The following is a 230686-nucleotide window of genomic DNA, read 5'->3' on the forward strand; positions in this document are numbered from 1 at the left end:
CGTCCGGTGGCCGCGGGCGGGCTGGCTCGCGAGATTTCGCGCTGGATCGGCGGACACGCTGTCGACCGTACCCGCTGGGCGCGGGGGACGTCCTGCACCCAGGCCGGTTCCCATCGGAATCACCTCGCTTCTTACGCATATTGAACGACTATTCCCCACAGCCTGTGGATAACCAGGTCGGCGATGCGAAGGAATGGGGCATTCTGGAGGAGTCGCGCACGCAGGGTGACGATCAGCGGGGGGCAGTCCGCCGGTCGAGACGGGCAACCGGACAGAAAGGTGCGAATGATGACAGCCGAGGGATGCTGACCCGCTGTTGACCGGGGCGTAGATGGGGAGGGGCACAATGGCGAAGGTGACCGAAGCGAAATGAGGGGCGCATGTCTGATCTTCCGCGCAAGGCGGTGACCCGGACCGCGAAGCTGGCAGCGCTCCCCCTGGGGTTCGCCGGGAGGGCCACACTCGGACTCGGAAAGCGGCTGGGGGGCAGACCGGCCGACGAGGTGGCGGTCGAGCTGCAGGAGCGCACGGCCGAGCAGCTGTTCAAGGTGCTGGGCGAGCTGAAGGGCGGGGCCATGAAGTTCGGCCAGGCCCTGTCGGTCTTCGAGTCCGCCCTGCCCGAGGATGTCGCGAGCCCTTACCGGGCCGCGCTGACCAGGCTCCAGGAAGCCGCGCCGCCGATGCCGGCCAGGACCGTCGACCGGGTGATGGCCGAGCGGCTCGGCAAGGGCTGGCGCTCGCTGTTCAGCGAGTTCGAGGACGTCCCGGCCGCGGCGGCATCGATCGGGCAGGTGCACCGGGCGGTGTGGAGCGACGGGCGCAAGGTCGCGGTGAAGGTGCAGTATCCCGGCGCGGGGGACGCCCTGCTGTCGGACCTGGCGCAGCTGGGCCGGGTGGCCCGGCTGTTCGGGCCGCTCATCCCCGGCATGGACGTCAAGCCGCTGCTGGCCGAGCTGCGCGAGCGGGTCGCCGAGGAGCTGGACTACGCGCTGGAGGCCGAGGCCCAGCACACCCACGCGGTGGAATTCGCCGGAGACCCCGATGTCGTGGTGCCCGACGTGGTGCACCAGGCGGACCAGGTGCTGGTCACCGAGTGGATGGACGGGGTGCCGCTGTCGGAGGTGATCTCCGGCGGCAGCGAGGAGATGCGCGACCGGGCGGGCCAGCTGCTCGCACACTTCCTCTTCGCCGGCCCGGCCCGCACCGGGCTGCTGCACGCCGACCCGCACCCGGGGAATTTCCGGCTGCTGACCGATGACGGGCCCGCTTCGGGGTGGCGCCTGGGGGTGCTGGACTTCGGCACCGTCGACCGGCTGCCCGAGGGGCTGCCGCTGCCGATCGGCACCGCGCTGCGGCTGGCGCTGGCCGGCGACGCGGAGCAGGTGCACGCGATGCTGCGGGAGGAGGGCTTCGTCAAGCCGACGATCAAGCTGGACTCCGACGCGGTGCTCGACTATCTCAAGCCGATCATCGAGCCGGCCGGGCGCGAGGAGTTCTCCTTCGACCGGGCGTGGATGCGGGCGCAGGCGGCCAGGATCGCCGACCCGCGATCCCCGGCCCACCAGTTGGGCAAGCAGCTGAATCTGCCGCCGTCGTATCTGCTGATCCACCGGGTGACGCTGAGCACCGTCGGGGTGCTCTGCCAGCTGGGCGCGACCGTGCACCTGCGGGCGGAGCTGCGCGAGTGGCTGCCCGGCTTCGACCCGGACGGGGCCGCCGAGTCGGCCTGAGCGCCGGGGGCTCACCCGGCTACCACCAGGCGGAGTCCAACCGGCTCTCGATGCTGCGCAGGTGGCGCCGGGCGCAGTCCTCGCAGAAGTAGACGCGGCGGCTGTTCTCGACGGAGCAGGTCCACGTCAGCGGCAGGCCGGCGCGAGTGGTCCCGCAGCGGGCACATGTGGTCGTGGTCGATGCGTTCTTCTGATCCACTGGGTGACGATACCTCCGCACCTGCCGTATTTGTCGGCATAACGCACCGCGGGGCCGGTCCTTTTGGACCGGCCCCGCGGGGAACGTGCGGTGGTGCTCAGCGCCGCGTTCGGTGCTGCGCTCCGTTCAGCGCTCTGTTCCGTGCTCTGTACTGCGCTCGGTTGTGCGCTCTGTTCCGTGCTCTGTGCTGCGCTCGGTTGTGCGCTCTGTTGTGTAGCGACCTGACGCCTACTGCATCACGGCCAGGGCGAGCGCCCGCCGGGCCCGCATGGACGCGCGCTCCGCGCGCCGCTGCAGCCGCCGGGCGTTGATCAGCCGGGATGCCCTGCGTTCGTGCTCGGCCTCGTAGAGCCGCTGTTGCATGTGGGCACGAGCCAGGGCTTCTGGCATGAGTTGCATTTCGTGGGTCCTGTTCTGGTGCGACGCCATGGCGTCGGAGGTAAGTGCGGTCTGTTCGATGCGGGAGGGTGTCATCGGGGCCTGATTCATCGGGTCGTGGTGGAGGGGGCGATCGATCGTCCCCGGTGTCCTGAGCTTCTTGGCGTTCATGCCGCAACCGCGTCCTTGCGCGGACGGCCGCGGGGCCGCTTGCGGGGTACGACGACGCCCTGGATGAACAGCTCGCCGCCCCAGACACCCCAGGGCTCGCGGCGGTCCTTGGCGCCGGCGAGACAGGCCTCGCGGACCGGACAGGTCTGGCAGAGGGACTTGGCGTACTCGACGTCCGCCGGCGACTCGGCGAAGAAGACCTCCGGGTCGTAGGTACGGCAGGGGACGGGCACGCCGAGGCGCTCGATCTCGTCGTCAAGCTCGGTGAGGGGCAGCAAGGTGGTCTCCGGGGGCTGTGCGGGAGGGCGGCTCAGGTCTGGCGTGGGTCCGGACGGTGCGTGCTGGGCGGTATGCACGGTGGGTTCGTTCCTCGTCTGTGAGTCGGCCTGGTCGGCCGGTCTTCTGTGGTGTCTCCGTGGAGACGCTGTCTTCTGGGGAAAACAGAAGGGCCGCGGATCCCGGTCTGGGATTCCGCGGCCCTGAGGTGCCGACCTGATGCGCTATCAGGCTGGATCACTCCAGGGTTCGAGCCCGCGGAAGGCCCACTTGCCGTACTGCTGCGTCTTCTGCCGTCCGATCACGTGACCGTTGGCGCCATAAGCGCCGCCGTCGATGCCATTGCCGGCGCCGTTGGCCGCAGCCGCGGAGGTAAAGGCATGCGCCTTCACCTTCGCCGCCGTCGCTACCGCGGACGCCTCGGTCGGTCGCTCACTGCGCACACGGATCGGCAGAACCGGGAGCAGGGCGGACATGAGACCGGTGGCGGGCAGCGAGATGCCGAGCGGGCAGGTGGCGATGACCGAACGATCGGTCAGTTTGGTGGTGATCAGCTGGCTGGTCATTGGGCTCGCCTCCTCTCGGCGTCTCGTAAGGATGAAGGACCGTACTTGCCTAGTACATCACGATCGGGTGGGCTCTTGGAAGAGCCGTTCTCAACCGCGCTCGTGAAGGCTATGGGGACCTCCGCGGGATGCGCAAACTGTTTTTCGGCTTCTTCTCAAGAAGATTCCAGAACTTCCGCCGAGCCGTCGTCAGGACCGTCGTCCGTCCCGCTGTCCGGCTCCTCCTGCGGTGCGCCGTCCGTCCCGTCCTGCGCTGCGCCGCCCGGCTCCTGGCCCGCGCACAGCGCCAGCACGTCGGGGCCGAACTTGTCGAGCTTGCGGGCGCCGACCCCGGGGATCGACGACAGCTCGGCCGCGCCCTCCGGCCTGACCTCGGCGATGGCCAGCAGCGTCCGGTCGGTGAACACGCAGTAGGCGGGCTGGCCGAGGGCCTTGGCCTGGGTCGTGCGCCAGACCCGCAGCCGGTCGTACAGCGCCTCGTCCAGGTCCGAGGGGCAGTCCTCGCAGCGCATCAGCTTGATCTCGCCCGGGTCCGACAGTGTCCGCCCGCACACCCGGCACAGCACCGGGCCGCGCTTCTTGCGGCCGCCGGAGCCGCGCTCCACCCCGCCCGCGCCGCCCCCCGCCGCGCGGGCGCCGCGCGGCGCGGAACCAGGTCGCAGCCCGTCGAGGAACCGCGAAGGCCGCCGCCCGCCGCGCCCGCCGGGCGACCGGGACAGCGCCCATGACAGCCCGAGGTGCAGCCGTGCCCGGGTGACTCCGACGTAGAGCAGCCGCCGCTCCTCCTCGACCTGCTCGTCGGTCTTGGCGAAGGTGATCGGCAAGGTGCCCTCGGTCAGGCCGACCACGAAGACGGCGTCCCATTCCAGGCCCTTGGCCGCGTGCAGCGACGCCAGGGTGACGCCCTCGACGGTCGGCGCGTGCTGCGCGTTCGCCCGCTCGTCCAGCTCGGCGACGAAGTCGGCCAGGGTCGCCTCGGGCCGGGCCGCGGTGAAGTCCTCCGACAGCCGCACCAGCGCGGCCAGCGACTCCCAGCGGTCCCGCACCGCGCCGGACCCGGAGGGCGGCTCCGAGGCCCAGCCGCGCGAGCTGAGCACCGCCCGCACCTGCTCGGGGAGGGTCGCCGCGTCGTCCGGGTCGGCCGACGCGCGGGCCGCGCCGCGCAGCAGCAGCCCCGCCTCGCGCACCTCGGGCCGCTCGAAGAAGCGCTCGGCGCCGCGCAGCTGGTAGGGCACCCCGGCGTCGGCGAGCGCCTGCTCGTAGACCTCGGACTGGGCATTGATGCGGTAGAGCACCGCGATCTCGCTGGGCCGCACGCCGGAGGCGACCAGCTCCTTGATGCGCCGGGCGGCGCCCTCGGCCTCGGCAGGCTCGTCGGGATACTCGGCATAGGCCGGCTCGGGGCCCGGCTCGCGCTGCGAGATCAGCTCCAGGCGGTGCGCCGCGGCCTGGCCGCGGGCCTGGGCCAGCAGCCCGTTGGCCAGGCCCACCACCTGCGGGGTCGAGCGGTAGTCGCGGACCAGCTTGACCACCGTGGCCGCCGGATAGCGGGTCCTGAAGCCCAGCAGGAAGTCCGGGGTGGCGCCGGTGAAGGAGTAGATGGTCTGCGAGGCGTCGCCGACCACGCACAGGTCGTCCCTGCCGCCGAGCCACAGGTCGAGCAGCCGCTGCTGGAGCGGGCTGACGTCCTGATACTCGTCCACCACGAAATGCTGATATTGCGAGCGGACCGTGTCCGCCACGTCCGGCCGGTCCTGGAGCACACCGACCGTCAGCAGCAGCACGTCCTCGAAGTCGATCACCCCGCGGTCCCGCTTGAGCTGCTCATAGGTCGTGTAGATGCGGGCGATCTCGGCCGGGTCGCGCGGCACGTCCCGCCCGGTCTTCGCTGCGACCGCCGGATAGTCCTCGGGCACCGTCTGGGTGACCTTGCACCACTCGATCTCGCCGGTGACATCCCGCAGCTCGTTGCGATCCAGCCGGATGCGGCTGCGCGCGCCGGCCTCCGCGACCAGCTGGACCTTGCGCTCGAGCAGCCGGGGCATCTCGCCGCCGATCGCGCGCGGCCAGAAATACTGCAGCTGGCGCAGCGCCGCCGAGTGGAAGGTGCGCGCCTGCACCCCCCCGGCGCCGAGCTGCCGCAGCCGCCCGCGCATCTCGCCGGCCGCCCGCGCGGTGAAGGTGACCGCGAGCACGCTGGCCGGCTGGAGGATGCCGGCCCGCACCCCGTAGGCGATCCGGTGGGTGATCGCCCGGGTCTTGCCGGTGCCGGCCCCGGCCAGCACGCACACCGGGCCGTGCAGCGCCGTCGCGACGGCGCGCTGCTCGGGGTCCAGGCCGTCGAGCACCGCGTCCGCGGAGTCGGGCACCGCGGGGAAGAGCGAGTCGTGGGTTGTCGCAGTCACAACCGCCACTCTGCCAGGTCTCGCCGACAGCCCGGAAAAGTTATCCACAGGCCGTGCCGGAATGCCGGGCCGCGGGCGCGCGTTCAGCAGAGGCCAGATTGTCTCGCGACGAGGAGCGACACCGATGCCGGGCACCGTGACCATGTACAGCACCAGCTGGTGCGGCTACTGCCGCCGTCTCAAGGGCCAGATGGAGCGCGAGGGCATCCCGTACACCGAGATCAACATCGAAGAGCACCCCGAGTGGGCGAAGTTCGTCGAGGAGGCGAACGGCGGCAACCAGACCGTCCCGACGCTGCAGATCGTTCCCGCCGCGGGCGGCGCGGAGGTCGTCATGACCAACCCCAGCCTCGCGCAGGTCAAGCAGGCCCTGGGCGCGTAGCCGCCGCAGAGGAGGCCCCGCGGCCGCTACTGACGCGGCAGCGGGGCGCCGTACCAGCTCTCGATCAGGCGGGCCGCGATCGAGATGCCGAAGGGCGGCAGCACCTCGCCCGACGCGAAGGCCGCGCGCAGGTCCTCGCGGGAGAACCAGCGGGCCTCGTGGATCTCCTCCCCGTCGACGGTGATCGTCGAGGAGACCGCGCGGGCGTTGAAGCCCAGCATCAGGCTGGAGGGGAAGGGCCAGGGCTGGCTGGCCACGTAGGTCACGTCGTCGCCGACGGTGACACCGACCTCCTCGGCGACCTCGCGGCGCACCGCCGCCTCGATGGACTCGCCGGGTTCGACGAACCCGGCCAGCGTCGAGAAGCGGCCCTCGGGCCAGTGCAGCTGCCGGCCGAGCAGGGCGCGGTCCTGGTCGTCGGTGACCAGCATGATCACCGCGGGGTCCGTCCGCGGGTAGTGCTCGGTCAGGCAGGCCGGACAGCGGCGGATGTGGCCCGCGGCGGCGATGACGGTGCGTTCGCCGCAGCGGGAGCAGAAGCGGTGCATGCGCTGCCAGTTCTCCAGCGCCACCGCGTGCACCATGAGCCCGGCTTCCAGGGGCGACAGCAGCCCGCCGACCTCGCGCAGGCCCGCGGCGCGTGCCGCGCCGTCCATCCGGCCGGGCAGCGCGTCCTTCTGCAGCGCGAAGTAGCGCACCCCGTCCGGCGCGATGCCGAGGAAGTAGCGGTGCATCTCGGTCTCCGGCGCGTCGAAGGCCGGGGTCATGACGAGTTCGGTCCGTCCGTCGGGCCCGTCCTCGACCATCACCTGACCGCCGGACACCACGAACACCCGGGTCGTCGGGTGGCTCCATGCCGCGGCGAGCCACGCCTCGTCCGTGCGGTGGTGCGCGGCACGGTCCACCCCCGAATAGGTGAGTGCCAGCGGGCGGTCCGTCGCGTCGAGTCCGGTCAAGGCTGCTTCCATCTCCCCGTAGTACGTGGTGTGCCATACCGCAGGCGCACCACCTTGTCGTCCACTTGCTGCCAACCGCCTGCCGGCAGGGAAATTCCCGGTGACGGTATGGGCACGCCGCGTCGTCCCTGGTGGAGCGCTTCACAAGCAGCCTAGCCCGGCGGCCCCCGCGGCACCTTTACGGGTCCGCCCGGCGCCCTGCCGCGCCGCCCGGTCAGCCGTCCGCGTCCAGCAGCCTCTCCAGCTCGGCCCGTCCCGGCATGGCCGCGGGGCGGACCACCTCGCCGCTGCGGACGAAGAGGAAGGCGGCGCGGACCCGCTCCAGCGGGATGCCGTGCTGCTCGGCCCAGGCCAGCCGGTAGATCGCCAGTTGCAGCGGGTCGGCGGACGCGGCCGGGACGCGGCCGGTCTTCCAGTCGACGATCTCGTACGTGTCGACGCCGCCTTCGGCGTGGCCCATTGCCGCGGCGCGGCCATGTGGGCGGCCGTCGCGGTAGACCGCGTCGATCCGGCCCCTGACGACCCGGCCGCCCAGGGTGAGGTGCACCGGGACCTCGACGCGGTGCGGGGTGCGGTCGGCGTAGGGGCTGCGCAGGAACGCCTCCTTGAGCGCCGTCAGGTCGGCCTCGTCCGCGATGTCGTCGCCGCCCTCGATCCCGGGCAGGTCCTCGGGCCCGAAGAGCGGGCGGACGTCGAAGCGCGACTCGACCCAGGCGTGGAAGCGGGTGCCGCGCCGGGCCGCGGGGGCCGGGGGGTGGGGCAGCGGGCGGGCCAGTTCACGGGCGAGCCCCTCGGGGTCGGAGGCCAGCCGCATCACCTGGCTCGCGGTGAGCGTCGCGGGCAGCGGCACGTCCCGCACGGTGGCCCGCGCCCGGCGCAGCTCGCCCGCCAGGGCGTCCAGGTCGCGGTCCCAGGACGCGACGAGCCTGGCCTCCGCGGGATCGAGGCCGGCGGGCGGTGCGTCGGCGCCGCCGCCGGGCGCGGCAATGGCCGAGGATTCGCCCCGCGCACCGGGAATCCCTGGCTTCTCCGCCGCCTCCTCCTCCGCGGCCGCGTAGGCCAGCACGGTCCGCGCCGCCCAGCGCCGCCTGCGCAAAGCCGTACCGTCGAGCGGCAGCGGCCACGGGTGGTCCCTGACGTCGTCCAGCGCCGGGTTCGTGGCGTCCTCGGCGGGCGGCTCGGCCCACACCTCGATCTCGCCGTGGCCCGCCTCGCAGTGCTCGCGCAGGGCGTCGAGGAAGACCGAGGGGCCGAAGGGCGCCTTCTGCGTCGGCCCCCACCAGTGCCCCGAGCCGAGCAGCAGGGAGCGCGGCCGGGTGAAGGTCACATAGCCGAGCCGCAGCTCCTCGATGCGCTGGTGCTCCTTCATGGCGCCGCGGAAGCCGTCGAGCCCGGCGCGCGTCCACTCCGCCACGTCGGGCAGCGTCGCCGCGTCGCCGCGCAGCCCGTGCGGCAGCACCTTGGCGTTGACCGGCCACAACTCACGCCCGCGCTCGCTCGGGAAGCCCTTGGCGACCAGGCCGGGCACCGCCACCACGTCCCACTCCAGGCCCTTGGACTTGTGCGCGGTCAGCACCTTCACCGTGTTCTCGCCGCCCGGCAGCGAACTGTCCAGGCCCTTCTCGTACTGCGCGGCCGTGTGCAGGAAGCCGAGGAAGGCCAGCAGCGTCGCCTCGCCGTCCAGGGCCGCGAAACCGGCCGCGATGTCCAGGAAGGACGTCAGCGTCTCGCGGCGGCGGGCGGCCAGCGCGTGCGGGGACGCGGACAGCTCGACCTCCAGGCCGGTGACGGCCAGCACCCGGTGCAGGACGTCCATCAGCGGGTCGGCGAGCGCCCTGCGCAGCTCCCGTATCTCCACCGCCAGCCGCGCGAACCGCACCCGCGCCTCGGGCGAGAAGGGCAGCCCGTCGTCCGGGTCGGCGTCCAGGAAGGTCTCCAGGGCGTCCGCGAGCGAGATCACCTCGGCCGGGTCGACGCCCTCCACCGCGGCCGCCAGCGGGTCGCGGCCGTCCCCGCCTGCGGCCCCGTAGCGTACGAGCAGCCGGGCGCGGCGGCCGAGCAGGGCCAGGTCGCGGGGGCCGATCCGCCAGCGCGGCCCGGTCAGCAGCCGGACCAGCGCGGCGTTCGCGGTCGGGTCGTGCAGCACCTCGCACACCGCGACCAGGTCGGCGACCTCGGGCAGGTGCAGCAGCCCGGACAGGCCCACCACCTCGACCGGGATGTCCCGGGCGACCAGCGCGGCATGGATCTCGGGGAAATGCGCGGCCGTCCTGCACAGCACGGCGATGCCGCCCGGTGGTGTGCCGGTGGCCACCAGGTGGGCGAGGGAGTCGGCGAGCCAGGCCGTCTCGTCCTGCTGGGTCGGCAGCAGCGCGCAGCGCACCTGCCCGGCCAGCTCGGCGCCGGGGGCCGGGCGCAGCGCCTCGACGCCCTCATGGCGGGCGCGCAGCTCGGCGGCCAGGGTGTTGGCCAGGTCGAGCAGCCGGCCGCCGGAGCGGCGGTTCTCGCTGAGCGAGTAGCGGGCGGCCGGGCTGCCGTCGGGGTGCGCGAAATGCCGCGGGAAGTCGTCGAGATTCGCCACCGAGGCGCCGCGCCAGCCGTAGATGGCCTGGCAGGGGTCGCCGACGGCGGTCACCGGGTGCCCGCTGCGGCCGCCGAACAGCCCGGCGAGCAGCAGCCGCTGGGCGACCGAGGTGTCCTGGTACTCGTCGAGCAGCACCACGCGGTACTGCTCGCGCAGCAGCGCCCCGACCTCCGGCCTGGTCTGCGCCAGCCGCGCCGACAGCTCGATCTGGTCGCCGAAGTCCAGCAGGTCGCGGCGCCGCTTGTCGTCGCGGTAGGCCGCGGCCAGCTCGGCCAGGTCGCGGCGGGCGGCGACCGCCTGGCGTACGTCCTTGACCCAGGCATTGCCGCGCTTCGCCGGGTCGACCTCGGACAGCTCGGCGGCCAGCCCGGTGTCGTGGGCGCGCAGCTTCTCGGCGGGCACCAGGTGCTCGGCCAGCTCGCCGGCCAGCGCGAGCAGGTCGCCGACCAGGGTCGGCAGCCCCTTGGTGAGCGCCGGATACGGTCCGGGCGCGGCCCGCAGCACCTTCGCGGCGAGCTGGTAGCGCGTCGCGTCGGCCAGCAGCCTGGCGGTGGGCTCCAGGCCGATCCGCATCCCGTGGTCCTTGAGCAGCTGCCCGGCGAAGGCGTGATACGTGGCAATGTGCGGGTCGCCCGGCGCGGGCTGCTCGCCGTCCTCCCCGGGCTGCACCCTCGGGTCGTACGGGTCCGGGTCGGTGATGCCGGCCTGGGCCAGCGCCTTGCGCACCCGCTCCGACAGCTCGCCCGCCGCCTTGTTGGTGAAGGTCAGCCCGAGCACCTGGTCGGGCTCGACCTGCCCGGTGCCGACCAGCCACACGACCCGCGCGGCCATCACCGTCGTCTTGCCGGAACCCGCTCCGGCCACGATCACACCCGGGGCGAGCGGCGCGGTGATGCACGCCGTCTGCTCCGGGGTGAACGGGATGCCCAGCAGCTCTTTGAGCTGCTCGGGCGAATGGATGCGGGTTGCCACCTCATGGAGGCTATCCGGAGCCGCGGACACCGGTGGACCACCGGGGTCCGCGGCCGAGCCGGTCAGACCGAGATGCTGCCCGGGTCGATGCCGAGGGCGGCGATGTCGACGATCTGCGAGGCGGGCGGCGCCGTGATGTGCGGGTTCTTGCCGAAGTCGCCGAAGGTCGCGCTGCCCGGCGTCTTGCCGCCCTTGCCCTCGATCTTGACGACGTAAGGCGTCTTCCCCGTGGACACGTACATGGTGTCGGTCTCGTCCGCGAGCCGCTCGGTCAGGGGAAGGACCTGCCGGCCGTCCAGTGTCGTCGGCGTGCCCTTGCGGACGACGGCGTCGCTGTCGCTGTCGTCATCGTCGGACAGCATGCTCTCCATCAGCCCGTTGAACGAGCAGAACCCGCGGATGCTGCCGCGATCGAGCACCTTCTTGCTGAGCTTGACCCAGCGGTCGCCGACGGCGGCGGCCACCTTGACGCCCTTGGAGCCGCCCGCGATCCGCCAGTAGGCGGCGTCCCCCCTGATGTAGGCGTGGCCCGCGTCGGTGGTGATGAGCTGCATGGACATGCCGTTGACGCGCATCGCGGCGGCGCACTTGCCGCCGGCCGTGAGAGCCACCTTGAGCTGCAGGGTCTTTCCCGCCTGCACGAGGTTCACACTCACGGTCATCGCTTTGGAAGCCCGCATGTCGGCCTCCGCCAGGGCGACTATGCCCTCCGCCGTCATGGACGAGAACGGGTCGTCCTTCCCCGCGGCCGCCGGTGTCGTCGGAGCCGCCGACGTGGTGGCGGCCGGAACGACCAGCGGGGCCGACGAGTCGTCGGCGTCGCTGTTGCAGCCGGTGAGTGCGGCGGTCGCCGCGGTGGCGGCGCATAGGGCCACCACGATTCTGCTTCTGGCCGACATCGGCCGTCCCCCCTCGATTTCGCACGTACGCGCACGTTGGACGCACGGGCCCCCACCCCTGGTTGTACGGCAATCGCTTGGGCGGGCGCCGGGAATTACCGGGCGGGAGGACGTACGCCGGTGTCACTCCACGATGTGCCGGCCCTCTGGCCGGGCCGTGCAGGCGGCGCGGAAGGCGCAATGCGTGCAGTGCTGGCCGGCGGCCGGGGTGAAGCGCTCGTCCAGCACCCGGCCGGCGGCGGTGGCGAGCAGCTCCTCCGCCCACTCCCCCGCCAGCGGTTCCTGCCGCTGCACCGCCGGCAGGGCCTCGCCGCCCTCGCGGCGGGTCGCGCCCAGCCGCAGCTGCACCAGCTCCGCACCGCCAGGCGACGGCGGCCGGTCGCCGAAGAGCGGGTCGACGGCGCCCTCCCGTACGGCCAGCTGGTAGACCGCCAGCTGCGGGTGGTGGGCCACCTGGTCGGCGGTGGGCTTGCTGCGGCCGGTCTTGAAGTCCACGACATAGGCCGCGCCCTGCGCGTCCGTCTCGACCCGGTCCATGCTGCCGCGGATGCGGATGCGGGCGTCGCCCGCGGCAAGGGTGACGTCGAAGTCGTGCTCGGTGGCGACCGGGGTGCGGCCGCGCTCCATGACATGCCAGCGCAGGAAGCGCTCCAGGGCGGCGCGCGCGTTGTCCTTCTCCTGCCGGGACTTCCAGGGCGCGTCGAAGGCGAGCGCGTCCCATACGGAGTCCAGCCGGGCCATCAGCACGTCGAGATCGGCCGGGGCGCGGCCCGAGGCGACCTCGTCGGCCAGTACGTGCACGACGTTGCCGAAGCCCTGGGCGGCGGTGGCGGGCGGTTCCGCCTTGACCTCGCGGCCCAGGAACCACTGGAGGGCGCAGGTGTTGGCGAGCTGGTCCAGGGCGCTGCCCGACAGCGCCACCGGCTGGTCGCGGTCCCGCAGCGGCACCGCGGAGGCGGTCGGCTCGTACAGGCCCCACCAGCGGTCCGGGTGCGCTGCCGGGACCAGCGGGTGGCCGTCGTCGTTCAGCGCGGCGAGGCGGGCCAGCCGGTGGGCCGCGGCCTCGCGCAGCGCCGGCGAGGCCGCCGGGTCGACGGTGGTCGCGCGCAGCTCCGCGACCAGTGCGGCGACCGCCAGCGGGCGGCGGGGGCGGTGCGACACGTCCTGCGGCGCGACCCCCAGCTCCGCCAGGAAGCGGGACGGCTGGTCGCCGTCGTCCGCCGCGGCCTTCACGGCCGTGACCAGCAGGCGCTCGCTCGCGCGGGTCGCGGCGACGTAGAAGAGCCGGCGCTCCTCGGCGAGCAGCGCGCCCTGGCTCAGCGGCGGGGCGATGCCGTCCCGCCCGATCCGGTCCGCCTCCAGGAGCGAGCCGCGGCGCCGCAGGTCGGGCCATACGCCTTCCTGCACGCCCGCCACCACGACCAGGCGCCACTCCAGGCCCTTCGCGCGGTGCGCGGTCATCAGCTGCACGGCGTCAGGACGTACGGTCCTGCCGCCCAGCGTGTCCGCCGCGATGTCCTGGGCGGACAGCTCCTCCAGGAAGTTCAGGGCGCCGCGGCCGCCGGTGCGCTCCTCCGCGCGGGCGGCGGTCTCGAACAGCGCGCACACCGCGTCGAGGTCCCGGTCCGCGTTGCGGCCCGCCGCGCCGCCGCGCAGGGCGGCCCGCTCCAGGCGGGCCGACCACGGGGTGCCGTTCCACAACGTCCACAGGGCGTCCTCCGCGGTGCCGCCGCCCGCCAGGGTGTCGCGGGCCGCCCGCAGCAGCGCGCCCACGCGGCGGGCGCCGCGGGAGTACGACGGGTCGTGGGCCACCAGCCGCTCCGGCTGGGAGACGGCCTCCGCGATCAGCACGTCCGACGGGCGTGGCACTGCCACGCCCGTCGCGCGCTCTTCCTCGCGCAGTGCCCTGCCCAGGCGGCGCAGATCGGCGGCGTCCATCCCGCCGAGGGGCGACGCCAACAGGGTCAGCGCTTCCTCGACGCTGACCCTGACCTCCGCCGAGTCCGGCCCCGGGCCGCCGGGGAGGCCCTGCACGTCCCCGGGCGCCCGGGGGGACGCGGAAGAAAGTCCTTCGGCTGACGCCAACGGCCCTGCCGGGCCCGGCTCTCCCGAGGCCTCGTCGGGCGGCCCGCCGTCCTCCGACCCCGCGGCACCGGGGAGCCCCCGCGAAGACGACTTCCCGGGTGCCCGGGAGGACGCGGAGAAAAGATTCTCGGCTGACCCACCGAGCCGCGCCGAGGCCGCCTCGCCCGAGGGCTGCTCGCCCAGGGCTGGCTCGTCCGGGCCTGGACCCTCCGGGGGCTCGGCTGGTGGCCCGGGGGGCGGGAGGAGGGAGGTGGCCGAGACGTGGAGGGCCAGGAGGAGGGGGGTCAGGGCCGGGTCGGTGTGGAGGGGGGTGGTGGACGGGGGGAGGTCGGTGGGGACGCCGGCGGAGGTCAGGGCGCGGCGGAGGGGGGCGAGGGCGGCGGTCGTGCGGGTGAGGACGGCAATCGTGTGCCAGGCGAGGCCGTCTTCGAGGTGGGCGCGGCGCAGGGTGTCGGCGATGGACTCGACCTCGGCGCCCGCGGTCGGGTAGGTGCGGACGGCGACGGTGCCGCCCTTGGCCTCCGCCGTCAGGGCGCGGTGGGCGCGGACCGCGGCCGCGGGGAGCCGGGGCAGCGGCATGCGGGCGGTGAGCTGGCGGGTGGCGGCCAGCAGGTCGGCGCGGGACCGCCGGGAGACGCGCAGGACACGGACGTCCGCCGCCGTCCCGTCCCGCCGGGGGAATTGCTCGGGGAAGCCGAGGATGCCGTTGATGTCGGCGCCGCGGAAGGCGTAGACGGACTGGTCGGGGTCGCCGAAGGCGACCAGGGTGCGGCCCTGCCCGGCGAGGGCGCGCAGCAGCCGCACCTGGGCCGGGTCGGTGTCCTGGTACTCGTCGACGTAGACCGCGTCGTAGCGCCGGGTCAGCTCCTGGTGGACCTCGGGCCGCCGGGCGAGCAGCACGGCCCGATGCACCAGCTCCGTGTAGTCGACCATCCCGCCCAGCTCCGTGACCTCCAGGTATTCATCGAGGAAGGCGGCCGCCGCGGTCCAGTCGGGCCGGCCGATGCGGTGGGCGAAGTCGGCGAGCGCGGCCGGGCCGAGGCCCAGTGCGCGGCTGCGGGCCAGCACCGCGCGCACCTCGTCGGCGAAGCCCCTCGTGGTGAGCGCGGCCCGCAGGTCGTCGGGCCAGCGCACCCGGCCGCGGCCTTCCCGCTCAAGCGCCGCCTGGCCGGCCAGCAGCTCGCGGACCAGCAGGTCCTGCTCGGGTCCCGACAGCAGCCTGACCGGCTCCTGGAAGTCCTCGGCGGGCTGGTGCTCGCGGACCAGGGCGTAGCAGAAGGAGTGGAAGGTGCTCGCCGTGAGCCCGCCGAGGCCGCGCGCGGCCATCCGGTCGCGCAGGTCGACCGCGGCCCTGCGGCTGAAGGTGAGGACCAGGATCCTTTCCGGCGCGGTGCCGCCCCGCACCCTGGCCAGCACCGATTCGATCAGCGTGGTCGTCTTCCCGGTGCCGGGTCCCGCGAGCACCAGCAGCGGTCCGTCCCGGTGCTCAACCACCGCCCGCTGTGCCGCGTCCAGCACAGGGGGCGCCACGGGCGCGGGCGGCGTCCGCAGCAGCCGGTAGCCGACGGCCGCGGAGGCCGCCGGGGCGGGAGGGGAAGACAGGATCACGTGGTTCGCCGGTTCTTCGGAGGCTTGAGCGATGGTGCGGTCGCGGAGGCGGGTTCGGCCCCGGGCGGGGCTCGCCCGACGCTACGCCGTGCCCCCCGCGCGCCGCAGGCGCCCCCCGGACACGCCGGACACTCCGTACGGGGCGCGGATGCCGTGCGCGGGCCCCGGATGGCGGAAGCTGGAGGGCATGACTTTCCGGCCCTCAGCCGTCGGCGGCGCCGTCCGCGCCCGGCGTGCGCCCGTCCCAGCGCGCCAGGCGCATGTCGACCCGCGGTATGTGGCCCTCGGTGGCGGGTCCCGCGGTCCGCAGCGGTGTGCCCTCGGCGCGGTAGGCGTCCAGCGCGCCCAGCTCGTGGCCGGGCAGCAGGACACCGTCGGCCCGCACCACGCGCCACCACGGCACCCCGCTGCCGTACAGCGCGAGCACCCGGCCGACCTGCCGCGGGCCGCCCTCGCCGAGCCATTCGGCGATGTCGCCGTAGCTCATCACCCGCCCGGCCGGGATCAGGTCGACCGTGTCGAGCACGCGCTCCGCGTAGTCACCGGGTGCGCCGGGGTCGTCTTCCTCGCTCATCCGGCCCATCCTGCCGCAGACCACCGACACCGGGGGGTTCCGGTGCCATCCGGACAGCGCTCGTGCCACCATCGTCCCGGCGGTGACTGGTGATACGAGATCAAGAAGAGACCGAAGCGGATCAGCCGGGCGCGGACAAGGCCGGAGGGGCCTCCCGCGCCCGTAAAGCGCTGCCCGCGCCCGCCGGCGGCGACGCCGCGGACCGCACCGCCCGCGGCAAGGACGGCACGACGGGCGGTCCCAGGGGCAGCTCGAAGAACGGCGCAAGGGGCAAGGCCGACGCGATGAACGACGCCGACGGCGACGCGGACGACCGCGGCAGGGGCGCCGCCGGATCCGGCGGCAGGAACGGCGGGACGGGCGGGACCGACGGCGCGCGCCCCGGCGCGAACGGCGAACCGCCCACCGGCGGGAACGGCGGCAAACCACCTCCCGCCACGCAGGACACCGGCGGCAAGCCGCCTCCCGGCGCGAAGGGCAGCGAACCGCCCCCCGCCGCACCGAGCACCGGCGGCGAACCGCCCGCCACCGCGTATCCCGAAGGGAAGGGCGGCGAGCCGCGCACCGGCTCGCATCTGAGCCCGGACGCCGACACGACCGCCGACGGGCACACCCACACCGTCGTCCCGGAACCGGAACCGGAACCCGAGCCGGGGCCGGGGCCCGGCCCCACCCCGGTCGCCGTCGACGAACCGCTGCTCGCCGCCCGGGTGCACCGGCCCGCCGACCTGATGCGGTTCCTCTTCGGGCTGCTCGGCATCGCCGTCGTGCTGGCCGTCGCGGGCTTCGCGCACGCCACGACGACCGGCCTCGAAACGGACATCACCAAGGGCACCGACCACGCGCCCGACGCGCTCGCGTCGTTCGCCGGCCTGACGGCGAGCATCGCGGTGCTGATCGTGCCGGTCGCCTTCGCGATCGAGCGGCTGGCCAAACGGGACGGGCTGCGTATCGCCGACGGTGTGCTCGCCGCCGTCCTGGCGCACGGCACGGCCCTCGCCACCGACCTGTGGGTGACCAATTCGGCGCCGGGACCGATCCGCGACGCGCTCACCCACAACGCGCCGTCCGGCACCGGCATGACCGACCCCGTGCACGGGTATCTGGCGCCGGTCATCGCGTACGTCACGGCGGTCGGCATGGCGCGGCGCCCGCGCTGGCGGGTGGCGCTGTGGTTCGTGCTGCTGCTCGACGCCTTCGCGGTGCTGGTCGGGGGCTACACGACGCCGTTCTCGATCGCGGTGACCGTGCTGATCGGCTGGACCGTCGCCTACGGCACGGTCTACGCGGTGGGCTCGCCGAACGTGCGGCCCACCGGGCGGCAGCTGCTCGCCGGGCTGCGCCGGGTGGGTTTCAGCGCGCAGACCGCCCGCCGGGTGCAGGAGGACGGCCCGGAGACCCCGGACTCCGACCGCGGGCGCGGCTATCTGGTCACCCTGGAGGACGGGCCGCCGCTGGACGTCACCGTGGTGGACCGCGAGCAGCAGGCGCAGGGCTTCTTCTACCGGGCCTGGCGGCGGCTGTCCCTGGTCGGCGGCATCACCCAGCGGCGCTCCCTGCTGTCGCTGCGCCAGGCGCTGGAGCAGGAGGCACTGCTCGCCTACGCGGCGATCGCCGCGGGCGCGAACGCCCCGAAGCTCATCGCCACCTCGGAGCTGGGCCCGGACGCGGTCATGCTGGTCTACGAGCACATCGGCGGCCGGCGTCTCGACGCGCTGACCGACGACGAGATCACCGACACATTGCTGCGGGAGTCCTGGACGCAGGTGCGGGCGCTCCAGTCGCGGCGGATCGCGCACCGTCGGCTGGTCGGCGAGTCGCTGCTGGTGGACGGGTCGGGGCGGGTCTTCCTGACCGACCTGCGCGGCGGCGAGATCGCGGCGGGGGACATCGTGCTGCGGATGGACGTGGCGCAGCTGCTGACGACCATGGCGCTGCGGGTCGGCCCGGAGCGGGCGGTGGCGTCCGCGGTGGCGGTGCTCGGCCCCGACGCGGTGGCCAACTCGCTGCCGCTGCTCCAGCCGATCGCGCTCAGCCGCGCCACCCGCGCGCAGCTCAAGCATCTGGCCAGGGAGCGCGCCCAGCGGGAGCGCGAGGCGGTGCTCGCCGCTTCCGCCGCTGAGAAGCACGCACGCGACCTGAAGCGGGCCCAGGACTCGGCGGCCCGCGCGACGGCCGACGAGGACGGTGTGCCCGCCGACGCCGAGGGAGCCGAGGGGAAGGGCGAGGAGAAGGGCGTCTCCAAGGCCGAGCGCAAGGCGGAGAAGCGGGCCATAGAGGACGCGCTGGAGGAGGCCCGCGAGGAGGACCTGCTGTCGCGTATCCGGCAGCAGGTGCTGCTGATCCGCCCGCAGGCCCCGGTCGAGCCGGTCCGGCTGGAGCGCATCAAGCCGCGCACCCTGATCACGGTCATCGCCGGCGCCTTTGCCGCGTATTTCCTGCTGTCGCAGCTCAGCTCGGTGCCGATCGGGCATGCCATCGCCAATGCCGACTGGCGCTGGGCGGCGATCGCGGTGGCGGGGTCCGCGGCGAGCTATGTCGCGGCCGCGTGCGCCCTGGCCGGTTTCGTGCCCGAGCGGCTGTCGCTGCTGCGGACGGTGCAGGCGCAGATCGCCGGGTCGTTCGTGAAGCTGGTGGCGCCCGCCGCGGTCGGCGGGGTGGCGCTGAACACCCGCTATCTGCAGAAGGCCGGGGTGCGCCCCGGCCTGGCCGTGGCGAGTGTCGGCGCCTCGCAGCTGGTGGGCCTGGGCATGCACGTCCTGCTGCTGATGACCTTCGGCTTCATCACCGGTACGGAGAAGACGCCGTCGCTGTCCCCGTCCCGTACGGTCATGGCGGGGCTGCTGACCGCGGGTGTGCTGGTGCTGGTGGTCACCGCGGTGCCCGCGCTGCGGAAGTTCGTGTCCACCCGGGTGCGGGCGCTGTTCGCCGGCGTGGTGCCGCGCATGCTGGACGTCCTGCAGCGGCCCGGCAAGCTGGCCACCGGCATCGGCGGCACGCTGATGGTGACGGTCACCTTCGTGATCTGCCTGGACGGCTGTGTGCGGGCCTTCGGCGGGAATCTGAGCTACGCGGCCGTCGCCGTCGTCTTCCTCGCCGGCAATGCGCTGGGCTCGGCGGCCCCGACCCCCGGCGGTGTCGGCGCGGTCGAACTGGCGCTGACCGGTGGTCTGATCGCGGCGGGCCTGCCCAAGGAGGTGGCCACCCCGGCGGTGCTCTTCTTCCGGCTGCTGACCTTCTGGCTGCCGGTGCTGCCCGGCTGGCTGTCCTTCACGCAGCTCTCCCGCCGCGGCGAGCTGTAGGCGCCGGAGGCACTGGAGGAACGGAAGAGGCCCGGGGGCGTCGAAACGCCCCCGGGCCCGGGTGTCTCACCGCATCGGGCCGGTCAGAACAGGTAGTTGAAGACGCTCCAGCCGGTGCCGATCTGCTGCCGCGCTCCGAAAGGCGCCGCGGCGTTGCCCGTACCGGGGAAGAAGAACAGAGCGCCACCGGTCCTGCGGGCGATCAGGTCGTACTTCCCGTCGGCGTTGTTGTCGCCGAGGCCGATGATCCGGTTGTAGACGTTCCAGCCGGAGCCGATCTTCACCCGGGAGGCGAACGGCGCCTTGTAGTTGCCGGTGCCCTTGTACAGGTACAGCCCGCCCGCGGAGTCACGCGCGACGATGTCGGCCTTGCCGTCGCCGGTGAGGTCGCCGAAGCCGGCGAGGTCACCGTAGATCTGCCAGCCGCCGCCGACCCTGACGCGGGAGGAGAAGCTGCCGTTGCTGTACGACAGGTACTCCCACAGCACGCCGCTGGTGTCGCGGGCGAGCAGATCGGGGTTGGCGGCGCCGCCCAGGTTGCCCGGTGTGACGAAGGCGTTGTAGCCCTTCCAGCCGCTGCTGACGACGGTGCCGGCGCTCGACGAGCCGCCGTAGATGCGCAGTTGGGTGCCGAAGCGGGCGTAGACGTTGACCTTCTCGGTGTTGGCCGAGTTGATCTTGAAGAACGCGGTGGCGCCCCCCAGGTCCGTGCCGGTCCTCTTCTTCGCGCCGAAGCCGCCCTTCGCGTTCGGCGGGTAGTCCCAGATGTTGCCGGCCGAGTCGCGGCCGTCGATGCCGAACATCCAGGTGCTGCCCGCGGCCGCGGTGTCGTCCGCCGTGGAGAACGCGGTTCTGCCGTGCTGCGGTGCGGAGTTCAGAGTGGCGCCGCTGCCCGCGGCGAGCGTCCCGGTGCCGCCGCCGCTCGCGCTTGCCGCCACTGTCGTGCCGAGCGTCAGCGCGAGCGCGCCCGCGGCCACAGCCACGGCCTTCGCTCTGATGCCGCGTCCGGAGCCACGACGGTCATGCCTTTTCACCTGTAGTCCCCCTTGGAATAGGTGATGTCGGTGCTGCGCCTTGATACGGGAGTTCCCGAACAAGACGCTTGACGCTATCGCGTCGTGTTCACCGGACCGCGGGTGAAACGTCATCGCCGTGTCACAGTTCTGTCATCGATGCCGGACCGCGGCCGCATCCCGGCGGAACAGCGCGGTCCGCAGGAAGGCCACGCCGAACAGCGCCGACTCGGGGGGCTCTTCCCGCATCCGGCGCAGTTCGGCCTCTGCCAGGTCGGAGGAGATCAGGCGCGGCGATTCCGGCGTGTAGGCGAGGCCCGCCGGGGGCGACGGCCTCCGGTCCGGAGGCGAAGAGCCCGTCCAGGAGCGCGAGGACGCCTTCGACGGTACGTACGGTCCGGTCCATCCGGCCTCCCCTTTCGGCCGGGACCGATCGTAGGCGCGCAGCACGAAGGCGGGCCGCAGCGGTTCGCCGCGGCCCGCCTTCCGGGCCGGTCTAGTAGATCGGCTTGTGCGGCTCGACCGTGTTGACCCAGCCGATCACGCCGCCGCCGACGTGCACGGCGTCGGAGAAGCCCGCGGACTTCAGCACCGCGAGCACCTCGGCGCTGCGCACCCCGGTCTTGCAGTGCAGCACGATCCGCTTGTCCTGCGGCAGCGTCGCCAGGGCGCTGCCCATGATGAACTCGTTCTTCGGGATCAGCTTCGCGCCCGGGATCGACACGATCTCGTACTCGTTCGGCTCGCGGACGTCGATGATCTCGATGTTCTCGCCGTCGTCGATCCACTCCTTGAGCTGCTTGGGAGTGATCGTCGACCCGGCCGCCGCGGCCTGCGCCTCCTCGGAGACGACACCGCAGAAGGCCTCGTAGTCGATGAGTTCGGTGACCGTGGGGTGGTCGCCGCAGACCGCGCAGTCCGGGTCCTTGCGGACCTTGACCGTGCGGTACGTCATCTCCAGGGCGTCGTAGATCATCAGCCGGCCGACCAGCGGCTCGCCGATGCCGGCCAGCAGCTTGATGGCCTCGGTGACCTGGATCGAGCCGATCGACGCGCACAGCACGCCGAGCACGCCGCCCTCGGCGCAGGACGGCACCATGCCGGGCGGCGGGGGCTCCGGGTACAGGCAGCGGTAGCAGGGGCCGTGCTCGGACCAGAAGACCGACGCCTGGCCGTCGAAGCGGTAGATGGAGCCCCAGACGTACGGCTTGTCGAGCAGCACGCACGCGTCGTTGACCAGGTAGCGGGTCGCGAAGTTGTCGGTGCCGTCCACGATCAGGTCGTACTGGGAGAAGATCTCCATCACGTTCTCGGCTTCGAGCCGAGTCTCGTGCAGGACGACGTTCACCAGCGGGTTGATGCCCAGGACCGAGTCGCGGGCCGACTCGGCCTTGGAGCGGCCGATGTCGGCCTGGCTGTGGATGATCTGGCGCTGCAGGTTCGACTCGTCGACCTCGTCGAACTCGACGATGCCGAGCGTGCCGACACCGGCCGCGGCCAGGTACATCAGGGCCGGCGAGCCGAGACCGCCGGCGCCGACGCACAGCACCTTGGCGTTCTTGAGCCGCTTCTGCCCGTCCATGCCCACATCGGGGATGATCAGGTGACGCGAATATCTGCGGACCTCGTCAACGGTGAGCTCGGCGGCCGGCTCGACCAGCGGTGGCAGCGACACAGGGACCTCAGCAATACGGTTGGGTCGGTCTCAGACGATACGGGCGCGCGTGTTCGCACACGCACGTCCCTGCAACACTGCCACGCCGGTCTTCATTCCAAGACACCCGTTCCGAGGGCCGAGACGTCCCGCGGTCACATCGTGGGCGGTACCCCGTCCGCCGGGGGGCCGCCGACCAGGCCCACCGCCCTCTCCCAGTATCGGGGCAGGCCCGCCCAGGGGTCGGTCCCGTCCCGCGCGGTGCGGTCGGTCAGGCACACGGTGGCGGCGCCCTGCCAGCGGGCGACCCGCAGCGCGCCGTCGAGGTGCAGTTCGGGGACGCCGTGCACCAGGTGCACGAAACGCGACGGCGGGTGGTACGCCGTCCACGGCGGCACCTCCGACCAGCGGTAGCGGTCCCAGGACCCGGCGAAGGTGACCAACTGGTCGGCGAGATCGGCGTAGCGGGGGTCGGGGTGGCTGCCGTGGCCGAGCACGATGTGCCCGGCGCCCCTGCCCTCCCGGTCGAGCAGCACCCGCAGCGTGGTGACCGCCCCGTGGCAGTCGGCGGCCTGCTCCCGGCCGTTGGGCGCCCGGTCCAGGTAGAAGCCGTCGACGTGGTACCAGTCCAGGTAGCGAGAGGCGTCGGAGACCAGTTCGCCGAAAGGCCGCCGCCCCCGCTCGGCGTCCAGCAGTCCGAGGAGCGGGACGCCGTTCCCACGCACCCGGGCGGTCACCTCCGTGTACAGCGGGTCGGGGCGGCTGCCGGGACCGCGGGCCACGTCGAAGGCGGCCCAGTGCAGCGGTGCGTCCGGGCGGGCGATCGCGGCCCACTCGCCCGGTGCCACCAGGGGGTGCGCGAAGGCCGGCACCCCGAAGCCCGTACGGTCGCCGCGCCGCACCGTGCCGCGCGGCGACCCGGTCAGACGCGGCATGCCGCCTCCATCCACACGTCGGCCAGCGACTCTTCCAGGCCGATCCGCGGCCGCCAGCCGAGCCGGTCGCGTGCGGTACGCACATCGGCCTGCTGCCACAACCCGCAGCCGTCGGGATACGGCGGCATCATCGCGCCGCCGGACGCGGGCGCCTCGTCCAGCTCGCGCACGGCGCCCTCGTAGCCGGCGACATGGGCCAGCGCGGTGGCCATGTCGCGCATCCGCACCGCCCGCCCGCTGCCGATGTTCACCACCCCCTGAGCGGCCGACAGCGAAGCGGCGTGCACCGCCCTGGCCACGTCCCGGGCGTCGATGAAGTCCCGCTGCACGGCCAGGCCGCCGAGCCGCAGTTCGGCGTCGCCGTTCTGCATCGCCCGGCGCAGCGCCTCGGCGACCCGGCCCAGCGGCGCGCCCGTCGGGGTGCCCGGCCCCACCGGGCTGAAGACCCGCAGCACGACCGCGTCCAGGCCGGAGCCCAGCACCAGCTCGGTGGCGGCCAGCTTGCTCACTCCGTACGGGCCGCCCGGCCGCGGCGGGGCGTCCTCGCCGGTGGAGGAGCCGACCGGTGAGGGGCCGTACTCCGAGCCGCAGCCCAGCTGCACCAGCCGGGCGGCGATGCTGCTGCGGCGCATCGCCTCGCACACCGTGGCCACGGCCACGATGTTCTGCCGGATGAGCTCGCGGGCGGCACCGCGGGTGGTGCCCGCGCAGTTCACCACCACGCCGGGATGGACCGCGTCGAGGAAGCGGGCGAGCACGCCGGGCGCCCCGCTGGACAGGTCGAACCTGACGTCGGCGTCGTCACTGCGCCCCAGCGCGGTGAGCTGGACGGCGGGGTCCGCGAGCAGTCGCTCCGCGACGTGGCGGCCGAGGAAGCCGTCGGCTCCGAGCAGCAGCACTCTCATCGGGTGCCTCCGAGCGGTGCGGTGGTGCTTTGTTGCGTGATCAAGGGACTTTCTCCTGGTCGGTGTGACGGAGGTCAGTGGCGCCGGTGCGCGGCGGCCCGCGCGAGCCGGCGGAAGGCCTGGGCGGCCAGCACGGCGGCCGCGGTGCCGCACACGGCGGCCTCCGCGGTGCCGCCGGACGGCGCGAGGTGGCCGGGGGCCGCGGCGAGTACGAGGGTCAGCGCCTCGGCGGCGCAGGCCGCGGCCAGGCCCGCCGCGGCGGTGGCGGGGTGGCCGTGCACGGCCAGCAGCCGGGCGGTGAAGAGCAGCACGCCCAGCGCGCCGGGCCCGGCGAAAGGAGCGGAGCCCGCCATGGCTGCGGCGATCAGCAGCAGCGCGGCCAGCACCGCCGCGTATCCCGCGAGGGCGGCCGCCAGCCGGGGCCGTACGGCGTCGGCGAAGTCGGCGAGACCGTGGCTGGGGGCGAGTTGGGCGCGGGCGGCCGCGGCGAACCAGCCGGCCAGCACGGCGGCCGGCGCCAGGCTCAGCGCGAGCGCGGCGAAGCCGGCCGTGCCAGCGCCGGTGTCGAACCGGCCCCGGCCGCCCAGCGCGGCGACGGCCTGCGGGCCGTAGAGCGCGAAGCCGAGCAGCCCGTACGTCCACAGGGCCGCGCCGGCGCCATGCGCCGCGCGCAGCGGCCCGCCGCGCAGCGCCGCCCACAGCGCGACGGCCACCACCACCGCGACCGGCGCGGCCGCGACGGGCAGCCCCGCGGCCAGCACGCACCCGGCCCCCGGCAGCAGGTGCAGCGCGCTCGCCCGCCCCCCGAGCTTCGCCCGTCCACCCCCGCGATCCCCCACCGCGGCCACCCGCACGGCCCGCGGCACCCGCGCGAACAGCTCCTCGGCCAACCCGAAGACATCACGGTGCCGCAGCCGCCGCGCCTCCCCGTCGTTGACCCCGTAGGCCTCCAGCCCGGCCGCGATCTCCCACGCGTCCACGGCCCCCGCGACCATCGCCTGATGCCGGTGCATCACCGCCCGCACCGGATCCGCGGGCCCCCGCCGCCGAGGCCCCCCGGCCACCGGGACGCGCCCCGCCTGCGAAATCGATTCGCCACCGCGCGTCGCGGGGGCGGGACGCTCCGGCCCGCTGGGGCGCTGGGGGGCGCCTGCGGCGGGCGCGGTGGCCGGGCGGTGGGCCGCACCTGGGGTGCCCGTGGCCGAGGCGGCGTCGGGGCGCGGCGCATCCGCTTCCGCGCCGGGATGCGCGGGATACGAGCCGCCGGCCCCGGCGATCCCTGCGTCCGAGGCGGCGTCGTGGCGCGTGGGGGCCGAGCCGCCGCCCGCACCGGCGTCAGGGCGTCTCACGCTCGGGGGAGTCGGGTCCGGTATGGGGACGAGGGTCGGGGGGTCGTCGAGGGTGGGGGTGGGGGCCAGGCGGGTCAGGAGGGATTCGGCGGGGGTTGGGTCTGTGGGCATGGGGCGGGGCTCCGGGAGGGGTCAGGGGCGGGCGGCGGGGACGGGGGTCCAGGAAGGGTGGGGCGGGGTGGGGGCCAGGCGGGACGGGGAGAGGGATTCGGCGGGGGTCGTGAAGGGGCGGGGAGCGCCCTGGGCGTCCAGCAGGGGGAGGCGGCGGACGGGGTGGTGGGCCACCACGTCGAGGTAGCTGTCGCGGAAGGCGTCCACGCAGGTGGTGACCGTGAAGAGGGCCAGCGCCCGCTCCCTTGCCGCAGCGCCGAGGCGGGCCGCCCGCCCGGGGCCGCGCAGCAGGTCGAGCGTCGCGTCGGCCAGCGCCCTGGGATTCCGCGGCGGCACGACCAGACCCGTACCGCCGATGACCTCCCGCACCGCGCCCACATCCGTGGACACCGTGGGCCGCCCGCAGAACATCGCCTCGACCAGGCTCAGCGGAAAGCCCTCCGCGCTGCTGGACAGCACCACCACGTCGCCCGCCGCATAGGCGTCCGCCGGCTCCGGCGCCCCGGGCGAGCCGATCTCCTCGAAGCTGACCGGGTTCTCCCCGACGGCGTGCGCGTCGGCCGCCTCGTCGGGGAAGAGCTGGGCGGCGAGCGTACGGCAGTGGTCCAGATACCCGGCCGACCGCTCGTCGGCGGCGGGCAGGTGGAAGACCCGCAGCCGCGCCTGCGGCTCCTCCCGCCGGATCGCGTGGAAGGCGTGCAGCAACGCGATGAGGTCCTTGGCCGGGTCGGCGCGGCCGACCCACGCCACGGTCGGGTCGGAGTGCGCGGCCTGCTCGTCCGCCTGGGCCGCGGCCTCCGCCGCCGCGCCGGCCCCTGCGAAACGCCCCGCGTCGATGCCCGGGTGGATCGTCGTCATCCGCTCCTTGGGCGCACCGCACCGCTCCTGCCAGCGCCGCACATGCGTCGACCCCGGGGTGATCAGCGCGGCCTGCCGGTAGCTCTCGCCGGCCAGCAGCCGGTGGTGGTCGCCGAGCAGGACGCGTACCGCCGGGGGCAGCCCGGCGGCCCGGTGCGCGAGCAGCGCCTCCCGGGCGCGGACGGTGTATTCGGTGACGATCAGCGGCGTGCCGCAGAACCGTTTGCCCAGCAGGCCCGCAAGCGCGGCCGGCCCGCCGGACACCGCGTGGCACACATCGGCCGCGCCCAGCTCCTCCGGGCCGTACCAGGGCGCCGACAGCGGGCGCAGCTGGCGCTCCAGCAGGTCGGCTGCGATGAGAAGTTCGGTCACGACGAGGTCGGCGAGCACCGGGCGTACGCCGGGGGCCCGGCACGCCGCCTCCAGCTCCGCCAGCGCGTCGTCGCCCCGCAGCAGGGCGGGGAGCGCGCCGGGCGCGTCCGCGGCCAGGTCCGCGAGGGCGTACAGGCCGGTGGCGAAACGGTCCGCCCGCTCGGCCGCGCCGACGGCCGAACCGCCGGCCAGGGCCGCGGCGAAGTCCCGGAAGCCGGTGCGGAACGCCGCGCGCCGGGCCTTGGCCTCGGAGCGGCTCGCCCGCGGCGACTCGGGGGCCGCGCCCCAGAGCCGCTCGCGGCTCACGCGGTGCACCTGCGGTGGCGTCTCGACCTCGCCCGCGGATTCGGTCCGCGGTGACCGGCTCAGCGCGTAGACGTCGAAGTCGTGGTGCGGCAGGCCTCTGACGAGGCGGTCGCACCAGGCGCCGCCCTCACCTCTCACGTACGGATAACCACCCTCGGTAAGTAATCCAATCCGCACGGGTCCGCCCCTCCTCGTCCTCAACCATGTCCTTGGCGCCGTTTCCCCGGCCCCCGGACGAGCTGGTGTCCCGCCCGGCGGGACGACCGTATTGCGCGGTACGGGCGGTGTGGTGGACGGTTGTCCGCGGCACCACCAGAAGGGGTGAACGCGCGTAACTTCTCCCAACGCCGAGCGTTGGATTCATCCCCCCGCGGCGAGCGCGCACTCCGCCTACCGGCGGTGGCTGGTTACGGGCTCACACTTGCGCCGAGTAGGTGGCTGGTCGCTCCGTTCCCCGCCAGAGCTTCGCCTGGGGGCACCCCCACGCGCCCCTGAAAAACGGTCACCCTCCAGGGGCAAACGCCGGACGCAGGAAGACGCGAGCCCAAAGGGGCGCGGGGAACTGCGCGACAAGCCCCCACCGGGCCGCAACTGTGAGCCCCACAGCAAGTGGCACCCACCCAGGGGCGCGGGGAACTGCGCGCGGAACCCACCACGCAGCCGCAGGCAGGCAACGCACCGCAAGGGCCGGGGGGAGACGCCGACCGTTACGGGAACGGCCAGGCGTTGGGCTTGCAGGTCGGCCCGCCGTTGAGGGAGAGGAACTTGGTCTGCTGCATCATCACGGGAGCCGGGGCCCCGGCACGGGGGCAGCCCACGTGGCTGTGCCCCAACCGATGCCCGACCTCGTGATTGATCAGCATCTGGCGATACGCATGCATCAGGTGCGGCCCGTACGTCTCGGCCCCCTGCGCCCAGCGATACGCGTTGATCATGGTGCGCGGCGTCGACGCGGCATCGCACGAGACGTTCTGGACCGTCGTGTCGAGGCCGGACTTGGCGCACCATTTCGCCGTCGTGCCGGGGCTGGCCAGCGTCACGACGATGTCGGCGTGGCCGGTCGAGACGCGTTCGAAGGTCATCGTGCCGCCGTGGCCCCAGCTGCGGCTGTCGTTGAGGGTCTTGTAGACCGTGTCGCTGAAGAGCCCGGGGTCCAGCGGGAGGCCCTTCTCGACGTCGACCCGGAAGGTCATCACCTTGCCCTTGCCGGGCGCGGCCTGGTTGCCGGGGACGGTGGTGAAGGCGCCGGACAGCTTGAGGTCGGGTTCCAGCGGATACTGGCGGTCCATCAGCTGGTCGTAGCCGGCCGGGGCGACCGCCGGGGTGGTGGAGGGCGCCGCGGACGGGGTCGCGGACGGTGTCGCGCTCGGGCCTGAGCCCGACGTGTCCGTGGGGTCGGGCGCGGGGGCGTCCCTGCCGGTGCCGGTGAGCTGGCTGCCGGCCGCGACGGCGACGACGGTGACCACCGCGGCCGCGGCGATGCCGCTGATCGTCCAGGTGGCCTTGCCGGGCTTGCGGCGGCCGCCGACGGGCCCCGGCTCCCCGGCAGGCGAGGCGGGGGCGGCCGGCTCGGCGGGCTCGGCCGCCGGGGCGGGAGCGGGCGGGCGGGCCGGCGCCGGAGTCTCGAAGGCGTCGAGGAATTCCTGCCGCGGCCGCGGCACCCCGCGGCCCGGTGTCTCCATCGGGGGCCGCGGTGTCCGCAGGCTCGACGCGGCCGCGGCGGTGGCGGTGTCGTGCGCGGCCCAGCCCTCGGCCCAGTCCTCGACGGGGTCGAAGGGCAGGCCGCGGGTGCCCGAGCCGGTCCGGGCGGGGGTGCTGTCCCTGGGTGCGGCGTCGTCCGCCGCGTCGAAGGGCAGGTCGCGGGGGCGGGCGGCGCCGCCCGTCCACGTGCCGGGTGTGCCCCACGCCCCGTGTTCGCGGTGCTCGGGGTGCGTGGGCGGGCGGCCGGCGAGGTCCTGGGGGCGTACGGCGGCGAAGGCGCCGCTGTCGCCGAAGGGGTCGAAGGGCTCGCTGTACGGGCCGCTGGGGCCGCGCCTGCGGCGCCCGCTGCCGGGGGTGCCCAGTGCGCTGCCGGGCGGCGCGAAAGTGCCGCTGCTGCTGCCGCCGCTCTGCGGTATGCGGTTGTCGCGGCCGTCCTGGCCGTCCCGCGCGCTGTGTTTGCCCACGCCCTCGATCAGCTCCCGCTCGCCGCAGTGCTCATGTCCGTCGTAGCCGTGACCGTACCCCCGGCGGCACCACTGCGTGCGCGGGCCGCGATTTCGTCGCGCAGGTCGCGGAAGGCCCGGTCGACCAGGTAAGGATGCTCCATCATCGCGACGTGGCCGCCACCGGGGATGGTCAGCAGCCGCGAGTCGCGGAAGGCCCGCGACGCCCTGCGGGCCATCCGCACCGAGACGAGCTTGTCGCGTACGCCGTAGACCAGGAGTGTCGGCGCCAGCACCCGCTCGGCCTGCCGCCACAGGGAGTGCTGGCCGCCGAGGGTGTAGGCGTTCACGATGCCGCGGGTGGAGCGGATCATGACGTCCCAGAAGTACGGCAGGTCGATCCGCCGCTGGTATTCGTCCGCGGCCGCGGCCCGCTCGGGCCCGCCGACGACGGACGGGTCGCCGTAGCAGAGCGACAGCAGCGCCTCGGTGCGGCGCTGCGGCGCCCAGTCGCGGGTGAGGCGTACGTAGAGCGCGGCCATGCCGGGGACGGAGGCGAGCGCGGTGGGCAGCGCGCTGGTCTGCGGGGGCAGCTCGGGCAGTGCCGGTGAGACCAGGGTGAGGGTGCGGACCAGGTCGGGGCGGGCGGCGGCGACCTTGACGGTGACGGCGCCGCCCAGCGAATTGCCGAAGAGGTGGACCGGGCCGCGGTTCTCGGCCTCCAGCAGCCTGACGACCGCGCGGGCGTGGGCGGCGACCGAGTAGTCGCCGTTGTCGGGTGGTGGGGAATGGCCGAAACCCGGCAGGTCCAGTGCGTGTCCTTCGACACTGTCGGCGAGCGAGGCCATCAGCGCCGACCAGTTCTGCGACGAGCCGCCGAGGCCGTGCACGAACATCGCCGGCTCCAGGTCGGCGGCTCCGGACCCGGGACCCTGCTGCGTACGGGAGCGAACCAGCAGGCCCAGGCCGGGCAGCTGCACCGTCCTTGACGTCTCCCCGTCGGCGAGCACGGGGCCCGCCGGGGGCACGGCCGCCGGTGGCGCGGCGGCTTCGGAGTAGTCCGTCGAGGGCATGTCTCGATGTTACGAGACGATCACGTGCGGGGCCGCGTCTTCGTCCGCACAGAACCGCACAGAATCAGCCGTCCGGCGACGCCCCGGGGGCCTTGGAGCGCCCGTACGCGCTGCGCACGCGGCCGCGTGCTCCTACGCTCCAAGGAGGGGGTCCAGGAGGGGGAGGGGCGGGGACCGAGGGAAGGGAGGCGCCATGTCCGACGAGATCGCGCATATCGAGCGGGAAGCCGACGAGGACGACAACGACGCCGTACAGAGCGCGCTCGACGACGATCTGGACCTGGAGGCGCCGGAGGCGGACAGCGCGGAGCAGCACACCGAGCTGCTGCAGCACCGCGACGACCCGGTGACCGCCCGGCCCGCGGACCGGGACGGCGAGGCGGACCCGGCGGACACCGCGGAGCAGCGCCGGGTGGTCGCGGTGGACGAGGACGACTACCGCTGAGCGGCCGGGGACGCTTCCGCGCTGATTATCCAGAACGTGAGAATGTGCGCCCGTACGGCGCACAGGTCGTTACTCAAAAGTACGATGGCCAGCGCAGCGTTCTTTCGTTCGTTTCTCCGTTCGTTGCTTCGTTCGTTCCGCAGAAATGGGAGGCGGCGTGACAGCCATCGAGCAGACTCAGGCACGACCACGCGGCACCCGCCTGCCCCGCAGGGCCCGACGCGAGCAGCTGCTGGGGGCCGCCCAGGAAGTCTTCGTCGCGCAGGGCTACCACTCGGCCGCGATGGATGACATCGCCGAGCGGGCCGGCGTCAGCAAACCGGTGCTCTACCAGCACTTCCCCGGCAAGCTCGAGCTGTATCTGGCGCTGCTCGACCAGCACTGCGAGTCACTGCTCCAGTCGGTGCGCGGGGCGCTGGCGTCCACCACGGACAACAAGAAGCGCGTCGAGGCGACGATGGACGCGTATTTCGCCTACGTCGAGGACGAGGGCGGCGCCTTCCGGCTGGTCTTCGAGTCCGACCTGACCAACGAGCCGGCGGTCAGGGAGCGGGTCGACAAGGTCGCGATGCAGTGCGCGGAGGCGATCAGCGAGGTCATCGCGGAGGACACCGGCCTGTCCCGCGACCAGTCGATGCTGCTGGCCGTCGGCCTCGGCGGCGTCTCGCAGGTGGTGGCCCGCTACTGGCTGGCCAGCCGCAGCGAGGTGCCCAGGGAGACCGCCGTGCAGCTGCTGACGTCGCTGGCGTGGCGCGGTATCGCCGGTTTCCCGCTGCACGGCGCCGAGGGCGCCGGGGGGCCGCAGCACGGCTGAGGGCGCCGGCGCCCGCCGCACGGCGGCACTCCGGTGTTCGCTCACGGCGTGCACGAGGCGCGGATTTACGGCCGCCGCCGCGGGCTAGTCTGGGCAGCGTACGGCGCGACCAACCGCGCACACCGCCAGACCATCGGAGGTATCCAAGCCGTGGAGGTCAAGATCGGCGTGCAGCACGCGCCGCGCGAGATCAGCATCGAGAGCGCGCAGTCGGCGGCCGAAGTCGAGAAGGCCGTCGCCGACGCGTTGAGCGGTGACGCGAAGCTGCTGTCCCTGGAGGACGAGCACGGCCGCAAGGTGCTCATTCCCGCGGACCGGCTGGCGTACGTCGAGATCGGCGAGCCGGCCGCCCGCAGGGTGGGATTCGGCGCCGCTCTCTGACGAACGGTCAGCGGGGGCGGCAATCGGCTGGGTCCGGTTGCCGCCCCTTTCGTTTCGCCCGGGTCCCTCCAGGGGTAGGACGTCTACCGAACGGTCCGCAATGCCGCGTCACCGGAGGGGATCGCATGATCTGGCAGATCGTCGCTTATGCCGCGCTCGGCCTGCTCGCGGCCTTCGCCGCGGCCCGCCTCTTCCCCGCCCGCCTGCCGGCGACCGCCCTGCTGCTGGCCACCGGCCCGGTCGGCGGCCTGACCGGCGGCCTGGTGGCCTACACGGTCTTCGGCGGCGGCCACCCCGAGGCGAGCCTGGCGGCGGCCTTCGCGACAGCGGCCGCGGGCCTGAGCGTCCTGGCCAGGCCCCCGAAGCGGGGACGCCACGCGAAGGTCACCCCGCACGGGGCGTGACGCGGGCCGCCCCTGACGCACACCCGGCGATCCCGCGGTGCCCGGCCCCGGGCACCTCAGGGGCGCACACCACCGACGTGGGCGGCGGCGCCGGGCGGGGCCCGGGGTCCGCCGCCCGCGCGGGCGGTGCTACGCGGCCAGGCCCAGCGCCGCCATCCGCTTGGTGTGGGCCTCGGTGATGCGGGAGAACATCCGGCCGACCTCGGCCAGGTCGAAGCCGTCGGCGACACCGCCGACGAGCATCGTGGACAGCGCGTCCCGGTCGGCGACGACGCGCTGCGCCTGCGACAGCGCCTCGCCCATCAGCCGCCGCGCCCACAGCGCGAGCCGGCCGCCGACCCGCGGCTCGGCCTCGATCGCGGCGCGCACCTTCTCCACCGCGAAGCTGGCATGGCCGGTGTCGTCGAGCACCGCGAGCACCAGGGTGCGGGTGTCGGTGTCCAGGCGGGCGGCGACCTCGCGGTAGAAGTCGGACGCGATCGAGTCGCCGACGTAGGCCTTGACCAGGCCTTCGAGCCAGTCCGAGGGCGCCGTCTGGCGGTGGAACTCGTCCAGCGCCGCGCCGAAGGGCTCCATCGCGTGGTTGGCCGACTCGCCGACCTCGGTGAGGCGGTCGCGGAGCCGCTGGAAGTGGTGGAATTCGGCGGTGGCCATCGCCGCGAGCTCCGCCTTGTCCTCCAGGGTGGGGGCGAGTTTCGCGTCCTCCGCGAGCCGTTCGAAGGCGGCCAGCTCGCCGTACGCCAGCGCACCGAGCAGGTCGACCACCGCGGCCCGGTAGCGGGGGTCGGCGGACGCGGACGTCCAGTCCTGTGCGGCGATCCCGGTGGCCGGCGCGGCGGGCTCCCGCGCGGGCTCGGGCGCTGACCCGCCGGCAGGCTCGGCGGCGGGCTTGGTGGTGTCGTCAGGCGTCTCCATGGAGCGCACAATAACCAAGTCCCGCGCCGCCGCCGACACCCTCCACGTGACCCGATGATGTCCCTAACGAAACATTTGATCGGGTGCAGCTACGTGTTTCCGGGGTAGAGTGGTAATGCACCCGCCGTTAGTCGGCCTGGTTCCGATCCTCGGCGGGCGACGTATGCAACACCTTGGATGCCCGGTCGGTGGCCCGATCGGCTCCGAACCGACCGCCCTCCTGACATCGGGAGGGGCGCCCACTCGCGGCATGAGCGAGGGCAGCGGTCCCGCGCTCCACAGCCCCTCGAAGGCTGTACGACACCTCTGCGCGGTCAGTGACCTACGCCGTGTTGCGGCGTGTCCGGTTGCTTGACCCCCCTTGCCGCACAGTGCCGCGTCTCACAGAAGAGGCAAGCATCCTGTCCACCATCACTTTCCGCAGTCTCGGAATTCTTCCCGAGACCGCCGAGGCCCTTGAGGCCGTCGGCATCGTCACGCCCTTCCCGATCCAGGAGATGACGCTCCCGGTCGCCCTCGCGGGCAACGACGTCATCGGCCAGGCCAAGACCGGCACCGGCAAGACACTGGGCTTCGGCCTGCCGCTGCTGGAGTCGGTCACCGTGCCCGCAGACGTCGAGGCCGGGCGCGCCACGCCCGAGCAGCTGACCGACACGCCGCAGGCGCTGGTCGTCGTCCCCACCCGCGAGCTGTGCCAGCAGGTCACCAACGACCTGCTGACCGCCGGCAAGGTCCGCGCGGTGCGCGTGCTGGCGATCTACGGCGGCCGGGCGTACGAACCGCAGGTCGAGGCGCTGAAGAAGGGCGTCGACGTGGTCGTCGGCACCCCGGGCCGGCTGCTCGACCTGGCCGGGCAGAAGAAGATCAGCCTGCGCGATGTCCGCACCCTGGTGCTCGACGAGGCCGACGAGATGCTCGACCTGGGCTTCCTGCCCGACGTCGAGAAGATCATGGGCATGCTGCCGGTGAAGCGGCAGACGATGCTGTTCTCGGCGACCATGCCGGGCGCGGTCATCAACCTGGCCCGCCGGTATATGTCGCAGCCCACCCACATCCGCGCCACCGCGCCCGACGACGAGGGCGCGACGGTCAGGAACACCACGCAGCACATCTTCCGCGCGCACTCGATGGACAAGCCGGAGCTGGTCTCGCGCATCCTGCAGGCCGACGGCCGCGGGCTCGCGATGATCTTCTGCCGCACCAAGCGCACCGCCGCCGACCTGGCCGAGCAGCTGGAGAAGCGCGGCTTCGCCTCCGGCGCGGTGCACGGCGACCTGGGCCAGGGCGCGCGCGAGCAGGCGCTGCGGGCCTTCCGCAACGGCAAGGTCGACGTGCTGGTGTGCACCGACGTGGCCGCGCGCGGCATCGACGTCGAAGGCGTCACCCATGTGATCAACTACCAGACGCCCGAGGATGAGAAAACCTATCTGCACCGCATCGGCCGCACCGGCCGCGCGGGCGCGTCGGGCACGGCGATCACGCTGGTCGACTGGGACGACATCCCGCGCTGGCAGCTGATCAACAAGGCGCTCGACCTGTCGTTCAACGACCCGGAGGAGACCTACTCCACCTCCCCGCACCTTTTCGAGCTGCTCGGCATCCCGGCCGGCACCAAGGGGATACTGCCCAGGGCCGACCGGACCCGTGCGGGGCTGGACGCGGAAGAGGTCGAGGACCTCGGCGAGACCGGTGGGCGCGGTGCCCGCGGCCGCCGTCCCGCGGGCGGCGGGCGTTCAGGTCCCGCCGCGGCTCCGGCCGAGGAGCGCCCCGCGCGCACCCGCACCCCGCGGCAGCGCCGCAGGACCCGCGGCGGCGAGGGCTCGCCGACCGTGCCGGCGCCGGCCGAGGCCGCCGAGTCGGCGACCGCGGTGTCCGCGCCCGACACCGAGGGCCAGAGCGGTCCGCGTACGCCGCGCCGCCGCCGCAGGACCCGTAGCGGTGCCGCGGGTGCGGTGGCTCCGGTGGCGGAGGCCGCCGAGGCCGTGGTCGAGGTCGTCGCCGAAGCGGCCGCGGTGGTCGCCGAGGCCACCGCGGTGGTCGCCGAGGCCGCCGAGGCCGCGCCGAAGACGCCCCGCCGCCGTACGCGCAAGGCCGCAGCCGCCCCGGCCGACATCGTCGCCGAGGCGCAGGCCCCGGAGACGGTCGTGGCCAAACCGCGGACCCGCAAGGCCGCCGCCGCCCCGGCCGAGATCGTCGCGGAGGCGCAGGCCACGGACGCCGCGGTGACCGAGGAGGCCCCGAAGCGCCGCAGGACGCGCAAGGCCGTCGCCGAGGTGCCCGCACCGGCCGTGGCGCCGGAGGCGGACGCGGTGGCCGAGGACGCGCCCAAGCGCCGCAGGACGCGCAAGGCCGCCGCGGAGGTGCCGGCCCCGGCCGCCGCGCCCGAGGCGGACGCGGTGATCGAGGAGGCTCCGAAGCGCCGCAGGACCACCCGCAAGGCGGTCGCCGAGATGCCCGCGCCCGCGGACGGTGCGGAGGAGGCCGTGGCCAAGGCGCCGCGCCGGCGTACGCGCAAGGCCGTCGCCGAGGTGCCGGCCGCCGTGGCCGACGAGAGCTGAGACCGGACGCCACACGTCACCCACAGGACACCCCCGGCCCACGTGGCCGGGGGTGTTTCATGCCGAGGGGCAACCTGTCGGACATATGCACCGCGTAATCTCGCTGCATGAGCCGACCGACCTCCCTGGACCTGCCTGAGCGCACGTCAGCCCGCCGGCTGGACACCTCACGCGGGTCGTTCGCGGTCCTGGACACCGCGCCCGCCCCCGACGCGCCCTCGGGGCAGGGCACCGCGCTGCTCGTGCCCGGGTTCACCGGGAGCAAGGAGGACTTCCTCGACCTGCTGGAACCGCTGTCCGCGGCCGGTTTCCGGGTCGTCGCGGTCGACGGCCGGGGCCAGCACGAGTCGGGGGGCCCGCGGGACGAGGCCGCCTACGCGCAGCGCGAGCTGGCCGCGGACGTCTCCGCGCAGGGCGCCGCGCTGGCCGCCGAGGGCGGCGGCCCGCCGCACGTGCTGGGCCACTCGCTGGGCGGCCACATCGTGCGGGCGGCGGTGCTCGCCGGCGGTCCCGGGCCGTGGGCGTCGGTGACGCTGATGAGCTCGGGGCCCGCCGAGGTCCACGAGGCCCAGCAGATCAGGACGCAGCTGCTGATCGACCACCTGCCGACGATGGACATGGAGACGGCCTGGCGGGCGATGCGGGCGCTGGACGCCGACCCGGGGGCCGACCCGGTGACCCCGGACTGGCTCGAGGACTTCCTGCACCGCCGCTGGGTGAATACGGTGCCCGCACAACTGATCGCCACGGCACGCCAGTTGATGACAGAACCGGACCGGGTCGGCGAACTTGCCGCCGTACCGCTGCCGAAGCTCGTACTGTCCGGTGAGGTGGACTACGCCTGGCCGGTCCCGCTGCTCGACGCGATGGCGGAGCGGCTGGGTGCCCGGCGCGTCGTGATCAAGGGCGCGGAGCACTCCCCCAACGCCGAACGGCCGGCCGAGACGGCTGCCGCGCTCGTGGCGTTCTGGGCCGGCGAGGGTGCTACCAGCAGTAAGTAGTCCACCCGCGAAAGAGTTTATTTAGGGTAGGGAATGTTTTGAAGGGGGTGTTCGTTGACCACACATGTAACGAGGGACGAAGGGAGAAGCCCCATGCGCTTCGAGATCATGCGACTCGACGACAGGACCGGCGACGCCGTGGACAGCACCGTCGTGGAGGCGTCCGCCGTCAACAAGATCGTGCAGCAGGCCGCTGCCATCGGCCAGCGCATCTACATCCGCCCGGCGGACTGATCGCAGGCTCACGCAACGGCGCCCCGTACAGCAGGTCCGTACGGGGCGCTTTCGCATGTCCGGCCCATGGTCCGGCGGGTCTCAGCCCTCGCCGTGGATGAAGCCGAAGACGCCGTTCGCGATGGACTGCACGGCGATCGCCGACAGCAGCATCCCGGACAGCCGGGTCACCAGCACGACCCCGCCCTCCTTGATCACCCGGATGATCGCCAGCGAGTAGCGCATCGTCAGCCAGAGCACCGCGTGCATCGCGACGATGGCCAGCCAGACGGACGACTGCTCGCCGACGCCGTGCGCGTGCTGCACGGCCAGGATCACCGTGACGATGGCGCCGGGGCCGGCCAGCAGCGGCATCCCCAGCGGCACCAGCGCCACGTTGACGTCCTTGGTCTGCGTCGGCTCGTCCGCCTTGCCGGTCAGCAGGTCGAGGGCGATCAGCAGGAGCAGCAGGCCCCCGGCGATCCGCAGCGCGGGCACCGACACGTGCAGGTAGTCCAGGATCTGCTGCCCGCAGATCCCGAAGACGGCGATCACGCCGAAGGCGACGCTCGCGGCCTGCAGCGCCATCCGCCGCTGCACTTTGGTGGCCCGGCCCGACGTCAGCGCCAGGAAGATCGGCGTGATGCCGGGCGGATCCATGATCACGAACAGCGTGAAGAACACGGATCCGAACAGGGTGAAGTCGAACATGGCCAAGCTTTCGTCTTGTCGTGACGGACGTGGGGCTTTCGCTGCCGCGGAGGGCACGTTCCAGGCACGCTCCGGCGCGCTCATGCGCGGGAAGTGCGCGACCCGGGGCGCGGGTCGTCGCGGACCCGCGGGGGCCGGCGGGTCCGCGGTGGTCAGACCGCGGAGATCGGTAGCGCCCCGGTGGCCCGCTCGGCGATCCGCGCGAAGACCTCGGGGTCGGTGACGCACTCCCCCAGGGCGACCGTCTTACGGGAGCCGTGGTAGTCGGAGGAGCCGGTGGTCAGCAGCCCCAGCTCCCCCGCGAGCCCGCGCAGGCGGAGCCGGGTGGGGGCGTCGTGGTCGACGTGGTCGACCTCAAGGCCGTCGAGGCCCGCGGCGCCCAGCTCCGCGATGACGTCGTCCGGCACCGTCTCGCCGCGCTTGTGCGCGCCCGGGTGCGCGAAGACCGTGACTCCGCCCGCCGCCTTGACCAGGCGCACCGCCTCGAAGGGGTCGAACCCGTGCTTCTCGACGTACGCCCGCCCGTCGTTGGCGAGCCACTCCTCGGTGAAGGCGTCGGAGACGGTGGGGACGACGCCGAGTTCGACCATCGCGGTGGCGATGTGCGGGCGGCCGACCGAGCCGTCGCCGGCGATGCGCTGGACCGCTTCCCACGTGACGGGCACGCCGAGGGCCTGGAGCTTGTCGATCATGCCGCGGGCCCGCGGCACCCGGCCGTCCCGGACCAGCTCGCGGGCCTCGTGGAACCGCGGCTCCGCGGGGTCGAAGAGATACGCCAGCATGTGCACGCTGATGCCGCCGGCCGTACGGCAGGACAGCTCCGCGCCGGTGACAAGTGTCAGGGCCGTGCCGTCGAGGGCCGCGGTCGCCTCCGCGTAGCCGCCGACCGTGTCGTGGTCGGTGAGGGCGACGACGTCGAGCCCGGCGGCTGCCGCGTTGCGTACCAGCTCGGCGGGGGTGTCGGTGCCGTCGGAGGCCGTGGAGTGGGTGTGCAGGTCGATACGCACGGCACAGGCTCCCGGGGACGGCGCGGACGGAGGACCAAGCCAAGGATACCGTCGTTGCGGACCTGCGATTCCCAGGACTTGGGCGACTCAGGCCAGCAGCCTGGGGGTCAGCGCGCCGCAGGGCAGCAGGTCGACCTCGGCGCCGGCGTCGCGCAGGTCGGTGAGGACCAGCTCGTCGTACATCAGCAGGCCGGTCTCCTCGGGCCAGACGATGGCCCACAGCCACAGCCCGCGGGCCTCGCCCGCGAAGACGACGCGGTCGGCGGGGGCGCCGCTGACATGCCACAGGGCCGTCGGGCGGCCGGCGGCGAGGACCTTGGCGTGCGGCGGCTTGTCCACGCACATGTTGGGGCCCGGGTCGGGGCCGTCGATCCCGGCATAGCGGGCGCCCAGGCCGACGCCCAGCTCCTCGGCGATCAGCATCAGCTCGCCGGGGCCGCCGAAGGGTCCGGGCCCCGAGCAGGCGACGGCGGTGGCCCGGCCGCCGCTGCGGTCGTCACCGGCGGCGGCGATCCCGGAGAACAGCCAGCCCACGGGCAGCGGCCACGGCATCCACACCGGTACCTGCGCCCGGTGGACGACCACGCCGAGGCCTTCGACACTCGGCGGGACGACGGGCTGCAGCGGGTACACGGTGCCGTGCACATCGCATTGCCAGGAGTCGGCGAAGAGGCCGGGCGCCCTGACCCTGCCACCGCACTTCGGGCAACTGGGTTCGCCCCTCATAAATCCCCACGGTCCTCCCACACGGTGCCTTCGTCAAGGACGATCACCCATCCGGCGGCGCCCACCATCCGCTGGCCGCGGCGGCCAGGGGGGGTTCCCCTTCGGCAGGCGGCGCCCCTCCCCTTGCGCGGTGGTCCCGCGGTCCCCTTGCGCAAGGGGGGTCGCCTCCCCCGGGCGCCGGGGTTACAGCGTTCCCCCTTCGGCAGGGGGCACATCGTCCCCGGGCGCGGTGGGTGTGGGGTGCCTCTTCGGCAAGGGGGTGCCTGATAAGGGCGCGGGGAACTGCGCGACCAGCCCACCACCGGCCGGTGGTCCGGCACGGACCGAACAGCCCCTCACGGTGACGACGTGCAGCCCGTCGACGGCTGGTCGCGCAGTTCCCCGCGCCCCTGTGAGGCACCCCCTTGCCGAAGGGAACCGCACAGCCACCGCGGCCGGCGGAAGGGCGCCGCCTGCCGAAGGGGAGCCGCACCACCACGGCGGGTGAGGAGGGCGCGGGCCCTACGTGAGGGGGACGGCACCGCGCAGCGGGTCGCGGAGGTCGGTGCCGTGAGTGAGCCAGAGCGCGCGCAGCGCATCGGCACCGTGGACGCGTTTGTACGCCGCCTCGTTCGGGGTCATCGGGAGGAGCGGGTGGAAGCGGACCGGCTCGCGGGGCGGGGTGAGGGGGAGGTCGTCGACGAGGCCGGCGGGTTCGGCGACCAGGACCGAGGTGAAGGGGGCGCCGGGCCAGAGCGGTCCGCCCAGGTCGAGCGCGTTGCCCGGGGCCAGGACGACGCCCTCGACCTGGGGGGACGCGGCGACGACGGCCAGCGGGCGCAGGACCGCCGACGTATCGGCGCGGCCGGCCCTGACGGTGAGGACGATCTCGGCGCGCGGGCCGGCCAGCGGGTCGGCGAGCGGGGCGACCGGGTCGGCCATGGGTTGCGCGGACATCCCGAGGGTGGCGTATCGCACCAGGTCATCACTGGTGTAGCGGAGGACCTCGATGCGTTCGGCGCCGACGAAGGTGACGGCCGCGCGGGCGTCGGGCTCGCCGAAGGCGGACCGCAGCCGCGCCTCGACCAGTGCCAGGATTTCACCCATGCGGCGAGCATAGAACGCGTATGGATCACGCCGAGCGCGACATCGGTGCCCCCCGGGCTTGCTATGGTGGGGCGTTCGCGTGACGTCGTCATCCCCCAGCGGGGAACGGCCGGAGGAGGTGGGGACTGACATGGATCCTAGTCGACCGTGCAGTACCGGCCGCTCTTCCCTTGCTGCCGTCCCGCACGCCGTGTGACCTGCTGAGCCCCCGCGTTCCTTACCCGGCTGCCATGCCGTGAAACGCGATCTGCCTCGGCCCGCCCGCGGAGCGAACCCGCATCGGAAGAGCGCCCTGAACTGCCTCGTGATCAACGAATTCTGATCAACAGCATCAGCTTTTCAGTTCAGTGCGGCGTCATGCCGTCGGCCAGTCCGTGAAGGAGCTTGCCATGTCGATGATCCGTGATCTCCGCGCAGTCGTGCGTCCCGCGCTGCGCAGGTCCCCCGCGTCGTACGACTACGGCCCGACGCGTGACGCGGTGACCGGCACGAGCGCGGTGGTGGACTGCGCGGTCTACCGCGACGGGGTGCGGTGCACGGACAGCATCGGGCTGCGGGACGCGCTGGAAACGGTACGGGCCGGGCGCGCGTCGGACCAGTGCGACGGCAGTGACGGCTTCGTGTGGATCGGCCTGCACGAGCCGACCGAGCAGGAGTTCGCCGGCATCGCTGAGGAGTTCGGGCTGCACCCGCTGGCCGTGGAGGACGCGGTGCACGCCCACCAGCGGCCCAAGCTGGAGCGCTACGACAACTCGCTCTTCACCGTCTTCAAGACGATCCGCTACGTCGAGCACGCGGAGCTGACCGCGACCAGCGAGGTGGTGGAGTCCGGCGAGGTGATGGTCTTCACCGGCCGGTATTTCGTGATCACCGTGCGGCACGGCGGCCACGGTTCGCTGCGTGCGCTGCGGCACCGCCTGGAGGACGACCCGGAGCTGCTGGCCAAGGGCCCGTCCGCGGTCCTGCACGCCATCGCCGACCAGGTCGTGGACGACTACCTGGCGGTGACCGACGCGGTGCAGGACGACATCGACGAGGTCGAGATCGACGTCTTCTCCGCCGAGCCGGGCAAGTCCTCGCGCGGCGGAGACGCGGGGCGGATCTACCAGCTCAAGCGGGAGGTGCTGGAGTTCAAGCGGGCGGTCTCGCCGCTGCTGCGGCCGATGCAGATGCTCGGCGAGCGGCCGATGCGGCTGGTCGACCCGGAGATCCAGAAGTATTTCCGCGACGTCGCCGACCATGTCGCCCGGGTGCACGAGCAGGTCACCGGCTTCGACGACCTGCTGAACTCGATCCTGCAGGCCAACCTGGCGCAGGCCACCGTCGTGCAGAACGAGGACATGCGCAAGATCACCGCGTGGGCGGCGATCCTGGCGGTCCCGACGATGATCACCGGCGTCTACGGCATGAACTTCGACCACATGCCCGAGCTGCGCTGGCGGTACGGCTACCCGGCGGTGCTGGGCGTCATCCTGGCCATCTGCTACGCCATCCACCGCGGTTTCCGGCGCAACGGCTGGCTCTGACGGCGCTCACGCTCACGCGCGCTTCCTGCGGTCGGCGAGGATCACCAGGGCCAGGCCCGCGAGGATCACGCCGAGCGCCGGATACGCGGCGGCGGGCGGTGTCTGCCCGAGCCAGAGCGCGGCGATCAGGGCCGCGCCCGGGGTCTCCAGCAGGATCGCGGTCGAGGTGGTGGACGGGCCGAGGCCGCGTACGACGCGGTTGAGCAGCGAGTGCCCGAGCAGCTGGGCGACGACGGTCAGGGCGGCGATCTTCAGCCAGCTCTTCCCGTCGTAGCCGCCGAGCGCGGAACCCGACACCAGGCAGGCGCCGAGCAGCACCACGGCGGTGGTCGAGTAGCAGACGTAGGTGTACGCGGTCGTCGTCGCGGTACGCCGCACTTCCGCGCCCAGCAGCATGTAGACGGCCGCCGCGAGGCCCGCGGCCAGGGCGAGGGCGTCGCCGGCCAGGGCGCGGGTGTCGGTGGACATGTCGATGCCGGTGAGGATCAGCACGCCGACGACGGCGAGCGCGGTGCCCGCCCACACGAGTCCCGGCGGTCGGTGGCCGCGCAGCCGCAGGATCAGGGTGGTCCAGATCGGGGTGGTGGTGACCAGCGCGGTCGAGGTGGCGACCGACGTCATGGTGAGGCTGGGCAGCCACAGCCCGAAGTGCAGGGCCAGGACCACCCCGGCGCCCACCGACAAGGTGAGCGCCCTGCGGCCCATCCGGCGCAGTTCGCCGCGGTGCCGCCACAGGGCGAGGGGGCTGAGCACCCCGACGGCCATGGCATTGCGCCAGAAGGCGATGGCCAGCGCGGGCGCGGTGGTCGCGGCGATCAGCGGCGCCGACATCGACACGCCCGCGATGGCGACCGCGAGCAGCGTGAAGTCGGTGCCGCGGGAGGCCGCGGCGGCGGCCGGCGCTTCGGCCGCGGCCGGGAGGCCGGCACCCGGGAGCGCGGCGGAGGTGCTCTGCGGGGCGGTCACGGTGCTCCTGGGGGTCTGTGCGTCGGTGCGCGGGCGGCGCCCACCAGAGTAAGGCCCATGGGCGCCCCGAGCACCTGTCATTCCCTGGGCGGGACCCGGCGCCCTACGCTGGGCCCATGACGAGCGAGCACGGCGCCCTCATCGAGGAGGCCACCAAGAAGTCCGGCCTGGTCTGGGTGAACGGCCTGGCGATGTGGCACGCCTGGATCGACGGGGCGATGTACGTGCTCTGCGGCGGCCTGACCGAGCAGCCGCTGCCGACCGGCCTTGCCGACGGCGCCACCGCGTCGGTGACCGTGCGCAGCAAGGACAAGGGCGGCCGGCTGGTCAGCTGGCAGGGCAGGGCGGAACTGCTCGCCCCCTCCTCCGAGCCGTGGTCCGCGGCGGTCGCCGAGCTGCGCACGAAGCGGCTCAACTCCGCGGACGCCGACACGGTCACCGAGCGCTGGGCACGGGAGTGCTCGCTCTTCCGGCTGGTCCCCGAGGGCGACCCGGCCGAGCACCCGGCCGCGATGCCCGCGGGCTCCGGCGCCGCGGTGCCGCTGCCGACGACGGCCACCACCCGGGAGCCGATGCCGGCGGGACTCCCCCGGCTGCTGGCCCGCCGCAAGGCCAAGCGCTGAGCTATTTGCGCGTGGACGTCGGCGTCGGCGTGGCGCCGACCGTCCTGCCGTAGTCGACGACGTCGGATTTCGCCGGCGCCGCCAGCGCGAAGTCCTCGCCCCAGTCGACCAGCGTGAGGGTGCCCGCATTGCCGGCCCGCTGGTAGCGCAGCGGGTAGGGGGCGCCGCTGAGGGAGACGTCCAGGCTGCCGCCCGCGGAGCCGGTCAGCTCGATGGTCTTGGTGGTGCCGACCTTGCGGTGGTCGCCGACGTCGACGGTGCCGTCGAGCACGAAGAGGTCGGCGAGCAGCACCTTCTTGTCGGTGAAGCCGCTGAACTGCTTGTACGCCGGGTCGCCGGGCGGCACCTTGACGTATTTGCCGTTGAGCTTCGCGGCGGCGGCCTGGCTGTCCTTGTCGTCGCCGGTGCCGTAGAAGTCGGCGGCCGCCTTGAGGTAGAGGTCGTCGCCGACCCGCAGCAGCTGGAAGGTGTCGCCCTTGGTGGTGACCTCGCCGACCCCGCCGTCGGCGCGCAGCCGCATGTCGAGGCGGTACGTCTGCCCGTTGCTGACGACGGTGCCGGTCAGCCGTACGGTCGGCGCGGCCTTGGCGGCGGCACTGGCCTTCTGCTCGATGGACTTCGCGGGGAGCTTCGCGACGCCGTTCGTACCGGCGTCCGGGTCGCCGCCCAGGCCCAGGCAGCCGCTGAGCAGCGGGGCCGAGGCGAGGGCGGTGAGGACGGCGGCGGCGGTCCTGCGACCGTGATACACGTGGAGTCGACCCCTCGGAGGCTGGCGGCTGCTGGCGTGGCAGAAGCTACCGCAGCGTACCCTCGGTGAGCACCCCGCGGGGCAGCAGGGATCGGCCCGGAGTAGCCTGGCCTGGGAAGACGTTCGACAGGCCCAGGGAGGCCCCGATGGTGGCAGGCGCCCCCCGGGTCTTCGTCTCGCACCTGTCCGGTGTCGCCGTCTTCGACCCCAACGGCGACCAGGTCGGCCGGGTCCGCGACGTCGTGGTGATGCTGCGGGTCGGCGGCCGCCCGCCGCGGGTCCTCGGCCTGGTGGTCGAGGTGGTCAGCCGGCGGCGGATCTTCCTGCCGATGACCCGGGTGACCGGCGTGGAATCGGGGCAGGTGATCACCACCGGCGTGGTGAACATGCGCCGCTTCGAGCAGCGCCCCACCGAGACCCTGGTGCTGGGCGAGCTGCTCGACCGCAGGCTGCGCTGGCTGCCGCAGGGCGGCGGCGCCACCAGCGCCACCACCGGCGAGGAGGCGGGCGAGGAGGTCACCGTGCTCGACGTGTCGATGGTGCAGCTGCCCGCCCGCCGCGACTGGGAGATCGACAAGGTCTTCATCCGCCGCGGCAAGGGCGGCGCGCTGCGGCGATCGGGAGGGGTGCGCGCAGCGCTTCCGTGGAAGGGCGGTGGCGGGCGACGGGGGGGCGAGACGCTGACCGTCGACTGGTCGGCGGTCACCGGCTTCCGCCTCGCCGAGGACAGCCAGGGCGCCGAGAACCTGGTGGCGACCTTCGAGCAGCTGCGCCCCGCCGACCTGGCCAACGTGCTGCACCACCTGTCGCCCAAGCGCCGCGGCGAGGTCGCCGCCGCCCTGGACGACGACCGGCTGGCCGACGTCCTTGAGGAGCTGCCCGACGACGACCAGGTGGAGATCCTCAGCAAGCTCAAGGAGGAGCGGGCCGCCGACGTCCTGGAGGCGATGGACCCCGACGACGCCGCCGACCTGCTGGCCGAGCTGCCCGCCGACGAGCAGGAGCGGCTGCTCACCCTGATGCAGCCGCAGGACGCGGCCGGCGTGCGCCGCCTGCTGTCCTACGAGGAGCGCACGGCCGGCGGGCTGATGACGACCGAGCCGATCGTGCTGCGGCCCGACGCGACCGTCGCCGACGCGCTGGCCCGTATCCGCAACCCGGACCTGTCGCCGGCGCTGGCCGCGCAGGTCTACGTGTGCCGGCCGCCCGACGAGACGCCCACCGGCAAATACCTGGGCCTGGTGCACTTCCAGCGGCTGCTGCGCGACCCGCCCTTCACCCTGCTGGGCTCCATCGTGGACACCGACCTCCAGCCGCTGGCCCCGGACACCGCGCTGCCGTCGGTGACCAGCTTCCTGGCCACGTACAACATGATCTCCGCCCCCGTCGTCGACGAGAGCGGCTCGCTGCTCGGCGCGGTCACCGTGGACGACGTCCTCGACCACCTGCTGCCCGAGGACTGGCGGGAGACCGAGCTGTACGGCGAGGACCACGTCCGGCGCGTGACGAAGGCCGCCGATGGCCGCTGACGACCGCGAGCGCGAACGCACGGCGACGAACCGGCACCCCTCGGGCGCCACCGCCGCGCCCCGCCCCCGGGTGCGCCTGGACCAGCCGCGCGCCTCCCGCCGCAGGCTGCTGCCTGCCTACGACCCGGAGGCCTTCGGCAAGTTCTCCGAGCGGATCGCCCGCTTCCTGGGCACCGGGCGCTTCATCGTGTGGATGACGATCATCATCATCCTGTGGGTGCTGTGGAACATCTTCGCGCCCCGGCCGCTGCGCTTCGACAACTACCCCTTCATCTTCCTGACCCTGATGCTGTCGCTCCAGGCGTCCTACGCGGCCCCGCTGATCCTGCTGGCGCAGAACAGGCAGGACGACCGCGACCGGGTCAACCTCGAACAGGACCGCAAGCAGAACGAACGCAGCATCGCCGACACCGAGTACCTGACCCGGGAGGTCGCGGCGCTGCGGGTGAACCTGGGCGAGGTCGCCACCCGCGACTGGATCAGGTCGGAACTGCAGGACCTGCTCAAGGAGATCGAGGACCGCGCGGCCCATCCGGGCCGCACGGCGCATCCGTCGCGGGGGCGCCCGGCGCGGGGTGACGAAGCCGACGGCCGGGGGCGCTGAACGGCTCCGCGGCACCGCCGTACCATCAACGTATGGCTACCACCACGTACGGCTCGGGCACCACGCCGACCGCCACACCGACCGACGAGGCCGTGCGCGCCGCGCTCGGCACGGTGAACGACCCGGAGATCCACAAGCCGATCACCGACCTCGGCATGGTCAAATCCGTGGACATCTCCGAGGACGGCACGGTCGCCGTCACCGTCTATCTGACGGTGTCCGGCTGTCCCATGCGGGACACCATCACCGAGCTCGTCACGACGGCCGTGGCGGCCGTTCCCGGGGTCACCTCGGTCGCGGTCACGCTGGACGTGATGAGCGACGAGCAGCGCCGCGAGCTGGCGAGCACGCTGCGCGGCGGCCAGGCCGAGAAGGAGATCCCCTTCGCGCAGCCTGGTTCGCTGACGCGGGTCTACGCGGTGGCCTCCGGCAAGGGCGGCGTCGGCAAGTCCTCGGTGACGGTCAACCTGGCCGCGGCGATGGCAGCGGACGGCCTGAAGGTCGGCGTGGTGGACGCGGACATCTACGGCCACAGCGTGCCGCGCATGCTGGGCGCGGAAGGGCGCCCCACGCAGGTCGAGAACATGATCATGCCGCCGTCGGCGAACGGCGTGAAGGTCATCTCGATCGGCATGTTCACCCCGGGCAACGCCCCCGTGGTCTGGCGCGGCCCGATGCTCCACCGCGCCCTCCAGCAATTCCTCGCCGACGTCTACTGGGGCGACCTCGACGTCCTGCTCCTCGACCTGCCGCCCGGCACCGGCGACATCGCGATCTCGGTGGCCCAGCTGGTCCCCAACGCGGAGATCCTGGTCGTGACCACCCCCCAGCAGGCCGCCGCGGAGGTCGCCGAGCGCGCGGGCTCCATCGCGGTCCAGACCCACCAGAAGATCGTCGGCGTCGTCGAGAACATGGCGGGCATGCCGTGCCCGCACTGCGACGAGATCGTCGACGTCTTCGGCACGGGTGGCGGCGACAGCGTCGCCGAGGGCCTCACCCGCACGACGGGCACCACGGTCCCGGTCCTCGGCCGCATCCCGATCGACGTCCGCCTCCGCGAAGGCGGCGACGACGGCCGCCCCGTCGCTGTCGCGCACCCCGACTCACCGGCGGGCGTGGCCCTGCGCTCCATCGCCACGAAGCTCAGCTCGCGTGCGCGCGGCCTGTCCGGCCTGTCCTTGGGCATCACCCCGCGCAACAAGTTCTGACCCGGGGGCTTCCCCCCTGCCCCCCGCGGTGCGTCGCTTCCTTTCCCGCCTCTTCGGCGGAAGGTCCGGGGGCGGCCCGCGCGGGCAGGCGGGGCGGCCCCCGGGGAGACGCTACGCGCCGCCGTCGTACGCGCGGATATCGGGAATGGCCGCCAAGGCCAACCCGTACGCACTCATGCCGCGCCCGAACACACCGAGGTGGACGCCGCGGGCCGAGCCCGCGAGGACCCAGCCGTATTCGGACTCGCGGTAGTGGAAGGGTGTCGGCTCGCCGTCCACCGGAAGGGTGAGCGCGGCCCAGCCGGAGCCGTCGAGGTCGTCGGCGAGCTCCCAGGCCGTCGCGGTCTGCTGGTCGAGCCAGTCCTGGCGGAGCGCCCGCTCCATCGTGGTGGGCCAGGTGCAGGCGAGCAGGCCCGAGCCCGCGAGCCAGGCGGCCGAGGAGACCGACGTGGCCTCCAGCAGCCCGGTGCCGTCCGCGGTGCGCCGCCCGGGGCGCTGGGCCACCGTCATGACCACGGCGAAGCGCAGCGTCTCGTCGGCAGGGTCGGCTTTGAGCGTGGGCTCGTCACCGTGCCCTATCGAGCCGTATTCGACCGTGCCGTCTCCGCTCGCCCCGACCGTGTGCAGCCAGCGGCGTCCGGTGAACGCCTCGTCCAGCCCGTACCACGGGAAGTCGGCCATCAAGTAGCCGTCGAGCGCCCCCTGTGCCGAACCGGTCTTCGTCTCCATGTGGGTCGCGCCTCCTCATTGCCCTTCTGGGCGACTCGCCATCTTGCCCGACCCTGGGTGGGTCAGGGGGCAGAAACAGCGCGGGGTGACGGCGAACACATGGACAATGATCACCCGATCGGGCGAAAAACCCTGATCCGGTTGACTTCGGAAGGCGTATGAGGGGCCGCGGGCTCAGGTCGCGTCGGAGTCGTACGGCGGCGGCTCGTCGTCGTCCGACTGCTCGCGCTTGCGCAGCAGGTCGGGCGTGCCGGACCCGGCGGCGCCGGCCGCGGCGGTGGCGGTGCCGGCCTTGCGGGCGGCGGGCGCCGCGGTGTCCACACCGTTGACCGCGTCCGTGACCTCGGCCATCTCCTTGCGCAGGTCCAGGCTGTTGCCCAGGTCCCGCAGCTCCTTCAGGCCGTACTCGTCCTCGTCGCTCATCAGGTTCTTGCGGATGAACGTCTTCGGGTTGAGGTCCTCGAATTCGAAGTCCTTGAACTCCGGGCCCAGTTCCCGACGGATGTCCTCTTTGGCGCTGTCGGAGAACTCCCGCACCTTGCGGATGAAGGCCATCGTGTCCTGGATGACCTTCGGGAGCTTGTCCGGTCCGAAGACGAGCACGGCAAGGACCACGAGCGCGACCAGCTCAAGCGGGCCTATGTCGAAGAACACCTTGCAGCTCCTTGGGACGTCCGCAGCCGGGGGGGCTGAGTCCGGCGGACTTTACGTTACCTGCCCCCGCGCGCGTAGCGGGAGTGGCTGCGGCCAACACTACGTCGCCGCACGGTGAAGCTCGCGTCTCGGTGCGCTGTCTCAGCGCACCGCTGCGGGGCCGTGCGCGGGGCCGTTCAGCGCGGGGGCGCGGCCCGCGTCGAAGGCGCCGGCCGGGAACGCGCCGGGGGTGGGCGGCTCGCCGGTCAGGGCCACCGACGTGACCGACGCGACGGAGGCCGCCGACGCGAGACCGCCGGGCAGCGCCACGCTGACCTGGCGCAGCCGCCGCTCCTCGCGGGCGTCGAGCAGGTCGCGCGGGGTGGTGCCGTGGGTGTCGGTGACCGAGTTGGCGGCGCTGAAGGGGGTGACCGCGGGCCCGTCGTCCGGGCGGGCGCTGCCGTCGACACCGGCCTCCATCGGCAGGGCGCCGCCGATGGCGATGGCGGCCATCGAGAAGGCGCCCGCGGCGGCGAAGGCGAACCGCCGGCCCCGAGAGGCCTGGGCGGCGGCTGCCGAGGCGCTTGCCGGGGCCGTGACGGCGCCCGTACGGGGGTCTGCGGGGCCGTCCAGCGGGCTCGCGGCGCCCGGCCGGTCACCGGTGAGGCCGCGGGCCACTTCGTGGATACGGAAGCCGCGGGCGCCCTTGCCGTCGCCGGGGGCGACCAGGTCGGGGGCCGGGGCGAAATAGGAAGGACGGCGCCGGCCGCCGGAGCCGAAGGCCCCCGAGCCGAGCAGGCCGCCGTCGAAGGGGCCGCGCCGGCCGTCCTGCGGGACCTCGTGGACGTCGTGGCCGCCGAGGAGGGCGCCGCGGCCGTCGGTGCCGTCGTCACCGCCGTCCTTGGGGCCGCAGGCCGCCAGGCCTTGCAGCCTGGCCAGCAGCCCGGCGGAGATCGCGGGCAGCTCGGAGGCCGCCACCACGCTCTTGAGCCGCCGCTGCTCGGTGGCGGCCGCCTTGCACTGCGGACAGGTCGCCAGATGGGACTGCACCCGCTCGCGGGCGTCGTCGGCCAGCTCGCCGTCGACGAACGCGGCGAGCCGGTCGCCCAGGTGCTGCTCGGCGGGCGCGGTGCGCTGCGCTCGCTGTGCGCCGGAACCGCTGGTGCTCACGCTCTCCCGCCCTCCAGGCCAGGTTCGATGACGGCGGCAGCGAGCGCGGGGACCTGCCGGGCGCCGGGCGCCCGGTGCTCCAGAGCCTTGCGCAGGTGGGAGCGGCCGCGGTGGATCCGGCTCCGCACCGTGCCCAGCTTCACGCCCAGCGTCGCCGCGATCTCCTCGTACGACAGCCCCTCGATGTCGCAGAGCACCACGGCGGCCCTGAACTCCGGGGCGAGGGTGTCCAGCGCCTGCTGGACGTCCGCGTCGAAGTGGGTGTCGTTGAAGTGCTGCGCGGGGGACGGCTCGCGGCTGGGCAGCCGCTCTGCCGCGTCGTCCCCGAGGGCGTCGAAGCGGATGCGCTGGCGCCGCCGCACCATGTCGAGGAAGAGGTTGGTGGTGATGCGGTGCAGCCAGCCCTCGAAGGTGCCCGGCGTGTAGGTGGACAGGGAGCGGAAGACCCGGACGAAGACCTCCTGGGTGAGGTCCTCCGCGTCGTGCTGGTTGCCGGTCAGCCGGTAGGCCAGCCGGTACACCCGGGCACTGTGCGTACTGACGATCTCCTCCCAGGAGGGAGGCGTCCACGCCTGAGGGTCCCCGTCGGTGGCGAATGTCGCGGTCGAGGAGTTGTTGTCGCGTGAACTGTCATCAGCAGTCTTGGTCACGGATTTCGGCTGTCCGGCCGACCGTCGAAAGCGCGTGAGCACCTTCCGGTCACCGGCCGCAGCCGCACCTCCCCTGTCGGCTCTGGTGGTGTCCAGTAGAGCCTCTACCATATCCACCTCGCCCGTTAGCTCCGGATAAGACCACTGCCGCCCCTGGGCCGGGAACCCGCGCCATCGCCGCGGACTGCCGCCCGTCTGCCTTCGCTGTGCCTAACGCGCGGTCCCATCAGCAGGTTCCCCGACGCAACGGATACAGTCGCCGGGCGGGGCCGCACACGGTCAACGAACGGTCATCGGGCACATTCGGCTACGAGGAGAGGGCCATTACCGGCAACCGGCAGGCGAGCTGGGCGTTCGCCGACGCTTTCGTCGCCGAGGACGACGCCCTCATACGCGCGAGGGCCCGCTCGCACGCGTCGGGACTGCGGCCCGTCTCCCCCGGCACCGGTGCGGCGCTGCGGCTGCTCACCGCCGCGGGCAACGCGAAATACGTGGTCGAGATCGGCACCGGCACGGGCGTCTCCGGCATCCACCTGATGCGCGGGATGCGCCACGACGGGGTGCTGACCACCGTCGACACCGAGCCGGACCGCCAGCAGCTGGCCCGCGAGGCCTACCGCGAGGCCGGCTTCGCCGCGAACCGCGCCCGCTTCATCCCCGGCGCCGCCCTCGACGTCCTGCCCCGCCTCACCGACGGCGCCTACGACCTGGTCTTCTGCGACGGCGACCGGCTCGAGTACCTGGACTACCTGGACGAGTCGCTGCGGCTGCTGCGCCCCGGCGGGATCGTCTGCTTCGAGGGCGCCTTCGCGCAGGGCCGGGCCCTGGACGCCAACCACCAGGACTCCGAGTCGCAGACCCTGCGCGAACTGCTGCGGGCCGTCCGCGACAGCACCCGCCTGTCCCCGGTGCTGCTCCCCACCGACGACGGCCTGCTGTGCGCGGTCCGGCGGCCGTAGCACCGGCGGCCCGGAGTGCCCCCGTAACTCGCCGGCGGCATAAAAAGGTGCGCGGCCACGCGCATGAAGCACGTGGCCGCGACGATGTCAGGGGACCGCTGGTCTCAGACGATGGCCTTCTTCAGCGCATCGCCGAGGGCATCCGCCTCGTCCGGGGTCAGCTCGACAACAAGCCGCCCGCCGCCCTCAAGCGGAACGCGCATAATAATGCTCCGCCCCTCCTTGGTCACCTCGAGCGGGCCGTCACCCGTCCGCGGCTTCATGGCCGCCATGCTCGTTCCCCTTCCTGAAACCAGCTCGGACTCGAACACATTGGTTCTCGGCCATTATCCCGCATCCACCTGCCCGATGACCAACAGCGGTGGCACTCCGTTCCACAATCGACATCCGCAAAACCTGTCAATTCGCCGCGCGGGCCGTGCGGTGCACGGCGCCGGGCCTTCGGCGGCACGGGAAAACACTTGACGTAGGTCACATGACCTCCGGTCCGCGGGTCCGGCATTCTGGCCAGGACCATTGCCGCGACGAAGGGGTTACCGCCATGGCCGACAGCGTGCTGTACGAGGTGTCCGACGGGCTCGCCACCGTCACCCTCAACCGCCCCGAGGCGATGAACGCGCTCGACACCGCCACCAAGGCGGCACTGCGGGACGCCCTGCGGGCGGCGGGCGCCGACGAGGCGGTCAGGGCGGTGCTGCTGACCGGCGGCGGGCGGGCCTTCTGCGTCGGCCAGGACCTCAAGGAGCATGTGGCGATCCTGGAGGCGGGCGGCGGCATGACCACGGTCGCCGAGCACTACAACCCCATCACACTGGCCATCGCGACGATGCCGAAGCCGGTGGTCGCCGGGGTGAACGGGGTCGCCGCGGGCGCCGGTGCCGGCTTCGCCTTCGCCGCCGACTTCCGGGTGGTCGCGGACACCGCGTCCTTCAACACGTCCTTCGCGGGCGTGGCCCTGTCCACGGACTCGGGGGTCTCCTGGACCCTCCCCCGGCTCGTGGGGCACTCGCGGGCCTCGGACCTGCTGCTCTTCCCGCGGGCGATCCCGGCCGCCGAGGCGGCCGACCTCGGCATCGCGAACCGGGTGGTGCCGGCGGCCGACCTGCCGGCCGAGGCGCTCGCCGTCGCCCGGCGGCTGGCGGCGGGCCCGACGCTGGCCTACGCCTCGATCAAGGCGGCCCTCGCGCACTCCGCGACCCGCTCCCTGCCGGAGGCGCTGGAGCGGGAGGGGGAGCTCCAGGTCGCCGCCGGTGCCTCCGCGGACCACCGCGAGGCCGTCTCCGCCTTCCTGGCCAAGCGACCCGCTGTTTATACGGGCCGCTGATCCGCCGGTCGCAAGGAGCACGCCCCTTGCGGGCCTGTCCGGACTGCTCAGCGCGCCGAGCAGTCCGCCAGGTGGTCGTTGACCAGGCCGCAGGCCTGCATCAGGGCGTAGGCCGTGGTGGGGCCGACGAAGCGGAAGCCGTGGGACTTGAGGGCCTTGGCAAGGGCCGCGGACTCCGGGGAGACCGGCGGGACGTCGGCGGTGGTGCGGGGGGCCGGCCTGGTCGCGGGATCGGGGGCGAAGGACCAGACCAGGGCGTCGAGGCCGCCCTCGTCCCGCAGCGCCTGCGCGGCCAGCGCGTTGGCGATCGACGCGTCGACCTTGGCGCGGTTGCGGATGATCCCGGGGTCGGCCAGCAGCCGCTCCCGGTCCGCGTCCGTGAAGGACGCCACCGCGTCGATCGCGAAGCCCTTGAAGGCCGCCCTGAAGGTCTCCCGGCGGCGCAGGATCGTGATCCAGGACAGGCCGGACTGGAAGGCCTCAAGGCACACCCGCTCGAAGAGCGCGTCGTCGCCGTGCACGGGCCGGCCCCACTCCTGGTCGTGATAGGCGACGTAGTCCGGGGTGGACAGGCCCCACGGGCAGCGGGCGACCCCGTCCTCGCCGATCACGACACCGCCGGGCTCACTCACCCGCGCCGCCCGCGTACCCGCGGCCCGGGTCCTCTGAGGAGGTGCCCGGCGGCTGCTCCTCCTTGGCCAGGGACATCGTCGAGTCGTGCGCGTGCGCGCCCGCAAGCGACGACTCCAGCTCGGCGATCCGCGCGTCCCGCTCGGCCAGCTCCGCGCCGAGCCGGTCGAGGACCTCGTCGACGTCGAGCATGCGGTAGCCGCGTACCGCCGTCGGCAGCCGCACCGCGTCGATGTCCGTGCGGATCACCGGGCGGTCGGCGGGCAGCCGGTCGTCCAGCCGGTCGGTGCCGGCGTCCCGCAGCGGGCCGGCTTCGCCCAGTACGGCCATTGCCACCGCGGCGACCACCGCGACCAGCGCGATGAGCATGAACCAGAACAAGTCGATCTCCCGGAGTCCGGCCTCAGGGCCTGCCGTACATTGTCAGGCCGTCCATGTCAGGCACGATCGTGCCACGATCGCATGAGTCTGAGATGAGGAGCGGCAGTGGCACTTCGGCTGGGCACCCGGGAATTCGGCGAAAGGGAGCCGGTGATCATGGCGATCGTGAACCGTACGCCCGATTCGTTCTACGACCAGGGCGCCACCTTCACCGACGAACCCGCTCTGGAACGGGTCGCGCTCGCGGTCGCCGAGGGGGCCGCGATCATCGACATCGGCGGGGTGAAGGCGGGCCCCGGCGCCGAGGTGTCGGCGGCCGAGGAGATCCGGCGCACGGCCGCCTTCGTCGGCGAGGTGCGCCGCCGCCACCCGGACGTGGTGATCAGCGTCGACACCTGGCGGCACGAGGTCGGCGAGGCGGTGTGCGCGGCCGGCGCGGACCTGCTGAACGACGCGTGGGGCGGGGTCGACCCCGAGCTCGCCGAGGTGGCCGCCAGGCACGGCGTGGGCCTGGTCTGCACGCACGCGGGCGGCGCGCGGCCGCGGACCCGGCCGCACCGGGTCGGCTACGACGATGTGATGGCCGACATCCTGCGGGTGACCTGCGGGCTCGCCGAGCGGGCCGCGGGCCTCGGGGTGCGCAGGGACGCGATCATGATCGACCCGGGGCACGACTTCGGCAAGAACACCCGGCATTCGCTGGAGGCGACCCGCCGTCTGCCGGAGATGGCGGCGACGGGCTGGCCGGTGCTGGTGTCGCTGTCGAACAAGGACTTCGTCGGCGAGACGCTGGACCGCCCGGTCAAGGAGCGGCTCATCGGCACACTGGCGACCACGGCGGTCTCGGCGTGGCTCGGCGCCCAGGTCTACCGGGTGCACGAGGTCGCCGAGACCCGGCAGGTGCTGGAGATGGTGGCCTCCATCGCCGGCCACCGCCCGCCGGCGGTCGCCCGCCGCGGACTGGCGTAGCGGTCCGGGCGGACCGGTCAGGCGCTCTCCTTCGTGACCCGCTCAACCGCTTCCTCCACGTCGTCGGTGACATGGAAGAGCTCCAGGTCGGCCGCCGACGCCTTGCCCTCGGTGACCAGGCTGCCGCGGATCCACTGGATCAGGCCGCCCCAGTATTCGCTGCCGAACAGCACGATCGGGAAGCGGGTGACCTTCTTGGTCTGCACGAGGGTCAGCGCCTCGAACAGCTCGTCCAGGGTGCCGAAGCCGCCGGGCAGCACGACGAAGCCGCGGGCGTACTTCACGAACATCGTCTTGCGGACGAAGAAGTAGCGGAAGTTCACGCCGATGTCGACGTAGGGGTTGAGGCCCTGCTCGAAGGGCAGCTCGATGCCGAGTCCCACCGACACCCCGCCGGCCTCCAGCGCGCCCTTGTTGGCGGCCTCCATCGCGCCGGGGCCGCCGCCGGTGATCACCGCGAAGCCGGCCTCGGTCAACGCCCGGCCGATACGGACGCCGGCTTCGTACTCGCGCGAGTCCACCGGGGTGCGGGCGGAGCCGAAGACGCTGACCGCCGGGCCCAGTTCGGCCAGTGCGCCGAAGCCCTCGACGAATTCGGACTGGATGCGCATGACCCGCCACGGGTCGCCGTGGACCCAGTCGGACGGGCCGTGGCTGTCCAGCAGCCGCTGGTCGGTGGTGCCGGTCAGCACCTGCCCGCGCCGCCGCACGACCGGTCCTGTGTGCCGCTCCGGCCAGCCCTTGCCGTACGGCAGCTCCTCCGCCGCCGCGTTCGCCGCCGCCGCGGCCTCCTGGGCGTCTCCCGGGACGCCTCGTGCTTCTGTCATATCGGCAGCCTACGCATCAGGGTGCCGCCGACGGCGCCAAAGGCACCGCCCGCGGTGCTTCGAGGCGGGCGCTCACCCAGGTGAAGGCGTCAGGGAACATCCGGCCCCAGGTGTTCCAGTTGTGCCCGCCGTTGTTCAGCTCCAGGGTGCTGACCTCCGTGGGCGCCTGCGCGGCGCCGGTGATCCAGTCGGCGAACTTCGGCGGGCTCTCCCGGTCCTGCAGGCTCGACTCCACCAGCAGCCGCGTGTCCGGATGCGTGTTGCGGGCCAGCCACAGCGGTGAGCGCACCCCCTTCGACGGGTCGTCGGGCGCCAGCGCGGCGCCCGCGGCGAAGGTCTCGGGGTGTTCCAGCGCCAGCCGGGCCGCGCAGTAGCCGCCGGTCGATATGCCCATCACCGCCCAGCCGCGGGGCGCCGGCAGCGTACGGAAATTGTGCGAGATCGTCTGCACCACGTCGTCGGTGAGCCAGGTCTCGACCTTGCTCCTGCCCTCGACGTCCGCGCAGCCGGTGTTGACCCGGTCGGGCGTGATGGTGGGCAGCACCAGGATCGCCGGCTCCGCGCGGCCCGCGCTGATCTGGTCCTGCATGATCCGGCCGAGCCGCATCCCGCGCAGGAAGCTGTGCGGGGTGCCGGGGATGCCGTGCAGCACCTCGATGACCGGGAAGCGCGTGTGCGCGAACTCCGGCTTCGCATACTGCGGCGGCAGCCAGACGATCACATCGCCCTTCGTGCCGCTGTCCCAGCCGTGGACCGTGGCCCGCTCGAAGCCCTGCGAATACGAGGCGAACTTCACCGAGTAGTCCGGCACCGCGGGCGCCGGGGGGCCGCCCTGGGCGCCGGGCCGGCTCGCGCCGCCGGAATTGGCATTGCCCAGCAGGTCGTCCCACGAGGCGTAGAAGCCGTTCTCGTTGTTCACCGTCACCATCACCACCAATATGGCGGTGATCTGGCACACCACGATCATGCCGACCCGCAGGGCCGACCGCAGCGGGCGCGGCCCGCGCACCCGCGGCCACAGCAGCACCGCACCGGCCACCGAGGCCACCGCGGCCGCGACGAGCAGTGCGGCGAACCAGCCACTGGTCAGTCCCACGACGTGGTGTCCCTCCCCCATCCAGAACCGGACGTATCCGATCAACCATGCCGGGAGGAAGGACCCGTGCGCACCCCAGTTCGGTTGCCTGCCGAACGGGTGATCCGCGTCAGCCGGTGAGCCAGGCGGTCAGCTTGCGTTCCGCCTCGCGGATCGCCTCGACCTCCACATGCTCCTCGCGGGTGTGCGCCAGCGTCGGGTCGCCGGGGCCGTAGTTGACCGCGGGAATCCCCAGCGCGGAGAAGCGGGCCACGTCCGTCCACGCCTCCTTGGCCGCGGGGGCGGTACCGATCGCCGCCACGAAGGCGGCGGCCGCCGGATGCGACAGCCCCGGCAGCGCCCCGGGCGCGCTGTCGGTGAGCACCACGTCGAAGCCCTCGAAGACGTCACGCACCCGGTCCAGCGCCTCCGCTTCGCTCTGATCCGGCGAGAAGCGGTAGTTCACGGTGACCGCGCACGTGTCGGGAATCACATTCCCCGCGTGCCCGCCCTCGATCATGACGGCGTTCAGCCCCTCGGGATACGTCAGCCCGTCGATCTCCACCCGGCGCGGTTCGTACGCGGCGAGCCGCGCCAGGATCGGGGCGGCCTTGTGGATCGCGTTCTCCCCCAGCCAGCTGCGTGCGGAGTGCGCCCGGCGCCCGGTCGTCTCGACCCGCACCCGCAGCGTCCCCTGGCAGCCGCCGTCCACCCGGCCGCCGGTCGGCTCCATCAGCACGGCGAAGTCGCCCGCGAGCCAGTCCGGGTGCCGCTCGACCAGCCGCTTCAACCCGTTGAAGTCGGCGGCGATCTCCTCGGCGTCGTAGAAGACGAAGGTGAGGTCGCGGTTGGCGTCGTCCAGGGCCGCGGCCAGCCGCAGCTGCACCGCGACGCCCGCCTTCATGTCGCTGGTGCCGCAGCCCCACAGCACGCCGTCGGCGTCCAGCCGGGAGGGCAGGTTGTCCGCGATCGGGACGGTGTCGATGTGGCCCGCCAGCACGACGCGCTCGGCCCGGCCGAAACGCGTTCTGGCGACCACCGCGTCGCCGTCGCGGTCCACGGTCAGGTGCGGGTGCGCTTGCAGCGCGTGCTCGATGAGGTCGGCGAGCTGCTTTTCGGTGCGGCTCACCGACGGCACGTCCACGAGGGTTGCCGTCAGGACGGCCACATCTGTCTTGAGGTCAAGTCCGCGTCCCATACCTCCGCACTCTAGGCGCTCCGCGCCCCGGGGTTGGCCCGTGCCCCTTGCGGTGCGTCCCTCGGCTGCCACCTGGTGGCGGGTTGCCGCTCCGTTCTCCCCCAGCGCTCCGCCTGGGGGTACCCCCACGCGCCCCCTGGGTGGGTGCCTCGTCCTGTTGCGTTCACAGTTGCGGTCCGCGGTGGCGGTGCGCTTCGTTCTCCCCCAGCGCTCCGCCTGGGGGCACCCCCACGCGCCCCTGAAAAACGGTCACCCTCCGCCCAGAGGGGGAGGCCCCTGGCAGGGGCGAACGCTGGGCGTAGGAGGACGCAGGCCAAAAGGGGCGCGGGGAACTGCGCGCCCCGCCGAAGAGGCGGGAAAGAAAGCAACGCGACCGCAGGGGGCACCCGCCCAGGGGCTCGGGGAACTGCGAAACAAGCCACGACGTACGCGCAGGCAAGTGACGCACCGCAAGGGGCGGCACCCCAGGGGCGCGTGGGGGGGTACCCCCAGGCGAAGCGCTGGGGGAGAACGGAGCGGCAAGCCGCCCGCCGGGGGAAAGCGGACCGCCAGCCGCAAGGGGCAGGACCTCAAGGGCCCGGCGGGGAGCCGGTACGCTCGGCTGGTGGCCACGTCAGGCGCCTCTTCCGGGGGCAAAAGGAACCGTCCGCGGAAGAGGCGCGCGGCCCGCGCGCTGACCGCGCTGCTGCTGCTCGCGGCAGCCGCGTTCGTCGCGTACCACCTGAGTGGGAAGTCACCCCAGGCGGCCGCCTGCATGGTGCGGTCGGACGACGACACGCTCAAGCTGACGCAGTCCCAGGCGGCGAACGCCGCGACCATCGCCGCGGTGGCGACGGCGCGCGGCCTGCCGGAGCGGGCCGTCACGATAGCGCTGGCGACCGCCTTGCAGGAGTCGCGGCTCGACAACCTGGACCACGGCGACCGCGACTCGCTCGGCCTCTTCCAGCAGCGCCCCTCGCAGGGCTGGGGCACCCGGCAGCAGGTGCTCGACCCGGTGTATTCGACGAACGCCTTCTACGACCGCCTGGTCAAGATCGACGGCTACTCCCGGCTGCCCCTGACCGTCGCCGCCCAGAAGGTGCAGCGGAGCGGCTACCCGCAGGCGTATGCCAAGCACGAGGCGGACGCCACGATGCTGGCCGCGGCCCTGGTCGGCCGCAAGGCCGGTGCGCTGAGCTGTACGACCGGCGCGGACAAGGCGGACAGCGCGGGCGGGGCGCCGGGTGACCCGGCGCTGGTGGCCACCGAGCTGAAGCGGGAGTTCGGTATGAGGACGCGGCCGAAGACGGCCGGGGAGCCGGCTCTCACGGTGAGCGTGGCGGCGGCGCCCGCGGGCGGCGGGACGTCCGGCGACACGATGCGGCGGGGCTGGCAGCTGGCGCAGTGGTCGGTGGCGCACGCGCACGACCTGAAGGTCTCGGCGGTGTCCTTCGCGGGCATGCAGTGGCAGGCGGCGCACTCCGGCAGCGGCTGGCGGAAGGCGGCCGAGGACGCGGGCGGCGATGCCGACGGCGCCGGCGGCGGATTCGTACGGATCACCGTCGCGCAGTAGTGCGTGTTCTCACCCGGGCGGGGTTTTCCGGGGCAATGGACGAACGGCGTGGCAATGCACCGCCACCGGGAGGCGATTCCCTTGCGCCATCAGGGATGTGACGTTTTTTCAGCGTGATCGCCAGTCATATCAGCTGTCCGTTATATCCGATGTGTCGGATGACTATTATGCGACGCATTGCCCATTCTTTACCTCGTGCGGCCGCAACCTTCCGGCGTGTCCGCCGATAGTCACGGCGTTGTTGCAGACCCCATGAAGACACTCGCCGCAAGGAGCACCATGTCCCTCACCCTCACGCGCCGCTTCGCCCAGGCCGCTCTGCTGCTCGGTGCCGCCGCCGCGCCCCTGATCGGTGCGGGCGCCGCGCACGCCGCCGCGCCCCAGCAGGCCGTGGGCGGACTCACCACCCTGGACGGCGCCGAGCTGGGCTCCACCGTCGACGGCACGTCGCAGCACGCCGCCGGGCTCGCCACCCGGAGCGGCACCCAGGCCGCCAGGACCGCCCTCCCCGCGGCCGGGCGTATCGCCGGCACCGCGGGCAGGACCGCGGCCCCGGCCCAGCAGAGCGCCGCACAGGCCACCGACGCGGCCGGCAGTATCGTCGGTGCGACCGCCGAGTCCCTCCCGGTCGCCGGCGCCCTGCCCAACACGGGCGCCCTCCCCGCCGACCAGCTCCCCCTGAAGGCCCTCCCCCTGGGCTGAGGCGCGCAGAAGCAAAAGGGGCCGGGAGCGCAGCGCTCCCGGCCCCTCGGTGTGTGCGGCCGTCAGGCGGCGAGCCTGCCCACCGCCGCCGCGACGCGCTCGTCGGTCGCCGTCAGGGCGACGCGGACGAAGTCGGCGCCCGCGGGGCCGTAGAAGTCGCCGGGGGCGACGAGGATGCCGCGCTTGGCCAGGTCGGCCACCGTCTCCCAGCAGCCCTCGCCGCGGGTCGCCCACAGGTAGAGGCTGGCCTCGCTGTGCTCGATGCGGAAGCCGGCCGCCTCCAGCGCGGTGCGCAGGGCGGTGCGGCGGCGGGCGTAGCGCTCCTTCTGCTCGACCGCGTGGGCGCGGTCGCCGAGGGCGGCGGCCATCGCGGCCTGGACGGGCTGCGGCACGATCATGCCGGCGTGCTTGCGGACCGCGAGCAGCTCCGCGACGACCGCGGGGTCGCCGGCGAGGAAGGCGCCACGGTAGCCGGCGAAGTTGGACCGCTTGGACAGCGAGTGGACGGCGACCAGTCCGTCGTGGCTGTCGCCCGACACGTCCGGGTGCAGGACCGAGACCGGCTCCTCGCCCTCCCAGCCCAGCTCGATGTAGCACTCGTCGGACACCACGAGGATGCCGTGCTCGCGCGCCCAGCCGACGATCCGGCGCAGCTCGGCGGCGGCCAGCACCCGCCCGGTGGGGTTGGAGGGGCTGTTGAGCCACAGCAGCTTCACCCGCGCCGGGTCCAGGTCGGCGACCGGGTCGTCGTAGGTGACCGGCTCCGCGCGGGCCATCAGCGCGCCGATCTCGTACGTCGGGTAGGCCAGCCGCGGATAGCCGACCTGGTCGCCCTCGCGCAGGTCGAGCAGTGTCGGCAGCCAGCCGACCAGCTCCTTGGAGCCGATCAGCGGCAGCACATGCCGCGGGTCGGCGCCGGAGACCCCGTGCCAGGTGCGCAGGTAGCCCGCGGCGGCCTCCCGCAGCGCGGCGGTGCCGTACGTCAGCGGATAGCCGGGGCTGTCGGCGGCGGCGGTGAGCGCCTGCCTGATCACCTCGGGCACCGGGTCCACCGGGGTGCCGACCGACAGGTCGACGACGCCCTCGGGGTGCGCGGCGGCCGCCGCCTTGTACGGCTCCAGGCGGTCCCAGGGAAAGACCGGCAGGCGGGCGGAAATACTCACGTGCTCACACTCTCACTCTGCCCGTACGCCACGGCCCCGTACGGCGCTGCGGCGTACGGGGCCGTGGCGGAGAACGCCTTGGGCAGGGGCGCGCTCCGCTGCTTGCCTGGTGCGTACGGCTTGCGTTACTGGTTCTGCGGAGACAGCTCGGCGATGAAGGGGTGGTCGCGCTCGATCAGGCCGAGCTTGGACGCGCCGCCGGGCGAGCCCAGCTCGTCGAAGAACTCGACATTCGCCTTGTAGTAGTCCTTCCACTCCTCCGGGGTGTCGTCCTCGTAGAAGATGGCCTCCACCGGGCAGACCGGCTCACACGCGCCGCAGTCGACACATTCGTCCGGGTGGATGTACAAGGACCGGGAGCCCTCGTAGATGCAGTCGACCGGGCACTCTTCGATGCACGCCTTGTCCTTGACGTCGACACAAGGCTGCGCGATGACGTAGGTCACGCTGTCGTTCCTCCTCGATAGGGCTCATCTCGCGCGGGAGCGCGGCGTCGTCGATGCCCGCACCTAGTATCTCCGTTCCTGGGCACGAACCGAACAGGAGGGGCACGCATGCCAGCGGATTTCTCGGCCGGCGCTCGACTCGAACTCCGGATCACCCCCGCTGACGTGGGAAAACGCGTATCCGTACGGCAGCTGGCCGAGGTAACTCACGGGCGTCCGACCTTCACCGATACGGTCGGTGTTCTCGCATCCTGGGACGAGGGAGTGGTGCACATCACGCGCAGGACCGGCGAAACCGTCCGTATCGCGGAATCCGCCCTCGTCGCGGGCAAGGTTGTCCCGCCCGCGCCGGTGCGGCGGGCGCCGGCCGTGCCCGGGGCGACGGACCAGGAGATGGAAGCCATCGCCGCGCGGGCGTGGCCCGCCACCGAGACCGCCCCGCTCGGCGGCTGGACGCTGCGCCATTCCGGCGGCTTCACCCGGCGGGCCAACTCGGTGCTCGTCGCCGGCGACCCCGGGATGCCTCTGGACGAGGCGCTGGCCGAGGTCGTGCGGTGGTACGGCGAGCGCGGCGCGACACCGTATCTGCAAGTGCCCGACTCCTCGCCCTACGCCGCCCCTGCGGCGGAGCGCGGCTGGTCGCGGGAGGCCGACACGCTGGTCAGGACCGCGCCGCTGGCCCCGCTCACCCGGCTGCCCGACGGGCCCGCCGCGCTGTCCCGCACACCGGACGCCGAATGGCTGGCCGCCTACCACCGCACCGGGGACCTGGCCGAGGTGGCGCTCAGGGTCGTCACCGGTGGGCCGTCCGTATGGTTCGCCACCATGCCCGGCGCGATCGGGCGGGCCGTGGTCGACGGGCCCTGGGCGCTCTTCGGGGCCGTCGAGGTCATACCGTCGCACCGGCGGCGCGGCCTGGCCACCGCCGTCATGGGCGCGCTCGCCCGGCGGGCCGCGGAAGAGGGCGCCACCGCCGCGTATCTCCAGGTCGAGGCCGACAACGAGGGCGCCCGCGCCCTCTACGACCGGCTCGGCTTCAGCGACCACCACGGCTACCACTACCGGCGACCGGCGGCATGACCCCGCCACCCGACCCCGAACCCGAACCGGCCGCCGCGCGGTTCGCCGCGGCGGCCCGCGAGGAACGGCCCGACCTGGCCGAAATGTGCCTGCTTATCGGCGCCCGCGCCGACCCCGCGCTGGACGGCGCCGCCGCCGACACCGCGCAGATCGAACTCGACCGGCTCGCCGGGCTGCTCCCGCACGGCCTGGCCACCCCGATGGACTGGGCCGCCGCCCTGCACCGCGTCCTGGGCGTCGGCCACGGCTTCCACGGCACCCCCAAGGACTACCAGCGGCTGTCCTCCTCCCTCCTCCAGGAGGTGCTGCGGCGGCGCCGCGGCCTGCCCATCCTGCTCTCCGTCGTCTGGATCGAGGTCGCCCGCCGCGCCGGCGCCCCCGTCTACGGTGTCGCCCTCCCCGGCCACTTCGCCGTCGGCCTCGGCGACCCCGACGGCGAGCATGTCCTGGTCGACCCCTTCGACGCCGGGCGCCTCATGTCCCGCACCGACGCCGAGCTGCTCGCGGCGGGCGGTGACGTCTTCCACCCGGCCGACCCGCTGGACGTCGTCCAGCGCATCCTCAACAACATCCGCGCGTGGGCCGCGCCGCGGCCCGAGCACCGGGCCGTCCAGCTCTGGACGCTCGATCTCACGCTGCTGCTTCCGCGGCACCCCGCCAAGTTGCGCTACGAGCGGGCGCAGCTGCTTGTCACGATGGGTGACTTTCTTGGCGGGGCCGCGGAGATGGACTCCTACGCGGAGTTGATCGGCGCGTTCGACCCCGAGTCGGCGTCCACGATCCGCTCCCGCGCCCGCGCCGCCCGAGCCCACCTCAACTGACCCCCTGCGGGGTGCTGTCGCGTCCCCACCCGCGCCCCGGTGGGTGGCTGGTCGCGCAGTCACCCGCGCCCCTGGGTGATTGCCCCTTGCTGTGGCGTTGCCTTCTTTCCCGCCTCTCCGGCGGGGCGCGCAGTTCCCCGCGCCCCTTGTGGCCTGCGTCCTCCGGCGCCCAGCGTTCGCCCCTGGTTTTTCAGGCGACAGGCCACCCACCGGGCCGGGGGCAGGCGACGCGGCGCAAGGGGCAGTCACCCCGGGGGTGCGGGCCGGGGTCAGCCGGTGATGCGCATCAAGGCGACGCGGTCGTCTCGTACGGTGAAGGCGAAGTCGGAGGGGCCGTTGTAGCCGTTGCCGCCGACCTGCGCGCTCACGGTCGTCGTGTCACCGTCGGTGCGGCAACCGGTCACCTCCAGCCGGACCTGCTTGCCGATGAATTCGGCGTCGCTCCAGCCGCGGATCGCCTCGTGGCCACGAAATTCGCGGCCCCAGTCGTCCACGGCGCCGTCGGCGCCGAAGGCGGCGAGGAAGTCCTCGATGGCGCCGGCGTTGGCGGCCTCCAGGGCCGCGGCGACGGGGATGGGCATGGGTGCGTGCGTCATGCCGGGACCAACGAGCGCCGCGGCCGGCCCGGCACCCGCCGAACAGGTCGATCTCCCGCCGGGCCGGTCACAGGCCGACCGCCGCCCAGATGCACTTGCCGCCTTCGGTGTAGCGGGTGCCCCACCTGCGGGCGGTGACGGCGACGAGTTGCAGGCCGCGGCCGAACTCGTCGTCGAGCAACGGGTGGCGCACCCGCGGCGTGGCCTGGGAGCCGTCGTAGACCTCGCAGGTGACGGTGTCGTCGGGGTGCTGGAAGAGGCGCAGCCGCAGCAGCCCGGCTTCGTCGCTGTCGTCGCCGACGTTCGTGCCGATGCCGACCGCGTGCCTGACCGCATTGCCGATGAGTTCGCTCACCACCAGCCTGACGGTGTCGGTGAGGCCGGCGAGATCCCAGTCGGCGAGGGTCCCGGCGGCCAGGTCACGGCCGCGCCCGGCCGATTCGGGCGCCCACGGCAGGTCCCAGGCCGCGATGCGGTCCTCGGGGACCCGCCCCATGGCCAGCGCCAGCAGGACCGCGTCGTCCTGCCGGCTCGGGTCGGGCGGCAGCTGCTCGGTGATCATGTCGCAGAGCGTGTCGAGCCACGGGCCGCGGCGGTCGGGGGCGGACGGGAGCGGGGCGTCGGCCGCGTAGCGGGTGAGCAGGTCGGCGAGCGGCTCGGCGGCGCCGTCGCCGCCGCCGGCCAGACCGTCGCTGTAGAGGACCAGGACGCTGTCCTCGGGCAGCACCATCTCGACGACCGGCGCCGGGACCTGCGCCTTGCCGAGCGGCTCGCCCGTGGGCAGGTCCACCTCGTGGGCCTTGCCGCCGGGCTTGGCCAGGATCGGCGGCGGGTGGCCCGCGCTGGCGATCCGGCAGCTGCCGGTGGTGGCGTCGTAGAGCACCAGCATGCTGCTGGCGGTGAGCGGTCCGACCCGCTCGGCGACGTCGTTGAGGTGGGCCATGATCTCGTCGATGGGCAGGTCGAGGGCGGCGACGGTGAGCACCGCGTGCCGCATGATGCCCATGGCGATGGCCTGTTCGAGGCCGTGGCCCTTGACGTCGCCGATGACGGCGAGCGTACGGCCGCCGGGCATCGGGACCGTGTCGAACCAGTCGCCGCCGACGTCCTCGCCCGCGGCCAGCCGGTAGCGGGAGGCGCCGCTGACGGCGAGGGTGTCGGGCAGCTCGCCGGGCAGCAGCTCCTTCTGCAGGCGTTCGGCCCGGTGCCTGGCCTCTTCGTAGAGCCGCGCCTTGCCGAGCGCCTGGGCGATGATCACACCGGCGGTGCCGAGCAAGGTCTTCTCCTGCTCGGTGAAGCGGCGGGCCGCGGGCCAGCTGATGATGCAGGAGCCGACCCTGCGGTCGCCGACGATCAGCGGCAGCACGGCCCAGGCGCCCTTGCCGCCGTGCCGGGCGAGCGGCGTGAGCCGGGGCGAGTCCGCGTCGAGTTCGGCGATCGAGGAGAAATACCGCGGCGCGGTGATGTCGGTGGCGTCGGCGAGCCGCTGCGGCCAGCCGGGCGCCTCCAGCTCCGCGCGGAATTCCGCCGAGTAGCCGGTGGCGGCCACCAGCCGGGGCGCCGGGCCTGTGAGGTCGTGCACGATCAGGCCCTGGGCCGCGACCAGCGGCAGTACGTGCTCGGTGATCGCCGCGACCACGTCCCGGGTGTCGACCGCGCCGATCAGTGCCTGGTTCAGCTCGCTCACCCGGCGGCCGCGCTCGGCCTCGGCCGCCTCGGTGGCCTTCTGCTCGGAGATGTCGGCCATCTGGGTGGCGACGAAGCCGCCCACCTCGACGGCGCGCACCCGCCAGCAGGCGATCCGCCCGCTGGACTCGTCGCGGAAGGTCAGCTCGGTGCTCACCGGGGCCCCGGGGGCGGCCCTGGCCCTGGCCAGCAGCTCGGGGATGCCGTGGCCGGCGAGCTCCGGCTGCTTCTCCCAGGGGATCTCGCCGACCACTTTGGCGCCCCGGCCGTCACCGAGCGCGCGTGCGGCGTGGTTGGCCCATTCGACGCGGTCCTCGGCGGTCAGCACGTGCATGGGGTCCGGGTGCTGCTCCAGCAGGCCGACGAGCCAGGCGCGTACGCTGCGGCGGTCGGTGACATTCCAGGCGGTGCCCACCATGCACACCGGCCGGCCGGTGTCGTCGTACTCGAAGCCGGCCCGCAGCTCCAGCCAGCTGGCGATGCCCTGGGCGTCGAGGACGCGGTATTCGACGGCGTAGGGGGCCCCGGTCGCCAGCGAGTTCTCGATGGCCCCCTGGACGCCGGGCCGGTCGTCGGGGTGGATGCGGGCCATCCAGGACTCGATCCGGTGGTCCCAGGCGGCGGGGTCGAGCCCGGCCGCTCTGATCAGCTCCTCGGTGACCTCGTCGATCTCCAGCAGCCCGCTGTCCAGGTGCCAGGTCCAGGTGCCGACGCTGATCTGCTGCATGACCTCCCGCGTGCCGCTCGGCTCCTGCCACCAGGGCGCGGTGCCGGTACCCCGGGGGCGGGCCCGCGGCAGCCGGCTGCCGACGAAGGCGGCCAGGCGGGTGAGGAAGCGCTGCTGCCTGGCGTCCGGGAGGGCTCCGGCGAAGACGGAGAGGGCGCCGACGGCCTCCCCCTTGATCACGATCGGGGCGGACACGACGCCGCCCGGCAGGTCGGCGCCTCCCCCGGGCGCGGGCGGTGCCACTGCGCCGATGACCCACCTGGCCTGGGGTGTGCCGCCGCCTGCCGCGGCCGCGCCGTTGCCGACGGGCCACCGCGGGTCCCACGTCACGTCGAGGCTCGTCACCGCGCCTGAGGGCGCTGTGCCCGCGTCGTACCGCAGGTCGTTCCAGCGGGCCGCAAGCGAGGGGGGCAGACCGGTCACCGCCGCGAGGCTCAGCGTGCCCTCCTCGGTGCCGCGCAGGTGGGCGAGCCCGCCGAAGCCGCAGAGGGCGGCGACGGCCTGTTGCAGCGCGAGGCGCAGCAGGCCCCCGACGCCGAGGTCTTCCGCGGCTTCGAGCAGGCCCAGCCGTTCGTCGTCCGCCGGGTCGTCGCCCGGTTCGCCGCACACGGCAGCCATCAACGCATCACCCGCCTCAGCCAGCACCCCCCTCCCCACTGCTCATCCCCATTTTCGCGCCGATCACCGCACCCGGCCGCTTGTCGCACCCGAACGGCGCGGGAGCCGCCCGCGGGGCACCCGTATGACATCTGTCATGGCGAAGACACGACCTCCGGCCCTGCCGACGCGCCCCCGCCGCCCGCGAAGCCGGGGCCATGACAGCGACCACGACCACGGCCAGTGCGACGGGGCGGACGGCGGACGGCCAGGTGCCCGTCGTGGCGTTCACCGATGTGAACAAGAGCTACGGTGCCGTGCACGCGGTGGCCGGCCTGAGCCTTGGGCTGCACCCCGGGGAGACCGTGGCCCTGCTCGGGCCGAACGGCGCCGGGAAGTCCACCGCGCTCGACCTGCCGCTAGGGCTGAGGAACGCCGACCGCGGGTCCGTGCGGGTCCTCGGGACGACGCCCGCGCAGGCGATCGCCGCCGGGCAGCCCGGGTCCATGCCGCCGACCGGCGGGCTCATGGAGGAGGTGACCGTGCGCGGGCTGGTCGGGCTCGCCTGCGAGCTGCACCCCAAGGCCTACCCGGTGGACCGGGTGCCGGCCGCCGCGGACGGCGTCACGGACTTCGCGTCGCGGCTGGCCGGCGTGGCCCGATACGGACCTAGCCGACGACCTCAGGCAGCGTGACCGTACGATCGGTCGGGGAACCGAGAGCCTTCACGACCGCGGCGGCCACGTCCTCCGGAGTGACCGAGGTGGCCGAGCCGTCAGCTCGTTTCAGCAGCACACCCTTGAACGTCTTCCCGTACAGCGACTTAAGCGTGTCGAGGTCTATGTGCGGGGCCAGTGCGCCGTCAGAGGTGGCACGCATCGTGAGGAATTTCGGTACGGACTTGTTCGGGCTGAATTTGATCTTCTGGTTCACATTCGCCCGGATGGTGATCAGGTCGGACATCGCGGTCTTGCCGAAGCCGTTGACCGCCTTGTCGAGTTCGGCCTGCGAGACCTTCGGAGGCGCGGTGGTGGCGGGGAGCACCACCGGGGTGTCGGCGCCCGTTTCCGCGCGGGTGCGGTAGGCCGCTTCGACCTGGGCGGTCGCGGCGGCCACGTCGACGGTCTTGCGGGGCGTGCCGGGCACGCCGATCGCCTTGCCGTCCTCGAAGCGCACCATCGCGTCGCTGCCGCCGCTGCCCGTGCCGGCCAGCGACTGGAGGGCGGCCTTGAGCTTGTCCTCGTCGACGACGAAGACCGGGTCGGCGGTGCGGCTGCCGCCGAAGAGGGAGCCGATGACGGACACCGGGTTGTAGTCGGCGTGCGCCACGCCCCGCGCGGTGGCGTCCGTGTCGATGGACAGGCCCGCCACGGACGGCTTGAGGCTGCGCTTCTGGCCGCCGACGGTGAGCTGGATGGGCGCGGTGGCGCGGTTGCCGAGCGCGGTGTCGAGCATCTTGACGGCCGCGTCGCGCTTCTGGTTGCCGATGTCCACGCCGAGCACGGTGGTGCCCTTGGGGACGTCGGCGTGGTTCATCAGCAGGCCGGCGCCGTAGCCCACGACCAGGACGACGCCGATGGCGACGACGAGCAGCACCGGCTTGGAGCGGCCCTTCTTCTTCGCCGGGCGGGCGGCGGCGGGCGGCGCGGCCTCGGCCGCGGGGGCCGGTGCCGGTGCCGTACGGACGGGCGCGGGCGCGGGGCCGGGCGCGGCGGCCCGCTGGGGCGCCTGCCGGGGCTGGCGGGACTCGCCGGACGGCACCGCGGGGATGCCGCTGACCAGCGTGTCGCCGGAGGCGGGTCCCTGCCCGGACGCGGGCACGGGCGGGCGGAAGCCGTTCGGCCCGGTGGGCGGCCGGGCCGCTTCCGGGGTGACCGGCGGGACGTTCATGGTGCCGGTCGCGGGGCCGGCGGTCGGGCCGTACGGCTGCATGCCGAGCGGGTCCTCGTCGCCCGGGAAGGGCTCCTCGCTGGGCCGCGGCACCCCGGGCGGGAAGTCGGCGGTGCCGAACGGCTGCGACCCGGTGTCGTACGGCGAACGACCGTCGTCCACAACGGGCATCGCCGCCGTGTCGAACGGCTGCGACCCGGTGTCGTACGGCGAACGACCGTCGTCCACAACGGGCATCGCCGCCGTGTCGAACGACTGCGACCCCGTGTCGTACGGCGAACGACCGTCGTCCACAACAGGCATCGCCCCGGTGTCGAAGGGCGAACCGGCGCCGAAGGGCGGGGCCTCGTTCGCGAAGGGGGCGGCGAAGCCGCCCGGCGGGGTGTCGTGCGGCCCGCGCGCCGCCTCGCCCTCGCCGGGGGCGGAGCCGACCGGCGGCGGAAGGTAGGGCGTGCTGCCCGTCGACTCGTCAGGGGCGACGCCGAAGAGCGACACCGGCGTGCCGGAACCGCCCGTGGGCCCCGCTCCCCTGCCACCGCCGGGATTGCGCACCGGCAGCGGCACGTTCCCCGTCGACTCCCCCGTCCCGGGGGCCGGCGTCTCGTCCCGCCCGAAGGGCGCGGCCTGATCCCCCTGCCCGTACGGCGAGGCCGGCGCCCCACCGGGCACCGCTCCCTCGCCGAACGGCAGTGTCATGCCGCCGGACGTGTCGTCACGCCCGTAAGGCGATGTGCCGTCCTGCCCGTAAGGGGACGCGCCGTCCGGCCCGAAGGGCGACGCCGGAGCCGGGCCGGCCGGCGGCTGCGCCGCCGACGGCTTGCGGGGGGCGAACCAGTCGCTGGTCTTCTCCGGCTCGGGCTCCTGCGGGGCCTCCGCCTCGGGGGCGGGCCCGGCCTGCGCGGGTGCCTCGGCGGCGGCAGCCGCCGCCGCGACGGCCGCGGAGTCGTCGACGGTCGTGCGGACGACGACCGGCGGGATCGGGCGCGAGCCCGGGATGTTGATACGGATCCGGGTCGTCAGCGTCGTCTCGGTCCTGGGCTCCTCGGCCGGCGGCGGGGAGGCGGACTCGGCGTCCTGCTCCGTGCCGTCGTCCGGTGCGCCCGGCGGCCGCGTCCGCTCCTGCGGGTGCAGGGAGGGGAAGGGTCGGCTGCCGTAGGGCGGGGTCCCTGAGGGGTACGCGGCACCGCCGCGGCCCTGGGGCCCTGAGGACGAACTGTCTGTTTCACGAGTCAAAGCAGGCTCTCCCGGTTAGCTTCGCCGCCCGACACTGTTCTCCGCTTGCGGCTCGCCGGCGGGCCCACCATACCGACCTGCCGGTCACCGCGACCCTGGTCGGCCGGAACGCTCGGGCTCAGCCAACCATGCGTTTGCCCCTGCCCGCCAAGTCAGGCGGTATTCGCCCCGGATGAGGTCAGTTGGGGCAGAGTGGCGCAGATCACCGCGGCCAGGGCGCCGCCGAGGAGGTAGAGGTAGGCCGAGGCGCCCGCCGCGAAGAGGAAGTCGCCCTCGGATCGGGTGGAGCTGAGCAGCAGCACCGAGATGAGCCAGATCGCGGCCGGCACGGCCACGCCGACGCGGCTGCCGGTGGCCTTCAGGCCGCCGTAGAAGAGGGCGGCGCAGCCCGCGAGGGCCAGGAACAGCCCGCCGGGGAACCAGCCGTCCTGGACGAGCGCCCCGGCGAGCGCGACGAGGGCACCGAGGACGGCGAGGCCGAGGTAGCCGAGGATGCGGCCGAGTGTGACGGGGGTGGTCATGACGCGCTCCCGCGGCCGTCGTGGCCGCCGTCGATGTCGAAGAGGTCGCCGGCCGGGCCGCCCGCGGACCCGCCGCCGAGGGTTTCACCGCGCACCTGGCGATAGTATTCGGTCGCGGAGAACGGCTGCCCGAGGTCGTTGGACAGCGCGAAGAACGGGCCGTCCACGGCGATCTGGGTGGCGTGCGCGCGCATCGCCGCGGTCTTGTGGCCGGTGTAGGCGCTGCCGTCGACCACCACGGTCACCTGGTCGTCGTCGACGACGCCCGGCACGTCGTCCGGGGAGGCGATGCCCTCGAAGGGGAAGTCCCGGCCGGCCGCCGCGAGCCGGGCGAAGCCCTCCTCGACCACCGAGCGCGGGGTGCAGATCTCGAAGACCCGGTCCACCCGGTGGCCCTGGTCCGCGGCCAGTTCGTAGCCGCGCAGGGCGACCCGGTGGGCCTGGATGTGGTCGGGGTGGCCGTAGCCGCCGTTGTCGTCGTAGGTGACCATCGCCTGCGGGCGCACGTCCATGATGACCTCGGCCAGGTGGCCCGCCGCCTCGTCGAGGTCGGCCTGCCAGAAGCAGTCGGCCACCTCGTTCTCGGCGACGCCCATCATGCCGGAGTCGCGGTAGCGGCCGGGGCCGCCGAGGAAGCGGTGGTCGGTGACGCCCAGCTCCGACATCGCCGCGCCCAGCTCGCCGATCCGGTACTCGCCCAGGGTGTCGTCCCGGTCGGACGCCAGATGGGCCAGCTCCGCCGGGATCACCTCGCCCTCCTCGCCGAGCGTGCAGGTGACGAGGGTGACGAGGGCGCCTTCCGCCGCGTACTTCGCCATGGTGGCGCCGTTGTTGATCGTCTCGTCGTCCGGGTGGGCGTGGACGAGCAACAGCCGGCGCGCCGGACGTGCGGACGGGGTGGATCGGTCGGTCATGGCGAAAGCCTACGACCCCCGCCGACGGCCCTCAGAACTTGATGTCGGAGATCATTCCCGCGACGTTGTTGGTGAGGTCGGTGATCTGTGGCGCCCAGGACGAACTCGCCAGGTAGAAGCCCAGCAGCGTGCACGCGATGGCATGTCCGGTCTTCAGGCCGGACCTGCGGATCAGCAGGACCACGATGACCAGCAGCAGCAGCACCGCCGAAATCGAAAGTGCCACAGCGGCTCACCTCCAGGTACGCAGGGGTCATGTCAGTTGCCACATGCTTATTACCCACCCACGGCAACGGATCATAACTTTCCGTGCCACCGCATATGTCGGAGCACGGAAGCACGCGGGGGCGCATGACCAGATCCGGCCACCGGCGGCCACCGGCGCGATTTCGACACGGGGTGCTGCTGCGCTGGTCGGGGGGCTCGCGCGGCCATCCGGCGGTTATTCGGAGGCGGTTGTCGGTGGCACCCCCTACTGTGCCGGGTATGACGTACCTCTCATTCCCGCGGCAGCACGCACGGACGCAGCGGTTCAGTCTGGGGGCGCCGCGGGCCTTCGCGGTCGCGCCCGGGGGCGAGCGGGTGGCCTTCCTGCGGTCGCGGTCGGGTACGGACACCGCCCAACTGCTGTGGGTGCTCGACCTGCCGGCGGCGGGCGAGGGGGCCCCTGGCGAGCGTGTGGCGGCCGACCCGGTGGCGCTGCTGGGCGGTTCGCCCGAGGACCTGCCGGCGGCCGAGAGGGCCCGCAGGGAGCGCAGCAGGGAGGGTTCCGCGGGCGTGGTGGCCTATGCGGTGGACGGCGCCGTGGCGGTCGCCGCCTTCGCGCTGTCGGGGCGGCTGTTCACCGCCTCGCTGCTGCCCGGCGGCGGCGGTGCGCGCGAGGTGGCGGTGCCGGGTCCCGTGGTGGACCCGCGGCCGTCGCCGGACGGCCGGTGGGTGGCCTTCGCGGCGGGGGGCGCGCTGCGGGTGGTCGCGGCGGACGGCGCGGGCGAGCGCGCCCTTGCCGAGCCCGACGGCGACCAGGTGTCGTGGGGGCTCGCGGAATTCGTCGCGGCCGAGGAGATGGGCCGCTCCAGGGGCTTCTGGTGGGCGCCGGACAGCTCCGCGCTGCTGGCCGCCAGGGTGGACGAGTCGGGGGTGGCGCGGCGCTGGATCTCCGAGCCCTCGCAGCCCGACCGGGCCCCGGTCGAGGTGGCCTATCCGGCGGCGGGCACGGCCAACGCCGAGGTGTCGCTGGCGCTGCTCGGCCTCGACGGCAGCCGGCGGGACGTGACGTGGGACCGGGAGCGCTTCCCGTATCTGGCGGCGGTGCACTGGACGGCCGCGGGGCCGCCGGTGCTGCTGGTCCAGGCGCGCGACCAGCGCACCCAGCACTACCTGACGGTGGACCTCGCGACGGGTGCGACCAGCACCGCGGTCGCCGAGGAAGATCGAATTTGGCTTGATCTTTTCCCCGGGGTTCCGGCTCTGCGGCCCGACGGGACACTGCTGCGGATCACGGACGTGGACGGCGTCCGGGTGCTGATGGCGGGTGAGGCCGCCCTGACGGGCGGCGAGTTGCATGTGCGGGCGCTGCTGGACGCGGGCGGCGACGACATCCTGGTCAGCGCCTCGGCGGGTCCTGACGCCGCCGACCCGCAGACCGGGCAGATCCACGTCCACCGGGTGACCGCGGAGGGTCCTGTCCGCGTCACGGAGGAGCCGGGGGTGCATTCGGCGGTGCGCGCGGGCGAGGTCACCGTGCTGGTCTCCGCGGTGCCCGACCGCCCGGGTGCGGCGGTCCGCGTCCTGCGCGCGGGGCGCCAGGTCGCCGAGGTGGCCTCGTACGCCGAGACGCCGTCGCTGACCGCCCGGGTGCGCTTCGCCGAGGCCGGGAAGCGGAAGATCCCGTGTGCGGTGCTGCTGCCCTCCGGCTATGCCGAGGGCGACGGCCCGCTGCCGGTGCTGATGGACCCGTACGGGGGTCCGCACGGCCAGCGCGTGGTGGCCGCGCACAACCCGCACCTGGTCTCGCAGTGGTTCGCCGACCAGGGCTTCGCGGTGGTCGTGGCGGACGGGCGCGGGACCCCCGGGCGCTCCCCCGGGTGGGAGAAGGGCATTTCCGGCGGCCGGCTCGCCGAGGTGGTCCTCGACGACCAGATCGACGCGCTGCACGCGCTCGCGGAGGACTTCCCGCTCGACCTCGGCCGGGTCGCGATCCGCGGCTGGTCCTTCGGCGGCACTCTGGCCGCGCTCGCGGTGCTGCGCCGCCCGGACGTCTTCCACGCGGGGGTCGCGGGCGCCCCGCTGACCGACCAGCGGCTCTACGACACGCACTACACCGAGCGCTACCTCGGCCACCCGGACGAGCAGGCGGAGGCCTACGACCTCAACTCGGTCGTGACCGCCGACGGCATCCCCCAGCTCGCCTCCCCCGCGCGGCCTTTGATGATCGTTCACGGCTTCGCCGACGACAACGTGCTGGTGGCGAACACCCTCCGGCTGTCCTCGGCCCTGCTGGCGGCCGGCCGGCCCCACGAGGTCCTCCCGCTGTCGGGCGGCGTCACGCACATGACCCCCCAGGAGCAGGTCGCGGAGAACCTGCTGCTCCTCCAGGTCGACTTCCTCCGCCGCTCGCTCGCCACGGGGGCCTGACCCTCCGCCTCTCGGCCACTGCCCCCTCCGACCCTGTCGGAGGGGGCTTTCGTTTTTCCGGGGGCGAGTCGGGGTACCCCCAGGCGAAGGTCCGGCCGAGCAGGCGTACGGACAGCAAGACGGGGGGTCCGTATATCGGTCAGACGACAGTCAAGTTGCCCGCATGTTAACGCGTTTGGTCCGGACAAGTCCGACAAGCCCGCTCCGCCAGAGGGTTGTCAAGCACATCCGGAAGACGATCTGCTCAATGTTCGCTCAAGAAGCAGTCGGTCACGCTTTCTTCCTTCCGCACCCTCTTGACTGGAAGTTGCTTTCATTGCGACAGTCCGGGCAACTCGCGACGCGCCAACCCGTCGCGCCGTCCCATTACCGTTGCGGGGGCTATCGCGATGACGAGTTCCACCGAGACCACGGTCTCCGGTCCGCCCGGGGAACCGGATGAGATCACCACCGCCGATGTCGCGGTGCCGGCCGAGCTGGTCGGATGGTCGCCAGGCCAGTTGATGTGGCGACGGTTCAAACGAGACCGCGCCGGGGTCATCTCGGCCTACGTGGTCGGGTTCTTCTTCGTGGTCGCGATCCTCGCGCCGGTCATCTCGAAGCTCTACGGCAAGGACCCGTACACGCTGTACGGGCAGAACGAGCCGGGCGTGCTCAACGACTTCGGCTACCCGATCGCGCCGAACGGCGGCGTGAGCGGCAAGTTCTGGTTCGGCGTCGAGCCGAACCTCGGGCGGGACGTCTTCATGCAGCTGGTCTACGGGATCCGCACCTCGCTGAGCATCGCGCTCGCGGTGACGATCGCCGTGACCGTCACCGCGATCCTGCTGGGCATCTCGGCCGGCTACCTCGGCGGCAAGATGGACTACTTCGTCGGCCGGATCACCGACCTGCTGATGGCCTTCCCCGCGCAGCTGTTCTTCGTCGCCGTCATGCCGGTGGTGACCGCGCTCTTCGTGAGCCCGGTCAACGAGACGCCGACGTATCTGCGGGTGGTCGCGCTGATCGCGGTGCAGTGGTTCCTCGGCTGGATGGGCCTGTCCCGGCTGCTGCGCGGTCAGGTACTGAGCCTGCGGGAACGGGAGTTCATCGAGGCGGCCCGGGTCACCGGGGCCTCGTCGTGGCGCATCGTCCGCCGCGAACTGCTGCCGAACCTGGTGACGCCGATCCTGGTGCAGAGCACTCTGATGCTGCCGACCTTCGTGACCGCGGAAGCCGGACTGTCGTTCCTCGGTGTGGGGCTCGTGGAGCCCACGCCCGACTGGGGACGGATGTTCGCACGCGGCGCCGAGGTCTACCAGAACGACCTCACTTACATGTTCTTCCCCGGCATCGCGATGGTGGTCTTCATCGTCGCCTTCAACCTGCTCGGGGACTCGGTCCGGGACGCTTTCGACCCGAAGGCCGCTCGTTAGGGACACCGTTGTGGGGGCGGCGTCGCCCCGCACCGGGCCGATAAGGCAGCTCACAGCATCAACGGACAGGGGTGCAACAACCGATATGAGACTCTACGTGCGTAGAACCCGGGCCGCACTGGTGGCGGTCGCCGCCGGCGCGCTGGTCCTCACCGCATGCAGCAGTGGCGGGGGTGGTGGTGACAAGACCACCGAGAACAAGGACGCGAGGGCCAAGCAGAGCAAGAGTGCCCAGCAGCTGGCGTCCCAGATCAGCTTCGGTGACGACGCCGCATCGAAGGGTCCGGCCGAGCCCGTCCCGGGCGCGGTGAGCGGCGGCACGATGAACGTGCTGGAGCGCGACAGCTACACCCACCTCGACCCGGCCCAGATCTACGTGTCGAACGAGGGCCAGCTCGCGACCCTGATCCACCGCGGCCTGACGTCGTACAAGCTGGACAACGCCGGCAAGTACACGGTGGTCGGCGACCTGGCCACCAACAGCGGTGAGCAGTCGGACGGCGGCAAGACCTGGACTTACCACCTCAAGGACGGCATCAAGTTCCAGGACGGAACGCCGATCACGTCCAAGGACATCCGGTGGTCGGTGGAGCGGATGTTCGCCCCGTTCGTGACCAACGGCCCGGCCTACCTCCAGCAGTGGCTGGCCAACGTCAGCGGCACCGACTACCGCAAGCTGCTGCCGGACGGCCCGTACAAGGGCAAGCACCTGCCGGACACGCTGCTGGCCACGCCGGACGCGAAGACCATCGTCTTCCACTTCCCGAAGCCGGAGACCGACACCCCGTACCTGTTCGCGATGCCGGGCTACTCGGTGGTCGACTCGGCGAAGGACACCCAGCTCAAGTACGACAAGACGCCGGTCGCCTCGGGTCCGTACATGATCAAGTCCTTCGACCAGGGCAAGTCGATGACCCTGGTGAAGAACCCCAACTGGGACCCGACCACCGACGCGAGCCGCCACCAGTACGTGGACTCCTTCGCGATCACGTTCAACCACCAGAACGAGGACTCCACCAAGCGGCTGATGTCCGACTCGGGTGAGAACCAGACCTCGGTCAGCTTCGACAACACCGTCGACACCGACAACACCCCGACCGTGGTCGGCACTCCGGCGATCTACAAGCGGACGGTGGCCGGCTACCAGCCCTTCGTCGGCCAGGTCGCCTTCAACATGAAGAAGATCACCGACATCAACATCCGCAAGGCGCTGGCGCTGGCGATCCCGACCAAGGCCGTCTACCAGGCGCTCGGCGCGTCCTACGGCGCCGAGTACGCGGGCGGCTTCATCAGCCCGGCGCTGGCCGGCTACCAGAAGGCCGACCCGCTGGGCAAGATCGCCAACCCCAACGGCGACCAGGTCGCGGCCAAGAAGATCCTCACCGACGCGGGCAAGCTGAACACCAAGATCACCTACGCGTACATCAACACCACCGCGGGCCAGACGTACTCCGTGACGATCGCCGCCGCCCTGAAGGCCGCCGGCTTCGACGTGCAGCGCAAGGAGCTGCCGTCCGACACGTACTACGACCTGATCGGCAAGGTGGACAACCCGTACGACATCTACGCGTCCGCGTGGGGTGCCGACTGGCCGAGCGCCCTGACGGTGATCCCGCCGGTCTTCGACGGCCGGACCATCGCTGACCAGGCGCCCAACTACGGGCACGTCAACGACGCGCACGTGAACAGCGAGATCGACCGGATCGAGACCCTCACCGACCCTGCAGCGGCGGCCAAGGCCTGGTTCGACCTCAACACCTACCTGATGACCAAGGTCATCCCGGGTGTCCCGACCGTCTACTACAAGGAGCTGCAGCTGTTCGGCTCCAAGATCGGCGGGGCTGTCTACAACAACATGTCCGCCGGCATCGACGCCACCAAGCTCTACCTCAAGCCGTAAGCGCCGGCATGATGCCCCGGTGGAGCCGGACACCGTCCGGCTCCACCGGGGCGCCGCCGGATCCACCACCGCCGCCGTCCTCAGAGAGCTGCGACCGCCATGCTTCGATTCCTCGTCCGCCGGACGCTCGGCGCTGTGGTCATTCTGCTGTTCATCAGCGCCTTCACGTTCCTGCTGTTCTTCGCGATACCGCATGATCCGGCGCTGCTGTCCTGCGGTAAGAACTGCACCCCGGACAACCTCAAGATCATCCACCACAACCTGGGCCTCGACCACCCGGTGCCGGTGCAGTACTACCACTACATGGTGCGGATCTTCACCGGTCACCGCTTCTCGACCGGCAACTGCCCCGCGCCCTGCTTCGGCTACTCCTTCGCCAACAGCGAGCCGGTGTGGCCGACCCTGATGGACCGGCTGCCCACGACGCTGTCGCTGGCGCTCGGCTCCATGGTGGTCTTCCTGCTCTTCGGCCTCGGCACCGGCATGCTCGCCGCCTGGAAGCGCGGCACGCTGGTCGACAAGGTCTTCAGCTCCGCGTCGCTGGTCCTCAGCTCGATGCAGATCTACTTCGTCGGCCCGATCGTGCTGGCCCTGCTGGTCTACAACAACCACATCCTGGACCAGCCCAAGTACGTCCCGATCACCCAGAGTCCGATCTCCTGGTTCAGCGGCCTGCTCATCCCGTGGTGCGTGCTGTCGATCCTGTTCACCGCGAACTACACCCGTATGGCGCGCTCCACGATGATCGAGCAGCTCCAGGAGGAGCACGTCCGCACCGCCCGTGCCAAGGGCATGTCCAGCGCCTATGTCTTCTTCCGCTACGCCTGGCGCGGATCGCTGATCCCGATCGTCACCATCCTGGGCATCGACCTGGGGTCGCTGCTCGGCGGCGCGATGATCACCGAGTACACCTTCCAGCTCACCGGCCTCGGGCGGCTGGCGATCGACTCGGTGAACAAGACCGATCTGCCCATGCTCATGGGCGTGATGCTCTTCAGCGCCGCCCTGATCGTCCTTTTCAACATCCTCGTGGACGCCGCCTACGCGTTCATCGACCCGCGCGTGCGGCTGTCCTAGGAGACCGTCAGTGACCACCATGACCAAACCGGAGGAATCCGCAGAGGGTGCCACCCCGGCCGCGTCCGACGCCTTCTTGTCGGTACGCGACCTGTACGTGCGCTTCTCCACCGAGGACGGCGTCGTCAAGGCCGTGGACGGGCTGTCGTTCGACCTGCGCCGCGGCCAGACGCTGGGCATCGTCGGCGAGTCGGGCTCCGGCAAGTCGGTGACCAACCTGACCGTGCTGGGGCTGCACAACCCGGCCACCACGGAGGTGGCGGGCGAGATCCTGCTGGACGGCGAGGAACTGACGGGGGCGGGCAACCGCACCCTGGAACGGCTGCGCGGCGACAAGATGGCGATGATCTTCCAGGACTCGCTGACCGCCCTGTCGCCCTATTACACGATCGGGCGGCAGATCGCCGAGCCGTATATGAAGCACCGGGGCGTCAGCAAGCGGGAGGGCCGGCAGCGGGCCATCGAGATGCTGGAGAAGGTCGGCATCCCGCAGCCCAAGCTGCGGGTGGACGACTATCCGCACCAGTTCTCCGGCGGTATGCGGCAGCGGGCGATGATCGCGATGGCGCTGGTGTGCAACCCGGACCTGCTGATCGCCGACGAGCCGACCACCGCGCTGGACGTGACCGTGCAGGCGCAGATCCTCGACCTGCTCAAGGACCTCCAGCAGGAGTTCGGCTCGGCGATCATCCTGATCACCCACGACCTGGGCGTGGTCTCCAACGTCGCCGACGACCTGCTGGTGATGTACGCGGGACGGGCCGTCGAGCGCGGTTCGGTGCGCGAGCTGATCCACTCGCCGCAGCACCCGTACACCTGGGGCCTGCTGGGGTCGATGCCGCGGCTGATGTCGGACGTGACGGAGCCGCTGACGCCGATCCCGGGGTCGCCGCCGAGCCTGCTCTCCCCACCGCCGGGCTGCGCCTTCCACCCGCGCTGCGGCTTCACCGACCTGGTCGGCGGCGGCCGCTGCGCCCACGAGCGGCCGGAACTGCCGGACGGCCGCGGGTCGGCGTGCCATCTCACCGACGACCAGAAGCGGTCCGTGTTCATCGAGACGATTCAGCCGCGGCTCGGCTGACCGGTCAGGCCGAGAGAGAAGAGTGGCAGGCAGGCATCCCATGAGCAACGACATCTCACTGTCCAAGGCGCCGGCGGCGGCCGACCCCGCGGAACCGCCCGGCGAGACCCTGCTGCAGGTCAGCGGGCTCACCAAGCACTTCCCCGTGATGGGCGGCTTCCCGTTCAAACGCCAGGTCGGCGCGGTGCAGGCGGTGGACGGCATCGACCTGACCGTACGGGCCGGCGAGAGCTTCGGCCTGGTCGGCGAGTCCGGCTGCGGCAAGTCCACCACCGGGCGGCTGATCACCCGGCTGCTGGAACCCACCGCGGGCAGCATCAGCTACCGCGGCCAGGAAATCTCGCACGCCACCCGCAAGGAACTGGCGCCGGTCAGGTCCGAGATCCAGATGATCTTCCAGGACCCGTACTCGTCGCTGAACCCGCGGCAGACGGTGGGCACCATCATCGGCGGCCCGATGGAGATCAACGCGATCAACCCGCCCGGCGGCCGGGAGAAGCGGGTCCGCGAGCTGCTGGAGACCGTCGGCCTCAATCCCGAGCACTTCAACCGCTTCCCGCACGAGTTCTCCGGCGGCCAGCGGCAGCGCATCGGGGTGGCCAGGGCGCTGGCGCTGGAGCCCAAGCTGATCGTGGCCGACGAACCGGTCTCGGCGCTGGACGTCTCCATCCAGGCCCAGGTGGTCAACCTGCTCCAGCAGGTGCAGCGCGATCTCGGCATCGCCTTCCTCTTCATCGCACACGACCTGGCGATCGTCCGGCACTTCTCCGAGCGGGTCGCGGTGATGTACCTGGGCAAGATCGTGGAGGTCGGCGACCGCGACTCGATCTACCAGCGCCCCCGCCACCCCTACACCCACGCGCTGCTGTCGGCGGTGCCCGAGGTGCAACTGGAGGGCGAGGAGCGCGAGCGGGAGCGTATCCGGCTGGCCGGTGACGTGCCGTCGCCGATCAACCCGCCCTCCGGGTGCCGGTTCCGTACGCGCTGCTGGAAGGCCGCGGACAAGTGCGCCACCGAGGAGCCGCCGCTGATCCAGCTGGGCGGCTCGGAAGAGGGGCACCTGACCGCCTGCCACTTCCCCGAGGAGCCCACGATCGCCGCCCGCGGCGAGGACATCGTGATGGACCCGGCACTCGCCGCGATCGAGGACGTCTCCGACCGTCCGATGTGAGCCGCCGTACGGACCGCGCCGAACGGCCCCGGCGCGGTCCGTACGGCCCGGACCCGTACGGGCCCCGCGCGGGCCGGTCTCACTCCCCGCGCACCACGACCTGCTTCTCCTCCGCGAAGTGGCACGCCGAGTCGTGCTCGGCGGGACCGCCGGTGCCGCGGAAGACCTCGGGCACCGCGAGCAGCGGCTCCTCGACCACGCAGCGCTCCCGCGCCTTCCAGCAGCGGGTGCGGAAGCGGCACCCGGACGGCGGGTCGGCCGGCGAGGGCACATCGCCGGTCAGGATAATGCGCTCCCGGTGCTCGCGCGCCTCCGGGTCGGGCACCGGCACCGCGGACAGCAGCGCCTGGGTGTACGGGTGCGTGGGGTGCACGTAGATTTCCGCGTCCGAGCCGATCTCCACGATCTTGCCCAGGTACATCACGCCGACGCGGTCGGAGATGTGCCGCACGATCGACAGGTCGTGCGCGATGAACATGTAGGACAGGTTGAACTCGTCCTGCAGCCGCTCCATCAGGTTGACCACCTGCGCCTGCACCGACACGTCCAGCGCCGAGACCGGCTCGTCGGCGACGATGACCTCCGGCCGCAGCGCCAGGCCGCGGGCGATGCCGATGCGCTGCCGCTGGCCGCCGGAGAACTGGTGCGGGTAGCGGTTGATGTACTCGGGATTGAGCCCCACCACGTCCAGCAGGTCCTGCACCCGCTTGCGCCGGTCGCCCTTGGGCGCCACGTCCGGGTGGATCTCGTACGGCTCCCCGATGATGTCGCCGACCGTCATCCGCGGGTTGAGCGAGGTGTACGGGTCCTGGAAGACCATCTGGATGTTGCGCCGCACCGCCTTGAGCGCGCGGCCCGACAGCTTGGTGATGTCGTCGCCGCGGTAGATGATCTCCCCCGACGTCGGCTGCTCCAGGTTCATCAGCAGCTTGGCGACGGTGGACTTGCCGCACCCGGACTCGCCCACGATGCCCAGCGTCTCGCCGGGGAAGAGGTCGAAGCTCACCCCGTCGACCGCCTGGACCGCGCCGACCTGCCGCTTGAAGACGATGCCCTGGGTCAGCGGGAAGTGCTTGACCAGGTTGCGCACCTGGAGGATCGGCTCGCGGTCCGCGGACCCGCCGTCGGACGGCTCAGGCCTTGTCGGCTCCGGCGCTGTCGTCACCGAGGGTCTCCTTCCAGAAGTGGCAGGCGCTGGCCCGGTCCTGGCTGACCCGGTAGAGCGGGGGGACGTCGGTGCGGCAGATGTCCTGCGCCAGCGGGCAGCGCGGGTTGAAGGCGCAGCCCGGCGGGATGTGCAGCAGGTTCGGCGGCAGGCCCTTGATCGCGTACAGCTCCTGCCCCTTCTGGTCCAGCCGCGGGATCGAGTCGAGCAGGCCCTTGGTGTACGGATGGGCGGGGGCCCGGTAGATGTCGTGGACCGGTGAGGTCTCCACGATCCGCCCCGCGTACATCACGGCGATCTTGTCGGCGACGTCGGCGACCACGCCGAGGTCGTGGGTGATCAGGATCAGGCCCATGTTGTACTCGCGCTGAAGTCCCGCGAGCAGGTCCATCACCTGGGCCTGCACGGTGACGTCGAGTGCGGTGGTGGGCTCGTCGGCGATGATCAGCTCGGGTTCCAGCGCCATGGCCATGGCGATCATCACCCGCTGCCGCATACCGCCGGAGAACTGGTGCGGATAGCTCCTGATCCGCTCCTTGGCGCCCGGGATGCGCACCCGCTCCATCAGCTCGATCGCCCGGACGCGGGCCGCCTTGCGGGACATCCCGCGGTGCACGGTGAACATCTCGCCCAGCTGCTCGCCCACGTTCAGCACCGGGTTGAGCGAGGACAGCGCGTCCTGGAAGATCATCGCCATCCGGGCGCCGCGCACCTTGCGGCGCTCCTCGCCGCCGAGCTTCAGCAGGTCGCGGCCCTGGAAGAGGATCTTCCCCTGGGTGACGAAGCCCGGCGGCGAGTCCAGGATGCCCATGATCGCCTGGGCGGTGACCGACTTGCCGGAACCCGACTCGCCGAGCACCGCGAGGGTCTCCCCCGCGTCGACCGAGTACTCCACGCCGTTGACGGCCTTGGCGACGCCCTCCCTGGTGCGGAATTCCACGTGCAGGTTGCGCACGTCGAGCAGCGGGCCGCCGTGCGTACCGCCTTCTTCGGTGCTCGGCTCGGCAATCGTGGCCATATCGGCGGGCTCCTCAGCGCAGCTTGGGGTCGAGGGCGTCGCGCACCGCGTCGCCGAGCATGATGAACGCCAGGACGGTCACGCTCAGCGCCCCGGCGGGCCACAGCAGCATGTGCGGGGCGTTGCGGATCTGGTTGGACGCGTCGGAGATGTCGATCCCCCAGGAGACGGTGGGCGGTTTGAGGCCGACGCCGAGGTAGGACAGCGTGGCCTCCAGCGCGATGTAGGTGCCCAGCGCGATGGTGCCGACCACGATCACCGGGGCGACGGCGTTGGGCGCGATGTGCCGCAGCAGCATCCGGGAGTTGCCGGCGCCCAGCGCCCTGGCCGCCTGCACGTAGTCGTTCTGCCGGGCGGTGATGACCGAGCCGCGGGCGATACGGGCGATCTGCGGCCAGCCGAGCAGCACCATGAAGCCGACCACCGGCCACACGGTGCTGTTGGTGACCACCGACAGGAAGACCAGGCCGCCGAGCACCACCGGGATGCCGAAGAAGACGTCGCTGAGCCGGGACAGGATCGCGTCCCACCAGCCGCCGAAGAAGCCGGCCAGGCCCCCCAGCACGCTGCCGAGCAGCACCACCCCGGCGGTCGCGCACACGCCGACCGTCACCGAGGCGCGGGCCCCGTAGACCACCCGGGTGTAGACGTCGCGGCCCTGCTGGTCGAAGCCGAACGGGTGGCCGGGCTCGGAGCCGGCCTGCGACTTCTGGAGGTTGGCCTGCAACGGGTCCTGGGAGGCGATGGTGCCCGGCCACAGCGAGATGAAGACCAGGAAGAGGATGATCAGCACCGAGATGATGAAGACGGGGTTGCGCCGCAGGTCGCGCCACGCGTCGGACCACAGGCTGCGCGGCTTGCCCGCGGGGCCGCCCGGCTCCTGGCCGTGGTCGGGGGGGCGCTCCAGGGCGTCGGCGTCGGAGGCCGCCAGGTCCATGCCGGCGCCGTAGCCGCCGCCGGGGGCGATGGCGCCCTGCTTCGGGTCCAGCGGGTTGTTCTCAGGCATAACGGATCCTCGGGTCCAGGACCGCGTAAAGCAGGTCGACCAGCAGGTTCGCGATGAGGAAGACCAGCACCAGGATGGTGACGAAGCCGACCACGGTCGGCGCGTTGTTGCGCAGGATGCCCTGGTAGAGCTGGAAGCCGACACCGTGGATGTTGAAGATCCGCTCGGTGACGATGGCACCGCCCATGAGGAAGCCGATGTCGGTGCCGATGAAGGTGACGACCGGGATCAGCGAGTTGCGCAGCAGGTGCCTGATGATGATCCGGTGCCGTGGCAGGCCCTTGGCGACCGCGGTGCGCAGGTAGTCGGCGCGGGTGTTCTCGGCGATCGAGGTACGGGTCAGCCGGGTGACGTAGGCCAGCGAGACCAGCGCGAGCACCAGGCCCGGCAGGATCAGCTCGTTGAAAGGCGCGTCGGGTGACACCGAGGGGCTGACCCATCCCCACTGGACGCCGAAGAGGTACTGCAGGACGTAGCCGGTGACGAAGGTCGGCACCGAGATGACGACCAGGGTGAGCAGCAGCACCCCGGTGTCGACCGGCTTGCCGCGCTTCATGCCGGTGAGGACGCCCAGCGAGATGCCGATGACGATCTCGAAGAGGATCGCCACGATGGTCAGCCGGATGGTGACAGGGAAGGCGCTGCCCATCAGGCTGGTGACGGACTGCCCGTTGAAGGCGGTGCCGAAGTCGCCGGTGAAGATGTTCCCCATGTAGATCAGGTACTGCTGCCACAGCGGGTCGTTGAGGTGCAGGTCGTGCCGGATCTGCGCGGCGGTGGCCGGGTCGGGCGCGCGGTCGCCGAACAGCGCGGCGACCGGGTCGCCGAGCGCGTAGACCATGAAGAAGATCAGGAACGTGCTGCCGATGAACACCGGGATCATCTGGAGCAGCCGCCGGATCACATAGCGTCCCATGCGGGCCCTTCCGGGGAGTTCCGGGGAATGAGGGGACCGGGGGGCGCGGGCGCCGGTGCTGCGACCGGTGCGGCGGCCCCCGGCCGCGGTGTCACTTGACCTTGATCTCGTTGTAGACGGGCACGCTGAAAGGGTTCAGCGCGACGTTCGAGAGGTTGGTCGAGAAGCCGGCGCTGCCGTTCTGGTACCACAGCGGGATCGCGGGCATGTCGATGACCAGCTGCTTCTCCGCCTCCTGGAACTTGCTGACGGACTCGCTCGAGGAGCTCGCCGCGTTGGCCTCGTTGACCAGCTTGTCGAAGTTGGCGTTGCTGTAGTGCGAGTCGTTCGACGAGGCGTCGGTGAAGTACTGCGGCTGCAGGAAGTCCTGGATCAGCGGGTAGTCCATCTGCCAGCCGGCCCTGAAGGGGTCGTTCAGCTGCTTGCTGGTGATCCGGTTGCGGAAGTCGGCGAAGGTGCCGATGGGGGCGCCGACGCAGGCCTTGTTGTTGCCCAGCGCGTTGTTGATGCTGTTGCAGACCGCGTCGACCCATTCCTTGTGCGAGCCGGTGTCCGCGTTGTAGGAGATGGTGATCTTGCCGCCGGGCAGGCCGCCGCCCTCGGCGATCAGCTGCTTGGCCTTGTCGGCGTTGAAGGTGCACTCGTCGCCGCACAGCCCGGCCTTGAAGCCGCCCGCGTCACCGAGCACCGGGGAGGTCCAGTCGGTGGCCGGGGTGCGGGTCTGCTGGAAGATCTGGTCGGTGATCTGCTTGCGGTTGATCGCCATCGACAGGCCCTGCCGGACCTTCGCCGAGTTCGCCGAGGACCAGCGCGGGCTGTACAGCGGGAAGGAGATGGTCTGGATGATGCCGGCCGGCACGTTGATGTAGCGGTTGCCGAGGTCGCTCTTGACGTTGCGCAGCTGGGTGACCGGGACGTCGTCGACGAGGTCGAGGTTGCCGGCCTGGAGGTCGGTGTACGCGGTGTTGTTGTCGGTGTAGACCCGCAGCTCGACCCCGCCGTTCTGCGCCGGGTCGGGGCCCTTGTAGCCGTCCCACTTCCTCAGCTCCATCTTGGAGCCCTTGGTGTAGGAGGCGATCTGGTAAGGGCCGTTGCCGATCGGCTTGGCGAGCCACGCCTGGCGGTTGGTGAAGAAGGCCTGCGGCAGCGGGTCGAAGGCCGCGTAGCCCAGGGTGTCGGGGAAGAGCGCGAACTTCTGGTTGAGCCTGACCTTGAACTCGGTGTCGGAGACCTTCGTCAGGCCGGACAGCGTGGTGGCGGAGGCCTTCGCGCCCGGGGTGTCGGGGTGCACCTTGTCGTAGCCGTCGATGTAGCTGAAGAAGCTGGCGTTGAGCTGGGCGTTCTTCAGCTGGGTGTCGAAGTTCCAGGCGTTGATGAAGGAGTCGGCGGTGACCGGCTCGCCGTTGCTGAAGGTCCAGCCGGTCTTGAGCTTGATGTCGAAGTTCTGCGAGTCGGTGGACGTGATCGACTGGGCGATCATGTTCTCGGCCTTGGCGGTCTTCGGGTTGTAGGCCTTCAGGCCGCGGAAGACCATGTCGAGGACCTTGCCGCCCTGCACCTCGTTGGTGTTGGCCGGCTCCAGCGGGTTCTGCGGGTCGCCCCAGGAGGCCCGTACGATGCCGCCGCCGCTGCCGCCGGTCGAGGTGCTGCTCCCGCCGTTGTCACCGCTGCTGCCGCAGGCGGCGGCTGTCAGGGCGACGACGGTCACGCCGACGGCCCACTTCACGCGCGTGGCTCCGCGCATCGCGTGCCTCCTCATGGGTCACAAATGACACTTCGTAACCCATGACACAGCAATTGCGGCAAAGCCGCACTTCTACACCTGCGTGTCGCGTACCCAATGCGTTGGCCAGAGCGCGACACCACGTCAGAAGGGGCGCCCCCGGCGGGGGCGCCCCTTCTGCGGTGCTGTCGCGGACGGTCCGGTCAGGCGGCGCCCACCACGTCCTTCTCCTCGGCGAAGTGGCACGCGGACTCGTGCTTCGCCGGGGTGTCGACGTTCGCGAACCGGGTCGGGATCGCGAGCAGCGGCTCCTCCACCGCACACCGGTCCTCCGCCTTCCAGCAGCGGGTGCGGAAGCGGCACCCGGACGGCGGATTCGCCGGCGAGGGCACGTCACCGCTCAGGATGATCCGCTCCCGGTGCTCGCGCGCCTCGGGGTCGGGCACCGGCACCGCGGACAGCAGCGCCTGGGTGTACGGGTGCGTGGGGTGCTCGTAGATTTCGGCGTCCGAGCCGATCTCCGCCATCTTGCCCAGGTACATCACGCCGACGCGGTCGGAGATGTGCCGCACGATCGACAGGTCGTGCGCGATGAAGATGTAGGACAGGTTGAACTCGTCCTGGAGCTTCTCCATCAGGTTGATGACCTGCGCCTGCACCGACACGTCCAGCGCCGAGACGGGCTCGTCGCAGATGATGATCTCCGGGTTGAGCGCGAGGCCGCGGGCGATGCCGATGCGCTGGCGCTGGCCGCCGGAGAACTGGTGCGGGTAGCGGTTGATGTACTCGGGGTTCAGGCCGACGACGTCGAGCAGTTCCTCGACCCGCTTGCGGCGGTCGCCCTTGGGCGCCACCTCGGGGTGGATGTCGTACGGCTCACCGATGATGTCGCCGACCGTCATCCGCGGGTTGAGCGAGGTGTACGGGTCCTGGAACACCATCTGGATGTTGCGCCGCACCGCCTTGAGCGCGCGGCCCGACAGCTTGGTGATGTCCTGGCCCTTGTAGAAGACCTCGCCCGCCGTGGCCTGCTCCAGGCTCATCAGCAGCTTGGCGACGGTGGACTTGCCGCAGCCCGACTCGCCCACGATGCCCAGCGTCTCGCCCGCGAACAGGTCGAAGGAGATGCCGTCGACGGCCTTGACGGCGCCGATCTGCCGCTTGACGACGATGCCCTGGGTCAGCGGGAAGTGCTTGACCAGGTTGCGCACCTGCAGGATCGGCTCCCGCTCGGCGAGCTGGGCGGCGGCGGCCGAGGCCACCTCCACCACGGGCGCGGTCTCGGGCGCCGCGTCCTCGGGGTCCTTGGGGAGGGTGGTGTCACTCACCGAGGGTCTCCTTCCAGAAATGGCAGGCGCTGCCGCGCGCCGTGCCGACCGGGTGCAGCACGGGCACGTCGGTACGGCAGATGTCCTGCGCCATCGGGCAGCGCGGGTTGAAGGCGCAGCCCGACGGGATACGCGTCAGGTTCGGCGGCAGGCCCTTGATCGCGTACAGCTCCTGGCCCTTCTGGTCCAGCCGGGGAATCGACTGGAGCAGGCCCTTGGTGTACGGGTGCGCGGGCTTGGCGTAGATGTCGTGGACGGGGGCGTCCTCGACGATCCGGCCCGCGTACATCACGGCGATCTTGTCGGCGACGTCGGCGACCACGCCGAGGTCGTGGGTGATCAGGATCAGGCCCATGTTGTACTCGCGCTGCAGCTCCGCGAGCAGTTCCATGACCTGCGCCTGGACCGTCACGTCGAGAGCCGTGGTGGGCTCGTCGGCGATGATCAGGTCGGGCTCCAGGGCCAGCGCCATGGCGATCATGATGCGCTGGCGCATACCGCCGGAGAACTGGTGCGGGTAGTCGCCCACCCGCTCCTTGGCGGCCGGGATGCGCACCCGGTCCATCAGCTCGATGGCCTTGGCCTTGGCGTCCTTGCGGGACAGGCCCTGGTGCACCCGGTACATCTCGCCGAGCTGGTAGCCCACGCTGAGCACCGGGTTGAGCGAGGACAGCGCGTCCTGGAAGATCATCGCGATCTTCCGGCCGCGGATCTTCCGCCGCTCCTCGCCGGACATCTTGAGCATGTCCCGGCCCTGGAAGAAGATCTCTCCCTTGGGAATCCGGGCCGGCGGCATGTCGAGGATGCCCATGACGGCCTGCGCGGAGACCGACTTGCCGGAGCCGGACTCGCCGAGCACGGCGAGGGTCTCGCCGGCGCTCACCGAGTAGTTGACACCGTTCACGGCCTTGGCGACGCCGTCACGGGTGTGGAATTCCACGTGCAGGTCGCGCACTTCGAGCAGCGGCGCCAGCTTCGCGTCAGGCGCGGGAACGTCCGATATATCGTCGATGACAGTCAACGTACGCCCTCCTAGCGCAGCTTGGGGTCGAGGGCGTCGCGGACCGCGTCGCCGAGCAGGATGAAGGCCAGCACCGTCACGCTGAGCGCGCCCGCGGGCCACAGCAGCATGTGCGGCGCGTTGCGGATCTGCTCGGCCGCGGAGGAGATGTCGATACCCCACGAGACGGCCGGCGGCTTGAGGCCCACGCCGAGGAAGGACAGTGTCGCTTCCAGCGAAATGAAGGTGCCGAGCGCGATGGTGGACCATACGATGACCGGAGCCAGCGCGTTCGGGGCGATGTGCCGCAGCAGGACTCTGCCGTGGCCCGCGCCGAGTGCCTTGGCCGCCAGGACGTAGTCCTGCTCCTTCGCGGTGATCACGGCACCGCGGGCGATGCGGGCCAGCTGCGGCCAGCCCAGCAGGATGATGAAGGTCGACACGGTGGCCACCGAGCCGCCCTTGACCGCGGACAGGAAGACGACGCCGCCGAGCAGGATCGGGATGCCGAAGAAGATGTCGCTGATCCGGGAGATGATCGCGTCGAGCCAGCCGCCGAAGTAGCCGGACAGGCCGCCGAGCACCGCGCCGAGCACGGCCACGCCGAGCGTCGAGAAGATGCCGACCTCGACCGAGGCGCGGGCACCGTAGACGGTACGGGTGTAGACGTCGCAGCCCTGCTGGTCGAAGCCGAACCAGTGGCCTGAGGTCGGGCCGTTCTGCGAGTTGATCAGGTCGCACTGCAACGGGTCCTGGCTGGCTATCAGGCCGGGCCAGATCGAGATGACGATCAGGAACAGGATGACCAGCGCCGATATGTAGAAGATCGGCTTGCGGCTCAGGTCGTACCAGGCGTCGTTCCACAGGCTGCGCGGCCGGTCGCGCTTGTCGACGGGGACGGGCACGCCGTCCGGGGCGACGGCGGGGACACCGTCGAGGATCACGGCGTCGGTGTTCTCAGGCATACCGGATCCTCGGGTCCAGGACCGCGTAGAGCAGGTCGACGAGCAGGTTCGCGAGCAGGAAGACGATCACCAGGATCGTCACGAAGCCCACGACGGTGGCAGGGCTGTTGTGCACGATGCCCTGGTAGATCTGGTAGCCCACGCCGTGGATGTTGAAGATGCGCTCGGTGACGAGGGCGCCGGCCATCAGGTTGCCGATGTCCGTACCGAGGAAGGTCACCACGGGTATGAGCGAGTTCCGCAGCATGTGGTTGGTGATCACCCGGCGCCGCGGCAGGCCCTTGGCCACCGCCGTGCGCAGGTAGTCCGCCCGGGTGTTCTCCGCGACCGAGGTGCGGGTCAGTCGGGCCACATACGCGAGGGAGACGCCGGCCAGTACCAGGCCGGGCATGAGCAGGTCCTTGAAGGGCGCGCCCTCACCGACCGAGGGATGCACGATCGACCACTTGACGCCGAAGAAGTACTGCAGCACGTAGCCGGTGACGAAGGTCGGGATCGACACGACGATCAGCGTCATCGCCAGCACGCCGGTGTCGAAGAACCGCCCGCGGCGCAGGCCGGCGAAAACGCCGAGCGCCACACCGATGACCGCTTCGATGACGAACGCGACGATGGTCAGCCGCAGAGTCACGGGGTACGCGGTCTTGAGCAGGTCGGTGACCGGCTGCTGGTTCCACGCGTTGCCGAAGTCGCCTTGGAAGACGCCCTTCATGTAGATCCAGTACTGCTGGATCAACGGGTCGTTGAGGTGGTACTCGAGTCTGATCTGCGCGGCGGTGGCCGGGTCCGGGGTGCGGTCACCGAACATGGCAGCCACGGGGTCACCGAGACCCCACACCATCACGAAGATCAACAATGTGGTTCCGATGAAGACCGGAACCATCTGGAGCAGTCGCCTGATGACGTAGCGCCCCATCTGCCCTCCAGGGATCGGGCAGACGTCGGCCGGGGCTTGTGGCCCCGGCCGACATCCACACCGCGAGCGGTTGTTTGTCAGTAACCCCCGCAAGCGTGCCCGGACGTCTCCCCTGTACGGACTCGCTTACTGCAGGTCGTGCGAGATCAGGTCAGTTGACCGTGATGTCGGTGAAGATGGGGTAGCTGAACGCGTTCTCCTTGACGTTGGAGACCTTGGACGACCAACCCGCCTGACCGTTCTGGTACCACAGCGGAACGATCGGCATGTCCGTGAGGACCTGCTTCTCGGCCTGCTGGTAGAGCGAGATCGACTTGGCCACGTCAGGCTCGGCGTTCGCCTGCTTGATCAGGTTGTCGACCGTCTTGTTCGAGTACTTCGAGTCGTTCGAGCTGCCGCCGGTGGCGTAGAGCGGCGTGATGAAGTCGTCGATCAGCGGGTAGTCCATCTGCCAGCCCGAACGGAACGGCTGGCTCATCTGGCCCTTGGTGATCTGGTTGCGGAAGTCCGCGAAGGTGCCGGTGGGGGCGCCGACGCAGGCCTTGTTGTTGCCCAGCACGTTGTTGATGCTGTTGCAGACCGCGTCGACCCATTCCTTGTGCGAGCCGGAGTCGGCGTTGTAGCCGAGCTTCATCTGGCCGCCGGGGATGCCGCCGCCTTCGGTGATCAGCTGCTTGGCCTTGACCGGGTCGTACTTGACCGAGTCGCCGGCGAGCGTGTCGCTGAAGCCACCGGCCGCGCCCAGCACCGGAGAGGTGAGGTCCTGGGCCGGGGTGCGGGTGCCACCGAAGATCTTGTCGGTGATCGTCTTGCGGTCGATCGCCATGGAGATGCCCTGGCGGACCTTCTCCATGCCCGGCTTGTTCCACTCCGCCTTGTACATCGGGAAGGAGAACGTCTGGATGATGCCGGCCGGCTGGTTGAGGTAGCGGCCGCCCAGGTCGTCCTTCACGTGCGGCAGGTCGGCGGCCGGGATGTCGTCGAGGACGTCCAGCTGGCCGGACTGCAGGTCCGCGTAGGCGGTGTCGCTGCTGGTGTAGACCTTCAGCAGGACGCCCTTGTTCTTCGGCTTGCTCGGACCCGCGTAGTTCGGGTTCGGGACCAGCTTCATGCTCGAACCCTTGGTGTAGGACTCGATCATGTACGGGCCGTCACCGATCGGCTTGGCCAGGTACGCCGCGTGGTTGTCGAAGAACTCCTTGGGCAGCGGCGCGAAGGCCTTGTAGCCCAGGCGGTCCGGCCACGTGGAGAACTTCTGCGCCAGCTTCACCGTGAAGGTGGTGTCGTCGACGACCTTCAGACCGGACATGGTCTGGGCGGTCGGCTTGGCACCCGGGTCGTCCGACGGGTGGACGGCCGCGTAGCCGTCGATGTCGGCGAAGAAGTAGGCGTTCAGCTGCTTGTTGGTGACCAGGGCACCGTAGTTCCAGGCGTCCACGAAGGAGCTGGAGGTGACCGGCGTACCGTCGGAGAACTTCAGGCCGGGCTTGATCTTGATGGTGAAGTTCTGCTGGTCGGTCGTGGTGATCGAGTCAGCGGCCTCAAGCTGGGCCTTGCCCGTGGCGTCGTACTCCTTGAGGTTCATGAAGATCATGTCAAGGACCTTGCCGCCCTGCACCTCATTGGTGTTGGCGGGCTCGAGCGGGTTCTGGGGGTCCCCCCACCACGCTCGGACGATCCCGTCGCTCGATCCACTGCTGGCCTTGGCCTTGTCCTTGCTGTCCGAGTCGCTCGAACTGCAGGCGGTCGCTGCGAGGGCGATTACGGCCGCACCTACGACCCACTTGGCGCTCTTGGCACCGCGCATGGGTTTGCCTCCTCAGGAGTCACTATCGATACGTGAAAGGAAGGCCGGACGCCCACTGACACCCCTGACAGCGACTACGGCCTTCCTGTGCTCGTGAGTCGGCGCTCCCCATCAGCGCGTGACCCATTGACCCGAGCTTCAACTTCGTCCCACTATCGGGCACGTTTGAAGTCGGAACGGCACAGGGTTGGTCTCGCTTTGGTCACATCAACAGCGATCTTGTTCCAGAATCCGGACATTATGGAACGTAGACAGACACCGGCGAAATGGGCAGTGTGACCTATCTAACGGTTAATGGTGTCCGGAAAGCGGACACCAAAAGCCCACGCGAGAGGGGTCCAGGCAGGCCTGGACCCCTCACCGTTCAGTTGGCGGTCAGCGAGCGTCAGCGCTTAGCGCGGGACGCGGCGCGGCCCCGCTCCTTCTGGTCGAGGACCACCTTACGGATCCTGACGGTCTCCGGAGTGACTTCGATGCATTCATCGTCCCTGCAGAACTCCAAGGACTGTTCAAGGGAGAGCTTGCGCGGCGGCACCACGTTCTCGGTGTTGTCCGCGGAAGCGGCGCGCATGTTGGTGAGCTTCTTCTCCTTGGTGATGTTCACGTCCATGTCGTCGGAACGCGAGTTCTCACCGATGATCATGCCCTCGTAGACCTCGGTGGTCGGCTCGACGAAGATCACGCCGCGCTCCTGGAGGTTGATCATCGCGAACGGCGTCACGACGCCCGAGCGGTCGGCGACGAGCGAGCCGTTGTTGCGGGTGCGCAGCTCGCCGAACCACGGCTCGTGGCCCTCGAAGAGGGAGTGCGCGATGCCGGTGCCGCGGGTCTGGGTCAGGAACTCGGTACGGAAGCCGATCAGGCCGCGGGACGGCACGATCCACTCCATCCGGATCCAGCCGGACCCGTGGTTGGTCATCGTCTCCATCCGGGCCTTGCGGGCCGCCATGAGCTGCGTGATGGCGCCCAGGTGCTCCTCGGGCGAGTCGATGGTCAGCCGCTCGATCGGCTCGTGGACCTTGCCGTTGATCTCCTTGGTGACCACCTCGGGCTTGCCGACGGTCAGCTCGAAGCCCTCCCGGCGCATCGTCTCCACCAGGATGGCCAGCGCCAGCTCACCGCGGCCCTGCACCTCCCAGGTGTCGGGGCGCTCGGTCGGCAGCACCCGCAGGCTGACGTTGCCGATCAGCTCCCGGTCGAGGCGGTCCTTGACCTGGCGGGCGGTGACCTTGTGGCCCTTGCCGCCCTTGCCGACCAGCGGCGAGGTGTTCGTACCGATGGTCATCGAGATGGCCGGCTCGTCCACCGTGATCAGCGGCAGCGCGATCGGGTTCTCCGGGTCGGCCAGGGTCTCGCCGATCATGATCTCCGGGATGCCGGCGACCGCGCAGATGTCGCCGGGGCCCGCGCTCTCCGCGGGCTTGCGGGTCAGCGCCTCGGTCATCATCAGCTCGGTGATGCGCACGCTGGAGATGCTGCCGTCGCGCTTGATCCAGGCGACGGTCTGCCCCTTCTTCAGGTGGCCCTGCTCGACCCGCAGCAGCGCGATACGCCCGAGGAAGTTGTCCGCGTCCAGGTTGGTGACATGCGCCTGGAGCGGGGCCTCCTCGTCGTAGGTCGGCGCCGGGACGGTGGACAGGATGGTGGAGAAGAACGGCTCCAGGCTGTCGCTGTCGGCCGGCACCGTGCCGTTGTCCGGCTTGGTCAGCGACGCGACACCGTCACGGGCGCAGGCGTAGACGATCGGGAACTCGATCTGGTCCTCGTCGGCGTCCAGGTCGAGGAAGAGGTCGTAGGTCTCGTTGACCACCTCGTCGATCCTGGAGTCGGGGCGGTCGGTCTTGTTGATGCACAGGATCACCGGCAGCCGGGCCGTGAGCGCCTTGCGCAGCACGAAGCGGGTCTGCGGCAGCGGGCCCTCGGAGGCGTCCACCAGCAGCACCACCGCGTCCACCATCGACAGGCCGCGCTCGACCTCACCGCCGAAGTCGGCGTGGCCGGGGGTGTCGATGATGTTGATGGTGACGGGGTCCCCGCCGTCCTTCGGGTGGTACTTCACTGCGGTGTTCTTCGCGAGAATGGTGATGCCCTTCTCGCGCTCCAGGTCGTTGGAGTCCATCATCCGGTCGTCCAGATGCTGGTGCGCGGCGAAGGCCCCGGCCTGCTTGAGCATGGCGTCGACGAGGGTCGTCTTGCCGTGGTCGACATGGGCGACAATGGCGACGTTACGAATATCGTGGCGCGTGGACATGCGGCGGCGCTTCTCCCGGAATCGTGGATGGCGTCGCGTTCCTCTTCGACGCGCTCGCCCTTGCCGGGCAGAAGTCACGCCGCGGCCGTTCCCCATGGTACGTGCCAGCACAACGGGCCGCGCCCGGACGAGGGGGCCGGGGCGCCCCCGCGTGCCCGGCCGCCCCAGGCGACGGCGGGGTGGGAGGGGGTGCGACGATCTCCGCGTGTCCACGTCATCGTTCCTCCCGCAGCACGAATCAGTGCCGCCGCTGCCGGCCGGTGTGCCCCACGACCCCGCCGGCTCCCCCGGCACGACCCGCGCCGCAGGACGGCGGGCGCTGCCGAACCTGCTGGTGGTCACGGGTACCGCGGCCGTCGCGGTGCTCAGCGCCGCAGGCGCGCTGCCGCTCTCGGCCCCGGCCTTCCTCCGCTTCGCGCTCGGCATGGTCGCCGGCCTGAACATCCACGTCCTGTGCGACCGGCTCCTCGGCCCGCTCTCGGGCCTCGCGAGGGTCTGGACGTCCGTCGGCGTCGGCCGCCGGCTCGGCAGCACGGTACGCCGCGGGCGGCTGCTCACCTTCCGGCTGCTGCCGCTGATCATCGTCAGCACCTGCCACGTCCTCGTCGACCGGCCGGGGCTGCGCCGCCGCCTGTGGTGCGGCGCCGCGCTCACACTGCTCGCGGAGGTACTGGCCGCCGCGGCGCTGATCGCCGCGGGCGGTCGCGCCACGGGGATCGGCTGGGGCGTCGCCGCCGTCGCCGCGCTGCTGGCGACGGTCCAGCCCGGCCGGGTCGGCACACCGGCCTGGCGGCTGCTCCGGCTGCCCTTCGGGCAGGAGGACCAGCGGCTCACCGAATTCCTGCACGACCCGGCGAGCCTGGCGGCCGCCAGGGCCGCCGGCGCCGGCCGGATCGGCCAGGCGCGGGCCGCGCTCGACGCGGGTGAGCCGTCCGGCTCGGCGCGGCGGCAGGCCATGACCGCGGTGGTCGCCCTCGCGGAGGGCCGCTGCGGGGAGGCCGCGCGGACGGCGGCCGCCCTGCGGGAGCGGTCGGTGGCGCCCGCCCTGCGCCGGGAGGCGCTCCAGCTGTACGCCTGCGCCGTCGGTGACGGGATCGTGGCCGGGCACTGGCGTGCGGATGAGGCGGGGCCGGTGTTCTCCGCCGCGCTGGCCGCGCTGCGTTCGGAATCGTCCGCCGCCTTCCGCGGCACCGACCTCGCCGCGATGGAGGCGCTCTTTCTCTCCCGGCCGCGGGAGGCGGAGAAGCTCGCGACCCGCGCGGCGTCCACGGCCCCGGACGCCCTCGCCCGCGCCCGCGCCCTCCGCACCAGGGCCGCCGCCCTCGCCCCCACGGCGCGCTGACCCCTTCCCCCGTCCCTGGGGGCTGGCCTCGCGGTTCCCCGAGCCCCTGGGTGGGTGCTCCACAGTTGCGGTCCACTGTGGCTGGTCGCGCAGTTCCCCGCCACTCCCTGCGGGGTGCTGCTACGGACTCCACACTTGCGATCCACTGCGGCTGGTCGCGCAGTTCCCCGCCACTCCCTGCGGGGTGCTGCTACGGACTCCACACTTGCGATCCACTGCGGCTGGTCGCGCAGTTCCCCGCCACTCCCTGCGGGGTGCTGCTACGGACTCCACACTTGCGATCCACTGCGGCTGGTCGCGCAGTTCCCCGCCACTCCCTGCGGGGTGCTGCTACGGACTCCACACTTGCGATCCACTGCGGCTGGTCGCGCAGTTCCCCGCCACTCCCTGCGGGGTGCTGCTACGGACTCCACACTTGCGATCCACTGCGGCTGGTCGCGCAGTTCCCCGCCACTCCCTGCGGGGTGCTGCTACGGACTCCACACTTGCGATCCACTGCGGCTGGTCGCGCAGTTCCCCGCCACTCCCTGCGGGGTGCTGCTACGGACTCCACACTTGCGATCCACTGCGGCTGGTCGCGCAGTTCCCCGCGCCCCTGGGTGATTGCCACTTGCCGTGGTGTTTGCTTTCTTTCCCGCCTCTTCGGCGGGGCGCTCCGTTCTCCCCCAGCGCTTCGCCTGGGGGTACCCCCACGCGCCCCTGAAAAACGCGTGCCCTCTGCGCAGAGCCCCTGCCAGGAACCAACGCTTGGCAGCGGAAGACGCAGGCCCAAAGGGGCGCGGGGAACTGCGCGACCAGCCACGATGGCGCCGCAGACAAGCAACGCACCGCAAGAGGCAACCACCCAGGGGCGCGGGGAACCGCGCGACAAGCCACCCACACAGCGCAACTGTGGAATCCGTAACAGCACCCCGCAGGGAGTGGCGGGGAACTGGGAGGCCCGAACGGCAGTGTCCGGGCGCGGCCCCGGGGAGGGGCTACTTGCGGAAGCCCATGTCCTCGTAGTGGGGGGTCTGGAAGCCGAAGGCGCCGGCGTTGGCGACCGTCGTCCGCAGGGCGACCACAGCGGGCCGCTGGTAGAGCGGAACCGAGCCGGCGGCAGCCCAGATGCGGGAGTCGGCCTGCGCCGCGAGATCCCGCGCCGTGGACGCGTCCAGCTCACTGCCCGCGCGGTCGAGCAGCTGGTCGATCTGGTCGGTACCGACCCGCGTGTAGTTCTGCGCGACGCTCAGCGAGCCGTCCGGCGCCGGCACGGGCTTGGCGTAGATGGGCGTGTCGTCCGTGGCGGGGTAGGCGCTGCCCGGCCAGGAGTAGAGCGCGAGGTCGAAGTCGCCGGCGGCGATGTGGTCCTGGAAGTAGCTCGCGCCGTCGACCTTCGTGATCTCGGTGCGGACGCCGATCGCGGACAGCATCCTGGCGATCCGCCCGCCGACGTCGTCCAGCGTCGGCGAGTCCGCGGGGAGCACGAACCGCAGGCTGAGCTGCTTGCCGCCCTTGGTGACCGCCCTGCTGGGCTCGACCACGGTGAGCGCGCCGGACGCGGCGCTGCGGCCGGGGCCGGCCGCCGGGTCGCCGGCCTTGGCGGTGGACTGCTTCCAGCCCGCGTCGGCGAGCAGCGCCTGCGCCTGCTGGAGGCTGGCGGCGCCCAGGGCGGAGCTGTGGTCGGCGTAGCCGTCCTGGGAGGGCAGCACCAGGTGGTTGCCGAGGGCTACGGCCGGCAGGCCGAGCGGCTTGAGCACGGCGGTGGCGATGGCCTTGCGGTCGATCGCGCGGGCGACGGCGTGCCGTACGCGCTCGTCGGCCAGCGGCCCGGCGCTGCCGTTCAGCGCGAGCTGCGCGTAGGCGGCGTCCGGGGCCTTGCGTACGGCCAGGCCCCTGGTCCTCTTGACCGCGGCCAGCGCGCCCGGGTCGATGTCGGCGAGGTCGAGGGTGCCCGCGGCCAGCGCGGCGGCCCGTTTGGCGCGCGGCACCGCGGTCAGCACCAGCTGGTCGAGCTTGGCGGGCTGCCCCCACCAGGAGGTGTTGCGGACCAGGGTGACCGTGCCCGCCCTGGCGTCGACGCCCTTGACCGCGAAGGGTCCCGCGACGACGGGCAGCGAGGTGCGGGCGCCGTCGTTGAAGGCGTCGGGGGTGCTGGTGACGGACTTGGGGTAGAGCGGGCTGAACAGCGAGCGCCAGTCGGCGTAGGGCGTGCTGAAGGTGACCTCGACGTGCTGGGCGTCGACGCCCTGCTTGACCGAGGCGATCCGGTCGTAGCCGGCGTTGCGCGAGGTCCAGAAGGCGGAGTTCTTGCCGCTGAGCGCGTTCCACTGGGCGGCGAAGTCGGCGGCGCCGACCGCCCGGCCGTCGCTCCACACGGCCTTCGGGTTCAGCTCGTAGGTGACGACCTGGCGGGGCACGCTGTCGGTGACGTCGGCCTTCTTCAGGAAGTCGGTGTCGGCGGAGGGCTTGCCGTGGGCGTCGAGGCGGAACATCGCGGGCAGGGTCGCGCCGGCGACGGTGCCGGTGTCGGCGTCCGCGTCGGCCTGGAAGGCGTTGAGGGTGCGCGGCACGTCGTCGGTGGCCCAGTGCAGGGTGCCGCCGTCGCGTACGCCCGCCCTGGCGACCGCGGCCACGTCGGTGCCAGCGGTGCCGGCGGCGTGGTTGCCGCCGCCTCCCGAGGAGCAGGCGGTGAGGCTGAGCGTGGCGCCCGCGGTGAGCGCCGCGGTGAGCGCCACGGCGGTACGCACCGCGCGCGGCCGCGGCGCCGGGCGGGGAAGTGGACCACCGTCGCCCACAGGGCGAATACGCGCCGCGCGCGCCCGCGGCGCCGGGGTGACAGCGGTCGGGTCCGCACTGCGGTTCATGTCGCTCCTCCGCGGCCCAGGCGGCCGGCCGGAGGCTCGGCATACGCCGGGGACATACTTCATCTGGTCGAATGGGCCGTTTTACCGGTGGTCCGGTAATCGCACTCCCACTCCAGACGACGCCACCGGCGGCGCCGCCCCGACCCGCCGACGCGCCCGGCGCACTCCACCCGTCCGGCCCACAGCCCCGCCGCGCCCGGCCGGCGCCGCGGTATTCCGTGCAGCCGTCTTCACAAGGCGCGGTGTGACGCGCAACACTCACATCCGCAGCACCGCCCCGTACTCCATTCATCACGGCGGCAGATGGTGAGGACTTCACGTGTCCCTGCACGACGACCTGACGTCGGTTCAGCGCCGGCTCGACGACCTGATGCGCTGCGTCGCGCGGCTGGACGAGCACAGCGGCGACACCCTCGACATGCGCCGGGTGCGCAGTGCCGCGGCCCACCTGCGGGACAGCCTCGCGCTGCTGCAGGACTCGGCGCCGGCGGCCGCGGGAGCGCGGCAGGTCGAGATGGTCACCATCCCGGACGCGCCCTACGACCGCGGGCTGTGGGCGGACGCCGAGGACGAGGGGCTCGGCTCGCCGCACCGGCACGCGCCGTAACCGCGCGCCCCGTCGTACGCACCGGCGTGCGACGGCTCGGTCGCGCGCCCCCCGGTCCTTTCCCGTACGGAGTCCTCCTTGGCCACCGGAACCACCCCCACCACCCCTGCCGCCCGCGGTGTACTCGCACCGGGGCGGGCCGCGATCTCCGCCCGGCACCTGCGGACCGACCGGTGGTGGCTCTCACCGCTGGTCACCGCGGTAGCCCTGACGATCTTCATCATCTACGCCACCTGGCGGGCCTTCGCGAACGGCGACTACTACTCGGCGCCCTACGTGTCGCCGCTGTACTCGCCCTGCCTGGCCTCGAACTGCGCGGACATGAACGGCGGCGCCGACTGGCACCTCTTCGGCGCCTGGTGGGGCCTGTCCCCCGCGCTGCTCGTGCTGGTCTTCCCGCTGGGCTTCCGGCTGACCTGCTACTACTACCGCAAGGCCTACTACCGCGGCTTCTGGGCGTCGCCGCCGGCCTGCGCGGTCGCCGAGCCGCACGCGAAGTACACCGGCGAGACCCGTCTGCCGCTGATCATGCAGAACATCCACCGGTACTTCTTCTACCTGGCGCTCCCGGTGGCCGGCATCCTGACCTACGACGTGGTGCTCGCCTTCCGCGACGAGCACGGCGCCTGGGGCCACGCGGGGCTCGGCACCCTGGTGATGGTGCTGAACATCCTGCTGATCTGGGCGTACACCCTGTCCTGCCACTCCTGCCGGCACATCATCGGCGGCAAGCTCCGGCACTTCTCCGCCCACCCGGTGCGCTACCGGCTGTGGGGCTGGGTCGGCGCGCTCAACGGCCGCCACATGCTGCTCGCCTGGTCCTCGCTGATCAGTGTCGGACTCGCCGACCTCTACGTGTACCTGGTGGCCAGCGGCGTATTCGACGATCCGAGGTTCTTCTGAGATGACACAAGTCGAACGGCACGCGTACGACGTGGTCGTGGTCGGCGCGGGCGGCGCGGGGCTGCGGGCCGCGATCGAGGCCCGGGAGCGGGGCATGCGCACCGCCGTGATCTGCAAGTCCCTCTTCGGCAAGGCCCATACGGTGATGGCCGAGGGCGGCATCGCGGCCAGCATGGGCAATGTCAACTCCCACGACAACTGGCAGGTGCACTTCCGCGACACCATGCGCGGCGGGAAGTTCCTCAACCAGTGGCGGATGGCCGAGCTGCACGCCAAGGAGGCCCCCGACCGGGTGTGGGAGCTGGAGACCTGGGGCGCCCTTTTCGACCGCACCGCGGACGGCCGGATATCGCAGCGCAATTTCGGCGGCCACGAATACCCGCGGCTCGCGCACGTCGGCGACCGCACGGGCCTGGAGCTGATCCGCACCCTCCAGCAGAAGATCGTCTCGCTCCAGCAGGAGGACTTCGCCGAGACCGGCGACTACGAGGCCAGGCTGAAGGTCTTCCAGGAGTGCACGGTCACCCGGGTGCTGAAGGACGACGGCAAGGTGGCCGGGGTCTTCGGCTACGTCCGCGAGTCGGGCCGGCTGTTCGTGGTCGACGCGCCCGCGGTGGTGCTGGCCACCGGCGGCATCGGCAAGTCCTTCAAGGTCACGTCGAACTCGTGGGAGTACACCGGCGACGGGCACGCGCTGGCGCTGCTGGCCGGGGCGCCGCTGATCAACATGGAGTTCATCCAGTTCCACCCCACCGGCATGGTCTGGCCGCCGTCGGTCAAGGGCATCCTGGTCACCGAGTCGGTGCGCGGCGACGGCGGGGTGCTGCGCAACAGCGACGGCGAGCGGTTCATGTTCGGCTACGTCCCCGACGTCTTCAAGGAGAAGTACGCGCAGAGCGAGGAGGAGGCCGACGGCTGGTACACCGACCCGGACAACCACCGCCGCCCGCCCGAGCTGCTGCCCCGCGACGAGGTGGCCCGCGCGATCAACTCCGAGGTCAAGGCCGGCCGCGGCACCCCGCACGGCGGGGTCTTCCTCGATGTGTCGACCCGGCTGCCCGCCGAGGAGATCAAGCGCCGGCTGCCGTCGATGCACCACCAGTTCAAGGAGCTGGCCGACGTCGACATCACCGCCGAGGCGATGGAGGTCGGCCCGACCTGCCACTACATGATGGGCGGCGTCGACGTGGAGCCGGACACCGCGGCGGCCCGCGGGGTGCCGGGGCTCTTCGCGGCCGGCGAGGTGGCCGGCGGCATGCACGGCTCCAACCGGCTCGGCGGCAACTCGCTGTCCGACCTGCTGGTCTTCGGCCGCAGGGCCGGGCTCCACGCGGCCGAATACGCGGCCGGGCTCGGCGAGCGGCGGCCCGCGGCGCCCGAGGCGCAGATCGACGCGGCGGCGGCGGAGGCGCTGCGGCCCTTCGGGGCGGCGGCGGAGGGCGACGAGCCGGCGGAGAACCCGTACACCCTGCACCAGGAGCTGCAGCAGGTGATGAACGACCTGGTCGGCATCATCAGGCGCGGCCCGGAGATGGAGCAGGCGCTGGAGCGGCTCGACGGGCTGCGGGCCAGATCGCGGCGGGCGGGGGTGGAGGGCCACCGGCAGTTCAACCCCGGCTGGCACCTGGCCATCGACCTGCGGAACATGCTGCTGGTCAGCGAGTGCGTGGCCAAGGCCGCGCTGGAGCGCACCGAGAGCCGCGGCGGCCACACCCGCGACGACCACCCGGGGATGGACCGCGGCTGGCGCAAGGTCAACCTGGTGTGCGAGCTGGCCGCCGAGGACCCGGGCGGTGCGGACGCGGGCGGTGCGGACGCGGGCGGTGCGGACGAGCGGGCGCGGGTCGGGCTGCGGCAGCGCCCGATGGACCCGATACGGGCCGATCTGCTGGCCCTCTTCGAGCGGGAAGAGCTGCTGAAATACCTGACGGACGAGGAGCTTGACCGGTGACCCACACAGCGCACTTCAAGGTCTGGCGGGGCGACACCGACGGCGGTGACCTGCGGGACTACGAGGTCGAGGTGAACGACGGCGAGGTCGTCCTCGACATCATCCACCGGTTGCAGGCCACCCAGGCCGCCGACCTCGCCGTCCGCTGGAACTGCAAGGCCGGCAAGTGCGGGTCGTGCAGTGCCGAGGTCAACGGGCGGCCGCGGCTGATGTGCATGACCCGGATGTCGGTCTTCGAGCCGGACGAGACGGTCACCGTCACCCCGCTGCGGGCCTTCCCGGTGATCCGCGACCTGGTCACGGACGTGTCCTTCAACTACGACAAGGCCCGGCAGGTCCCGGCCTTCGTCCCGCCGAAGGGCGTGCAGGCCGGCGACTACCGCATGCAGCAGGTCGACGTGGAGCGCTCGCAGGAGTTCCGCAAGTGCATCGAGTGCTTCCTGTGCCAGGACACCTGCCATGTGGTCCGCGACCACGAGGAGAACAAGGCGGCCTTCGCCGGGCCGCGCTTCCTGATGCGGATCGCCGAGCTGGACATGCACCCGCTGGACGCGGCCGCCGACCAGGGGCTGGTGCGGGCCGCGTCCGCGCAGGAGGACCACGGGCTCGGCTACTGCAACATCACCAAGTGCTGCAGCGAGGTGTGCCCCGAGCACATCAAGATCACCGACAACGCGCTGATCCCGCTCAAGGAGCGTGCCATCGACCGCAAGTACGACCCGCTGGTGTGGCTCGGCAGCAAGATCCGGCGCCGCCAGGGGTAGGGCCTGTCCGGCAGATCCCGCCTGGCCGGCGGGGTCCGGCAGGCCCTCGGCCGGATCGTACGGCGGTGCGCCCCGGGGGCCGCCACCCCCGGGGCGCACCGCCGTACCCGCCTTTCGGACGACGACCGGGCGCCGCGCATAAGTCGCGTACCGCACATCCCGCACATAGCCTCCGAGGACAGCCACGCGGTGGAGACGTGGCGCGGGCGAAGGGCGCGGGCGCATGAGGCGGCGAGTCCCACGGTGGTGCGCGGCGCTGGGCGCGCTCGGGCTCGCCGTGCTGCTCCCGCACGCGGGCCAGGCCCGCGCCGACGATCCGGTCGCCCTGTCCCGCAGCGGCCAGATCACCGACAGGGTCGACGCGCTCCAGGGCCGCACCTTCCAGGTCGCCACCGCCCTCGACCAGCTCTTCGACGCCCGCCACCTCCAGCTCTTCGTCGCCTACGTCAACGGCTTCTCCGGCCGCAGCCCGCAGGACTGGGCCAATGCCACGGCGACCAGGAACGGGCTCGGCCGGCAGGACATCCTGCTGGCCGTCGCCACCCACGACCAGCAGTACGCGGTCTCCGCCGACCAGGACTCCGGGCTCACCCAGGCCCAGCTGGACCAGGTCAGCTCCACCGCCGTCGAACCCGCGCTGCGGCAGAACGACTGGGCGGGCGCGGCCGTCGGCGCCGCCAACGGCTACGACGCGGTGCTCGCCGGCCGCCCGGTGGCCGCGCCCACCATCACCCCGGGCACCGCGGACCCCGGCGGCGGGAATTCGGGCAGGAACGGTTCCGCCGACCTGTGGATCCCGGTCGTCGCGGTGGCCGCGGGAGGCCTGGTCGTCCTCTACGCGATCCGGCGCCGCCGGAACACCCCCACGGGCCGCCCCCCGGAACCCGCGGGCGCCGGACCGGTGGCCGGCGGGCGCGGCCGCCGCTACGCCCCGAAGCCGACACCGCTGCCCGAACTGGACTCGCAGGCCGGGCAGCTGCTGGTGGCCACCGACGACGCGGTGCGCACCAGCGAGGAGGACGTCGGTTTCGCGGCCGCCCAGCTCGGCGAGGCGGCCGCACAGCCCTTCACCGAGGCGGTCGACTACGCCAGGGGCGAGCTGGCCGCCGCCTTCCGGCGGCGGCAGAAGCTGGACGACGCCGTCCCCGCGGACGACGTGGCCAGGCGGCAGCTGCTGGACGAGATCCTCTCCCGCTGCACCCAGGCCAACCGGCGGCTCGACGCGGAGTCCGAGGCCTTCGACCGGCTGCGCGCGATGGAGGCCAACGCCCCGCGGCTCCTCGAAGAGGCCGAGGCCAGGGCCGCCGCCCTGCCGGGCCGGATCGCCGCGGCCGAGGCGGCGCTCACACCGCTGGCCGCGACCTACGCCGACCCGGCGATCGAGCCGGTCGCCGGGCACCCCGCCGAGGCCCGCGACCGGCTGGACTTCGCCCAGGCCGGCCTCGACCAGGCCCGTGCGGCGATCGGCACCGACCACGGCCGCGCCGCGGTCTTCGTCCGCGCGGCCGAGGGCGCCCTGGGCCAGGCCACCGCCCTGGCCGACTCGGTCACCCGCCGCGCCGACGAGCTGCACGCCGCCGACACGGCGCTGCGCGCGGCCCTGACGGAGACCGACGCGGACCTGGCGGAGGCCAGGACGCTGCCGGGCGCGGACGCCGCGGGCCGGGCGGGCAACGCCGGCGGCGACCACGCCGACCTGCGCGGCCGGATCGCGCGCGCCGAGGTGGTGGTCGCCGCCGTGCGGGCGGAGCTGGCCGGCGGGCGCCACGAACCGATCGCGGGGCTGCGGCGGGTGGCGGAGGCGGACGCGGGCCTGGCCGAAGCGCTGGCCGGGGCGCGCGGGCGGGAGGCCGGAGGGCAGCGGGCGCGCGGGCTGCTCGACCGGGCGCTGCTCGGGGCCCGCAGTCAGGTCGCGGCGGCCCGTGACGTGATCACCACCCACCGTGCCGCGATCGGCAGCCAGGCGCGTACCCGGCTGGCGGAGGCCGAGCGCCGCCTCCAGCGGGCCGAGGCCGCCGCCCCCACCTCGGCGGCCCTGACCGACGCGGGGGACGCCGACCGCCTGGCCCGGGAGGCCCAGCGGCTGGCCCGGGAGGACGTCGGCTCCTTCGGCGCGGCCTCCTACGGCGGCCGCCGGGGCGGACCCGGCATGGGCGGCATCGGCGGCGCGATGCTCGGCGGCATCATCCTCGGCGAGCTGTTCGGCAACGGCCGCGGGAACCGCCGGGCTTACGGCAGCCTGGGCGGCATGCGCGGCCTGGGGGGCGGCGGCGACTTCGGCGGCGCGGGCCCCGGCAGCTTCGGCGGCACCGAGACCCGCGGCCGCATGGGGGGCGGGGGGCGCTTCTAGGGCCTGCCGTCCGGATCTCCGCGGTGTCCGGTGGGGTGCGTCGCAAGGGCGGAGTACCGCCCTCGTGCCGGGCGTACTCGGGCGACAGCGACAACGCGGCAACGTACCGCCTGGCGTATCGACCGGCGGTGCTGGGGCCTGACGGTCAGAACATGCTCAGCAGTTCGTCCACCGTCGGGGTCGCGACGTGGGACTGCCGTCCGGGCAGGGCGAGTTCGAACCACACCGTCTTGCCGCGGTGGGTGCGCCTGCTGCCCCAGCTCTCGCTGAGCATCGTGACCAGTTGCAGCCCGCGGCCGCCCTCGTCGGTGTCGCGTGCGCGGCGGCGGCGCGGCTGGACCAGGGCGCTGTCCCACACCTCGCACACCAGGGTGCGGTCCAGCAGCAGGCGCAGCCTGATGTCGCCGTAGCCGTGCCGCAGCGCGTTGGTGACCAGCTCGCTGACCAGCAGTTCGGTGGTGTCGACCAGGTCGCCGAGGTCCCAGGCGAGCAGCTGCTCGCGGGCCAGCTCGCGGGCCCTGGCCACCGACGTGGGCTGCGGCTTGAGCGTCCAGTCGCCGACCTGGTCGGCGGGCAGGCCCTGGATACGGGCCATCAGCAGCGCGATGTCGTCCTCGCCGTGCGCGGTGTCCAGGGTGGCGAGCACGTGGTCGCAGATGTCCTCCAGCGGCCGATCCGGGCCGTCGAGGGACAGCCTGAAGGCGTCGAGGCCCTCGTCCAGCGGGAGGCTGCGCGACTCGACCAGGCCGTCGGTGTAGAGCGCGAGCAGCGCCCCCTCGGGCAGCTCGACCTCGCTCTCCTCGAACGGCTCGCCGCCGACGCCCAGCGGGACCCCCCTGGGCAGTTCGAGCAGCAGCGGCGACTCGCCGGGTTCCACGACGACCGGCGGCAGATGGCCCGCGTTGGCGATCGTGCAGCGGCGGGTGACGGCGTCGTAGACGACGTAGACGCAGGTGGCCAGGTAGACCTCGGTGAGGTCGGACTCTCCGTGCTCCTTCGTCCTGCGGGTGCGGCCGGGGGTGGGGGCGCCCAGGCCCCGTACGACCTCGTCCAGGGCGCTGAGCACCTCGCCGGGCTCCAGGTCGAGCATCGCCAGCGTCCGCACGGCCGTGCGCAGTTCGCCCATCGCGACCGCGGCCCGCAGGCCGCGGCCCATCACGTCGCCGACGACCAGGGCGGTGCGGTGCCCCGGCAGTTCGATGACGTCGAACCAGTCGCCGCCGACCTCGGTCTCCATGCTGCCCGGCAGGTAGCGGCAGGCGATGTCGAGGCCCGCGGCCTCCGGGTCGTCAGGCGGCAGCAGGCTGCGCTGGAGGATCAGCGCGCGTTCGTGCTCGCGGCGGTAGAGGCGGGCGTTGTCGATGAAGATGGCGGCACGCGCGGCCAGTTCCTCGGCCAGCATGCGGTCGCGCTCGGTGAAGGGCTCGCTGCCCTTGGCGCGGGAGAACTGCACCAGGCCCAGGACCGTGTCGCGGGCGACCATCGGCACCACGAGGGTGGACTGCACCATGGCGCCGCCCAGGTCCTGCCCGCCGTCGCCGTCGAGGAACTGCGGCTGCGCGGTGCGCAGCGCGCGGGCGCTTGCGGAGCTGAAGCGGTAGCGGTGGACGGAGCCGACGGCGACCGGGCCGTCGTCGGCCGACACGTCGTCGTCGTCGCCGGCCATCGCGACGGGCGCGTCGGAGACGGAGCTGGCGAAGGCGACCCTGCGCAGCTCGCCGCTGCCGTCGGTGGTGCCGGCCAGCTCCTCGGCGCCGGACAGCAGCGCCTGGTAGAGGTCGACGGACGCCAGGTCGCAGAAGTGCGGCACCGCCACGTCGAGCAGTTCGCGCGCGGTGGTCTCCAGGTCGAGCGAGGTGCCGATCCGCGCGCCCGCCTCGTTGAGCAGCGCCAGGTTGCGCCGGGCGTGCGCGGCCTCGCGCTCGGCGCGCTGGCGTCCTGTGACGTCCATCGCCAGGCCCGCGACGCCGATCGGGCGGCCTGAGGAGCTGTGCAGCCGGTAGAGGGAGATCGACCAGCGGCGCCTGCCCGGGTCGCCGGGCACGGTGCCGACCAGGGGCATGTCCAGGACCGCCTCGCCGGTCTCCAGCACCTGGCGCAGGGCGGCGGTCAGCCGGTCGGCCTCGACCCGGGACAGGAAGTCGTGCGGGCCGCGCCCGCGGTGCTCCTCGGCGGGGCGGCCGAAGACGGTGGCGAAGCGGTCGTTGACCCGGATCAGCCGCAGCCGGTTGTCGAACAGCACGAAGCCCATCGGGGACTGCCCGAAGACCGCCTGGGAGGCGGCCAGATCGGTCTCGATCTGCCGCAGCGTGGCCACGTCGACGGCGATGCACAGGGCGCCGCGGTCGGCGGGCATGACATAGACCTCGGCCAGGCCCTCGGCGCCCGACGCGTCGCTGTACGGGACGAGTCCGGTCCACTCGCGGCCGTTGAGGATGTCGGTGAGCCGCTCGTGGCCGCGGTCCTGCACGTGGGGAGGCGCGAACGCGGCGATGGGGTCGCGGCCGACGGCGTCGTCGGCGGAGACGCCGAAGAATTCGGCGGCCCTTTCACTCCACTGCTCGATACGTCCGTCGGGGCCGAGCGAGAACGACGCGACTCGTATGTAGTCGTAGATGGAGCCGGGCGGACTTGACTGCCAGACCGCGGTCTCTGCCGCCGCGTCCGGATCGTCTCCTGGCGGAACCGCCCCTGCTGGCATGTCGCTCACTCGCCCGACCCCTCCAGCTCAGCACACATGGACCGGTTGGAGCTGAGTATTCAGCATGCGGACCGTCCAGCACACGGTCTTGTCGATCACAGCATCATCTCGGCTCGTGGGGCACGGGGGCCGTCCCCTGGACACCTCGGTCGCACCTTTCGCTCTCGTCTCTTCGGGATACCCGGCACACGCCCCGCGAACCATTTCGGTGATCACAACGGGGGCGCTGTGGCGGTGGTCACGGGAGCGGCCGTCACGGCTGTCACGGAAGTACCGGTTCGAACCATCACGGCAGCGCGAGTTCGAACCACACGGTCTTGCCGAGCGGCCCGTGCCTGGTCCCCCAGCGCCGCGACGCGCCCGCCACGAGCTGCAGCCCGCGGCCGCCCTCGTCCTCCGCGGTGGCGACCCGCTCGCGCGGCGGGTCGGGCAGCGGGTCGGACACCTCGACCAGCAGCGACGCACCGCGCGCCATCCGCACCCCGATGGGGCCGTGCGCATAGCGCAGCGAATTGGTCACCAGCTCGCTGACCAGCAGCACCGTCACGTCGGTCAGCTCGGACAGGTCCCATTCGGCGAGCGCGTCGCGCACCCGGCGGCGGGCCAGCCGTACGGCGCTGGCCTCGGCGGGGAATGTCCACGCGGTGGTGGCACCGCTCGGCAATGTACCGAGGCGGGCCATCAGCAGGGCCACGTCGTCGGGCTCGCGCCCGGGTTCCATGGTGGCGAGCAGGTCGTCACAGGCGTCCTCCAGCGAGTCCAGCGGGCGGCTCAGGGTGGAGCGGAGCCGTTCGAGGCCGGTGTTGATGTCGTGGCGGCGGGACTCGACCAGGCCGTCGGTGTAGAGCACCAGGACGGTGCCGTCGGGCACGTCCAGCTCGGTCGTCTCGAAGCGGACGCCGCCGACGCCCAGCGGCACCCCGGGCGGCAGGTTGTCGAGCAGCCGCGCGGTGTGCCTGCCGGGCTCGTCGCCGGGCTCGATCAGCACCGGCGGCGGGTGCCCGGCCTGGGCGATGGCGCAGCGGCGGGTCGCGGGGTCGTAGACGGCGTAGACGGCGGTGGCCATCCAGCCGTCCGACTGGCTCTGCGCCAGGTCGTCGCCCAGCTCGCTGATGCGCCGCAGCAGCTCGTCCGGCGCCATGTCCAGGCCCGCGAGGGTGCGCACCGCAGTACGCAGCCGGCCCATGGTGGCCGCCGCGGACAGGCCGTGGCCCATGACGTCGCCGACGACGAAGCCGACCCGGCCGCCGGCCAGCGGCAGCACGTCGAACCAGTCGCCGCCGACCTCGGCGACGCTGCTGCCCGGCACGTAGCGGTAGGCGACGTCGACGCCCGGCGCGGCCGGTGTGGAGCGGGGCAGCAGGGAGCGCTGGAGCATCAGGGCGCCCTCGCGCTCGCGGACGTACAGCCGTGCGTTGTCCAGCGCGGCGCCCGCCCGGTCGGCCAGCTCCATGCCGAGCGCCATGTCCTCCTGGTCGAACGCCTCGCGCCCGCCCGCCCTGCTGGCGATCAGCAGCCCGAGCACCACCCCGTGCGCGCGCAGCGGCAGCACGAGCATCGACTCGATGCCGACGGCGAGGGTCGCGCGCACCTTGGGGTCGTCGGGGGAGGTCAGGTGCGACAGCTCGTCGCGCGTCGAGAGCAGCCGGGGCCGCCCGGTGGCCAGCACCTGCCCGAAGGGCGTCTTGCGGTCGAAGGACATGGCCTGCCCCGGCCTGATCATCCGCACCACGTCGGGGCTCCAGGTGATCGCCCCGACGCCGCTCTGCCGCATCGGCGTGGTGTCGGTGTACGCGGCCGAGGGCAGCTCGCCGCCGTCGGGCAGCTGGGAGTGCAGGACCACGCCCGAGTAGTCGCAGAAGGTCGGCACCAGCGCGGCGGCCAGTTCCTCGGCATTGCGCCGTACGTCCAGCTGCCCGGCGATCCGCGAGCCCACGTCGTTGAGCAGCGCCAGCCGCCGCCGGGCACGCTCGGCCTTGGCCGCGGCCTCGACCCGCTCGGTCACGTCGATCACGGTGGCGCTGATCCCCAGCACCCGGCCCGCGCGGTCCGACAGGCGGTGGTAGGACAGCGACCTGTGCCCATGCCCGGTGGGCGCGGGCGAGACCAGGTCGATCACCGGCCGCCCGGTGACCAGCACGTCCCGCTGGAGCGCGGCCAGCGACTCGGACGCCCTGACGTCGAGCACCTCGGTGACCGTATGGCCGATGTGCTCGGCGGCGGGCCGGCCGTTCAGCCGGGCCAGGGCGTCGTTGACGCGGACGAAGCGCAGCTCCCGGTCGAAGATCGCGACGCCCAGCGGGGAGGCGTCGAAGAGCGAGTCGAGCGCCGCGAGGTCGTGCTCCAGGGTCCGCAGCCGGCTGGTCTCCACCATGGACGCCAGCACGAAGGGCCGGCCGTCCCCGTCCACCAGCAGCGACGCCCGCGCCTCGACCTGCACGGCGTGCCCGTCGCGGTGCCGCAGCGACAGGATGCCGTCCCAGCGCCCGTCGCCCAGCAGCTCGCCGAGGATCTGCTCGGCCTGCCCGGCCGACGGCATGACCTCCTCGGGCCCGCCGGGCGGCTGCCCGCCGGGCCCGAACAGCCCGCCGACCCGCCGCCCCACGATGTGCTCGCCCGCCCACCCGAGCACCTCCTCGGCGAGGGGGCTCCACAGCAGCACCCGCCCCGAGGTGTCGAGCATGACGACCGCGACCCGCAGGGTGTCCATCAGCGTCCCGGCACCGGTGCCCGCGACCCCGGCGTCCTCACCCCCGCCGGGGTCGGGCAGCGGGTCGGTCAGGTCGTGCGGGTCGTCCCGGGGCGGCGGCTCGGCAGACGGGGTGTCGCCGCTGGCGGTCATGCGTCGCACCCCCGACCGGGTCGGGCCGGATCCACCCGGCCACCTACAGGGATCTATCCCCTTTTACCCGATATTCCCCCATGCACCCGCTCGCCGCGTCCCCACCGCCGCCGCCAGGAGGAGGCCGGCTCGCCGGTGACGTGGACCGGGACCCGGGCCGCGGCACCGCGGGGGTCAGGACCCGGCGCCCAGCCTGGACGCCACCCAGTGCACCGCGGGGCGGTCCTGGGGGAGCCAGTCGACGGTGTCGACCTCCGCCTGCCCGAGCCAGCGCAGCTCGTCGTGGTCCTGGAGGGGGCGCGGGCTGCCGGACAGCAGCCGGGCCGTCCACACCTGGAGCAGCAGAGCGCCGCCGGCCACCGGCCACTGGCCCGGCACCCTTTCCAGCGGCTCGGCCTCGACGCCCAGCTCCTCGCGCAGCTCGCGCACCAGCGCGCCGGGCGCGGTCTCACCGGGCTCCAGCTTGCCGCCCGGCAGCTCCCAGCGCCCCGCGAGGGCGGCGGGCGCCGTGCGGCGGGCGGCGAGCAGCCGGCCCTCGTCGAGCAGGGCGGCGCCCACCACCAGCCGGGGAGGCGTCACGCCTGGGCCAGGCGGGGGGCGACGCGCTCGATGACGTAGCGGCGCTGCTCCGCGCCGCCCTGCTCCCGGCCGCCGTTCTGGGCCGGCCGCTGGTCCCGGCTGTCGAGCTGGTCGGCGATGCGCTCGGCCTCGGCCCGGGTGGCGTAGCGGCCGACCCGGTAGCGGTTGGCGCCGTCGTCCTGGCGTATGAGGACCCATACGAGGTCGGACGTCATGAGGTCATGCCCTTTCACTTTGCACTGCCGGCGGGTGCGCCGGCAGCGGTCTCGTGCACGGTGGGGGCCGGCTGCGCGGCGGTGGGGGCCGCGGACCCGATCGCGTCGAGGTGGGCGATGTTCGCGCGGTCCTCGGCGTCGCGGTCCTGGTCGGCGCCGGCCGCGAACCACGCGTCGAGGATCTCGGCGAGCAGCCCGCCGGACAGCGTACGCAGGCTGAGCGCCAGCGCGTTCGCGTCACTCCAGACCCGCGCTCCGCGCGCGGCGTACGCGTCGGCGCACAGGGCGGCGCGCACGCCGGGGACCTTGTTGGCGGCCATCGAGGCGCCCGCGCCGGTCCAGCAGCACACCACGGCCTGATCCGCCGTGCCGTGCGCGACGGCGCGCGCCGCGGCCTCCGCGCTCCAGGCCCAGTCCGCGCGGTCGCCGTCGCGGAGCGCGCCGAACACCTCCACCGTGTGGCCGCGGCGGCGCAGGTCGTCGACGACCTGCCGGGCCGGTGGCTCATCCATGTCCGAGGAAACGGCGATGCGCATATGCCCGACCCTACGCCCGAGGTTCACAGCGCGGGTACGCAATGACACGAAGAGGGACCGATCCGGCCATCCGTTCGACCAGAAGTCGACGGGCCGTCAGCCCGCCCCACCTGCCCGCCTGCTCACCTCACGGGCAGGTGGTAGACCGCCCGGTAGCGCTCCGCGGGGATCACGACGTCGGCGGTCTCCACCGGCCGGCCGGAGGCGTAGTACGTACGCCGGATCTCGATCACCAGGTGGCCCGGCACCCCGCCGAGCGCGGCGGTCTCCGAGGCCAGGCCCGGCCGGGCGCCGACCTCCTCGGCCATGTGGTCCACCGTCACGTCGATGGCCGCCATCCTGGCCACCACGCCCTGCCCGCCGACCGGCCCCTCCTCGGGCAGCAGCACCGGGGTGCGCCCGGTGAGCGACAGCGGCTCCCACGAGGTGGACAGCAGCGTCGGCTCGCCCTCGGTGCGGAAGAGGTAGTGGGTGCGCATCACCCGCTCCCCCGGCTCGATCCGCAGCCGCTCGGCCACGTCCAGCGTCGCCGCGTCCTGCACGCTGCGCGACTCCCAGGTGCCCTTGCTGCCCTCGTCGGCCTGCTCCTGCCGGTAGGGCGTGGACGGCCCTGCCGGCCGGTAGCCGCTGCGGACGATCCGCCGGGGCCGCGGGCGCTCGCGGACGTAGGTGCCCGAACCGGACCGGCCCTCGACGAAGCCCTCGGCCATCAGCACCTTGCGCGCCTCCAGCGCGACGGTGTCGGAGACGCCGTATTCGGTGCGGATTCTGGCCTGCGACGGGAGCCGGGCGTGCGGCGGGAGCGTGCCGTCGAGGATCTTGCGGCGCAGATCGTCGGCCACGCGCAGATACGCAGGCTGCTCACCGAATGCCACGGGTTGCCCCTCCCAGGGGGTTGACTGTCCGCGACAGCTTCGCAACCCTGGGTACTCGACCGCAAGCCCACCCCCGAGCCTCACACTCCGCTCACGCCCCGGTCGCGCTCACACCCCGACGTCAGAACCGCCGGAGTCGTCGGACCCGCCGGAGCCACCGGAGTCGCCCGCCCGGCTCCCGCCGGTCTTCACCGAGCCGCTCACCTTGCCGCCGGGCGAGCCGAAGAAGCAGATCACCGACCGCTCGTGCCGGGCCCAGTTCGCGCCCGCGGGCAGGTAGAAGTACAGCTTGTCCGACGACGGCGGCACCTTGCCGTCGAGGTAGGTGTGGGCGTATTTCACGCAGTTGGTCTGCGCGTCCTCGGTGACGTTGTCCACCCCGGGGTACGGGTCGTCGGAGCCGGCCTGGATCTCGTAGACCGCGAAGGCCTCGGCGTCGTGCGCGTCGGTGCAGTCCACGACGTCCACCGTGCGGGAGCGCGTGTCGTTGTCCGTGCCGAAGTCGGACAGCTTCGCGTCGACCGTGTTGAAGCACTGGCCGGCCCTGAGGTCCACGACCTGGGTGTTGCCGTCGTCCAGGACGCCGGCCGCGGCGAGCGCGATGATCGTGGCGAGCCCGATCGTCCACAGGCTGGAGAGCGTGATCCCGGCGACCGCCATGCCCTTGCCGCGCTCACCGCGCCGCTTGACCTGCTGGAGCCCGACCAGGCCGAAGATCAGGCCGAGGAAGGGTATGCAGGGCAGGATGCCGACGACCAGCGCGGCGATCGACATGCCGTTGGTGGCCCGCTCGCCCTGCGCGTACCAGCCCTGCTGGCCGGGGTACATCGCGGCACCCACCGGCGCCGGGTAGCCGTACGCGGGCTGCTGCGGCTGCCCGGCCGCGCCGGGGTAGGGCGGGCCGTACGGCCCGGGGGCGGCGTACGGGTTGTCCTGCGCGGGCTGCTGCTGGGGCGGCTGCTGCTGCGCGTACGGATTCGGCGGCTGCCCGTACGACGGCTCCGTGTAGGCGGGCTCCGAATACTGCGGCTGCCCGTAGGACGGCAGACCCTGGTACGGCGGCTGGCCAGGCGGCGGCACACCGTCGGGCGACGGCGGCGGCGGAGGCGGCGGGGGTATGTCCACGCGGGGAGTTTACGGTCCTGGCGAACGCTTGCGGCGGCGGGCGGCAAGTAGGGGGTGCGGCCGGGAGACGAACCGGCCGGACGAGGAGGGGAAATGGACGACGATGACGGCGGCGACGCGTCCGCGCTCGCCCGCTCGGCCCGCGACCCGGCGGCTTTCGAGCCGCTGGTCGCACGCCATACGCGCACGCTGCACGGCTATCTGGCCCGGCGTGCGCCGGGCGCGGCCGACGACCTGGTGGCTGAGGTGTGGCTGCGGGCCTTCGCCGGCCGCGCCGGCTTCGACCCGGCGCGCGGCACCGCCCGCGCCTGGCTCTTCGGGGTCGCCCGGCACGTACTGGCCGCGCACTGGCGGGAGTCGGCGCCGGTCGGGAAGGCGTCCGACCTCGCCGAGACCGACCCCTGGCACGCGGTCGACCAGCGGCTCGACGCGGCGGCGGTGGCACCGCTGATCCGCCGCGTCATACGCGAACTGCCGCCGGTGGAGCGCGAACTGCTGCTGCTGGTGATCTGGGAGGAACTGACCCCGAGCGAGGCGGCCGCCGTCGTCGGCATACCGCAGGGCACCGCCCGCTCCCGACTGCACCGCGCCCGCACCCGGTTGCGGGACGCGCTCGACCCGGCCGTGGCAGGCGCCACGGCCCGCGGAACGACAGGAGACCCGACATGAACGACATCACCGGCGGCCGCACGGCCGCCGACCAGGACCCGGTGTCCGCGGCCGTCGACGGCTTCGACGGCTTCGGCACCTCCGACCTCCTCGGCCTGCCCGGCATGGACCGGATGGCCGCCGCCCGCACCGTGGCGCCACCCGCCGCGGACGTCACGGCCCGCGCGGAGGCCGTGGTCACGGCGGCGGTGCAGCGCGCACAACTCGCCGGCGCGGACATCGCGTTGGACGACGCCCCGGGCGCGGCCGTGCCGGTGCGCCGGCGCTTCTTCCGGCGGCGCTGGATCGCGTCCGCGGCCCTGGTGGCCGCGGCGGCGACGGGCGTCGCGGTCCTGCCCGCGGTGGACCTCGGCGGCGGGTCGGCGGCCAGCGCGAGCGCGGCGGACTTCCTCAAGGGCGTCGCCGACCGGTCCGCCGAGCAGCCGTGGAAGGGAACGCCGGAGGCGTGGGAGGTGGTGAGCGACCAGTGGGTCGTCGGCTACGGCGCGGGCTACCACGACGAGATCCACTTCGAGCACGGGACCGAGGTCGAGAGGTCGCGCGGTGCCAGGACGATGACCTACAGCGGTTACGACAAGTACGGGCCAGGATGGTTCGCCGGCGAGGACCTCGTCGACTGGAACCACCTGAACAGCCTGCCGACCGACGTCACGGCCCTCACCGCCCGGCTGACCGGCGGAATCTCCGCGGGGCAGGCCTTCGACAACATCGGCTCGATGCTGGCCACCTCCCCGGCGAAGCCGCAACTGCGGGCCGCGCTCTTCCGGGTGCTCGCCGGCCTCGACGGGGTGCGACTGGACGGCGCGGGAAAGGACTCGCTGGGCCGCGAGGGCACGGAGGTCAGCGCGTCGCACGACCACGTGACCTTCCGGCTGCTGGTCGAGCCGGCGACCGGCACGCTGCTGGAGGAGGCGCAGGTGGGCGAAGCGGACGTGCCGGCCTACACCAACTGCCCCCGCCCGCCGATGCCGAAGCCGGGCAGCACCTACACGAGCCAGGTGCCGCCCATGCCCGACCCGAAGCGGCCGCCGATTCTCCGGGGCAGCGGATCGGTGACATGCCCGCTGCCCGCGACCAAGGCGGGTGACCTGCTCGCGGTGGAGACCTATGTCTCCGCGAAGCCGGTCCGACTGCCCGACCGGCTGAGGGGCATTCCCTCGACGCCGCGGCCCGCACAGCGGTGAACGACTCGGTGCCGTAACCGGGTTGCCGGGGGGAACGGCGGAACCGATTACGCCGTTCCCCTTGACCGTTATTGGTCCAGACCAATACTTTCTGCGCCATGCGTCGACGAATTCTCGGCCGTATGGCCGCCACGGCCGCCACACTCTCGCTGGTCGCCGTCCTGCCCGCCCTCACCGGCGGCAGCACCGCGCAGGCCCACGGCGGGCACTCCCCCGCCAAACCCTCCTACAAGAGCGTCGGCTACTTCACCCAGTGGGGCATCTACGCCCGCAACTACCAGGTGAAGAACGTCCAGACCTCAGGCACCGCCGGCAAACTCACCCACCTCAACTACGCGTTCGCCAACATCGGCGCCGACGGCAAGTGCTTCGAGGCGAACGTCGCGGGCGAGGGCGACGCCTGGGCCGACTACCAGCACCCGGTCGACGCCGCGACCTCCGTCGACGGCACCGCGGACACCGCGGAGCAGCCGCTGGCCGGCAACTTCAACCAGCTGCGCGAACTCAAGGCCAAGAACCCCAAGTTGAAGGTGCTGATCTCGATCGGCGGCTGGGGCTGGTCGACGCACTTCTCCGACGCGGCGCGAACCGCCGCCTCACGCAAGGCACTTGTCTCGTCCTGCCTGGACATCTTCATCAAGGGCGATCTCCCGCTGCTCGACGGCAAGGGCGGCCCCGGCTCCGCGGCCGGCCTCTTCGACGGCATCGACATCGACTGGGAGTGGCCCGGCTCCTCCGGCGACGCCGACACCGTCTACCGGCCCGAGGACAAGAAGAACTTCACCGCGCTGGCGGCGGAATTCCGCAAGCAGCTGGACGACTACGGGCGGCACACCACCCACAGGCACTACGACCTCACCGCCTTCCTGCCGGCCGCGCCGGCCAAGATCGACGCCGGGTTCGAGGTGAAGAAGATCTTCAAGTACCTGGACTTCGGCACCGTCCAGGGCTACGACTTCCACGGCCCCTACGAGACCGGCACCAACCAGCAGTCCGCGCTGCGCGCGCCGCGCGACTCGCCGGTGCCGAACGACTTCAGCGACACCCAGGCCATCGGCGACTGGCTGCACCGCGGCGCCCCGGCCTGCCGGCTCGTGCTCGGCGTGCCCTTCTACGGCCAGGGCTGGACCGGCGTCCCCGACGGCGGCACCGCCGGCCTCTTCCAGCCCTCCACCGGCCCGGCCCCGGCCACCTGGCAGGCCGGCAACGAGGACTACCACGCGCTGAAGGCACTGGCCGCCTCCGGCACGTACACGGTGCACCGCGACACGCGGAACGGCTTCGCCTGGCTCTACGACGGGACGAACTTCTGGACCTACGACGACCCGCAGGTGCTCGCGGCGAAGACGGCCTACATCCGCGATGCCCACCTGGGCGGCGCGATGGCCTGGTCCCTCGACGGCGACACCGCTGACGGCGAGCTGATCTCGGCCCTCCACCGCGGCCTGTCCTAGGGCGCACGCGCTCCCCGCACCCGAGCGGCCCGCCCTCCGCGTCCTCAGGAGGGCGGGCCGCTCGGCTGCATGGGGCCGCTCACTCGAAGTGCGTGGCGCGGGCCCGCTTCTCCCAGGGGGCGATGTCGTCGCGGACCTGGTCGAGGTGGCCGAGGACGGCGTCGACGCCGTCCTCGCCGAGGGGGAGGCGCAGCGGCGTGCTGTCGGCCTCCAGGGCGGCGAGGATGAGGGCGGCGGCCTTGGCCGGGTCGCCCGGCTGGGTGCCGTCGGCGCTGGCGGCCATCGCGCGGGTGCCGCCCACCGTGGCCTCGTAGTCGGGGATTTCGGGGCTCACGGTGACCTTGCCCATCAGCGAGGTGCGGAAGGCGCCGGGCTCCACGATCAGCGTCCTGATGCCGAGCGGGTTCACCTCGGTGGCGAGCGCCTCCGTCATGCCCTCCAGGGCGAATTTCGTGCCGCTGTAGGCGGAGAAGCCCGCGAAGGACATCTGGCCGCCCATGCTGCTCATCTGGACGACGGCCCCCGACCTGCGGGCCCGCATCGACGGCAGGACCGCGCGGACCAGCGCCGCGGGCCCGAAGACGTGGACCTCGAACAGCTCGCGCAGCTCCGCGTCGCCGGTCTCCTCGAAGGCGCCCACGTGGCTGCGGCCCGCGTTGTTGACCAGGACGTCGATCCTGCCGTGCCGGGCGAGCACGTCGGCGACGGCCGTGTCGATCGCCGCGGTGTCGGTGACGTCCAGCGCCAGCGCCTCCACCTGGTCGGGGTGTGCGGCGACGAGGTCGTCGAGGGCGGCGACCCGGCGCACGGCGCCGACCACGACGTCGCCCGCGGCCACCGCGGCCTCGGTGATCGCCCGACCCAAACCGCTGTTCGCACCGGTGACCAGCCACACCTTGTTCATCGTCAGCTCCCGTTTCGTGTTTCCCGCTGTCCTGGTGACAAGCCTGCCGCGAATCCCGGTTGCCGGTCCAAGACCCGCCGTGATAGCCGATGGTTATGGACGTTCACGGTCGGGACCTGCGGTATTTCGTCGCCGTCGCAGAGGAGCTGCACTTCACCCGTGCGGCGGAGCGGCTCTTCGTGTCGCAGCCCGCGCTGAGCAAGCAGATCAGGGCGCTGGAGAAACAGCTGGGCGCGCCGCTCTTCGACCGGGACCGGCAGGGCGTCGCGCTGACCGCGGTCGGCACGGCCCTGCTGCCCTACGCGCAACGGGTGCTGGGCGAGTGGGACCAGGCGTGGGCGGCGGTCGGCAGCGCGAAGGCGGCGCAGGTCAGCACGCTGGTGGTGGGGATGAGCACCAGTCCGGGCCGCGGCGGGCTGCTGCCCGCGGTCCGCTCGCGCTTCACCGCCGCGCGCCCCGAGGCGGTCCTGCGGCTGCGGCAGGTGAGCTGGGACGACCCGACGGCGGGGCTCGCGGACGGCACGAGCGACGTGGCGTACGTATGGCTGCCGCTGCCCGACCAGGAGCGCTACGGCACGCTGGTGGTCGCCGAGGAGCCGCGGCTCGTCGCCCTCCCGGACCGCCACCCGCTCGCGGCCCGCGACACCGTGGACTTCGCCGATCTGCTGGACGAGCCCTTCCTCGCGCTGCCGGCCGCCGCGGGCCCGCTGCGGGACTACTGGCTGGCCGCCGACGCCAGGGCGGGCCGCCCGGCGCGGATCGGCGCGGAGGTCGCGAGCACGGAGGAGACCTACGAGGCGCTGGTCGCGGGCCTCGGGGTGGTCCTGCTCGCGGCGGGAAACGCCCCGCTGATCACGCTGGGCGGCGTCACGACCAGGCCGGTGCGCGGCATCTCCCCGAGCCGTTTCGCCCTGGCCTGGCCGCACGGCACCGCGAACCCGCTCACCCGCGCCTACGCCGACGCCTGCCGGCACGCCCGCGCGGCGCGGGCGTAGCGCTCACCCCTGGCCCATGCCGTCCTCTCAGTCGCCCACGACGTCGCCCACGACGTCGTCCTCGACGCCGTCCTCGATCCCGTCCTCGATCGGCATCAGGCGCTGCTCGCGCCTGGCCTTCCGCGCGGCGGCCTTCCGCTCCTTCGCCGCCCGCTTCTCGGCGGCCGCGGCCTCCTTGGCGTCGTTGCTGTCGCTGATCAGCTCGGCGACCGAGAAGCGCATACCCGTGGTCAGCCTCCCGTCGCCGTGGACGTAGTGGAAGCCGTCCTCGGTGCGGTACAGCCGCCGCCTGGCGGTGGTGTGTCCAGCGCCGTCCACGTAGTCGGTGACGGCCTCCTCAAGGCGGGCCAGCGCCTCCTCTCGGGTGCCGGTGACCTCGCCCACCACGCGCGGCTGGTAATAGCCGTTGTACCTGCCCCGCGCCTCCTCCACGATCAGCCCCCACCGCAGCACGGCCACCGCCGCCTCCCCCGCTCCTGTTGTCAACCGGTCCTCCCCGACAGCCTGTTCTGTTCTTCCTCGACGATCTGCCGGGCCAGCGACACGTCGGAGACATCCACGGCGTCGGGCGCCGCCTCCGCCACGTCGCTGCGGCGGGCGTAGGCGTCGAAAAGCCGCGACTTGTCCCGCAGGATCGCCAGCAGCCGCTCGTCCACGCCCGTCGTGGTGAGCAGCCGGTGCACCCGCACCGCGCGCACCTGCCCCATCCGGTGGGCGCGGGCCACCGCCTGGTGCTCGGTGGTCGGTTTGACCTGCGGCTCGCACAGGACCACCACCGAGGCCGCCTGGAGGTTGAGCCCGACACCGCCCGCCTCGATCTGCGCGAGCAGCACCGCGTGCCCGCCCGACGCGGTGAACGCGTCCACCAGTTGCTGCCGCCGCACCGGCGCCACCGACCCGGTGAGCGGCCCGAGGACGGCGGGGCCGAGGGCGTCCGCGACCGTGCCGAGCACGTCGCGGAAGTAGGAGAAGACGACGACCTTGAGGCCGTCCTCGGCCGCGTCCGCGACGATCTCGCACAGCCGCCGGAGCTTCGCGGACTTCTCCGGGTCCGCGTAGGCGGCCCTGCGCATGGCCATGAAATTCCCGCCGAGCACCGCCGTCCGGTAGGCGTCCTGGTCGGCCGCGCTGAATTCCGTCCACTCGTCGGTGTGCACCAGCGCGGGCAGTTCCGCCAGCACGTCGTGCTGGTTGCGCCGCAGGTAGGCCGGTGCCACCGCCCGCCGGAAGGCCTGCGACCCGGCGGCTCCCGCCCCCTCGGCGGCGCCCGGCCGCTCCAGCAGGCCGGGCTGCAAGTGCGCGACCAGGCTGCGGAATTCGGCCACCCGGTTCTCCATCGGGGTGCCCGTCATGAACAGCACCCGCTCGCAGCGCGCGGACCAGTCCGCCACCGCGAGCGACCTCCTGGCCTCCGGGTTCTTCACGTAGTGCGCCTCGTCCACCACCAGCATGGCCACCCGCAAGTCCGCCTCGGGGGCGGCGAATCCGCGCAGGGCGTCGTAAGTGGTCACCCCCACACCGCCGCCGGTCCGCCACTCGGCGAAGGCGTGGCGCCGCTCGGGGCCGTGCAGCGGCACCGCCCGCAGCGCGCTGCGGGCGCCGATCTCCCGGGTCCAGTTGACCAGGACGCCCGCCGGGCACACCACCAGGAAGTGCGTGCGGCCCTGCGCGGCCAGGTGCGCCAGCGCGGCGATGGCCTGGATCGTCTTGCCGAGCCCCATCTCGTCGCCGAGCAGCACCCTGCGCTGCGCCAGCGCGAAGCGCGCCCCGAAGGCCTGGTAGCCGCGCAGCGACACCCGGCGGTGGGTGCCGTCCAGCGGCTGGGCCCGCACCCGCTCGACCACGTCGGCCGGCAGGAAGCCCTCGGCGGCGGCCACGTCGGGGGCGCCGCCGGACAGTTCGGCCAGCAGGCTGTAGTAGTCGGCGGACCGCACCTCGAAGTCGACCCAGGCCTCGGCCTCGCCGGCCGGTTCGCGCAGCAGGTCGACGGACGCCTGGCCGAGCAGCAGCGGCGTCCCCTGCTTGTCCGCCCGCGCGCACAGGTCGGCGACCGCGTCGACCGCGGCCCGCGCCCGCTCCCGCCGCTCCCGGCCCGCGAACCACCGGCGCGGCCACCCGCCGGCCTCCGCGGCCCGCGCCAGCGGCGGGGCCAGCTCCGCCTCGACCTGCCGGGCCGCCTCGACGGCCCTGACCGCGTCAGGTCCTGCCACGGCGAGCCGGTGCAGCGCGACGACCAGTGCGGTGGTGCGCGGCTCGGGGTGCTCGACGTCGATGCGCACCGCGACCGTCTCGCCGACCGCCTCCGCGATCTGCCGGGCCGCCGCGTAGGCCTGGTCCGCCGTCTGAGGCCCTACGCCGGGGATCTGCCGCAGCCCGTAGCGCCCGGCGTCCAGCACCTGCCGCACCGAGCGGAAGCCGGCCGCCTCGATGGCGCCGAGCCGCAACCGGCCCTGCGTGACGTCCTTCAGCCGCGCGGCCGGGATCGACTCCAGCTCATGGGCGGCCAGTTCGGCCACGATCGGGCCAAGTGCGGCGCGTACTCCGGCGACCGCGCGCTCGTGGTCGGCGAGCAGCGCCCGCGCGGCGCCGAGCAGCCGCTCGCCGTCCGCCCGTGTCTCCCGCGGCTTCCGCCCACCCGCACCGCCCACGCCGACCCTCCCGGGCCATCCTCGCACGCGCCCTGGCCGCGCAGGCCCGCCCGCCGGACACGGGTGCCCACGGGCGGCGACAACCGGCGGTTGTCAAAGCCGTCCAGAAGCTGTTGGACCGCGGTGCGGCGAACGGTATTGGCTGGTCAGAGCTAGTACGGAGCACGTGCCAGAAGGAGCCACGCCATGACCGCCGCACCCGCCGCACCCCCCACCCCCAAGGCCGTCGTCACCCGCTACGTCGAGGCCGTCCGCGACGGCGACCTCGCCGTAGTCCGCGGCAGCTTCGCCCCAGACGCCACCTGGGACTATCCCGGCAACCTGCCTATCTCGGGCACATGGAAGGGCCGCGACGCCATCGTCGAGGACTTCCTCGGCGGCATGGGCACCCGCCTGATGCCCGGCGCCCCCCTGGTCATCGCCCTGACCAACGTCATCGCGGACGGCGAGCAGGTCGTCGCCGAGTGGACCTCGGACGGCACGACGGCGGCGGGCGCCGCGTACAGCAACCGCTGCCTCGGCGTCTTCACCGTCCGCGACGGCCGGATCACCTCGATCCGCGAATACGCCGACACGCACCACGTGGCCGAGGTGCTCTTCCCCGCCGGGGAGTGACCAGCCGGAACGGCCCGCCGGAGTGACCGGACTAGCGGCCGCGCGGCTTTCCGCGCTTGGCGCCCTTCGGCGTCCTCTTGGCGGGCGCGGACCCGGTCTGCGACTTCGGCTTGGGCTTGGGCTTGGGCTTGGGCTTCTGCTGCGGTTCGGCCTGGGTCTGGGCCGAGCGGCCGCGGGTGCTGTTGGCGGTGCGGCCGCGGACGATGCCGATGAAGTCGTCCACCTGGTCGGTGGTCGCGTCCTGCGGCCAGGACAGCGCGACCTGCGACTGCGGGGCGTCGGTCAGCGGGCGGTAGGTGAGGTCCCTGCGGTGGTGCAGCCGGGCCAGCGACTGCGGGACCGCGAGCAGGCCCACCCCGGCCGCCACCAGCTCGATCGCGTCGACCGTGGTGGCGGGGCGCTCGCGGGCCGGGGTGCCGGGCGGGCGCTCCCAGCCGAGGGTGTCGTCCAGCGGGTGCAGCACGACCTCGTCGGCCAGGTCCGCCGCGGACACCTCCTCCACGGCCGCCACCAGGTGGTCCTTCGGGGCCACGACCACCGTGGTCTCGGTGTAGAGCGGGATCGCGCTCAGGTCGGTCCGATCGACCGGCAGCCGTACGAAACCGGCGTCCGCGCCGCGGGCGCGCAGCAGGTCCGCGGCCTCCGCGGCGGGCACCGGGAGGAGGTCCAGCGGGGTGCCGGGGAAGCGCTCGTGCCAGATCCGCACCCACTTGGCGGGCGTCACACCCGGTACGTAGGCGAGCCGGAACGCGGGGGAATCTTGCGAGCCTGTCACTCCGCAAGGCTATCGGCGATGGTCGGGGGCGTCGCACGCGCTCGTTACCCTTGACCGTATGACGTCGCAGAAGACCACCCAGACGATGAAGCCCGCCACCGCGGCGAAGAAGCTGGGTGTGTACCTCCAGGCCACCCCCGCGGAATTCCAGGAGGGTGTCGTCTCCCGCAGCGAGCTGAACGCGCTGCAGGCCGACCCTCCCCAGTGGCTCCAGGACCTGCGCCGCGAAGGCCCGCACCCCCGCCCGGTCGTCGCGGCGCGGCTGGGGGTGTCCATCGCGGGCCTCGCCCGCGGCGGCGTCACCGAGGCACTCACCACCGGGCAGATCGACGCGCTCAGGCAGGAGGACCCGGAGTGGCTCCGCCGCGAGCGCGCCACCCACGCCGAGGTCCGCAAGGAGGCGGCCCGCATCAAGGACAAGCAGGCCGAGCGCGCCGCCGACCAGTCCCGCTGACGTCCGCCCCGGCCGGGACGGCCGACTGTCCCGGCGTCCGTGCGACTCCGGCTGTGCACCTTCAGGACGAACTGGCGGAACCCTCCGGCCGCCGGGGTGATGAGCGGTCGCCCCATCCCTGTCCCGTCAGGTACTCGAGTTGAAGCCCGGACCCTCCGAACGCGACGACGGCACCAGCCGGCCCAGCACCCCCGGTTCCCCCGACGCCAACGCCCCCAGCGGGGTGCCCCCGTGATCCATGATCAAGCCGGCCACGGAATCCGCGGCCGACGGCGAATTCCCGTTCACGCGTGACCCGGTGGTCTCCCCGGCATCATTCATGGCAGTCTCCTCGTGCAGTCTCCTCGACCCGTTTTCGCGACGTCGCGCCCCCTCGCCGGGGACGAGCCGGCGGCACGTCACGCCACCGCCTGACCATCATCGGGGTGGGTCAAGCGGGAGACAAGACCGACAAAGGTCGGTTACGAGCCGGCTTCCGTACGATCAGGGCCAATTCCCCCCTTCCACCTCCCGGGGCATTCCCCGGTCGGCCCCGACACCCGCGTCCGTGCCGTCCCGCGGGCTGTCCGCCGGCGCCGCGTACCCGGGGTCAGGTGGCGGACGGGGCGGCGGGGTGGCGGGGGGTGGGGAGTCGGAGGGTGAGGACGTAGGAGACCACGACCGAGACGATCACCAGGGGCATGACCGTGATTCCCTCCTTGCCCAGGAGCAGGGTGGCCAGCAGCAGGGAGACCATGGGGAATTTGAGCATCGCGGCCGACATCGCGCCCACCCCCATCGCGAGCGCGGCGGTCACGCCGAGTCCGGGCAGGTGGGACATCGCGATGCCGCCGGCGGCGCCGATGAACATGGCGGGGAAGACCGGGCCGCCGCGGAAGGCGGACATCGACACGCTGTAGGCCGCCGACTTGCAGGCGACGAGCGCCACGAGCGCGCCGACCGAATAGTGCGCGCTCGCGGTGAGGAGCGGGCCGAGCGCGCTCTGCCCCGAGTAGAGGACTCCCGAGGCCGCGTGGCCGGTCCACTCCGCGTAGAGGAGGGCGATCACGCCGACGGCGACGCCGGCGGTCACCGTGGCCGGGAGCCGTCGCGGCTGGACCAGTTCCAGCAGCCGCAGGGCGAGCCGGCGGATCCCGGCTCCGAGCAGGGCCGCGGCCACTCCGATCAGCAGGGCCCAGCCGAAGCCGGCGGCGTCCGGTGCGGCGGCGTGGGGGACGCCCGGCAGGGTCAGCGAGTACGTGCCCAGGCCGGTCCAGGAGCCCAGCCCTGTGAAGATGAGCGCGCCGATGCCGGAGGCGAGCAGGCCGGGTACGAGGACGACGCCGAGCATCGGGCCCCCCAGGCCCGACATCTCCATGAGCAGGAACGCCCCGAGCAGGGGCGAGCCGAGCAGGGTGCTGACCGCGGCGAAGCTCCCGGAGGATCCGACGACGCCGACCGCCTGCTGCGGGAAGGACTTCCGTGTCAGCCGCAGCGCGCCCACCGCCAGCCCGCTGCCCAGCGCGATGAGGGGGGCCTCAGGGCCGAGGACCGCCCCGAGGCCGAGCGAGGCCACCGCGGCGAGCGCCACGCCCGGCAGATGCGCTGCCGGGGTCGGGCCCGACGCCACGAACCCGTGCGCCGGTTCGTGTCCGCCGCCGCCGGGCAGATACCGGACGAGCGGCCCCACGAGGAGCCCGGCCACGGCGAGCAGCGGCACCGGCCACCAGTCCGGCGTGCCGTGGAAGCCCAGGGCCTTCGGCAGGTCGGTGTAGGTCAGCGACTGGAGCTTGTCGACGAGCGCGAGGAAGCCGAAGGCCGCCACCGAGATCGGGACGCCGAGGAATGCGCCGATCAGCAGCAGCACGGCGTAGCCGCGGCTGCGGACGAGCGCGACCGGGTCCGGCGCGGCCGCCGGCGCCTTGCCCTCGGGCCCGACCGGATGCCCCGGCGCGCTCACGCGACCCTCCCCCGCGACACCCGGCCGCCCCCGGCCGCAACGGCCGGGACGAGCAGGACCGGCGTGTCCCCCGGCCCTGGCTCGGGCCTGCGGCCCTCGGTCACCGGTTCCAGCCGGTCGCCCTCGCGGACGACGAAGAGCAGGTCGCTGCGGGCGGGAAGCGGGAGGCCTGCGGAGTGGGCCACGACGGCGCCGGCCGCTCCTCCCACCACTGAGGTGACCGCGCTGGCGGCGAGACCCGCGAGCGCGTCGGCCGCGGTGTGCTGCGGGTCGGTGTCGACGGCGTGGAAGAGGGCCACCATCAGGCCCGTGCCGATCAGCACCTGGTCCGTCGTCACGGTGAGCCCTCCGAATTTCCGGCGGTCGGATGGGCCGACATCCGCTGCTGCTGTTCTCCTGCCGCGTCCACCTCCTCGTCGGGAGCGTGCGGCCGGCCCTGGAGGCGGTCAAGCCCGACACGTGCACACCGGGCGTACGGCCGCGGGCATTCACCCGATCGGTCCGATGCGGGCACAGAGAGTGACAACCGCATCGGGCGGCCCGGGGGCCGCGTGTGGCGGGGCCGCACGGCGGGCCGGATAGTGGGAGCGGTGGGGGCTTCCAGGAGATGCCGGAGAAGCCGATGGACCGCTATCCGCCGATCGCCGACCACGGCCTCGTCGGCGACCTGCAGACGGCCGCGCTCGTCTCGTCCCAGGGCGTGGTCGACTGGTTCGCGGCGCCGCGATTCGACTCGCCCACCGTTTTCGCCGCGCTGCTCGACCACGACCGCGGCGGGCACTTCCGTATCGCGCCCGAGCATCCCGACCTCAGCTGCAAGCAGCTCTACTACCCGGACACGGCGATCCTGGTGACGCGGTTCATGTCGCCGGACGGGGTGGGCGAGGTCGTCGACTTCATGCCCCCTGACCGGACCCGTGAGCCGACCGACCGGCACACGCTCGTCCGCCTGGTCCGGGCGGTGCGCGGGACGGTCGAGTTCGCCCTGGAGTGCCGGCCGCGCTTCGACTACGGACGGGCCGAGCACCGGCTCGACATGAGCCACGACGAAGCCCGCTTCCACGCGCCCGGGGCCGACGCCTTCCTCCGGACGACCTTCCCGCTCGAAGGCGACGGCAGGGACGTACGCGGCACCGTCCGGCTGGACGCGGGGCAGAGCGCGGGCGCGGTCTTCACCGTCTGCGCGCCGGGCGGCGACGCGCCCGAGCCCCTCACGGTCGAGTGGGTCTGCGCGCAGGTCGACGAGGTCGGACGGTTCTGGCAGGACTGGCTGCGCCAGTCGCGCTACCGGGGCCGGTGGCCCGAGCTGGTGCACCGCTCGGTGATCACCCTCAAGCTGCTGACGTACGCCCCGAGCGGCGCCCTGGTCGCGGCGGCCACCATGGGCCTGCCCGAGCAGGTGGGCGGGGAGCGCAACTGGGACTACCGCTTCACCTGGGTACGCGACGGCTCGCTCTCGGTGCGGGCCATGCTCGACCTGGGCTTCACCGACGAGGCCACCGCTTTCGTGCACTGGCTGGTGGCGCGGCTGCGGGAACGCCAGGGCAACGGGGACGAGCCCCTGCGGACGATGTACCGCGTCGACGGCGATCCCGACCTGCCCGAGGAGACCCTGGACCACTTCGAGGGCTATCGGGGCTCCGCGCCCGTACGCATCGGCAACGGCGCCGCCGACCAGCTCCAGCTCGACATCTACGGCGAGGCCGTCTACGCGGTCTCCCAGAGCCGGGATCTCGGACAGCAGGCCACCTACGAGGGGTGGAAGAGCTTCGCCGGGACCCTGGACTGGCTGGCCGACCACTGGGACCGCCCGGACGAGGGCATCTGGGAGACCCGCGGCGGCCGCGAGGACTTCACCTACAGCCGGGTGATGTCCTGGGCGGCTTTCGACCACGGCCTGGCCCTGGCCGAGCGCTTCCGCAGGCCGGCCGACATCGGCAAGTGGCGTGCGGCGCGCGACGCCGCCTTCGAGCAGGTCATGGCCCGCGGCTGGAGCGACAAGGAGCAGGCCTTCGTCCAGCACTACGGCGGCCATGTGCTGGACGCCTCGCTGCTGCTGATGCCGAGGGTCGGCTTCCTCGGCTCCAAGGACCCGCTGTGGCTGTCGACGCTCGACGCCATGGACCGCAAGCTCGTCTCCGACAGCCTCGTCCACCGCTACGACCCGGCCGCCTCGCCGGACGGGCTGCGCGGCTCGGAAGGCACCTTCAGCCTCTGCACCTTCCTCTACGTCGACGCGCTGGCCCGCGCGGGACGGCTGGACCAGGCGCGGTACACCTTCGAGAAGATGCAGACCTACGCCAACCATGTGGGCCTGTTCGCCGAGGAGATCAGTCCGAGCGGTGAGCAACTGGGCAACTTCCCGCAGGCCTTCACCCATCTGGCGCTCATCATGGCCGCCGGCACCCTCGACGACGCCCTCGACGCGGAGCAGGGGCGCTGACGCGTGGCCGCCCGAGGCGCCCCCCGGTTGACGGCGGCCGAGTTCGGCGCGCTCCACCGGCGCTTGGCGTCGGCCGCCTCCTGGGCGGCAGGCGGGCGCGGCGCCCTGGCCGCCCTCACCCCGGACCGGGTGGCCGCGGCCGCGGGCGAGGTGCGGACCGGGCGGACGGTCACGCTCGCCGCACCGGTGGAGACACGGCCAGGACCGGACGATCCCGAGCCCGCCAGGCACCGGATGATCGCCGTGCCCGGGGTGGACGCCGGAAGCGGGCTGCACTTCGCGAGGGACCGCTTCGCGATGAACGTGCACGGCGACGCCGACAGCCACCTGGACGCCCTGTGCCATGTGGTCTGGGACGGCACCCTGCACGGCGGGGTGCCGGCAGGCACCGTCACCCCGGACGGTGCGACAGCACTGACCGTGGAGTCGGCCCGCGACGGGATCGTCGGGCGCGGTGTCCTGCTGGACATCCCGCGGCTCCGCGGTGTGCCCTGGCTCGAACCGGGCGACCACGTGACCGCCGCCGACCTCAGCGCCGCCGAGGAGGCGCAGCAGGTCTCGGTGTCCGAGGGGGACCTGCTGTTCGTACGGGTGGGCCACCGCCGGCGCCGGGCCGAGCTGGGGGCGTGGGATGTGGCGGGCGCCAGGGCCGGGCTGCACCCCACCGCGCTGGACTTCCTGGCGGACCGCCGGGTCGCCGCGCTGGGCGGCGACGGCAACAACGACACCGCGCCCAGCTCGACCGACGGTGTGGACTTCCCCGTGCACGTGCTGGCCATCCACGCCATGGGCCTCCACCTGCTGGACTACCTCCGGTTCGAGGACCTGGCACCGCTGTGCGAGGCGGAGGGGCGCTGGTCGTTCCTGTGCGTGATCGCACCGCTGCGGCTGCCGGAGGCCACCGGCTCACCGGTGAATCCCATCGCCGTCCTGTGAGCGACGACGGTCGGCCGGGCGAGGGCCGGGGGGCGGGGCCCGCGGGCGATCGGGTGAAGGGCGGCCTGCCGCGCCGCCGCCGGCGTGCCGCCCCCGCGGTGACGCGATAGCTTCCGCTCGGGGACCAATGCCACCTTCCAGCAGATAACCGTCAGAACCATCCCGTAACGGGACCCGGTCGGCACCGGCCGGGACAGCGCGCGACTCCCAGAACGGGGCTTCGTATGGCCGGCGACCAGCACTTCGACGTCATCGTCATCGGCAGCGGAGCGGGCGGCGGCACCCTCGCCCACCGGCTGGCCCCCAGCGGCAAGCGCGTCCTGATCCTGGAGCGCGGCGGCTACCTGCCCAGGGAGCGGGACAACTGGGACTCCACCGCGGTCTTCGTCCAGGGCAAATACGTCGCACCGGAGACCTGGTACGACAAGCACGGCGGCCCGTTCACCCCGGAGATCAACTACTACGTCGGCGGCAATACCAAGTTCTACGGTGCCGCGCTCTTCCGGCTGCGCCCGGAGGACTTCGGGGAGCTGCGCCACCACGACGGGATCTCCCCGGCCTGGCCGATCCGCTACGAGGACCTGGAGCCGTACTACACGCAGGCCGAGCAGCTCTACCTGGTGCACGGGCGGCACGGGGAGGACCCCACGGAGGGCTCCGCCAGCGGACAGTACCCCCGTCCGCCGGTGGAGCACGAGCCGCGCATCCAGCAGCTCAGCGACGATCTGGAGAAGCACGGGCTGCATCCCTTCCACCTGCCGATCGGGGTGGACCTCACCCAGGACGACCGGGGCCGGGCCACCCATGCCAGCGCCTGCATCCGCTGCGACCGGGTCGACGGCTTCCCGTGCCTGCTGGGCGCCAAGTCCGACGCCCAGGTGATCTGCGTCGACCCGGCGCTGGAGCACGACAACGTCACGATGATCACGCACGCCCACGTACGGCGGCTGGAGACCGACGAGTCCGGCCGCACCGTCACCGGCGTGGTCACCGAACTCGCCGACGGGTCGACGGAGACCTTCGGCGCGGACATCGTGGTCGTCGCCTGCGGCGCGGTCAACTCCGCCGCCCTGTTGCTGCGTTCGGCGAACGACCGGCACCCGGGCGGCCTGGCCAACAGCTCGGACATGGTGGGGCGCCACTACATGCGGCACAACAACCTGGCCCTGATCGCCGTCTCCAAGGAGCCGAACCCGACCACCTTCCAGAAGACCCTGGCCCTCAACGACTGGTATCTGGGCGCGGACGACTGGGACTTCCCGCTCGGCGGCATCCAGATGCTCGGCAAGTCCGACGCCGACCAGATCCACGGGGACGCGCCGCGCTGGGCGGGGAAAGTCGCGCCCGACATGCCCTTCGAGGTGCTCGCGCACCACTCCGTGGACTTCTGGCTGTGCGGGGAGGACCTGCCGCTGCCCGAGAGCCGGGTCACCCTCGACGGGCGGGGAGCCGTCCATCTGGCCCTGGACGAGAAGAACAACATCGCGGGCCTCACCCGGCTCCGGCACAAACTGCAGAAGATGCTCGGGCCGCTGGGGATGCACGAGCACCATCTGCTCTCGCACAGCATCTACCTGCACAAGGGGATGCCCATCGGGGCCACCGCCCACCAGGCCGGCACGGTCCGGTTCGGCACGGACCCGGCCTCCTCCGCCCTGGACGTCGACTGCAAGGCCCACGACCTCGACAACCTCTACGTCGTGGACACGTCGTTCTTCCCGAGCATCGGCGCGGTGAATCCGTCGCTGACGGCCATGGCCAACGCCCTGCGGGTCGGCGACCACCTCGTCGCGCGCCTGGGCTGACGGGGGCGGCCCGCGGGCGGCCGGCTCACACGTCGTCCCCCGGCAGGCCCGCCGCCCGGGTGTCGGCGTCGGTGAGCGGCTCCAGCCGCCCCTTCGTGTCGAGCCGGAAGAGGATCACCAGCGCGGGGCCGATCAGCACGACCGCGATGAGGGCGACCAGCGCCAGCCAGCGCAGGCTGTGCGGCGCCCCCGCCCCCTGCGACACCGTCAGTGTCGTCGGCAGCAGGTAGGGCCGCTGCGCGAAGCCCCACGCCACAAGCGCCAGGGACACGGTCGCCACCGAGGCGTGGCGGGACCAGCGGTGGTGTCGGAAGAGCACCAGCAGCGCCGTCGCCGTGCCGCAGACCGCGGACAGGAGCATCACCAGCAGGCCGAGTCCCCTGGTCAGGCCGTGCCATACGTGGGGGGCGTCGTGGTGGGTGACGGGCAGCGCGACGAGCGCGAGGACCACGACCGCGCAGAAGGCGAGCAGCGCCCGCAGCCGGAAGTAGTCGACGAGCCCGGCCTCGTCGAAGCGCCGGGCGTCGGAGCAGAGGAAGACCGCGCCCAGGAAGGCGCTGGCGGCGATGGCCAGCAGACCGGCGAGGACCGACGTCGGGTTGGCCCACACGTGCGCGGCGGAGGCGGTGCCCACGGCCACCCGGCCCGAGGCGACGCCGCCGAGCACCGCACCGAGGAAATACGGCGTGACGAGCGAGGCGACCGCGAAGACCGCGCCGTAGACGCGTCGTTGGGCCAGCCTGCGGCTCGGCTTGCGCAGCGCGAATCCCGCGCCCCGCAGGACCGTGCCGACGGCCGCGAGGACCAGCGGCAGCCACAGCGCGGTGAAGACGGCCTGGAACATGGCGGGGAAGCCGGTCCACATGATGACCAGGACGAAGATCAGCCAGACGTTGTTGACCTCCCAGACCGGTGCCATGGCGTGGTCGATCAGCCGGCGCGGCCGCTCGCCGCGCTCCGCGCCCCCGGCCAGCAGGTCCCAGAACCCGGCGCCGTAGTCGGTGCCCCCGCCCGAGGCGTAGGCGGCGATGGCGAGCACCATCACCCAGGCGATCAGGTCGGCCATCACGACGGACCCCCGCCGGGCCGCTCCGGCCTGCCACCGGTCACGGCACCGGCCGGCACGGGGTCGGACCCGTCCCTGGGCCCGTACGGGGTGTCGGCCTCGGGGTCCGCGGCGGGGCGCCCGCCGGCCTCGGCCTCGTCCGCGACCCGCCACCGGGTGCGCATCTTGAGCACCACCGCCAGGAACGACCAGAAGACGGCGACGTAGACGGCCATGACGACGCCGAGCATGCTCCAGATCCCCGCGGCCCCGGTACGGGTGACGGCCTGCGACACCCGCATGGTGTCGTAGACGATCCACGGCTGGCGGCCGACCTCGGTGGTGACCCACCCGCACTCCACGGTGACCAGGCACGCGGCTCCGGCGACGGCGGCGCAGCGGAAGAACCAGCGGTTGAGGGGCAGGTCGCGGTGCCGCCACCAGAGCCACGCGTACCACAGGGCGAGCAGGATGAGCACGCTGCCGATGGTGGCCATGACGTCGAAGGCGAAGTGGACGATGGTCGCCTGGGTCGGCGTGGGACGGTCGGCCGCCGGGACCGAGGAGAGGCCCGTGACCTTCGTGCTCGGCTTGAACCCGGCCAGGATCGAGTCCAGTTGGGGGATCCTGAGGCCCCCGGAGACGGTGCCGTCGGAATTCAGCCGGCCGAAGACGTACTCAGGCACGTGCGTGTCGGTCTTCCAGACGAGCTCCGTGGCGGCGAACTTGATCGGCTGGTCGTGGAAGACCGACCGGGCGGCGTTGTCACCGAGGAAGAACTGCACGGGGGTGAGGACCGCGCCGACGGTGAAAGGCACGGTGAAGCCGAGCTTGTGGTAGCGGTCGCGGCGCCCGCGCAGCCAGCCGACCGCGTACACGCCGGCGACCACGTATCCGGCGGTCATGAACATCGCGACGGTGAAGTGCCAGTATTCCGGGCCGAAGATCGGGGTGAAGACCGCCTTCCGCACGTCGACGTCCACGGGCCTGCCCTGGGCACCGAGGGTGAAGCCGCGCGGGCTGTTCATCCAGGAGTTGGCCGCGATGATGCCGAACGCGCCCATCAGCGCGGCGAGCGGCAGCGGCACCGCCAGCCAGAAGTGCGTCCACGGCTTGAGGCGGCGCCATCCGTAGAGATAGATCGCGATCAGGACGGCTTCGAGGAAGAACGCCCATGCCTCGACGCCGAATCCGATGCCGAAGACGTCGCCCCAGCGCCCCATCATCCCCGGCCACAGCAGCCCGAACTCGAAGGACAGCACGGTGCCGGTGACGACGCCGATGGCGAACTGGACGGCCATCACCGCCGACCAGCGCCGCGCGAGCTGCAGGGCCACCGGGTCCTTCCCGCGCAGCCCCCGGTAGTGCATCAGCAAGGTGACGAACGGAAAGGCGACTCCGAAGGGCACCAGCAGGATGTGCGTGGCCAGGGTGAAGGCCATCAGTTCGCGGGCCGGGAGGAGTTGGGGCGGGGCGCTGCCCGCCAGATGGGCTGCGGTGCTGAGCATGGGTGCCTCGTCGGTGGCGGTGGCTTGAGGTGCGGGGGTGTGCCGGGCCGAGGCGCCGTTCAGGGGAAGGGCGCGGCCGTGCCGGATTCGTTCGGCGTGGGGAAGTCCGGCTCCGTGAAGGCGCGTTCGCGCCGCGCGCCGGACGCGAAGGAGACGGACCAGCTGACGACCGCGCCCAACCTGCTGCGGAATCCCGTCAGGAAGGCGACGTGGATGAAGAGCCAGGTCAACCAGCCCAGTGCGCCGGACAGATGCACCGGTCCCGCTTTGACGACGGCCCGCCCGCGGCAGATGTAGGCGGCGCTGCCGAAGTCGAGGTAGCGGAAGGGCTTGCGGGGCTTCGTCCTGCCCTCCACGGTGTGCCGCACGGCCCGGCCCGCGTACGCCCCCGACTGCATCGCGACCTCCGCCAGCCCCGGCAGGCGATCGAGGCCCATCACGTCGCCCACCACCCGGATCTCCGGATGGCCGGCCAGCGTCAGGTCGGGCTCGACCGCGATGCGCCCTGCCCGGTCCTGGGCGGCGCCGGTCGCCCGCGCCAACGCGCCCGCGATGGGCGGCGCTTCGACGCCCGCCGTCCACAGCACGGTGCGCGCGTCGAAGCGGGTGGTGGCACCCGACCGGTCCCGTACGGTCAGGCCGTCGGCGTCCACGCCGGTGACCCTGGTGCCCAGGTGGATCTCCACGCCGAGATTGCGCAGGCTCCTGGCCGCGTGCCCGGCGAGGGTGGGGCCGAAGGAGCCGAGCACCTCGTCGGACCCCTCGAAGAGCAGCACCCGGGTCGTGGCGGGGTCGATGGTGTGGAATTCCCGGTCGAGCGTGTGGCCCGCGATCTCGCGGATCTGCCCGGCCAGTTCGACGCCGGTCGGTCCGCCGCCGACCATCGCGAAGGTGAGCCACTTCCGCCGCTCGTCGTCGTCCGCTGCGGTCTCGGCCATCTCGAAGGCCCGGTAGAGGCGGCGGCGGATGTCCAGCGCGTCCTTCAGGGTCTTCATCCCCGGGGCGTGCTCGGCGAATTCGTCGTGCCCGAAGTAGGACTGGCGCATGCCGACCGCGAGGATCAGATCGTCGTAGGGCAGCACGATCTCCGCGCCCCCGGGCCGCCGGGCGTGGACGACCCGGGCGCCGGCGTCCACGTCGGTGGCCTCGGCGAGCAGGCAGCGCACATTGTGGTGGCGGCGCAGGACCGCCCGCAGCGGCTGGGCGATCTGGCCCTCGGACAGGATGCCGGTGGCGCACTGGTAGAGCAGCGGCTGGAAGAGGTGGTGGGCCCGGCGGTCGACCACCGTGACCGCCACCGGCGAGCGGCGCAAAGCCCGGGCGGCGAACAGCCCGGCGAAGCCCCCGCCGACGATCACCACCCGGCGGGGTGTGACGTGGTCCTCCACCCGCGCTCAGCCTCCGGTGGCGAAGCCGGGGAAGAGCGTCATCCCGCCGTCGACGTAGAGCGTGGTGCCGACGACGTAGTCGAGCAGGTCGGAGGCCATCGCGACGACGGCGCCCGCGATGTCCTCGGGGTCCCCCACCCGGCGGTAGGGGATCAGCTTGAGGAGGTCCGCCTCGGCCTCCGGGGTCTCCCAGGCGTCCCTGTTGATGGGGGTGCGGATGGCGCCGGGGGCCACCGCGTTGACCCGGATGCGGTGCGGGGCCAGCTCCTGCGCCAGGGTCTGCATCAGCATGCCCACACCGCCCTTGGAGGAGGCGTAGTTGACGTGGCCGGCCCAGGGGATGATCTGGTGGACCGAGCTCATGCAGACGATCTTCCCGGCGGACCGTGACACCTCGGGGACGACACCGCGGCGCATGAACTCCTTGGCGGCCTCGCGCGCGCACAGGAACTGCCCCGTGAGGTTCACGTCGATGACCTTCTGCCACTGGGCGAGGGACATGTCGGTGAGTGCGGCGTCCCGTTGCAGGCCCGCGTTGGCCACCATGATGTCGACGGTGCCGAATTCCTGGACGACACGGGCGACCATCGCCACGACCTGGTCCTCGTCCGACACGTCGGCCTCGTGGGCGTAGGAGCGGACCCCGAAGCCCGTGATCTCCTCCACGACCTTCCGCGCCTCGTCGGCGCCGGCCACGTAGTTGACCACGACGTCGGCCCCGGCCCGGCCCAGGGCGATGGCGGTCGCCTTCCCGATACCGGAGTTGGCCCCGGTCACCAGGGCCTTCTGCCCCCGGAGAAGCTGTACGCCTTGCGCCGCCCGGCTTTCCTCGGCTTTTCCTGCCACCGCGATCCCTCCTCGAACCTCGCAGGCCATTCACCGCTGTTCCGGGGAGCTTCTCTCCACAAAAGTGGCTTGTTCACCGGAGAAGAGGCGTGTGCCGACTGGCTGCTGCCTGTGACGGCCCCGGGCCGCCGCGTTCCACCGCCCAGACGAAAGCACCAAACCCCACGAATGGCGCACCGGCTCGCGGTCTTGACCCCCCTTCCGCGGCCCACGTCACCCATGCGGCCCACCCGCGCCGCCCGCCCGACGAGGCCCCGCGCGACGGCACACGGCCCGTCGCGATCCCGGGACCTTTGCTCACGGCAGATGATCTCTTGCCCTGCTCTTTACTATATATTGACCGCAATTCAGAGAACATTCACAAGTCGCCGACCCGCCTTCCACTTACGTCTTCTCCGCCCGGACAGACGGCTTGCAAGCAGGGGGCCCGTGCTGCTCGACCACGCCTTGTCACGGCGACCGCGATCCCACCCCCGTTCCACGCCTCACCACCCGGGAACTCCCTTGCCGTACACAAGACTTCGCCGTACCGCGATCGCCACGGCGGTCGCCCTCGCTGCCGGCCTGGCGTCCGTCCAGACGGCGGGCGCGACCGGGAGCGCTCCTCCCCAGATCATCTCGGTCGGCTACACCCAGGTCGACGAGTACGGGCCGGCCGGCGACCTCGACGTCACGCTGAGCGCGCCGACCACAACCGACGCGTACATCCGGCTCGACGTGAGCGGCGCGACCGACACCAGCGCGCTGACGTTCACCGACGACTCCGGGGCAGTGCTGCCGGTGACCCAGGTGCCGGGTCTGTCCGGGTGGTTCCTCACGATCGGCATGGCCGACAGCGACGGCAACGGCATCCCTGGGGCACCTCTGTCCGCGGGGACCATCCACCTGCACGTCGCTGCCGGTTTCCCAGCGCCCTGGACGGTCCGGGTCACCGGCTATGTCTTCGACGGGGCGAACGGCTCGATCATCGGCAGATCAGGAGGCGGCGACGGAATGATCAAGATCGGCATGCCGCTGCTGGGAACAACGTGGTACGTCCCCGACACGGGAGGATCGCCCGACTACGACGGCGAGGTCAACATCCCCACCGGCGGCCTGGTCGTCGATGCCGGCATCAACACCCAGATGTCCATGCGCACCCCGCCGCCCGCCACCCACACCCGCTGGACCATCCCCGGCGACCAGATCAGCGCCGCCGGCTACACCCCCGCACAGCTGGCTGCGGCACTGCACGTCGACTACTCCCCCAACACCGGCGTTTACACCACCAAGCACTGGATGACCACCGCCGACGGCTCGCTCATCCTGGACTTCCCCACCTCCCACTGGCGCCCCGAGCCGACACAGCCCGTGGACTCCCTGCGCGTCGCCGTCGACTGGGGCCTGCCCGCCGGCACGGTCACCGGCGTCTTCGAGACCCTGGCCGACGACGGCACCCCGTACGCCCGGTCGCACGAGACTCTGCACTTCACCGCCGACGTCGTGCCCGCCGCACACCGCACGGCGCTGTACGGCCGCGACCGCTCGGGCGTCCTGTGGCAGCACCAGGCAACCACCGCGGCCTCCCGACCCGGCACCTTCGATCCGCGCACCCGCGTCGGCGGCGGCTGGGGCGTCTACAACACGATCACCGCGCTGGGCCCGCTCAAGGCCACCAACCACGGCGACCTCGTCGCCCGCGACAGCTCCGGCGTGCTCTGGTACCACTCCGGCACCGGCTACAAGTACATACCGTTCGACGTCCGCACCCGTATCGGCGGCGGCTGGAACATCTACAACCAGATCGTCGGGACAGCGGACGTCACCGGGGACGGCCACCCCGACCTGGTGGCCCGCGACGCCGCCGGAGTGCTGTGGCTCTACCGCGGCACCGGAAGAGCCGCCGCCCCGTTCGCCACCCGCACCCGCATCTGCGCCGGCTGGCAGGGCTACAACCAACTCATCGCCGCCGGCGACATCACCGGTGACGGCCACCCCGACCTCCTGGCACGCGACACCGCCGGAGTGCTCTGGTACTACCCCGGCACCGGCAACCCCGCCGCACCGTACGCCAACCGCATCCGCATCGGCGGCGGTTGGCAGGGCTACACCAGCATCGTCGGCATCGGCGACATGACCGGCAAGAACCACCAAGACCTCGTCACCCGCGACGCCGCCGGCAAGTTCTGGTACTACCGCGGCACAGGCAACCCCGTAGCCCCCTACGCCAACCGCGCCCTCAGCGGCGGCGGCATGAACACGTACAACACCCTCCTCTGACCCCTCCGCAGGCGGGCAGCCAGCTGGTGGCTGGGTCCGGGCGGACGGGCCCTCAGATGGTGGTCGGGGTGGTGAGCTGGCCGAGGGCGCTGGCCTTGGGGGAGATCCAGGTGTTCCAGTTGGTCACGTCGTAGTCGGCGTAGCCGTTGTCCGCCGGGGCGGGGGGGCTGGCGGAGCCGGTGATGGTGACGGGGTCTCCTTGGCGGGCGAAGGCGTAGAACCATTGCGCGTTGGCCATCGACAGGTGGACGCAGCCGTGCGAGCCGGCGCTGTGGCCGGGCTGCGGGTCGCCGTCGGAGTAGTGCACGTACGTTCCGGAGGTCGTCAGTTCCACGGCGAACGGGTAGTAGTCGTGGTAATAATCCGGATCGCTCTTGTCGCAGGCTATGTGGACGCTGCATGAGTCCATGAGCACCTTACGGGCCTTGCCCATGACCGCCATCGTCCCGGTCCACGAGGGGTACTTCGCGCTGCCGGCGTCTATCGGGAAAGTCTTGGTCACCGCGCCGTCGTGATACACCTTCATCAGGTGCTGGTCCGCGTAGATGTGCACCTCGTCGTCCGAGCCGACGGTGAAGGAGTGCACGTAGGAGCGGACTCCGTAGCGCCCGTTCCCGTCGCCCACCCCGGTGAATTGCGCGTCGAGGGAGACCTTCGTCCCGGTGGGCCAGTACGCCTTGGGGCGGAAGTCCACCCGCTGGGAGCTGAACCAGTGCCAAGCGCCGGTCACCGGGGTCGAGGTGGTCAGTTTCAGGTGCTTCTCGATGTCCGCGCGGGCCGAGACGGCCACCGCCTTGGTGAAGGTGACGGAGATGGGCATCGCCACCCCCACGGTCGTACCGCTCTGCGGTTCGATGGTGTCGAGCAGCATCTTCGGCCGCTGAGGCGTCGGTGACTTCGTCTGCTGCGAAGGCGTCGGCGCGGGGCCGGTGCTCGCCTTCGTCGCTGCAGGGTGGGCCGCCGAGGGTGAGTTGCCACCGCAGCCGCCCACACCCGCCGCTATCGCTGCCACCAGCGCAGCCACACTGATGATCCTGCTCGCTCGCTTCACGATTCTGCCCCGCCCCTGTGCTCGTGCCGTCCGCCCCACACGGGCCTAGACATCACCCGGGGCACTCCAGTTCCCACCGACCGTGGAAGGCCGGTAACGCGGCCCGATCGCGCTCACCGACTCCGTTGCCCCGCCTGCGATCCGCCGCCCACAGCGGCCAAGCGGTCAGCAAATCGCCGGGGCTGTAGGCGGCATCGAGCCCCGGACAGTCGACTCCGCCGCGCGCGACCGCCACGACCGCGACAGGTTCGTCGGTGAGGGCGGCCCGGTGCCGATGGAGAGCCGCCAGGTCGTGCCGGTCGAAGGGCGACTGCTCCAACCACTTGATGGAGCCTACGAAGAACAGCTCCTTGGCGATGGGGGCGTGGTCCGCCCCGACGATGTCGACATGGACAGACCTCCGCGCTACGGCGCACCACTAACAGAAATGTCAGTAACATCCATGTCAGCAACATGCGGCGCCCGCGCCGTGTGACGACGGGATCGTGCGGTTGGGCTCAAGCGACCGCCTGCGTCCGCACCGGGAAACGTCGCGGTCCGCCGCGGCGGCAATCCGCGATCGGACCCTGGGCCATGCGCAGACCGATCTCACACGTTGAAGCGGAACGTATCCCGGCCGGACCTGACCTGCGGCGGAGCGCCGATCATGGCTCTGAGCAGCGCTTTCCCTGTTTACTCGCGTTGGCCTCCGACGGGCGTTTACGGACGTCCGGCGGACTGTCTGCGGACTGGGCGGACGGTCTTGGGGCCACCTCGGGGCCGGAGCAATTCCGACCTCGCTGTCCCATGACCATACGAAGTGAGCACGCGGTGCGTGGAGGGCGGGAGGAGGACACCAGGGCGCGGATGCAGATTGCTACCAGTGGTAGGATTGACACCATGAGTAGTAGTAAAAAGTATTCGATCAGCCTCCCCGAGGATCTCGCCGAGGCGGCACGTACCCACGTCGGGCCTGGTGGCTTCTCCGCCTATGTCGCGGAAGCCCTCGAACAGCGGGTCGCTATGGACAAGCTCCGGGAGATCGTCGCCGATTTCGAGACCGACAACGACGAGCTCACCCGTGAGGAGATCGAGACCGCCCGCGCGCTGCTGCGCCATGACCCCCGGCAGGCCGGCGGGGCCGCTGCCTGATGCCCGGCACCCTCCTGCTCGACAGCGAAGGCCTCTCCAAGCTGTACCGGAAGGACCGCACCGTCGTGGCCCTGGTCCAAGCGGCGTCGGAAGAGGAAATCCGCGTGGCCACCAGTGCCATGACCATCCTTGAGGCCGACTACGACCGGGTTCACCCTGCTCGCATCACCTGGGTCCTGTCCAGGGTCGACGTTCACGACATCACCAAGGAAGTCACCGTTCAGGCCGCGGCGCTCCTACGCACCCACAACCTTCACGGTCACAAGTACGCGATCGACGCCGCTTTCGCTGTCATCGCCCGCATCGTCGCCCGTCCTTGCACCGTTCTCACCTCCGACCCCGAGGACCTGACGCTCCTGTGCGGCCCCACCGTGGAAGTGCACAAGGTGTGAGCCTGCGGACTCGTGCGGACAGCACAACGGCCTGACCCGCTTCTCCGCAGGTCAGGCCGTATCCATGGACACGCTCAGACGTTGAAGCGGAATTCCACCACGTCGCCGTCCTGCATCACGTAGTCCTTGCCCTCCATGCGGGCCTTGCCCTTGGCGCGGGCCTCGGCGACGGAGCCGGTGGTGACCAGGTCGGCGAAGGAGATGACCTCGGCCTTGATGAAGCCTTTTTGGAAGTCGGTGTGGATGACGCCCGCGGCCTCGGGGGCGGTGGCGCCGCGCTTGATGGTCCAGGCGCGGGATTCCTTCGGGCCGGCGGTCAGGTAGGTCTGGAGGCCGAGGGTCTCGAAGCCGACGCGGGCGAGGGTGGCCAGGCCGGGTTCCTGCTGGCCGACGGACTGGAGGAGTTCGAGGGCCTCCGCGTCGTCCAGTTCCGCCAGGTCGGATTCGAGTTTGGCGTTCAGGAAGATCGCCTCGGCGGGGGCGACCAGGGCGCGCTGCTCGTCCTTGAAGGCCTCGTCGGTCAGCTCGTCCTCGTCGACGTTGAAGACGTAGAGGAAGGGCTTGGTGGTGAGCAGGTGCAGCTCGTGGAGGAGGGCGCCCTGTTCGGTGTTCTTGGTGATGCCGTGGGAGAAGAGGGTGTCGCCGGCGGCCAGGATGGCCTGCGCGGCCTCGGTGGCGGCCAGGACGGCGGCCTTCTCCTTCTGGAGCCGGGCTTCCTTCGTCAGGCGCGGGATGGCCTTCTCGACGGACTGGAGGTCGGCGAGGATCAGCTCGGTGTTGATGGTCTCGATGTCGTCCTTGGGCGAGACCTTGCCTTCGACGTGGACGACGTTCTCGTCCTTGAAGGCCCGGATGACCTGGCAGATCGCGTCGGACTCGCGGATGTTCGCGAGGAACTTGTTGCCGAGTCCCTCGCCCACGGAGGCGCCGCGGACGATGCCGGCGATGTCGACGAAGTCGACGGTGGCGGGCAGGACGCGGGCCGAGCCGAAGATGCCGGCGAGCGTGTCCAGGCGGGGGTCGGGGACGCCCACGACGCCGACGTTGGGCTCGATCGTGGCGAACGGGTAGTTGGCCGCGAGCACGTCGTTCTTGGTCAGGGCGTTGAAGAGCGTCGACTTGCCGACATTCGGCAGACCGACGATTCCGATGGTGAGCGACACGTGGCGACTTCCCGTAGCTTCCCGTAACGAGGCCGGCGTCCGCAGGCCGGATGCCGGCCGTCAGTCTACGGGGCCGGGGCGCGGCACCCCGCCCCGCTTCGAACACGGGCGCCCAGCCGGGCGAAATTCCGGGTCGGCTGCACGGTTTCGCGGCGCCCGGCGCCTACGTTGAGTAGGTGGATGGACACAGTGCGCGACCGGGTGGCCCCGCCGCCCCGCCTCCGGTACCCGGCGGAGAGGCCGCGGCGGGGGTCTACCGGCCGCCGGCCCCACCGGCGCGTACCGCACCGCCCGAGCCCGCGCACCCGGCACCGCCTCCAAGGACCGCACCGCCCGAGCCCCGCAGGACCGCACCGCCCGGCCCCGCGCTGATCCGCCGGCTGCGCGCGGTCCAGCGGCCGCGGCCGCGGCTGACCGGGCTCGGCACCGGCGTGCTGGTGACCGCGGTGACGGTGCTGGCCGGCACCGTCGACGCGATGCTCTTCGACGGCCCCGGCGTCTTCTTCGGCGTCGTCTTCGTCGCGGTGTGCGCGACCGCGGCGGTCTATGTGCGCCCGTACGACCTGGTGGCCGCCCCGGTGTCGGCGCCGATCGCCTTCGCGCTGGGGATCGGACTGACCGCCGACAGCGGGGACGGCGGGGTGGTGGGGCGGCTGCTCGGGCTTTTCACCGGGCTCGCGCTGATGACCGGCTGGCTCTACACCGGGACCGTGCTGGCCGCGCTGATCGTCGGGGTCAGAGCTTTGCGGCAGCCATCGCGGCGCCGACGATCCCGGCGTTGTTCTGCAACTCGGCGGGGACGATCTCCGCGCTGAGGCCGTGGCCGTGAAGATACGGCAGGAACTTGTCAGCCTTGCGGCTGACACCACCGCCCAGCACGAAGAGGTCCGGCGAGAACAGCATCTCGACATGCGTCAGGTATTTGCGCAGCCGGTGCGCCCAGTGCTCCCAGCTCAGGTCCTCGTCGTCACGGGCCTTGACCGACGCGCGCTTCTCCGCGTCGTGGCCGTGCAGCTCCAGATGGCCCAGTTCGGTGTTGGGCAGCAGGCGGCCGTCGACGAAGACGGCGCTGCCGATGCCCGTGCCGAGCGTCAGGACGACGACCGTGCCGCCGCGGCCGCGCCCGGCGCCGAAGGTCATCTCGGCGACGCCTGCCGCGTCCGCGTCGTTGAGCATCACCACGGGGAGGCCGAGGCGCTCGCTGAGCGCCTTGCGGGCGTCCACGCCTATCCAGCCGGCGTCCACGTTGGCCGCGGTCCTGGTGACGCCGTCCATGACGACCCCGGGGAAGGTGACGCCGAGCGGCCCGGACCAGCCGAAGTGCGTGACGACCTCGTGGACGCCCTCGATCACCGCGGCCGGGGTCGCCGGCTGCGGGGTCAGCACTTTGTAGCGCTCGTCGGACAGGTCGCCCTTGTCGAGGTCGACGGGGGCGCCCTTGATCCCCGTACCGCCTATGTCCACACCGAACACGTTCATGACCTCCAGGCTAGAGGCGGGCACTGGGCCTCACCTCTCGTAGCTCCCCCCATGGGAGGCGCGGGAACACTCCGCGGAAAATACTGCACCCTATGCGGATTCCCCCGCAGCCGCCTCCGCACGCAGGTCCCGGCGCAGTTCCTTGGGCAGCGAGAACTGGATGGACTCCTGGGCCGAGGTGACGACCTGGACATCCGCGAACCCTCGCACCGCCAGCCACTCCAGCACCTGGTCGACCAGGATCTCCGGGACCGAGGCGCCCGAGGTGACGCCGACGGTCGCGACGCCTTCCAGCCACCCGTCCTCGCACTCGTCGGCGAAGTCCACCAGATACGACGACCCGGCGCCGGCCTGCAGGGCGACCTCGACCAGCCGGATGGAGTTGGAGGAGTTGCGCGAGCCGACGACGATGACCAGATCGGACTCGGCGGAGATCTGCTTGACCGCGACCTGGCGGTTCTGCGTGGCATAGCAGATGTCGTCGCTGGGCGGCGAGAGCAGGTTGGGGAAGCGCTCCTTGAGCGCGTCGACCGTCTCCATCGTCTCGTCGACCGACAGCGTCGTCTGGGACAGCCACACGACCTTGGACTCGTCGCGCACGGCCAGGTCGGCGACGTCCTTGGGGCCGTCGACCAGGTGGGTGCGCTCGGGGGCCTCGCCCATCGTGCCGACGACCTCCTCGTGGCCCTCGTGGCCGATGAGCAGGATGTCGTAGTCCTCCTTGGCGTACCGGACGGCCTCCTTGTGGACCTTGGTCACCAGCGGGCACGTGGCGTCGATCGAGGCGAGCCTGCGCTGGCCGGCCTCCTCGTGGACGACCGGGGCGACGCCGTGCGCGGAGAAGATCACGATCGCGCCCTCAGGCACTTCGGCCGTCTCGTCGACGAAGACGGCGCCCTTCTTCTCCAGGGTCTGCACGACGTATTTGTTGTGCACGATCTGCTTGCGCACGTAGACCGGGGCGCCGTACTGCTCCAGCGCCTTCTCGACGGTGATCACCGCGCGGTCCACGCCTGCGCAATACCCGCGGGGGGCGGCGAGCAGGACACGGCGGCTGGTTTCGGTCGTCATGCGGTCCATCGTACGGGGGTCGCCCGGCGCGTACGGGAGTGGCCGGGGGGCGTGCGGAGGCAGGGTGTTCACGAGCTGGCGCCGATCGGGAACGTGTCCCCCGCCGAGCTGCACGGGCTTGCCCGCGGCGGGCGCAGGCAGGTCTTGTAGCGGCCCCAGTGGTCCTGCCTGGTCCTGTACGCCGTGACCGCGGCGCGCCTGGCGGGCGGGTCGGCGAGCGCCGCGCCGGCCTTCGTGCCGCCTGAGGCGCGCAGGTCGCTGATCGCGGCGCCGAGGGCGGACAGTTTCGTGGCGCCGACGGTCGCGTCGGGGGCGACGACGACAGGGGCGCCGCCCTGGCCCGCGGCGAGGGCGGGCAGCGTGCCCTTGTGGTTGTTGGCGACGACCATCTTCCAGTGGCCGCCGGTCTGCTGCTGGAAGACCAGCAGTTGGAGGGTGTCGCCGGTGCAGCCGGACGCCGTGAACCACGAGCCGGTGGCGGGGATGAAGAACTGCCGCCGGGAGTAGGTGAAGGGCTCGAAGCAGCTCTTCCTGTCCTTGGCTGAAAGCTTCGGGTACTGCTTGTAGACCTCGGAGTCCTCCTGGTACAGCGCGCCGCCCTCGATCGTGCCGAGCAGCGCCTTGTCCTGGGTCTTGTCGGCCGCGGTGTTGACCTTCTCGTAGTTGTCCAGGACGGCGGCGGGCTGCGCCGGTGTGACGATCGGGGCGGCGGCCGGGGTTTTCCCGGCGGTGGAGGACGCGGCCGGCTTGTCGCGCTGCCGCGGTCGCCGCCGCCGTCCTCTCCGCCGCAGCCGGCGGTCAGCAGACCGGCGTCCGCGAGGCCGGCGGCTATGGTCACGATGCGCCTGCCCATGGTCGTTCCCCCGGGGGAAATTCCGTACGGGCGTCGTAGCTTGTGCGACTGCGGTGCGGGCGGCCCGCACGCTGGCCCCGGGGTTGTCGGCGGTCGCCGGTAGGGTCGGAGGATGGCTCTCAGCACCTCGGCGGACACGCCGATCCCGGTCGGCGAGGTGTCCCGGCTGATCGGCGGATGGATCGACCGGCTCGGCGCGGTGTGGGTCGAGGGGCAGATCACCCAGCTGTCCCGGCGGCCCGGCGCGGGCGTGGTCTTCCTGACGCTGCGCGACCCCTCCCATGACGTCTCGCTCAGCGTGACGTGCTTCCGCGGCGTCTTCGACCAGGTCGCGGACGTGGTCGGCGAGGGCGCGCGGGTGGTGCTGCACGCGAAGCCGGAGTGGTACGGCCCGCGTGGCAGCCTGTCGCTGCGCGCGGTGGAGATCCGCCCGGTGGGCGTCGGCGAACTGCTGGTGCGGCTGGAGCGGCTGAAGAAGCAGCTGGCCGGCGAGGGGCTCTTCGCGCTGGACCGCAAGCGCCCGCTGCCCTTCCTGCCGCAGCTGATCGGCCTGGTCACCGGGCGCGCGTCGGCGGCCGAGCGGGACGTACGGGAGAATGCCCGGCTGCGCTGGCCCGCGGTGCGCTTCGAGGTGCGCAATGTCCCGGTGCAGGGGGCGAACGCGGTGCCGCGGGTCATCGAGGCGGTGCGGGAGCTGGACGCGCACCCGGAGGTCGACGTCATCATCGTGGCGCGCGGCGGCGGCAGCGTCGAGGACCTGCTGCCCTTCTCCGACGAGCAGCTGGTGCGTGCGGTCGCGGACTGCGTCACCCCGGTCGTCTCGGCGATCGGGCACGAGCCGGACTCGCCGCTGCTGGACCTGGTCGCGGACCTGCGCGCGTCCACCCCGACGGACGCCGCCAAGCGCGTCGTGCCCGATGTGCGCGAGGAGCTGGCCAAGGTGCGGCTGGTCAGCGACCGGGCGCTGCGGGTGATCCGCGGGCTGCTCGACCGGGAGGAGCGCGGCCTCGACGCGGCGCTGAGCCGGCCGTCGATGGCGGCGCCGCACCGGATGATCGACGAGCGGGCCGCGGAGGTGGCCGACCGCCTCGACCGGGGCCGCCGCTCGCTGCGGCACGCGCTGGACAGGGCGGACGCCGACCTGGCGCACACCCTGGCCCGGGTGGTGGCGCTGTCCCCTGCGGCGACGCTGCGGCGCGGCTATGCGGTGCTCCAGCGGGCGGACGGCGCCGCGGTGCGCGACCCGGCCGAGGTCGCGGCGGGCGAGGAGCTGCGGGCGCGGGTGGCGGCGGGCGACTTCACGGTACGGGTGGCCGGCGACGGGGGATCCGCGGGAGCGTGAGCCCTGGCCGCGGGTGCGCTCGGCCGTAAGCGTGGGCGGGTGGGGCCGGGCTGTCGGCGGCCGCCCCTAGGCTGGCTCCATGGCAGCAGACCAGGACACCACCACCGCCGCGCTGGGATACGAGCAGGCCCGCGACGAGCTGATCGACGTCGTGCGCCGGCTGGAGGCGGGCGGCGCCACGCTGGAGGAGTCGCTCGCCCTGTGGGAGCGCGGCGAGGAGCTGGCCAAGGTGTGCCGGCACTGGCTGGAGGGCGCCCGCAAGCGGCTGAACGCGGCGCTGGCGGCGGAGGAGGACGAGGCGGCCGAGGCGGAGGGTGCGGACGGGACGGACGGCGGCGGGGACACGGCCGGCGCGTGACCGCGGCCGACCGCCCCGCGGGTAGAACACCAGGTCAAACCCCTGGCGGGTGTGACCGTCGTCATAATTGAAGACGGAATGGTTGAGACTTCACGCATGTTGGATGGGTTGTTCCAAGCGCGGGAGACCGCGCGACGCTCCTTCCGACTCCCCCCCGAGGTATCCCATGCCGCTCGCACTCGACCCCGCCGCCCAGGACCTCCTCTTCCGCGAGGCCCGCACCGCGAACACCTTCACCGCGGAGCCGGTGACCGATGAGCAGGTCCAGGCGATCTACGACCTGGTCAAGTACGGCCCCACCGCCTTCAACCAGCAGCCGCTGCGCGTGGTCCTGGTCCGCTCCGCCGAGGGCCGCGAGCGCCTGGTGCGGCACATGGGCGAGGGCAACCGCCCGAAGACCTCCACCGCCCCGCTGGTGGCCATCCTCGCCGCGGACAACGAATTCCACGAGGAACTGCCCGTCCAGTTCCCGGTCTTCCCGCAGGCCAAGGACGTCATCTTCGCCGAGCGCCCGACGCGCGAGAAGTCCGCCGCGCTCAACGCCGCCCTCCAGGCCGGCTACTTCATCATCGGCGTGCGCGCCGCCGGCCTCGCCGCGGGCCCGATGACCGGCTTCGACGCCGACGGCATCAACAAGGAGTTCTTCCCCGACGGCGAGCACTCGGTGCTGGCCGTGGTCAACATCGGCAAGCCCGGCGAGGACGCCTGGTTCCCGCGCAACCCGCGGCTGTCCTACGACGAGGTCGTCACGACCGTCTGATCGGCACGGCTGTCCGAGTCGTACGACCGCCTCAGCCGTACCCCGCGACCTACTGGCCGCCGCGCTCCCGGAGCGCGGCGGCCATCTGCGTGAGCTGGCCCTCCGGGCCGGTGCCGAGCACGATCGTGGTCACACCGGTCTCCTCGCGCACCAGCGCGGTGTAGCGCTTGCCGGTCCAGTGCTCCCAGACCTGGCCGCCGGCGCTGACCGTGCGCGTACCGTCCCGGTGCGCGCCCAGGGTCACCTCGGAGATGAAGGCGGCCGGGTCGCCGTTGCTCTGCTCGATGGCGACGTACTGCTGCTCGGGGTCCACGAAGCCGATGTGCCAGCTGGTCTTGTGCGGGTCGGCCCCGTCGTAGGTGACCGAGGTGGCCCGCCACAGGGCGCTGAGCCCCTCGGGGCCGGCCACCTTGAAGGGCGCGTCGCGCCGGGCCTGGCCCAACTCCACCGAGTAGCTGATCGGCTTGACCGGGTCGGCCTTGGAGTCGTGCGGGACGAAGATGTAGATGACGGCGACGACGGCGCTCAATACCACCAGGGACAGGACCAGGTCCCGCACCGTCTTGTTGCCACGCTTGTCTGCTGCCACGCCCCTATCGTCCCCCATGCCCCGCCGTGCCCCTGCCTCCGGGTCCCCTTCCCACGGGTTCGCGACCGGTCCTGCGGGTACGCGCCCGGTGGCGCGCGGCGGCCATGCGCTCATATGAAAAGCACCCTGCTCAGATTCGCGGGAACCCGATAGGGTCGCAGCACCCTCATATCCGGCCGTCCTCGTACAGAAAGGTGCGCGCGATGACCGAACAACACCTGCCCCCCGCGCTCGAAGTGAGTCCCGAGGCACCCGACCGCAACCTCGCCCTCGAACTGGTCCGCGTCACCGAGGCCGCCGCGATGGCCGCCGGGCGGTGGGTCGGCCGCGGCGACAAGAACGGAGCCGACGGCGCCGCCGTCAAGGCGATGCGGACCCTGGTGCACACCGTGTCGATGAACGGCGTCGTGGTGATCGGCGAAGGCGAGAAGGACGAAGCGCCGATGCTCTTCAACGGCGAGCGGATCGGCGACGGCACCGGGCCCGAGTGCGATGTCGCCGTCGACCCGGTCGACGGCACGACGCTGACCGCCAAGGGCATGCCCAACGCCGTCTCGGTGCTCGCGGTCGCCGACCGCGGCACGATGTTCGACCCGTCGGCGGTCTTCTACATGGACAAGCTGGTGGCCGGCCCCGAGGCCGCGGAATTCGTCGACATCACCGCGCCGCCCTCGGTGAACATCCGCCGGGTCGCCAAGGCCAAGGGCAACGCGCCCGAGGACGTCACGGTCGTGGTGCTCGACCGGCCGCGGCACGACGGCATCGTGCGGGAGATCAGGGAGACCGGCGCCCGGATCAAATTCATCGCCGACGGCGACGTGGCCGGCGCGATCATGGCCGTACGCGAAGGGACCGGCGTCGACCTGCTGCTCGGCATCGGCGGCACGCCCGAGGGAATCATCGCGGCCTGCGCGGTGACATGTCTGGGCGGCACGATCCAGGGCAGGCTGTGGCCGAAGGACGACGCGGAACGGCAGCGGGCACTGGACGCCGGGCACGACCTGGACAAGGTGCTCACGACCAAGGACCTGGTCAGCGGTGACAACGTCTTCTTCGTGGCGACCGGCGTCACCGACGGCGAACTGCTGCGCGGGGTGCGCTACCGGCGGGAGACGGCGACGACCTCGTCACTGGTGATGCGGTCCAAGTCCGGCACGATCCGGCAGATCGACTCCGAGCACCGGCTGTCCAAGCTGCGGGCGTACAGCGCGGTCAACTTCGACCGGGCGCACTGACGCCACCCGCGTCCGCAGCCGCGCCACCGCACGTCCTGCCCGGACCGGACCGCCCCGAGCGCGCGCCGGGCGGGCAGGATGTGTGCGGTGGTGTGCCGCGGTGTGCTTTCAAGCCGTGCGGTGCCGTACCGTGCCGTGCCGTTGCTCTGCCTCGCGGCCGCGGTCAGCCCGCGACGGCTATACCGGCTGCGGGGCGCTGGAGTTCGACCTCGCGGCGGCGTCTGCGGGCCAGCACGACCCGGCGCTCCGCGGCGGTCATGCCGCCCCACACGCCGTACGGCTCCGGCTGGAGCAGCGCGTGCTCGCGGCATTCCAGCATCACCGGGCAGCGGGCGCAGACCCGCTTGGCCGCCTCCTCCCGGGCCAGTCGAGCCGCGGTGGGCTCCTTCGACGGCGCGAAGAACAGCCCCGCCTCGTCACTGCGGCATGCCGCCTCCGAGTGCCAGGGACCGCCCAAGTCACGTGGATGACCTGGTGGAGTGGCGGGATCCATGACGGGCTCGATCGGTTGAAGCACGGGAAACTCCTGACGACGGCTCGTGGTGGTCTGCCACGCTGGCCCGCGCCGACTGCTCCCCGTGCGCAGCGTGCGGCGGCGGCAGCGCGGCGGCGTGTCCCGTTCCCCTACCCGCTGTGCGCGACTTCATGCGCACCGTGTTCACGCCTGATCACGCACCGATACCCCCGCTGACCTGCACATGGCGTAAACACGCACCACCCGTGGCGCACATACGCACCACCTCCCCCTCCCGCCCCAGTCACCCCGCACCGCCAACGGGCCGCCAACGCACGGGCGTACAGGGGGGGCGCGAGCAACCACCCCCGGCGCCAGGGCCGGCGGAGCCCCGGCCGGCAGCGACCCGGGCACACCGCCGCGACAGCGGCAAATCCGGCGCCAGACCCCGGACGGGACCAGGCCGGTCGGCCGTCGGCCCGCACCCCGCCGCGGCAGCGGCGAACCGGGCGCCAGGGCCCGAGGCGACCGCCGCACCGACCGCGTCGGCGGCAAACACGGCGGCAGGCCCGGACGCGACCGGCGCGGCCCGGTCCGCGAGCGGCGCGGCCCGCACTCCCGCCGCGGCAGCGGCGAACCGGCGCCACGACCCGGGCCGGGCGGTCGGCCGGTCCGCGGGCGGCGGCCCGCGCACCCCGCCGTGGGGGGTGGCATACCGGGCCGGAGGCCTACTTCTTCGTCCAGTCCTTGATCTTCTTGCCGCGCTTCGCCTTCGCCTCGACGCCGCCCCAGAAGGCCACTCCGTCGATGCGGACGACCGGGGCGCCGGGGTCGGTGGACTCGTAGGCCTTGACGTCGGAGCCGCCCATGATGCCGATCACGCCGCCGCCGCGCAGCGTCACGTTCTCCGGCAGCTTGATGCTCACGCCGCCCATCACCGCGGTGCAGTGGATGACCAGCTCCGGCGCGGTGAAGGTGGCCTCCGACAGGTCGATCTCGACGCCGCCCAGGATCGCCACCGCGGTGATCTTGTGCCCGACGCGCCAGCGGCCCTTGCGCTCGGCGCCGCCGAGGATGCCGACCAGGTTCGGGTTCTCGCCGCTGCCGTCGCCTGCGTAGCCACGGGAGGCGGGGCCCGCCGCGGCGGACGACGTACGCCCGACCGGCAGGTCGCGCACCAGCGGCTCCAGCTCACCCAGCGTCTTGGCCGCGTAGACCCGGTCGAGCCGCTCGGAGTGCTCGGACGAGTCCAGCCGGCCCTCGGCCAGCGCCTCGCGCAGGATGTCGGCGATCCGGTCCCGGTCGGCGTCCGAGGCGCGCAGGTCGGCCTCCGCGGCCGGCGCGGACCGGGCGGGCGGGGCCGCGACGGCCGTCTCCACCGGGCGCTGCGCGGGCTCTACGGGCTGCTGCGCGGGCTTCTGGAGCTGCGATTCATCCACCGCACCACCGTAGACCGACGCGATAGATCGCGACTACCCCGAGAACGGCCGGAGCCGACCCCGAACCGACCCTTAGGGGTCGGCCGCCCGCGGACCGCCGGAACCAAGGGGCGACCGGCGGTGAGCCGTACCTCACCACCCGGGCGGCGTACGGACGCTCGTATGCTGGACAGGCTTCAGCGACGACGCAGCCGAGTGAGGAATGCCCCTTATGCCCGAGTTCGAATACACGGATCTGCTCCCTCTCGGCGAGGACACCACCGCGTACCGCCTCGTCACCTCCGAGGGGGTGAGCACCTTCGAGGCCGACGGCCGCACCTTCCTCACCGTCGAGCCCGAGGCGCTGCGCCGGCTCGCCGCCGAGGCGATGCACGACATCTCGCACTACCTGCGCCCCACCCACCTCGCCCAGCTGCGCCGCATCCTGGACGACCCGCAGGCCAGCCCGAACGACCGCTTCGTGGCACTCGACCTGCTCAAGAACGCCAACATCGCCGCGGCCGGAGTGCTGCCGATGTGCCAGGACACCGGCACCGCCATCGTCATGGGCAAGCGCGGCCAGCAGGTGCTCACCCGGGGCGGCGACGAGGAAGCGCTCTCCCGCGGCATCTACGACGCCTACACCAAGCTCAACCTGCGCTACTCGCAGATGGCCCCGCTGACCATGTGGGACGAGAAGAACACCGGCTCCAACCTGCCGGCGCAGATCGAGCTGTACGCCACCGACGGCGGCGCCTACAAATTCCTCTTCATGGCCAAGGGCGGCGGCAGCGCCAACAAGTCCTTCCTCTACCAGGAGACCAAGGCCGTCCTGAACGAGGCCTCGATGATGAAGTTCCTGGAGGCGAAGATCCGTTCGCTCGGCACCGCCGCCTGCCCGCCTTACCACCTGGCGATCGTGGTCGGCGGCACCAGCGCCGAATTCGCCCTGAAGACCGCGAAGTACGCCTCCGCGCACTACCTGGACGAGCTGCCCGCCGAGGGCTCCGCGGCCGGACACGGCTTCCGTGACAAGGAGTTGGAGCAGAAGGTCTTCGAGCTGACCCAGACCATCGGCATCGGGGCGCAGTTCGGCGGCAAGTACTTCTGCCACGACGTGCGGGTCGTCCGGCTCCCCCGGCACGGCGCGTCCTGCCCGGTGGCCATCGCCGTCTCCTGCTCCGCCGACCGGCAGGCGCTCGCGAAGATCACCGCGGAGGGCGTCTTCCTTGAGCAGTTGGAGACCGACCCGGCGCGCTTCCTGCCGGAGACCACCGACGAGCACCTCGACGAGGACGTCGTCCGTATCGACCTCAACCGCCCGATGGCCGAGATCCGGGCCGAGTTGACCAAATACCCGGTCAAGACCCGGCTCTCGCTGTCGGGGCCGCTGGTCGTCGCGCGCGACATCGCGCACGCCAAGATCAAGGAACGCCTCGACGCGGGCGAGGAGATGCCGCAGTATCTGCGCGACCACGCCGTCTACTACGCCGGCCCCGCCAAGACCCCCGAGGGCTACGCCTCCGGCTCCTTCGGCCCCACCACCGCGGGCCGGATGGACGCCTACGTCGAGCAGTTCCAGGCGGCGGGCGGCTCCCTGGTGATGCTCGCCAAGGGCAACAGGTCCCAGCAGGTCACCGACGCCTGCGCCGCCCACGGCGGCTTCTACCTCGGCTCGATCGGCGGCCCCGCCGCCCGCCTGGCCCAGGACTGCATCAAGAAGGTCGACGTCCTCGAATACGCCGAGCTGGGCATGGAAGCCGTCTGGCGCATCGAGGTCGAGGACTTCCCGGCTTTCGTCGTCGTCGACGACAAGGGCAACGACTTCTTCACCGACCCCGCCCCGGCCCCGACCTTCACCTCCATCCCCCTCCGCCCGGGCGCCTGACGCCGACCGGGGCTTCTTCGCCTGCCGCCGTCCAGGCCTTCCGCCAGGCCTGGTTTCCCGTCGTGGAAACGCGCCCGGGGCTTCCTGCCGGGCCAGGGCGTGAAGGCCGCGGGCGCGGACCTGTCGCCGGTCGCCGTGGACGCCGCAGGGAGACGCTGGGGGCCGCGGGGCGCCGGGCTGGTGTGCGCGGACGTGCTCGACCGCCTCTCGACGGACACGGAGACCTACGACGCCGCCTGCTCGATCCTCGGGGCGGGGCAACGGGGCCCAGGTGGCTGACGGGACGTCAGAGATGGGTGGCGGGCGCCCGAATAGGGGCGTAACGGGTGGGCGGGGGGCGGCGAGTTGCGCCGGGGGGAGGTTGGCCGGTATCCACAGCGGTGACGCTGGGGGAAGGTGGTGCCATGGCCGGGCTGATGAGCGCCTGGAAGCGGTCTGCGGCCGGGCGGTTGTGGAAGCAGGCCACGCACATCGAGCTGATGCACCGTTCGATGGGGTTCGCGGCGCTGGGTTTCGTGACCCTCATGCCGCTGCTCGTGGTGGTCGCGGCCGCCACGCCGTGGGAGCACAGGCCCGGGTTCGCGCAGTGGGTCGTGGACGGCATGGGGCTCGACGCGGACGGCTCCTACCGGGTGCGTACGCTCTTCGCCGCGCCCAGGAACGTGCTGAGCGCCACCAGCGCCTGGAGCCTGGCCTCGCTGGCCTACTTCGGGCTGACCTTCGTGGCGAGCGTCGAGACCGGCTACCGGAAGATCTGGGACCTGCCGTCGGGGCCCTGGCACCGCGACTACCGGCGGGCGGTGTGGCTCGCGGTGATGACGGCGTATCTGTTCAGCGAGTCGCAGAGCGCCGCGGCCATGGGCAGCGGCCCGGTCCGCTCGATCGCCAGGATCACCCTCACCTTCGGCCTGGGCGTGCTCTTCTTCGCCTGGGGGCAGAACTTCCTGCTCTATGGCGCCGTGCGGGTGCGCACCGCGCTGCCGGGGGCGGTGCTGACCATGCTGGGGCTGGCCGGGCTGCGGGTCTTCTCGCACCTGTTCTTCGCCCGGCTGATGGTCAGCAACGGTGACGCGTACGGCCCGGTCGGCACCGTGCTGACGGTGGTGACCTGGCTGGTCGGGGTGGGCTTCGTGGTCTTCGGCGGCGCGCTGCTCGGCCGGCACGTGCGGGATGTGCGCATCCTGCGGCGGGGCGCCGAGATCCCGCGACCGCGGCACCAGGAGGGCTGGTACGAGGACCCGGAGGAGCTCACCCCCGGGGTGCGCTGGCGCTCCGACGGCGCGGGCGGCGCGATCGACTGACGCGGGCACTCCCGCCACTTCCTTCACACAATCCCCGATCCGCACCCGACGTCGCAGGCCGGCGGGGCCTGCGGCGGGCGGCGTGCGGAGTTTGCCCCTGCCCCGGCCGTTCGTGAATCGTTGACATGCGCGTAGCAGGAGCGGAACATTCCGTGCTCGGGAGAACGCTCTCCCATACGGAGCCGAGCCGAGCCGGCCGCGTCGGCCCGACCCGGCACAGTGCACCCGTCCGCCCGGACACCCTCCCGGGCGGGCTCTTTCCGACCCACCGGGAGAGCGCTCTCCCGCAATGTTCCCCCAAGGAAGATCACGGCGGCATATGCGAAGGCGTACGACATCCAGACCTCCGATGACGGGCAGAACCGGACGACGGTGCGGGCGGTGACCGACGGCAACGGCGACGTCGACGACCTCGACGTGAGCGGCACCGGCCGGTACGTCCGGGTCCAGGGCACCCGGCGCGGCACCGGCCACGGCTACCCGCTGTACGAATTCGGCGTCCACAGCTGATCCACCGTTTCCCACGCCTGCGGCCGACCGGCCCCTTTTCGGCGGTGCCCGGGAACACACGGGGTGTTCCCGGGCACTGTTACAGGTATGAGTGACAGCGACGCGAGCAGGGACGGCGGCTTCCGCATCGAGCACGACTCGATGGGCGAGGTGCGGGTGCCGGCCGGGGCGAAGTGGCGGGCGCAGACGCAGCGGGCGGTGCAGAACTTCCCGATCTCGGGGCGGCCGCTGGAGCGGGCGCACATCGAGGCGCTGGCCCGGATCAAGGCCGCGGCCGCCCGGGTCAACGGGGATCTCGGGGTGCTGGACAAGGAGGTCGCCGCCGCGATCGCGGAGGCGGCCGAGGAGGTCGCGGCAGGGCGCTGGGACGACCACTTCCCGGTGGACGTCTTCCAGACCGGCTCGGGCACGTCCTCGAACATGAACGCGAACGAGGTCATCGCGACGCTGGCGGCCGAGCGGCTCGGCCGCCCCGTCCACCCCAACGACGACGTCAACGCCAGCCAGTCGTCCAACGACGTCTTCCCCTCCTCCCTGCACATCGCGGCGACCGCGGCCGTCACCGGCGACCTGATCCCGGCGCTCACCCGTCTGGCGGAGGCGCTGGAGCGCAAGGCGGCCGAGTTCGCGACGGTGGTGAAGGCCGGGCGCACCCATCTGATGGACGCCACGCCGGTGACGCTGGGCCAGGAGTTCGGCGGCTACGCCGCCCAGATGCGCTACGGGATCGAGCGGCTGGAGGCGTCGCTGCCGCGGCTGGCGGAGCTGCCGCTCGGCGGTACGGCGGTCGGCACCGGCATCAACACGCCGCCCGGCTTCTCCGCGGCGGTGATCGCCGAGGTGGCGCGGGCGACGGGGCTGCCGCTGACCGAGGCGCGGGACCACTTCGAGGCGCAGGGCGCGCGGGACGGGGTGGTGGAGACCTCCGGCCAACTGCGGACCGTCGCGGTCGGGCTGACGAAGATCGCCAACGATCTGCGGTGGATGGCGTCGGGCCCGCGCACCGGTCTCGGCGAGATCGCGCTGCCCGATCTCCAGCCGGGCTCGTCGATCATGCCGGGCAAGGTCAACCCGGTGGTGCCGGAGGCGGCGCTGATGGTGGCGGCGCAGGTGATCGGGAACGACACGACGGTCACGGTGGCGGGCGCGGCGGGCAATTTCGAGCTGAACGTGATGCTGCCGGTGATCGCCCGCAATGTGCTGGAGTCGGTGCGGCTGCTGGCCAATGTCAGTCGGCTGCTCGCCGACCGCACGGTCGACGGGATCACCGCGAACGTGGAGCGGGCCCGCGAGTACGCCGAGTCCTCGCCGTCCGTCGTCACCCCGCTGAACAGGTACATCGGCTACGAGGAGGCCGCGAAGGTGGCGAAGCGGGCGGTGGCGGAGCACAGGACGATCCGGCAGGCGGTGATCGAGGGCGGTTATGTGGAGCGCGGGCTGCTGTCCGAAAAGCAGCTGGATGACGCACTCGACGTGTTGCGTATGACCCGCCCGTAACGCGTGATCCGTAAGCTCTGTTCATGACAGCCCATACCGAAACGGGGACCGCGACCCCGGCAGGAGAAGCGCAGGGGCGCTTCTGGACGCCCGGCGAACAGGTGCTGTGGCGCTATCGCGGCAACGGTACGGACGCGGTGCACATCGCCCGGCCGGTGACGGTGGTGCGGGACGACCCGGAGGTGCTCGCGGTCTGGATGGCGCCCAACACGCCGGTGGTGCGGCCGGTGATCGCGGACGGCACGCCGGTGCACCGGGAACCGCTGGCGACCCGGTACGTCAAGCCGCGTACGACCCGGGTGGAGAAATGGTGGGGTGCCGGGGTTCTGAAGCTCGCCCGTCCGGGTGAGCCGTGGTCGGTGTGGCTGTTCTGGGACCAGGAGTGGAGGTTCCGCAGCTGGTACGTCAACCTGGAGGAGCCGCTGCGCCGCTGGTCGGGCGGGGTGGACTCGGAGGACCACTTCCTCGACATCTCGGTCCACCAGGACCGCAGCTGGCGCTGGCTGGACGAGGACGAGTTCGCCCAGGCGCAGGCCGACGGCCTGATGTCGGCGGCGCTCGCGGCCCGGGTGCGGCAGGCGGGGCTGCGGGCGATCGGGGTGATCAGGGCCTGGGGCCCGCCCTTCAGCGACCACTGGCAGGACTGGCGGCCCGACCCGCGCTGGCCGGTGCCGGCGCTGCCGGCCGACTGGGACCGCCCGGCGGACGGCTCCGGGCCGCTGGCACATGACGGTGGCGAGCAGAGGTCGGATGATCCGGCGGCCGGTCGTTTCGAGGTCCGGCCCGCGAGACGATCCGCATGAACCCCTTGTTGCGCCCCTGACCCTCAACCGTAGGATCGGTCCGGCGGAGCATCGCACAAACGCCGGTCCACGCCCTAGAGTTTGACGCCGCGTCACCGGCGGGCCCGGTGGGCGCCGGGCGCGGGACGCCACGGCGTACGCATGGCCCCGCACGGCCCGCACCATTTCCGTATCCACCATCACGAGACATGAGCAGTCAGGGAGGCCCTGAGCAGTGGGAACCGGCGGCGACGAGCGCGATGGGACGGCGGGGGGCACTTCGGCCGGCACCGACGACCGGCCGTGGGGCCGGGCGGAGCAGGCCGAGGCCTTCGACGCCATCGGCGACCGGTACGACGAGGCCTTCCCGCACAAGGAGGGCCAGCTCGCGGCCGCCGAATGGCTCGCCGCCGCGGTGCCGCCGGGGTCCCGGGTGCTCGACCTCGGCTGCGGCACCGGGCTGCCGACCGCCGGGCAGCTGTCCGACGCGGGCCTGCGGGTGGTCGGGGTGGACCTGTCCGCCGGGATGGTCGGCCGGGCCAGGGCGAACGTGCCGAAGGCCGAGTTCCTGCAGGCCGACATCGCGGACCTGCCGGCGGGCGAGCCGCTGGCCCCGGGCGGCTTCGCCGGGGCCGCGGCCTTCTTCTCGCTGCTGATGCTGCGCCGCGCGGAGATCCCGGCCACCCTGCGGGCCGTATACGACCTGCTGGAGCCGGGCGGGCTGCTCGCGCTGTCGATGGTCGAGGCGGATGTGGACGATGTGCCGATTCCGTTCCTGGGTCACACGATCCGGGTATCGGGTTATCTACGGGACGAACTACGACAGGTCGTCACGGATGCGGGCTTCGAGGTGATCCAGGAGGATGCGTACGCGTACGCGCCCGCCAGCACGGACGTGCCACCGGAGCTACAGGTCTTCCTCCGTTGCCGGCGCGGGTGAGCGGCGGCACGCATCCGGGACGTACACATCGGCGCACCGACGACCCCAGGCACGAACGCAGGTAGGAACGCACGCAGGACGCAGACACCGAACAGGCCCGAGCCCGCCGCGGCCAGCGCGTGGCGCACACACGGATGGAAAGACTCGCGTGACCACGGACCCGCCCCGACCACCCAGGCACCCCGCCGCGCCTGCGCCGGACCCGCGTGGTGGCTACAGCCTGCCGGAGATGCCGAAGAGCGAGCTGTCCGAGCCGCCGTCCGGCCCGCTCGGCGCCCCCGCACGCCCCGCAGTGCTGCCGGACATGCCGGAGGCCGCGGGGCGCCGCGACCACGACCGTCCCGGGCCGGACGAGGGCCCCGTGGCACAGAACCAGGGCGCGGCACTGCCGCGCCGCGACCAGCGCCCCGGCGAGGAGACGCTGACGTCCTTCGTCAGCACCCCTGCCCGCGGCACCCCCATCGAGGCGGCCGGGCACCCGGCGGACGAGGAGTCGGCGGGGATGCGTATCCCGATGCCGGCGCAGACAGGCCCGGAGGCCGACCGGCTCCGCTACGTCGGCGCGGCCACCCGGCGGATCGCCCGCGGGGTGGACCTCGACGAGATCCTGCTCGGGCTGTGCCGCTCCGCGGTGCCGGCCTTCGCCGACGCGATCCTGGTCTACCTGCGCGAACCGCTGCCGGTGGGCGACGAGCGCCCGTCAGGACCGCTGCGGCTGCGGCTGCGCCGCTCCGACGGCGGCCTCGAAGGCCCGTCGGAGGCGGACGACGACGCGCCGGTCGGCGCCACCCCGCTGCTGCCCGAGCTGCTGCCGACGATGGAGCCGTCGTACGGAGGGACGGGCGACTCCATCGGCGTCCTGCTCGACGGCCCGCTGGCCGAGGTGCTGCGCGGGGTCCGCCCGGTCTTCGCCGACTCGATCAGGGCCGCCGACGCGCTGGCGGAGCTGCTCGGCCGCGGCGACGACCCGATCGGCCTGCCCACCGGGCGGCGGGCGCTGCTCGCCCCGCTGCGCGGCCGCCGCCGGGTGATCGGCGCGGCGGTCCTGCTGCGGCGGGCCGGCCGCGCGCCCTTCGAGTCCGACGACCTGCTGGTCGCCGCCCAGCTCGCCACGCACACCGCGCTGGGCGTGGACAAGGCCGTCCTCTACGGCCGCGAGGCCTACATCGCGGACGCGCTCCAGCGCGAGATGCTGCCCGACTCGCTCCCGCAGCCCACCGGAGTCCAGCTGGCCAGCCGCTACCTGCCGGCCGCGGAGTCCGCGCGGGTCGGCGGCGACTGGTACGACGCGATCCCGCTGCCCGGCAGCCGGGTGGCGCTGGTCGTCGGCGACGTCATGGGCCACTCGATGACCTCGGCGGCGATCATGGGCCAGCTGCGCACCACCGTCCAGACGCTGGCCGGCCTGGACCTGGCGCCGCAGGAGGTGCTCTACCACCTCGACGAGCAGGCCCAGCGGCTCGGCCAGGACCGCATGGCGACCTGCGTCTACGCCGTCTACGACCCGATCGCGCACCGCCTGGTGGTGGCCAACGCGGGCCACCCGCCGCCGGTGCTGCTGCACGCGGACGGCCTCGCCGAGGTCCTCAGGGTGCCGCCGGGCGCCCCCATCGGAGTCGGCGGTGTGCCCTTCGAGGCCGTCGAACTGCCGGCGCCCGCCGGGGCGACACTGCTGCTCTACACCGACGGCCTGGTCGAATCGCGCAGCCGCGACGTCTGGGGCGGCATCGAACTGCTGCGGGAGCGGCTGCACGACGCGGCGTCGGTGGTCTCGCCGCCGCCGCTGGAGCCGCTCTGCGACGAGGTGCTGGAAATCCTCGGCCCCGGCGACCGCGACGACGACATCGCACTGCTCGCCGCCCGCTTCGACGGCATCGCGCCGAGCGATGTCGCCTACTGGTTCCTGGAGCCCCAGTCCCAGACCCCTGGCCGCGCCCGCCGCCTGGTCCGCCAGGCGCTGCGCCGCTGGGACCTGGAAGACCAACTGGAGGCGGCCGAGCTGCTGGTCAGCGAGATCGTCACCAACGCGGTGCGCTATGCCGAGCGGCCCATCACGCTCCGGCTGCTCCGTACGGACGTGCTCCGCTGCGAGGTCGGCGACGACGCCCCGCTGCTCCCCCGGATGCGCCACGCGGCGCCCGAGGAGGAGGGTGGGCGCGGCCTCTACCTCGTCAACCGGATGGCCCAGCGGTGGGGAGCCACTCGCTTGGGCGCGGGCAAGGTCGTCTGGTTCGAGCTCCCCCTCTGACTTCACCCCCGCCGGGCGGGGGCTCTTCGCAAGGCGGCGCGTCACAGGGGCGCGGGGAACTGCGCGACCAGCCGTCGACACGCTGCACGTCGCCACCGTCCGAAAGGGGCAGTCCGGTCCTCCCCCAGAGCTTCGCCTGGGGGTACCCCCATCCCGCTTCACTCGGGACCACCGGCCGGTGGTGGGCTGAGCGCGCCCACGCGGCGCCAGCCGCAGATCAGACGCAGCCCCGCGCCTCTGGTGGGTGGCCTCTGCGGCAGGGCCGAGCCCCTGAGGCGTACCGCCTGCCGTGCGGGCAAGGCGGCGGGGTGTGACCCGGACTTGGGGGGCGTCGCCCGCCGCGCGGGAAGGCGAACACGGTGCGACCGTGGGACGTGAGCTGACCCCCCGCCCCGCAGGGACCGCAGCCCCGAGGCACGTGCTGACAGCCCCGTGCCCCGGGGCTGCATCGTGTCCGGCCGCGTGGAGTCCTACTGCCTCACGGTCCAGAAATGTGCTATCACTATGATAGATCGACCGACCACGAAGCAGGGGGATCCGCCATGCCAGAGCCGACCGCACCGCAACAACCGCCCAAGAGCGTCCTCGACGCCGCGATACCCGAGATGCCCGCGCCCCGGGTGCAGGAGCGGCGGGCGGTCGGCATGCCGGGGCTCCCCTTCCTGCTGATCGCGCTGCTCGTCGTGCTGAGCGGCGCCGCGCTGATCATCACGGGCGGGCTCCGCGCCAAGGACCACCCCGGCGGGCCGGCGGCGGTCCTCATCGGGCTGGGCATCGCGGTCGTCGTCGTGGCGCTGCTGACGCTCTTCGGGCTCACCCAGGTCGCGCCGGGGCAGGCGCGGGTGTGCCAGCTCTTCGGGCGCTACCAGGGGACCATCAGGCAGGACGGCCTGCGCTGGGTGAACCCGCTGACCAGCCGCCGCAAGATCTCCACCCGGCTGCGCAACCACGAGACCGCCGTGCTGAAGGTCAACGACGCCTACGGCAACCCGATCGAGCTGGCGGCGGTCGTGGTCTGGCAGGTCGCGGACACCGCGCAGGCGGTCTTCGAGGTGGACAACTTCATCAAGTTCGTCGGCATCCAGACCGACACCGCCGTGCGGCACATCGCGACCAACTACCCCTACGACGCCCACGACGGCGAGTCCCTGTCGCTGCGCGGCAATTCGGAGGACATCACCGAGCGGCTGTCGGCGGAGATCGCCGCGCGGGTCGACTCGGCCGGTGTGAAGATCATCGAGTCCCGTTTCACCCACCTCGCCTACGCGCCGGAGATCGCCTCGGCGATGCTCCAGCGGCAGCAGGCGGGCGCTATCGTGGCGGCGCGGCAGACCATCGTGGACGGCGCGGTCGGCATGGTCGAGTCGGCGCTGTCCAGGATCGCCGAGCAGGGCATCGTCGAACTCGACGAGGAGCGCAAGGCGAGCATGGTGAGCAATCTGCTGGTGGTGCTCTGCGGCGACCGGGCCGCCCAGCCGGTGCTCAACACGGGAACCCTCTACCAGTGACGGAGCGCCCGACGTGACGGAGCCCGGCGAGCCGGCGGACGCCGGCGCCGACTCGGCGGACCGCACCGCGCGCGCGACCCGCGCGTCCCGCAAGCAGGTGCTGCTGCGGCTCGACCCCGCCGTCCACGACGCCCTCGCGACCTGGGCGGCCGGGGAGCTGCGCAGCACCAACGCGCAGATCGAGTTCCTGCTGCGGCGGGCGCTGGCCGACGCGGGCCGGCTGCCGCCGGCGGCCCGGCCGATCCCGCGCCGCGGCCGCCCGCCGAGAGCGGACCCCCCGGCGGAAGACCCGGTGGAAGACCCCGCGGAAGACCCACCCTCCACCGTCTGACCTGCTGGAACATCGCAGTTCAGGCGTTACTCCGGACGGGTATACACGCGATGTATACCCATGGTGTACTGTGCTCCGCATGTCAATCGGCCACACCTTGCTCGGACTCCTGGAGTCCGGACCGCGCCACGGTTACGACCTCAAGCGCGCCTTCGACGAACGCTTCGGACACGACCGGCCGCTCGCCTACGGCCAGGTCTACTCGACAATGGCCAGGCTGCTGAAGAACGGCCTGGTCGAGGTCGACGGGATAGAGCCGGGCGGCGGTCCCGAGCGCAAGCGGTACGCCATCACCGACGCCGGTGTGACCGACGTGGAGAGCTGGCTCGCGCAGCCCGAGAAGCCCGAGCCGTACCTGCAGACGACCCTCTACACCAAGGTCGTCCTCGCGCTGCTGACCGGGCGCCCCGCAGCCGACCTGCTGGACACCCAGCGCGCCGAACACCTGCGGCTGATGCGCGAGCTGACCCGGCGCAAGTCCGGCGGCGACCTCGCCGACCAGCTGATCTGCGACCACGCCCTCTTCCATCTCGAAGCGGACCTGCGGTGGCTGGAACTGACCGCCGCCCGGCTCGACCAGCTCGCCGTGGAGGTGACCAGGTGACCACCGCCCCCGAGCCGCTGCTCGTCGCGACCGACCTGCGCAAGACGTACGGTTCGACCCCCGCGCTGGACGGCGCGGAACTGACCGTCCGCGCCGGTGAGGTGGTCGCCGTCATGGGACCGTCCGGGTCCGGCAAGTCCACCCTGCTGCACTGCCTGGCCGGCATCGTCACCCCCGACTCCGGCGACGTCCGCTACCGCGGCCGGTCGATGTCGGAGATGTCCGACGGCGAGCGCAGCGCCCTGCGGCGCTCGGACTTCGGCTTCGTCTTCCAGTTCGGCCAACTGGTGCCCGAGCTGACCTGCCTGGAGAACGTGGCGATGCCGATGCGGCTCGGCGGCCGCAGGCGCAAGGACGCCGAGGCGCTGGCCGCGACATGGCTGGAGCGCCTTGAGGTCGCCGACCTGGCGGGCAAGCGGCCCGGCGAGGTGTCCGGCGGCCAGGGCCAGCGGGTCGCGGTGGCCCGCGCCCTGGTCGGCGGGCCGCGGGTGGTCTTCGCCGACGAGCCGACCGGCGCGCTGGACTCGCTGAACGGCGAGCGGGTGATGCGGCTGCTGACCGAGGCCGCGCACGACACCGGCGCCGCCGTCGTGCTGGTCACCCACGAGCCGCGGGTGGCCGCGTATTCGGACCGGGAGATCGTCGTCCGGGACGGGAAGTCGCGCGACATGGAGCGGGCGGCATGACGGCCCCGCACGAGCCCTTCGCCGGCTTCGACGGCACCCGGGACGCCGGACCCGGCGGCCACACCGGCGGCCGGCCGTCCGTCGACGCGCGCACCTGGCTGCGCGACCTGACGCTGGGCGCCCGCTTCGCCGCGGGCGGCGGGCGCGAGGGCTGGACCCGTACCGCGCTGACCGCGGTCGGCGTCGCGCTCGGTGTGGCGCTGCTGCTGCTCGCGTCAGCGGTGCCGGCGATGATGGACGCCAGGGACCAGCGCCGGGTGGCCCGCGACACCGTCTCGATGGGCGAGACGGTGAAGCCCAGCGACCACACCTTCCTGCTCGCCGAGACCGGGACCACCTACCACGGCAAGGACATCACCGGCGTCCTGCTGCACCCGGACGGACCCGCGGCCGAACCGCCGCCGGGTGTCGCGGCCATGCCGCCGACCGGGCAGATGATCGTCTCGCCCGCGCTGAAGAAGCTGCTGGCGTCCTCGCCGCTGCTGCGCGAGCGCATCCCGTACAAGATCACCGGCACCATCGGCAAGGCCGGCCTGGCGGGACCCGCCGACCTGTACTACTACGCGGGCAGCGACCAGCTCGTCCCCTACGACGCGGCGCGGGCCGGCGGCAACGCAGAACGGGAGTCGCGCTTCGGCGCTCACAGCAATTCCGACGTCCTCGGGGCGGTCTTCAACCTGCTGCTGGTGATGGTCCTGGTGGTGCTGCTGCTGCCGGTCGCGGTCTTCATCGCCACCGCCGTACGCCTCGGCGGCGAGCGCAGGGACCGGCGGCTCGCCGCGCTGCGGCTGGTCGGCGCGGACATCAGGACGACCCGGCGGGTCGCGGCGGGCGAAGCGCTCTTCGGCGCGCTGTTCGGGCTGCTGCTCGGCGCGGCCTTCTTCCTGATCGCCCGCCAGTTCGCGTCCCACATCACCATCAGGGACATCTCCGCCTTCCCCTCCGACCTGACGCCGAACGCCGCGCTGGCCGTCCTGATCGTCGTCGCGGTGCCCGTCGCGGCCGTCGCGGTGACGATGCTCAGCCTGCGCCGTACGGTCATCGAACCGCTCGGCGTCTTCCGCCACGGCGTGGGGCAGCCGCGGAAGCTGTGGTGGCGGCTGCTGGTCCCGGCCGCCGGACTCGCCCTGCTCGCCCCGCTGTTCGGCAGCGTCCGGGGCAATGCGCAGACCAACCCCTTCCAGATCGCGACCGGTACGATCCTGCTGCTCATCGGAGTGACCGCGGTGCTGCCGTGGGTCGTCGAGACGGTGGTGGGACGGCTGCACGGCGGCCCGATCGCCTGGCAGCTCGCCACCCGGCGGCTCCAGCTGAACAGCAACGCCTCGGCCCGCATGGTCAGCGGCGTGACGGTCGCCGTCGCCGGGGCCATCGCCTTGCAGATGCTCTTCAGCGCGGTCAGCGGCGACTTCGTGCGGGACAGCGGCGCCGACACCGCCCGCGCGCAGATGCTGATCGCGTCCTCGACCGCCTCCAGCGACCAGACCGCGCGCGAGATGCGGCAGCTCGCCGGGACCAAGGGCGTACGCGACGTCATCGGCTACCTCCAGTCCCAGGCCACCCAGCCCGACGCGGCCGCCAGCGGCAGCGGCGTCTCCGACAGCGCGTATCTGCCGGTGAACGTCGGGGACTGCGCCAGCCTGCGGCAGCTGGCCGCGATCGGCGCCGACTGCAAGCCGGGCAGTACGTTCCTGGTGCCGCCGCCGGCCGACATGGGCAGCGAGGCGTCGCTGCCGTACCTCAAGCCGGGCCGGAAGATCGACCTCAACGTCAGCTACGGCGACCACTACAGCGGCACCCCCAGGCTGTGGACGATCCCGGCCGACACGCGGACCGTGGGCAGCCGGGTCGACCCGAGCGGCAGCCAGGAGTGGGGGATCCTCACCACCCCCGAGGCCATCGACAGCGGCCGGCTGTTCGACGCGCGCTCGGAGATCATGGTCAGCCTGGACGACCGGCAGCCGGAGGCCGTCGAGTACGTGCGCAACACCGCTGCCACCTTCGGGGTCGACACCTACGCGCGGTCCATCAGCGACACGTTCACCAACACGAGCTACACGCAGCTGCGCCGGGGCCTGTTCGCCGGTGCGACGCTCACGATGGTGCTGATCGGGGCCAGCCTGCTGGTGTCGATGCTGGAGCAGCTGCGGGACCGCAAGAAGCTGCTCGCGGTGCTGGTCGCCTTCGGCACCAAGCGCACTGCGCTGGCCTGGTCGGTGCTGTGGCAGACCGCGATCCCGGTCGTCCTCGGCCTCGTCCTGGCCTGCGTCGGCGGTGTCGGCCTGGGCGCCGCCCTGCTGGCCATGGTGAGCCGCCCCTTCGAGATGGACTGGGGCGGAATGGCGATGATGACGGCGATCGGCTCCGCCGTGATCCTCGGGGTGACCCTGCTGAGCCTGCCGCCCTTGTGGCGCCTCATGCGCCCGGACGGCCTCCACACGGAGTAGCTCCCCGCCAGGCCGCGCCCGATGGGGCGCGGCCTACGCGGGGTCTGCGGCAGGCTCCGAGTCGGAGGCCGCCGGGGCCGGGTCCGGGGCCGGGGCCGGGTCCGGGGCCGCGGGGGAAGCCGGTTGGGCCGGGGTCGGCTCCGGGGCGGGTGCCGGGTCAGGGACGTGGGGCGCCGCGAGCGCCATGGACTTCTCGCGGGAGAAAGCCCTCAGATAGCCGACCACCGTGTTGCCGACCGCGACGAGCGGGACGGCGACCACCGCTCCGCCGATCCCCGCGACGAGCGAGCCGGCCGCGACGGACAGGACCACGCCCAGCGGGTGGACGCGGACCGCCCGGCCGAGGATGAAGGGCTGCAGGACATGGCCCTCGATCTGCTGGACGGCCAGGACCACGCCCAGAACCATGACGGCGGTGAGCGGACCCTCCGTCACCAGGGCCACCACGACCGCGATGAAGCCGGAGGCGACCGCGCCGACCAGCGGGACGAAGGACGACAGGAAGATGACGACGGCCAGCGGCACCGCCATCGGCACCCCGAGGAAGAAGATGCCGACGCCGATGCATATGGCGTCGATCAGGGCGACGATGACCGTCCCCCGCACATACAGGGTCAGGGTCCGCCAGGCCCTGGGGCCGGCGCCGGCGAGGCCCTCCCTGGCGGCCTCGGGGAAGAGCCGCAGCACCCAGTTCCAGATGTTCGGGCCGTCGTAGAGCAGGAACAGCGTGCTGAACATCGCCAGCAGCATGCCGGTGAGCAGCTCGACGATGACGGTGACGCCTTCGAGTCCGGCGTCGGTGAGCGCCTTGGTGTTGGACCCGATGGCGTCGCTGAGATTCTTCGCGACCTGGTTGATCTGGTCGTCGGTGACGTGGAAGGGGCTGTTCAGCAGCCACTTCTTGCCCTCGGCGATACCGTCCTGGAGGCTGCTGGACAGATTGTCGATATTGTCCATCACCTGCCAGACGACGAACCAGCCGACAAGTCCCATGACGACGAAGCCGCCGACGAAGACCATCGCGGTGGCGAGCCCGCGCGGCACGCCGAGCCTCTTGAGCCGGGCGACGAACGGCTGGAGCAGCGCCGTTATCAACAGGCCCGCGACGAAGGCCAGCACCACCAGGCGCACCGCGCCGATGACCCGCATCAGCACCCAGACCGTGCCGGCCAGGATCAGCAGCCGCCAGCCGACCTCGGCGGCGACCCGCATGCTCCAGGGCACCACCGTGACCGGGTCCAGCTGGGGCGCGGCCCGCTGCGCCGGAACCGCGGCGACGGGCGGGGGCGCCGCGGTCGGCGCGGTGCCGCCCGGGGCGGGGTCGCCCGGCTCGGGTGCGGCGGCCCGGTCCGGGTCGGCCGCCGGCTCGCGGCCGACCACGGTCGGGTGGCGTGCCTCTTCCCGCGCGGTGATCGCGGACTGCCGCTCCTCCAGCCGGCCGGCGAGACTGGCCAGCCCCGCTGCGAGCGCGCTGCTCCAGTGGCGCGTGTCCGGCATCGCTCTCCCCCGCCCTTTGACCATCTTTTGGCACTGCTGTGCAGGACGACGTTACCCGGCGTCCGGGTTGCCCCGGCGAGCACACCCGCACCCGGATGGGGGAACGGCAGCGGAAAACCCCCGAGGCCCTGGGCCTCGGGGGTTCTCACGACGTCTGCGCCGCTACGTCGACCGGTTCGCCGCCGGCCTAGTAGGAGTGGTGCACCTGCCAGTACGCCCAGGCGTCACAGGGACTGCCGTAGCGGCTGTTCATGTAGTTGAGGCCCCACTTTATCTGCGTGGCCGGGTTGGTCCGCCAGTCGGAGCCCGCGGTCGACATCTTGGAGCCGGGCAGTGCCTGGACCAGGCCGTACGCGCCGGAGGACTGGTTGGTCGCGTAGTAGTTCCAACCGCTCTCCTTGGTCACGATGTTGGAGAAGCAGGCGAACTGGCCGCTGCCCACGATCTCCTTGGCCATCGCCTTGACCTCGGCGACCGTGTAGGAGGGCTTGAGCGGGAAGGTCGCGTTCGAGTCGCCGCTGCTCGCCGCCAGCGTCTTCGCGCGCTCCTTGGCCGCCGCCTCGTCCGCCGCCTTCTTCTTGGCCGCCGCGTCCTGCGCTGCCTGCCTGCGGGCGTCCTGTTCCGCGGCCTGCCGCGCTGTCGCGTCGGCCGCGTCGGACTGCGCGATGACCTGGTCGGTCAACGACGCCTGCTGAACCTGCTGCCCAGCGGGAATGTCCGCGAGGAGCGTCGTCGTCCCGGCGGCTTCCACGGGCTGGTTCGCTGTGCCCTGGTCTGCGCCTGACGCGACGCCTACGACGGCGCCCACAGTGGTGACCGCAGTGGCTGACGCCACCGCGAATCCCCGGACCGAGATCCGGCTCACACGGTTTCCTTCCGGCATCGCCCGATTGGTGACCGCACGGACGAAATCGTGCCCCTGGCACTGCCCCCCTCTCCGGTCCGCCGTACGGGCCGGTCGGTCACAGGGGTACTGGCCCGGTGCGAAGTCCGTTCCGGATTCGCGTACTGCTCGGGCGGCTCGTGGCGGTCGATGTTGACTTGTGTGGTGGTGCGTCCCGTTCCCCGAGGGGTCCGGAGGTGCCACGAGCGGGGCCTGACAGCCTCACACCCTGCCGTACGCGGACGCCGCGCGGCAATTTCCGGTTGAGTGGCAAAGGTCACATCGCGCGATGCGGGTCGTTCCTCGGCAAGAGTGCCCGGAAAACGCTAGGCTGCTGCGCCCTTCACGCCGGGCGCAGCAGCCTCAACTCACGTCATCGATGGGCAAATCGGGGCATCGTACAAAACGATCAGGCCCCGCCGTCCTCCAGCATCTCCGTCACGAGCGCGGCGATCGGGGAGCGTTCGGAACGGGTGAGCGTCACATGGGCGAACAGCGGGTGGCCCTTGAGCTTCTCCACCACCGCGACCACCCCGTCGTAACGCCCCACCCGGAGGTTGTCGCGCTGCGCCACGTCGTGGGTGAGCACCACGCGGGAGCCGGCTCCGATCCGGGACAGCACCGTCAGCAGCACATTGCGCTCCAGCGACTGCGCCTCGTCGACGATCACGAAGGCGTCGTGCAGCGAGCGGCCCCTGATGTGGGTCAGCGGCAGCACTTCCAGCATGCCGCGGGCCACCACCTCCTCGATGACCTCCTTCGAGGTGACCGCGGACAGCGTGTCGAAGACGGCCTGAGCCCACGGGCTCATCTTCTCCGCCTCGCTGCCCGGCAGATAGCCCAGCTCCTGCCCGCCCACCGCGTACAGCGGCCGGAAGACCATCACCTTGCGGTGCTGGCGGCGCTCCAGGACCGCCTCCAGGCCCGCACACAGCGCCAGCGCCGACTTGCCCGTGCCGGCTCGGCCGCCCATCGACACGATGCCGACGTCCGGGTCGAGCAGCAGGTCCAGCGCGATGCGCTGCTCGGCGCTGCGGCCGTGGATGCCGAAGGCCTCCCGGTCGCCGCGCACCAGCCGCACCCGGCCGTCCGCGGTGACCCTGCCCAGCGCCTTGCCGCGCTCCGACTGCAGCACCAGGCCGGTGTGCACCGGCAGGTCGGCGGCCTCGGCGAGCGCGACGGTCTCCTGCGCGAACAGCGCGTCGACCTCCTCCGCGCCGACGACCAGCTCCTCCATCCCGGTCCAGCCCGAGGTGATCGCCAGCTCGGCCCGGTACTCCTCGGCCAGCAGGCCGACCGAGGAGGCCTTCACCCGCAGCGGCAGGTCCTTGGACACGACGGTCACGTCGTACCCCTCGGCCTGCAGATTGCGGGCGACGGCCAGGATGCGCGAGTCGTTGTCACCGAGCCGGAAGCCCGCGGGGAGCACCCCGGGGTCCGAGTGGTTCAGCTCGACCCTGAGCGTGCCGCCGAAGTCGCCGAGCGGGATCGGCGCGTCGAGCCTTCCGTACCTGATCCGGAACTCGTCGAGCAGCCGCAACGCCTGGCGGGCGAAGTAGCCGAGCTCCGGATGGTGGCGCTTGGCCTCCAACTCCGTCACCACGACGACCGGCAGCACGACCTCGTGCTCGTCGAATCGGGTGAAGGCGTTGGGGTCTGCGAGCAGCACGCTGGTGTCGAGTACGTACGTGCGCCGGTCGTGAACACGGCGATTCTTGCTGGTCACCACGTGTGGACGAACCCCCTCGGGGAGAGGTGAGGCTGCGGTCCGGCAACCGTGTGCCGGATGCCGGTCTGCCAGTGGTATGCCCGGGAAATCCGGTACCCATGCGGATGCATATGACAGTCATCCGACGGTCATGATCCGGTCACTGAGCGCTCGCCCCCGGTTGGGTGGCCGACACGCCGCGACAAAGGCCACGGTAACTCCGCAGCCCGTGCCGTCAACAGCCCATTTTGTCCAGGTCAGCGCCTGGCTACGCTCCGTAGCGGCGATGCCTGGCCGCGTAGTCCCGCAGCGCCCGCAGGAAATCCACCTTGCGGAAGGCGGGCCAGAAGACCTCGCAGAAGTAATACTCCGAGTGCGCGCTCTGCCAGAGCATGAAGCCGGACAGGCGCTGCTCCCCGGAGGTGCGGATCACCAGGTCGGGGTCCGGCTGGCCGCGGGTGTAGAGGTGCTCCGAGATGTGCTCGACGTCCAGGATCTCGGCCAGGTCCTCGATGGAGGTGCCGCGCCCGGCGTGCTCGTAGAGCAGCGAGCGGACCGCGTCGGCGATCTCCTGCCGGCCGCCGTAGCCGACCGCCACGTTCACCAGCAGGCCGGTGACGTTGTGGGTGGCCTGTTCCGCCTCCTTGAGCACACCCTGCGTCCGGTCGGGCAGCAGGTCCATCGTGCCCACGTGGTGCACCCGCCAGCGGCCGGTGGCGGCGAGCCCGGTCACCGCTTCCTCGATGATGCCGAGCAGCGGCACCAGCTCGCGGGAGGGCCGGTCGAAGTTGTCGGTGGACAGCAGCCACAGGGTGACCACCTCGACACCGGTCTCCTCGCACCAGCCGAGCAGCTCGGAGATCTTGTCCGCGCCGGCCTGGTGCCCCTGCTCCGCCGTGCTGCTCGCGGCCTTCGCCCAGCGCCGGTTGCCGTCCAGGATCACACCGATGTGCTTGGGGCCCTGGGTCACGTCGAGGCGGCGTTCCACTCTGCGGGAGTACAGCCCGTACACCAGCTCGCGCAGATTCATCGCGTACCAGCCCCTCCTGCGCTCGGTCGCCCGCGCCAGGGTACTGCCCGAAAGGCCGTGCGGACGAACCGGGTCGCGCGGCGGCCGGCCGCCCGGCGCGGCACGCCGGCGGATCGCCCGCCGCGTAGTAACCGGTTCAACCTCCCGTGATAGGGAAGAACCGTGAACATCAGAAACCTCTACCGCGCCTCCGAAGAGCGCTACGGCACCATGGAGTACCGCAGGACCGGCCGCAGCGGACTCAAGCTGCCCGCCGTCTCCCTCGGCCTGTGGCACAACTTCGGCGACGACCGCACGCTGGACTCGCAGCGCGCCATCCTGCGCCGCGCCTTCGACCTCGGCGTGACGCACTTCGACCTGGCCAACAACTACGGCCCGCCCTACGGCGCCGCCGAGGCCAACTTCGGCACCCTCTTCGCGCAGGACTTCCGCCCCTACCGCGACGAGCTGGTCATCTCCACGAAGGCCGGCTACGACATGTGGCCGGGCCCCTACGGCGAATGGGGCTCGCGCAAGTACTTGCTGTCCTCGCTCGACCAGTCGCTGGGCCGGATGGGCCTGGACTACGTCGACATCTTCTACTCCCACCGCTACGACCCGGACACCCCGCTCGAAGAGACGATGGGCGCCCTCGCGTCCGCCGTCCAGCAGGGCAAGGCGCTCTACGTCGGCATCTCCTCCTACGGCCCCGAGCGCACCCGGGAAGCGGCCCGCATCCTGCGGGAGCTGGGCGTGCCCGCGCTCATCCACCAGCCGTCGTACTCGATGATCAACCGGTGGATCGAGGACGAGGGCCTGCTCGACGTCCTGGAGGAGGAGGGCATGGGCTGCATCGGCTTCGTGCCCCTGGCCCAGGGCCTGCTGACCGACCGCTACCTCGGCGGCATCCCCGAGGACTCGCGGGCCGCCCAGGGCAAGTCCCTGAACCCGGCGCTGGTCAACGAGGAGACCATCACCCGCCTGCGGGCGCTCAACTCGCTGGCCGCCGACCGCGGGCAGTCCCTCGCCCAGCTCGCCCTCTCCTGGGTGCTGCGCGACCCCCGGGTCACCTCGGCGCTGATCGGCGCGTCGTCGGTGGCGCAACTGGAGGCCAACGTCGCCGCCGTCGGCGCGGCGCCGCTGACCGCGGAGGAGCTCGCCGAGATCGACCGCCAGTCGGTCGAGCCGCCCGGCGTGAACCTCTGGTCGGTCAGCAGCGAGGCGTAGCCCTTCCGGGTGATCCGGGCGCTCTGGGCACTCCGAGTGCCCCCGTTCCCCCGGACGGGTGCCCCGGGCCGGCTTCCCCGGCCGGCCCGGGGCAGGTGGTCTTCTTCTGCGCTGCCGCGCCCATGGCTGTGGCGTTGCTTGTCTGCGGCCGCGTCGTGGCTGGTCGCGCAGTTCCCCACCGGGGCGCAGCCAAGCAACGCACCGCAAGGGGCAGCGCCCCAGGGGCTCGGGGAACTGCGAGACAAGCCCCCACCGGGCCGTGGGCAAGCAACGCACCGCAAGGGGCAAGGCTCAGCTCAGCAGCAGCGCGATGGCTGAGCCGGTCAGGAGGAAGGGGCCGAAGGGGATGGGGGACTTGCGGGTGGCGCGGCCGGTGAGGAGGAGTGCCAGGCCGACCACCGCCCCCAGCGCGAAAGAGGCGAACGTACCGGTGACCACGGCACCCCACCCGTACCAGCCCAGCGGCAGCGCGGCGGTCGGGGCGAGTTTGACGTCGCCGAAGCCCATGCCCGCCGGGTTGATGAGGAAGAGCAGGAGGTAGAGCGCGCCGACGGCCGCGGCGGCGAGGAGGGCGCGGGTCCAGGAGCCCTGGTGGGCCGGGAGGAGGGCGGCCACGCCGAGGAGGGTCGCGGTGAGCGCGAAGGCGGGGAGCGTGAGGACGTCGGGGAGCCGGAAGACGCGCAGGTCGACCCGGGCGAGGGTCAGCGCGACGGGCACCAGCAGCAGCCAGACGACGAGTTCGGGGTGCGGCCCGGTGGCCGCGGCGAGGGCGGCGCAGAGCAGCGCGCAGCCGATCGCGGGGAGCAGTCCGCGGCGGTGGCGCCACCCGGAGGCGCCGCAGCGGGCGCAGAGTTCGGGACCGAGCCAGCCGCGCGGGCCCGGGGGCAGGGGGTGGCCGGACGGGCAGGCCGTGGCCCGGGGTTCGCCGGGCGGGACCGCCAACCGGTAGGCGGCGCGCGGGAGAAGAAGCCCGCTCACCGTTCCCCACACGGCGGCGGCCACGATCGGATAGACATGCACCGGCCGACCGTACACGGACACCTGCGCGAAGGGAGCGGCCATGGGCCGACGTTGGCGGGACGGGGACCGCGTGCTGCGCACTCCGCTGGCCGAAGTGCCGCTGCGGGTCGCGGCGTCGTACCGCGCGAGGACGCGCGGGCTGCTCGGGCAGGACGGGTTGGCGGGCGCACTGCTGCTGACGCCGGCGTCGAGCGTGCACACCGTGCGGATGCGGTTCGCGATCGACGTGGCCTATCTGGACCGGCGGCTGCGGGTGATCGCGGTCCGTACGATGCCGCCGGGGCGGGTCGGCCGGCCGCGGCTGCTGGCCCGGCATGTGCTGGAGGCGGAGGCGGGCGCGCTGGCCCGGTGGGGCGTGCGCCGCGGCGTACGGCTGGACGTGGACTGAGCGGCAGCGCCTCGCGGCATACGCCCGTTTTGTTCGACATGCGGGCTATTTATGGTGCGCCCGCCCCCGGGCTGCTGATAGGCATAGCGGATGTTCTCCCGCGCCACTTCCGACGAGACAGCACCGCACACCGCACTGCCGACCGACGACATCCTGTGCCGGTGGGCCGCCAGGGACCGCTCCGCCGCGCGGGTCTTCACCCGCGGCGCGGCCGTCGCCGTGGCATCGCCCGCCCTGTCCGTGCACGACCGGCTCGTGGTGACCGGCCCGGCCGGGGACGCGATACCGCTGGTACGTGACGTCCTGGCGGAGGTCGGCCGCCACTACCGCCTCTTCGGCGACCGCGGCCTCGTCGACGCCGTGGTGATGGCCCTGCCCGAGCTGCGCCCCACGTCCGGTTTCGGCTGGATGGACCGTACGGGTTCCGCCGCCGTCCCGCCCGACGGCACCGCGGACTGGCTGCCGCCCGCCGCCGCGCCCGCCGTCACCTCGCTGCTCGACCGGGCCTTCCCCGACTCCTACGCCTACCCGGGCCGCCCCGGCTCCGACGACCGCTGGGCCGGCGTCCTGCCGCCGGACGGGTCGGGCGCCCCGCTCGCGGTCGCCGCACTCGCCTGGTGCGCCCCCGGGGTGGGCATGCTCGGCGGTGTCGCCACCGCCCCCGCCGCCCGCGGCCGCGGCCTGGGCCGCCAGGTGTGCGCCTTCGTCCTGGCCGAGGCGCTGGCCGCGTACGGCACCGCCGCGCTCATCGTGGACGACGGCAACACCCCGGCGCTGCGGCTCTACCGCTCGCTGGGCCTGGCCTACCGCCCGCTGCGGGCGGCGTTCTTCCCGGCGGCCTGACCCGGGCCGCGCGCCCGGCCCGTACCGCGTCCGCACCGGTCCGTACGCGGGCACAAAAAAACGGGCCGGTTCGCAGGGGGGGAGAGCGAACCGGCCCGAGGGGGGGAGTTACACCGTACCGCGTCTGGGCGCGCATCCCGCACGTTACGCGGCAGGAGGCGTGAAAGTGATTTCCACCCGGCGGTTCTGCTGGCGGCCGCTTTCGGTGGAATTGTCCGCTATCGGGTAATCCTCGCCATAGCCTCGTACCTGGAATGTGTGGGAAGCGTCACCGGCGCTACTCAGCTCCGTTGCCAGAATTTGGTAGACCGCCTGCGCGCGCTGCTTCGACAGGGCCGCCCCGTGCTCGCTGCTCCCCAGGTCGTCCGTGAACCCGAAGACACGAATGGGTGAGGTGACGTGCCGCGCGTTGATGTCCTGGGCGATCGCCCGGATCCGGGACGCCGCGGACGGCGACAGCGTCGCGCTGTCCTTGGTGAAGACCACCTCGGACTGGAGCGCGTAGGTGACCGTCGAATTCGACGTCTCCTGCCGCTGCTCGGGCTGGCTCGCCGCCACCGAGGACTGGTCCGTCACCGACACGATGTCCAGCACCTTGGGCGGCGCCAGCGTCGACCCCTCGGGCAGCTGGAGGTCCGGCGAGGTCGGGTCGATGCGGACCGGGGCGCTGGGCGACGGATTCCCGGCGCTGGGCGGCGGGTTCCCGTCCGCCACCGCCTGCGGCGCGAGGGCCGCGCCTGCGGCGATCAGGACGACGGTGAGCGTGAAACTTGCTGCGGCCGCCGCGGGTTTCATCGCGGTCACCCCTCGGAGTCGGAGATGGTGATCTTGGCGGGGGGCATGGTGGGGAGCTCGAACTCCACCTGGGTGGTGGCCGGGGGCGGGGAGGGGAACTGGGCGAAGATCGGGCGTGTCTCCTTGGGCTGGATCAGAGTCAGGCCCATCGTGCAGAGGCACTTGCCGTCGGTGTCGCGCAGGACGTAATAGCGCTTCTTCCCCGCTTCGTCGACCAGCACGGCGCCGGCGACCGACGGCCCGGACGGGACCAGCGCCGTCTCGGGGCCGCGCCAGGTGACGGCGTTGAAGACCGAGTCGCCGTTGTTGGTCAGCGAGCCCTGGACGGTCACGAAGCCGTCCGCGTCCCGCACCGCCGAGTTGATGACGACCGAGATGTCGTGCTCCCCCTTGATCTGCGCCAGGATCTGGGTCGGCGTGTCGCTCGGCGACGCGTCGTCGCCCGCGGAGGGGCCGCCGTCGTGGACCGTGGGCGCCGACGACGAGGTCTGCCCGTCGGCCTTCTTGTCCCCGCCGCCACCCCCGCCGCCGCACGCGGAAAGCGTGAGGGCGGCGACGGCCGCGACCGCCAGCGTCGTCGTCCCCCTGTACCGGATGCCCATCGTTCCCCGTACCTCGTTCCTCGGCCGAACGACCGTCAGCTGGTCAAGTGGACTGCGTAGAAGACGGAAAGATCCAGTGTGAAGTCGCCCGCCGCCGGATCGAAGGTGATCCGGTCGCCGTCGCAGACGAAGGTGAGGATCCCGCCGCTGTTCTCCGGACGGCTGTCGCACCGCGAGGTGACCTCGGCCGTCGCGTGGGCCCTGGCCCGGATGTCGTCCGCGCCACGGACCACGGTTTTGCCGATGCCCTTCAGCGACTTGACGTCCACGGTGTAGCTCCCCGGGCCGGCATTGCGCGTGCAGCCTTCGGCCTGGGCGCCGTTGTCGTTGGCGAATTCCCTGGCCTTGACGCAGGGCATGCCCGAGTCCACGCCCAGCAGCAACTGGGCGAGGTTGCCGAGTTTGCCGACGTCGCCGGCCTTGAGGGCGGCGAGCAGCGTGTCGTGCGCCTCGTCCCGGCTCTCCCGGGCAGCCGCCAGCGCGGCGGCGTCCGCCGCGGACTGGGCGGAGTTGTGGGACACGGACGCCTGGCCGACGGCGAAGAAGGCGAAGGCGAGGAAGAACAGCGCGCTCATCGCCACGACGTAGATGGCGATCGTCTGCCCCGCGTCGTCAGCCGCCCGAGCCGCCGCTAGTTGCCACCGCCGCCCCCACCACCACCGCCGCCCCCGCCCCCGCCACCGCCGCCCCCGCCACCGGCGATCCGTCCGATCGCGTCGAGAATGGCCTGCCCGACGGCGTCGCCGATGCCCGTCGTCGCCAGCACCCCGATGATCAGCGCGATCACGACCGCGATCCCCAGGTACTCGAACGACGTCTGCCCGCGGTCCGCATGGGACCTCACCTGTGCGGCCGCACGACGCGCCTGGACCCGTAGCCAGACCTCGGCGGCGGTGTAGCGCTGGACTGCCCACCTGTTCATCGTTGTTCGCCCCATCCTTTGTCACCTGGCTGGTGGTACGTACGGCGGTGGTCGCGTGCTGCCCGTCGGGGTCGGGGGTGGTGGTCACGGCGCACCGCCTCTCGCTGGTGGTCGTCGGTTGTCGTCCGCAGCGGATTGGAACTGATTGCAGGTGCAAATATGGTTGCGAATGCAAAGGTACACCCGAACCTCTGGCGTTCGCAGCCGGTTGTGCGCCAATCACCGCACGGGCAAGTGGCGGTTACAGCATGCCGGTTGATCACCCTGTGTCGCACCCCGATCACCCGTTTCCGAAGATATCGCCGAAGTGGATCTGCGAACCGATGATCGTGCCGGTGATCAGCAGGATCATGGTGGCGGGGACCAGCAGGACGGTGATGACGCCGGTGGCGCGGGGAACCATCCGGGCGGCGCGGCGGCGGGCGTTCTGCGCCTCGGTACGCCGCATGTCGGTGGCGATCTGCAGGAGGGTACGGGCGATCGGGGCGCCCAGCTCCTCGCCCTGCTGGAGAGCGGTGACGAACTGGCCGACCTGGTCGCTGCGGTTGCGCTTGCGGAGCTGGTCGAAGGCGTCACGGCGGCTGACGCCGACGTCCATCTGCCGCAGGGCCACCCGGATCTCGTCCGACCAGGGGCCGGTGTAGACCGAGTTGACGCGCTCCAGGGCCTGGCGGAAGCCGAGACCGGCGCTGACGACGACCGCGAGGACGTCCAGGAAGTCCGGCAGGGTGCGTTCGATGTCGTCACGGCGGCGGCGGACGGCGAGCCAGATGCCCAGGTCCGCCCAGCCCCAGCCGTAGGCGAGCAGCAGCAGTGCCAGGAACCAGCTGCCGCGGGTGAGCAGCAGCAGGGCGGCGAAGCCGCCGAGTGCCCCGTAGACCGCGCGGCGGGCGGCGTAGCGCTCGACGGTCAGGCCGTACGGGTGCCCGGCGTGGTCGATCCTGTCCCGCATCTTCGCGATACGGGCCGGTCCCATCATCCGCAGCACCGTCGGCGCCCAGCGGATGCCGAGCCGGTCGATGGCGTTGCCGGTACGGGTGGTCCGGGTGCGGCCGACCTCCAGGGCGAGAGCGAGGTCGTCGGGGAGCTTGACGTCGGCGCGCAGCAGCCCGACCGCGTGGACGACACCGACCGCGCAGACGGCGAGCGCCAGCGCGAGTCCGAGGCCGATGAGCGTCATGTGCGGCTCCTCACGGGGCGGTTCGCGCCTGTCATACGTCTCCTCGCGGGCTCCGTGGGCCCTGGACGCCTTGTGCGCCCGGTGCGCCTCATACGTCGATCCTCGACATGCGGCGGATCAGTACGAAGCCGAGCGCGTACAGCCCGAGCGAGACCAGCACGCAGATCCGGCCGATCGTGGAGCCGGTCATCGCGCTGAGCGAGCCCGGCATGATGCGGTCGAGCAGGAAGAGCGAGCCCAGGCCGATGACGGGGACCGCGTAGGCGGTCACGGTGACCTGGGACATCTGGGTACGGATCTCGCGGCGGGTCTCCTTGCGCTCCTCCAGGGTGACCGTGAGATTGCGCAGCGACTCCACGACCGAGCCGCCCGCCCGGCTGGACAGCACCAGGGTCGACACCAGGACGATCAACTCCCGGCTGGGCAGCCGCTCCTGCAGCTCGCCCAGGGCGTCCTCGATGGAGCGCCCCAGCGCCATGGCGTCGGCGACCTTCTTCAACTCCTCGCCCGCGGGCGCGTCCAGCTCCTCCGCGGCCATCGACACCGCGGTGCGCAGGGCGAGTCCCGCGTGCGTGGCATTGGCCAGCACCCGCGCCAGATCGGGGAGCTGGGCGATGAAGCGCTCGGTGCGGATGCGGCGGCGCCACTCCAGGAACGAATACGCGGCCCAGCCGGCGATCAGCGCGGCGATCGGGCCGAAGAAGGGTGCGAGCAGCACGGCGGCCACCACCCACGACCCGATCACCAGGCCGATCACGGAGGCGGTGAACTGCCCGGGGGTGAGGTCGGTGCCGGTGGCGGCGAGCCGGCCGGCCAGCCGGCGGCCCCACGCGTAGCGGCGCACCCGCCGGTCGAGCGCGGCGAAGGCGACCGGGGTGGCCGCCGAGCCGCCCGCCTCGATGGCGAGCCGCTCGACCAGCGCCATCCGGTCGGCGCGGCCGCCGCGCCAGGCGTGCAGGCCCCACACGGCCAGGACGAGGGCGAGCAGGGTGGCGCCGAGCACCAGCAGCGGATACGGGCCGGTGGCGAAATTCCGCCCGGCGGCGGCGACTTCGCGGACAGTTCCGCCGCGGACGGCGGCTTCGTGGACGGCGGTGTGGGGCGGCGGCGTCATTTCGCCTCCCGGCTGTCGAGTTCGAGTTCGGACGCGCCGACGCCGAAGGCGGCCGGGACGTGTTCGCCGGCGAGGTAGAGGCGCTCGCCGATCTCCCGTGGCACCGGCCGGTGTTCGTACCAGCCGCGGACGATGCGGTCGACGCCGAGGGGCTCGGCGCGGAAGCGGGTGGCCGAGGTGAGCCGGAAGGAGTCGCGGCCGCGGGAGGACAGCACCGCGATCTCGGCGATACGGCGGGTGCCGTCGATGTGCCGGTGCAGCTGGACGAGGACGTCGACGGCGCTGTTGATCTGGTCGCGCAGCGCCTCGAAGGGGATCTTCACCTCGCTCATCGACGCCAGCGTCTGGAGCCGCAGCACCGCGTCCTCCGCGGAGTTGGCGTGCACGGTGGCCAGCGAGCCGTCGTGGCCGGTGGACATCGCCTGGAGCATGTCCAGCGTCTCGCCGCCGCGCACCTCGCCGACGATGATGCGGTCGGGGCGCATCCGCAGCGAGTTGCGCACCAGGTCGCGGATGGTGATCCGGCCCTCGCCCTCGACGTTCGGCGGGCGGGACTCCAGCCGGATCACATGCTCCTGCTGGAGCTGGAGTTCGGCGGCGTCCTCGACGGTGATGATGCGCTCGCCGTCGGGGATCAGGCCCGAAAGGGCGTTCAGCAGCGTCGTCTTGCCGGACCCGGTGCCGCCGCTGACGATGATGTTGCACTTCGCGCGCACGAACGAGGACAGCAGCAGCAGCATGTGCTCGTCCAGGGTGCCCAGGCCGATGAGCTCCTTCAGCGTGTACGCCCGCGGGAAGCGGCGGATCGTGAGGGTGGGACCGGTCAGGGACAGCGGCGGGATCACGACGTTGACGCGCTCCCCTGAGGGCAGGCGGGCGTCGACCATCGGATTCGACTCGTCCACCCGGCGGTTGACGGTCGACACGATGCGCTCGATGGTCTGCAGCAACTGCTCGGCCGAGGAGAAGCGGGCGGCGACCTGCTCGACCCGGCCGCCGCGTTCGACGTAGATGCGGTCGGGGCCGTTGACCATGATCTCGGTCACGGTGGGGTCTTCGAGCAGCGGCTCCAGGATGCCGAGGCCCAACGCCTCGTCCACCACCCGGCGGATCAGCGCGGAGCGCTCCGCGGTGGACAGCACCGGGCCCTCACGGCTGATGATGTGCCCCAGCACCCGCTCCAGCCGCGATCTGCGCTCGGCGGCGGCCAGCGCCGACATCTCGGCGAGGTCGATCTCCTGGAGCAGCTTGGCCCGGTAGACGGCGACCAGGTGGCTCTCCTGGGTCTGCGGGGTCGCCTCGTCGGCGGCGACTCGTGCGCGCAGGCTCACGGGGTGTCCTCCCTCGGCATCGTCGCGCTCCGCGACACCGGGCCGAAGAGATGGATTCCCGGGAGGACGGAGGGCACGTCCACCGTCGCCTCGGCGGTGTAGGCGTCCTCGTCGGCCCTCGTCCAGGTGATCTCGGCGTTCAGCCAGCCGCTGACGGCGTCCGCACCGGCCGCCTGGCCGGCCTGCGTGCCCCCCCTCGGCGGGGGCAGCGCCGCGGTCCGCGCGGCGGTACGGGATGCCGTGCCGGCTTGCTCGGTGCAATACGCCACGAGGCCGAGTTGGATCCCGGCCAACGCGATGAGCAGCAGGAACGGCAACATCCCGAGATACTCGAGCGAGGCCACGCCACGGTCACCCCGTAGCGCGGCGCCCCTCCGCCCCCGGGCGCCCCGGTCCCCCCGGGCCACACCCCCGGGCCCCCTCCGCCCCCGGGCGAGCCGGTCTTTCAGGCCGGGTCCCTTGCGCCCCCGGGCGAGGCGGTCTTTCAGGGGCGCGGGGAACGGCGCGACCAGCCCTCGACAAGCTGCACGTCGCCACCGACCCAAAGGGGCAGTTCGTTTCGATCCGGACCACCGGCCGGTGGTGGGTTGCGCGCGCCGTTCCCCGCGCCCCTGGTGGGCACCCACCGACGCTGCGGGACCGCGACGCCCCCGGGCGAGCGGGTTTTTCAGGGGCGCGGGGAACGGCGCGACCAGCCGTGGACTAGCTGCACGTCGCCACCGACCCAAAGGGGCAGTTCGTTTCGATCCGGACCACCGGCCGGTGGTGGGCTTGTCGCGCCCACGCGGCGCCAGCCGCAGATCAGACACAGCCCCGCGCCCCTGGGCGGCACCCACCGACGCTGCGGGACCGCGACGCCCCCGGGCGAGCGGGTTTTTTAGGGGCGCGGGGAACGGCGCGACCAGCCGTGGACTAGCTGCACGTCGCCACCGACCCAAAGGGGCAGTTCGTTTCGATCCGGACCACCGGCCGGTGGTGGGCTTGTCGCGCCCACGCGGCGCCAGCCGCAGATCAGACACAGCCCCGCGCCCCTGGGCGGCACCCACCGACGCGGAGGGAACGCCGAACCCCCGGGCGAGCGGGTTTTTTAGGGGCGCGGGGAACGGCGCGACCAGCCGTGGACTAGCTGCACGTCGCCACCGACCCAAAGGGGCAGTTCGTTTCGATCCGGACCACCGGCCGGTGGTGGGCTTGTCGCGCCCACGCGGCGCCAGCCGCAGATCAGACACAGCCCCGCGCCCCTGGGCGGCACCCACCGACGCGGAGGGAACGCCGAACCCCCGCGCCCGGGGAAGGGCACCCACCGACGCGGAGGGAACGCCGAACCCCCGCGGGCGGGGAAAGGCACCCACCGACGCGGAGGGAAGGCCGAACCACGGCGGCCGGGGGGGTCGGGTGACCCCGCGGGAGGCGATGTTCATCGGGCGGGCCGTTCGTCGACGGTTTTGGCGTGGCCGTGGACCGGGAGCCAGAAGTCGATGGCGCCCGGGAAGAGGACCGGGACGTGGAGGGTCACGGTGGCCTCGACGGTGCCGTCGTCGTTGCTGTGGGCGTCGACCTCCGCGCCGTCCGTCCACGCGCCGGGCAGGTCGTCGCGGGCGGCCGCGTCGCCCGCGGCCTGCGGGGAGTCGGAGACGGCCGCGGCCCTCGCCGCCGCGTCGGCCGCGTCGCCCGCCAGGGTGAAGGTGTAGCCGGCGAGCACGGCCTGCCAGACCAGGATCAGGGTGACCAGGATGATCGGGGTCATCCCCAGGGTCTCCAGGGTGACCTGGCCGCGGTCGCCGCCGCGGCGGGACTTCCTGGTGCGGGCCACGGGCAGGGTCGCCCCGGTGACCAGGCCCAGCTCGCCCGCCAGGGACCATATGCCGGCCTTGACGGTGGAGCGGGTGTCGAGGTCGTGGAGGCGTCCCGCGTCGATGACGGGCTGGAGTTCGCGGAAGGCGGCGGGGATGACGGAGGCCGCGATGCGCGTGCCGGTGATGCGGCCGACGAGGGTCGGCTGGATCTCCGTGGAGCGGGTGTGGCGGTTCACGACCGTCGTCGTGTCCTGGGGTTTGCGTATCTGGAGGCGGTCCCACATGCGGACCATGCGCTTGGCGGCGCGGACGGCCACCACGTCGGGCGTGGTGACCAGGACCGCGGTGTCGGCGACCTCGACGGCGGCCGCGTTGGCGCTGGTCATCTGGGTGCCGCAGTCGACGACGACGACTTCGTAGCGCTGCCGCAGGGCGGTCAGGACGAGGCGGGCGGCGCGGTCGGTGACGTCCTCGCCGCGCTCGCCGTCGGCGGGGGCGAGCAGCAGGGCGGGGCCCGACTCGTGGACGTACATGGCGTCCTGGAGGACGCGGGAGGAGACGTCGGCGATGTCGGCGAGGTCGGCGACCGAGCGGCGGAACTGCACGTCGAGGTAGGAGGCGATGTCGCCGCCCTGGAGGTCGAGGTCGACCAGGGCGGTGGAGCGGCCCGACGCGTGGGCGGCCAGGGCGAGGTGGATGGCGGTGACGGTGGTGCCGACGCCGCCCTTGGCTCCGGCGACCGCGACCAGGGTGCCGCCGACGACGGCGGGCAGGGCGGCGCGCTGCGGGCCGAGGTGGCGGCGGACGCCGACGGCCCAGGTGGCGGCGGCGTCGACGCGGGCGCCCAGGTCGTCGTAGGACAGCGGGAGTCCGACGACTCCGCGGGCGCCGGAGTTCATCGCGGCGGCGAGGATGGCGGGGCCGGGGTCGGGGGTGAGCAGGACGACGCCGACCGCGGGGAAGCGCAGCGCGATGTCGCGGACCAGGTCGAGCGCGGGCATCGGGCCGATCGTCTCGTGGACGATGACGACTTCGGGCAGTTCCTCGACGCCCGACTCGGCGGCGCGGGTGAGCAGTTCGAGCAGCCCGGTGGAGTCGTGCAGCGCGGGTGCCGGCTCCGCGCCGGGGAGTTGCCCGAGCAGGCCCATGAGGGCGCGGGCGGCGTCGGCGTCGGAGGTGGCGGCGACGATGCGTACGGTCACGGGCGGGCACCTCCGCCGGTGGCGGTGTCCCCGGACAGGGTGTAGTTGCGGCTGGTGTCCGGCGGGGCGGTGGTGTCGCCGGGGGCGACCAGGGCGAGGCGTACGTGTTCGGCGAACGACTCGGCATAGGCGACGCGTTGGGCGTCCTCGGCGTCGAGCGCGAAGGTGATGGGCACGCCCTCGGTGGACAGCCGCTGGGCGTCGGCGCTCTTGTCGAAGGCCTTGATCTCGCCGACGTCGATGACCTGGGCGCCGGCGACGATGATGCGGGAGAGGTCGGCGTCGGTGGACTTGTGGCCGGCGAAGGTGGCGAAGATGTTGACCCGGGCGCCGGGGGTGATCTTGCCGGCGACGCCGGTCTCCGCGTCGATCATGATGGCGATCTCCATCTGGCCCGGGTGCAGTTCGGGCCGCGCGGCCACCATGTCGGTCTGCAGCAGCGAGCCCTTCTTGAGCGCCACCGCGGCGATCTTGCCCTGCACCTGCCCGAGGTCGCGGACGGCGGTGTCCGGCAGCCAGCGCGACGGGACCCGTATCCGCCGCACGTTGGCGCTGCTGAGCTGCTGGTACGCGGCTATGTCGGAGGACAGTTCGTACGCCGTGACCTTCTCCCCGACCTGCGACCGTGCGTCGTTGACGACGGCGAGCACCCCGGCGAAGGCGGCGATCGCGCACACGGCGGAGACCACCAGAAGGACGACACCACGGCGCTGACGTGAGTTCATGTGCGGGCGGACCTATCGCTTGTGGGGTTCGAGTTGGGGGCGGCGCGGGGTCTCCACGGAGCGGCCGCGGTGGTCGGCGGCGTGCTTGGCCGGTGTCTGCCGCTCCGCGAGCCGGGTGGCGCAGAACAGGCACTGGTCGCCGATGACTTCGAGCCCGCACCAGGTGCAGGTGTCGCGCCGCACGGAGGTGACGAGCTGGTAGAGCATGCCGACGTCGGCGATGTAGGCGGTGAATTCGACCAGTTTGGCGGTGCCCCACCAGCGGGCCGAGTCCGGTGGCAGCGGCACCTCGCGCAGGTGCTGGGAATGCCAGGCATCGGCCAGCGGGCCGGTGATCCAGCCGGGGTCGACGCCCTTGCCCGCGACGGCGAGCTGCGTCTGGTAGCCGGGGCCCGGCGGGATCGCGGTGGGCTCGGCCTCGCCGAGGTAGGGCTCGGGGTGCGCGAGGACCGCGAAGTGCCGCCCGGGGACGAGGGACTTGACATGGGAGCCGACGCCGACCGGCACCCGGTCGAGCTTGGCGACCGAGCCGAGCAGCGCACCGGAGTGCAGGTAGTACGACAGCAGGCGGGCGGCGCCGGCGAGCACTCCGGGTCCGAGGTCGGTGCCGGCCAGCTGCCGCAGCTGCTCGCCGAGCAGCGCCCTGGCCAGCGGCGGCAGGCTCAGCGGGACGATCGCCAACCTGTCGGCTTCCAGGGCGGATCGGACGGTGTGCAGGCGGCGGCGGACCGGGTCGTCGGGCTCGGCGGGGGCGAGCGCGACGACATGGCCGTGCGCTTCCAGCGCGGTCGCGACCCGCGTCACGTGCTCCTCCAGCGGAAGTGCGAGGTCGTCCGACGTGACCGTGATGACGCTCAGCATCCGGAACCTCCTCCTTTCCGCCTTTTCGGCCCCTGCGGCCTGGCGATTTTCGCTCGTCAGCTTATCGATGTGTAGCGGATTGGGTGCGCAAAGTTGCGGATCGGCGGCGGGCGGCGGCGGCTGTCCACTGGAGGTCTTGACAACCCAATTGGTCTGGACCAACTTTCTCCCTTACCGGGCCTTCCCGGTAGTCCCAACGGCCTGCCCGGACTTCCCGGTCACCCGCACACCCACCACCCCCCAACTCCTTGCCCCCAGGAGGCAGTCGTGGAACGTGCAACGCACGCGAATCGAGCCAGCCAAACGCACCGCAGAGCGACCGTCAGGCAGCGTACGGTCGCCGCACTGAGCGCGGCGGCGGTGATCGGCGCGGGCGTGGCCGTCGTCACCGTCGGCAGCGCGAGTGCCGCGACCACCAACCTCGTCGCCAACCCCGGCTTCGAGAGCGGGCTTTCGAACTGGACCTGCACCGCGGGCAGCGGCGCCGCCGTCTCCAGCCCGGTGCACGCCGGGTCCGGCGCGCTCAAGGCCACCCCGTCGAACAGCGACACCGGCCAGTGCTCGCAGACCGTCAGCGTGCAGCCCAACTCCCAGTACACGCTGAGCGCGTGGGTCCAGGGCTCCTACGTCTACATCGGCGCCACCGGCACCGGCGGCACCGACCCGTCGACCTGGACGCCGAGCGCGTCCTCCTACCAGCAGCTCAGCGTCAACTTCACCACCGGCGCCTCCACCCACTCGGTGACCGTCTACACGCACGGCTGGTACGCGCAGCCCGCGTACTTCGCCGACGACATCACCCTGTCGGGCCCCGGCGGCTCCTCCACCACCCCGCCGACCACACCGCCCACCAGTCCCACGACCAAGCCGCCGACCACACCCCCGACCAGCCCGACCACGACACCGCCGACCAGCCCGCCCTCGGGCGGCCTGCCCAAGCACAAGGTCACCGGCTACTGGCAGAACTTCAACAACGGCGCCACCGTGCAGACCATCGCGCAGGTGCAGAGCCAGTACGACATCATCGCGGTGGCCTTCGCGGACGCGACGACCACGCCCGGCGCGGTGTCCTTCACCCTCGACCCGTCGCTCGGCTACGGCGTCGCGCAGTTCAAGGCCGACATCGCGGCCAAGCAGGCCGCGGGCAAGAAGGTGATCATCTCGGTCGGCGGCCAGAACGGCACGATCTCGATACGCGACTCGGCGTCGGCCACCAACTTCGCCAACAGCGTCTACTCGCTGATGCAGACCTACGGCTTCAACGGCGTCGACATCGACCTGGAGAACGGCATCGACTCGACGTACATGCCGCAGGCGCTGCGGTCGCTCAGCTCCAAGGCGGGCTCGGGCCTGATCATCACGATGGCGCCGCAGACGATCGACATGCTGTCGGCGGGCAGTGACTACCTGGCCACCGCGCTCAAGGTCAAGGACATCCTGACCATCGTCAACACGCAGTATTACAACAGCGGTTCGATGAACGGCTGCAACGGCGGCGTCTACAGCCAGGGCTCGGTGGACTTCATCACCACGCTGGCCTGCACCGCGATCCAGGCCGGCCTGTCACCCTCCCAGGTCGGCATCGGCACCCCCGCCTCCACCAGCGCGGCCGGCTCCGGCTACGTCAGCCCGACCGTCGTCGACAACGCGCTCGACTGCCTCGCCAAGGGCACGGGCTGCGGCAGTTTCCACCCGTCCACCACCTGGCCCGGCATCGGCGGCGCGATGACCTGGTCGACGAACTGGGACGCATCCGCCGGCAACACCTGGTCCAACGGCGTCGGCCCGCACGTCCACGCCATGCCCTGACGGGCGGTTCGCCCGGGAGTGCGCCCATGCCCTGCCGGGCGAGCGAGTCTTGAGGGGCGCGGGGAACTGCGCGACCAGCCCCCACCGGGGCGCGGGTCGCCACCGGCCCGAAGGGGCTGTTCGGTCCGATCCGGACCACCGGCCGGTGGTCGGCTGAGCGCGCAGTTCCCCGCGCCCCAACGGGGCACGTCCCGCCGTACGAACAGCGTGCCGCCGCAGGCGGTGTTCAGGCCAGAACGGCCATCGCGTCGATCTCGACCAGGAGGCCGGCCGGGAGGCCGACGTAGACGGTCGTGCGGGCGGCCGGCGGCTGCGTGAGGCCGGCGAAATACCCGTCGTACAGCTCGTTGAACTCCGCGAAGTGCTCCGTGTCGGTCAGGTACACGCGGACCATGACCGCGTCCTCCCAGGACGCGCCCCCGGCCTCCAGGACGGACCGGACGTTGGCGAGGGTCTGGAGGACCTGGGCGCGCAGGGTGGGGCCCGCCGGGGTCGGGGGCCGGCCCTCGGTGGCAGGCAGGAAGCCGACCTGGCCCGCCACCTGGAGGATGTTGCCCTTGCGCACGCCGTGCGAGAACTTCGCCGGGGGCGTGGTGTGGGTCGGCGGGGTGATCGCCGTCTTGGGGCTGGTCATCGGGTCGCGCCTTTCGTCGTGGGAGGGGGAGCGGCGGCACGGGGAGAAGGGCCGGCGACGCCGGACAGCTCGGCCCCGATCGCCTCGGCGGTCCGCAGGATCAGCGGCCGCAGCCGCAACAGCTCCTCGGCGGTGACCACCACGTTGGGCGCCGAGACCGACATGGCCGCGCAGACCCGCCCGTCGGGGCCGTGCAGCGGGGCGCCGACGCAGTTGATGGACTCCTCGTGGCCGCCCAGGTCGCAGGCCCAGCCCTGCTCCCCCACCCGGGCCAGCTCGGCGAGGAAGGCGGCGGCGTCCGGGGTCGAACGCGGGGTGTAGCGCGGGTAGTCGAGGCCTTCCGCGACGGCCCGGCGCTCCGGCTCCGGCAGGTCGGCGAGCAGCAGTTTGGCGACGGCGGCCACCGTGATGGCGACCGGGCGGCCGATCCGGGAGTACATGCGGACCGGGTAGCGGCTCTCCACCTTGTCGATGTAGACGACCTCGCCCTGCTCGTAGACGGCCAAGTGCACGGTGTGGCCGATGCGTTCGTTGAGCGCGGCCAGGTGCGGGTGGGCGATGCCGCGGATGTCCAGTGCCTCGACGGCCTGTTGGGCCAGCGCGAACAGCCGGGAGCCGAGCCGGTAGCGCTGGTCCTGCTGGCGGTAGACCAGGCCGTGCTCGTGCAGCGTGCGCAGCAGCCGCAGCGCGGTGGACTTGTGCACGTCCAGCCGGGTGGCGACCTGCTCCAGGCTCGCGGGGCCCTCGGCGAGCAGCGGCAGGATGCTCAGCGCGCGGTCGACCGTCTGGCTCACCGCCCCACCACCTCCCCGTCCCGGCCCTGGTCCTGTTCGGTCCAGCCGGGGCCGAGTCGCAGTCTGCCCCACGCGGTGTCGTCCAGCGCGGCAAGGGCTTCGGCGTGCGCGCGGGCGGGCGGCGGGGCGAGGTCGCCGGGCACGGTCAGCGCGGCGGCGGCCAGCAGGTGGCCGTGCCGCAGCCGGTCGCGCGGCGGCAGCCCGCGCAGGGTCGCGGACAGGAAGCCGGCGGCGAAGGCGTCGCCCGCGCCGACGTGGGCGACGACGTCGACCACGGGCGCCGGCACGTGCACACGCTCGGCGCCGCTGAAGACGGTGGCGCCGGCCGCGCCCTGCTTGACCACGACGGTGGCCGGTTCGGGCAGCGCGGCCCGGATCGCGTCGGCGTCCGACAGGCCCCAGGCGGCCCGCGCCTCGTCCTCGCCGACGAAGACCAGGTCGCAGCCGCGGGCGAGTTCGGCCAGCAGCCACGGGTCGGCGCCGTGCCACAGCGCGGGCCGGTGGTTGACGTCGAAGGACACCAGGGGGCGGCCCGGCTCGCGGTGGGTGAGCCGCCGCATCAGGGCCTTGCAGGTGGCCGACAGGGCGCAGGTGATCCCGGTCAGGTGCAGCACCCGCCCGGCCCACACGTCCTCGCGCCGCACCAGCGCGGGCGACAGCGCGGAGGCGGCGGAGCCCTTGCGGTAGTAGGCGACCTCGGCGCGTCCCGGGGCCGGGCCCAGCGTGGTGGCGCGCTCGCCCGCGGTACGGAAGTAGACGCCGGTGGGCCGGTGCGGGTCGCGCCGGACCGCGCCGACGTCGACTCCGGCGGCGGCGACGGCCTCGACCAGGTGGTCGCCGAAGCCGTCGGCGCCGACCCGGCTCACCCAGCGGGCGCTGTGCCCGATACGGGCCAGGGTGCACGCGACGTTCGACTCGGCGCCGCCGATGGACCGGTGGAAGGCGGGGACGTCCGCCAGCCGCCCGGCCCGGCTCGGCACGAAGGTGACCATGGACTCCCCGAGGCATACGACGTCCACGCTCGGCGTCACGGTCATGCTCGCTCTCGCTGGGGTAGGGCTGGGCGCGGGTCCGCGGTGTGCGGTCCGCGGTACGGGTCCGTGCCGTTGACCAGGCACAGGCCCGGATGTTAGACAGCTCGAAACACGATACGCAATGGCCGTTGCATGGAGTGCAACGCGCCGCGGGGTACGGAGGGGTGCATGGACGTCGTCGCCGAACGGGTCGCCGCGCTGCGCGAGGAACGGATCGACCACCGTTTCAAGGGCCTGCCGCCGGACGCGGAAGGGCTCACCGTCGGCGAGCTGGCCGGCCAGCGGCGCACCCTCACCGGCGGCGGCTTCAGCACCCCGCTGCTCGTCCTGTCCGCCGAGGCGCTCGACCACAACCTCGCCGTCCTGGAGGGCTGGACCACCGAGCACGGCCTCGCCTTCGCCCCGCACGGCAAGACGTCGATGGCCCCGCAGCTCTTCGCCCGCCAACTGGAGCGCGGCGCCTGGGGCATCACCGTCGCCGTACCCCACCAGCTGCGCGTCTGCCGCGCCTTCGGCATCCCCCGGGTCTTCCTCGCCAACGAACTCGTCGACCCGGCGGCGCTGCGCCGGCTCGGCGCGGAGCTGGACGCCGACCCGGGCTTCGGCTTCGTCTGCTACGTGGACTCCGTGCGCGGCGTCCAGCTCATGGACGAGGCGCTGCGCGCCGCGGGGACCCGGCGGCGGGTCGACGTGGTGATCGAACTCGGCGCCGGTCCCGGCGCGCGGACCGGGGCACGTACGGAAGCGGACTGCGCCGCCGTCGCCGCCGCGGTCGGGGCGGCCGACCGGCTGCGGCTCGTCGGCGTGGCCGGCTACGAGGGCGAGGTGCCCGACGCCGACCCCGAGCGGGTGAAGGCCTGGCTGCGGCGGCTCGTCGCGCTCGCCGCGGAGCTGGACCGGGGCGGGGCCTTCGCGGACGCGGAGCAGATCGTGGTCAGCGCGGGGGGTTCCGCGTGGTTCGACGCGGTCGCGGAGGTCTTCGGCGAGATCGGCGCGATGTCGTCGCCCGTGCTGCCGCTGCTGCGGTCCGGGGCCTACGTCACCCACGACGACGCGCACTACGCCCGGGTGACCCCCTTCACCCGGGTGCCGGGCCACCTGGAGCCGGCCTTCCGGCTCTGGGCGCAGGTCCTCTCCCGGCCCGCGCCGGGGCAGGCCTTCCTCAACGCGGGCAAGCGCGACGCGCCCTACGACCTCGGGCTCCCCACGCCCGTGGCCGTCCGCTCCCCCGGCGGGCTGCGCCCCGCGCCCGCCGAGCTGCGCGTCAGCGGCATCTCCGACCAGCACCTGTGGCTCTCCGTCCCCCCGGACGACCCGCTGGAGGTCGGCGACCTCGTCAGCCTGGGGCTCTCGCACCCCTGCACGACCTTCGACAAATGGCCCCTCATCCCCGTCGCCACCTCCGACGGCACCGTCACCGACTACGTCCGCACGTTCTTCTGAGGGCTGGTCCAAGGGCTGGTCAGAGGGCACGTAAGGTCGCGGCATGGGTTCTGGGCTGGTGGTGCGGGGCGCCCGCGTCGTGGACGGCAGCGGGGCGCCCGGCTTCACCGGGGACGTCGCCGTCGAGGGCGGGCGGATCGTCGAGGTGGGCCGCGGGAGCGGCAGCCGCGGGGGCAGGGTCGTCGACGGGCGCGGCCTGGTGCTCGCGCCCGGGTTCATCGACATGCACGCGCACAGCGACCTGGCCCTGCTCACCGACCCGGCCCACGAGGCGAAGGCCGCGCAGGGCGTCACCCTGGAGGTCCTCGGCCAGGACGGCCTGTCCTACGCGCCCGCCGACGACCGCACCCTCGACACGCTGCGCACCCTCATCGCCGGATGGAACGGCGACGGTTCGGGCGTGACGTTCGACTGGCGCACCGTCGGGGAGTACCTGGACCGGCTGGACGCGGGCGTCGCCGTCAACGCGGCCTACCTCGTACCGCAGGGCACCGTCCGGATGATGGCGGTGGGCTGGGAGGACCGGCCTGCCGCGGCGGACGAGCTGCGGGAGATGAAGCGGCTGGTCGCGGAGGGCATGGCGCAGGGCGCGGTGGGCATGTCGTCCGGGCTGACGTACACCCCGGGGATGTACGCGCCCGACGCCGAGCTGACCGAGTTGTGCCGGGTCGTCGCCGGCTTCGGCGGCTACTACTGCCCGCACCACCGCTCCTACGGCGCCGGCGCCCTGCGCGCCTACGAGGAGATGATCGCGGTCGCGAGGACCGCGGGCTGCCCGCTGCACCTGGCGCACGCCACGATGAATTTCGACGTCAACGCCGGCCGCGCCCCCGACCTGCTCGGCGTGCTGGACAAGGCGCTGGCGGACGGCGCCGACATCACGCTGGACAGCTACCCCTATACGGCGGGCTGCACGACGCTGGCCGCGCTGCTGCCCAGCTGGGCGGCGGTCGGCGGCCCCGAGGCGACGCTGGCCAGGCTGCGCGACGAGCCCACGGCGGAACGCGTCAGGCACGCCCTGGAGGTCGAGGGGTCCGACGGCAGCCACGGGGTGCCGATGGACTGGTCCACGATCGAGGTGTCGGGAACCGCGGACCCGGCGCTGGCCGACCGCGTCGGCACCCGCCTCGGCGGCTGGCCCGCGGCCCGCGCGCTGCTGCTTGCCGACCGGCTCGGGACGACGATCCTGCAGCACGTCGGCGACGAGCGGAACGTCCGTACGGTGATGCGCCACCGCACCCACACGGCCGGCTCGGACGGCATCCTGCACGGCGCCAAGCCGCACCCGCGGGCGTACGGCACCTTCCCGCACTACCTGGGCCACTACGCGCGCGAGCTGGGTGTCCTCACCCTGGAGGAGTGCGTCGCCCACCTGACCGGCCGCCCCGCCGCCCGCCTCCGCCTCCCCGACCGCGGCCTGATCCGCGAGGGCTACCGCGCCGACCTGGTCCTCTTCGACCCGGAGACGGTCGGGTCGGGGGCGACCTACGAGCGGCCGCGCCGGCTGCCGACCGGCATCCCGCACGTGCTGATCGACGGCCGCTTCGTCATCGAGGACGGCCGCCGGACGGACGTGCTGGCGGGACGCTCGGTACGGAGCGCCGCTTGGCGGCCATGACGTCACTGAGGTGGGAGAGGATCTCCCCGCAGGACACCGTCATGCCCGGCGCGCCCAATTCCCGCGCCTGGTCGCGGCGGTCCGGCGTGACCTCGAAGGCCGACGCGGCGGGCGACAGGTCGCGCGGCCGGAAGAGCGTCCACTCCGCGGCGCCGGGGTCGGCCAGGATGACCGGGCCAAGCATCGACAGCACCCTCCGGGTCTTCCAGCGCGCCGCCGCAGCCGTCCCCCAGGTGGCGAAAAACACCGCGCGGCGGACGTAACGTGCCCGTAAGGTGACCGGCATGCAGGTGATCCAGTCCACGAAGCTCGCAAATGTCTGTTACGAGATCCGGGGTCCGGTTCTTGAGGAGGCGATGCGGCTGGAGGCGGCCGGGCACCGCATCCTCAAGCTGAACACCGGGAATCCCGCCGGGTTCGGGTTCGAGTGCCCGCCCGAGATCCTCGAGGACATGCTGCGCACCCTGAAGGACGCGCACGGCTACGGCGACGCCAAGGGTCTGCTGTCGGCGCGGCGGGCGGTGATGCAGCACTACCAGACCAAGGGCATCCCGCTGGACGTCGAGGACATCTACCTCGGCAACGGCGTGTCCGAGCTGATCCAGATGTCGATGCAGGCGCTGCTCGACGACGGCGACGAGGTGCTGGTGCCCGCGCCCGACTATCCGCTGTGGACCGCGTCGGTCGCGCTGGCCGGCGGCACGGCGGTGCACTACCGCTGCGACGAGCAGGCCGACTGGATGCCGGACCTCGCCGACATAGAGCGCAAGGTGACCGACCGCACCAAGGCGATCGTCATCATCAACCCGAACAACCCGACCGGCGCGGTCTACGACGACGAGCTGCTGCGCGGGCTCACCGACATCGCACGCCGGCACCGGCTGGTGGTCTGCTCCGACGAGATCTACGACAAGATCCTCTACGACGACGCCACCCACACCCCGACCTCGGCGATCGCGCCCGACCTGCTCACCCTCACCTTCAACGGCCTGTCCAAGGCCTACCGGGTGGCGGGCTACCGCAGCGGGTGGATGGCGGTCTGCGGCCCCAAGACCCACGCGGCCAGCTACATCGAGGGCCTGACGATCCTGGCCAACATGCGGCTGTGCGCCAACATGCCGGCCCAGCACGCGATCGCCACCGCGCTCGGCGGCCACCAGTCGATCAACTCGCTGGTCCTCCCCGGTGGCCGCCTCGCCGCCCAGCGGGACGCCACATACGCGGCTCTGACCTCGATCCCCGGCGTGACCTGTGTGAAGCCCAAGGGCGCGCTGTACGCCTTCCCGCGGCTCGACCCGCAGGTCTACAAGATCAAGGACGACCGCCAGATGGTCCTCGACCTGCTCAGGGCCGAGAAGATCATGATCGTCCACGGCACGGGCTTCAACTGGATCGAGCCCGACCACTTCCGCATCGTCACGCTGCCGCGCGCGGAGGACCTGACCGAGGCCATCGGCCGTATCGGCCGGTTCCTGGACGGCTACTCCCAGCCGTAGCGGGTTTGCCCTCTGCGGAGGGCGGTGCCTCAGGGGCGCGGGGAACTGCGCGCTCAGCCCTCCACCGGCCGGTGGCGACGTGCAGCCCGTCGACGGCCGGTCGCGCCCACGCGGCGCCGGCCGCAGATCAGACGCAGCCCCGCGCCCCTGTAAGGCGCCGCCTTACGCGGGGGCCGGGCCCAGGCGGGCGACGAGGGACTCGTACTCGGCCCACAGCTCCGGCGGCAGGTGCTCGCCGAAGGTTTCGAGGTGGGCAGGGATCAGGGCCGCCTCCTCGCGCCAGGCCGCCGGGTCGACGGTCAGGAGCAGGTCGAGGGCCGCCGGGGACAGGTCGAGGCCGTCCGTGTCGAGCGCGCCCGGGGCCGGCAGCGTACCGATGGGGGTGCCCACCCCCTCGGCCGTGCCGTTGAGACGGTCGACGATCCACTTCAGGACGCGGCTGTTCTCGCCGAAGCCGGGCCACACGAAGTGGCCGTCCGCGTCCTTGCGGAACCAGTTCACGTAGTAGATCTTCGGCAGCTTCGCCGGGTCGTGGGCCTTGCCCACCTCCAGCCAGTGCGCGAAGTAGTCGCCCATGTTGTAGCCGCAGAAGGGCAGCATCGCGAACGGGTCGTGGCGCAGCTCGCCGACCTTGCCCTCGGCGGCGGCCGTCTTCTCGCTGGCGATGTTCGCGCCGAGGAAGACGCCGTGCTGCCAGTCGAAGGACTCGGTGACCAGCGGTACGGCGGAGGCGCGGCGGCCGCCGAAGAGGATCGCGGAGATCGGCACGCCGCGCGGGTCCTCCCATTCGGGGGCGATGATCGGGCACTGGTCGGCCGGGACGGTGAAGCGGGCGTTGGGGTGGGCGGCGGGGGTGCCGGACGCGGGGGTCCAGTCGTTGCCCTTCCAGTCGGTGAGGTGGGCCGGGGGCTCCTCGGTCATGCCCTCCCACCACACGTCGCCTTCGTCGGTGAGGGCGACGTTGGTGAAGATGGAGTTGGCGTACATCGTCTTCATGGCGTTGGCGTTGGTGTCCTCGCCGGTGCCGGGGGCGACGCCGAAGAAGCCGGCCTCGGGGTTGATGGCGTAGAGCCGGCCGTCCTCGCCGAAGCGCATCCAGGCGATGTCGTCGCCGATGGTCTCGACGGTCCAGCCGGAGACGGTGGGCTCCAGCATCGCCAGGTTGGTCTTGCCGCACGCGGAGGGGAAGGCGGCGGCGACGTATTTGGGCTCGCCCGCCCGTCGCCCGCCACCGCCCTCGAACGAGGACCTGTGGTCCGCACCCCTGGTTTGCGGCGGGGTGAGCTTGAGGATCAGCATGTGCTCGGCGAGCCAGCCCTCGTCGCGGGCCATGACGGAGGCGATCCGCAGGGCGTAGCACTTCTTGCCGAGCAGGGCGTTGCCGCCGTAGCCGGAGCCGTAGGACCAGATTTCCCGGTCCTCGGGGAAGTGCGAGATGTACTTGGTGTCGCTGCACGGCCAGGGCACGTCGGCCTGGCCCTCGGCGAGCGGGGCGCCGACCGAGTGGACGGCCTTGACGAAGGCGCCGTCGGTGCCCAGCTCGTCCAGGACGGCGCGGCCCATCCGGGTCATCGTGCGCATGGAGACGGCGACGTAGGCGGAGTCGGTGATCTCCACGCCCATCGCGGACAGCGGCGAGCCGAGCGGCCCCATGCAGAACGGGACGACGTACATCGTCCGGCCGCGCATCGCGCCGCGGAAGATCCCCCCGTCCTCCCCGGTGAAGACCTCGCGCATCTCGGCGGGGTCCTTCCAGTGGTTGGTGGGGCCGGCGTCGGCCTCGTTCGCCGAGCAGATGAACGTACGGTCCTCGACGCGCGCCACGTCGGAGGGGTCGGAGGCCGCATGGTACGAGTTCGGCCGCAGGGTCGGGTCGAGCCTGGTGAAGGTGCCCTTGGCGACGAGTTCCGCCGCGAGCAGGTCGTACTCCGCCTGCGAGCCGTCGCACCAGACGATCTCGTCCGGCTGGCTGAGTCCGGCGATCTCGCCGACCCATCGGATCAGTTCCTGGTGTTCGGTGGGAGCCGTTTTGCCGAGCGCCACGATCACTCCATCCCGCCGGGTCCGCACAGACCGGCGTGAGAGTTGAGGGTTGGTTCGGCCCCTTGGGGGCTGCAGCCCGGACGCGTTCGTGGAGTGCTCATCCGGTGCCGACCGCACTCATATGAGTGTGGGGCCGTTCGGGCGAGTCTGTCCAGGGGAGCGGAAGTGAGCCCCGCCACGACCGGCTCGACCGCGGCGCGGCTGAGCTGAGACCGGGCAACCTACGGTGGCGTAGGTAGGATTGACGCCATGAGCGCCGTCGATCACACTGCAGAAGTGCCCCCCGACATCGATGGTTTCGACCCGGCCACACCGATAAAGCCCAAGCTCAGAGGGTGGTTGCACGCGGGCATGTTTCCCGCGGTCCTCATCTCAGGGGTGGCGCTCACCGCCTTCGCGCAGAGCACCAGGGGCCGCATCGCGTGTGCGGTCTTCGCGGTGTCGGCCTGCGCGCTGTTCGGCGTGAGCGCGCTCTACCACCGCGGCGACTGGGGTCCGCGCAGCGCCGGAATTTTGCGCCGGCTTGACCATGCGAACATCTTTCTGATCATCGCGGGCACCTACACACCGCTGGCGATACTGCTGCTGCCCGGCGGTACGTCCCACATGCTGCTGTGGCTGGTGTGGGCCGGGGCGCTGGCCGGTATCGCCTTCCGGGTCTTCTGGGTCGGCGCACCCCGGTGGCTGTACACGCCCTGCTACATCGCGCTGGGCTGGGTCGCGGTCTTCTTCCTGCCGGACTTCCTGCGCACCGGCGGCGTCGCCGTCCTGGTCTGCGTGATCGTCGGCGGGCTGCTCTACAGCACCGGCGCGGCCGTCTACGGCTTCAAGCGCCCCAACCCGTCGCCGCGCTGGTTCGGCTTCCACGAGGTCTTCCACTCGCTCACGCTGGTCGCCTTCATCGTCCACTACGTCGGCATCTCACTGGTGGCCTACCAGCACGCGTGAGACCCCGGCTCCTCCGACGGCACCAAGGCCCGCACCCTCTCGGGGGTGCGGGCCTTCGTCATGCCTTCCCCATGCCGGCGACATGGTTGGCAGGCGCGAGAACGCGAGCTACTCTCTTTTGAGAGTCACTATCAATTGACGCTCTCTCGCAGGAGACTTCGATGTCCGCACCCTCGTCCGCTCCCCCGCAGCCGGACCCCCGGCGCTGGCTCGCGCTCGTCGCGCTGTGCCTGAGCATGCTCGTCCTCAGCTTCGACACCACGATCCTCAACGTCGCCCTGCCGACCATGGCCGACGAGATCGGCGCCGACACCGGCGACATGCAGTGGATCATCGACTCGTACACCGTCGTCTTCGCCGCCGTGATGCTGCCCGCCGGCCTGCTCGGCGACCGCTTCGGGCGGCGCCGGATGCTGGTCGCCGGGCTCGCGGTCTTCCTCGCCGGCTCCGTCCTCGGCTCGCTCGTCGACAGCCCCGGGCCGGTCATCGCCGCCCGGACCGTCATGGGCCTCGGCGGCGCCTTCGTCATGCCGCTCGCCCTGTCGGTGATCCCCTCGCTGTTCGGACCGGCGGAACGCCCCAAGGCGGTCGCGCTGACCAGCACCGCCATGGCCTTCGGCATGCCCCTCGGCCCGATCATCGGCGGCACCCTCCTCCAGCACTTCTGGTGGGGCTCGGTCTTCCTGGTCAACATCCCGCTCATCGCGCTCGCCGTCGTCGCCTGCTTCGCCCTGCTGCCCGAGACCACCGACCCCGCCGCACCGCGGGTCCGGGCGTCCAGCACCTTCTGCACCGCCGCCGGCCTGGGCGCCCTCGTCTACGGCATCATCGAGGCGCCCACCCGCGGCTGGGGCGACCCGCTCGTCGTGGCCGTGCTCGCCGCCGCCGCGGTCCTGCTGGCCACGCTCGTCCTGCGGGAGCGCACGGTCGAGCGGCCCATGCTCGACATGAGCCTGCTGCGGCAGCGCGGCTTCCTGTGGAACACCGTCGCCGCCACCCTGGTCAGCTTCATCCTCACCGGCATGATCTTCGTCCTGCCGTCGTATCTCCAGACGACGCTGGGCTACGACGCCTTCGGCAGCGGGCTGCGGCTGCTGCCCATGATGGGCGGGCTGGTGGTCGCCGCCCGGCTCAGCCCCAGCCTGGTCGCCAGGGGCGGGCCGCGCCCGGTGATCACCGGCGGCCTGCTGGTGCTGGCCGCGGGCGCCTTCCTCGGCGCCACCACCGCGAGCGGCGACGGCTACGGCGGCACCGCGCTGTGGCTGGCGATCGCCGGCGTCGGCTTCGGCATCGCCATCGTGCCGGCCATGAACAGCGCGCTCGGCGCCCTGCCCAGGGAGCGTGCGGGCAGCGGCTCCGGCCTGCTCCAGACGCTCAGGCAGACCGGCGCGGCCATCGGCGTCGCCATCCTCGGCAGCGTGCTGGCCGCCGGCTACACCGACCGCCTCGACACCGGCGGCCTGTCACCGGACGCCGCGCACACCGCCCGCGAGTCGGCCGCCGGCGCCCACGCGGTCGCCGCGCGCCTCGGCGACCAGGCACTGGCGGCCTCCGCCGACACCTCGTACCTGCACGGCATGAACCTGACGCTGGTCGTGTGCGGCGCCGCCTCGCTGGTCACCGCGCTGCTGCTGGCCGCCTTCCTGCCCAACCCGCGCCCCGACCGCGCGGCGGTCCTTGTCGCGGCACCCTCGTCCGACGCGATGGCCGAGCAGCGGGCGGATGCCCGACAATGACGCCATGTCCCCTCGAACCCCCGACACCGACCCCGCCCCACGGGCGGGCCTGCGGGAACGCAAGAAGGTCCAGACCCGGCAGGCCATCCGCGCCGCCGCGTACCGGCTCTTCGCCGAGCACGGATACGACGCCACGCCGGTGGACCGGATCGCGGCGGAGGCTGACGTGTCGCCCAGCACGATCTTCCGCTACTTCCCCACCAAGGAGGAGATCGTCCTCACCGACGAGTACGACGACATGATGGCGGACATGCTGCGGAAGCGACCGGCGGGCGAGCCGCCGCTGGTCTCCCTGCGGATGGTCATGCACGAGTCGCTCGGCACGATCCTGAACGACCCCGAGGGGCGGGTCGAGATGATCCAGCGGGAGAAGCTCGTCCGCGACGTCCCGGCGATCCGGGCCCGCGCGCACGAGAGCATGTCCCTGACCGGGCGGCTGCTCGGCGGGATCATCGCGGACCGCACGGGCCGCACCGCAGACGCGCTCGAAGTCCGCGTCTTCACCGCGGCGGTCTTCTCGGTGATCCACGAGGCCACGATGTTCTGGGTCGAGAAGGCCCCCGACGAGGACCTCCTGGTCCTCATCGACCGCTCCCTGCGCATCCTCAACCGCGGCCTGGACATCTGACCCGGGGGTCGGGGGCTCCCCCGGGGCCTTCCCCCCGGTGGGTGGCCGGGCGCAGGGGGTGAGGGGCGCGGGGAACCGCGCGCGTGACCCACCACTCGGGGAAGGTCCCGGAGCCCGGGGAAAGGGGCGGGCCGGGGGTCACCCCGGAGTACGGAGCTGGCTCCGAAGCGCGCGCGGGTCCGACGTGGGCGCGTCGCAGACGAAGTGGCGGCAGACGTACGCGGCGGCCCGCCCCCCGCGGGTGGGCCGCTGGTGGAGAAGCGGGAATTCCGTGGAGCCCTCCTCGCCGACGGCGACCACGGCCCCCGGCGCACCGCCCAGCAGAGCGGTGCGGTGCAGCTCGGCCGTGAGCGGATCCCCCGTGCCGCCGACCACGGCGACCTCGCGGGGCCCGTCTATGGCGGCCTCGGCGACGGCGAGGCCCCACCCGATGAAGCGCGGCGCCCGCCCCGCGAGCGCCCCGACGACGCCGAGCGCGCGCTCCGCCGCGGTGCGGTGCGGCTCGGCGCCGGTGTGGGCGGCGTAGGACAGCAGCGCCCCGGCGGCGGCCGTCCACCCGGAGGGCGTGGCATTGTCCGTGGGGTCCTGCGGCCGCCGGATGAGGACCTCCGCGTCGTCCGCGGTGTCGTAGAGCGTGCCGTCGTCGGCGGTGAAGTGGTGCAGGACCGAGTCGAGCAGCAGCCCGGCGAAGTCGAGCCAGACGCCCTCGCCGGTGACCGAGGCGAGCGCGAGGAAGCCCTCGGCCACATCGGCGTAGTCCTCCAGGACACCGTCGTTGGCGCCGGCGACCCCGTCGCGCGAGGTGCGGGTGAGCCGCCCGCGCCCGTCGAGGTGGACCCGGACCAGCAGGTCGGCGGCGTCGACCGCGGCCTGCACCAGGTCGGTGCGGTCGAAGTAGGCGCCGGTCTCGGCCAGTGCGGCGATGGCCAGGCCGTTCCACGCGGCGACGACCTTGTCGTCGCGGCCGGGCCGGGGCCGCCGGTCGCGGGCGGCGAGCAGCCGGTCCCGTACGGAGGAGACCCGCTCGGCGTCCACCACCCCGCCGCCCTGCCGGAGTTGCAGCACCGAGGCGCCCTCCTCGAAGGTGCCCTCCTGGGTGACCCCGAAGTAGTCGGCGGCGAATTCGCCGTCGGCCTGGCCCAGTTCGGCGGCGAGTTGGGCGGGCGTCCAGACGTAGTAGGCGCCTTCGGCGTGCCCGCCGGTGCCGTCGTCGCTGTCGGCGTCCAGCGCGGAGGCGAAGCCGCCCTCCTCGGTGGCGAGTTCGCCGACGATGAAGTCGGCGGTCTCCAGCGCGACCCGGCGGGCCAGGTCGGAGCCGGTGGCCCGCCACAGGTGCGCGTAGACCCGGGTGAGCAGCGCGTTGTCGTACAGCATCTTCTCGAAGTGCGGCACGCACCAGTCGCGGTCGACGCTGTAGCGGGCGAAGCCGCCGCCGAGCTGGTCGTAGATGCCGCCGCGGGCCATCGCCTCGCAGGTGTCGCGGGCCATCTGGAGGGCGCCCTCGGCGCCGGTGCGGGCGTGGTGGCGCAGCAGGAATTCCAGCGCCATGGACGGCGGGAATTTCGGCGCGCCCCCGAAGCCGCCGCGCCGCGCGTCGTACTCCCGGGTGAGCCCGAGCAGCGCGGCGCCCATCTCGGCGTCGCCGGGCGTGACGGCGACACCGTACGCCCCGGCCCGGTCGGCGAGGTCGCGCACGATGCGCCCCGCGACGTCCCCGACCTCCTCGCGCCGGTCCCGCCACGCGGCGACGACCCCTTCCAGCACGTCCATGAACCCGGGCATCCCCTGCCGCGCCCGCGGCGGGAAGTACGTACCGAAGTAGAACGGCTCGCCGCCGGGCGTCAGAAACACCGTCATGGGCCAACCCCCCTGCCCGGTCGCGGCCTGCACCGCCTCCATGTAGACGGCGTCGACGTCGGGCCGCTCCTCGCGGTCGACCTTGACGGAGACGAAGTGCTCGTTGAGATACGCCGCGATCTCCTCGTCCTCGAACGACTCGCCCGCCATGACGTGGCACCAGTGGCAAGCGCTGTACCCGACGCTGAGCAGCACCGGCACCCCGCGCTTGCGCGCCTCCTCGAACGCGTCCCGCCCCCAGGGCCACCAGTCGACGGGATTGTCGGCATGCTGAAGCAGATAAGGCGAGGTCGCGTCACCAAGTCGGTTCACCCCGTCACCTTCTCACGCCCGGCGCGACCGCTCCCGCCACGGCGCCGCCGGTACGCTCGTCACTCGTCCGGACAACCGGCGCAATTCCCGGGAGGTGCAGGATGAGTGCCGAGACGGTCGCACCTGCCTGGATGCATGAGCAGATCACCGCCGAGCAGTACGACGCCTGGTCCGAGGAGCAGTGCGCCGGCATCGAGGTCGTCGGTGGGATCGTCGTCGTGAGCCCCAGCGCACCCATCCGGCACAGCCGGCTGGCCCGTATCCTCGCCAACGCGCTGGACGCGGCGGGTGGTGCCGAATGGAATGCCGACACCGACGTCTTCACCGGCGTGATCAAGGCGACCGTCCCGTTCGCCGTGGACGTCGATCTCACGTCCGTCGTCTGACCGGTCACGCGACCCTCGCGAGAAAGAAGCCCACCGCCGTGTCGATCCCGGCGTAGGCCGATCGACGCCTCGGTGAGGGCACAGTGAACGAGCCCTCGGACGAGATCGACACGGATGGAAAGAGGACCTCACGATGCGCTACATGATGCTGCTGCGGCTCGACCCCGCGAAGGCCCCGTCGGACGGGCCCGACGAGAAGTTGATGACCGAGATGGGGAAGCTCCTTGAGGACATGACCAAGGCCGGGGTGCTGCTGGACACCGGGGGGTTGCAGCCGGCGGCCGAGGGGGCCGTGATCCGGCAGGCCGGGGGGAAGCAGACGGTGCTGGACGGGCCGTTCACCGAGGCCAAGGAGGTCGTCGGGGGGTACGCGATCATCCAGGCGAAGTCGGTGGAGGAGGCGTCGCAGTGGGCGTCGCGCTTCCTGGCGATCCACGGGGACGAGTGGGAGATCACCGCGGAGGTCCGGCAGGTGGAAGAGCCCGAGTAGGAGGACGGGTAGGGCCGGTGCGGGGCGTCCGCTTTGCGCGGGTGCCCCGCGGCTGCTCTGATGGGGGGTCGTGACAGCAGCCGACCGGGCAGGAGCAGGACCGCGCGCCGAGCAGGACCGCGCGCGGCGGGCGGTGGAGGCCGTGTGGCGGATCGAGTCGCCGCGGCTGCTCGCCGGGCTGACGCGGCTGGTGCTCGACATAGGCGTCGCCGAGGAGCTGGCGCAGGACGCGCTGGTCGCCGCGCTGGAGCAGTGGCCGCGGGACGGGGTGCCGCGCAATCCCGGGGCGTGGCTGATGACCACCGCCAAGCGGCGCGGCATCGACCTGATCCGGCGCAACGAGACCTTCGCCCGGAAAGTGGCGCTGCTGGGCCACGAGCTGGAGACCGCCCAGGGCGCGGCGCCCTTCGAGGAGCCCGAGGGCGCCGTCGGGGACGGCATCGAGGACGACCTGCTGCGGCTGGTCTTCGTCGCGTGCCATCCCGTGCTGTCCAGGGAGGCCCGCCTCGCGCTGACGCTGCGGCTGCTCGGCGGGCTGACGACGGAGGAGGTCGCGCGGGCCTTCCTGGTGGCGGAGCCGACGGTCGCGCAGCGGATCGTCCGGGCCAAGCGCACCCTGGCGAAGGAGAAGGTGCCCTTCGAGGTGCCGCAGGGGGACGAGCTGGCCGGGCGGCTGGCGTCGGTCCTCGAAGTGGTCTACCTGATCTTCAACGAGGGCTATTCGGCGACCGCGGGTGACGACTGGATGCGGCCGGGGCTGTGCGAGGACGCGGTGCGGCTGGCCCGGGTGCTCCAGGGGCTGATGCCGGCCGAGCCGGAGGTGCACGGGCTGGCGGCGCTGCTGGAGGTGCAGGCCTCGCGGTCGGCGGCGCGGACCAGGGACGGCGCCCCGGTGATGCTGCTGGACCAGGACCGCAGGCGCTGGGACCAGCTGCTGATACACCGCGGTTTCGCGGCGCTGGCCCGCGCGGACGCGGCGGCCAGGGCGCGCGGGGCGGCGCCGGGGCCTTATGCCTTGCAGGCCGCGATCGCGGCCTGCCACGCGCAGGCGGTACGGGCCGAGGACACCGACTGGGCGCGGATCGCCGGGCTCTACCGGGCGCTGGCCGCGACCGCGCCCTCGCCCGTGGTGGAGCTGAACCGGGCGGTCGCGGTCGGGATGGCGGAGGGTCCCGCGGCGGGTCTCGCCCTGGTCGACGCGCTGGCGGCGGGCGGCGCCCTGGAGGGCTACCACCTGCTGCCGAGCGTCCGCGGCGACCTGCTGGCCCGGCTGGGGCGTACGGCGGAGGCGCGGGAGGAATTCGTCCGGGCGGCCGGGCTGACCCGCAACGGGGCCGAGCGGGCACTGCTGCTGGGGCGGGCGGCGAAGACGGACGGCTGAAAACGGGCCCACGGGGCCTCCGCCGCCGCGCAGGGCGCAGGACCCTCGCCAACTGACCTCGCCGGTAACAGACTTGGGACGGGATCGGACCGGTTCGCAACGCTTGACGCAGTCCGTGGACGGGCACGAAACCCATCCGACGAACTGTCGGGCGTCACCGGGAGGACGATGTGCCGGAGTCACGGATCGCACTGCGGGAAGCCGATCGCGCCGCCGCGGACAGGCTGCTGGCGCGGCTGGTGGCCGAGCAGCGCCCCGCGGGCGGCGGGGACGCGCTGCTGCGGCTGGCGCGGGAGCGGTTCGCGGAGATCAACGAGGCGGCGGCGGTCGAATACGCCGCCTACCAGCGGGCGTTGGAGGCCAGGGAGGCGCCCAGGCCCGCGCCCGGCGGCCCGCCGCTGGGGCGCGGCGCGGGCGCCGCGAGCAGTACGGCCGGCGGCCTGGTGGCCGGGGTGGCGGCCGCGGTCGCCTTCGGCGTCGACCTGGGGCAGGGGCTGTCGCCGGGGGCCTCGCTGGTGACCGGTGCCGCCGTGGGCGCCGCCGGGGTGGCCACGCTGGGCGCCGCGGCCGCGCGGGGCCGGGCCGCCAGGAGGTCGGCGGCGCCCGAACGCGGTGCGCCGGGCGGGGCCGAACAGCTGCGGCTCCTGTGGCTGGCCGCGCTGGAGCGGCGCGGGGTGCGGCCCTTCCTCGATGCCGCGGCCAAGCCGCAGGCCGCGGAGGCGTCGAGGGTGAAACTGGCGCGGTCCGCGTCCGAGGTGCCGCGGCAGCGCCGCACCGGTGGCGACCGCAGCGCGGCGGCCCGCACCCGGGCGCTGCTGGAGCAGTCCTTCGGCCAACTCCCGGCGGCGGACGGCCTCTTCACCGGCCGCGCGGCGGAGATGACGCAGATTTCGCAGGCCGTGCACCAGGCCCGCGCCGCCGTCGCCGTGCAGCCCACCGTGATCGTGCTGCACGGCCCGCCGGGCAGCGGGCGTACGACCCTCGCGGTGCGCGCGGCACGGGAGTTGAAGGACCAGTTCAGGGGCGCGTGCGTGGTGGACCTGCGCGGCGCGGGCGGCGCGGCCCCGCTGCCGGTACGCGACGCGCTGCTGCACCTGCTGAACAGGCTCGGGGCGCCCCGCGACCAGCTCCTCTTCAGGGAGCGGCAGGACCGCCAGGACCAGGGGCAGCACCTGCGCCGGCTCAGCGACCAGTACCAGCAGCACCTGGCCGGTGTGCCGGTGGTGATCGTGCTGGACGACGCCACCGACCCGGAGCAGGTGCGGGCGCTGGTGCCCGAGCGCTCGGAGAGCCTGGTGCTGGTCACCGCCCGCGAACCGCTGGCGCTGGAGCTGCCGGGCGCCCGGGTGCGCCACCTGGAAGTGGCCCCGCTGTCGCCGGCCGACGCGCAGGGGCTGCTCGGCCACCTGGCGCAGACCGCGGGCCTGCCGGGGCCCGACCCGGCGCAGACCGCGCGGCTGCGCGACCTGTGCGCGGGCCTGCCGCTGGCGCTGCGGATCGCGGGATCGGCGCTGGCCGACCACCACGGCCCGGCGCAACTGGCCGAGGACATCGAGGTCTTCGGGCCCCGCGACCCGGTCGACCGGGTCCTGGCGCTGCGCTACCACGACCAGCCCGAGCCCAACCGCCGGCTGCTGCGCCGCCTGGCGCTGGCCGGCCGGGCGAGCTTCGGCGCCGCCGCGGCGGCCGCGCTGCTGGCCACCGACGACCGGGAGGCCGCCCGCCGGCTGGCGGAGCTGGCCGCGGCCGGGCTGGTGGAGAACGTCCGCGGCAACCGCTACCGGCCGCACGACCTCGTCCGGGCCTTCGCCGCCGAGCGGCTTCTCGACGAGGAGGACCCGGTCGAGCGGGCCGCGGCCCACGAGCGGCTGATCCGCTCCTACGCCGACCTGGCCAACACGGTGGTGCGGCTGGTCGAGGGCAAGACCTCGACCCGGGCGGGGCGCTTCGGGCAGCACGGATTCGCGTCCCTGGAGACGGCCTTGCGCTGGCTGGACGAGGAGTCCAGCTTCATCACGGCCGCGCTGCGCGAGACGGAGGGCGTCGACCGGGCCGCGGTCCAGGCGCTGCTGGGCGCGCTGTGCGACTACTGCCTGCTGCGCGGCGACCTCTACCGGCTGGGCGAGATCAGCGAGATGGCGCAGGCCCAGCAGGCACGGCAGCCCAAGTCCGGCCCGGACGAGGACCGTTCCGTGCTGGTGCGCTCGGTGCAGTGGCGTACCGGCATCGCGGCACGGCAGTTGGGCGAGCTGGACAAGTCCAAGTCCACGCTGAGCACGGTGGTGGACCTCTACTTCGAGGCGCAGCACCCGGCGGGCGCGGCCCGCGCGCTGGACAGCCTCGGCATCACCCTGCACCACCAGGGCAACCTGCGGGAGGCCGAGGTCAAGCTGCGCGAGGGCCTGGCGATCCAGGCGGCGCCCGAGCTGGAGGAGGACCGCGCCTGGACGATGCACGCGCTGGCGGCGGTGCTGCGCGACATGGGCCAGCTCGGCAGCGCGCTTGAGCTGCTCCAGCAGTCGCTGGCCCTGCACCGGGCCAACGAGAGCGTGCAGGGCGAGGCGTGGGCGCACCTCCAGCTGGGCCAGGTGTATCTGCTGCTCGGCCGGATCGACCAGGGCGAGGCGGAGCTGCGGGCGGCCGGCCAGTCCTACGCCCTGGCCCGCGACCCCCGCGGCACCGCCTGGACGATGACCCAGCTGGCCAGGACCCGGCTGCTGCGCGGCGAGCCCCGCGACGCGGCCCGCGACCTGGACGAGGCGGTCCAGCGGCACCGGGCCAGCGAGGACGCCCGCGGCGAGGCGTGGACGCTCTACTACCTGGGGCAGGCGCTGGAGGAGTGCGGCGACACCGACGCGGCGCTGCGCACCCTGGAGCGGTCCCGCACGATGTTCTCCCGCATGCGGGACGTCTACGGCCTGGCCTGCGCCCGGCACCACTCGGCGCGGGTCACCCGCGACCAGCGCGCCGCCAGCACCGGGAATCTGCGCAACAGCGGCTTCGCCCGGCAGCTGCTCCAGGACGCCAGGCAGGACTTCCGCCGGATCGGCGTGGAGCACGGCGAGGCGTGGTCGTGCGTGGAGCTGGCGGTGATCGACGCGGGCAACGAGCGCCTGGTGGAGGCGCTCACCCTGCTGGACGAGGCCCACCAGCTCTTCACCGGCCTCGGCGACCGGCGCGGCCAGGACTGGGCGTCCTTCCTGCGCGCCACGCTGCTCCCGCTGGTCGCCGAGGACCGGGGCCCCGGGGAGGCCCTGGCGACCCTCCGCGACCTCGCCGCCGGCGACACCTACCCGGGCCGCGACCCGGACCTCGCCGAATACGCGGCCGCCTACGCCGTACTCCTCGAACGGGGGTCCGCTGCCGCGGGCACGTCATGGGAGGCCTGGCGCCTCGGCATGACCCCCGGCCGCGCGGCCCGCATGATCCTGGCCCTCCCGGCGTAGGAGGGCGCCCATGCCCGGGGCGCCCGGCAGGGGCGCGGGGAACCGCGCGCTCGACCCACCACCGGCCGGTGGTCCGTATCGAACCGGACAGCCCCTTTCGGCCGGTGACGACGTGCATCTCGTCGACGGCTGGTCGCGCGGTTCCCCGCGCCCCTGGGGCGTGCCCTCTGCCAAGAGGAAGCCCCTGGGAGCGGGGTTCAGTGCCGGGGCGCCTCGGCCTTGGAGGGGCGCGGAACGACCGGCGGCTCCGGCTGCTCCTCGAAATCGATCTTCTTCATCTGCTTGCCCATGTTCTTCATGAGCATCCACAGCCCGAAGGCTATGGCAGCGAAGATCACGAATCCGAGAAGCCCCGGCGTCACCTTGTTGTTGTCCACCTCGGCGAGCGAGACCAGCGGGCCGCCGAGGGCGTGGGTTGCTGTCACGCCGCCCATTGTCCCTCAGGCCTCGCGGACGCCCGCAAAGAGGTCGTCCTCGGGGAGGGAGACGTCCACCCGGGTCTTGGCCAGCTCGTAGTCCTCGGTCGGCCAGACCTCGCGCTGGAGGTCCATCGGGACCCGGAACCAGCCGCCGTCCGGGTCGATCTGGGTGGCGTGCGCGAGCAGCGCCTTGTCGCGGATCTCGAAGAAGTCCGCGCACGGCACGTGCGTGGAGATGTTGCGCTCGGGGCGGGCGAAGTCGTCCCAGCGCTTGAGCCACTCCTTGTAGGGGGACTCCATACCGCGCGCTTCCAGCGCCTCGTGCAGGGCGAGGGTGCGGGCCTTGTTGAAGCCCTGGTTGTAGTAGAGCTTGAGCGGCGTCCAGGGCTCGCCGGCCTCCGGGTAGCGCTCCGGGTCACCCGCGGCCTCGAAGGCCACCATGCTGATCTTGTGGGTCATGATGTGGTCGGGGTGCGGGTAGCCGCCGTTCTCGTCGTAGGTGGTGATCACCTGCGGCTTGAACTCGCGGATCAGCTTCACCAGGGCGCCGGCGGCCTCGTCGACGTCCTGCAGTCCGAAGCAGCCCTCGGGCAGCGGGGGCAGCGGGTCGCCCTCGGGCAGCCCGGAGTCCACGAAGCCGAGCCAGGCCTGCTTGACGCCCAGGATCTCCCGGGCGAGGTCCATCTCCCTGGCCCTCACCTCGTGGATGTTCTCCTCGATGTAGGAGTCGCCCTGGAGTTTGGGGTTGAGCACCGAGCCGCGCTCGCCGCCGGTGCAGGTGGCCACCAGTACGTCCACCCCTTCTGACACGTACTTGGCCATGGTGGCGGCACCCTTGCTCGACTCGTCGTCGGGGTGAGCGTGTACGGCCATCAGTCGAAGCTGCTCAGTCAAGGCTGGTGTCCTCAAAGTCCCGTTGGTTGCTGCTGGTCCTGGTGCCCCCTCGGTGGGCGCAGGGTCACCGCCTTCTATAGTGACCGAGCGAGGGGACGAATAATTCCGCGGTCAGTGAACGGGAGAAACGATCATGGCGGCTGTCCAGGCCGGTCCGCACAGCTCCCCGCCCGCAGGCCGCTACGGCCCCGGCGCGGACGCCCGCGCCAACCGCAGGGTGAAAATCGCCGCCGCCGTGGCAGCGGTGCTGGTCACGGCCGGTATCGGCTGGTACGGCTACGACTCGATGAGCGGTGACAGGATCAGCGGCCAGGTCGTGGCCTTCCAGGCGGTCTCGGACCAGGCGCTGCAGATCCACCTGGAGGTCCACAAGGGCGCGGGCACCGTCGCGGTGTGCACGGTGCGCTCGGTGGGCGAGGACCACGCCGAGGTGGGACGCAAGGACGTACGCCTCGCGCAGCACGCCAAGCAGGTCGACACGGTCGTCACGGTACGCACCACGGCCCGCGGCCAGACCGGCGAGCTGGTGGGCTGCAGCACCGCTCCCCGCGACTGACACGCCCGGCGTCCCGCGCGTCCCGCCGCCGCCGCAAGGCGCTGTACATTACCCGCTCACGTCACCCGCCGGTAATTGTTAGGCTCGTGGTTTCGTCCCGGCTACCGGTGGCAATGCAATTCTTCACGACAGTACCGACGAGGAGCACCTGTGACCCAGACCAGCGACAACGTCACCTGGCTCACCCAGGCGGCGTACGACCAGCTCAAGGCCGAGCTGGAGCATCTGTCTGGTCCGGCGCGCGCCGAGATCGTCGCAAAGATCGAGGAAGCCCGCCAGGAAGGCGATCTCAAGGAGAACGCCGGCTATCACGCGGCGCGTGAGGACCAGGGAAAGCTGGAGCTGCGGATCAGGCAGCTCAACCAGATCCTGGAGTCCGCCAAGGTCGGCGAGGCTCCGGCGGACGACGGCGTGGTGGCGCCCGGCATGGTCGTCACGATCGCCTTCGACGGCGACCCCGATGACACCATGACCTTCCTGCTCGGCTCCCGCGAGGGTATTTCCAGCGACCTGGAGACGTATTCGCCGCAGTCCCCGCTGGGCCGCGGGGTGGCGGGCAAGCGGACCGGCGACGACGCCACCTACGAGCTGCCGAACGGCAAGAGCGCCTCGGTGAAGATCCTCGACGTCAAGCCCTACCAGGGCTGACACAGCGCGGAAAGCGTGCGAGCCCCCGGCGGACTACCGCCGGGGGCTCGCTGTCGTAACGGGTGGGGCCTTGCGCCTTACGCGGTCGCCGAGCGGTACTTGCGGACCGCCCAGGTGCGGAAGGCCGCGATGATCAGCACCGACCAGGCCAGGGACGCCCACACCGGGTGCTCCATCGGCCAGGCGCTGGAGTGGACCACGCCCGGGTTGCCGAACAGCACGCGGGCGGCCTGGACGGTGGCGCTGAAGGGATTCCACTCGGCCACGTGCCGCAGCCAGGCCGGCATGAATTCCGGCGACACGAAGGCGTTGGACACGAAGGTCACCGGGAAGAGCCAGATCAGGCCGCCGGAGGTGGCCGCCTCGGGGGACCGCACCGACAGGCCGATCAGCGCGCCGATCCAGGAGAAGGCGTAGCCCAGCAGGAGAAGCAGCGCGAAGGCGCCGAACATCTTCGGGATCCCGTTGTGGATCCGCCAGCCGACCAGCAGGCCGACGCAGGCCAGGACGACGATCGTCAGCGCGGTCTGCACCGAGTCGGCCAGCGTGCGGCCGGTGAGCACCGCGCCGCGGGACATCGGCAGCGAGCGGAAGCGGTCGATCAGGCCCTTGCTCATGTCGTCGGCGATGCCGGCGCCCGCGCCGGCGGTGGCGAAGGTCACCGTCTGCGCGAAGATGCCGGCCATCAGGAACTCGCGGTAGCTGCCGGCGTCGAAGGTGCCGCCGACGTTGACGGACCCGCCGAAGACGTAGCTGAAGAGCACCACGAACATGATCGGCTGGATGAGGCCGAAGATCACGACCTCGGGGATGCGCATCATCCGGCGCAGGTTGCGCTTGGCGACGACCAGCGAGTCGTGGGCGGACTGGACCACGCCGCCCCGGGCGTGCGGCGCCAGGGTGAGCTGGCGCGAGGTGGTGTCGGTCGCGGCACTCACTTGACGGCCTCCTTGGCGTCCTTGGCGTCGTCCTTGGCGTCCTGGGCGTCCTGGGCGTCCTGGGCGTCCGCGTCGCCGGCGCCGGCGGCCTCGTCGTCGCCGCTGTCCGGGGTCTCGGCCGCGTGGCCGGTGAGGGAGATGAAGACGTCGTCCAGGGTGGGGCGGCGCAGGCCGATGTCGTCGATCTCGATGCCCTCGGCGTCGAGGTCGCGGATGACCTCGGCGAGCAGCTTGGCGCCGCCGGTGACCGGGACGGTGATCTGGCGGGTGTGCTGCTCGATCTTGACGTCGCCCTTGCCGTGCGCGGCCATCGCGCGGGCCGCGTCCTCGATCCTGGACCGCTCGTGCACCACGACCTCGACGCGCTCACCGCCGATCTGCGCCTTGAGCTGGTCGGAGGTGCCCTGGGCGATGACCTGGCCGTGGTCGACGACGCAGATGTCGTGGGCGAGGTGGTCGGCCTCGTCCAGATACTGGGTGGTGAGCAGCAGGGTGGTGCCGCCCGCGACCAGCTCCTGGATGACCTCCCACAGCTGCTGCCGGTTGCGCGGGTCGAGCCCGGTGGTGGGCTCGTCCATGAACATCACCGGCGGGCTGACGACCAGGGCCGCCGCGAGGTCGAGCCGGCGGCGCATGCCGCCGGAGTAGGTCTTGGAGATCCGGTTGGCGGCGTCGGTGAGGTTGAACCGCTCCAGCAGCTCGTCGGCACGCCGGCGGGCGGCCTTGGGGCTGAGCTGGTACAGCTCGCCGACCATCTGGATGTTCTCCCGGCCGGTGAGGAATTCGTCCACGGCCGCGAACTGGCCGGAGAGTCCGATGTGCCTGCGGACCTCGTTGGGGTGCTTGAGCACGTCGATGCCCGCGACGGTGGCCCTGCCGCTGTCCGGCTGGAGAAGGGTGGTCAGGACACGGACGGCGGTGGTCTTCCCCGCCCCGTTGGGCCCGAGCAAACCGAGGACCGTGCCCTCCGGCACGTCAAGGTCCACTCCCCCCAGTGCCCTGACATCGCCGAAGGTCTTGACCAGACCTTCGGCATAGATGGCGCCCGGCATTTTTTCGCTCCCGTCGGTTGCTTGCGCTGTCTGCTGTACGGCTGTACGACCGGTCGCACGGCCGAAACTCATCGGCCCGATGATCGCCGGACGCCGCGGCTTTGACGAACGCATTACCGGGCACCCTCGCGATATAGCGAGAATGCCAGACGCGATATATCGCGTCAACCGGGTTCAGGCGATCACCACGTAGCCGGCGTCCTCCAGCGCCGCGCCGACCGCGGCGCAGTGCTCGGGACCCTTGGTCTCCAGGTGCAGTTCGACCTCCGCCTCGGTGAGTTCGAGCCGGGGATCGGTCCGCACATGGCTGACGTCGAGGACGTTAGCGTCCACCACTGACAACACCGCGAGCAGCGTCGCCAGCGCCCCCGGACGGTCGGTCAGCCGCAGCCGCAGCGACAGGTAGCGGCCCGCCGCCGACATGCCGTGCCGCAGGATGCGCTGCATCAGCAGCGGGTCCACATTGCCGCCGGACAGCACCGCCACGACCGGCCCCTCGTAGGCGTCCGGCGCCGCGAGCAGCGCCGCCACCGGACTGGCCCCGGCCGGCTCCACCACCAGCTTCGCCCGCTCCAGGCACAGCAGCAGCGCCGAGGACAGCTGGTCCTCCGAGACCGTCACGACGTCGTCCAGCAGGTCCTTGATCACCCCGAAGGGCACGTCGCCGGGGCGGCCGACCATGATGCCGTCCGCCATGGTCGCCACCGAGCCCAGCGCCACCGGCCGCCCGACCGCGAGCGAGGGCGGATACGCGGCCGCCCCGGCCGCCTGCACCCCCACCACCCGCACGTCCGGCCGCAGCTCCTTGACCGCGACCGCGATACCCGCCGCGAGCCCGCCGCCGCCGATGCCGACCAGGATGGTGCGCACCTCGGGGCACTGCTCCAGGATCTCCAGGCCCACCGTGCCCTGCCCGGCGATGATGTCCGGGTGGTCGAAGGGGTGGATGAAGACCGCGCCGGTCTTCTCGGCGTAGGCGATGGCCGCCCGCAGCGTCTCGTCCACGACCGCGCCGTGCAGCCGGACCTCGGCGCCGTAGTCCCTGGTCGCGGCGACCTTCGGCAGCGGCGCGCCGACCGGCATGAAGACCGTCGAGCGCACCCCGAGCAGCGAGGCGGCGAGCGCCACGCCCTGCGCGTGGTTGCCCGCGCTGGCGGCCACCACGCCGGCCGCGCGCTCCTCGGGGCTGAGCCCGGCGATCCGCACGTAGGCGCCGCGGATCTTGAAGGAACCGGTGCGCTGGAGGTTCTCGCATTTGAGGTGCACAGGTGCCCCGACCAGCGACGACAGGTGCCTGCTGGTCTCCATCGCGGTCATCCGGGCCACCCCGGAGAGCATTTTGTGGGCGCCGCGCACGTCATCGAGGGTGATCGGGTGGGGCGCGGAAGGTGCCGGTCTGTCCATAGGACCAGTCTCGCAGTCCCCCGCGCGTGCCACGCCCGGGGCACGGGTGCGCCGCCGTCCCTCACGACCGGGCGAGGACCCGGTTGCGGTTTGTGCGTGCAGGGCCACCGGGGCATCCGGTCCGCGTACTCTTCTCCCAACTTCCCGCCGTCCGATCGCCCTTCACAGGACCGACAGAACGCGAGCTTCAAGGTCATGTCCAAACCGACGGAGACCTCGTCAGAACTCCTCGAGCGCCTCCAGCACCAGGTGGCCCTTTTCGCCCGCCGCGCGGAACAGACCCGGCTCGGCGGTGTGGGCAGAGCCCGCAACTCGATGGACCGCGCCGCATATCTGCTGCTCAACCGGCTCGACCGGGAGGGCCCGATGGGCGTCAAGGCGCTCGCGGAGGCCATGGGCATCGACTCCTCGACAGTGACCAGACAGGTCGCGCCGCTGGTCGACACCGGCCTGGTCAAGCGCACCTCGCACCCCGACGACGGCAGAGCCGTGGTGCTGGCGGTCTCGCCGCGCGGCCGCGGCCGGCTCGACGAGGTGCGCGACTCGCGCCGCCGGCTCATGGCCGAGGTCACCGACGGCTGGACGACCGGGGAGCGCGAGGTCTTCACCGACCTCCTCGTCCGCTTCAACGCCGCGCTCGCCGACTGGCACGCGGGCCTCGGCCGCGGCGACGACGACGCTCCGGGAGCGGCGGAAGGTGCGCCGCGTTCCGATGGTGCGTACGAGTCGCAGGGGGACGCGCAAGGGGCTTGACCGCGAATACCCGCTTGCCGTCCCATGGCCGCGTGGGCAAGCGCCGGGCGGCAGCGGAGATCCGACGGGACGCCGAATTCGCGGCGTTCACCGCCGGGGCGGCGGGCCGCCTGCTGCACACCGCCACGCTGCTCACCGGCGACCGGGAGCAGGCCGAGCGGCTGCTGGCCGCGACGCTGGCGCGTACGTACGCCGACTGGCTGCGGATGCGCGCCGAGGACCCGTACGACCAGGCGCGGGCGGAGCTGGTACGCCGCTTCGCCGGCCGGCCGTGGTGGCGGCGCCCGCGCGGCGGGGTGCTCGCGCGGCTCACCCCGCAGGAGCGGCTCGTCGTCACGATGCGCTATTTCGAGGGCGTCGCGGAGGAGCAGACGGCGGCGCAGCTCGGGCTGGCCACCGACCGGGTCAGGGCGATCTGCGCCAGGGCCACGGCGACCCTGCGCAGCCGCCGCTACGACCCGGCGGGACCCGCCCCGGCCGGCGACGGCACGGACGGCCCACCGCCCTCGGCACGACCGCGGCAACCGCCGCGGACGGTCGCCGAGGCCCGCGACCGCGCGGACCTGGCCGCCCGCCGGGCAGCCGGGCAGGTGGCGCCGTGAGGGCGCCGAACCGGCGGGACGACGAGGTGCGGCGGCTGCTCGACACCCCCCACCCGGTGGTGCCCGCCGGCCTGGTGGCCGGGGCGGCCGCGCGGGGGCGGCGTACGGTACGCCGCCGCCGCGCCGGGCTGCACATGCTGTGGGTGCTGCTGCTGGCCGCCCTGGTGGCCGGCGTCGTCCTCGCGGTGCTCGCCCGGCCCCACCACGAAGCCCCGCCCGACGAAACCGGCGGCACCTGGTGGGCGCCGGTGAGCCTGGGCCGGCTCGGGCAGACCCTCGGGGCGCCGCCTCCGCCGTGGGGTGTGTAGGGCCGCGGTCTCAGCCCAGCGCCTGCGTCAGGTCGGCCAGCAGGTCGTCCACCGCTTCGATGCCGACCGACAGGCGGACCAGGTCGGCCGGCACCTCAAGGGCGGAGCCGGCCACCGAGGCGTGCGTCATCCGGCCCGGGTGCTCGATCAGCGACTCGACGCCGCCCAGCGACTCGCCGAGGGTGAAGAGCTCCGCCCGGTCGCACACCGCGACCGCCGCGTCCTCGCCGCCGTCGACCCGGAAGGACACCATCCCGCCGAAGGCCCGCATCTGCTTGGCGGCGACCTCGTGGCCGGGGTGCTCGGGCAGCCCCGGGTAGTAGACCTGGCGCACCCTGGGGTGCGCGGCCAGCAGTTCCGCGACCCGGGTGGCGTTCGCGCTGTGCCGGTCCATGCGCACGGCGAGGGTCTTGATGCCGCGCATCACCAGCCACGCGTCGAAGGGCCCGGCGACCGCGCCCATCGCGTTCTGGTGGTAGGCCAGCTCCTCGCCGAGCGCGGTGTCCGAGGTCACCAGGGCGCCGCCGACGACGTCGGAGTGGCCGCCCATGTACTTGGTCGTGGAGTGCACCACGATGTCGGCGCCCAGCGCGAGCGGCTGCTGGAGGTAGGGGCTGGCGAAGGTGTTGTCGACCACCAGCCGCACCCCCGCCTGCCGGGCCACCCCGGCGAGCGCGGCGATGTCGGTGATGCCCAGCAGCGGGTTGGACGGCGTCTCGACCCAGATCAGCTTCGTCTCGGGCCTGACCGCGTCCCGTACCGCCTGCACGTCGGAGGTGTCGGCCACCGACCAGGCCACGCCCCAGCGCTCGACGACCTTCGCGAACAGCCGGAAGGTGCCGCCGTAGGCGTCGTTCGGGATCACCACGTGGTCGCCGGGTGCCAGGACCGTACGCAGCAGGCAGTCCTCGGCCGCCAGGCCGGACGCGAAGGCCAGGCCGCGGCTGCCGCCCTCCAGCGCCGCCAGGTTCTGTTCGAGTGCGGTCCTCGTCGGGTTCGCGGACCTGCTGTACTCGTAGCCGCCGCGCAGGCCGCCGACGCCGTCCTGCTTGTACGTCGACACCTGGTAGATCGGTGTGACGACGGCGCCGGTGCTCGCGTCGGCCGGCTGCCCCGCGTGGATGGCCAGGGTCTCGAAGTGCTGATCGCTCATGGAGCCGAGCGTAGTGCCCCGCGGCGTCCGGCCAGTGGCGGTAATGCACCGGCGCGGCCCCGGCTCTGGTAGTCATGTGCGGTGGCGGGTAGGGCGACTGACCGGGGGTGGGCTGGGTGCACGGGGGCAGGGCGGCGGCGATCGACGACGTGGTCTGGGCGCGATCGGGGCCCGAGGCGCGGGTGAGGGCCGCGCTGGGGCTGCTGGACGACCGCAGGGACGCGACGGGCGCGCGGCCGCTCGGTCTCGGGGTGCGGGAGATCATGGAGATCGAACGCGACCAGCCGGGACCGGTCGGGGCCGCCTACCGCTGCTTCCTGGCGGTGACCGGTGGCGGTTTCGGCCGTTTCCTGGTCAGCAGCGACGTCTTCTACCCGCTGATGCTGGGCCTGCGGGAGGCGGCGGAGGACCTGCTGGCCGAGCACGGTGTGCCCTTCCGCTTCGAGGCGGGCGACCGGGTGGTGCTGATGTACCAGGGCTACCGCTTCGACTTCCTGCGCGGGCCCGGTCCCGACCCCGAGGTGTGGTCGTACAACGAGCCGGACGGCGCCTTCGCCGGGCCGAACGCCACCGGTGAGCGCTTCACCGACTGGCTGCGCTCGGCGGCCGAACGCGAGGCGGGGCTGCGCTGACCCGGGCCGGGCGCCGGGCCGTCCGCGCGAACCGGCCGGCCGCTGTCAGGAGCGGCCGGCCGGGGGTTTCGCGCTTACCGGTTCACGCTCACCAGGTGGACGGGGCCGCGGGCGGCACCACGGTCGGGCGGTCGTTGCAGGTGATGGTGTTGGGCAGCTCCCAGGGCGCCAGCCAGGGGCCCGTCGTGCCGCCGCCGTCATTGCCGCCGAGGTCGGTGACGGCGAATTCGGAGCCGGTGGCGGGGAAGTTGAAGGAGCCGCAGTTGTTGATGCCGACGGCTCCGACATTGCGGGCGTCGACGTTCTCGAAGGTCGCGCCGCCCTTGACGCGGGCGCTGAGCACGGAGGTGCCGGTGCCGTCGACCTGGATGTCCTTGAAGTGGACGCCGGTGATGGAGTAGAGGTCCTTCACCGGGAAGTCGCTGACCAGCATGATCGCGTTAAAGGTGCTGTCGAGGAAGCGGTCGCCGGTCACCTGGATGTCGGCGTCGATGTTCTTCTCCAGCGCGTAGAACCAGATCGCGCCGAGCCCGATGTTCCAGTTCAGCTCGTAAGTGCCGGCCCTGACCGTGGTGTTGTCGGTGATCGACAGCTTGCCGGTGAAGGCCTCGGAGCCGAAGCGGGAGCCGACGTGGAGGGCGCTGCCCTCGCGGATCGGGTCGGCGATCAGGTTGGCCGAGACCGTGTTGTCGGAACCGCCGTAGGCGGCGATGCCGTTGGCGAGCACCGGGGTCTGCACGGTGTTGTGGTCGATCGTGTTGTTCGCGTCCTCGGTCTTCTCCGACCACATCGCGAGCGCGTCGTCACCGGTGTTGCGCAGGAAGTTGCCGGAGATGGCCGAATGCGTCACGCCGGTGTGGAAGTTGATGCCGTCGGCGATCTGGTCCACGATCACGTTGTTCGTGATCCGCAGGTTGCTCATCGGCCCGTCGAACCACATGCCGACCTTGGTGTGCTGGATGTACAGCCCGTCGATGGTGGAGTTGCTCAGCGACCCGCCGATCCCGTTGACCTGGTCGGTGTCGATCCGCTCGCGCACGTCGCCCTGGATCGCGAAGCCGGACAGGTGGACGTCGGAACTGCCGCCCGCCGCCGCGTCCTTGCCGTAGAAGCCGACGCCGGTGTGCACGGACCCTCCCCCAGGCGCCGGGGTCGCCAGGTCCACCTGGTGGCCCTTGACGACCGTGTACCAGTTGCCCGCGCCCTCGATGGTGACGTGGTCGACGATGATGTGCCGGTTCACCTGGTAGGTGCCCGGCGGGATGTAGACCTTCAGGTGGGCGCGCTTCGCGAAGGCGATGGCCTTGTCGATCGCGTCGGCCGAGTCCCGCCGCCCGGTCGGGTCGGCGCCGAAGAGCAGCACGTTCGCGGCCGGCAGGTCGACCTTCGGGGGTGCGACCAGCTGCGAGTCCATCAGGTCCACGGTGGTGGCCGCGGCCCCGGCCGGCACGCTCAGCCGTACGGTCTGGCCGGCCTTGTACGTACGCCCGAGCAGCAGCCGCTGCTCGTCGTAGAAGTGGTTGGGCCTGAAGGGCTTGGCGAAGACCGGTGTCGGCGTGGTGGCCTGCGGGACGCACGCGCACTCGGTGACCCAGTAGTCGGGGTGCAGGATGTCGGCGTTCGGGTCGTTCGAGAACGGGTACAGGTTGTACAGCCAGGCGTACTGCGAGGTCAGCGTCATCGTCCTGGCCGCGCCGCCGTCGACGGCGACCTTCAGCGGCGAGGTGCGGCCGCCGCCCGCGGGCGCGTCGGGGATGCTGTAGCGCACGTTGATCGCGTTGGCCGCGCCGGGCAGCGTGAAGTCCACGTACTGCCCCGGCTGCAGGGTCACCGCGCTGCGGCCCGACGCCTCGGCGGGCAGCGTGTACGCGTCCCGGCCGGGCCCGATGACGGTGCCGTCGGTGACCGCGTTCTCGGCCTCCTGCTCGGCGAAGCCGACATTCGCGCCGCGCCCCGCGGTCAGCGCCGGGTCGAGCGCGGCCCGGGTCACCACGGCCTTCCCGGCACTCCTGCCGGCCGTACCGGCGACCGCGGTTCCGCCGGCCAGCACGCCGAGCGCGGCCGCCGCGGCGGTCACCGACGCGACGGTCACTACGGCTCTTCGCCGCGGACCTCTTGACCATCTCGCCACAGCACCGGTGATGCTCCGTGACATCGAAAGCTCGATTCTCTCGGGACAGGCTCATGGGGGGTTCCCTGAAACCCCCGACGCCTGCGGCCTCCCCGGTCTGGCAGCGGTTCACCGGCGGGCGGCGGGTGAGGCGAACCTAGGTCGGCGCCGCCCGTTTCCACAAGGCTCGTGCGAGCGTATTTCGCATCTTTGCCGTCCAAGTTCACAACAGTGCACGCTTTTTGCGTCTCCCGATACGCGCGTTGCGCTCAACACCCGGTGGGCCTCCCCCGCGCCCGCCGCCGTGACGCGTTTCTCACACCGGGCACACGCCGTCAACCACCCGGACATTTCGCCAGGGTTTTGCGAGGATGGCCGACAGCGGTCGGCTTCACGTCGGTTCAGCGGGGCAGGCGGTGGAGGCGAAAGCTGCGTCCGGACTGGTCGGTGGAGTCGGTGGAGGGGCAGGGCTGCGGTATGGGGATGGGAATCGGGACGTCGTCGGTGATCGTCGGCAAGCGCCTGCTTCCCAGACCGCCGCGAGTGCCGCTGCCCGCCAGACTGCCGCAGCTGCTGCCCGAACTGCTGCTGCTCGTCGCGGTCAACGCGCTCTACAAATACGGGCGCAAGGTCGCCAACGGGCATACGGAGGAGGCCTACCGGCACGCCGGCTCGGTGTGGTCGTTCGAGCGGGCGGTGCACCTGCCGAGCGAGGCCTCGGTGCAACGGCTCATGCTGCACAGCGAGACGGTGATCCACGCCGCCAACTACCTCTACGCCACGGTCCACTTCCCGGCCATGGTCGTCTTCCTGGGGTGGATGTTCACCAAGAAGCGGGCGCACTACCTGTGGATCAGGCGGGCCATCGTGATCCAGACGATGCTGGCCCTCATCGGGCACCTGTTCTTCCCGCTCGCCCCGCCGCGGCTGCTGCACGGCGACGGCATGGTCGACACCGCGGCGGTCTACGGGCCCGCCGTCTACGGCAAGCCGGACAGCGGCTCGTTGGCCAACCAGTTCGCGGCGATGCCGTCACTGCACGTCGGCTGGGCGCTGGCCATCGCGGTCGGGCTGATCGCCGCCCACCGCTCGCGCTGGCGGTGGCTGTGGCTGCTGCACCCGGTGGTCACCATGCTGGTGGTGGTCGGCACCGCCAACCACTACTGGCTGGACTGCCTCGTCGGCTCCGCCCTGCTGGGCGTGGCGCTCGCCCTCATCCCCGGCCCGGTCACCGACCCGCCCGAGCCGCTGCCGGGCCGCGGGCACTGGGCCTGGCCGCTCAAGCGGCTGCCGGCGCGGAACTGACCCGCCCCGCCGGCGGGGCGGCGGGCGGCACCCGCCCAGGGGCGCGGGGAGCCGCGCGGCCGGCCACGGAGGACCGGCCGCGGGAGGCGGCCCCGCGCCCCGAAGGGGCTCAGCGGGCGCCGAGCAGGTGCTCCATCGCGAGCTGGTCGAGGTGCTCGAAGGCCATGCCGCGCGCGGCGGCGGCGTCGGCGTCGAAGTCCTCGTAGGACGCGCGGTCGGCCAGCAGGCCGGCCAGGCCCTCGCCCTCGGCGACGGTCGGCTGGGCGAGCTGGTCGAGGCGGGCGGCGACCAGGGCCTCCTGCACGGCCGGGTCGGCGCGGAAGGCGGCGGTCCGGTCCTTGAGCAGCAGGTAGTTGCGCATGCAGCCGGCGGCCGACGCCCACACGCCGTCGTAGTCCTCGGTGCGCGGCGGCTTGAAGTCGAAGTGCCGCGGGCCCTCGTAGCCCGCCGACTCCAGCAGGTCCACCAGCCAGAAGGCCGAGCGCAGGTCGCCGGCGCCGAAGCGCAGGTCCTGGTCGTACTTGATGCCGGTCTGGCCGTTCAGGTCGATGTGGAAGAGCTTGTTGTGCCACAGCGCCTGCGCGATGCCGTGCGGGAAGTTCAGCCCGGCCATCTGCTCGTGGCCGACCTCGGGGTTGACGCCGACCATCTCGGGGCGCTCAAGGGTGTTGATGAACGCCAGCGCGTGGCCGACGGTCGGCAGCAGGATGTCGCCGCGCGGCTCGTTCGGCTTGGGCTCGATCGCGAACTTCAGGTCGTAGCCCTTCTCGGTGACGTAGTCGCCGAGCAGGTCGAAGGCCTCCTTGAAGCGGTCGAGCGCGACCCGGACGTCCTTGGCGGCGCCGGACTCGGCGCCCTCGCGGCCGCCCCACGCGACATAGACCTTGGCGCCCAGCTCGGCGGCCAGGTCGATGTTGCGGATGGTCTTGCGCAGTGCGAAGCGCCGCACGTCGCGGTCGTTGGCCGTGAAGCCGCCGTCCTTGAAGACCGGGTGGGTGAAGAGGTTGGTGGTCGCCATCGGGACGGTCAGCCCGGTGGTGTCCAGCGCGGCGCGGAAGCGCTTGACGAGCGCGTCGCGCTCCGCGTCGGACGACCCGAAGGGGATCAGGTCGTCGTCGTGGAAGGTCACACCGTACGCACCGAGCTCCGCGAGCTTGGTGACGGTCTCGACCGGGTCGAGCGGCGCGCGGGTCGCCTCACCGAAGGGGTCGCGACCCTGCCAGCCCACCGTCCACAGGCCGAAGGTGAACTTGTGCTCGGGCCCCGGGGTGAGGTTCGTCTCGGAAGTCATTACGGCTCGCTCCTATTCGTCAGACTGTTGAACAAATTAGTATGCGAGGCCGATGATGGGAAGTGGCAGCTCGCGACGGGCTCAGGAAGGGACAGGAATCACATGGGGTCGGACAGCGCATCGCACGGACCGGTCGTCCTCGGGATCGACAGTTCCACGCAATCCACCAAGGTGCTGGCGGTGGACGTCGAGACCGGCGCCGTCCTGGCCACGGGCCAGGCGCGGCACACCGTGAGCACCGGCGCGGGACGGGAGACCGACCCCGAGGTGTGGTGGTCGGCGCTGCAGGACGCGCTCGGCCAGCTGGGTGAATGGGCCGGCCGCGCCGAGGCCGTCTCGGTCGGCGGCCAGCAGCACGGGCTCGTGGTGCTCGACGCGGACGGGCGGCCGCTGCGGCCCGCCATGCTCTGGAACGACGTCAGGTCGGCGCCGCAGGCCGCCGCACTGGTCGACAAGTACGGCGCCGGGCACTGGGCCCAGCGCTTCGGCTCGGTGCCGGGCGCCAGCTTCACCGTCTCCAAGTGGGCTTGGCTCGCCGAGCACGAGCCGGCTGCCGCCGAGGCCGCCCGCGCGGTGCGGCTGCCGCACGACTTCCTGACCGAGCGCCTCTCCGGCGCCGCCGTCACCGACCGCGGCGACGCGTCGGGCACCGGCTGGTGGCGCTCCGACACCGAGGCGTACGACGAGACGCTGCTCGCCGAGATCGGGCTCGCGCCCGAGCTGCTGCCCACCGTGCTCGGCCCCGGCGAGCGGGCCGGCACCGTACGCGACGGGCTGCCGCTGCGGGCCGGCGCGATCGTCGCCGCCGGCACCGGCGACAACGCCGCCGCCGCGCTCGGCCTCGGCCTCACGCCCGGCCGGGCCGCCCTCAGCCTCGGCACCTCGGGCACCGTCTACGCGGTGTCGCGGCAGCGGCCGACCGACGTCGGCGGGGTGGTGGCCGGCTTCGCCGCCGCCGACGGCGGGTGGCTGCCGCTCGCGTGCACCCTGAACTGCACGCTCGCCGTCGACAAGGTGGCCGCGCTGCTCGGCCGGCAGCGGGAGGACGTCGAGCCCGGCGGCTCGGTCGCCTTCCTGCCCTTCCTCGACGGCGAGCGCACACCGAACCTGCCGTACGCGTCCGGCCTGCTCACCGGCCTGCGCCACGACACGACAGCCGGGCAGATCCTCCAGGGCGCCTACGACGGTGCCGTCTACGCGCTGCTCGGCGCCCTCGACCAGGTCCTCGCCGTGGACGGCGGCGCCCCCTCCGACGAGCCGCTGCTCGTCATCGGCGGCGGCTCGCGCGGTGTCGCGTGGCTCGAGACCGTACGCCGGCTGTCCGGCCGCCCCGTCCAGGTCCCCGAGGCCGCGGAACTCGTCGCCATCGGCGCGGCCGTGCAGGCTGCCGCCGCGCTCACGGGTGAGGCCGCGCCGGCGATCGCGTCCCGCTGGTCGACCACCGCGGGCCGCGTCCACCCCGCCCTCCCCCTGGACGAGTCCGCCCGCACCCGCCTCGCGGCCGCCCTGCCCCTCGCCGGAGCGTAACCGGGTGCCCCTCGCGCTGAATCCCCCAGGTGGGTGCCCCCTCCTGCCGCGCACACCTGCGGCCCGGTGGGGTGCGCGCCCCTGGGCGGGTGCCACTTGCGGTGGCATTCCCTGCCTGCGGCCCGGTGGGGGCTTGTCGCTCCGTTCTCCCCCAGAGCTTCGCCTGGGGGTACCCCCACGCGCCCCTTTGGGCTTGCGTCTTCCGCCGTCAGGCGTTTGCCCCTGGCAGGGGCTGGCTCTGCACAGAGGGCGAGCGTTTTTCAGGGGCGCGCGGGGGTACCCCCAGGCGAAGCGCTGGGGGAGAACGGAGCGACCAGCCACGACGGCGGCCGCAGGCAAGCGACGCACCGCAAGGGCCAATCACCTGGGGGCGCGGGGAACTGCGCGACAAGCCACGACGGGCCGTCGTGTGGCGACGGGCTGCCACCAGCCCAGGGGCGCGGGGAACTGCGCGCCCCGCCGAAGAGGCGGGGAAGAAAGCGACGCACCGCAAGGGGCAATCACCCAGGGGCGCGTGGGGGTACCCCCAGGCGAAGCTCTGGGGGAGAACGGAGCGACAAGCCCCCACTCAGCGCGACTGTGGAGTCCGTAACAGCACCCCGCAGGGAGTGGCACTCTCTCAAGGGCGCAACCCACCGCGCGGGCAGGGCGCCACGTACGCGCGGGCGTACTACCGACAACCGGACCGGAGGGACATCGTGGGGAAGGGCACGGGCGCACAAGCCGGCCTTCGGCAACGAAACATGGCACTGGTCACCCAGGCCCTCGCCGCGGGCGAGAAGGTGACGAGGGCCGCGGTCGCCGCGGAGGTGGGGCTGACGCGGGCCACCGTGTCGACGCTCGTGGACGAGTTGCTGGCCGCGGGGCTCGTGGAGGAGCAGGGCGCGCAGCGCCCGGGAACGGTCGGCCGCCCGGGCACGGTGCTCGCGCTGGCCGAGACGGGCCCGGCCGGCATCGGGGCGGAGATCGGCGTGGACCACCTGGCGGCCTGCGCGGTGGACCTGCGCGGCAAGGTGCGGGTCCGCGCGCAGCGCCCCGCGGCGAACCGCGGCCGCCCGGCGGCGGCGGTCCTGGAGGAGCTGGCGGAACTGACCTCCGGTGTCATCGCGGAGGCCGCGAAGGCCGGACTGCACCCGGTGCGTACGACGGTCGCGGTGCCGGGACTGATCGGCCCGGACCGCGGCACGGTGCTGCGGGCGCCGAACCTGGGCTGGGAGGACGTGCCGCTGGCCGCCGCTTTCAGCGAGGGCGCGGCCGTGGAGAACGAGGCGAATCTCGGCGCCCTGGCCGAGCTGTGGCTCGGCGGCCACGACGGCCGCCTCACCGACTTCGTGCACGTGTCCGCCGAGATCGGCATCGGCGCGGCCCTGGTCGTGGAGGGCCGCCTCTTCCGCGGCGCCCGCGGCTTCGCGGGCGAGCTGGGCCATGTGCCCGTGCGCCCGGACGGACCGCGCTGCTCGTGCGGTGCGAACGGCTGCCTTGAGACCTACGCTGGCGAGGAGGCGCTGCTGCGGGCCGCCGGTGTGCGTACCGGGCGCGGCGCGGCCCTGAAGGCGGCGGCTGTCGAGGGCGACCCCTCGGCACTGCGTGCGCTGGAGGAGGCAGGCGCCGCCCTGGGCATAGCCCTCAGCGGTGCGGTCAACCTGCTCGACCCGCAGGCCGTGGTGGTCGGCGGCCCGCTCGCGGACCTCGCGCCCTGGCTGCTGCCGGGCGTGCGCCGCGAGCTGGCCGCGCGGGTCACGGACCGCCAGTGGCGGGCCCAGGACGTGCTGATCTCCCGGCTCGGCCATGACGGCGTGCTGCGCGGGGCCGCCTACAGCTCGGTGCGTACCGTGCTGGACGACCCCGCGACGTGGATCCGTACGGTGACGGAGGGTGCGGAAGGCCCGGAGGGGGCGGGGCTCACAGAGCCGAGCCCGCCACCCACTGGCTCCACGTCATATTCCAGCCGTTGAGCCCGTTGCTGGGCTGGATGACCTTGTCGGGCGAGTTGACGACCGTGACGACGTCGCCGAGCAGCGAGTGGTCGTAGAACCACGCCGCGTCGGTGGTCGGGTCGCCGCCGCCCTTGACGTCCTCGATGCCGATGCAGCCGTGGCTGGTGTTGGCCGAGCCGAAGACCGACGGGTCGCCCCAGTAGTTGCCGTGGATGAAGGTGCCTGAGTCGCTCAGCCGCATGGCGTGCGGGACGTCGGGGATGTCGTACTCGCCCTTGCCGTCGGCGTCGGTGAAGCCGACGGTGGCCCCGTTCATGCGGGTGGTCTGGTCCTTCTCCTCGATGACCATCTTGCCGTCATAGGTGGTGTGGCCCTCGGCGCCGGCCGAGATCGGGACGGTCCTGATGACCTGGCCGTCGCGGACGACGGTCATCATGTGCGTCTTGGTGTCGACCGTGGATATCTGCGAGCGGCCCACGTCGAAGCCGACGGTCTTGTGCTGCACGCCGTAGACGCCGGGGGCGCCCTTGACGCCCTTGAGGTTCAGGTCGAGCGTGACGTGCGAGCCGGCCGTCCAGTACGTCTGGGGGCGCAGGTCGAGCCGCTTGGAGCTGAACCAGTGGCCGACCACCGGCTGCCCGCTGCTGGACGTCACGGTGACGCCCCGCTGCACGGCGGCCCGGTCGGCCTTGGATATGGCGTGGTCGAAGTTGACCGACACCGGCATCCCGACGCCGACGGTGGAACCGTCCTCGGGCGTGAAGTAGCCGGTGAAGGTCGACGGCGTGGCCGCCGCGGTCGCGAAGGTGGAGGTCGCGGCGGCGGGCTGGCCCGACGTGTCGACGGCGCCCGCGGCGATCGAATACTGGGCGCTGTGCGACAGCGAGCCGGACGGGGTCCAGCTCTTCTTGTCGGCGGACAGCTTGCCCGCGACCGTGTGCCCGGTGGCCTTGGCCTTCATCGTCACCGACGTCAGGGTGCCGCCGCTGACGGAGACCTTGACCGCCCCGGTGACCTTGGCGCCGGTGGCGCCGGACTTCGGGGTGATGGTGATCTTCGCGGCCGAGGTGTGCTTGGCCGCCGCGGCGTCCTGGCTGGCCTGCGTGAGCGGGGAGGGTGTCTGGCTCGGCGTCTGCTTCGTGGCCTGGGCGCTCGCCGACGGGCTGGCCGACGCCGTGCTGTCCGCGTGCCCGCCGCCGCTGTTGCACGCGGCGAGGGCGACACTCCCGCCGATCAGCACCGCCGCGGCCGCGAGCGTACGTCGCCGGGTGATCTTACGGTGCTTTGCGGGGGCAGATCCGTTGTCTCGCGGCGTCACGCATCTCTCCAATGGGGCTGGGGTCCCCCGCAGCGGCACACCACGGGCTTCTTCCGTCCCTATGGAAACAGCCGCCTCTGTGCAAATCACCCTTTCCGGTCATAACTGTGTCCTTTCACACGCCACGGGGGCGGACGGCACCTCTCCGGTGACCTTCCGTGCCCGGGGTGCGCCGCTGCGTGGCGGCGGCGAACCCCCGTTCACCGGTGCGGGACCGGTCGGCGTGACCGACCCGCGCGGGGCTGGACACGACTTCCCAAGGAGTGGCAGGAGTCACTACCATCAGCCCCCACGGTCAAGTCGTCGCAACCCCTGGGGGTTCCATTGGCCTCGCCCCGCCCTTACGTGGCCGCAGCAGCCGCATCGGTGCTGGCAGCGCTTTATTTCGTACCGTCCGCGAGCGCAAGCCCCCAGCACGCGCCGGCGACGTCCCCCCGCCATGCCGCGCCGGCGGCGGCGTCCCAGCACATCGACCTCGCCGACACGGGCAGCATCGACACCAAGCCGTACGTCATCGGCGGCTCGACCTTCCTGATCCTCGGCGCCGGCCTGCTCGTCGACGCGACCCGGCGGGCTCGCCGGGCCGCGCTCTGACCCTGCCGGCTCCGCGGTAGGCCTACGCGTCAGGCGTGACGCGTCACGCCAGCGGTCCGGTGACGCTCTCCGCCGCGCGGACCAGCGCGCCGGACCGTACGAAGGCGTGCGCCGCCTCCAGGTCCGGCGACAGGAAGCGGTCGCGCCCCGGGCCCGGCACCCCCGCCTCCCTTACGGCCGCGAGCACGGCGGCCGTGGCGGGCGCGGGCCTGCCGCCCGCGACGGCCCTGATCTCCAGCGCCCGGGTGGCCGCGAACATCTCCACGGCGATGATCCGCGCCAGCGCGTCGACCGCGGTACGCAGCTTGCGCGCCGCCGACCAGCCCATCGACACGTGGTCCTCCTGCATCGCGGAGGACGGGATCGAGTCGACCGAGGCCGGCACCGCGAGCCGCTTCATCTCGCTGACCAGCGCGGCCTGCGTGTACTGGGCGATCATCAGCCCGGAGTCCACGCCGGGGTCGTCGGCCAGGAAGGGCGGCAGCCCGTGCGACCTGTTCTTGTCCAGCAGCCGGTCGGTACGCCGCTCCGCGATCGACCCGAGGTCGGCGGCGGCGATGGCCAGGAAGTCCAGCACGTAGCCGACGGGGGCGCCGTGGAAGTTGCCGTTCGACTCCACCCGCCCTCCGGAGCCCTCGACCAGGACCACGGGATTGTCGACGGCCGCGGCCAGTTCGCGCTCCGCGACCAGCCGGGCGTGCGCGAGGGTGTCCCGGCCCGCACCGGCCACCTGCGGGGCGCAGCGGATGGAGTACGCGTCCTGCACGCGGGGCGCGTCGTCCTGATGATGCCCCGTCAGCCCCGAACCCGCCAGCACCTTGGCCATGTTGGCCGCGGAGGCCGCCTGCCCCGGGTGCGGCCGGATCGCGTGCAGCTCGGGCGCGAGCACCCGCTCGGTGCCGAGCAGCGCTTCGAGCGACAGCGCGGCCGTGATGTCGGCCGCGGTGAACAGCCCCGCGAGGTCGGCGCACGCCATCACCAGCATGCCGAGCATGCCGTCGGTGCCGTTGATGAGGGCCAGGCCCTCCTTCTCCCGCAGCTCCACCGGCTCGATGCCGTGCGCGGCGAGCAGCTCGGCCGCCGGCCGCACCTCCCCGTCGGGCCCCTCGGCCTCGCCCTCCCCCATCAGCACCTGGGCGCAGTGCGCGAGCGGCGCGAGGTCCCCGGAGCAGCCGAGGCTGCCGTACTCGTGGACCACCGGCGTGATCCCGGCGTTCAGCAGCGCGGCCATCGTCTCCGCGACGACCGGGCGCACACCCGTGCGGCCCGACGCGAGCGTCTTGAGCCGCAGGAACATCAGTGCGCGGACCACCTCGCGCTCCACGTGCGGGCCCATGCCGGCGGCGTGCGAGCGCACGAGGGAACGCTGCAGCTGCGCTCGCAGTTCGGGTGAGATGTGCCGGACGGCGAGGGCGCCGAAGCCGGTGGAAACCCCGTACACCGGCTCCGGCTTGGCAGCCAGCGCCTCGACGACTTCCCTGGCCGCCGCCATGCCGGCCGTCGCGGCCGGCCCCACCTCGACGACGGCGCCGGCGCGGGCCACGGCGAGGACGTCCTCGGGGGTGGCCCCGTGGGGGCCGATCACCACGTTGTGCATATTCATATTCACGCACCCTAGGCACTGAATCCTTTGCTGTCACCCTCGCGCCCGACGACCTTGCGCCCATCGGCCCCCCTGCGCAGAGGTGCCCCTGCCAGGGATCAACGCCTGACGGCGGAAGACGCAAGCCCAAAGGGGCGCGTGGGGGTACCCCCAGGCGAAGCGCTGGGGGAGAACGGAGAGACAAGCCACCACACAGCGGCACCGTGGAGTCCGCAACAGCACCCCGCAGGGGTCAGTGGCCGCGGAGGTGGCGGCGGTCCGCGGTCGAGGCGGGTGGCGGGGAGTCCGCGAGATGGAGGACCGGGTCCTCCGGCCCCTCGCGGCCGGCAACGATCGGCCGCCCCGAACGCAACGCCTTGGCCCGGTATTGCGCCGCGTCGGCAAGACGGAAGAGCCGCCGCGCCGACCGCACCGGCCCGATCGGATCCGCGGTGGAGGCGACGCCGCAGGCGACCCCTTCCCCCACGTCGAGCTTGGCGGCCCGTACGCACAATTCCGTGGCCGCCGTCACCACCTCGTCCGCGGGACTCCCCACCGCGACGATGCAGAATTCGTCACCGCCCAGCCGGGCGGCGAGGCTCCCGGGGAGCATGGCGCCGCACAGGGAGAGGAGTGAACCGAAGCGTTCGAGGAGCCGGTCGCCCACCGCGTGGCCGAGCTGGTCGTTGACCTTCTTGAGGCCGTTGAGGTCGCAGACCATGAGGCTGACGGCGGTGCCGTCGGCCCGATGCTGCTCCAGGGCCTCGTCGAGGCGCTGGTCGACTGCCCGGCGGTTGCCGAGGCCGGTGAGCGGATCGGTGAAGGCCAGCCGCTGGACTTCGGCGAGCCGCTCGGTCTGGGCGATCCCGGACGCGATGACCGAGGCGAGCACGGTGGCGAAGTCGGCGTCGGGGCGGGCGAAGGGCGGCTCGCCGTGGCCGCGGGCGACGTACACCTCGCCCCACGCCCGCCCGTGCAGGACGAGCGGTGCGACGACGCAGCTGCCGCGGCCCCGGCGGCGCAGGGCCGCGGCCCGGCCCCAGCTGCTGCCGCCCGGCGAGGCGCCGGTGCCCTCGGACGTCTCGACCCAGGCGTGCGGTTGGCCGCCCCGCGCCCAGCTGCCGTGCAGGAATTCGGCGATCTCGGGGAAGTCGTGGACGGAGTACGACTCGTCGTCCGGTTCCGGCTCCTCGCCGGGGGCGAGGTCGCCGTCGTTGACGAGTACGCGCAGCCGCCCGGTCTCCCGCTCCCACGCGGACACCGCGGCGAAGGACCCGCCCATCGCCAGCCGCGCCCGGTGCGCACCCGCGCGGGCCGCGTCCTGCGGGGTCTGTGCGGTCGCGAGCGCCTGCGCCAGCTCGACGACGGCGCGAAGCCGTACGTCGGCCGTCCCGTCCACCATCTCCCCAGGCTAGAGAGCTTTGCCCATTTCCGGGCCCCAGCTACGCCGAACGGCCCCGCCGCGCCGACCCCCACCCACCGTCACGTGCCGACGGACCGCAACGCCCCCAGGGGCGCGGGAAACTGCCCACCAACCCCCACCGGGCGCGCGGGTCACCACCGACCCGAAGGGGCAGCCCGGCCCTCCCCCGGAGCTTCGCCTGGGGGTACCCCCATCTCGCTTCGCTCGGACCACCCGCCGGTGGACGGCTGAGCGCGCCGTTCCCCGCGCCCCTGGTGGGCACCCCCTTGCCGAAAGGGCACCCCACCCCCACCGCGCCCCGGGGAAGCGCGCCCCCTGCGGAAGGGGCTAGTCGGTCGGCCAGTTGGGCGGGCGGTGGTCGTTGAAGGCCGCCACGCCCTCCGTGCGGTCGGGCGAGAACGCCACCGTCCGCCACGCCGCGTC

Annotated in this window: 200 protein-coding genes and 5 pseudogenes (2 of these 205 cut by a window edge); 88 read left to right on the forward strand and 117 right to left on the reverse strand. The window is 72.5% G+C overall.

Annotation, left to right across the window (positions count from 1 at the left end; genetic code table 11):
- A protein-coding gene (locus OG900_14055) for a M48 family metallopeptidase (GenBank protein ID WUH91117.1) crosses the window boundary here: on the reverse strand, positions 1 to 57 show its beginning. It extends 591 nt beyond the left edge of the window; 57 of the gene's 648 nt are visible here — the first part of the coding sequence; its start codon is at positions 55 to 57; the stop codon falls past the left edge of the window.
- 323 nt (positions 58 to 380) lie between these two features.
- Between OG900_14055 and OG900_14060 the strand changes: the two genes are divergently transcribed.
- Positions 381 to 1730, forward strand: coding sequence for an AarF/ABC1/UbiB kinase family protein (locus tag OG900_14060; GenBank protein ID WUH91118.1), 1350 nt, complete (start codon positions 381 to 383; stop codon positions 1728 to 1730).
- 19 nt (positions 1731 to 1749) lie between these two features.
- Here OG900_14060 and OG900_14065 read toward each other — a convergent pair whose 3' ends face one another.
- From OG900_14065 to OG900_14085, 5 genes are all read right to left on the reverse strand, one after another.
- Positions 1750 to 1929, reverse strand: a complete 180-nt coding sequence (locus OG900_14065) for a hypothetical protein (GenBank protein ID WUH91119.1) — start codon at positions 1927 to 1929, stop codon at positions 1750 to 1752.
- Between the two features lie 228 nt (positions 1930 to 2157).
- A complete protein-coding gene (locus OG900_14070; GenBank protein WUH91120.1) occupies positions 2158 to 2478 on the reverse strand; it encodes a hypothetical protein in 321 nt (106 codons plus the stop codon).
- Positions 2475 to 2753, reverse strand: a complete 279-nt coding sequence (locus OG900_14075) for a WhiB family transcriptional regulator (protein ID WUH95749.1) — start codon at positions 2751 to 2753, stop codon at positions 2475 to 2477. The genes OG900_14070 and OG900_14075 overlap by 4 nt, the downstream gene beginning before the upstream one ends.
- A gap of 228 nt (positions 2754 to 2981) precedes the next feature.
- The gene (locus OG900_14080) at positions 2982 to 3320 is read right to left on the reverse strand and encodes a hypothetical protein (protein ID WUH91121.1); all 339 of its coding nucleotides are present in this window, start codon (positions 3318 to 3320) and stop codon (positions 2982 to 2984) included.
- Between the two features lie 155 nt (positions 3321 to 3475).
- Complete coding sequence (locus OG900_14085; protein WUH95750.1) at positions 3476 to 5689, reverse strand: ATP-dependent DNA helicase UvrD2; 2214 nt, start codon at positions 5687 to 5689, stop codon at positions 3476 to 3478.
- Between the two features lie 160 nt (positions 5690 to 5849).
- Between OG900_14085 and OG900_14090 the strand changes: the two genes are divergently transcribed.
- Positions 5850 to 6107: an NrdH-redoxin gene (locus OG900_14090; protein ID WUH91122.1), complete on the forward strand. Its 258-nt coding sequence runs from the start codon at positions 5850 to 5852 to the stop codon at positions 6105 to 6107.
- A 26-nt stretch (positions 6108 to 6133) separates the two neighbouring features.
- Here the strand turns inward: OG900_14090 and nudC are convergent, their stop codons facing one another.
- The 5 genes from nudC to OG900_14115 form a co-directional block, all read right to left on the reverse strand.
- Entirely contained in the window at positions 6134 to 7075 is a 942-nt protein-coding gene (gene nudC, locus OG900_14095; protein WUH91123.1) for an NAD(+) diphosphatase, read from the reverse strand.
- 202 nt (positions 7076 to 7277) lie between these two features.
- On the reverse strand, positions 7278 to 10619 hold the full coding sequence (locus OG900_14100) for an ATP-dependent helicase (protein WUH91124.1): 3342 nt from the start codon (positions 10617 to 10619) through the stop codon (positions 7278 to 7280).
- A gap of 62 nt (positions 10620 to 10681) precedes the next feature.
- Positions 10682 to 11518, reverse strand: coding sequence for a hypothetical protein (locus OG900_14105; protein ID WUH91125.1), 837 nt, complete (start codon positions 11516 to 11518; stop codon positions 10682 to 10684).
- Positions 11519 to 11641: 123 nt separating this feature from the next.
- Positions 11642 to 15154, reverse strand: coding sequence for an ATP-dependent helicase (locus tag OG900_14110; protein WUH95751.1), 3513 nt, complete (start codon positions 15152 to 15154; stop codon positions 11642 to 11644).
- A gap of 259 nt (positions 15155 to 15413) precedes the next feature.
- Positions 15414 to 15794 carry an MGMT family protein gene (locus OG900_14115; protein WUH95752.1) on the reverse strand — a complete coding sequence of 127 codons (381 nt, stop codon included), beginning with the start codon at positions 15792 to 15794 and terminating at the stop codon, positions 15414 to 15416.
- A gap of 80 nt (positions 15795 to 15874) precedes the next feature.
- On the opposite strand from OG900_14115, the gene OG900_14120 reads away from it, so the two are divergent.
- Positions 15875 to 19087 (forward strand): lysylphosphatidylglycerol synthase domain-containing protein, encoded by a 3213-nt coding sequence (locus tag OG900_14120; protein WUH91126.1) that lies wholly within the window; start codon positions 15875 to 15877, stop codon positions 19085 to 19087.
- An 83-nt stretch (positions 19088 to 19170) separates the two neighbouring features.
- On the opposite strand, the gene OG900_14125 is transcribed toward OG900_14120, so the two are convergent.
- From OG900_14125 to OG900_14165, 9 genes and pseudogenes are all read right to left on the reverse strand, one after another.
- The gene (locus tag OG900_14125; protein WUH91127.1) at positions 19171 to 20070 is read right to left on the reverse strand and encodes a VCBS repeat-containing protein; all 900 of its coding nucleotides are present in this window, start codon (positions 20068 to 20070) and stop codon (positions 19171 to 19173) included.
- A gap of 183 nt (positions 20071 to 20253) precedes the next feature.
- Positions 20254 to 20418, reverse strand: a pseudogene (locus OG900_14130) (class I SAM-dependent methyltransferase).
- A gap of 178 nt (positions 20419 to 20596) precedes the next feature.
- A complete protein-coding gene (moeZ, locus tag OG900_14135; protein ID WUH91128.1) occupies positions 20597 to 21775 on the reverse strand; it encodes an adenylyltransferase/sulfurtransferase MoeZ in 1179 nt (392 codons plus the stop codon).
- A gap of 134 nt (positions 21776 to 21909) precedes the next feature.
- A complete protein-coding gene (locus OG900_14140) occupies positions 21910 to 22689 on the reverse strand; it encodes a spherulation-specific family 4 protein (GenBank protein WUH91129.1) in 780 nt (259 codons plus the stop codon).
- Positions 22677 to 23594, reverse strand: a complete 918-nt coding sequence (locus tag OG900_14145; protein ID WUH91130.1) for an NAD(P)-dependent oxidoreductase — start codon at positions 23592 to 23594, stop codon at positions 22677 to 22679. The genes OG900_14140 and OG900_14145 overlap by 13 nt, the downstream gene beginning before the upstream one ends.
- 74 nt (positions 23595 to 23668) lie before the next feature.
- Entirely contained in the window at positions 23669 to 24607 is a 939-nt protein-coding gene (locus OG900_14150) for a hypothetical protein (protein WUH91131.1), read from the reverse strand.
- A 468-nt stretch (positions 24608 to 25075) separates the two neighbouring features.
- Positions 25076 to 26767, reverse strand: a complete 1692-nt coding sequence (locus tag OG900_14155; protein WUH91132.1) for a DUF3492 domain-containing protein — start codon at positions 26765 to 26767, stop codon at positions 25076 to 25078.
- A 530-nt stretch (positions 26768 to 27297) separates the two neighbouring features.
- Positions 27298 to 28755 (reverse strand): DUF3152 domain-containing protein, encoded by a 1458-nt coding sequence (locus tag OG900_14160; GenBank protein ID WUH91133.1) that lies wholly within the window; start codon positions 28753 to 28755, stop codon positions 27298 to 27300.
- An 8-nt stretch (positions 28756 to 28763) separates the two neighbouring features.
- Positions 28764 to 29807: an alpha/beta hydrolase gene (locus tag OG900_14165; GenBank protein ID WUH91134.1), complete on the reverse strand. Its 1044-nt coding sequence runs from the start codon at positions 29805 to 29807 to the stop codon at positions 28764 to 28766.
- Positions 29808 to 30000: 193 nt separating this feature from the next.
- Between OG900_14165 and OG900_14170 the strand changes: the two genes are divergently transcribed.
- From OG900_14170 to OG900_14185, 4 genes are all read left to right on the forward strand, one after another.
- Positions 30001 to 30252: a hypothetical protein gene (locus tag OG900_14170; protein WUH91135.1), complete on the forward strand. Its 252-nt coding sequence runs from the start codon at positions 30001 to 30003 to the stop codon at positions 30250 to 30252.
- A 157-nt stretch (positions 30253 to 30409) separates the two neighbouring features.
- On the forward strand, positions 30410 to 31066 hold the full coding sequence (locus OG900_14175; GenBank protein ID WUH91136.1) for a TetR/AcrR family transcriptional regulator: 657 nt from the start codon (positions 30410 to 30412) through the stop codon (positions 31064 to 31066).
- A gap of 150 nt (positions 31067 to 31216) precedes the next feature.
- On the forward strand, positions 31217 to 31447 hold the full coding sequence (locus OG900_14180; GenBank protein WUH91137.1) for a DUF3107 domain-containing protein: 231 nt from the start codon (positions 31217 to 31219) through the stop codon (positions 31445 to 31447).
- A gap of 125 nt (positions 31448 to 31572) precedes the next feature.
- Complete coding sequence (locus OG900_14185) at positions 31573 to 31851, forward strand: hypothetical protein (protein WUH91138.1); 279 nt, start codon at positions 31573 to 31575, stop codon at positions 31849 to 31851.
- Positions 31852 to 31980: 129 nt separating this feature from the next.
- On the opposite strand, the gene OG900_14190 is transcribed toward OG900_14185, so the two are convergent.
- Positions 31981 to 32775, reverse strand: a complete 795-nt coding sequence (locus OG900_14190; protein ID WUH91139.1) for a ferritin-like domain-containing protein — start codon at positions 32773 to 32775, stop codon at positions 31981 to 31983.
- 338 nt (positions 32776 to 33113) lie between these two features.
- Here OG900_14190 and OG900_14195 point away from each other — a divergent pair, with 338 nt between their 5' ends.
- The 3 genes from OG900_14195 (at position 33114) to OG900_14205 (ending at position 36559) form a co-directional block, all read left to right on the forward strand.
- Positions 33114 to 35324, forward strand: coding sequence for a DEAD/DEAH box helicase (locus OG900_14195; GenBank protein WUH91140.1), 2211 nt, complete (start codon positions 33114 to 33116; stop codon positions 35322 to 35324).
- Between the two features lie 107 nt (positions 35325 to 35431).
- Entirely contained in the window at positions 35432 to 36325 is an 894-nt protein-coding gene (locus tag OG900_14200; GenBank protein WUH91141.1) for an alpha/beta hydrolase, read from the forward strand.
- Between the two features lie 93 nt (positions 36326 to 36418).
- Positions 36419 to 36559 (forward strand): hypothetical protein, encoded by a 141-nt coding sequence (locus OG900_14205; GenBank protein ID WUH91142.1) that lies wholly within the window; start codon positions 36419 to 36421, stop codon positions 36557 to 36559.
- An 81-nt stretch (positions 36560 to 36640) separates the two neighbouring features.
- Here OG900_14205 and OG900_14210 read toward each other — a convergent pair whose 3' ends face one another.
- The 4 genes from OG900_14210 to OG900_14225 all read right to left on the reverse strand — a co-directional run bounded on the left by OG900_14210 (position 36641) and on the right by OG900_14225 (position 40068).
- A complete protein-coding gene (locus OG900_14210) occupies positions 36641 to 37249 on the reverse strand; it encodes a MarC family protein (protein WUH91143.1) in 609 nt (202 codons plus the stop codon).
- 152 nt (positions 37250 to 37401) lie between these two features.
- Entirely contained in the window at positions 37402 to 38256 is an 855-nt protein-coding gene (locus OG900_14215) for a PHP domain-containing protein (GenBank protein ID WUH91144.1), read from the reverse strand.
- Between the two features lie 87 nt (positions 38257 to 38343).
- Positions 38344 to 38982 carry a hypothetical protein gene (locus OG900_14220; GenBank protein WUH91145.1) on the reverse strand — a complete coding sequence of 213 codons (639 nt, stop codon included), beginning with the start codon at positions 38980 to 38982 and terminating at the stop codon, positions 38344 to 38346.
- 501 nt (positions 38983 to 39483) lie between these two features.
- Positions 39484 to 40068, reverse strand: a complete 585-nt coding sequence (locus OG900_14225; GenBank protein WUH91146.1) for a suppressor of fused domain protein — start codon at positions 40066 to 40068, stop codon at positions 39484 to 39486.
- Between the two features lie 389 nt (positions 40069 to 40457).
- On the opposite strand from OG900_14225, the gene OG900_14230 reads away from it, so the two are divergent.
- The gene (locus OG900_14230) at positions 40458 to 41594 is read left to right on the forward strand and encodes a magnesium and cobalt transport protein CorA (protein ID WUH91147.1); all 1137 of its coding nucleotides are present in this window, start codon (positions 40458 to 40460) and stop codon (positions 41592 to 41594) included.
- A 12-nt stretch (positions 41595 to 41606) separates the two neighbouring features.
- Here OG900_14230 and OG900_14235 read toward each other — a convergent pair whose 3' ends face one another.
- The gene (locus OG900_14235) at positions 41607 to 42455 is read right to left on the reverse strand and encodes a DMT family transporter (GenBank protein WUH95753.1); all 849 of its coding nucleotides are present in this window, start codon (positions 42453 to 42455) and stop codon (positions 41607 to 41609) included.
- Between the two features lie 221 nt (positions 42456 to 42676).
- On the opposite strand from OG900_14235, the gene OG900_14240 reads away from it, so the two are divergent.
- Positions 42677 to 43183, forward strand: a complete 507-nt coding sequence (locus OG900_14240) for a hypothetical protein (GenBank protein ID WUH91148.1) — start codon at positions 42677 to 42679, stop codon at positions 43181 to 43183.
- A gap of 1 nt (position 43184) precedes the next feature.
- Here the strand turns inward: OG900_14240 and OG900_14245 are convergent, their stop codons facing one another.
- Positions 43185 to 43931: a hypothetical protein gene (locus tag OG900_14245; protein WUH91149.1), complete on the reverse strand. Its 747-nt coding sequence runs from the start codon at positions 43929 to 43931 to the stop codon at positions 43185 to 43187.
- Positions 43932 to 44077: 146 nt separating this feature from the next.
- On the opposite strand from OG900_14245, the gene OG900_14250 reads away from it, so the two are divergent.
- The 3 genes from OG900_14250 to OG900_14260 are packed head-to-tail and all read left to right on the forward strand — an operon-like array spanning position 44078 to position 47272.
- Positions 44078 to 45460 (forward strand): CBS domain-containing protein, encoded by a 1383-nt coding sequence (locus OG900_14250; protein WUH91150.1) that lies wholly within the window; start codon positions 44078 to 44080, stop codon positions 45458 to 45460.
- Positions 45450 to 46064 (forward strand): DUF1003 domain-containing protein, encoded by a 615-nt coding sequence (locus OG900_14255; protein ID WUH91151.1) that lies wholly within the window; start codon positions 45450 to 45452, stop codon positions 46062 to 46064. Before OG900_14250 ends, OG900_14255 begins: the two co-directional genes overlap by 11 nt.
- Before the next feature lie 32 nt (positions 46065 to 46096).
- Positions 46097 to 47272 carry an Mrp/NBP35 family ATP-binding protein gene (locus OG900_14260; protein ID WUH91152.1) on the forward strand — a complete coding sequence of 392 codons (1176 nt, stop codon included), beginning with the start codon at positions 46097 to 46099 and terminating at the stop codon, positions 47270 to 47272.
- Between the two features lie 111 nt (positions 47273 to 47383).
- Here OG900_14260 and OG900_14265 read toward each other — a convergent pair whose 3' ends face one another.
- From OG900_14265 to sigE, 4 genes are all read right to left on the reverse strand, one after another.
- Positions 47384 to 48001 (reverse strand): hypothetical protein, encoded by a 618-nt coding sequence (locus OG900_14265; protein WUH91153.1) that lies wholly within the window; start codon positions 47999 to 48001, stop codon positions 47384 to 47386.
- A gap of 174 nt (positions 48002 to 48175) precedes the next feature.
- Entirely contained in the window at positions 48176 to 48655 is a 480-nt protein-coding gene (locus tag OG900_14270) for a sec-independent translocase (protein ID WUH91154.1), read from the reverse strand.
- Between the two features lie 141 nt (positions 48656 to 48796).
- On the reverse strand, positions 48797 to 49804 hold the full coding sequence (locus OG900_14275) for a zf-HC2 domain-containing protein (GenBank protein WUH91155.1): 1008 nt from the start codon (positions 49802 to 49804) through the stop codon (positions 48797 to 48799).
- Positions 49801 to 50565, reverse strand: coding sequence for an RNA polymerase sigma factor SigE (sigE, locus tag OG900_14280; protein ID WUH91156.1), 765 nt, complete (start codon positions 50563 to 50565; stop codon positions 49801 to 49803). The genes OG900_14275 and sigE overlap by 4 nt, the downstream gene beginning before the upstream one ends.
- 212 nt (positions 50566 to 50777) lie before the next feature.
- On the opposite strand from sigE, the gene OG900_14285 reads away from it, so the two are divergent.
- On the forward strand, positions 50778 to 51413 hold the full coding sequence (locus OG900_14285) for an O-methyltransferase (protein ID WUH95754.1): 636 nt from the start codon (positions 50778 to 50780) through the stop codon (positions 51411 to 51413).
- A 104-nt stretch (positions 51414 to 51517) separates the two neighbouring features.
- On the opposite strand, the gene OG900_14290 is transcribed toward OG900_14285, so the two are convergent.
- Positions 51518 to 51685, reverse strand: a complete 168-nt coding sequence (locus tag OG900_14290; protein WUH91157.1) for a DUF3117 domain-containing protein — start codon at positions 51683 to 51685, stop codon at positions 51518 to 51520.
- 269 nt (positions 51686 to 51954) lie between these two features.
- Here OG900_14290 and OG900_14295 point away from each other — a divergent pair, with 269 nt between their 5' ends.
- Positions 51955 to 52737, forward strand: coding sequence for an enoyl-CoA hydratase-related protein (locus OG900_14295; protein ID WUH91158.1), 783 nt, complete (start codon positions 51955 to 51957; stop codon positions 52735 to 52737).
- Between the two features lie 47 nt (positions 52738 to 52784).
- On the opposite strand, the gene OG900_14300 is transcribed toward OG900_14295, so the two are convergent.
- Complete coding sequence (locus OG900_14300) at positions 52785 to 53348, reverse strand: DNA-3-methyladenine glycosylase I (GenBank protein ID WUH95755.1); 564 nt, start codon at positions 53346 to 53348, stop codon at positions 52785 to 52787.
- Between the two features lie 13 nt (positions 53349 to 53361).
- Positions 53362 to 53748 (reverse strand): DivIVA domain-containing protein, encoded by a 387-nt coding sequence (locus tag OG900_14305; protein ID WUH91159.1) that lies wholly within the window; start codon positions 53746 to 53748, stop codon positions 53362 to 53364.
- Positions 53749 to 53904: 156 nt separating this feature from the next.
- On the opposite strand from OG900_14305, the gene folP reads away from it, so the two are divergent.
- Entirely contained in the window at positions 53905 to 54717 is an 813-nt protein-coding gene (gene folP / locus OG900_14310; GenBank protein ID WUH95756.1) for a dihydropteroate synthase, read from the forward strand.
- A 17-nt stretch (positions 54718 to 54734) separates the two neighbouring features.
- Here the strand turns inward: folP and OG900_14315 are convergent, their stop codons facing one another.
- From OG900_14315 to dapE, 3 genes are all read right to left on the reverse strand, one after another.
- Positions 54735 to 55544, reverse strand: coding sequence for a TIGR00730 family Rossman fold protein (locus OG900_14315; protein ID WUH91160.1), 810 nt, complete (start codon positions 55542 to 55544; stop codon positions 54735 to 54737).
- 16 nt (positions 55545 to 55560) lie between these two features.
- Positions 55561 to 56640 (reverse strand): alpha/beta hydrolase-fold protein, encoded by a 1080-nt coding sequence (locus OG900_14320; GenBank protein WUH91161.1) that lies wholly within the window; start codon positions 56638 to 56640, stop codon positions 55561 to 55563.
- A gap of 109 nt (positions 56641 to 56749) precedes the next feature.
- Entirely contained in the window at positions 56750 to 57817 is a 1068-nt protein-coding gene (dapE, locus tag OG900_14325; protein WUH91162.1) for a succinyl-diaminopimelate desuccinylase, read from the reverse strand.
- Between the two features lie 604 nt (positions 57818 to 58421).
- On the opposite strand from dapE, the gene OG900_14330 reads away from it, so the two are divergent.
- Positions 58422 to 59369, forward strand: coding sequence for a hypothetical protein (locus OG900_14330; protein WUH91163.1), 948 nt, complete (start codon positions 58422 to 58424; stop codon positions 59367 to 59369).
- A gap of 279 nt (positions 59370 to 59648) precedes the next feature.
- The gene (locus tag OG900_14335; protein ID WUH91164.1) at positions 59649 to 60071 is read left to right on the forward strand and encodes an ATP-binding protein; all 423 of its coding nucleotides are present in this window, start codon (positions 59649 to 59651) and stop codon (positions 60069 to 60071) included.
- A gap of 62 nt (positions 60072 to 60133) precedes the next feature.
- Here the strand turns inward: OG900_14335 and dapC are convergent, their stop codons facing one another.
- Together dapC and OG900_14345 are read right to left on the reverse strand one after the other, a co-directional pair.
- Positions 60134 to 61234, reverse strand: coding sequence for a succinyldiaminopimelate transaminase (dapC, locus tag OG900_14340; protein ID WUH91165.1), 1101 nt, complete (start codon positions 61232 to 61234; stop codon positions 60134 to 60136).
- A gap of 125 nt (positions 61235 to 61359) precedes the next feature.
- Entirely contained in the window at positions 61360 to 61680 is a 321-nt protein-coding gene (locus tag OG900_14345) for a ferredoxin family protein (GenBank protein WUH91166.1), read from the reverse strand.
- A gap of 108 nt (positions 61681 to 61788) precedes the next feature.
- Here OG900_14345 and OG900_14350 point away from each other — a divergent pair, with 108 nt between their 5' ends.
- On the forward strand, positions 61789 to 62760 hold the full coding sequence (locus OG900_14350; protein WUH91167.1) for a GNAT family N-acetyltransferase: 972 nt from the start codon (positions 61789 to 61791) through the stop codon (positions 62758 to 62760).
- Positions 62757 to 63581 carry a transglutaminase-like domain-containing protein gene (locus tag OG900_14355; GenBank protein ID WUH91168.1) on the forward strand — a complete coding sequence of 275 codons (825 nt, stop codon included), beginning with the start codon at positions 62757 to 62759 and terminating at the stop codon, positions 63579 to 63581. The genes OG900_14350 and OG900_14355 overlap by 4 nt, the downstream gene beginning before the upstream one ends.
- Before the next feature lie 269 nt (positions 63582 to 63850).
- Here OG900_14355 and OG900_14360 read toward each other — a convergent pair whose 3' ends face one another.
- Together OG900_14360 and OG900_14365 are read right to left on the reverse strand one after the other, a co-directional pair.
- Complete coding sequence (locus OG900_14360; protein WUH91169.1) at positions 63851 to 64177, reverse strand: nuclear transport factor 2 family protein; 327 nt, start codon at positions 64175 to 64177, stop codon at positions 63851 to 63853.
- Positions 64178 to 64244: 67 nt separating this feature from the next.
- Entirely contained in the window at positions 64245 to 67208 is a 2964-nt protein-coding gene (locus OG900_14365; GenBank protein WUH91170.1) for a SpoIIE family protein phosphatase, read from the reverse strand.
- Between the two features lie 197 nt (positions 67209 to 67405).
- Here OG900_14365 and OG900_14370 point away from each other — a divergent pair.
- Positions 67406 to 67816: pseudogene (locus OG900_14370) on the forward strand (ATP-binding cassette domain-containing protein).
- 40 nt (positions 67817 to 67856) lie between these two features.
- Here the strand turns inward: OG900_14370 and OG900_14375 are convergent.
- The 4 genes from OG900_14375 to OG900_14390 all read right to left on the reverse strand — a co-directional run bounded on the left by OG900_14375 (position 67857) and on the right by OG900_14390 (position 71971).
- Entirely contained in the window at positions 67857 to 70310 is a 2454-nt protein-coding gene (locus OG900_14375) for a hypothetical protein (GenBank protein ID WUH91171.1), read from the reverse strand.
- A 152-nt stretch (positions 70311 to 70462) separates the two neighbouring features.
- The gene (locus OG900_14380) at positions 70463 to 70831 is read right to left on the reverse strand and encodes a DUF6113 family protein (protein ID WUH91172.1); all 369 of its coding nucleotides are present in this window, start codon (positions 70829 to 70831) and stop codon (positions 70463 to 70465) included.
- Entirely contained in the window at positions 70828 to 71745 is a 918-nt protein-coding gene (gene mshB, locus OG900_14385; protein ID WUH91173.1) for an N-acetyl-1-D-myo-inositol-2-amino-2-deoxy-alpha-D-glucopyranoside deacetylase, read from the reverse strand. The genes OG900_14380 and mshB overlap by 4 nt, the downstream gene beginning before the upstream one ends.
- Positions 71746 to 71776: 31 nt before the next feature.
- Positions 71777 to 71971, reverse strand: coding sequence for a hypothetical protein (locus OG900_14390; protein WUH91174.1), 195 nt, complete (start codon positions 71969 to 71971; stop codon positions 71777 to 71779).
- Positions 71972 to 72231: 260 nt separating this feature from the next.
- Here OG900_14390 and OG900_14395 point away from each other — a divergent pair, with 260 nt between their 5' ends.
- The 6 genes from OG900_14395 (at position 72232) to OG900_14420 (ending at position 81023) form a co-directional block, all read left to right on the forward strand.
- Entirely contained in the window at positions 72232 to 74379 is a 2148-nt protein-coding gene (locus OG900_14395; protein ID WUH91175.1) for a prolyl oligopeptidase family serine peptidase, read from the forward strand.
- A gap of 389 nt (positions 74380 to 74768) precedes the next feature.
- Positions 74769 to 75794: an ABC transporter permease gene (locus OG900_14400; protein ID WUH91176.1), complete on the forward strand. Its 1026-nt coding sequence runs from the start codon at positions 74769 to 74771 to the stop codon at positions 75792 to 75794.
- Positions 75795 to 75879: 85 nt separating this feature from the next.
- Positions 75880 to 77694 (forward strand): ABC transporter substrate-binding protein, encoded by a 1815-nt coding sequence (locus OG900_14405; protein ID WUH91177.1) that lies wholly within the window; start codon positions 75880 to 75882, stop codon positions 77692 to 77694.
- A gap of 99 nt (positions 77695 to 77793) precedes the next feature.
- On the forward strand, positions 77794 to 78771 hold the full coding sequence (locus tag OG900_14410; GenBank protein ID WUH91178.1) for an ABC transporter permease: 978 nt from the start codon (positions 77794 to 77796) through the stop codon (positions 78769 to 78771).
- Positions 78772 to 78781: 10 nt separating this feature from the next.
- A complete protein-coding gene (locus tag OG900_14415; protein ID WUH91179.1) occupies positions 78782 to 79852 on the forward strand; it encodes an ABC transporter ATP-binding protein in 1071 nt (356 codons plus the stop codon).
- Between the two features lie 40 nt (positions 79853 to 79892).
- Entirely contained in the window at positions 79893 to 81023 is a 1131-nt protein-coding gene (locus tag OG900_14420) for a dipeptide ABC transporter ATP-binding protein (GenBank protein WUH91180.1), read from the forward strand.
- A gap of 79 nt (positions 81024 to 81102) precedes the next feature.
- Here OG900_14420 and OG900_14425 read toward each other — a convergent pair whose 3' ends face one another.
- From OG900_14425 to typA, 11 genes are all read right to left on the reverse strand, one after another.
- Positions 81103 to 82188 (reverse strand): dipeptide ABC transporter ATP-binding protein, encoded by a 1086-nt coding sequence (locus OG900_14425; protein WUH91181.1) that lies wholly within the window; start codon positions 82186 to 82188, stop codon positions 81103 to 81105.
- Positions 82157 to 83206, reverse strand: coding sequence for an ABC transporter ATP-binding protein (locus tag OG900_14430; GenBank protein WUH91182.1), 1050 nt, complete (start codon positions 83204 to 83206; stop codon positions 82157 to 82159). The genes OG900_14425 and OG900_14430 overlap by 32 nt, the downstream gene beginning before the upstream one ends.
- 13 nt (positions 83207 to 83219) lie before the next feature.
- On the reverse strand, positions 83220 to 84212 hold the full coding sequence (locus OG900_14435) for an ABC transporter permease (protein ID WUH91183.1): 993 nt from the start codon (positions 84210 to 84212) through the stop codon (positions 83220 to 83222).
- Entirely contained in the window at positions 84205 to 85128 is a 924-nt protein-coding gene (locus OG900_14440) for an ABC transporter permease (protein ID WUH91184.1), read from the reverse strand. Before OG900_14440 ends, OG900_14435 begins: the two co-directional genes overlap by 8 nt.
- Before the next feature lie 91 nt (positions 85129 to 85219).
- Positions 85220 to 86872: an ABC transporter substrate-binding protein gene (locus tag OG900_14445; protein WUH91185.1), complete on the reverse strand. Its 1653-nt coding sequence runs from the start codon at positions 86870 to 86872 to the stop codon at positions 85220 to 85222.
- Between the two features lie 182 nt (positions 86873 to 87054).
- Positions 87055 to 88119, reverse strand: a complete 1065-nt coding sequence (locus tag OG900_14450) for a dipeptide ABC transporter ATP-binding protein (GenBank protein ID WUH95757.1) — start codon at positions 88117 to 88119, stop codon at positions 87055 to 87057.
- 52 nt (positions 88120 to 88171) lie between these two features.
- Complete coding sequence (locus OG900_14455) at positions 88172 to 89200, reverse strand: ABC transporter ATP-binding protein (protein ID WUH91186.1); 1029 nt, start codon at positions 89198 to 89200, stop codon at positions 88172 to 88174.
- Positions 89201 to 89211: 11 nt separating this feature from the next.
- Positions 89212 to 90144, reverse strand: a complete 933-nt coding sequence (locus OG900_14460; GenBank protein ID WUH91187.1) for an ABC transporter permease — start codon at positions 90142 to 90144, stop codon at positions 89212 to 89214.
- Positions 90137 to 91060 carry an ABC transporter permease gene (locus OG900_14465; GenBank protein ID WUH91188.1) on the reverse strand — a complete coding sequence of 308 codons (924 nt, stop codon included), beginning with the start codon at positions 91058 to 91060 and terminating at the stop codon, positions 90137 to 90139. The genes OG900_14460 and OG900_14465 overlap by 8 nt, the downstream gene beginning before the upstream one ends.
- 151 nt (positions 91061 to 91211) lie before the next feature.
- Positions 91212 to 92867, reverse strand: a complete 1656-nt coding sequence (locus OG900_14470; protein WUH91189.1) for an ABC transporter substrate-binding protein — start codon at positions 92865 to 92867, stop codon at positions 91212 to 91214.
- A 385-nt stretch (positions 92868 to 93252) separates the two neighbouring features.
- Entirely contained in the window at positions 93253 to 95118 is a 1866-nt protein-coding gene (typA, locus tag OG900_14475) for a translational GTPase TypA (protein ID WUH91190.1), read from the reverse strand.
- A 205-nt stretch (positions 95119 to 95323) separates the two neighbouring features.
- Between typA and OG900_14480 the strand changes: the two genes are divergently transcribed.
- Positions 95324 to 96460: a hypothetical protein gene (locus tag OG900_14480; protein WUH91191.1), complete on the forward strand. Its 1137-nt coding sequence runs from the start codon at positions 95324 to 95326 to the stop codon at positions 96458 to 96460.
- Positions 96461 to 97437: 977 nt separating this feature from the next.
- On the opposite strand, the gene OG900_14485 is transcribed toward OG900_14480, so the two are convergent.
- Complete coding sequence (locus tag OG900_14485) at positions 97438 to 99177, reverse strand: ABC transporter family substrate-binding protein (protein ID WUH91192.1); 1740 nt, start codon at positions 99175 to 99177, stop codon at positions 97438 to 97440.
- A gap of 448 nt (positions 99178 to 99625) precedes the next feature.
- On the opposite strand from OG900_14485, the gene OG900_14490 reads away from it, so the two are divergent.
- The 5 genes from OG900_14490 to OG900_14510 all read left to right on the forward strand — a co-directional run bounded on the left by OG900_14490 (position 99626) and on the right by OG900_14510 (position 105881).
- The gene (locus tag OG900_14490; GenBank protein ID WUH91193.1) at positions 99626 to 99913 is read left to right on the forward strand and encodes a hypothetical protein; all 288 of its coding nucleotides are present in this window, start codon (positions 99626 to 99628) and stop codon (positions 99911 to 99913) included.
- A 78-nt stretch (positions 99914 to 99991) separates the two neighbouring features.
- Positions 99992 to 100816, forward strand: a complete 825-nt coding sequence (locus OG900_14495) for a hypothetical protein (GenBank protein WUH91194.1) — start codon at positions 99992 to 99994, stop codon at positions 100814 to 100816.
- A gap of 1 nt (position 100817) precedes the next feature.
- Complete coding sequence (locus OG900_14500) at positions 100818 to 102767, forward strand: fumarate reductase/succinate dehydrogenase flavoprotein subunit (protein WUH91195.1); 1950 nt, start codon at positions 100818 to 100820, stop codon at positions 102765 to 102767.
- Positions 102764 to 103531, forward strand: coding sequence for a succinate dehydrogenase/fumarate reductase iron-sulfur subunit (locus OG900_14505; protein WUH91196.1), 768 nt, complete (start codon positions 102764 to 102766; stop codon positions 103529 to 103531). Before OG900_14500 ends, OG900_14505 begins: the two co-directional genes overlap by 4 nt.
- 223 nt (positions 103532 to 103754) lie before the next feature.
- Positions 103755 to 105881 carry a TPM domain-containing protein gene (locus OG900_14510; GenBank protein ID WUH91197.1) on the forward strand — a complete coding sequence of 709 codons (2127 nt, stop codon included), beginning with the start codon at positions 103755 to 103757 and terminating at the stop codon, positions 105879 to 105881.
- Positions 105882 to 106026: 145 nt separating this feature from the next.
- Here the strand turns inward: OG900_14510 and OG900_14515 are convergent, their stop codons facing one another.
- The 7 genes from OG900_14515 to OG900_14545 all read right to left on the reverse strand — a co-directional run bounded on the left by OG900_14515 (position 106027) and on the right by OG900_14545 (position 114754).
- A complete protein-coding gene (locus OG900_14515; protein ID WUH95758.1) occupies positions 106027 to 108582 on the reverse strand; it encodes a SpoIIE family protein phosphatase in 2556 nt (851 codons plus the stop codon).
- A 286-nt stretch (positions 108583 to 108868) separates the two neighbouring features.
- The gene (locus OG900_14520) at positions 108869 to 111424 is read right to left on the reverse strand and encodes a PAS domain-containing SpoIIE family protein phosphatase/ATP-binding protein (protein WUH91198.1); all 2556 of its coding nucleotides are present in this window, start codon (positions 111422 to 111424) and stop codon (positions 108869 to 108871) included.
- Positions 111425 to 111598: 174 nt separating this feature from the next.
- The gene (locus OG900_14525; protein WUH91199.1) at positions 111599 to 112003 is read right to left on the reverse strand and encodes a (deoxy)nucleoside triphosphate pyrophosphohydrolase; all 405 of its coding nucleotides are present in this window, start codon (positions 112001 to 112003) and stop codon (positions 111599 to 111601) included.
- Positions 112000 to 112236: an SPOR domain-containing protein gene (locus OG900_14530; protein ID WUH91200.1), complete on the reverse strand. Its 237-nt coding sequence runs from the start codon at positions 112234 to 112236 to the stop codon at positions 112000 to 112002. The genes OG900_14525 and OG900_14530 overlap by 4 nt, the downstream gene beginning before the upstream one ends.
- A complete protein-coding gene (locus OG900_14535) occupies positions 112233 to 112754 on the reverse strand; it encodes an RpiB/LacA/LacB family sugar-phosphate isomerase (GenBank protein ID WUH91201.1) in 522 nt (173 codons plus the stop codon). Before OG900_14535 ends, OG900_14530 begins: the two co-directional genes overlap by 4 nt.
- A gap of 122 nt (positions 112755 to 112876) precedes the next feature.
- Positions 112877 to 113629: a GntR family transcriptional regulator gene (locus tag OG900_14540; GenBank protein WUH91202.1), complete on the reverse strand. Its 753-nt coding sequence runs from the start codon at positions 113627 to 113629 to the stop codon at positions 112877 to 112879.
- A gap of 108 nt (positions 113630 to 113737) precedes the next feature.
- Positions 113738 to 114754 (reverse strand): DUF4190 domain-containing protein, encoded by a 1017-nt coding sequence (locus tag OG900_14545; protein ID WUH91203.1) that lies wholly within the window; start codon positions 114752 to 114754, stop codon positions 113738 to 113740.
- A 93-nt stretch (positions 114755 to 114847) separates the two neighbouring features.
- On the opposite strand from OG900_14545, the gene OG900_14550 reads away from it, so the two are divergent.
- The 3 genes from OG900_14550 to OG900_14560 all read left to right on the forward strand — a co-directional run bounded on the left by OG900_14550 (position 114848) and on the right by OG900_14560 (position 118061).
- Positions 114848 to 115423: a sigma-70 family RNA polymerase sigma factor gene (locus OG900_14550; GenBank protein ID WUH91204.1), complete on the forward strand. Its 576-nt coding sequence runs from the start codon at positions 114848 to 114850 to the stop codon at positions 115421 to 115423.
- Positions 115420 to 116607, forward strand: coding sequence for a hypothetical protein (locus OG900_14555; GenBank protein WUH91205.1), 1188 nt, complete (start codon positions 115420 to 115422; stop codon positions 116605 to 116607). The genes OG900_14550 and OG900_14555 overlap by 4 nt, the downstream gene beginning before the upstream one ends.
- Positions 116608 to 116705: 98 nt before the next feature.
- A complete protein-coding gene (locus tag OG900_14560; GenBank protein WUH91206.1) occupies positions 116706 to 118061 on the forward strand; it encodes a glycoside hydrolase family 18 protein in 1356 nt (451 codons plus the stop codon).
- A 79-nt stretch (positions 118062 to 118140) separates the two neighbouring features.
- Here OG900_14560 and OG900_14565 read toward each other — a convergent pair whose 3' ends face one another.
- Positions 118141 to 118965 carry an oxidoreductase gene (locus OG900_14565; protein ID WUH91207.1) on the reverse strand — a complete coding sequence of 275 codons (825 nt, stop codon included), beginning with the start codon at positions 118963 to 118965 and terminating at the stop codon, positions 118141 to 118143.
- 89 nt (positions 118966 to 119054) lie between these two features.
- On the opposite strand from OG900_14565, the gene OG900_14570 reads away from it, so the two are divergent.
- Positions 119055 to 119960 (forward strand): LysR family transcriptional regulator, encoded by a 906-nt coding sequence (locus OG900_14570; GenBank protein WUH91208.1) that lies wholly within the window; start codon positions 119055 to 119057, stop codon positions 119958 to 119960.
- A 27-nt stretch (positions 119961 to 119987) separates the two neighbouring features.
- On the opposite strand, the gene OG900_14575 is transcribed toward OG900_14570, so the two are convergent.
- Both OG900_14575 and OG900_14580 read right to left on the reverse strand, forming a co-directional pair.
- On the reverse strand, positions 119988 to 120446 hold the full coding sequence (locus tag OG900_14575; protein WUH91209.1) for a hypothetical protein: 459 nt from the start codon (positions 120444 to 120446) through the stop codon (positions 119988 to 119990).
- Positions 120443 to 122608, reverse strand: a complete 2166-nt coding sequence (locus OG900_14580; protein WUH91210.1) for a DEAD/DEAH box helicase — start codon at positions 122606 to 122608, stop codon at positions 120443 to 120445. The genes OG900_14575 and OG900_14580 overlap by 4 nt, the downstream gene beginning before the upstream one ends.
- A 186-nt stretch (positions 122609 to 122794) precedes the next feature.
- Between OG900_14580 and OG900_14585 the strand changes: the two genes are divergently transcribed.
- Positions 122795 to 123223 (forward strand): nuclear transport factor 2 family protein, encoded by a 429-nt coding sequence (locus OG900_14585; GenBank protein ID WUH91211.1) that lies wholly within the window; start codon positions 122795 to 122797, stop codon positions 123221 to 123223.
- Between the two features lie 31 nt (positions 123224 to 123254).
- Here OG900_14585 and OG900_14590 read toward each other — a convergent pair whose 3' ends face one another.
- Positions 123255 to 123998: a LysR family substrate-binding domain-containing protein gene (locus OG900_14590; GenBank protein WUH91212.1), complete on the reverse strand. Its 744-nt coding sequence runs from the start codon at positions 123996 to 123998 to the stop codon at positions 123255 to 123257.
- 58 nt (positions 123999 to 124056) lie between these two features.
- Between OG900_14590 and OG900_14595 the strand changes: the two genes are divergently transcribed.
- Positions 124057 to 124452, forward strand: a complete 396-nt coding sequence (locus OG900_14595; protein WUH91213.1) for a DUF5997 family protein — start codon at positions 124057 to 124059, stop codon at positions 124450 to 124452.
- A gap of 589 nt (positions 124453 to 125041) precedes the next feature.
- Here OG900_14595 and OG900_14600 read toward each other — a convergent pair.
- Positions 125042 to 126391 (reverse strand): chloride channel protein, encoded by a 1350-nt coding sequence (locus tag OG900_14600; GenBank protein WUH91214.1) that lies wholly within the window; start codon positions 126389 to 126391, stop codon positions 125042 to 125044.
- A complete protein-coding gene (locus tag OG900_14605; GenBank protein ID WUH91215.1) occupies positions 126388 to 126729 on the reverse strand; it encodes a hypothetical protein in 342 nt (113 codons plus the stop codon). The genes OG900_14600 and OG900_14605 overlap by 4 nt, the downstream gene beginning before the upstream one ends.
- A gap of 284 nt (positions 126730 to 127013) precedes the next feature.
- On the opposite strand from OG900_14605, the gene OG900_14610 reads away from it, so the two are divergent.
- From OG900_14610 to OG900_14620, 3 genes are all read left to right on the forward strand, one after another.
- The gene (locus OG900_14610) at positions 127014 to 128834 is read left to right on the forward strand and encodes a glycoside hydrolase family 15 protein (GenBank protein WUH95759.1); all 1821 of its coding nucleotides are present in this window, start codon (positions 127014 to 127016) and stop codon (positions 128832 to 128834) included.
- Between the two features lie 3 nt (positions 128835 to 128837).
- Positions 128838 to 129770 (forward strand): cyclase family protein, encoded by a 933-nt coding sequence (locus OG900_14615; protein ID WUH91216.1) that lies wholly within the window; start codon positions 128838 to 128840, stop codon positions 129768 to 129770.
- A 224-nt stretch (positions 129771 to 129994) separates the two neighbouring features.
- Positions 129995 to 131575 carry a GMC family oxidoreductase gene (locus OG900_14620; GenBank protein ID WUH91217.1) on the forward strand — a complete coding sequence of 527 codons (1581 nt, stop codon included), beginning with the start codon at positions 129995 to 129997 and terminating at the stop codon, positions 131573 to 131575.
- A 25-nt stretch (positions 131576 to 131600) separates the two neighbouring features.
- Here OG900_14620 and OG900_14625 read toward each other — a convergent pair whose 3' ends face one another.
- From OG900_14625 to OG900_14640, 4 genes are read right to left on the reverse strand one after another with little or no spacing between them, the layout of a single operon-like run.
- Positions 131601 to 132641 (reverse strand): cytochrome d ubiquinol oxidase subunit II, encoded by a 1041-nt coding sequence (locus OG900_14625; protein WUH91218.1) that lies wholly within the window; start codon positions 132639 to 132641, stop codon positions 131601 to 131603.
- Positions 132641 to 134128 carry a cytochrome ubiquinol oxidase subunit I gene (locus tag OG900_14630; protein ID WUH91219.1) on the reverse strand — a complete coding sequence of 496 codons (1488 nt, stop codon included), beginning with the start codon at positions 134126 to 134128 and terminating at the stop codon, positions 132641 to 132643. The genes OG900_14625 and OG900_14630 overlap by 1 nt, the downstream gene beginning before the upstream one ends.
- 59 nt (positions 134129 to 134187) lie before the next feature.
- Positions 134188 to 135516: an NAD(P)/FAD-dependent oxidoreductase gene (locus tag OG900_14635; GenBank protein WUH91220.1), complete on the reverse strand. Its 1329-nt coding sequence runs from the start codon at positions 135514 to 135516 to the stop codon at positions 134188 to 134190.
- 6 nt (positions 135517 to 135522) lie between these two features.
- Positions 135523 to 136362, reverse strand: a complete 840-nt coding sequence (locus tag OG900_14640; GenBank protein ID WUH91221.1) for an SDR family oxidoreductase — start codon at positions 136360 to 136362, stop codon at positions 135523 to 135525.
- 504 nt (positions 136363 to 136866) lie between these two features.
- Between OG900_14640 and OG900_14645 the strand changes: the two genes are divergently transcribed.
- Positions 136867 to 138621 carry a VCBS repeat-containing protein gene (locus tag OG900_14645; protein WUH91222.1) on the forward strand — a complete coding sequence of 585 codons (1755 nt, stop codon included), beginning with the start codon at positions 136867 to 136869 and terminating at the stop codon, positions 138619 to 138621.
- Between the two features lie 52 nt (positions 138622 to 138673).
- On the opposite strand, the gene OG900_14650 is transcribed toward OG900_14645, so the two are convergent.
- Both OG900_14650 and OG900_14655 read right to left on the reverse strand, forming a co-directional pair.
- Positions 138674 to 139672, reverse strand: a complete 999-nt coding sequence (locus OG900_14650; protein WUH91223.1) for a L,D-transpeptidase — start codon at positions 139670 to 139672, stop codon at positions 138674 to 138676.
- 151 nt (positions 139673 to 139823) lie between these two features.
- Positions 139824 to 140060: pseudogene (locus OG900_14655) on the reverse strand (ATP-binding protein).
- A 491-nt stretch (positions 140061 to 140551) separates the two neighbouring features.
- On the opposite strand from OG900_14655, the gene OG900_14660 reads away from it, so the two are divergent.
- A complete protein-coding gene (locus tag OG900_14660; protein WUH91224.1) occupies positions 140552 to 140803 on the forward strand; it encodes a hypothetical protein in 252 nt (83 codons plus the stop codon).
- On the forward strand, positions 140803 to 141195 hold the full coding sequence (locus OG900_14665) for a DNA-binding protein (GenBank protein ID WUH91225.1): 393 nt from the start codon (positions 140803 to 140805) through the stop codon (positions 141193 to 141195). The genes OG900_14660 and OG900_14665 overlap by 1 nt, the downstream gene beginning before the upstream one ends.
- A gap of 74 nt (positions 141196 to 141269) precedes the next feature.
- Here OG900_14665 and ychF read toward each other — a convergent pair whose 3' ends face one another.
- Positions 141270 to 142358 carry a redox-regulated ATPase YchF gene (gene ychF / locus OG900_14670; protein ID WUH91226.1) on the reverse strand — a complete coding sequence of 363 codons (1089 nt, stop codon included), beginning with the start codon at positions 142356 to 142358 and terminating at the stop codon, positions 141270 to 141272.
- Between the two features lie 176 nt (positions 142359 to 142534).
- On the opposite strand from ychF, the gene OG900_14675 reads away from it, so the two are divergent.
- The gene (locus OG900_14675) at positions 142535 to 143173 is read left to right on the forward strand and encodes a hypothetical protein (protein ID WUH91227.1); all 639 of its coding nucleotides are present in this window, start codon (positions 142535 to 142537) and stop codon (positions 143171 to 143173) included.
- On the opposite strand, the gene OG900_14680 is transcribed toward OG900_14675, so the two are convergent.
- From OG900_14680 to OG900_14690, 3 genes are all read right to left on the reverse strand, one after another.
- Complete coding sequence (locus tag OG900_14680; protein ID WUH91228.1) at positions 143094 to 143837, reverse strand: ROK family protein; 744 nt, start codon at positions 143835 to 143837, stop codon at positions 143094 to 143096. The genes OG900_14675 and OG900_14680 overlap by 80 nt on opposite strands.
- 90 nt (positions 143838 to 143927) lie before the next feature.
- Positions 143928 to 144917 carry a 4-hydroxy-3-methylbut-2-enyl diphosphate reductase gene (locus OG900_14685; protein ID WUH91229.1) on the reverse strand — a complete coding sequence of 330 codons (990 nt, stop codon included), beginning with the start codon at positions 144915 to 144917 and terminating at the stop codon, positions 143928 to 143930.
- A 59-nt stretch (positions 144918 to 144976) separates the two neighbouring features.
- Positions 144977 to 145831, reverse strand: coding sequence for a hypothetical protein (locus OG900_14690; protein ID WUH91230.1), 855 nt, complete (start codon positions 145829 to 145831; stop codon positions 144977 to 144979).
- A 42-nt stretch (positions 145832 to 145873) separates the two neighbouring features.
- On the opposite strand from OG900_14690, the gene xseA reads away from it, so the two are divergent.
- The 3 genes from xseA (at position 145874) to OG900_14705 (ending at position 148221) form a co-directional block, all read left to right on the forward strand.
- Complete coding sequence (gene xseA, locus OG900_14695; GenBank protein WUH91231.1) at positions 145874 to 147103, forward strand: exodeoxyribonuclease VII large subunit; 1230 nt, start codon at positions 145874 to 145876, stop codon at positions 147101 to 147103.
- 79 nt (positions 147104 to 147182) lie between these two features.
- A complete protein-coding gene (locus tag OG900_14700; protein WUH91232.1) occupies positions 147183 to 147461 on the forward strand; it encodes an exodeoxyribonuclease VII small subunit in 279 nt (92 codons plus the stop codon).
- A gap of 166 nt (positions 147462 to 147627) precedes the next feature.
- On the forward strand, positions 147628 to 148221 hold the full coding sequence (locus tag OG900_14705) for a malonic semialdehyde reductase (protein ID WUH91233.1): 594 nt from the start codon (positions 147628 to 147630) through the stop codon (positions 148219 to 148221).
- Between the two features lie 49 nt (positions 148222 to 148270).
- On the opposite strand, the gene OG900_14710 is transcribed toward OG900_14705, so the two are convergent.
- A complete protein-coding gene (locus tag OG900_14710; GenBank protein ID WUH91234.1) occupies positions 148271 to 148828 on the reverse strand; it encodes a DUF4245 domain-containing protein in 558 nt (185 codons plus the stop codon).
- A gap of 185 nt (positions 148829 to 149013) precedes the next feature.
- Between OG900_14710 and glpX the strand changes: the two genes are divergently transcribed.
- A complete protein-coding gene (gene glpX / locus OG900_14715) occupies positions 149014 to 150045 on the forward strand; it encodes a class II fructose-bisphosphatase (GenBank protein WUH91235.1) in 1032 nt (343 codons plus the stop codon).
- A gap of 163 nt (positions 150046 to 150208) precedes the next feature.
- On the opposite strand, the gene OG900_14720 is transcribed toward glpX, so the two are convergent.
- Complete coding sequence (locus OG900_14720) at positions 150209 to 150538, reverse strand: WhiB family transcriptional regulator (GenBank protein WUH95760.1); 330 nt, start codon at positions 150536 to 150538, stop codon at positions 150209 to 150211.
- A gap of 689 nt (positions 150539 to 151227) precedes the next feature.
- A complete protein-coding gene (locus OG900_14725) occupies positions 151228 to 151938 on the reverse strand; it encodes a DUF1707 domain-containing protein (GenBank protein WUH91236.1) in 711 nt (236 codons plus the stop codon).
- A gap of 211 nt (positions 151939 to 152149) precedes the next feature.
- Between OG900_14725 and OG900_14730 the strand changes: the two genes are divergently transcribed.
- The 12 genes and pseudogenes from OG900_14730 to OG900_14785 all read left to right on the forward strand — a co-directional run bounded on the left by OG900_14730 (position 152150) and on the right by OG900_14785 (position 166659).
- Positions 152150 to 153805 carry a fumarate hydratase gene (locus OG900_14730; protein WUH91237.1) on the forward strand — a complete coding sequence of 552 codons (1656 nt, stop codon included), beginning with the start codon at positions 152150 to 152152 and terminating at the stop codon, positions 153803 to 153805.
- Positions 153806 to 154209: 404 nt separating this feature from the next.
- Positions 154210 to 155106 (forward strand): YihY/virulence factor BrkB family protein, encoded by an 897-nt coding sequence (locus tag OG900_14735; GenBank protein WUH91238.1) that lies wholly within the window; start codon positions 154210 to 154212, stop codon positions 155104 to 155106.
- A 312-nt stretch (positions 155107 to 155418) separates the two neighbouring features.
- A pseudogene (locus tag OG900_14740) lies at positions 155419 to 155616 on the forward strand (discoidin domain-containing protein).
- A gap of 87 nt (positions 155617 to 155703) precedes the next feature.
- A complete protein-coding gene (locus OG900_14745) occupies positions 155704 to 157113 on the forward strand; it encodes a class II fumarate hydratase (GenBank protein ID WUH91239.1) in 1410 nt (469 codons plus the stop codon).
- 23 nt (positions 157114 to 157136) lie between these two features.
- Complete coding sequence (locus tag OG900_14750; protein ID WUH91240.1) at positions 157137 to 157916, forward strand: DUF402 domain-containing protein; 780 nt, start codon at positions 157137 to 157139, stop codon at positions 157914 to 157916.
- 319 nt (positions 157917 to 158235) lie between these two features.
- Positions 158236 to 158835, forward strand: a complete 600-nt coding sequence (locus OG900_14755) for a class I SAM-dependent methyltransferase (protein WUH95761.1) — start codon at positions 158236 to 158238, stop codon at positions 158833 to 158835.
- A 229-nt stretch (positions 158836 to 159064) separates the two neighbouring features.
- The gene (locus tag OG900_14760) at positions 159065 to 161083 is read left to right on the forward strand and encodes a SpoIIE family protein phosphatase (protein ID WUH91241.1); all 2019 of its coding nucleotides are present in this window, start codon (positions 159065 to 159067) and stop codon (positions 161081 to 161083) included.
- 542 nt (positions 161084 to 161625) lie between these two features.
- Positions 161626 to 162591: an SPFH domain-containing protein gene (locus OG900_14765; protein WUH91242.1), complete on the forward strand. Its 966-nt coding sequence runs from the start codon at positions 161626 to 161628 to the stop codon at positions 162589 to 162591.
- Between the two features lie 97 nt (positions 162592 to 162688).
- The gene (locus OG900_14770) at positions 162689 to 162922 is read left to right on the forward strand and encodes a hypothetical protein (GenBank protein ID WUH95762.1); all 234 of its coding nucleotides are present in this window, start codon (positions 162689 to 162691) and stop codon (positions 162920 to 162922) included.
- A 79-nt stretch (positions 162923 to 163001) separates the two neighbouring features.
- On the forward strand, positions 163002 to 163526 hold the full coding sequence (locus OG900_14775; protein ID WUH91243.1) for a PadR family transcriptional regulator: 525 nt from the start codon (positions 163002 to 163004) through the stop codon (positions 163524 to 163526).
- Entirely contained in the window at positions 163523 to 164212 is a 690-nt protein-coding gene (locus OG900_14780) for an ABC transporter ATP-binding protein (protein WUH91244.1), read from the forward strand. The genes OG900_14775 and OG900_14780 overlap by 4 nt, the downstream gene beginning before the upstream one ends.
- Positions 164209 to 166659, forward strand: a complete 2451-nt coding sequence (locus OG900_14785) for an ABC transporter permease (GenBank protein WUH91245.1) — start codon at positions 164209 to 164211, stop codon at positions 166657 to 166659. The genes OG900_14780 and OG900_14785 overlap by 4 nt, the downstream gene beginning before the upstream one ends.
- Positions 166660 to 166692: 33 nt before the next feature.
- Here OG900_14785 and OG900_14790 read toward each other — a convergent pair whose 3' ends face one another.
- From OG900_14790 to OG900_14805, 4 genes are all read right to left on the reverse strand, one after another.
- Positions 166693 to 168156: an AI-2E family transporter gene (locus OG900_14790; protein WUH91246.1), complete on the reverse strand. Its 1464-nt coding sequence runs from the start codon at positions 168154 to 168156 to the stop codon at positions 166693 to 166695.
- Between the two features lie 187 nt (positions 168157 to 168343).
- Positions 168344 to 169039 (reverse strand): lytic transglycosylase domain-containing protein, encoded by a 696-nt coding sequence (locus OG900_14795; protein ID WUH91247.1) that lies wholly within the window; start codon positions 169037 to 169039, stop codon positions 168344 to 168346.
- Between the two features lie 409 nt (positions 169040 to 169448).
- Positions 169449 to 170768, reverse strand: a complete 1320-nt coding sequence (locus OG900_14800; GenBank protein WUH91248.1) for a PhoH family protein — start codon at positions 170766 to 170768, stop codon at positions 169449 to 169451.
- 247 nt (positions 170769 to 171015) lie between these two features.
- Positions 171016 to 171777, reverse strand: a complete 762-nt coding sequence (locus OG900_14805) for an isoprenyl transferase (protein ID WUH91249.1) — start codon at positions 171775 to 171777, stop codon at positions 171016 to 171018.
- 162 nt (positions 171778 to 171939) lie between these two features.
- On the opposite strand from OG900_14805, the gene mgrA reads away from it, so the two are divergent.
- Complete coding sequence (mgrA, locus tag OG900_14810; GenBank protein ID WUH91250.1) at positions 171940 to 172983, forward strand: L-glyceraldehyde 3-phosphate reductase; 1044 nt, start codon at positions 171940 to 171942, stop codon at positions 172981 to 172983.
- Positions 172984 to 173274: 291 nt separating this feature from the next.
- On the opposite strand, the gene OG900_14815 is transcribed toward mgrA, so the two are convergent.
- Positions 173275 to 174045 carry an A24 family peptidase gene (locus OG900_14815; GenBank protein ID WUH91251.1) on the reverse strand — a complete coding sequence of 257 codons (771 nt, stop codon included), beginning with the start codon at positions 174043 to 174045 and terminating at the stop codon, positions 173275 to 173277.
- Between OG900_14815 and OG900_14820 the strand changes: the two genes are divergently transcribed.
- Together OG900_14820 and OG900_14825 are read left to right on the forward strand one after the other, a co-directional pair.
- Positions 174044 to 174391 carry a DUF192 domain-containing protein gene (locus OG900_14820; GenBank protein ID WUH91252.1) on the forward strand — a complete coding sequence of 116 codons (348 nt, stop codon included), beginning with the start codon at positions 174044 to 174046 and terminating at the stop codon, positions 174389 to 174391. The two genes, OG900_14815 and OG900_14820, sit on opposite strands and share 2 nt — an antisense overlap.
- A 90-nt stretch (positions 174392 to 174481) precedes the next feature.
- Positions 174482 to 175234, forward strand: coding sequence for a GNAT family N-acetyltransferase (locus OG900_14825; protein WUH91253.1), 753 nt, complete (start codon positions 174482 to 174484; stop codon positions 175232 to 175234).
- A gap of 144 nt (positions 175235 to 175378) precedes the next feature.
- On the opposite strand, the gene OG900_14830 is transcribed toward OG900_14825, so the two are convergent.
- From OG900_14830 to OG900_14880, 11 genes are all read right to left on the reverse strand, one after another.
- The gene (locus OG900_14830; GenBank protein WUH91254.1) at positions 175379 to 176029 is read right to left on the reverse strand and encodes an OmpA family protein; all 651 of its coding nucleotides are present in this window, start codon (positions 176027 to 176029) and stop codon (positions 175379 to 175381) included.
- Between the two features lie 5 nt (positions 176030 to 176034).
- Entirely contained in the window at positions 176035 to 176631 is a 597-nt protein-coding gene (locus tag OG900_14835) for a hypothetical protein (GenBank protein ID WUH91255.1), read from the reverse strand.
- Between the two features lie 35 nt (positions 176632 to 176666).
- Positions 176667 to 177227: a pilus assembly protein TadG-related protein gene (locus tag OG900_14840; protein ID WUH95763.1), complete on the reverse strand. Its 561-nt coding sequence runs from the start codon at positions 177225 to 177227 to the stop codon at positions 176667 to 176669.
- Positions 177228 to 177262: 35 nt separating this feature from the next.
- Positions 177263 to 177553 carry a hypothetical protein gene (locus OG900_14845; GenBank protein ID WUH96091.1) on the reverse strand — a complete coding sequence of 97 codons (291 nt, stop codon included), beginning with the start codon at positions 177551 to 177553 and terminating at the stop codon, positions 177263 to 177265.
- 280 nt (positions 177554 to 177833) lie between these two features.
- On the reverse strand, positions 177834 to 178733 hold the full coding sequence (locus tag OG900_14850) for a type II secretion system F family protein (protein WUH91256.1): 900 nt from the start codon (positions 178731 to 178733) through the stop codon (positions 177834 to 177836).
- 88 nt (positions 178734 to 178821) lie between these two features.
- Positions 178822 to 179847, reverse strand: a complete 1026-nt coding sequence (locus tag OG900_14855; protein WUH91257.1) for a type II secretion system F family protein — start codon at positions 179845 to 179847, stop codon at positions 178822 to 178824.
- Positions 179844 to 181178: a CpaF family protein gene (locus OG900_14860; protein ID WUH91258.1), complete on the reverse strand. Its 1335-nt coding sequence runs from the start codon at positions 181176 to 181178 to the stop codon at positions 179844 to 179846. Before OG900_14860 ends, OG900_14855 begins: the two co-directional genes overlap by 4 nt.
- Positions 181175 to 181522 carry a pilus assembly protein gene (locus tag OG900_14865; GenBank protein WUH91259.1) on the reverse strand — a complete coding sequence of 116 codons (348 nt, stop codon included), beginning with the start codon at positions 181520 to 181522 and terminating at the stop codon, positions 181175 to 181177. The genes OG900_14860 and OG900_14865 overlap by 4 nt, the downstream gene beginning before the upstream one ends.
- Before the next feature lie 1073 nt (positions 181523 to 182595).
- A complete protein-coding gene (locus OG900_14870; protein WUH91260.1) occupies positions 182596 to 184176 on the reverse strand; it encodes an AAA family ATPase in 1581 nt (526 codons plus the stop codon).
- Positions 184173 to 184901 (reverse strand): Flp pilus assembly protein CpaB, encoded by a 729-nt coding sequence (cpaB, locus tag OG900_14875; protein WUH91261.1) that lies wholly within the window; start codon positions 184899 to 184901, stop codon positions 184173 to 184175. Before cpaB ends, OG900_14870 begins: the two co-directional genes overlap by 4 nt.
- A gap of 12 nt (positions 184902 to 184913) precedes the next feature.
- On the reverse strand, positions 184914 to 185762 hold the full coding sequence (locus OG900_14880; protein WUH91262.1) for a hypothetical protein: 849 nt from the start codon (positions 185760 to 185762) through the stop codon (positions 184914 to 184916).
- Between the two features lie 360 nt (positions 185763 to 186122).
- Here OG900_14880 and OG900_14885 point away from each other — a divergent pair, with 360 nt between their 5' ends.
- Positions 186123 to 187571: a glycosyl hydrolase family 18 protein gene (locus OG900_14885; protein ID WUH95764.1), complete on the forward strand. Its 1449-nt coding sequence runs from the start codon at positions 186123 to 186125 to the stop codon at positions 187569 to 187571.
- 226 nt (positions 187572 to 187797) lie between these two features.
- Here OG900_14885 and OG900_14890 read toward each other — a convergent pair whose 3' ends face one another.
- Genes OG900_14890 through OG900_14900 form a run of 3 tightly spaced genes read right to left on the reverse strand, consistent with a single transcriptional unit; the run spans position 187798 to position 190036 of the window.
- A complete protein-coding gene (locus OG900_14890) occupies positions 187798 to 188205 on the reverse strand; it encodes a RidA family protein (GenBank protein WUH91263.1) in 408 nt (135 codons plus the stop codon).
- A complete protein-coding gene (locus OG900_14895) occupies positions 188202 to 188999 on the reverse strand; it encodes an IclR family transcriptional regulator (GenBank protein WUH91264.1) in 798 nt (265 codons plus the stop codon). Before OG900_14895 ends, OG900_14890 begins: the two co-directional genes overlap by 4 nt.
- On the reverse strand, positions 188996 to 190036 hold the full coding sequence (locus OG900_14900; protein WUH91265.1) for a sugar kinase: 1041 nt from the start codon (positions 190034 to 190036) through the stop codon (positions 188996 to 188998). The genes OG900_14895 and OG900_14900 overlap by 4 nt, the downstream gene beginning before the upstream one ends.
- Positions 190037 to 190201: 165 nt before the next feature.
- On the opposite strand from OG900_14900, the gene OG900_14905 reads away from it, so the two are divergent.
- Both OG900_14905 and OG900_14910 read left to right on the forward strand, forming a co-directional pair.
- Positions 190202 to 191476: an amino acid deaminase gene (locus tag OG900_14905; protein ID WUH91266.1), complete on the forward strand. Its 1275-nt coding sequence runs from the start codon at positions 190202 to 190204 to the stop codon at positions 191474 to 191476.
- 43 nt (positions 191477 to 191519) lie between these two features.
- Positions 191520 to 193094, forward strand: a complete 1575-nt coding sequence (locus tag OG900_14910) for a D-aminoacylase (GenBank protein ID WUH91267.1) — start codon at positions 191520 to 191522, stop codon at positions 193092 to 193094.
- Here the strand turns inward: OG900_14910 and OG900_14915 are convergent.
- On the reverse strand, positions 193024 to 193398 hold the full coding sequence (locus OG900_14915; protein WUH91268.1) for a hypothetical protein: 375 nt from the start codon (positions 193396 to 193398) through the stop codon (positions 193024 to 193026). The genes OG900_14910 and OG900_14915 overlap by 71 nt on opposite strands.
- On the opposite strand from OG900_14915, the gene OG900_14920 reads away from it, so the two are divergent.
- Positions 193379 to 194590 carry a pyridoxal phosphate-dependent aminotransferase gene (locus tag OG900_14920; protein WUH91269.1) on the forward strand — a complete coding sequence of 404 codons (1212 nt, stop codon included), beginning with the start codon at positions 193379 to 193381 and terminating at the stop codon, positions 194588 to 194590. The two genes, OG900_14915 and OG900_14920, sit on opposite strands and share 20 nt — an antisense overlap.
- A 162-nt stretch (positions 194591 to 194752) precedes the next feature.
- On the opposite strand, the gene OG900_14925 is transcribed toward OG900_14920, so the two are convergent.
- Positions 194753 to 196633, reverse strand: coding sequence for a phosphoenolpyruvate carboxykinase (GTP) (locus OG900_14925; GenBank protein ID WUH91270.1), 1881 nt, complete (start codon positions 196631 to 196633; stop codon positions 194753 to 194755).
- Positions 196634 to 196882: 249 nt separating this feature from the next.
- On the opposite strand from OG900_14925, the gene OG900_14930 reads away from it, so the two are divergent.
- The 3 genes from OG900_14930 (at position 196883) to OG900_14940 (ending at position 199945) form a co-directional block, all read left to right on the forward strand.
- Complete coding sequence (locus tag OG900_14930; GenBank protein WUH91271.1) at positions 196883 to 197581, forward strand: hemolysin III family protein; 699 nt, start codon at positions 196883 to 196885, stop codon at positions 197579 to 197581.
- A gap of 161 nt (positions 197582 to 197742) precedes the next feature.
- Complete coding sequence (locus OG900_14935) at positions 197743 to 199317, forward strand: MFS transporter (protein WUH91272.1); 1575 nt, start codon at positions 197743 to 197745, stop codon at positions 199315 to 199317.
- 4 nt (positions 199318 to 199321) lie between these two features.
- On the forward strand, positions 199322 to 199945 hold the full coding sequence (locus OG900_14940) for a TetR/AcrR family transcriptional regulator (GenBank protein WUH91273.1): 624 nt from the start codon (positions 199322 to 199324) through the stop codon (positions 199943 to 199945).
- A gap of 138 nt (positions 199946 to 200083) precedes the next feature.
- Here the strand turns inward: OG900_14940 and OG900_14945 are convergent, their stop codons facing one another.
- Entirely contained in the window at positions 200084 to 202114 is a 2031-nt protein-coding gene (locus OG900_14945; GenBank protein WUH91274.1) for a thioredoxin domain-containing protein, read from the reverse strand.
- 101 nt (positions 202115 to 202215) lie between these two features.
- Between OG900_14945 and OG900_14950 the strand changes: the two are divergent.
- From OG900_14950 to OG900_14965, 4 genes and pseudogenes are all read left to right on the forward strand, one after another.
- A pseudogene (locus OG900_14950) lies at positions 202216 to 202431 on the forward strand (Uma2 family endonuclease).
- Positions 202432 to 202633: 202 nt separating this feature from the next.
- Entirely contained in the window at positions 202634 to 202990 is a 357-nt protein-coding gene (locus OG900_14955) for a YciI family protein (GenBank protein WUH91275.1), read from the forward strand.
- A 133-nt stretch (positions 202991 to 203123) separates the two neighbouring features.
- Positions 203124 to 204371: an RNA polymerase sigma factor gene (locus OG900_14960; GenBank protein WUH95765.1), complete on the forward strand. Its 1248-nt coding sequence runs from the start codon at positions 203124 to 203126 to the stop codon at positions 204369 to 204371.
- Positions 204372 to 204541: 170 nt separating this feature from the next.
- Positions 204542 to 207817 carry a tetratricopeptide repeat protein gene (locus tag OG900_14965; protein ID WUH91276.1) on the forward strand — a complete coding sequence of 1092 codons (3276 nt, stop codon included), beginning with the start codon at positions 204542 to 204544 and terminating at the stop codon, positions 207815 to 207817.
- Between the two features lie 197 nt (positions 207818 to 208014).
- On the opposite strand, the gene OG900_14970 is transcribed toward OG900_14965, so the two are convergent.
- A complete protein-coding gene (locus tag OG900_14970) occupies positions 208015 to 208251 on the reverse strand; it encodes a hypothetical protein (protein WUH91277.1) in 237 nt (78 codons plus the stop codon).
- Positions 208252 to 208257: 6 nt separating this feature from the next.
- Entirely contained in the window at positions 208258 to 209130 is an 873-nt protein-coding gene (gene mca, locus OG900_14975) for a mycothiol conjugate amidase Mca (GenBank protein ID WUH91278.1), read from the reverse strand.
- Between the two features lie 133 nt (positions 209131 to 209263).
- On the opposite strand from mca, the gene OG900_14980 reads away from it, so the two are divergent.
- Together OG900_14980 and greA are read left to right on the forward strand one after the other, a co-directional pair.
- Positions 209264 to 209686 (forward strand): DUF4307 domain-containing protein, encoded by a 423-nt coding sequence (locus tag OG900_14980; GenBank protein ID WUH91279.1) that lies wholly within the window; start codon positions 209264 to 209266, stop codon positions 209684 to 209686.
- Between the two features lie 150 nt (positions 209687 to 209836).
- Positions 209837 to 210334, forward strand: coding sequence for a transcription elongation factor GreA (gene greA, locus OG900_14985; GenBank protein ID WUH91280.1), 498 nt, complete (start codon positions 209837 to 209839; stop codon positions 210332 to 210334).
- A 77-nt stretch (positions 210335 to 210411) separates the two neighbouring features.
- Here the strand turns inward: greA and OG900_14990 are convergent, their stop codons facing one another.
- From OG900_14990 to ilvA, 3 genes are all read right to left on the reverse strand, one after another.
- Positions 210412 to 211272, reverse strand: a complete 861-nt coding sequence (locus tag OG900_14990; protein WUH91281.1) for an ABC transporter permease — start codon at positions 211270 to 211272, stop codon at positions 210412 to 210414.
- Positions 211269 to 212324: an ATP-binding cassette domain-containing protein gene (locus OG900_14995; protein ID WUH91282.1), complete on the reverse strand. Its 1056-nt coding sequence runs from the start codon at positions 212322 to 212324 to the stop codon at positions 211269 to 211271. Before OG900_14995 ends, OG900_14990 begins: the two co-directional genes overlap by 4 nt.
- 174 nt (positions 212325 to 212498) lie before the next feature.
- The gene (ilvA, locus tag OG900_15000) at positions 212499 to 213728 is read right to left on the reverse strand and encodes a threonine ammonia-lyase (GenBank protein WUH91283.1); all 1230 of its coding nucleotides are present in this window, start codon (positions 213726 to 213728) and stop codon (positions 212499 to 212501) included.
- Positions 213729 to 213923: 195 nt separating this feature from the next.
- On the opposite strand from ilvA, the gene OG900_15005 reads away from it, so the two are divergent.
- Genes OG900_15005 through OG900_15015 form a run of 3 tightly spaced genes read left to right on the forward strand, consistent with a single transcriptional unit; the run spans position 213924 to position 215391 of the window.
- On the forward strand, positions 213924 to 214481 hold the full coding sequence (locus tag OG900_15005; protein WUH91284.1) for a MarR family transcriptional regulator: 558 nt from the start codon (positions 213924 to 213926) through the stop codon (positions 214479 to 214481).
- Positions 214482 to 214513: 32 nt separating this feature from the next.
- The gene (locus tag OG900_15010; GenBank protein ID WUH91285.1) at positions 214514 to 215083 is read left to right on the forward strand and encodes an RNA polymerase; all 570 of its coding nucleotides are present in this window, start codon (positions 214514 to 214516) and stop codon (positions 215081 to 215083) included.
- On the forward strand, positions 215080 to 215391 hold the full coding sequence (locus OG900_15015; protein ID WUH91286.1) for a hypothetical protein: 312 nt from the start codon (positions 215080 to 215082) through the stop codon (positions 215389 to 215391). The genes OG900_15010 and OG900_15015 overlap by 4 nt, the downstream gene beginning before the upstream one ends.
- Before the next feature lie 10 nt (positions 215392 to 215401).
- Here OG900_15015 and OG900_15020 read toward each other — a convergent pair whose 3' ends face one another.
- The gene (locus OG900_15020; GenBank protein WUH91287.1) at positions 215402 to 216544 is read right to left on the reverse strand and encodes a cystathionine gamma-synthase; all 1143 of its coding nucleotides are present in this window, start codon (positions 216542 to 216544) and stop codon (positions 215402 to 215404) included.
- Between the two features lie 116 nt (positions 216545 to 216660).
- Here OG900_15020 and OG900_15025 point away from each other — a divergent pair, with 116 nt between their 5' ends.
- Complete coding sequence (locus tag OG900_15025) at positions 216661 to 217176, forward strand: hypothetical protein (GenBank protein ID WUH91288.1); 516 nt, start codon at positions 216661 to 216663, stop codon at positions 217174 to 217176.
- Positions 217177 to 217264: 88 nt separating this feature from the next.
- Here the strand turns inward: OG900_15025 and OG900_15030 are convergent, their stop codons facing one another.
- Positions 217265 to 219331 (reverse strand): right-handed parallel beta-helix repeat-containing protein, encoded by a 2067-nt coding sequence (locus tag OG900_15030; GenBank protein ID WUH91289.1) that lies wholly within the window; start codon positions 219329 to 219331, stop codon positions 217265 to 217267.
- Between the two features lie 438 nt (positions 219332 to 219769).
- On the opposite strand from OG900_15030, the gene OG900_15035 reads away from it, so the two are divergent.
- Positions 219770 to 220591 (forward strand): phosphatase PAP2 family protein, encoded by an 822-nt coding sequence (locus OG900_15035; protein ID WUH91290.1) that lies wholly within the window; start codon positions 219770 to 219772, stop codon positions 220589 to 220591.
- A gap of 109 nt (positions 220592 to 220700) precedes the next feature.
- Here the strand turns inward: OG900_15035 and xylA are convergent, their stop codons facing one another.
- Entirely contained in the window at positions 220701 to 221882 is a 1182-nt protein-coding gene (xylA, locus tag OG900_15040) for a xylose isomerase (protein WUH91291.1), read from the reverse strand.
- Positions 221883 to 221984: 102 nt separating this feature from the next.
- On the opposite strand from xylA, the gene xylB reads away from it, so the two are divergent.
- Positions 221985 to 223409: a xylulokinase gene (gene xylB / locus OG900_15045; GenBank protein ID WUH91292.1), complete on the forward strand. Its 1425-nt coding sequence runs from the start codon at positions 221985 to 221987 to the stop codon at positions 223407 to 223409.
- A gap of 743 nt (positions 223410 to 224152) precedes the next feature.
- The gene (locus OG900_15050; protein WUH91293.1) at positions 224153 to 225364 is read left to right on the forward strand and encodes an ROK family protein; all 1212 of its coding nucleotides are present in this window, start codon (positions 224153 to 224155) and stop codon (positions 225362 to 225364) included.
- On the opposite strand, the gene OG900_15055 is transcribed toward OG900_15050, so the two are convergent.
- Entirely contained in the window at positions 225312 to 226664 is a 1353-nt protein-coding gene (locus tag OG900_15055; GenBank protein WUH91294.1) for an Ig-like domain-containing protein, read from the reverse strand. The genes OG900_15050 and OG900_15055 overlap by 53 nt on opposite strands.
- A 366-nt stretch (positions 226665 to 227030) precedes the next feature.
- On the opposite strand from OG900_15055, the gene OG900_15060 reads away from it, so the two are divergent.
- A complete protein-coding gene (locus OG900_15060) occupies positions 227031 to 227258 on the forward strand; it encodes a hypothetical protein (GenBank protein ID WUH91295.1) in 228 nt (75 codons plus the stop codon).
- 43 nt (positions 227259 to 227301) lie between these two features.
- Here the strand turns inward: OG900_15060 and hutH are convergent, their stop codons facing one another.
- The 3 genes from hutH to OG900_15075 all read right to left on the reverse strand — a co-directional run.
- Positions 227302 to 228861, reverse strand: a complete 1560-nt coding sequence (hutH, locus tag OG900_15065) for a histidine ammonia-lyase (GenBank protein ID WUH91296.1) — start codon at positions 228859 to 228861, stop codon at positions 227302 to 227304.
- A gap of 232 nt (positions 228862 to 229093) precedes the next feature.
- Positions 229094 to 230242 (reverse strand): sensor domain-containing diguanylate cyclase, encoded by a 1149-nt coding sequence (locus OG900_15070; protein ID WUH91297.1) that lies wholly within the window; start codon positions 230240 to 230242, stop codon positions 229094 to 229096.
- A 348-nt stretch (positions 230243 to 230590) separates the two neighbouring features.
- Positions 230591 to 230686, reverse strand: partial view of an enoyl-CoA hydratase-related protein gene (locus OG900_15075; protein WUH91298.1) — the 3' portion only. Its footprint extends 705 nt past the window's final position; the window shows 96 of its 801 coding nt (coding positions 706–801); its start codon lies beyond the right edge, outside the window; the stop codon is at positions 230591 to 230593.

The sequence above is a fragment of the Streptomyces sp. NBC_00433 genome (assembly GCA_036015235.1).
In the GTDB taxonomy this organism is placed as follows: Bacteria; Actinomycetota; Actinomycetes; order Streptomycetales; family Streptomycetaceae; genus Actinacidiphila.

What these genes read in the sequence shown, in the direction of transcription:
- OG900_14060 (WUH91118.1), top strand. Translation starts at nt 381, where the DNA reads ATGTCTGATCTTCCGCGCAAGGCGGTGACCCGGACCGCGAAGCTGGCA.
- OG900_14070 (WUH91120.1), bottom strand. Translation starts at nt 2,478, where the DNA reads ATGAACGCCAAGAAGCTCAGGACACCGGGGACGATCGATCGCCCCCTC.
- OG900_14080 (WUH91121.1), bottom strand. Translation starts at nt 3,320, where the DNA reads ATGACCAGCCAGCTGATCACCACCAAACTGACCGATCGTTCGGTCATC.
- OG900_14090 (WUH91122.1), top strand. Translation starts at nt 5,850, where the DNA reads ATGCCGGGCACCGTGACCATGTACAGCACCAGCTGGTGCGGCTACTGC.
- nudC (WUH91123.1), bottom strand. Translation starts at nt 7,075, where the DNA reads ATGGAAGCAGCCTTGACCGGACTCGACGCGACGGACCGCCCGCTGGCA.
- OG900_14105 (WUH91125.1), bottom strand. Translation starts at nt 11,518, where the DNA reads ATGTCGGCCAGAAGCAGAATCGTGGTGGCCCTATGCGCCGCCACCGCG.
- OG900_14115 (WUH95752.1), bottom strand. Translation starts at nt 15,794, where the DNA reads ATGGGCCGGATGAGCGAGGAAGACGACCCCGGCGCACCCGGTGACTAC.
- OG900_14140 (WUH91129.1), bottom strand. Translation starts at nt 22,689, where the DNA reads ATGCCGCGTCTGACCGGGTCGCCGCGCGGCACGGTGCGGCGCGGCGAC.
- OG900_14145 (WUH91130.1), bottom strand. Translation starts at nt 23,594, where the DNA reads ATGAGAGTGCTGCTGCTCGGAGCCGACGGCTTCCTCGGCCGCCACGTC.
- OG900_14150 (WUH91131.1), bottom strand. Translation starts at nt 24,607, where the DNA reads ATGCACCGGCATCAGGCGATGGTCGCGGGGGCCGTGGACGCGTGGGAG.
- OG900_14165 (WUH91134.1), bottom strand. Translation starts at nt 29,807, where the DNA reads ATGCCCTCGACGGACTACTCCGAAGCCGCCGCGCCACCGGCGGCCGTG.
- OG900_14170 (WUH91135.1), top strand. Translation starts at nt 30,001, where the DNA reads ATGTCCGACGAGATCGCGCATATCGAGCGGGAAGCCGACGAGGACGAC.
- OG900_14185 (WUH91138.1), top strand. Translation starts at nt 31,573, where the DNA reads ATGATCTGGCAGATCGTCGCTTATGCCGCGCTCGGCCTGCTCGCGGCC.
- OG900_14200 (WUH91141.1), top strand. Translation starts at nt 35,432, where the DNA reads ATGAGCCGACCGACCTCCCTGGACCTGCCTGAGCGCACGTCAGCCCGC.
- OG900_14205 (WUH91142.1), top strand. Translation starts at nt 36,419, where the DNA reads ATGCGCTTCGAGATCATGCGACTCGACGACAGGACCGGCGACGCCGTG.
- OG900_14210 (WUH91143.1), bottom strand. Translation starts at nt 37,249, where the DNA reads ATGTTCGACTTCACCCTGTTCGGATCCGTGTTCTTCACGCTGTTCGTG.
- OG900_14220 (WUH91145.1), bottom strand. Translation starts at nt 38,982, where the DNA reads ATGAGGGGCGAACCCAGTTGCCCGAAGTGCGGTGGCAGGGTCAGGGCG.
- OG900_14225 (WUH91146.1), bottom strand. Translation starts at nt 40,068, where the DNA reads ATGGGTGAAATCCTGGCACTGGTCGAGGCGCGGCTGCGGTCCGCCTTC.
- OG900_14230 (WUH91147.1), top strand. Translation starts at nt 40,458, where the DNA reads ATGTCGATGATCCGTGATCTCCGCGCAGTCGTGCGTCCCGCGCTGCGC.
- OG900_14240 (WUH91148.1), top strand. Translation starts at nt 42,677, where the DNA reads ATGACGAGCGAGCACGGCGCCCTCATCGAGGAGGCCACCAAGAAGTCC.
- OG900_14250 (WUH91150.1), top strand. Translation starts at nt 44,078, where the DNA reads ATGGTGGCAGGCGCCCCCCGGGTCTTCGTCTCGCACCTGTCCGGTGTC.
- OG900_14255 (WUH91151.1), top strand. Translation starts at nt 45,450, where the DNA reads ATGGCCGCTGACGACCGCGAGCGCGAACGCACGGCGACGAACCGGCAC.
- OG900_14260 (WUH91152.1), top strand. Translation starts at nt 46,097, where the DNA reads ATGGCTACCACCACGTACGGCTCGGGCACCACGCCGACCGCCACACCG.
- OG900_14265 (WUH91153.1), bottom strand. Translation starts at nt 48,001, where the DNA reads ATGGAGACGAAGACCGGTTCGGCACAGGGGGCGCTCGACGGCTACTTG.
- sigE (WUH91156.1), bottom strand. Translation starts at nt 50,565, where the DNA reads ATGGTAGAGGCTCTACTGGACACCACCAGAGCCGACAGGGGAGGTGCG.
- OG900_14290 (WUH91157.1), bottom strand. Translation starts at nt 51,685, where the DNA reads ATGGCGGCCATGAAGCCGCGGACGGGTGACGGCCCGCTCGAGGTGACC.
- OG900_14295 (WUH91158.1), top strand. Translation starts at nt 51,955, where the DNA reads ATGGCCGACAGCGTGCTGTACGAGGTGTCCGACGGGCTCGCCACCGTC.
- folP (WUH95756.1), top strand. Translation starts at nt 53,905, where the DNA reads ATGGCGATCGTGAACCGTACGCCCGATTCGTTCTACGACCAGGGCGCC.
- OG900_14315 (WUH91160.1), bottom strand. Translation starts at nt 55,544, where the DNA reads ATGACAGAAGCACGAGGCGTCCCGGGAGACGCCCAGGAGGCCGCGGCG.
- dapE (WUH91162.1), bottom strand. Translation starts at nt 57,817, where the DNA reads ATGGGACGCGGACTTGACCTCAAGACAGATGTGGCCGTCCTGACGGCA.
- OG900_14335 (WUH91164.1), top strand. Translation starts at nt 59,649, where the DNA reads ATGTCCCTCACCCTCACGCGCCGCTTCGCCCAGGCCGCTCTGCTGCTC.
- OG900_14350 (WUH91167.1), top strand. Translation starts at nt 61,789, where the DNA reads ATGCCAGCGGATTTCTCGGCCGGCGCTCGACTCGAACTCCGGATCACC.
- OG900_14355 (WUH91168.1), top strand. Translation starts at nt 62,757, where the DNA reads ATGACCCCGCCACCCGACCCCGAACCCGAACCGGCCGCCGCGCGGTTC.
- OG900_14360 (WUH91169.1), bottom strand. Translation starts at nt 64,177, where the DNA reads ATGACGCACGCACCCATGCCCATCCCCGTCGCCGCGGCCCTGGAGGCC.
- OG900_14365 (WUH91170.1), bottom strand. Translation starts at nt 67,208, where the DNA reads ATGGCTGCCGTGTGCGGCGAACCGGGCGACGACCCGGCGGACGACGAA.
- OG900_14380 (WUH91172.1), bottom strand. Translation starts at nt 70,831, where the DNA reads ATGACCACCCCCGTCACACTCGGCCGCATCCTCGGCTACCTCGGCCTC.
- mshB (WUH91173.1), bottom strand. Translation starts at nt 71,745, where the DNA reads ATGACCGACCGATCCACCCCGTCCGCACGTCCGGCGCGCCGGCTGTTG.
- OG900_14395 (WUH91175.1), top strand. Translation starts at nt 72,232, where the DNA reads ATGACGTACCTCTCATTCCCGCGGCAGCACGCACGGACGCAGCGGTTC.
- OG900_14400 (WUH91176.1), top strand. Translation starts at nt 74,769, where the DNA reads ATGACGAGTTCCACCGAGACCACGGTCTCCGGTCCGCCCGGGGAACCG.
- OG900_14405 (WUH91177.1), top strand. Translation starts at nt 75,880, where the DNA reads ATGAGACTCTACGTGCGTAGAACCCGGGCCGCACTGGTGGCGGTCGCC.
- OG900_14410 (WUH91178.1), top strand. Translation starts at nt 77,794, where the DNA reads ATGCTTCGATTCCTCGTCCGCCGGACGCTCGGCGCTGTGGTCATTCTG.
- OG900_14420 (WUH91180.1), top strand. Translation starts at nt 79,893, where the DNA reads ATGAGCAACGACATCTCACTGTCCAAGGCGCCGGCGGCGGCCGACCCC.
- OG900_14430 (WUH91182.1), bottom strand. Translation starts at nt 83,206, where the DNA reads ATGGCCACGATTGCCGAGCCGAGCACCGAAGAAGGCGGTACGCACGGC.
- OG900_14435 (WUH91183.1), bottom strand. Translation starts at nt 84,212, where the DNA reads ATGCCTGAGAACAACCCGCTGGACCCGAAGCAGGGCGCCATCGCCCCC.
- OG900_14440 (WUH91184.1), bottom strand. Translation starts at nt 85,128, where the DNA reads ATGGGACGCTATGTGATCCGGCGGCTGCTCCAGATGATCCCGGTGTTC.
- OG900_14445 (WUH91185.1), bottom strand. Translation starts at nt 86,872, where the DNA reads ATGCGCGGAGCCACGCGCGTGAAGTGGGCCGTCGGCGTGACCGTCGTC.
- OG900_14460 (WUH91187.1), bottom strand. Translation starts at nt 90,144, where the DNA reads ATGCCTGAGAACACCGACGCCGTGATCCTCGACGGTGTCCCCGCCGTC.
- OG900_14465 (WUH91188.1), bottom strand. Translation starts at nt 91,060, where the DNA reads ATGGGGCGCTACGTCATCAGGCGACTGCTCCAGATGGTTCCGGTCTTC.
- OG900_14470 (WUH91189.1), bottom strand. Translation starts at nt 92,867, where the DNA reads ATGCGCGGTGCCAAGAGCGCCAAGTGGGTCGTAGGTGCGGCCGTAATC.
- typA (WUH91190.1), bottom strand. Translation starts at nt 95,118, where the DNA reads ATGTCCACGCGCCACGATATTCGTAACGTCGCCATTGTCGCCCATGTC.
- OG900_14500 (WUH91195.1), top strand. Translation starts at nt 100,818, where the DNA reads ATGACACAAGTCGAACGGCACGCGTACGACGTGGTCGTGGTCGGCGCG.
- OG900_14510 (WUH91197.1), top strand. Translation starts at nt 103,755, where the DNA reads ATGAGGCGGCGAGTCCCACGGTGGTGCGCGGCGCTGGGCGCGCTCGGG.
- OG900_14515 (WUH95758.1), bottom strand. Translation starts at nt 108,582, where the DNA reads ATGCCAGCAGGGGCGGTTCCGCCAGGAGACGATCCGGACGCGGCGGCA.
- OG900_14520 (WUH91198.1), bottom strand. Translation starts at nt 111,424, where the DNA reads ATGACCGCCAGCGGCGACACCCCGTCTGCCGAGCCGCCGCCCCGGGAC.
- OG900_14535 (WUH91201.1), bottom strand. Translation starts at nt 112,754, where the DNA reads ATGCGCATCGCCGTTTCCTCGGACATGGATGAGCCACCGGCCCGGCAG.
- OG900_14550 (WUH91204.1), top strand. Translation starts at nt 114,848, where the DNA reads ATGGACGACGATGACGGCGGCGACGCGTCCGCGCTCGCCCGCTCGGCC.
- OG900_14555 (WUH91205.1), top strand. Translation starts at nt 115,420, where the DNA reads ATGAACGACATCACCGGCGGCCGCACGGCCGCCGACCAGGACCCGGTG.
- OG900_14560 (WUH91206.1), top strand. Translation starts at nt 116,706, where the DNA reads ATGCGTCGACGAATTCTCGGCCGTATGGCCGCCACGGCCGCCACACTC.
- OG900_14565 (WUH91207.1), bottom strand. Translation starts at nt 118,965, where the DNA reads ATGAACAAGGTGTGGCTGGTCACCGGTGCGAACAGCGGTTTGGGTCGG.
- OG900_14570 (WUH91208.1), top strand. Translation starts at nt 119,055, where the DNA reads ATGGTTATGGACGTTCACGGTCGGGACCTGCGGTATTTCGTCGCCGTC.
- OG900_14585 (WUH91211.1), top strand. Translation starts at nt 122,795, where the DNA reads ATGACCGCCGCACCCGCCGCACCCCCCACCCCCAAGGCCGTCGTCACC.
- OG900_14595 (WUH91213.1), top strand. Translation starts at nt 124,057, where the DNA reads ATGACGTCGCAGAAGACCACCCAGACGATGAAGCCCGCCACCGCGGCG.
- OG900_14610 (WUH95759.1), top strand. Translation starts at nt 127,014, where the DNA reads ATGGACCGCTATCCGCCGATCGCCGACCACGGCCTCGTCGGCGACCTG.
- OG900_14620 (WUH91217.1), top strand. Translation starts at nt 129,995, where the DNA reads ATGGCCGGCGACCAGCACTTCGACGTCATCGTCATCGGCAGCGGAGCG.
- OG900_14625 (WUH91218.1), bottom strand. Translation starts at nt 132,641, where the DNA reads ATGGCCGACCTGATCGCCTGGGTGATGGTGCTCGCCATCGCCGCCTAC.
- OG900_14630 (WUH91219.1), bottom strand. Translation starts at nt 134,128, where the DNA reads ATGCTCAGCACCGCAGCCCATCTGGCGGGCAGCGCCCCGCCCCAACTC.
- OG900_14660 (WUH91224.1), top strand. Translation starts at nt 140,552, where the DNA reads ATGAGTAGTAGTAAAAAGTATTCGATCAGCCTCCCCGAGGATCTCGCC.
- OG900_14665 (WUH91225.1), top strand. Translation starts at nt 140,803, where the DNA reads ATGCCCGGCACCCTCCTGCTCGACAGCGAAGGCCTCTCCAAGCTGTAC.
- OG900_14680 (WUH91228.1), bottom strand. Translation starts at nt 143,837, where the DNA reads ATGAACGTGTTCGGTGTGGACATAGGCGGTACGGGGATCAAGGGCGCC.
- OG900_14685 (WUH91229.1), bottom strand. Translation starts at nt 144,917, where the DNA reads ATGGACCGCATGACGACCGAAACCAGCCGCCGTGTCCTGCTCGCCGCC.
- xseA (WUH91231.1), top strand. Translation starts at nt 145,874, where the DNA reads ATGGCTCTCAGCACCTCGGCGGACACGCCGATCCCGGTCGGCGAGGTG.
- OG900_14700 (WUH91232.1), top strand. Translation starts at nt 147,183, where the DNA reads ATGGCAGCAGACCAGGACACCACCACCGCCGCGCTGGGATACGAGCAG.
- OG900_14705 (WUH91233.1), top strand. Translation starts at nt 147,628, where the DNA reads ATGCCGCTCGCACTCGACCCCGCCGCCCAGGACCTCCTCTTCCGCGAG.
- OG900_14710 (WUH91234.1), bottom strand. Translation starts at nt 148,828, where the DNA reads ATGGGGGACGATAGGGGCGTGGCAGCAGACAAGCGTGGCAACAAGACG.
- glpX (WUH91235.1), top strand. Translation starts at nt 149,014, where the DNA reads ATGACCGAACAACACCTGCCCCCCGCGCTCGAAGTGAGTCCCGAGGCA.
- OG900_14720 (WUH95760.1), bottom strand. Translation starts at nt 150,538, where the DNA reads ATGGATCCCGCCACTCCACCAGGTCATCCACGTGACTTGGGCGGTCCC.
- OG900_14730 (WUH91237.1), top strand. Translation starts at nt 152,150, where the DNA reads ATGCCCGAGTTCGAATACACGGATCTGCTCCCTCTCGGCGAGGACACC.
- OG900_14735 (WUH91238.1), top strand. Translation starts at nt 154,210, where the DNA reads ATGGCCGGGCTGATGAGCGCCTGGAAGCGGTCTGCGGCCGGGCGGTTG.
- OG900_14745 (WUH91239.1), top strand. Translation starts at nt 155,704, where the DNA reads ATGAGTGACAGCGACGCGAGCAGGGACGGCGGCTTCCGCATCGAGCAC.
- OG900_14750 (WUH91240.1), top strand. Translation starts at nt 157,137, where the DNA reads ATGACAGCCCATACCGAAACGGGGACCGCGACCCCGGCAGGAGAAGCG.
- OG900_14760 (WUH91241.1), top strand. Translation starts at nt 159,065, where the DNA reads ATGCCGAAGAGCGAGCTGTCCGAGCCGCCGTCCGGCCCGCTCGGCGCC.
- OG900_14765 (WUH91242.1), top strand. Translation starts at nt 161,626, where the DNA reads ATGCCAGAGCCGACCGCACCGCAACAACCGCCCAAGAGCGTCCTCGAC.
- OG900_14775 (WUH91243.1), top strand. Translation starts at nt 163,002, where the DNA reads ATGTCAATCGGCCACACCTTGCTCGGACTCCTGGAGTCCGGACCGCGC.
- OG900_14785 (WUH91245.1), top strand. Translation starts at nt 164,209, where the DNA reads ATGACGGCCCCGCACGAGCCCTTCGCCGGCTTCGACGGCACCCGGGAC.
- OG900_14790 (WUH91246.1), bottom strand. Translation starts at nt 168,156, where the DNA reads ATGCCGGACACGCGCCACTGGAGCAGCGCGCTCGCAGCGGGGCTGGCC.
- OG900_14795 (WUH91247.1), bottom strand. Translation starts at nt 169,039, where the DNA reads ATGCCGGAAGGAAACCGTGTGAGCCGGATCTCGGTCCGGGGATTCGCG.
- OG900_14805 (WUH91249.1), bottom strand. Translation starts at nt 171,777, where the DNA reads ATGAATCTGCGCGAGCTGGTGTACGGGCTGTACTCCCGCAGAGTGGAA.
- OG900_14820 (WUH91252.1), top strand. Translation starts at nt 174,044, where the DNA reads ATGGGCCGACGTTGGCGGGACGGGGACCGCGTGCTGCGCACTCCGCTG.
- OG900_14815 (WUH91251.1), bottom strand. Translation starts at nt 174,045, where the DNA reads ATGGCCGCTCCCTTCGCGCAGGTGTCCGTGTACGGTCGGCCGGTGCAT.
- OG900_14825 (WUH91253.1), top strand. Translation starts at nt 174,482, where the DNA reads ATGTTCTCCCGCGCCACTTCCGACGAGACAGCACCGCACACCGCACTG.
- OG900_14830 (WUH91254.1), bottom strand. Translation starts at nt 176,029, where the DNA reads ATGAAACCCGCGGCGGCCGCAGCAAGTTTCACGCTCACCGTCGTCCTG.
- OG900_14835 (WUH91255.1), bottom strand. Translation starts at nt 176,631, where the DNA reads ATGGGCATCCGGTACAGGGGGACGACGACGCTGGCGGTCGCGGCCGTC.
- OG900_14845 (WUH96091.1), bottom strand. Translation starts at nt 177,553, where the DNA reads ATGAACAGGTGGGCAGTCCAGCGCTACACCGCCGCCGAGGTCTGGCTA.
- OG900_14850 (WUH91256.1), bottom strand. Translation starts at nt 178,733, where the DNA reads ATGACGCTCATCGGCCTCGGACTCGCGCTGGCGCTCGCCGTCTGCGCG.
- OG900_14855 (WUH91257.1), bottom strand. Translation starts at nt 179,847, where the DNA reads ATGACGCCGCCGCCCCACACCGCCGTCCACGAAGCCGCCGTCCGCGGC.
- cpaB (WUH91261.1), bottom strand. Translation starts at nt 184,901, where the DNA reads ATGAACTCACGTCAGCGCCGTGGTGTCGTCCTTCTGGTGGTCTCCGCC.
- OG900_14880 (WUH91262.1), bottom strand. Translation starts at nt 185,762, where the DNA reads ATGCTGAGCGTCATCACGGTCACGTCGGACGACCTCGCACTTCCGCTG.
- OG900_14890 (WUH91263.1), bottom strand. Translation starts at nt 188,205, where the DNA reads ATGACCAGCCCCAAGACGGCGATCACCCCGCCGACCCACACCACGCCC.
- OG900_14900 (WUH91265.1), bottom strand. Translation starts at nt 190,036, where the DNA reads ATGACCGTGACGCCGAGCGTGGACGTCGTATGCCTCGGGGAGTCCATG.
- OG900_14905 (WUH91266.1), top strand. Translation starts at nt 190,202, where the DNA reads ATGGACGTCGTCGCCGAACGGGTCGCCGCGCTGCGCGAGGAACGGATC.
- OG900_14910 (WUH91267.1), top strand. Translation starts at nt 191,520, where the DNA reads ATGGGTTCTGGGCTGGTGGTGCGGGGCGCCCGCGTCGTGGACGGCAGC.
- OG900_14920 (WUH91269.1), top strand. Translation starts at nt 193,379, where the DNA reads ATGCAGGTGATCCAGTCCACGAAGCTCGCAAATGTCTGTTACGAGATC.
- OG900_14930 (WUH91271.1), top strand. Translation starts at nt 196,883, where the DNA reads ATGAGCGCCGTCGATCACACTGCAGAAGTGCCCCCCGACATCGATGGT.
- OG900_14935 (WUH91272.1), top strand. Translation starts at nt 197,743, where the DNA reads ATGTCCGCACCCTCGTCCGCTCCCCCGCAGCCGGACCCCCGGCGCTGG.
- OG900_14940 (WUH91273.1), top strand. Translation starts at nt 199,322, where the DNA reads ATGTCCCCTCGAACCCCCGACACCGACCCCGCCCCACGGGCGGGCCTG.
- OG900_14955 (WUH91275.1), top strand. Translation starts at nt 202,634, where the DNA reads ATGCGCTACATGATGCTGCTGCGGCTCGACCCCGCGAAGGCCCCGTCG.
- OG900_14970 (WUH91277.1), bottom strand. Translation starts at nt 208,251, where the DNA reads ATGGGCGGCGTGACAGCAACCCACGCCCTCGGCGGCCCGCTGGTCTCG.
- OG900_14980 (WUH91279.1), top strand. Translation starts at nt 209,264, where the DNA reads ATGGCGGCTGTCCAGGCCGGTCCGCACAGCTCCCCGCCCGCAGGCCGC.
- OG900_14995 (WUH91282.1), bottom strand. Translation starts at nt 212,324, where the DNA reads ATGCCGGGCGCCATCTATGCCGAAGGTCTGGTCAAGACCTTCGGCGAT.
- ilvA (WUH91283.1), bottom strand. Translation starts at nt 213,728, where the DNA reads ATGGACAGACCGGCACCTTCCGCGCCCCACCCGATCACCCTCGATGAC.
- OG900_15005 (WUH91284.1), top strand. Translation starts at nt 213,924, where the DNA reads ATGTCCAAACCGACGGAGACCTCGTCAGAACTCCTCGAGCGCCTCCAG.
- OG900_15020 (WUH91287.1), bottom strand. Translation starts at nt 216,544, where the DNA reads ATGAGCGATCAGCACTTCGAGACCCTGGCCATCCACGCGGGGCAGCCG.
- OG900_15030 (WUH91289.1), bottom strand. Translation starts at nt 219,331, where the DNA reads ATGTCACGGAGCATCACCGGTGCTGTGGCGAGATGGTCAAGAGGTCCG.
- OG900_15035 (WUH91290.1), top strand. Translation starts at nt 219,770, where the DNA reads ATGGGAATCGGGACGTCGTCGGTGATCGTCGGCAAGCGCCTGCTTCCC.
- xylA (WUH91291.1), bottom strand. Translation starts at nt 221,882, where the DNA reads ATGACTTCCGAGACGAACCTCACCCCGGGGCCCGAGCACAAGTTCACC.
- xylB (WUH91292.1), top strand. Translation starts at nt 221,985, where the DNA reads ATGGGGTCGGACAGCGCATCGCACGGACCGGTCGTCCTCGGGATCGAC.
- OG900_15050 (WUH91293.1), top strand. Translation starts at nt 224,153, where the DNA reads ATGGCACTGGTCACCCAGGCCCTCGCCGCGGGCGAGAAGGTGACGAGG.
- hutH (WUH91296.1), bottom strand. Translation starts at nt 228,861, where the DNA reads ATGAATATGCACAACGTGGTGATCGGCCCCCACGGGGCCACCCCCGAG.
- OG900_15070 (WUH91297.1), bottom strand. Translation starts at nt 230,242, where the DNA reads ATGGTGGACGGGACGGCCGACGTACGGCTTCGCGCCGTCGTCGAGCTG.